Origin of the sequence: Marinomonas sp. MED121 (genome assembly GCF_000153025.1) — a bacterium.
Taxonomy (GTDB): Bacteria; Pseudomonadota; Gammaproteobacteria; order Pseudomonadales; family Marinomonadaceae; genus Marinomonas.
Genome location: NZ_CH672431.1, coordinates 576,868 through 760,244, shown reverse-complemented (window position 1 = coordinate 760,244; position 183,377 = coordinate 576,868). Strand labels below are relative to the sequence as shown.

General features: G+C 41.9%; 162 protein-coding genes, 2 tRNA genes, 1 rRNA gene and 1 pseudogene. 82 read left to right on the top strand and 84 right to left on the bottom strand.

What is annotated here, in order from left to right; genetic code table 11:
* Positions 1–50: 50 nt before the first annotated feature.
* From MED121_RS15030 to MED121_RS15010, 5 genes are all read right to left on the bottom strand, one after another.
* A 16S ribosomal RNA gene (locus MED121_RS15030) occupies positions 51–1,589 on the bottom strand.
* Positions 1,590–2,095: 506 nt separating this feature from the next.
* Entirely contained in the window at positions 2,096–2,914 is an 819-nt protein-coding gene (locus MED121_RS15025) for an ABC transporter permease (protein ID WP_009834581.1), read from the bottom strand.
* Positions 2,911–3,798 carry an ABC transporter permease gene (locus tag MED121_RS15020; protein ID WP_009834580.1) on the bottom strand — a complete coding sequence of 296 codons (888 nt, stop codon included), beginning with the start codon at positions 3,796–3,798 and terminating at the stop codon, positions 2,911–2,913. The genes MED121_RS15025 and MED121_RS15020 overlap by 4 nt, the downstream gene beginning before the upstream one ends.
* Positions 3,791–4,879, bottom strand: coding sequence for an ABC transporter ATP-binding protein (locus MED121_RS15015; protein WP_009834579.1), 1,089 nt, complete (start codon positions 4,877–4,879; stop codon positions 3,791–3,793). The genes MED121_RS15020 and MED121_RS15015 overlap by 8 nt, the downstream gene beginning before the upstream one ends.
* A gap of 121 nt (positions 4,880–5,000) precedes the next feature.
* Positions 5,001–6,113 (bottom strand): extracellular solute-binding protein, encoded by a 1,113-nt coding sequence (locus MED121_RS15010; RefSeq protein WP_009834578.1) that lies wholly within the window; start codon positions 6,111–6,113, stop codon positions 5,001–5,003.
* Positions 6,114–6,533: 420 nt separating this feature from the next.
* Between MED121_RS15010 and MED121_RS15005 the strand changes: the two genes are divergently transcribed.
* Positions 6,534–8,492: a methyl-accepting chemotaxis protein gene (locus MED121_RS15005; protein WP_050764592.1), complete on the top strand. Its 1,959-nt coding sequence runs from the start codon at positions 6,534–6,536 to the stop codon at positions 8,490–8,492.
* A gap of 99 nt (positions 8,493–8,591) precedes the next feature.
* Here MED121_RS15005 and serA read toward each other — a convergent pair whose 3' ends face one another.
* Positions 8,592–9,821 (bottom strand): phosphoglycerate dehydrogenase, encoded by a 1,230-nt coding sequence (serA, locus tag MED121_RS15000; protein WP_009834576.1) that lies wholly within the window; start codon positions 9,819–9,821, stop codon positions 8,592–8,594.
* Between the two features lie 204 nt (positions 9,822–10,025).
* On the opposite strand from serA, the gene MED121_RS14995 reads away from it, so the two are divergent.
* Positions 10,026–10,634, top strand: a complete 609-nt coding sequence (locus MED121_RS14995; RefSeq protein WP_009834574.1) for a hypothetical protein — start codon at positions 10,026–10,028, stop codon at positions 10,632–10,634.
* A 122-nt stretch (positions 10,635–10,756) separates the two neighbouring features.
* Here MED121_RS14995 and trmA read toward each other — a convergent pair whose 3' ends face one another.
* The 10 genes from trmA to tkt all read right to left on the bottom strand — a co-directional run bounded on the left by trmA (position 10,757) and on the right by tkt (position 23,318).
* On the bottom strand, positions 10,757–11,860 hold the full coding sequence (trmA, locus tag MED121_RS14990) for a tRNA (uridine(54)-C5)-methyltransferase TrmA (RefSeq protein WP_009834573.1): 1,104 nt from the start codon (positions 11,858–11,860) through the stop codon (positions 10,757–10,759).
* Between the two features lie 110 nt (positions 11,861–11,970).
* Positions 11,971–12,669, bottom strand: coding sequence for a 5'-methylthioadenosine/S-adenosylhomocysteine nucleosidase (mtnN, locus tag MED121_RS14985; protein ID WP_009834572.1), 699 nt, complete (start codon positions 12,667–12,669; stop codon positions 11,971–11,973).
* 3 nt (positions 12,670–12,672) lie between these two features.
* Entirely contained in the window at positions 12,673–15,255 is a 2,583-nt protein-coding gene (locus MED121_RS14980; RefSeq protein ID WP_009834571.1) for a hypothetical protein, read from the bottom strand.
* A 12-nt stretch (positions 15,256–15,267) separates the two neighbouring features.
* Entirely contained in the window at positions 15,268–16,311 is a 1,044-nt protein-coding gene (locus MED121_RS14975; RefSeq protein ID WP_165474625.1) for a substrate-binding domain-containing protein, read from the bottom strand.
* A 662-nt stretch (positions 16,312–16,973) separates the two neighbouring features.
* A tRNA-Leu gene (locus MED121_RS14970) sits at positions 16,974–17,058 on the bottom strand.
* A gap of 483 nt (positions 17,059–17,541) precedes the next feature.
* A tRNA-Leu gene (locus tag MED121_RS14965) sits at positions 17,542–17,626 on the bottom strand.
* 118 nt (positions 17,627–17,744) lie between these two features.
* A complete protein-coding gene (gene fba / locus MED121_RS14960; RefSeq protein ID WP_009834569.1) occupies positions 17,745–18,812 on the bottom strand; it encodes a class II fructose-bisphosphate aldolase in 1,068 nt (355 codons plus the stop codon).
* Positions 18,813–18,998: 186 nt separating this feature from the next.
* The gene (locus MED121_RS14955; RefSeq protein ID WP_009834568.1) at positions 18,999–20,156 is read right to left on the bottom strand and encodes a phosphoglycerate kinase; all 1,158 of its coding nucleotides are present in this window, start codon (positions 20,154–20,156) and stop codon (positions 18,999–19,001) included.
* 78 nt (positions 20,157–20,234) lie between these two features.
* Entirely contained in the window at positions 20,235–21,257 is a 1,023-nt protein-coding gene (locus tag MED121_RS14950; RefSeq protein WP_009834567.1) for a glyceraldehyde 3-phosphate dehydrogenase NAD-binding domain-containing protein, read from the bottom strand.
* Positions 21,258–21,317: 60 nt separating this feature from the next.
* Positions 21,318–23,318 carry a transketolase gene (gene tkt / locus MED121_RS14945; protein ID WP_009834566.1) on the bottom strand — a complete coding sequence of 667 codons (2,001 nt, stop codon included), beginning with the start codon at positions 23,316–23,318 and terminating at the stop codon, positions 21,318–21,320.
* Positions 23,319–23,691: 373 nt separating this feature from the next.
* On the opposite strand from tkt, the gene metK reads away from it, so the two are divergent.
* The 7 genes from metK (at position 23,692) to MED121_RS14910 (ending at position 30,808) form a co-directional block, all read left to right on the top strand.
* Positions 23,692–24,855 (top strand): methionine adenosyltransferase, encoded by a 1,164-nt coding sequence (gene metK, locus MED121_RS14940; RefSeq protein ID WP_009834565.1) that lies wholly within the window; start codon positions 23,692–23,694, stop codon positions 24,853–24,855.
* A gap of 134 nt (positions 24,856–24,989) precedes the next feature.
* Entirely contained in the window at positions 24,990–25,724 is a 735-nt protein-coding gene (locus tag MED121_RS14935) for a 16S rRNA (uracil(1498)-N(3))-methyltransferase (RefSeq protein WP_009834564.1), read from the top strand.
* A gap of 131 nt (positions 25,725–25,855) precedes the next feature.
* Complete coding sequence (locus MED121_RS14930; RefSeq protein WP_009834563.1) at positions 25,856–27,346, top strand: TolC family outer membrane protein; 1,491 nt, start codon at positions 25,856–25,858, stop codon at positions 27,344–27,346.
* 3 nt (positions 27,347–27,349) lie between these two features.
* On the top strand, positions 27,350–27,955 hold the full coding sequence (locus tag MED121_RS14925) for an OmpA family protein (protein ID WP_009834562.1): 606 nt from the start codon (positions 27,350–27,352) through the stop codon (positions 27,953–27,955).
* 331 nt (positions 27,956–28,286) lie between these two features.
* On the top strand, positions 28,287–28,850 hold the full coding sequence (locus MED121_RS14920) for an OmpA family protein (RefSeq protein WP_242603211.1): 564 nt from the start codon (positions 28,287–28,289) through the stop codon (positions 28,848–28,850).
* Between the two features lie 137 nt (positions 28,851–28,987).
* Positions 28,988–29,935 carry a glutathione synthase gene (gene gshB, locus MED121_RS14915; protein ID WP_036180574.1) on the top strand — a complete coding sequence of 316 codons (948 nt, stop codon included), beginning with the start codon at positions 28,988–28,990 and terminating at the stop codon, positions 29,933–29,935.
* Positions 29,936–29,944: 9 nt separating this feature from the next.
* Positions 29,945–30,808 carry an energy transducer TonB gene (locus MED121_RS14910; protein ID WP_036180571.1) on the top strand — a complete coding sequence of 288 codons (864 nt, stop codon included), beginning with the start codon at positions 29,945–29,947 and terminating at the stop codon, positions 30,806–30,808.
* A 176-nt stretch (positions 30,809–30,984) separates the two neighbouring features.
* On the opposite strand, the gene rpoH is transcribed toward MED121_RS14910, so the two are convergent.
* The 4 genes from rpoH to ftsY all read right to left on the bottom strand — a co-directional run bounded on the left by rpoH (position 30,985) and on the right by ftsY (position 35,099).
* A complete protein-coding gene (rpoH, locus tag MED121_RS14905) occupies positions 30,985–31,860 on the bottom strand; it encodes an RNA polymerase sigma factor RpoH (RefSeq protein ID WP_009834557.1) in 876 nt (291 codons plus the stop codon).
* Between the two features lie 151 nt (positions 31,861–32,011).
* Positions 32,012–33,034 carry a permease-like cell division protein FtsX gene (gene ftsX, locus MED121_RS14900; protein WP_009834556.1) on the bottom strand — a complete coding sequence of 341 codons (1,023 nt, stop codon included), beginning with the start codon at positions 33,032–33,034 and terminating at the stop codon, positions 32,012–32,014.
* Positions 33,034–33,705: a cell division ATP-binding protein FtsE gene (gene ftsE / locus MED121_RS14895; RefSeq protein ID WP_009834555.1), complete on the bottom strand. Its 672-nt coding sequence runs from the start codon at positions 33,703–33,705 to the stop codon at positions 33,034–33,036. Before ftsE ends, ftsX begins: the two co-directional genes overlap by 1 nt.
* Before the next feature lie 74 nt (positions 33,706–33,779).
* Positions 33,780–35,099 carry a signal recognition particle-docking protein FtsY gene (gene ftsY, locus MED121_RS14890; RefSeq protein WP_009834554.1) on the bottom strand — a complete coding sequence of 440 codons (1,320 nt, stop codon included), beginning with the start codon at positions 35,097–35,099 and terminating at the stop codon, positions 33,780–33,782.
* 233 nt (positions 35,100–35,332) lie between these two features.
* Between ftsY and MED121_RS14885 the strand changes: the two genes are divergently transcribed.
* The 12 genes from MED121_RS14885 (at position 35,333) to MED121_RS14830 (ending at position 46,472) form a co-directional block, all read left to right on the top strand.
* The gene (locus MED121_RS14885; RefSeq protein WP_009834553.1) at positions 35,333–36,664 is read left to right on the top strand and encodes a hypothetical protein; all 1,332 of its coding nucleotides are present in this window, start codon (positions 35,333–35,335) and stop codon (positions 36,662–36,664) included.
* Positions 36,665–36,741: 77 nt separating this feature from the next.
* A complete protein-coding gene (gene rsmD / locus MED121_RS14880) occupies positions 36,742–37,395 on the top strand; it encodes a 16S rRNA (guanine(966)-N(2))-methyltransferase RsmD (protein WP_009834552.1) in 654 nt (217 codons plus the stop codon).
* A gap of 90 nt (positions 37,396–37,485) precedes the next feature.
* Positions 37,486–37,848, top strand: a complete 363-nt coding sequence (locus MED121_RS23790) for a hypothetical protein (RefSeq protein ID WP_009834551.1) — start codon at positions 37,486–37,488, stop codon at positions 37,846–37,848.
* 159 nt (positions 37,849–38,007) lie between these two features.
* A complete protein-coding gene (locus MED121_RS14870; RefSeq protein WP_009834550.1) occupies positions 38,008–39,477 on the top strand; it encodes a PepSY domain-containing protein in 1,470 nt (489 codons plus the stop codon).
* Positions 39,478–39,716: 239 nt separating this feature from the next.
* Positions 39,717–40,886, top strand: coding sequence for a homoserine O-acetyltransferase (locus MED121_RS14865; RefSeq protein WP_009834549.1), 1,170 nt, complete (start codon positions 39,717–39,719; stop codon positions 40,884–40,886).
* Positions 40,886–41,476 (top strand): methionine biosynthesis protein MetW, encoded by a 591-nt coding sequence (gene metW, locus MED121_RS14860; RefSeq protein ID WP_009834548.1) that lies wholly within the window; start codon positions 40,886–40,888, stop codon positions 41,474–41,476. Before MED121_RS14865 ends, metW begins: the two co-directional genes overlap by 1 nt.
* A gap of 9 nt (positions 41,477–41,485) precedes the next feature.
* A complete protein-coding gene (locus MED121_RS14855) occupies positions 41,486–41,920 on the top strand; it encodes a DUF4426 domain-containing protein (protein ID WP_009834547.1) in 435 nt (144 codons plus the stop codon).
* A 15-nt stretch (positions 41,921–41,935) separates the two neighbouring features.
* Entirely contained in the window at positions 41,936–42,538 is a 603-nt protein-coding gene (locus tag MED121_RS14850) for an XTP/dITP diphosphatase (protein WP_009834546.1), read from the top strand.
* 4 nt (positions 42,539–42,542) lie between these two features.
* Positions 42,543–43,709 (top strand): radical SAM family heme chaperone HemW, encoded by a 1,167-nt coding sequence (gene hemW / locus MED121_RS14845; RefSeq protein ID WP_009834545.1) that lies wholly within the window; start codon positions 42,543–42,545, stop codon positions 43,707–43,709.
* Between the two features lie 23 nt (positions 43,710–43,732).
* Positions 43,733–44,590: a hypothetical protein gene (locus tag MED121_RS14840; RefSeq protein WP_036180566.1), complete on the top strand. Its 858-nt coding sequence runs from the start codon at positions 43,733–43,735 to the stop codon at positions 44,588–44,590.
* Positions 44,591–44,816: 226 nt separating this feature from the next.
* Entirely contained in the window at positions 44,817–45,386 is a 570-nt protein-coding gene (locus MED121_RS14835) for a TMEM165/GDT1 family protein (protein ID WP_009834543.1), read from the top strand.
* A 27-nt stretch (positions 45,387–45,413) separates the two neighbouring features.
* Positions 45,414–46,472, top strand: coding sequence for a patatin-like phospholipase family protein (locus tag MED121_RS14830; protein WP_009834542.1), 1,059 nt, complete (start codon positions 45,414–45,416; stop codon positions 46,470–46,472).
* Here the strand turns inward: MED121_RS14830 and MED121_RS14825 are convergent.
* Positions 46,458–47,405: a helix-turn-helix domain-containing protein gene (locus MED121_RS14825; protein ID WP_036180846.1), complete on the bottom strand. Its 948-nt coding sequence runs from the start codon at positions 47,403–47,405 to the stop codon at positions 46,458–46,460. The genes MED121_RS14830 and MED121_RS14825 overlap by 15 nt on opposite strands.
* A 253-nt stretch (positions 47,406–47,658) precedes the next feature.
* Between MED121_RS14825 and MED121_RS14820 the strand changes: the two genes are divergently transcribed.
* Complete coding sequence (locus MED121_RS14820; protein ID WP_009834540.1) at positions 47,659–49,179, top strand: aldehyde dehydrogenase family protein; 1,521 nt, start codon at positions 47,659–47,661, stop codon at positions 49,177–49,179.
* A 78-nt stretch (positions 49,180–49,257) separates the two neighbouring features.
* On the opposite strand, the gene MED121_RS14815 is transcribed toward MED121_RS14820, so the two are convergent.
* The 7 genes from MED121_RS14815 to MED121_RS14785 all read right to left on the bottom strand — a co-directional run bounded on the left by MED121_RS14815 (position 49,258) and on the right by MED121_RS14785 (position 58,336).
* On the bottom strand, positions 49,258–50,313 hold the full coding sequence (locus tag MED121_RS14815; protein ID WP_009834539.1) for a LacI family DNA-binding transcriptional regulator: 1,056 nt from the start codon (positions 50,311–50,313) through the stop codon (positions 49,258–49,260).
* A gap of 103 nt (positions 50,314–50,416) precedes the next feature.
* Positions 50,417–52,036 carry an alpha-glucosidase family protein gene (locus MED121_RS14810; RefSeq protein ID WP_009834538.1) on the bottom strand — a complete coding sequence of 540 codons (1,620 nt, stop codon included), beginning with the start codon at positions 52,034–52,036 and terminating at the stop codon, positions 50,417–50,419.
* Positions 52,037–52,081: 45 nt separating this feature from the next.
* Positions 52,082–53,182, bottom strand: coding sequence for a sn-glycerol-3-phosphate ABC transporter ATP-binding protein UgpC (gene ugpC / locus MED121_RS14805; RefSeq protein WP_009834537.1), 1,101 nt, complete (start codon positions 53,180–53,182; stop codon positions 52,082–52,084).
* Positions 53,183–53,286: 104 nt separating this feature from the next.
* A complete protein-coding gene (locus MED121_RS14800) occupies positions 53,287–54,432 on the bottom strand; it encodes a carbohydrate ABC transporter permease (RefSeq protein ID WP_009834536.1) in 1,146 nt (381 codons plus the stop codon).
* 1 nt (position 54,433) lies between these two features.
* Positions 54,434–55,444 (bottom strand): sugar ABC transporter permease, encoded by a 1,011-nt coding sequence (locus tag MED121_RS14795; RefSeq protein ID WP_009834535.1) that lies wholly within the window; start codon positions 55,442–55,444, stop codon positions 54,434–54,436.
* 124 nt (positions 55,445–55,568) lie between these two features.
* Positions 55,569–56,927: an ABC transporter substrate-binding protein gene (locus tag MED121_RS14790; RefSeq protein WP_009834534.1), complete on the bottom strand. Its 1,359-nt coding sequence runs from the start codon at positions 56,925–56,927 to the stop codon at positions 55,569–55,571.
* 428 nt (positions 56,928–57,355) lie between these two features.
* Positions 57,356–58,336: a carbohydrate kinase gene (locus MED121_RS14785; protein WP_009834533.1), complete on the bottom strand. Its 981-nt coding sequence runs from the start codon at positions 58,334–58,336 to the stop codon at positions 57,356–57,358.
* A 225-nt stretch (positions 58,337–58,561) separates the two neighbouring features.
* Between MED121_RS14785 and MED121_RS14780 the strand changes: the two genes are divergently transcribed.
* From MED121_RS14780 to MED121_RS14745, 8 genes are all read left to right on the top strand, one after another.
* A complete protein-coding gene (locus MED121_RS14780) occupies positions 58,562–59,356 on the top strand; it encodes a response regulator transcription factor (RefSeq protein ID WP_009834532.1) in 795 nt (264 codons plus the stop codon).
* Positions 59,334–60,827 carry an ATP-binding protein gene (locus MED121_RS14775; RefSeq protein ID WP_009834531.1) on the top strand — a complete coding sequence of 498 codons (1,494 nt, stop codon included), beginning with the start codon at positions 59,334–59,336 and terminating at the stop codon, positions 60,825–60,827. The genes MED121_RS14780 and MED121_RS14775 overlap by 23 nt, the downstream gene beginning before the upstream one ends.
* A gap of 84 nt (positions 60,828–60,911) precedes the next feature.
* Positions 60,912–61,448: a hypothetical protein gene (locus tag MED121_RS14770; protein WP_036180563.1), complete on the top strand. Its 537-nt coding sequence runs from the start codon at positions 60,912–60,914 to the stop codon at positions 61,446–61,448.
* A gap of 156 nt (positions 61,449–61,604) precedes the next feature.
* A complete protein-coding gene (locus MED121_RS14765; protein WP_009834529.1) occupies positions 61,605–63,329 on the top strand; it encodes a transporter substrate-binding domain-containing protein in 1,725 nt (574 codons plus the stop codon).
* On the top strand, positions 63,326–64,753 hold the full coding sequence (locus MED121_RS14760; protein WP_009834528.1) for a sigma-54 dependent transcriptional regulator: 1,428 nt from the start codon (positions 63,326–63,328) through the stop codon (positions 64,751–64,753). Before MED121_RS14765 ends, MED121_RS14760 begins: the two co-directional genes overlap by 4 nt.
* A 266-nt stretch (positions 64,754–65,019) precedes the next feature.
* On the top strand, positions 65,020–66,465 hold the full coding sequence (locus MED121_RS14755; RefSeq protein WP_009834527.1) for an aspartate ammonia-lyase: 1,446 nt from the start codon (positions 65,020–65,022) through the stop codon (positions 66,463–66,465).
* Between the two features lie 63 nt (positions 66,466–66,528).
* Positions 66,529–67,785, top strand: a complete 1,257-nt coding sequence (locus tag MED121_RS14750; protein ID WP_009834526.1) for a dicarboxylate/amino acid:cation symporter — start codon at positions 66,529–66,531, stop codon at positions 67,783–67,785.
* A 167-nt stretch (positions 67,786–67,952) separates the two neighbouring features.
* On the top strand, positions 67,953–68,756 hold the full coding sequence (locus tag MED121_RS14745) for a transporter substrate-binding domain-containing protein (protein ID WP_009834525.1): 804 nt from the start codon (positions 67,953–67,955) through the stop codon (positions 68,754–68,756).
* A 118-nt stretch (positions 68,757–68,874) separates the two neighbouring features.
* Here the strand turns inward: MED121_RS14745 and MED121_RS14740 are convergent, their stop codons facing one another.
* From MED121_RS14740 to MED121_RS14730, 3 genes are read right to left on the bottom strand one after another with little or no spacing between them, the layout of a single operon-like run.
* Positions 68,875–69,261: a hypothetical protein gene (locus MED121_RS14740; RefSeq protein ID WP_036180560.1), complete on the bottom strand. Its 387-nt coding sequence runs from the start codon at positions 69,259–69,261 to the stop codon at positions 68,875–68,877.
* Positions 69,261–69,485, bottom strand: a complete 225-nt coding sequence (yidD, locus tag MED121_RS14735) for a membrane protein insertion efficiency factor YidD (protein ID WP_009834523.1) — start codon at positions 69,483–69,485, stop codon at positions 69,261–69,263. The genes MED121_RS14740 and yidD overlap by 1 nt, the downstream gene beginning before the upstream one ends.
* Position 69,486: 1 nt before the next feature.
* Entirely contained in the window at positions 69,487–69,924 is a 438-nt protein-coding gene (locus MED121_RS14730; RefSeq protein WP_242603210.1) for a DUF4177 domain-containing protein, read from the bottom strand.
* Positions 69,925–70,035: 111 nt separating this feature from the next.
* Between MED121_RS14730 and MED121_RS14725 the strand changes: the two genes are divergently transcribed.
* On the top strand, positions 70,036–71,910 hold the full coding sequence (locus MED121_RS14725) for a methyl-accepting chemotaxis protein (protein ID WP_009834521.1): 1,875 nt from the start codon (positions 70,036–70,038) through the stop codon (positions 71,908–71,910).
* A gap of 103 nt (positions 71,911–72,013) precedes the next feature.
* Here MED121_RS14725 and MED121_RS14720 read toward each other — a convergent pair whose 3' ends face one another.
* The 10 genes from MED121_RS14720 to MED121_RS14675 all read right to left on the bottom strand — a co-directional run bounded on the left by MED121_RS14720 (position 72,014) and on the right by MED121_RS14675 (position 80,779).
* Positions 72,014–72,871, bottom strand: a complete 858-nt coding sequence (locus MED121_RS14720) for a D-amino acid aminotransferase (RefSeq protein WP_036180558.1) — start codon at positions 72,869–72,871, stop codon at positions 72,014–72,016.
* Between the two features lie 64 nt (positions 72,872–72,935).
* Positions 72,936–73,862 carry a glutamate cyclase domain-containing protein gene (locus tag MED121_RS14715; protein WP_009834519.1) on the bottom strand — a complete coding sequence of 309 codons (927 nt, stop codon included), beginning with the start codon at positions 73,860–73,862 and terminating at the stop codon, positions 72,936–72,938.
* A gap of 2 nt (positions 73,863–73,864) precedes the next feature.
* On the bottom strand, positions 73,865–74,818 hold the full coding sequence (locus tag MED121_RS14710; RefSeq protein ID WP_009834518.1) for a biotin-dependent carboxyltransferase family protein: 954 nt from the start codon (positions 74,816–74,818) through the stop codon (positions 73,865–73,867).
* Positions 74,815–75,552 (bottom strand): 5-oxoprolinase subunit PxpB, encoded by a 738-nt coding sequence (gene pxpB / locus MED121_RS14705; RefSeq protein ID WP_009834517.1) that lies wholly within the window; start codon positions 75,550–75,552, stop codon positions 74,815–74,817. The genes MED121_RS14710 and pxpB overlap by 4 nt, the downstream gene beginning before the upstream one ends.
* Positions 75,552–76,280 (bottom strand): 5-oxoprolinase subunit PxpA, encoded by a 729-nt coding sequence (locus MED121_RS14700; RefSeq protein WP_009834516.1) that lies wholly within the window; start codon positions 76,278–76,280, stop codon positions 75,552–75,554. The genes pxpB and MED121_RS14700 overlap by 1 nt, the downstream gene beginning before the upstream one ends.
* Positions 76,281–76,287: 7 nt before the next feature.
* A complete protein-coding gene (locus MED121_RS14695) occupies positions 76,288–77,076 on the bottom strand; it encodes a putative hydro-lyase (protein WP_207382825.1) in 789 nt (262 codons plus the stop codon).
* 312 nt (positions 77,077–77,388) lie between these two features.
* Entirely contained in the window at positions 77,389–77,895 is a 507-nt protein-coding gene (locus MED121_RS14690) for a winged helix DNA-binding protein (protein WP_009834514.1), read from the bottom strand.
* A 3-nt stretch (positions 77,896–77,898) separates the two neighbouring features.
* A complete protein-coding gene (locus tag MED121_RS14685; RefSeq protein WP_009834513.1) occupies positions 77,899–79,206 on the bottom strand; it encodes a TRAP transporter large permease subunit in 1,308 nt (435 codons plus the stop codon).
* Positions 79,206–79,742, bottom strand: a complete 537-nt coding sequence (locus tag MED121_RS14680) for a TRAP transporter small permease (RefSeq protein WP_009834512.1) — start codon at positions 79,740–79,742, stop codon at positions 79,206–79,208. The genes MED121_RS14685 and MED121_RS14680 overlap by 1 nt, the downstream gene beginning before the upstream one ends.
* Positions 79,743–79,810: 68 nt before the next feature.
* Positions 79,811–80,779, bottom strand: a complete 969-nt coding sequence (locus MED121_RS14675; RefSeq protein ID WP_009834511.1) for a TRAP transporter substrate-binding protein — start codon at positions 80,777–80,779, stop codon at positions 79,811–79,813.
* Positions 80,780–81,146: 367 nt separating this feature from the next.
* Between MED121_RS14675 and MED121_RS14670 the strand changes: the two genes are divergently transcribed.
* A complete protein-coding gene (locus MED121_RS14670; protein ID WP_009834510.1) occupies positions 81,147–81,581 on the top strand; it encodes a VOC family protein in 435 nt (144 codons plus the stop codon).
* Between the two features lie 34 nt (positions 81,582–81,615).
* On the opposite strand, the gene MED121_RS14665 is transcribed toward MED121_RS14670, so the two are convergent.
* From MED121_RS14665 to MED121_RS14645, 5 genes are all read right to left on the bottom strand, one after another.
* Positions 81,616–82,404 carry an aspartate/glutamate racemase family protein gene (locus tag MED121_RS14665; RefSeq protein ID WP_009834509.1) on the bottom strand — a complete coding sequence of 263 codons (789 nt, stop codon included), beginning with the start codon at positions 82,402–82,404 and terminating at the stop codon, positions 81,616–81,618.
* Positions 82,405–82,437: 33 nt separating this feature from the next.
* Positions 82,438–83,718, bottom strand: coding sequence for a TRAP transporter large permease (locus MED121_RS14660; protein ID WP_009834508.1), 1,281 nt, complete (start codon positions 83,716–83,718; stop codon positions 82,438–82,440).
* Positions 83,715–84,326: a TRAP transporter small permease gene (locus tag MED121_RS14655; protein WP_207382819.1), complete on the bottom strand. Its 612-nt coding sequence runs from the start codon at positions 84,324–84,326 to the stop codon at positions 83,715–83,717. Before MED121_RS14655 ends, MED121_RS14660 begins: the two co-directional genes overlap by 4 nt.
* Before the next feature lie 52 nt (positions 84,327–84,378).
* Positions 84,379–85,413, bottom strand: a complete 1,035-nt coding sequence (gene dctP, locus MED121_RS14650; RefSeq protein ID WP_009834506.1) for a TRAP transporter substrate-binding protein DctP — start codon at positions 85,411–85,413, stop codon at positions 84,379–84,381.
* Between the two features lie 252 nt (positions 85,414–85,665).
* A complete protein-coding gene (locus MED121_RS14645) occupies positions 85,666–86,517 on the bottom strand; it encodes a LysR substrate-binding domain-containing protein (RefSeq protein WP_009834505.1) in 852 nt (283 codons plus the stop codon).
* A 120-nt stretch (positions 86,518–86,637) separates the two neighbouring features.
* On the opposite strand from MED121_RS14645, the gene MED121_RS14640 reads away from it, so the two are divergent.
* The 6 genes from MED121_RS14640 (at position 86,638) to ushA (ending at position 94,196) form a co-directional block, all read left to right on the top strand.
* A complete protein-coding gene (locus MED121_RS14640; RefSeq protein ID WP_085987760.1) occupies positions 86,638–87,510 on the top strand; it encodes a DUF1989 domain-containing protein in 873 nt (290 codons plus the stop codon).
* Between the two features lie 318 nt (positions 87,511–87,828).
* Complete coding sequence (locus MED121_RS14635) at positions 87,829–89,076, top strand: ABC transporter substrate-binding protein (protein ID WP_009834503.1); 1,248 nt, start codon at positions 87,829–87,831, stop codon at positions 89,074–89,076.
* A 201-nt stretch (positions 89,077–89,277) separates the two neighbouring features.
* Positions 89,278–90,204: a sugar ABC transporter permease gene (locus tag MED121_RS14630; RefSeq protein ID WP_009834502.1), complete on the top strand. Its 927-nt coding sequence runs from the start codon at positions 89,278–89,280 to the stop codon at positions 90,202–90,204.
* Positions 90,205–90,214: 10 nt separating this feature from the next.
* Positions 90,215–91,099, top strand: coding sequence for a carbohydrate ABC transporter permease (locus MED121_RS14625; RefSeq protein WP_036180829.1), 885 nt, complete (start codon positions 90,215–90,217; stop codon positions 91,097–91,099).
* A 92-nt stretch (positions 91,100–91,191) separates the two neighbouring features.
* Positions 91,192–92,301 carry an ABC transporter ATP-binding protein gene (locus tag MED121_RS14620; RefSeq protein WP_009834500.1) on the top strand — a complete coding sequence of 370 codons (1,110 nt, stop codon included), beginning with the start codon at positions 91,192–91,194 and terminating at the stop codon, positions 92,299–92,301.
* Between the two features lie 287 nt (positions 92,302–92,588).
* Positions 92,589–94,196 (top strand): bifunctional UDP-sugar hydrolase/5'-nucleotidase UshA, encoded by a 1,608-nt coding sequence (gene ushA, locus MED121_RS14615; RefSeq protein ID WP_009834499.1) that lies wholly within the window; start codon positions 92,589–92,591, stop codon positions 94,194–94,196.
* Positions 94,197–94,365: 169 nt separating this feature from the next.
* Here ushA and MED121_RS14610 read toward each other — a convergent pair whose 3' ends face one another.
* The 4 genes from MED121_RS14610 to rph all read right to left on the bottom strand — a co-directional run bounded on the left by MED121_RS14610 (position 94,366) and on the right by rph (position 98,400).
* Entirely contained in the window at positions 94,366–94,878 is a 513-nt protein-coding gene (locus MED121_RS14610; protein WP_009834498.1) for a hypothetical protein, read from the bottom strand.
* Between the two features lie 339 nt (positions 94,879–95,217).
* Positions 95,218–95,730 (bottom strand): hypothetical protein, encoded by a 513-nt coding sequence (locus MED121_RS14605; RefSeq protein WP_009834497.1) that lies wholly within the window; start codon positions 95,728–95,730, stop codon positions 95,218–95,220.
* 380 nt (positions 95,731–96,110) lie between these two features.
* Entirely contained in the window at positions 96,111–97,289 is a 1,179-nt protein-coding gene (locus MED121_RS14600; protein WP_036180551.1) for an acetyl-CoA C-acetyltransferase, read from the bottom strand.
* Between the two features lie 391 nt (positions 97,290–97,680).
* Complete coding sequence (gene rph, locus MED121_RS14595) at positions 97,681–98,400, bottom strand: ribonuclease PH (protein WP_009834495.1); 720 nt, start codon at positions 98,398–98,400, stop codon at positions 97,681–97,683.
* A 227-nt stretch (positions 98,401–98,627) separates the two neighbouring features.
* On the opposite strand from rph, the gene MED121_RS14590 reads away from it, so the two are divergent.
* Positions 98,628–99,494, top strand: coding sequence for a YicC/YloC family endoribonuclease (locus MED121_RS14590; RefSeq protein WP_036180827.1), 867 nt, complete (start codon positions 98,628–98,630; stop codon positions 99,492–99,494).
* A gap of 149 nt (positions 99,495–99,643) precedes the next feature.
* Here MED121_RS14590 and MED121_RS14585 read toward each other — a convergent pair whose 3' ends face one another.
* Complete coding sequence (locus MED121_RS14585) at positions 99,644–100,150, bottom strand: nuclear transport factor 2 family protein (RefSeq protein WP_009834492.1); 507 nt, start codon at positions 100,148–100,150, stop codon at positions 99,644–99,646.
* Positions 100,151–100,247: 97 nt separating this feature from the next.
* Here MED121_RS14585 and MED121_RS14580 point away from each other — a divergent pair, with 97 nt between their 5' ends.
* Complete coding sequence (locus tag MED121_RS14580) at positions 100,248–101,159, top strand: LysR family transcriptional regulator (protein WP_009834491.1); 912 nt, start codon at positions 100,248–100,250, stop codon at positions 101,157–101,159.
* 66 nt (positions 101,160–101,225) lie between these two features.
* Here MED121_RS14580 and MED121_RS14575 read toward each other — a convergent pair whose 3' ends face one another.
* Positions 101,226–102,095: a LysR family transcriptional regulator gene (locus MED121_RS14575; RefSeq protein ID WP_009834490.1), complete on the bottom strand. Its 870-nt coding sequence runs from the start codon at positions 102,093–102,095 to the stop codon at positions 101,226–101,228.
* Between the two features lie 132 nt (positions 102,096–102,227).
* Here MED121_RS14575 and MED121_RS14570 point away from each other — a divergent pair, with 132 nt between their 5' ends.
* Positions 102,228–103,109 carry a DMT family transporter gene (locus tag MED121_RS14570; RefSeq protein WP_009834489.1) on the top strand — a complete coding sequence of 294 codons (882 nt, stop codon included), beginning with the start codon at positions 102,228–102,230 and terminating at the stop codon, positions 103,107–103,109.
* A gap of 3 nt (positions 103,110–103,112) precedes the next feature.
* Here MED121_RS14570 and MED121_RS24090 read toward each other — a convergent pair.
* Positions 103,113–103,463 (bottom strand): annotated as a pseudogene (locus MED121_RS24090) (substrate binding domain-containing protein); the annotation flags it as partial.
* 108 nt (positions 103,464–103,571) lie between these two features.
* Positions 103,572–104,129 (bottom strand): hypothetical protein, encoded by a 558-nt coding sequence (locus MED121_RS14565; RefSeq protein ID WP_009834487.1) that lies wholly within the window; start codon positions 104,127–104,129, stop codon positions 103,572–103,574.
* Between the two features lie 669 nt (positions 104,130–104,798).
* On the opposite strand from MED121_RS14565, the gene MED121_RS14560 reads away from it, so the two are divergent.
* Positions 104,799–105,635, top strand: a complete 837-nt coding sequence (locus MED121_RS14560) for a helix-turn-helix domain-containing protein (protein ID WP_165474624.1) — start codon at positions 104,799–104,801, stop codon at positions 105,633–105,635.
* Positions 105,636–105,791: 156 nt separating this feature from the next.
* Here the strand turns inward: MED121_RS14560 and MED121_RS14555 are convergent, their stop codons facing one another.
* The 3 genes from MED121_RS14555 to MED121_RS14545 form a co-directional block, all read right to left on the bottom strand.
* Positions 105,792–107,117, bottom strand: a complete 1,326-nt coding sequence (locus MED121_RS14555) for a hypothetical protein (RefSeq protein ID WP_009834485.1) — start codon at positions 107,115–107,117, stop codon at positions 105,792–105,794.
* Between the two features lie 564 nt (positions 107,118–107,681).
* Entirely contained in the window at positions 107,682–109,223 is a 1,542-nt protein-coding gene (locus MED121_RS23785) for a diguanylate cyclase (RefSeq protein WP_050764591.1), read from the bottom strand.
* A gap of 407 nt (positions 109,224–109,630) precedes the next feature.
* Positions 109,631–110,539, bottom strand: coding sequence for an NmrA family NAD(P)-binding protein (locus MED121_RS14545; protein WP_009834483.1), 909 nt, complete (start codon positions 110,537–110,539; stop codon positions 109,631–109,633).
* A 148-nt stretch (positions 110,540–110,687) separates the two neighbouring features.
* Between MED121_RS14545 and MED121_RS14540 the strand changes: the two genes are divergently transcribed.
* Positions 110,688–111,011 carry a helix-turn-helix domain-containing protein gene (locus MED121_RS14540; RefSeq protein WP_009834482.1) on the top strand — a complete coding sequence of 108 codons (324 nt, stop codon included), beginning with the start codon at positions 110,688–110,690 and terminating at the stop codon, positions 111,009–111,011.
* A 67-nt stretch (positions 111,012–111,078) separates the two neighbouring features.
* On the opposite strand, the gene MED121_RS14535 is transcribed toward MED121_RS14540, so the two are convergent.
* A complete protein-coding gene (locus MED121_RS14535) occupies positions 111,079–112,215 on the bottom strand; it encodes a Fic family protein (RefSeq protein WP_009834481.1) in 1,137 nt (378 codons plus the stop codon).
* 218 nt (positions 112,216–112,433) lie between these two features.
* Between MED121_RS14535 and MED121_RS14530 the strand changes: the two genes are divergently transcribed.
* Positions 112,434–113,297 (top strand): hypothetical protein, encoded by an 864-nt coding sequence (locus tag MED121_RS14530; RefSeq protein ID WP_009834480.1) that lies wholly within the window; start codon positions 112,434–112,436, stop codon positions 113,295–113,297.
* A gap of 62 nt (positions 113,298–113,359) precedes the next feature.
* Complete coding sequence (locus MED121_RS14525) at positions 113,360–114,901, top strand: DNA cytosine methyltransferase (RefSeq protein ID WP_009834479.1); 1,542 nt, start codon at positions 113,360–113,362, stop codon at positions 114,899–114,901.
* 4 nt (positions 114,902–114,905) lie between these two features.
* On the opposite strand, the gene MED121_RS14520 is transcribed toward MED121_RS14525, so the two are convergent.
* The 3 genes from MED121_RS14520 to MED121_RS14510 are packed head-to-tail and all read right to left on the bottom strand — an operon-like array spanning position 114,906 to position 118,676.
* On the bottom strand, positions 114,906–115,886 hold the full coding sequence (locus MED121_RS14520) for an MBL fold metallo-hydrolase (RefSeq protein ID WP_009834478.1): 981 nt from the start codon (positions 115,884–115,886) through the stop codon (positions 114,906–114,908).
* A complete protein-coding gene (locus MED121_RS14515) occupies positions 115,873–116,574 on the bottom strand; it encodes a hypothetical protein (protein WP_009834477.1) in 702 nt (233 codons plus the stop codon). Before MED121_RS14515 ends, MED121_RS14520 begins: the two co-directional genes overlap by 14 nt.
* Positions 116,571–118,676 (bottom strand): sensor histidine kinase, encoded by a 2,106-nt coding sequence (locus tag MED121_RS14510; RefSeq protein ID WP_009834476.1) that lies wholly within the window; start codon positions 118,674–118,676, stop codon positions 116,571–116,573. Before MED121_RS14510 ends, MED121_RS14515 begins: the two co-directional genes overlap by 4 nt.
* A gap of 712 nt (positions 118,677–119,388) precedes the next feature.
* Between MED121_RS14510 and gmk the strand changes: the two genes are divergently transcribed.
* The 4 genes from gmk to MED121_RS14490 all read left to right on the top strand — a co-directional run bounded on the left by gmk (position 119,389) and on the right by MED121_RS14490 (position 122,923).
* Positions 119,389–120,012, top strand: coding sequence for a guanylate kinase (gmk, locus tag MED121_RS14505; protein ID WP_009834475.1), 624 nt, complete (start codon positions 119,389–119,391; stop codon positions 120,010–120,012).
* Between the two features lie 53 nt (positions 120,013–120,065).
* Positions 120,066–120,293 carry a DNA-directed RNA polymerase subunit omega gene (gene rpoZ / locus MED121_RS14500; RefSeq protein ID WP_009834474.1) on the top strand — a complete coding sequence of 76 codons (228 nt, stop codon included), beginning with the start codon at positions 120,066–120,068 and terminating at the stop codon, positions 120,291–120,293.
* A 47-nt stretch (positions 120,294–120,340) separates the two neighbouring features.
* A complete protein-coding gene (locus tag MED121_RS14495; RefSeq protein WP_009834473.1) occupies positions 120,341–122,452 on the top strand; it encodes a bifunctional (p)ppGpp synthetase/guanosine-3',5'-bis(diphosphate) 3'-pyrophosphohydrolase in 2,112 nt (703 codons plus the stop codon).
* A gap of 84 nt (positions 122,453–122,536) precedes the next feature.
* Positions 122,537–122,923: a RidA family protein gene (locus MED121_RS14490; protein WP_009834472.1), complete on the top strand. Its 387-nt coding sequence runs from the start codon at positions 122,537–122,539 to the stop codon at positions 122,921–122,923.
* Between the two features lie 75 nt (positions 122,924–122,998).
* Here the strand turns inward: MED121_RS14490 and MED121_RS14485 are convergent, their stop codons facing one another.
* Positions 122,999–123,865 (bottom strand): NAD-dependent epimerase/dehydratase family protein, encoded by an 867-nt coding sequence (locus tag MED121_RS14485; RefSeq protein WP_009834471.1) that lies wholly within the window; start codon positions 123,863–123,865, stop codon positions 122,999–123,001.
* 104 nt (positions 123,866–123,969) lie between these two features.
* Between MED121_RS14485 and MED121_RS14480 the strand changes: the two genes are divergently transcribed.
* Together MED121_RS14480 and recG are read left to right on the top strand one after the other, a co-directional pair.
* Positions 123,970–124,875 carry a hydrogen peroxide-inducible genes activator gene (locus tag MED121_RS14480; RefSeq protein WP_009834470.1) on the top strand — a complete coding sequence of 302 codons (906 nt, stop codon included), beginning with the start codon at positions 123,970–123,972 and terminating at the stop codon, positions 124,873–124,875.
* Positions 124,876–124,921: 46 nt separating this feature from the next.
* Positions 124,922–126,997: an ATP-dependent DNA helicase RecG gene (recG, locus tag MED121_RS14475; protein ID WP_009834469.1), complete on the top strand. Its 2,076-nt coding sequence runs from the start codon at positions 124,922–124,924 to the stop codon at positions 126,995–126,997.
* Positions 126,998–127,009: 12 nt separating this feature from the next.
* Here recG and lrp read toward each other — a convergent pair whose 3' ends face one another.
* Positions 127,010–127,486, bottom strand: a complete 477-nt coding sequence (gene lrp, locus MED121_RS14470) for a leucine-responsive transcriptional regulator Lrp (protein WP_009834468.1) — start codon at positions 127,484–127,486, stop codon at positions 127,010–127,012.
* Positions 127,487–128,107: 621 nt separating this feature from the next.
* On the opposite strand from lrp, the gene MED121_RS14465 reads away from it, so the two are divergent.
* From MED121_RS14465 to phoR, 9 genes are all read left to right on the top strand, one after another.
* The gene (locus MED121_RS14465; RefSeq protein WP_009834467.1) at positions 128,108–129,130 is read left to right on the top strand and encodes an amino acid ABC transporter substrate-binding protein; all 1,023 of its coding nucleotides are present in this window, start codon (positions 128,108–128,110) and stop codon (positions 129,128–129,130) included.
* Positions 129,131–129,243: 113 nt separating this feature from the next.
* Positions 129,244–130,419 carry an amino acid ABC transporter permease gene (locus tag MED121_RS14460; protein WP_009834466.1) on the top strand — a complete coding sequence of 392 codons (1,176 nt, stop codon included), beginning with the start codon at positions 129,244–129,246 and terminating at the stop codon, positions 130,417–130,419.
* A 10-nt stretch (positions 130,420–130,429) separates the two neighbouring features.
* On the top strand, positions 130,430–131,530 hold the full coding sequence (locus tag MED121_RS14455) for an amino acid ABC transporter permease (protein WP_009834465.1): 1,101 nt from the start codon (positions 130,430–130,432) through the stop codon (positions 131,528–131,530).
* Positions 131,531–131,551: 21 nt separating this feature from the next.
* Positions 131,552–132,331 carry an amino acid ABC transporter ATP-binding protein gene (locus MED121_RS14450; RefSeq protein WP_036180544.1) on the top strand — a complete coding sequence of 260 codons (780 nt, stop codon included), beginning with the start codon at positions 131,552–131,554 and terminating at the stop codon, positions 132,329–132,331.
* A 110-nt stretch (positions 132,332–132,441) separates the two neighbouring features.
* The gene (locus MED121_RS14445) at positions 132,442–133,710 is read left to right on the top strand and encodes an HDOD domain-containing protein (protein WP_009834463.1); all 1,269 of its coding nucleotides are present in this window, start codon (positions 132,442–132,444) and stop codon (positions 133,708–133,710) included.
* Between the two features lie 97 nt (positions 133,711–133,807).
* Positions 133,808–134,398: a chorismate lyase gene (locus MED121_RS14440; protein ID WP_009834462.1), complete on the top strand. Its 591-nt coding sequence runs from the start codon at positions 133,808–133,810 to the stop codon at positions 134,396–134,398.
* The gene (ubiA, locus tag MED121_RS14435) at positions 134,395–135,252 is read left to right on the top strand and encodes a 4-hydroxybenzoate octaprenyltransferase (protein ID WP_009834461.1); all 858 of its coding nucleotides are present in this window, start codon (positions 134,395–134,397) and stop codon (positions 135,250–135,252) included. The genes MED121_RS14440 and ubiA overlap by 4 nt, the downstream gene beginning before the upstream one ends.
* A gap of 82 nt (positions 135,253–135,334) precedes the next feature.
* On the top strand, positions 135,335–136,030 hold the full coding sequence (phoB, locus tag MED121_RS14430; RefSeq protein WP_036180542.1) for a phosphate regulon transcriptional regulator PhoB: 696 nt from the start codon (positions 135,335–135,337) through the stop codon (positions 136,028–136,030).
* Between the two features lie 3 nt (positions 136,031–136,033).
* Complete coding sequence (phoR, locus tag MED121_RS14425) at positions 136,034–137,371, top strand: phosphate regulon sensor histidine kinase PhoR (RefSeq protein WP_009834459.1); 1,338 nt, start codon at positions 136,034–136,036, stop codon at positions 137,369–137,371.
* Positions 137,372–137,416: 45 nt separating this feature from the next.
* On the opposite strand, the gene MED121_RS14420 is transcribed toward phoR, so the two are convergent.
* Positions 137,417–138,316: a response regulator gene (locus MED121_RS14420; protein ID WP_009834458.1), complete on the bottom strand. Its 900-nt coding sequence runs from the start codon at positions 138,314–138,316 to the stop codon at positions 137,417–137,419.
* Positions 138,317–139,093 (bottom strand): sulfate transporter CysZ, encoded by a 777-nt coding sequence (gene cysZ, locus MED121_RS14415; protein ID WP_009834457.1) that lies wholly within the window; start codon positions 139,091–139,093, stop codon positions 138,317–138,319.
* Between the two features lie 284 nt (positions 139,094–139,377).
* Here cysZ and MED121_RS14410 point away from each other — a divergent pair, with 284 nt between their 5' ends.
* The 8 genes from MED121_RS14410 (at position 139,378) to MED121_RS14375 (ending at position 148,003) form a co-directional block, all read left to right on the top strand.
* The gene (locus MED121_RS14410) at positions 139,378–140,994 is read left to right on the top strand and encodes a peptide ABC transporter substrate-binding protein (RefSeq protein WP_009834456.1); all 1,617 of its coding nucleotides are present in this window, start codon (positions 139,378–139,380) and stop codon (positions 140,992–140,994) included.
* A gap of 139 nt (positions 140,995–141,133) precedes the next feature.
* On the top strand, positions 141,134–142,054 hold the full coding sequence (oppB, locus tag MED121_RS14405; RefSeq protein ID WP_009834455.1) for an oligopeptide ABC transporter permease OppB: 921 nt from the start codon (positions 141,134–141,136) through the stop codon (positions 142,052–142,054).
* A gap of 11 nt (positions 142,055–142,065) precedes the next feature.
* Positions 142,066–142,992 (top strand): oligopeptide ABC transporter permease OppC, encoded by a 927-nt coding sequence (oppC, locus tag MED121_RS14400; RefSeq protein ID WP_009834454.1) that lies wholly within the window; start codon positions 142,066–142,068, stop codon positions 142,990–142,992.
* Positions 142,993–143,002: 10 nt separating this feature from the next.
* Complete coding sequence (gene oppD, locus MED121_RS14395; RefSeq protein WP_009834453.1) at positions 143,003–143,974, top strand: oligopeptide ABC transporter ATP-binding protein OppD; 972 nt, start codon at positions 143,003–143,005, stop codon at positions 143,972–143,974.
* Positions 143,971–144,966, top strand: a complete 996-nt coding sequence (oppF, locus tag MED121_RS14390) for a murein tripeptide/oligopeptide ABC transporter ATP binding protein OppF (RefSeq protein WP_009834452.1) — start codon at positions 143,971–143,973, stop codon at positions 144,964–144,966. The genes oppD and oppF overlap by 4 nt, the downstream gene beginning before the upstream one ends.
* Before the next feature lie 283 nt (positions 144,967–145,249).
* On the top strand, positions 145,250–145,750 hold the full coding sequence (locus tag MED121_RS14385; RefSeq protein WP_009834450.1) for a hypothetical protein: 501 nt from the start codon (positions 145,250–145,252) through the stop codon (positions 145,748–145,750).
* Positions 145,751–145,777: 27 nt separating this feature from the next.
* Positions 145,778–147,607, top strand: coding sequence for a HAMP domain-containing sensor histidine kinase (locus MED121_RS14380; RefSeq protein WP_036180537.1), 1,830 nt, complete (start codon positions 145,778–145,780; stop codon positions 147,605–147,607).
* A gap of 39 nt (positions 147,608–147,646) precedes the next feature.
* Positions 147,647–148,003 (top strand): Hpt domain-containing protein, encoded by a 357-nt coding sequence (locus MED121_RS14375; RefSeq protein ID WP_009834448.1) that lies wholly within the window; start codon positions 147,647–147,649, stop codon positions 148,001–148,003.
* A gap of 6 nt (positions 148,004–148,009) precedes the next feature.
* Here MED121_RS14375 and MED121_RS14370 read toward each other — a convergent pair whose 3' ends face one another.
* From MED121_RS14370 to MED121_RS14345, 6 genes are all read right to left on the bottom strand, one after another.
* Complete coding sequence (locus MED121_RS14370; RefSeq protein WP_009834447.1) at positions 148,010–148,510, bottom strand: GAF domain-containing protein; 501 nt, start codon at positions 148,508–148,510, stop codon at positions 148,010–148,012.
* Positions 148,511–148,673: 163 nt separating this feature from the next.
* A complete protein-coding gene (gene phoU / locus MED121_RS14365; RefSeq protein WP_009834446.1) occupies positions 148,674–149,381 on the bottom strand; it encodes a phosphate signaling complex protein PhoU in 708 nt (235 codons plus the stop codon).
* Between the two features lie 23 nt (positions 149,382–149,404).
* Positions 149,405–150,235, bottom strand: a complete 831-nt coding sequence (gene pstB / locus MED121_RS14360; protein WP_009834445.1) for a phosphate ABC transporter ATP-binding protein PstB — start codon at positions 150,233–150,235, stop codon at positions 149,405–149,407.
* Positions 150,236–150,255: 20 nt separating this feature from the next.
* Complete coding sequence (gene pstA, locus MED121_RS14355) at positions 150,256–151,974, bottom strand: phosphate ABC transporter permease PstA (RefSeq protein ID WP_009834444.1); 1,719 nt, start codon at positions 151,972–151,974, stop codon at positions 150,256–150,258.
* 17 nt (positions 151,975–151,991) lie between these two features.
* Positions 151,992–154,247 carry an ABC transporter permease subunit gene (locus tag MED121_RS14350; protein WP_009834443.1) on the bottom strand — a complete coding sequence of 752 codons (2,256 nt, stop codon included), beginning with the start codon at positions 154,245–154,247 and terminating at the stop codon, positions 151,992–151,994.
* 108 nt (positions 154,248–154,355) lie between these two features.
* Positions 154,356–155,324: a phosphate ABC transporter substrate-binding protein PstS family protein gene (locus MED121_RS14345; protein ID WP_050764602.1), complete on the bottom strand. Its 969-nt coding sequence runs from the start codon at positions 155,322–155,324 to the stop codon at positions 154,356–154,358.
* A 431-nt stretch (positions 155,325–155,755) separates the two neighbouring features.
* Here MED121_RS14345 and MED121_RS14340 point away from each other — a divergent pair, with 431 nt between their 5' ends.
* From MED121_RS14340 to MED121_RS14310, 7 genes are all read left to right on the top strand, one after another.
* Positions 155,756–156,292: a TRAP transporter small permease subunit gene (locus tag MED121_RS14340; RefSeq protein ID WP_009834441.1), complete on the top strand. Its 537-nt coding sequence runs from the start codon at positions 155,756–155,758 to the stop codon at positions 156,290–156,292.
* Positions 156,285–157,673 (top strand): TRAP transporter large permease subunit, encoded by a 1,389-nt coding sequence (locus MED121_RS14335; RefSeq protein WP_009834440.1) that lies wholly within the window; start codon positions 156,285–156,287, stop codon positions 157,671–157,673. Before MED121_RS14340 ends, MED121_RS14335 begins: the two co-directional genes overlap by 8 nt.
* Positions 157,674–157,697: 24 nt before the next feature.
* Positions 157,698–158,660 (top strand): NADPH:quinone reductase, encoded by a 963-nt coding sequence (locus MED121_RS14330; protein WP_009834439.1) that lies wholly within the window; start codon positions 157,698–157,700, stop codon positions 158,658–158,660.
* Positions 158,661–158,836: 176 nt separating this feature from the next.
* A complete protein-coding gene (locus MED121_RS14325) occupies positions 158,837–159,139 on the top strand; it encodes an antibiotic biosynthesis monooxygenase (RefSeq protein ID WP_009834438.1) in 303 nt (100 codons plus the stop codon).
* Positions 159,140–159,243: 104 nt separating this feature from the next.
* Positions 159,244–160,020 (top strand): AraC family transcriptional regulator, encoded by a 777-nt coding sequence (locus MED121_RS14320; RefSeq protein ID WP_242603209.1) that lies wholly within the window; start codon positions 159,244–159,246, stop codon positions 160,018–160,020.
* A gap of 484 nt (positions 160,021–160,504) precedes the next feature.
* Positions 160,505–163,612 carry a bifunctional proline dehydrogenase/L-glutamate gamma-semialdehyde dehydrogenase PutA gene (putA, locus tag MED121_RS14315; RefSeq protein WP_009834436.1) on the top strand — a complete coding sequence of 1,036 codons (3,108 nt, stop codon included), beginning with the start codon at positions 160,505–160,507 and terminating at the stop codon, positions 163,610–163,612.
* 73 nt (positions 163,613–163,685) lie between these two features.
* On the top strand, positions 163,686–164,375 hold the full coding sequence (locus MED121_RS14310; protein WP_009834435.1) for a delta-1-pyrroline-5-carboxylate dehydrogenase: 690 nt from the start codon (positions 163,686–163,688) through the stop codon (positions 164,373–164,375).
* A 79-nt stretch (positions 164,376–164,454) separates the two neighbouring features.
* Here MED121_RS14310 and dctP (MED121_RS14305) read toward each other — a convergent pair whose 3' ends face one another.
* Both dctP (MED121_RS14305) and uvrD read right to left on the bottom strand, forming a co-directional pair.
* Positions 164,455–165,567 (bottom strand): TRAP transporter substrate-binding protein DctP, encoded by a 1,113-nt coding sequence (dctP, locus tag MED121_RS14305; protein ID WP_009834434.1) that lies wholly within the window; start codon positions 165,565–165,567, stop codon positions 164,455–164,457.
* A gap of 162 nt (positions 165,568–165,729) precedes the next feature.
* A complete protein-coding gene (uvrD, locus tag MED121_RS14300; protein WP_009834433.1) occupies positions 165,730–167,937 on the bottom strand; it encodes a DNA helicase II in 2,208 nt (735 codons plus the stop codon).
* A gap of 208 nt (positions 167,938–168,145) precedes the next feature.
* On the opposite strand from uvrD, the gene MED121_RS14290 reads away from it, so the two are divergent.
* From MED121_RS14290 to MED121_RS14280, 3 genes are all read left to right on the top strand, one after another.
* Positions 168,146–168,343: a hypothetical protein gene (locus MED121_RS14290; protein WP_009834431.1), complete on the top strand. Its 198-nt coding sequence runs from the start codon at positions 168,146–168,148 to the stop codon at positions 168,341–168,343.
* A gap of 319 nt (positions 168,344–168,662) precedes the next feature.
* Positions 168,663–169,862 (top strand): amino acid aminotransferase, encoded by a 1,200-nt coding sequence (locus MED121_RS14285; protein ID WP_009834430.1) that lies wholly within the window; start codon positions 168,663–168,665, stop codon positions 169,860–169,862.
* A gap of 176 nt (positions 169,863–170,038) precedes the next feature.
* The gene (locus MED121_RS14280) at positions 170,039–170,680 is read left to right on the top strand and encodes a DsbA family protein (protein ID WP_009834429.1); all 642 of its coding nucleotides are present in this window, start codon (positions 170,039–170,041) and stop codon (positions 170,678–170,680) included.
* A gap of 91 nt (positions 170,681–170,771) precedes the next feature.
* On the opposite strand, the gene MED121_RS14275 is transcribed toward MED121_RS14280, so the two are convergent.
* Positions 170,772–170,987 (bottom strand): hypothetical protein, encoded by a 216-nt coding sequence (locus MED121_RS14275; RefSeq protein ID WP_009834428.1) that lies wholly within the window; start codon positions 170,985–170,987, stop codon positions 170,772–170,774.
* Positions 170,988–171,095: 108 nt separating this feature from the next.
* On the opposite strand from MED121_RS14275, the gene MED121_RS14270 reads away from it, so the two are divergent.
* Positions 171,096–172,046, top strand: coding sequence for a LysR substrate-binding domain-containing protein (locus MED121_RS14270; protein WP_009834427.1), 951 nt, complete (start codon positions 171,096–171,098; stop codon positions 172,044–172,046).
* Between the two features lie 20 nt (positions 172,047–172,066).
* On the opposite strand, the gene MED121_RS14265 is transcribed toward MED121_RS14270, so the two are convergent.
* A complete protein-coding gene (locus MED121_RS14265) occupies positions 172,067–173,557 on the bottom strand; it encodes a PLP-dependent aminotransferase family protein (protein ID WP_009834426.1) in 1,491 nt (496 codons plus the stop codon).
* Between the two features lie 197 nt (positions 173,558–173,754).
* On the opposite strand from MED121_RS14265, the gene MED121_RS14260 reads away from it, so the two are divergent.
* Both MED121_RS14260 and MED121_RS14255 read left to right on the top strand, forming a co-directional pair.
* A complete protein-coding gene (locus tag MED121_RS14260) occupies positions 173,755–174,969 on the top strand; it encodes a SufS family cysteine desulfurase (RefSeq protein WP_009834425.1) in 1,215 nt (404 codons plus the stop codon).
* A 44-nt stretch (positions 174,970–175,013) separates the two neighbouring features.
* On the top strand, positions 175,014–175,412 hold the full coding sequence (locus MED121_RS14255) for a SufE family protein (RefSeq protein WP_009834424.1): 399 nt from the start codon (positions 175,014–175,016) through the stop codon (positions 175,410–175,412).
* A 6-nt stretch (positions 175,413–175,418) separates the two neighbouring features.
* On the opposite strand, the gene tcdA is transcribed toward MED121_RS14255, so the two are convergent.
* Positions 175,419–176,216 carry a tRNA cyclic N6-threonylcarbamoyladenosine(37) synthase TcdA gene (tcdA, locus tag MED121_RS14250; protein ID WP_009834423.1) on the bottom strand — a complete coding sequence of 266 codons (798 nt, stop codon included), beginning with the start codon at positions 176,214–176,216 and terminating at the stop codon, positions 175,419–175,421.
* A gap of 134 nt (positions 176,217–176,350) precedes the next feature.
* Between tcdA and MED121_RS14245 the strand changes: the two genes are divergently transcribed.
* Positions 176,351–177,097: a helix-turn-helix domain-containing protein gene (locus MED121_RS14245; RefSeq protein ID WP_009834422.1), complete on the top strand. Its 747-nt coding sequence runs from the start codon at positions 176,351–176,353 to the stop codon at positions 177,095–177,097.
* Between the two features lie 86 nt (positions 177,098–177,183).
* On the opposite strand, the gene MED121_RS14240 is transcribed toward MED121_RS14245, so the two are convergent.
* The 8 genes from MED121_RS14240 to MED121_RS14205 all read right to left on the bottom strand — a co-directional run.
* Positions 177,184–177,600 carry a F0F1 ATP synthase subunit epsilon gene (locus MED121_RS14240; RefSeq protein WP_009834421.1) on the bottom strand — a complete coding sequence of 139 codons (417 nt, stop codon included), beginning with the start codon at positions 177,598–177,600 and terminating at the stop codon, positions 177,184–177,186.
* 58 nt (positions 177,601–177,658) lie between these two features.
* Positions 177,659–179,035, bottom strand: coding sequence for a F0F1 ATP synthase subunit beta (gene atpD, locus MED121_RS14235; RefSeq protein ID WP_009834420.1), 1,377 nt, complete (start codon positions 179,033–179,035; stop codon positions 177,659–177,661).
* Between the two features lie 28 nt (positions 179,036–179,063).
* A complete protein-coding gene (gene atpG / locus MED121_RS14230) occupies positions 179,064–179,924 on the bottom strand; it encodes a F0F1 ATP synthase subunit gamma (RefSeq protein ID WP_009834419.1) in 861 nt (286 codons plus the stop codon).
* An 86-nt stretch (positions 179,925–180,010) separates the two neighbouring features.
* On the bottom strand, positions 180,011–181,555 hold the full coding sequence (gene atpA, locus MED121_RS14225; protein WP_009834418.1) for a F0F1 ATP synthase subunit alpha: 1,545 nt from the start codon (positions 181,553–181,555) through the stop codon (positions 180,011–180,013).
* 39 nt (positions 181,556–181,594) lie between these two features.
* On the bottom strand, positions 181,595–182,131 hold the full coding sequence (locus MED121_RS14220) for a F0F1 ATP synthase subunit delta (protein ID WP_009834417.1): 537 nt from the start codon (positions 182,129–182,131) through the stop codon (positions 181,595–181,597).
* 11 nt (positions 182,132–182,142) lie between these two features.
* Entirely contained in the window at positions 182,143–182,613 is a 471-nt protein-coding gene (locus tag MED121_RS14215; RefSeq protein ID WP_009834416.1) for a F0F1 ATP synthase subunit B, read from the bottom strand.
* A gap of 54 nt (positions 182,614–182,667) precedes the next feature.
* Complete coding sequence (gene atpE / locus MED121_RS14210) at positions 182,668–182,925, bottom strand: F0F1 ATP synthase subunit C (protein ID WP_009834415.1); 258 nt, start codon at positions 182,923–182,925, stop codon at positions 182,668–182,670.
* Positions 182,926–183,006: 81 nt separating this feature from the next.
* A partial coding sequence (locus tag MED121_RS14205; RefSeq protein WP_009834414.1) for a FoF1 ATP synthase subunit a occupies positions 183,007–183,377 on the bottom strand: 371 nt, incomplete at its 5' end.

Below are 183,377 nucleotides of genomic sequence, written 5' to 3'. Positions count from 1 at the left end.
GGTTACATCAGATAATTTGTGTGAACACTCACCCAGAGCTTCATATCGTTTAAGGAGGTGATCCAGCCCCAGGTTCCCCTAGGGCTACCTTGTTACGACTTCACCCCAGTCATTGACCACTCCGTGGTAACCGCCCTCCCCGAAGGGTTAAGCTAGCTACTTCTGGAGCAATCAACTCCCATGGTGTGACGGGCGGTGTGTACAAGGCCCGGGAACGTATTCACCGTGACATTCTGATTCACGATTACTAGCGATTCCGACTTCATGGAGTCGAGTTGCAGACTCCAATCCGGACTACGACGCACTTTATGGGATTCGCTTACTCTCGCAAGTTCGCAGCCCTCTGTATGCGCCATTGTAGCACGTGTGTAGCCCTACTCGTAAGGGCCATGATGACTTGACGTCGTCCCCACCTTCCTCCGGTTTGTCACCGGCAGTCTCCTTAAAGTTCCCGACATTACTCGCTGGCAAATAAGGACAAGGGTTGCGCTCGTTACGGGACTTAACCCAACATTTCACAACACGAGCTGACGACAGCCATGCAGCACCTGTCTCATAGTTCCCGAAGGCACTTAAGCATCTCTGCTAAATTCTATGGATGTCAAGAGTAGGTAAGGTTCTTCGCGTTGCTTCGAATTAAACCACATGCTCCACCGCTTGTGCGGGCCCCCGTCAATTCATTTGAGTTTTAACCTTGCGGCCGTACTCCCCAGGCGGTCTACTTATCGCGTTAGCTTCGCCACTAAGTCATTACAACCCAACGGCTAGTAGACATCGTTTACGGCGTGGACTACCAGGGTATCTAATCCTGTTTGCTCCCCACGCTTTCGCACCTCAGTGTCAGTATCAATCCAGAGTGTCGCCTTCGCCACTGATGTTCCTTCCTATATCTACGCATTTCACCGCTACACAGGAAATTCCACACTCCTCTATCGTACTCTAGCCTGCCAGTATCGGGTGCAATTCCAAGGTTGAGCCCTGGGCTTTCACATCCGACTTAACAAACCACCTACGCGCGCTTTACGCCCAGTAATTCCGATTAACGCTTGCACCCTCTGTATTACCGCGGCTGCTGGCACAGAGTTAGCCGGTGCTTCTTCTGAAGGTAACGTCACAGATATTACGTATTAAGCAACACCCTTTCCTCCCTTCTGAAAGTGCTTTACAACCCTAGGGCCTTCTTCACACACGCGGTATGGCTGGATCAGGCTTGCGCCCATTGTCCAATATTCCCCACTGCTGCCTCCCGTAGGAGTCTGGGCCGTGTCTCAGTCCCAGTGTGGCTGATCATCCTCTCAGACCAGCTAGAGATCGTCGCCTTGGTGAGCCTTTACCTCACCAACTAGCTAATCTCACGCAGGCTCATCTAATAGCGAAAGGTCCGAAGATCCCCTCCTTTCCCCCTCAGGGCTTATGCGGTATTAGCCTGCGTTTCCACAGGTTGTCCCCCACTACTAGGCAGATTCCTACGCGTTACTCACCCGTCCGCCGCTCGACGCCTGTAGCAAGCTACATCGTTTCCGCTCGACTTGCATGTGTTAAGCCTACCGCCAGCGTTCAATCTGAGCCATGATCAAACTCTTCAGTTTAAAATCATTGCTCACTCAAATCTTTACTGCTGACTTTAAAACTCGATCCAAACTAATGGATCAAACATAAAGCGTTTTAGTATCGACTCTCGTAAGACTTCTAAATTTTTTGTAGTCATTCGAACATCAATTACCGTAGCAATTAACAACTCGAATAACTTGCTGAAGTCTCTAGCGAGTGCCCACACAAATTATCTGATTAACTATTTTAAAGAGCGTCTGACTTACTAAACATTTTCTAAATAAGAGTGAACGCTTGTAGTTAGCTACTTGGTAGCTTGTCGGTGTAAGCTTTGTTGCTACCCCGTGTCAGTGGATGCGTATAATATACATCTCAGAATTTATGGGCAAGTACTTTCTCGAATATTTATCAATTAATCTCAAAAGTGAGGAATAGATTAGCAGGGGGTTCAGATTTGGCCAGTTTTCATACAAAAAAACGAGTTTTGCTTCTATCTATTAGCAAAACTCGCTTTTTAAAAGTTTATTTCTAAATACCTAGCTAACTAGTCTTCCGCCGCTACTAACTTAGCCGCTTGTGCAGCTTCTTTACGACGCTTAAGTTCGTAAATAACAGCAATCACGATTGTAGTTAATATCATGATCAGACCCAAAGCATTTACCGCAGGCGTTAAACCTGTTCTTACTTTAGAAGCGATATAAACGGTTAAGGTTGTATCATAGCCTTTCACAAATAATGTCGTGTTGTAGTTTTCAAACGACTGCAAGAAGGCAATGGCACCAGCTGAAATAATAGCGGGCTTTAGGTAAGGCAAGAGTATACGGCGAAATGTTTGCCATTGGTTTGCACCTAAACTTAAAGCAGCGTTTTCTAGCGTTCTATCAAAACGTTGCAACCTAGCCAGCACCATCAACATAACGTAGGCTGCGATAAAGGTCGTTTGTGCAATCACAGTTAGCATGACACCACCACTCACCCCCATACCTTTCCAGAAGATCAGGGTTGAGATGCCCACGATTACACCAGGTGTTAATAGAGGCGACATCATCAAGGAGTACAAAAAGGTTTTGCCCTTACCTTGATAGGTAGACAAGAACAAGGCGCAACAGATACCAATAGGCACAGCCACAACTAGAACGCCAGCCGCAACAATGACACTTGTCCAAAGCGCTTGCCACATAGCCCCATCTTGAGCCAAGGCTTCAAACCACTTTAGAGTCGCTCCTTTCCAAGGAGAAACTGTTGGAAAGCGGCTATCGTTAAAGGTTGCAGCCCCCATGATAATGAGAGGAATAAATAGGTAAGTGAAAAACACACCTATGTAAAAGCGAATCCCCCAACGCATAATGGTTTCAGATTTCATCGTGCGATATCTCCTAAACCAACTTTAAAGACACGCATTACTAATGCAATAAAACCAATACAAATAATTAATAGTAAGAAGGCATACGCTGCACCTTGGTTCCAGTTACCCCCTTCAAAGAACCAGTTATAAATTATCTGGGTAAACCAACGACTACCTGGTGAACCTAACAATGCCGGTACCGCATAACTACCCGCTGCCAACATGAAGGTCATGATACAACCTGTAGCAATACCCGGTTTAGCGTGAGGAATAATGACCCTATAGTGAGTTCTTATCCAACCAGCACCTAAGTTTCTAGCCGCTTTGATTTGATTCATATCCAAACTTTCAATGGCATTGTAAATAGGAAAGATCATGAAAAGGATATAGGCATATACCATACCTATCATGACCCCCGTATCGCCAGACAAGAATCGAACCGGTCTATCAATAAAGCCTAACGCCAATAACAGGGCATTTAATGGCCCCTTGTACGCAAGAATGATGTACCAAGAAAAGGTTCTTAAAATCTCATTGATCCAAAAAGGAATGATTAAAAGAAGGATACATAATGCTGCTTGTCTAGGTGTTGCCACTTTCGCGAGATAAAACGCAAGAGGATAGCTAACCAATAAGGTTAGCAAGGTCACCAACACACTCGACCAAATTGTTTTAGCAAAGATGGCAAGGTGAATCTGGTTACCAAACAAGGTTTCATAGTTGATAAGAGAGTAGGTATCTTTTGGTCCACCTACTTCTCTAGGTAACAAATTAGGTCTAAAGGAATAATCGACCATCAAGAACTGCGGCAATATAACAAGTACTATAAGCCATAGCATTATCATGGCGAGGATACCCAACGCCATACCACCACCAAATCTTGCTTTTAGTTGGCTAAACATTCTCCCCCCTTGCAATTACCACTGCGTCTTGACTGATAAAGCCCAGTTTTACCTTGGCTCCTGCAACAAGCTCTGCAGTATATTGCTCAGCACCAATTTGCACGCCAATAGTTTGCGTTCCAATTTGTGTATTAAGGGTTAAATAAGAACCTTCGAAGTTAATTTCACTAATACTGGCCTCAAATATAACATCACAACCGGCTTCAGCTGCTTGGCCAACACGAATAAGCTCAGGTCGAATAAATAAGTTAGCCTGCTGACCTTTTGTGATCGCTCCAATACCGCGTCCAGTTAATAAACCTAGACCAGCACAATTAACCGTAACATTACTGCCTTCTACACCTTCAACTGAGCCCGCTATCGCATTGTTCTCACCTACGAAGGAAGCAACAAATTCTGTTTTAGGCTCACGGTATAATGTAATTGGGTCTGCAACTTGTTGTAGCTTACCTGCGGACATAACACCCACTCGGTCCGACATGGTTAATGCTTCACCTTGGTCGTGAGTAATATAGATGAAGGTGATGCCAGTTTTACGCTGAATTTCTTTTAACTCAGTACGCATGTGCTGACGTAACTTTAAGTCCAAAGCGGATAAAGGCTCATCAAGCAAAAGTACTTGAGGCTCTACCGCTAACGCACGCGCAATAGCGATACGCTGCTTTTGTCCACCAGATAGCTCTGATACCTGCTTGGTACCGCTGCCATCTAATGCGACTAATTCTAATAATCTATCTGAGGTCTTTTTACGTTCTGCTTTAGATACGCCACGCACCTCAAGACCAAACTCAATATTCTCCGCCACTGTCATCAAAGGGAACAAAGCAAGGTTTTGGAAAATCATTGATGTTGGACGCTTATTAGCAGGGACACCACGCATGGCTTTACCACCAATTCTGACATCGCCTTCACTCGGGTCGAGGAAACCACTAATCATGTTCAGTATGGTTGTTTTACCGCAACCTGAAGGACCAAGAAAACTAAAAAATTCGCCTGATTCTATTTTTAAATCTGTTTTCTGAACGGCAGTGAAATCGCCAAAATTCATAACAACATTATCTAGGTGAACACTGCTATCCATTTTTTCTCTCTACTTTCATATACGCTAACCTGCTACAAACAAGGAGTTTTGCAGGTAAATAATAAGGGACAAAAAAAGCCCCCACCCCAAATATTGGGCTAGGAGCTTTATTTAGAAGGTTCTATGCAGATAGGTAACGATCTTGATATTCGTTACGCAAAGCCACATACCAAGGTTCTTGGATAGGCCACCACCAAAGATTTTTCAGTTCCTGCTCAGTGTAAGAGTCTTGGAAGAACTGTTTAGTTGCTTCTGGTAGTAGAGCATCAGCCCCTTTCGAAGTAGAGTTATAGCCTGTTGATTCTACAAACATTGCACCTGCTTCTGGTGTGTAGTACCAGTTGATAAATTCGTAAGCAGAGTCAACATTGTTAGCATTTTTAGGAATAACAAAGCCTTCCATCCAAGCCAAAGCACCTTCTTTTGGTGCAGCATAAGCAACAGGCTCACCTTCTTGCTTAAGTTTGAACGCAGTGCTGTCCCAAGTTTGACCAATGATTGCACCATTAGTACGGAATGCACCTTGCGCTTCGTTTTCTGTCGACCAGTACTGAGCAATTGCAGCTTTGTGCTCAGTCGCTGTTTTCAAAATTACATCAAAGTTAGCGCGCATGGCTTTTTCATTTTTATAAGAATCAAGCAGTGGGTAAGGTAGTTTGCCCATGCTTTCAAGCCATAAACCAATACCTACTAATGCAGAGTGTCCACGAACGGTAACACCACCAGCGTGTTCAGGTTTCCAAAGGTCGCCGTAACTTAGGTTATTACGATCTACTTTTGCGTAGTCTGTGTTAAAAGCAATCGCTTCAGTACCCCAGTCAGATGGTGCAAAGTAGCGCTTACCATCCACAATACCACCGACTTCTGATCCTTTAACTGCACTCTCTAGACATCCATCCCAGTTAACACGAGATGTGTCTAGTGGTTGCACTAGATCAAAATCAACATAACCAGGTACACGGTCTACTGTCGGCATAATTATATCGAAACCAGTACCGTCAGTTGCACGCAGTGAGTTCATCAGTTCGTCATTGGTACCATAAGGTGTGAAAGTCGCGTTAATACCTGTTTTTGCTTTGAAATCTGCAAGCATTTCATCTGTGATATAGCCGGCCCACGCATAAATGCGCAGCTCCTTGTTTGCTGCAACCGCTTTACTAATAGTAAAAGGGGTTGCCGCTACCGCGCCTGCTGCAGTCGCGCCTTTAACAAAATTACGACGTGAAAGGGTCATGTTCTTACTCCGCTAAATCTTTATTATTAATATGGGATTGGACTTAAATCATTCTGTGTATTTAGGTCTGTTTAAACATTAACTGAACGCTCTTTTATCTTTAAACATTCATTTAATTATAAAAGAAACTACAACACGATAATGACACTGAGATGAATTTGGAAGTCAATTTTGATATAAAAGTGAAAAAAATCATAAATTGAAGTTATAGAAACTCATTATCTATTTGCGATATTCGACAATTTTTCTTCTATTTTGAAGATCTTATGTTCATTTCCCTTCAACAATATTTGTTTTAAATTTTTTCTATTTTTCTCACTCTATTTACCAGTAAATGTAACAAAACTGTCATCTAATTTTCATACATTAGTTCACAATTCATTAATGTTTTGTAACATTCGTAATCAAAGGGTAAAAATTGTGACAATTTCCCGTGTGACTAAAATAACGACTTTCACCTATCTTGTGATCACCAGTTTGCTCGCTTTAACCCTCACCTGGAGCATACTGCAATTTCGTCAGACAATGGCAACGACAGACCAATATAATCAACTATTAACTTTGGCTAGCGTGTCATTAAAAGACAAAATTGAAAGCTATTTAAGCTTTGGTGAAGCCACCAAACTACAAGAGTCAATCAATCTGATTAATACAGACATCAAGCAACAGCTGACTGAGCTACCTAGTGAAATTCAAACTGATATCAGTCCGCTACTTGAAAGTATTAGCCTTAAATTAGATGGGGACATTCGTGCGGCTGGAAAACTGTCGGGAGATACCTTTGCATTAATACGTAATAATCAACGTCAAATGTCGCAAGCTATCGATACTTATTCAGACTTTATTATTCAGCCTCATACAAACCTGAGCTTAGCGGACAAAGTCGTGCTTTTAGAAATGGACGCAAAACTTAAAAAGCACTTTATTAGTCTTAGCGACTATACCGAGCAATTCCTACAAGCCAATACAGCAAAGAACAAAGCGGTTTTAGCGTCTGAAGCAGAGACTTTTTATAAAACGGTCAGTGCAATGTCTGCACTACCAAATAACTTTTCCAATCAGGAAAAAGAGGAAGAAACAGATGATTTAAGTGCATTAATGGGCTGGGCTGAAGAAGAGGAAGAAACAGAAAGTCCAATCACAGAAATGCAGTCTGAGATTAGCTCTTGGGTTAATCGATACATGAAAGATGTCAATAACAGCCTTAGTGGCATTACTCATATGCAAAATGCACAAGCAGATTTACGTGCCCAAGTAAGTGAACTGCAAGCAAAACTTGAATTGGGTACTCAAGCCATTTCCACTCAATCAGAACAAACCCAAGAAAAGATTATTTTTGCTTTTGCTTTGTTTATTTTACTCATGGTCAGTATTAGTGCTCTGACTCATTTATTCCTTTCTCGTATTGTCGTTAAGAGCGCTAAAAACCTTTTATCCGCCGTCACCTCACTCGTTGAGACGCAAAGTTCTGAACCTATCAACGTTGGAAAACAAAAAAATGAGTTATCAGAAACGGCTCATTACTTTAATCAATATCTAGCGTATGTTGAGGAACAAAAACAAAAGCGTGATAAAGAACTCGCAAACATCTCTGACTCTTTAAACAAGGTTCTCAACGCCTTTGATGACATTAATAGCCTTAACCAAGAATCAAACAACGAACTTAGCAAAACCACCAATATTACTGAGCAAGTGAATATCCTCGCTAATAAAGCAGAGGTAAGGGCCAAAGAAGTCGAAGGCTACGCCAGTGAAACAAGTTTAGCTATGCAAAGTAGTGTTGAACAAGCCCAAAGCTTAAAACAAGCAAATCAAATAGCAATGCAAACACTCACACAAAGCCGCCAATCTCTTGATGGATTGGAAGATTCAGTCAATGATGCCTCTTCGATTGTGTCTTCTATTCGAGATATTTCAGAACAAACCAATTTGCTCGCTTTAAACGCAGCGATTGAAGCAGCGCGAGCAGGAGAACATGGTAGAGGCTTTGCTGTCGTTGCTACCGAAGTACGTACATTATCTAGCAAGACACAGGAGTCGCTGGGAGAAATCACCTCAATTCTAAGTCGCTTAACCTCCTCGACTCAGAACTTAAGTCAGTCACTGGATAAAATTGAATCCGCTAGCGAGACCCAAGTTAGCCTTACAGCACAATTAGGAGATTCGGCGCTTGAAGTCAGTGAGAAGTCCAAGCAGTCCTCTGAATTAGCTAAAAAAGCAACACGCTATGCGGCAGATCAAAAAACCGAAATGCAGTCTCTTAATCACGCCATGTCTCAAGTGAAGGGTAAAGCACTTGAATCAGAGCAATTTTTAAGCAAAGTCTCTGCAACCATTACCAAGCGAGTCAATGAGATTTCAGTCAGCCTAGGTATTTAACCTGTAGGTATTTAGCACTTAGATCTTTAAAATTTAGCATTAGTAAAAACTAAAAAAGGGCGATATGAATCGCCCTTTTTTAGTTTAAAACACCGACAACTAGAACAAGATACGAGCGCGAACGGTACCTTCAACTTCTTTCACTTTTTCCAAAGCTAAGTCACTGTTTTCAGCATCGACATCCATCACCATATAACCGATATTTTCACTGGTTCTTAGGTATTGGCCTGTGATGTTAATGTTGTTATCAGAGAAGATGCCGTTAATCTTAGTCAAGATACCAGGACGGTTCTCATGGATGTGCAATAGACGATGGTTGCCGTCTTGTGCAGGTAGAGCAACTTCTGGGAAGTTAACAGACGCAATCGTTGTACCTACATCAGAGTATTTAACTAGCTTTTCAGCCACTTCAACACCGATGTTTTCTTGTGCTTCCATTGTGCTACCACCTACGTGAGGTGTCAGGATCACATTATCCAATCCACGTAGAGGCGAAACGAACTCGTCAGCATTGCCTTTAGGCTCAACAGGGAATACGTCAATGGCGGCACCGTTTAAGCGACCTTCTTTCATCGCCGCAGCAAGTGCTTCAAGATCTACCACAGTTCCGCGAGACGCGTTCATGAAGATGGCTTCATCTTTCATGCGTGCTATTTCTTCAGCACCTATCATAAGTTTCGTAGAAGCAGTTTCAGGTACGTGCAAACTAATTACATCACAAGTAGACAATAGCTTGTTCAAGCTTTTAATCTGACGAGCATTACCAAGAGGCAACTTGGTCACTATGTCATAAAAGCAAACTTCCATCCCTAATGATTCAGCTAAAACACTTAGCTGAGTACCTATGCTACCGTAACCTATGATACCCAAGCGTTTACCGCGAGCTTCGTAGGAGCCAACCGCTGATTTCATCCATCCACCACGGTGACAAACCGCGCTTTTTTCTGGAATACCACGTAGTAACAAAATTAGTTGGCCTATGACTAATTCAGCAACACTTCGGGTATTTGAGAAAGGTGCATTAAAGACAGCAATACCTTTTGCACTCGCGGCTTCCAAATTAACTTGGTTAGTTCCTATGCAGAAACAACCTATAGCCATTAGCTTATTCGCGTGGGAAAGTACTTTCTCGTTCAATTGAGTACGGGAACGAATACCAATAAAGTGCGCTTCTTCGATTTTCTTGATTAGCTCATCTTCAGCCAACGCAGTTTTATGAAATTCTATATTGGTATAGCCTGCTTCATTAAGCGCATCTAATGCAGATTGATGCACGCCTTCTAGCAGTAAAATCTTAATCTTAGCTTTATCTAGTGAGGTGGTACTCATGGCTTGTATAACTTCTCTTCGTGATGTGGGGAAAAATCCCAAACATGTTAACACACAACAATCTATGTCGCAGATAAGATACTCAAATGTATTTCATTATGATAAGAAAAATTTTAATACTGACTATTCAGCAAAACTAATTTGGCAGGCAGCTACATATTAGAGTAAACTTAATGATCATAATTTGTACAATTTGGTAGCTCTATGGATACTGGCATCTTACCTATAGCAGATAGATCGACGCTTGCGACTCCGCAAAGCTTAGACTCGCTTGCGGTCGGCACGCCTAGTTCCAGCACTAACCTATCCTCCCCTTCCAGCGCAATTAGTAGCCCAGATGTCAGAGTAGACCTTTCCGCCGCAGGGCGACAAATGGCAATGGAAATGCTGGAAAGAGAAACCGTACAAAGCAGTCAGCAAAGTGAAGCTTTTAACGCTGAAATTTCTCAAAATGAGCGAAGTAGAAATGAAAGCTTTAGATCAGAAGATATAAACAACGAAAGATATGAAAATGCTGGCAATGCTCAAATATCAAGGTCACAAACAGACAATGATCAAACTCTCAATATAGGCACCCAAGAAGAATTAAGACTCGAGTCAGGGCAAGTCAGGCCAGAGCCTCAAGAAGAGATCACTCGAACTGAAGAAAGAAGAGAGCCAGAACCTGAAAGAAGAGCAGAAGAAAGACCTGAAGAGGTTGTTCAGCCAGTACAAGCTAGCCCAACCAATACAAGCCGAAGCGCGAGTGTCGTCACTCAATATAATATCAGCCCTGAATCCGCACTAGGCCAATCAATTAGTACACAAGCCTAGTTCTGATTTTCTCATTGATGCCCACCTAATTAATGGCCACCAAGTCAATGAAGGACTAATTAATTTACCCTTCAAAAAAAGCGACCCAAAAGTCGCTTTTTTTATTGAATCCGTACACTGTCTTAATCTTGTTGTCTACGAACTAGATATACACCGGTCTCAATATGGTGAGTATAAGGAAATTGATCAAATACAGCATAACGCTCAACACTGTGTGTATCAGATAAAGCATCTAAATTCGCCTTTAGCGTTTCAGGGTTACAAGAGATGTACAAAATCTTATCAACCTTACGAATCAGCTCAACCGTATCAGAGTCAAGTCCTGCTCTTGGTGGATCAACCAATACAACACTTGGCTCAAGACTTTCCATACCCGCTTGAATAAGTTGCTTTGGCAATTCAGTTTGACCATTTAATGCAGCAGACACATCTTCACTTGCCATCTTAACGACTTGTACATTCGACATACCATTAATCGCAATATTCAACTGAGCTGAATTTACAGAGACTTTGGAGATTTCTGTTGCCACTACACGATCAAATCGACGCGCTAATGGAATTGAGAAGTTACCATTACCACAGTACATTTCTAATAAATCACCCGACTCATTTTGAGTAACATCCAATGCCCAGCTCAACATAGATTCGTTAATACCTGCATTAGGCTGAGTAAAGCTGTTCTCAACTTGCTGGTAATGATATTTCTTGCCATTTACCGTTAGCGTTTCCATTACAAAGTCGCGAGTTAAAATCATTTTTTTCTTACGACTTCGGCCAATAAAATGACAATGAGGGAAGGCCTCATTCAAGGTTTGCGCCGCAGCAAACCAATCTTCATCAATTGGCTTATGGTAAAGCATACTAATTAACGCTTCACCGGTTTGCGTCGTTAAAAAATCCACCTGGAACAGCTTATGACGAAGCACAGGAACCGTCTTAACAGCGTCAAGTAAAGCGGGCATTAGCTCATTGATGAGTTCAGACGCGACCGGAAACTGATCCACTCGAATCGGTGTTCTTGGGTCATTCGAGTCGAACATGGCGTAATACATATCATCGCCATCATGCCAAATACGAAACTCTGCTCGCATCCGATAATGGCTCGCTTCACTTTCAAAAATTTCAGCTGCAGGTAAATCCAAGGTCGCCATAAGTTCGTCAAGGCGACTGATTTTTTCGGCCAATTGTGGCTGATATTGATCTATTTGAATTTGATCCGGTCTCATGAATTATCTCAAGTTAAAAGCTAATGTAAGTAGGCGCGGCATTATACGAGTTCCCTAACGACATTGCGAATATAGTTAGGGAACTGAATGGCAGCACTTCTACTAAAAAATTAATTAGATGGGGTTAACATCTCGCGCACCATGGCGGAGGAGTTTTTGGCAGCAACAACAAGAAACTCTTCAAAACTTTGAGAGGACTCCTTACCCGCAATATCTGATAAAGCACGTACAACAACAAAAGGCGTTTCAAATTTCACACATACTTGCGCAACAGCCGCAGCCTCCATTTCAACGGCAAGTAATGTAGGGAAGTCACCCCTTACTTTCTCAACTCGCACAGGGTCTTGCATGAAACTATCACCTGTCCCTATTAACCCAACTTGAGTTTGCACTAGGTTCAACCTAGTTACTGCCGCTTTCGCATCAGCAATAAGATTCTCATCTGCAGCATAAGTCGCTGGCATACCTGGCACTTGACCCATTGCATAACCAAACACGGTCACATCAACATCGTGATGGCATACTTGGTCTGAAATAACCACGTCACCGACATTTAACGCTTCAGCATAGCCGCCCGCAGAACCAATATTAATAACCTTTGAAGGTGCAAACTTTGATAAAAGCAAGGTAGTTGAAATAGCTGCATTGACTTTACCTATGCCTGATTGCAATAGAACGACTTCTTTTCCGTCCAACTTGCCTTGGTAAAATTCACAGCCAGCAATAGATAAAGTTTCAACCTCGGTCATCCACTCTTTAATTAATGCAACTTCTTCTTCCATTGCGCCGATGATACCGACCAGACTCATATATTACTCCTCAAATAGGGCTATTTTGTTTTGAACGAATTCGACCAGAGCTTTCACTTGCTCTTTACGATAGGGTTTTTTCATTTGGTACTGGTTAACCCCTGAGCTTGGTGCTGAGCTCAAAGACACCATCATAAGATCAGGCTGCTCTTCTTTTAGCCAAACAAGGTGTTTATTCTCAACATCATCCAATAAAAGAACCGCTTTTACCTTTTGATGTTTAAAAAGGGACAAATGCCCCTCTAAAGATGGCACCAAATAAGGCGATATTTTAAGCTGGGTTAGCTCTTCATACAATATGGCTCGGCTAATGCTTGATCCACCTACAACTAACCACGCTCCATCATCCGCCAAGCAATCTTGAAGCTGAATACTGTCTAAACTCAAAATAGGCTCAATAAAGCGCGCTAAACTATATTCATGTGGGCAAGCTGAAAAGTTTGGATAACCATCTATTTCATGCTTAGCTTGGCTACCAATCCAAGCAACAGGAATTCGAGGCCTGGCCAACCTGGTTTGTATGATAGAAGGTAGCTCTCGCCACTCCGGTTTAAGCACATCATAAGCAATGAGCAATAAATCAATTTCATCCGTCTCGCCGACTTCGGTAAAGAAGCTCTCAGCAGATGAGAAAACATAAACTGAACAGCCAAGTTTCTTAAGCACAGTCTCAACTTGGGCCGCCATTGTAAAGTCATTCGCAAGCCAAGCAATTTTAAGGTTATCAGGAAGGGAGATTCGCCCCATCGAAGACTCTAGCAAAGGATAAATGATAGATGCCTGGTTAGCTTTAACCTGCTTAAACTCTACACCGAGACGGTCACAAATTGTTTTATTTAACCATGCAAAAATTGGCCTAGTATCACTTATTCCAACCACCTCAAAGCGTAATTGATTTTCAGTCACACAAATAGATAAGCGTTTTTCTTCGATCAATTCACTCGCATGAACAGACATAATTAAGGCATTAATTAACAAGCCCAAGTCACTGGACCACTGGCTCTGAACTAAGGCTGAGTCTAACTTACATTCAATATTCAAATAGCCAAAGCGGCCCAAATCACATGGGGTTAACAACAAGCGCCTTTGTAGTAACTCCCCTAAGGGCATATATTCTAGGCTTGTGGGTTCATTTAATAGCTCACCTAAACACGCAACCAAAGCTTGCTGCCATTGTCTTGCTTCGACAAATGACTGATTATCAAAATAAATAATCTGATGATTAATTTCATTTAGTATTAAATCAATTTCTAACGCACTCGAAGGGCCATAACTCTCAACCTTTAGCTCATTCAATTGCCACTCAAGTTGTTGTAAGTGGGTCACATCTTGGCCAATTAACGCAACACCACGATAATGATTGTCAGTCATATAGGGAATAAGCTGCCATTGATAGATACTGTTTACATTTGGGATTGTTAATTCAAACCCTATTCCCACCTCCCCCTTTAATGCTTTTTGCAAAGCCTGATGACAAGAGACAGGCATAAAATCAAATACGGTTCGACCACGACTACTTTCTGAAAAAAGGGTACTGGCTTTATGGTTAATATTTTGAACTAAAGCAACATCATCACAAAAAATTATTGCAGCTTGAGAAGCATCCATTAGCAGGTTAAAACGACTAACTTGATTACTGACTAGCTCGTTTTTATCATTCATTTTGCGTTGCAAACGCCTTAGCTCAATAAATTCAGACTCATGATTTGACTCCAACCCTTGCTCAAACATAGATAACGCATAATTAAACAAGCGCTGTGATAAATAAACTAAGACAAAATAAAGAAGTGAGAGGCCAATAGAAAAAAATATCATCCAATAGAGATACCTCTGCCAAGTAGATCCAGCCTCAGACGCTTGTCGCGCAATTTGTAAATCAAATGCCAAACCTTCTTTGACAACTTGAAGGTCACCTCGAAAGAATTTCAATTTAAGGCTATCGGGCAGAACAATATTTCGTTCTGATAATAAAATATCTTGATCAGGAGATAGCAGCCTAACTTCATCTATGTGAGCACTTTTCAGTAAACGGTTAGCCAAGGTTAGGTTGTTGTTGAGAGAGATAAAACCATATAAAAAGCCTTTCCAGTCACCTTCTAATGTGACTATTTTTTTCTTATAAATGAGGATACTGGCGCCATCTTGTGTTTGCTCTAATACCCAACGACCTAGCTTAGATTTTCCGACTAGCCTATCAATTGACTCTTGTGTAAATAGATGTGTTCTTGGATCTAAAATATGACTTTGATCGGCCCATTCCACATAAAAGAAGTCTAAGTTGCCAAACAAAAACTCGTCATGGCGATCAAAAAGACGACCTAAATCTAAATTGGCTTCTTCTTGGCTATTTAATAATGCTTGGGCCGTGCTGCCAAGCTCATATTCTGCACTAAGCAAAAAACCGTGAAAGGATTGAGATACAGTGAAATGGCGAACAGATAAATCTGCCTGATTGTCTCTTTCAATTTGCTCCTTAGTTGCAAATAAGAAAAATATTACAACCAGAAAATACACGCCAATTAAAACTAATGCCGTTTGCGTTCTATGACGTTTTCTTAAACTAACAACCGCTTTGTCCATTGCCATAATTCTAATCCTTTAGCGGGTAAGCGGAGAAACCGCTGAAATTAACGCAGATGAAGGAATATACAAGTTGGGCAAATCAAGCCCCGTCAAATCCGACTGAATGGTTTCAGCAATCACGAAGCTAAACTCCTTTACATCTCGCTCCAAGGTGACAACTAATCTACCATCATCCAATGCCCTTTGCTCAATTGAGGTATAACGCCAACTATTGGTTGTACTTTCAATATTATGTTGCTTAATCGCTCTCAAAACACCTGCAGCTAACGCAGAAGAACAGCTAAAAATATATTCTGCAGGATTATTATTTTCTGCCATTTCACTCACAAATTGATAAGCATCCATTTCGGTTGCATCTGAATAAAAGATCTTAGTCATTTGACGACCACGCGCATGCATAGCGTCAATAAATGCATCACAGCGGGCATGATTAATATAACCCACAGGTAACATTACAGCGGCGATTTTTGCATCCAGTGGATAAATAGAATCAACATATTGAGCAAAGCGCCTTGCAATCGCTCTTTCGTCCAAGCCAACGTACATCAAGGGAGAAGAATGAAGCCAGCCGATAACAGGGGATGATAAATCCGTAATAATGACCTTTGACTTACCTTTTGCTAGCACTTGCTCTATCAATTTACGATTTACCGAGGAGGTTAAGCTTGAGATAACATAATCAGGTTCAAAGGCCATACCATTATTAAAGTTATCAATATGCTGTCGGTAACTAGTTCCTTCGTTATATCGAACCATCTTTAATTGGTAATCTAACTTAAGCGCCTGCATCCTCTGCTTAAACAAGTCGATAACAGGAAAAGCCTTACGAGCTTGAAAAGCATTGGACACAACCCACAAGATACGAAGACTTCGCTCTTGAACAAGAGTATGCGGAGCAGGACTGGCCTTAACCTTTAGAGACAGCTGCTCCATTAATGGCCACTGATGAGGAAGATGAGAGATAAACGCCTGATTAGTCAAAACCGAAGAATCAACACTTTGCGCAAAAAGAGAGCTGCCAGAACCTAAAAAAATCAAAACAAACAGCATTCGTAACATAAAGATAATCCTAATCCCCATGAGCATCACATCCAGCATACGACAAACGCCTTGCTTTAGCCCTGATAAAACAATAATTCAGCATTCTAACAATAGACCGCAAGATTAGTAAGCAAACTAAAAAATGGATTATTTATATGTCTTAGATTAGAAAATAAAGCCTGTTATCAACAGCCTTCTAGTCTTAAACCACCCTCCTTCCAAACTGGGCTATTTTCTACAGACAAAAAAAAAACGACACTTAAAAGTATCGATTTCTTTGCTTTTCAAAAGTAATGACTTGGTGCGGAAGGAGAGGCTCGACTTGTCTTTCATAAAAAGCCACGTCATAAAGCACTTACACCCAAAACCAACGCACCTAAAACCAATACAACTAAAGCCTAGCACCCCTAATCAAACCATTTTCTAAAGACGAAAAAAAACCGACGCTTAAAAAGTATCGGATGTTTTGCTCTTTAAAAGCTAATAGCTTGGTGCGGAAGGAGAGACTCGACTTGTCTTTCATAAAAAGCCACGCCGTAAAGCGCTTACATCCAAAACCAACGCACGTAAAACCAACACACCTAAAACCAACACACCTAAAGCCTAGAACTTCTCATCAACCCATTTTCTACAGACGAAAAAAAACCGACACTTAAAAAGTATCGGTTTTTTCGAATTCTTGGTGCGGAAGGAGAGACTCGAACTCTCACGCCGTAAAGCACTGGTACCTAAAACCAGCGTGTCTACCAATTCCACCACTCCCGCAAAGAGTGGGCGAGATTATAGGTTAGTTTGAATTTCAGTCAAGCGTTTTATGAAAAATAGTTTAATTATTTCCCAAGCGGCTCAAAATCAAATGATTCGCCAGTCTCGACCCCTTCTCTAGAAAGATAATAGTTTGATGACAAACAAGAAAGTCGTCTTTTGTACAACAAGAAGCCACCCTAAAAAGCTCTGCCGTAAAGCACTTACACCTAAAACCAACACACTTAAAACCTAGCACACCTAATCAAACCATTTTCTACAGACGAAAAAAAAACCGACACTTAAAAAGTATCGGCTTCTTTGCTCTTCAAAGGTAATAGCTTGGTGCGGAAGGAGAGGCTCGACTTGTCTTTTATAAAAAGCCACGCCGTAAAGCACTTACTCCTAAAACCAACGCACCTAAAACCTAGCACCCCTAATCAAATCATTTTCTACAGACGAAAAAAAACCGACACTTAAAAAGTATCGGTTTTTTCGAATTCTTGGTGCGGAAGGAGAGACTCGAACTCTCACGCCGTAAAGCACTGGTACCTAAAACCAGCGTGTCTACCAATTCCACCACTCCCGCAAGGAATGGCGAGCATTATATGCAAGTCAGATTCTTCGTCAACTGTTTTTTTGCAATTTAGAGAAAAAAACAGTTAAAAAGAGCTAACTTAGCGAACGCCCATGCCATTCATCAACAATTAAAACTTACGACCATTCGCGTATTCGCCACGCTCGTAGCGTACTGCCATTTCTTCAAGATCAATGGTACGAATACGAGATGCTTGACCAGCACAACCAAACGCTTCATAACGATCAATACACACAGCCTTCATCGCTTTAATACTTTCAGTTAAATATTTACGTGGGTCAAAGTTACCCTTGTGCTCTGCAAGACTACGACGTATCGCCCCAGTTGCCGCTAGACGTAAATCTGTATCGATATTCACTTTACGTACACCGTAGCGAATCGCTTTCACTATCTCTTCTACTGGCACACCGTAAGTTTCTGGAATGTCACCACCGTATTCATTGATGATTTCTAACCAGTCTTGAGGCACAGAAGAAGAGCCATGTAAGACAATGTGCGTATTTGGCAATAATTCAACAATTTTGCTGATACGTTCGATATCAAGAATGTCACCAGTAGGTGGACGCGTAAATTTGTAAGCTCCATGACTAGTACCGATCGCAACAGCCAAAGCATCGATACCGGTTGCATTAACAAATTCAACCGCTTCAGCAGGATCTGTCAGCATTTGAGAATGAGATAAAGTACCTTCAGCACCCACACCATCTTCTTCTCCAGCTTGGCCTGTTTCTAGTGAACCTAGGCAACCTAGTTCACCTTCTACAGACACACCACAAGCATGAGCAAACTCAACGGTACGACGCGTCACATCAACATTGTACTCATAGCTAGAAGGTGTCTTGCCGTTAGCTAATAAAGAGCCGTCCATCATGACAGACGAAAAGCCTAACTGAATTGAACGCTGACAAATCGCAGGAGAAGTACCATGATCTTGGTGCATCACGACAGGGATATGAGGATAGTCTTCAATTGCCGCAGCAATAAGGTGACGTAAGAAATGAGAGCCTGCATACTTACGAGCACCAGCAGATGCTTGCATAATAACAGGTGAATTCACTTCATCTGCGGCTTCCATGATAGCTTTAACTTGTTCCATGTTGTTCACATTAAATGCAGGTAGACCATAGCTATGTTCTGCTGCATGATCCAACAATTGGCGCATACTAATTAGTGGCATAAAAGTTTCCTCTGACAATACGTCCCTAAGAGATTATTAACGGGCTAAGTTTAATTTTTATGACTCTCTAGTGTTATTAGCTTTATATGATACGTTGCCATATAAAGTTGGCTTTCGCCTTATAATTGTATTTCTGGTTATTAGCTATAAACGCTAACAACCTATTATTCTGTTATTAGAGCAAGCTTAAGCGCGAGACTCAAGCATAGCAACGGCAGGTAGCACCTTACCTTCTACAAATTCTAAGAAAGCACCGCCGCCAGTTGAAATATATGAAACTTGATCTTGAATTTCATACTTATCAACGGCTGCTAAAGTATCACCACCGCCAGCAATAGAAAAACCAGTGCTATCGGCAATTGCCATAGATAAGGTTTTAGTTCCTTCACCAAACTGGTCAATTTCAAATACACCTACAGGGCCATTCCAAATGATGGTTTGCGCATCACCTAAAAGCCCAGCTAATGTTGCTGCAGTTTTTGGACCAATATCCAAAATCATGTCATCTTCGGCAACATCCGCAACATTTTTAATTGTTGCTTCTGCACTGGCTGAGAACTCTTTCGCAACCACAACATCTTCAGGGATCGGAATGGATGTTTTTGCCATCAGTGCTTTCGCTTGTGGGATTAAATCTTTTTCATATAAAGATTTACCCACTGGGAAACCTGCTGCCGCTAGGAAAGTATTCGCAATACCACCACCCACAATAAGCTGATCAACTTTATCAGACAAAGATTCAAGCACAGTTAACTTGGTTGATACTTTAGAGCCACCTACAATTGCAGCCATTGGGCGCTTAGGTTGTGCTAATGCTTTTTCTAACGCATCTAGTTCAGCGGCTAACAGTGGCCCTGCACAAGCAATCGGAGCATATTTAGCAACACCATGGGTAGAGGCTTGCGCTCTGTGAGCAGTACCAAATGCATCCATTACAAACACATCGCATAATGCTGCCATTTTTTGCGCTAACGCATCATTGTCTTTCTTCTCACCAGAATTAAATCGAACATTTTCAACTAAAACGATCTGACCGGCTTCAACCTCAACGCCATCTAGCCAATCCTTTTGTAGAGGCACATCTTGTCCTAATAACTTAGATAGGTGATTTGCAACAGGTAGCATTGAGTAAGCATCTTCGTACTCACCTTCCGTAGGCCTACCGAGATGAGACATAACAATCACTTTTGCCCCTGCACTTAAAGCATGCTGAATAGTAGGTAAAGCAGCACGAATACGTGCATCACTGGTCACAACACCATCTTTTACCGGCACATTTAAGTCTTCACGGATTAAAACTTTTTTGCCACTTAGATCCAGATCTAGCATTTTTATGACTGACATTGTTGCTCCTAGTAAAAAGTAAGTTATCTTTTCGCCATTGTTATCATTCAGATAACAATCAATCAGTAGGTATTCACCCTACTTCTTTTGCAATTCTTGCGCCCAATAGGCAGCGACATCTAGCATACGGTTCGCGTACGCCCATTCATTATCAAACCAACACAGCAGCTTAACTAATCGGCCATCAACCACCTTGGTTTGAGTCGCATCGATAATGACGGATCTTGCATCATGGTTAAAATCTACCGATGCATGCGCTTCTTCTGAGTAGCCTAATATGCCTTCATATTTAGTTTGGGAGAGCAGTTTAAAATATTCATTTACTCGCTCAACGGTGACAGGTTTATGCGTTCTTACCACCATATCTATCACTGAGACATTTAAGGTCGGTACACGCACAGCATTACACGCAATTTTGCCACCTAATTCAGGCAGCATGCGCCCTATTCCCTTTGCTAATCCAGTATCGACAGGAATAATGGAACTTAAAGCGGCGCGAGTTAAGCGTAAATCCTTAGTATGATAGGCATCAATCACTGGCTGATCATTCATAGCCGAATGAATGGTTTGTGTCGTGCCATGCTCGACACCCACTAAAGAGGTTAATGCATCTAACACTGGAATAAGGCAATTGGTAGTACAGGATGCGGCTGAGATAATTTTCAAATCAGGCTTAATATGCTTATTGTTAAAACCATACACTATGGTTGACTCAGCATCGGCATCAGCCGGTTGCGATAAAAGTAATCTTGGCACACCAGCATCAATAAATGTCTGCGCTTTTTCTACCGTAGAAAAACTACCAGAGCACTCAAGTAGCAAGTCAATATCAAGTGCTTGCCAATCAATCTCATGGGGGTTTTCGTGCGCCATCACCTTAATTTCATCATCCGCGACAACTAGCATACCCTGCTTCTCAGCGACAGGATAAGGAAAGCGCCCATGTGTCGTATCATAGCGAGTCAAATAGCTGATCGTTTCTAAGTCAGACAATTCATTAATTGCGACCACTTGAATTTGATCACGATAGCCACCTTCATATAACGCTCTTAAAACAGAACGACCTATACGACCATACCCATTGATTGCAACTCTAAGCATATTCTCTTTAACTTTTTTTATTAAAATACAAAAAAGGGGCCGAAGCCCCTTTTGAGCTGTTTAGGCAGACAAGACTTTTTCAGCCGTCGCCACAACATTTTCAACACTAAATCCAAAGTGCTTAAGCAAGACGCCACCAGGAGCTGACTCACCGAAAGTTGTCATGCCAACTGTTGCACCTTCAAAGCCAACATACTTGTACCAGAAGTCAACATGAGACGCTTCGATAGCCACACGCTTAGTAACAGTACGAGGTAATACAGACTCTTTATATGCCGCATCTTGTGCATCAAAAGTCGTTGTTGAAGGCATAGAAACTACACGTACTTTCTTACCTTGTTCTGTTAATACCGCCGCAGAGTCTAGTGCTAATTGCACTTCAGAACCTGTCGCAATCAAGATAAGGTCAGCAGTACCTTCACAGTCAGATAGTACATAGCCACCTTTAGCAACATCATTTAGCTGAGTCGCTGTACGTGCTTGCGCTTTAAGACCTGGCGGGGAGAGGCCAAGAGAGTTGGGACGGTCACGACGCTCAATAGACGCTTTCCAAGCCACAGCTGTTTTTGTTGCATCACATGGACGCCATACAGACATATTTGGTGTCATACGTAGGTTAGCGAGTTGTTCAACTGGCTGGTGAGTTGGACCATCTTCCCCTTGGCCAATAGAGTCATGAGTGTAAACAAAAACGTTCTGAATACCCATCAAAGCAGACATACGCACAGCATTACGAGCGTATTCCATGAACATCATGAAAGTCGCGCCGTAGTTAATGAAACCGCCATGAAGAGACACACCATTCATGATGCCGCTCATACCGAATTCACGCACACCATAGTAGATATAGTTACCAACAGCATCATCTTGGATACCTTTAGAACCAGACCATAGAGTCAAGTTAGAACCAGCAAGGTCAGCAGAACCACCTAGTAACTCAGGTAATGCCGCGCCGAAAGCGCCAATGGTATTTTGAGACGCTTTACGACTCGCAATATTTTCTGCTTTTTCTTGGCACTCTTGAATGTAAGCATTGGCTTTTGCTTCGAAATCAGCTGGCAGTTCACCTTTAATCACACGACGCTCGTATTCAGCCGCTAATTCTGGGTGAGCTGCTTGGTAAGCTGCAAACTTATCATTCCATGCAGATTCAGCAGATGCGCCGTTCTCTTTAGCATCCCAACCTTGATAAACATCAGCAGGAATTTCAAAAGGGGCATGTTCCCAGTTTAGGAATTCACGTGCTGCTGCGATTTCAGCGTCACCTAGTGGTGCACCGTGACAATCGTGGCTGCCAGACTTGTTAGGTGAACCAAAGCCAATCACTGTTTTACAGCAGATCATAGAAGGCTTATCTGTCACAGATTGCGCTTCTTCAATCGCGGCTTTGATTGCAACCGGATCATGTCCATCAACATCCGCAATGACATGCCAGCCATAAGATTCAAAACGTTTAGGAGTATTATCAGTAAACCAACCTTCAACGTGACCATCAATGGAAATACCATTGTCGTCCCAGAATGCAACAAGCTTACCTAAACCTAAGGTACCTGCTAGTGAGCAAGCTTCGTGAGAGATACCTTCCATTAGGCAACCATCACCTAGGAAGCAGTAGGTAAAGTGATCAACTAGATCATGGCCTTCACGGTTAAACTGAGCAGCCAATGTACGTTCAGCAATTGCCATACCTACAGCATTACTGATACCAGCGCCTAATGGGCCGGTCGTTGTTTCAACACCTTCTGTGTAACCATACTCAGGGTGTCCAGGTGTTTTAGAATGCAGTTGACGGAACTGTTGAAGTTCTTCAATTGGCAAAGCATAACCAGACAAATGCAACAGTGAATAGATCAACATAGATCCATGGCCATTGGACAAGATAAAACGGTCACGATCGGCCCATTTTGGATTGCTTGGGTTATGCTTTAGAAAATCATTCCAAAGTACTTCAGCGATATCCGCCATACCCATAGGTGCGCCAGGGTGACCAGAATTGGCCTTTTGCACGGCATCCATACTCAAGGCACGGATAGCATTTGCGAGATCTTTACGAGAAGGCATCTAATTCAGCTCCAGAAAACAGTAAATGGTTACATTAAAATACGGTCGCCCATTTTCACCTCATTCGGCTTAGCTTGCAATCTCATTCAGTGGGAAACGCCCATATTTGACGCATAAAATATAAAAAAAAGATGAATCTATCACCTAATTATCATGTATTTCACCTTCTGAAATACTCGGCAGGCGCTTGATTTTTGATCTAGATTAGTACATTATCTCGGCCGATTACTAAGCGTCGATTTGTCTCGGCTTGCGGACGCTATATAAATTCAGCTAAACAGATGAAGCAGTCGCCTGTTTAGCACCTTATTAAATGCTGAATGGGCTTTTTTGTGCCCATTTAGCCATTACTCAGCTAAAGAGGAGCACTTAAATGTCCGAATATTCTCTATTTACATCGGAATCCGTTTCAGAAGGTCACCCAGATAAAGTGGCTGATCAGGTATCCGATGCCATCCTTGATGCCATCCTAACTGAAGACCCAGAAGCACGTGTCGCCTGCGAAACCTTAGTTAAAACCGGTATGGTATTGGTTGCAGGTGAAGTTCGTACTAATTCATGGGTCGATATTGAAGAAATCACACGTAATGTTGTGCGTGATATAGGTTATAACTCATCTGAAATGGGTTTTGACTGGGAATCATGTGCTGTCATGAATGCAATCGGCAAACAGTCTGCCGATATTGCAGTGGGTGTTGATGAAGCTGATGGCCACGAACAAGGCGCGGGCGACCAAGGCCTAATGTTTGGTTTCGCAACCAATGAAACCGATGTCCTTATGCCAGCACCTATCACTTACGCTCATCGCCTAGTAGAGCGCCAAGCAGAAGTACGTAAAAACGGTACCTTAGATTTCTTACGCCCAGATGCGAAGAGCCAAGTAACTTTCCGTTATGACGAGCAAGGCAAGCCTTGCGCGATTGATGCGGTTGTTCTTTCTACTCAGCACGACGCGAAAGTAACTCAGTCAGACCTTCGTGAAGCGGTTCTTGAAGAAATCATTAAGCCAGTACTGCCAGAAGAATGGTTATCAAATGACACTAAATACTTCATCAACCCAACCGGTCAATTCATTATCGGTGGTCCAGTGGGTGATTGTGGTTTAACTGGTCGTAAAATTATCGTTGATACCTATGGCGGCATGGCACGTCATGGTGGTGGTGCTTTCTCAGGGAAAGACCCATCAAAAGTTGACCGTTCAGCAGCTTATGCAGGTCGCTATGTAGCGAAAAACATTGTTGCTGCGGGTCTTGCTGATAAATGTGAAATCCAAGTGTCTTACGCTATTGGTGTTGCTGAACCAACCTCTATCAGTATCAACACCTTTGGCACAGGTAAAGTCAGTGATGCAGTCATCAGCCAATTAGTACGTGAACATTTCGAGTTACGTCCAGCTGGCCTAGTAAAAATGCTTGATCTGAAACGCCCTATTTATCTTCCAACAGCGGCATATGGTCACTTTGGTCGTGAAGGCGAAAACTTCACTTGGGAAAAAACCGATAAGGCAGCAGCACTTCGTCAAGCAGCCGGGTTATAAGCAGGTATAAAGTTAAGCCTAAAACCAAACAGGCCATTTAAACTTTGTAATGCTAAGCCCCCTTTTAACAGGGGGCTTTTTTATGTCACTATGCCCACTTTTATTAGAAAACCTTTTAAACCTTAGAGATTCTTATGCGCATTCCTCGAATTTATGTAGACCTGCCATTACAAGAAAGCAGTGTATTTGATTTACCTCAGGCTTCATTTCAGCACGTGTGTAAGGTATTAAGGCTTAAAAATGACTATTCTCTTATCCTATTTAACGGTCAAGGCGGTCAGTATCAGGCCAAATTAATCAATGTAGAAAAACGCTCGGCTCAGGTCGAAGTCCTCAATTACCAAGCACTCGAAAATGAGTCACCGATCAAGGTTACCTTAGGCCAAACCCTTTCTCGTGGTGAGCGCATGGACTATGCCATTCAAAAAGCAGTCGAAGCTGGCGTCCATAGGATACAACCCCTCTTTAGTGAACGCTGTGAAGTAAAGCTAAACACTGAACGTCTTGATAAAAAAATCCAACACTGGCAACAAATTGCGATTAGCGCAGCAGAACAAAGTGGTAGAGGCCATGTTCCTGAAGTGTTAAGCCCTATCAATTTGCTGGATTGGACAAGTAACTGTAAAGATATGTTAAAAATCACCATGCATCATCATAGTGCCAAGCCTATTAGCGAAATGTCTGAGCCTGAAGATAAAGCCGTTTCTGTTTTAATAGGCCCAGAAGGTGGATTAACCGAAAGCGAAGTTGAAGCCTCTATACAGCATGGCTTTCAGCCCGTCGCTCTTGGCTCCCGCGTCTTAAGAACCGAAACCGCTCCAGTCGTGATATTAACGTGTATCAACTTACTGTGGGGCGATATTCACTAATTTTTTCACCTCAATAAAGAGATTATTTAGACGCTCAACAAGTCTCAATATACCTAACAGAACAACAACATATTCTGAGTGCATAAACTTTTATGATTAGCCCATAGAATTAAATTATTTTGGACTCGGTTATGGTTAAACATCTCTGCCAATTAGTAACAATTTTTTTTACCAGCCTAGTTTACTGGAATTTTGCGCAGGCCATTACACTTGAAGAAGCAACTTATATTGCCATTGAAAACAACCCTGAAGTGCACCGTACCATCGCCAGCTTCAAAGAGCGAAGCGCCAATACAGCATTAGCATATGATGCCTATTACCCAAGCTTAGATTTAAAACTGGGTATTGGTCATGAAACGACTTATGACTCTGATACCTCATTAACCCGAAGAGAAGCCGCTCTTACCTTTACGCAACCACTTTTTGATGGCTTTGAAACAGAGTTTGAAGTCGATCGAAATACCGCCGAAACTGAAGCCGATCGTTGGGAAGCTCTTATCGCTGTTGAAAATACAGCACTTGAAGTTGCTGAAGCCTATGCCAATGTACTGCGCCAGAGAGAACTGGTTCAATTAGCTGCGATAAACCTAGATACTCACCAGCGTATTTACAGTCAAATCAAGCTAAAAAGTGATGCCGGTGTTGGCCGTCAATCTGATTTAAGCCAGATTACAGCACGACTAGCCAAAGCCCATGCAAATCACTTTGCCGCCATTAACAATCTGCAAGATGCTGATAGTCAATATAATTTTGTCGTAGGCGAGTTACCACCTGAAGAGGTGATCTACCCTGTGCCTGATAGAGACCTGTTACCCGTCTCTTTAGAAGATGCAATAGAACAAGCCATGACAAAGAACCCTGCCATCGAAGGTGCTAACTGGGATGTAAAAGCTACCGAGAGCTTTCAAGAGTCCTCACAGTCTTACAAATACCCGACTGTTGAACTGGTTGTTGAACGTACCTGGGATAACAATCTAGATGGTTCAGAAGGCCCTTCAGAAGATTTATTAGCCATGGTGCGATTGGACTATAATTTATATAACGGTGGCGCGAGCAAAGAAAAAGAAAACATCGCTGTTTATCAAAATATTCAAGCCCGTGAAATTAGACGTAATACACTTCGTGGCACTGAGCTAACCGTGCGCCTCGCATGGGCAGCTTATATTGCAACCCGTGAACAAAAAGAACATATAAGAACCCATGTTATTGCCACTAAAGAGTCTCAGATTGCTTATGAAAAGCAGTTTAGATTAGGCCGTCGTACCTTACTTGACGTATTAGACAGTGAAAATGAACTTTTTCAAGCCCGCCAAGATTATGTTAATGCGGATTATGATGAACTTTTCTCTGAGTTCCGTTTATTTAATGCTAAAGGTGAGCTAATGCGTGCATTTAGGATTTACCGCCCAACCTTACTTGGCTTTGATGATGAGTTTGAAGACGATTCCTATATACCTAATGGCCCAAGTGCCATTGAAGAATTAGAAGCAGCAGAGTCAGAGTTACCCATTCAGGGTCTTGATGGTGAAACAGCCTCTCCCTTTGAAGCTCAAGAAAACAATCAGGGAACACCGGAAGACATATTTAATGTAGATCCTAATACCTTAGAAGGTGGTTGGTGATCCATGTTCCGTTTTGGTTTCGCTATTTTACTGGTGAGCCTTTTTTCTTTTGCTGAAATAACAGTCGCCGAATCTTTGTACGGCAATAAAACCAGACAAGATCATTTAAAAGATGATGATAAAGACGGCGTAATTAATATACGTGATAAATGCTCGCATACGCCACTCAATGCAGCGGTTGATCATTATGGATGTCATGCAAGCAACACTAAATTACTCAGCGTTGAGCTGAATATACTCTTTGTTTCTAATCGTTTTGAAGTCAGACGACGCTACTATAGTGAAGTTAAAAAACTAGCTGATTTTTTGCGCAAGAACCCAAGTAGCAATGTCGTGATTGAAGGCCATACCGATAACACAGGCCATAACCATCATAACCAACAGCTATCACAACAAAGAGCGCAAGCCATTGCTAATATACTCATCAAGACCTTTTCAATTGCTCAATCTAGAGTAAAAGCCATTGGTTATGGTGAAACCCGCCCCATTGCCAGTAACCTATCCGCCCAAGGCAAGGCTAAAAATCGTCGAGTTGTGGCAGAAGTGTTTGCCAGAGATACGGTAGATATCAACAAATGGGATATTTATAGTGTCGATAGAAGTCATTAACCTTAGCTCTTAAAGAGCACCATCTCACCTATAAAAAAACTGACCACCGAAACTCAAAAACCACTTCAGGTTTTCACAATTTCAGCATAAAAGCAGATCAAATCAAGCAATTAAAAGCAACTTAAAGACTTAACTTTGGAAAGCAAAGGTTTATAGCCCATTCACTTTGAGCTAGCCTAATGACAGATAAATTATCTTCTAGGTGAAAAGTGACGACTCAAAAAATAAACCTATTTTCATTTAAGCTAAATAAACATTGCTTAATAAATCACCTTCAGGCTAGTGGTCAATTATGCGACTACATGGCTTCATCTTATTAATAATCGCCTGTTTGCTACCTGAACAAAATGTTTCAGGGTCTCTCTACGGGGATAAAAAATTCATCCGACAACTAAAAGATAATGATAAAGACGGTGTGATTAATATTCGAGATAAATGCAAAAATACCCCCCTGAATGCAAAAGTCGATAATAAAGGCTGTCATAAAACGATTCCTCACAAACTGTATGTTGAACTCAAGGTGTTTTTTGAAACAGACAGCACTGAGATTAGGTTTCAGTATTATAAAGAAATCAAAAAATTAGCTGATTTTATGAAAGATAACCCTAGCAGTAAGGTTGTCATCGAAGGTCACACTGATAATTCAGGCCGGCAGTCCTACAATCAATCCCTTTCTTACAAGAGAGCTCAGGCCATCGCAGACATTCTTATTCAAAGCTTTAAAATTTCAGCAAAAAGGGTCAAAGCCATTGGTTATAGCGAGAGCAGACCAATAGCCAGCAACGCGAGTGCGGAAGGCAAAAAGAAAAATAGACGGGTTGTCGCTGAGATTTCCATTCAAACTAAAATAGATATCAACCGATGGGATATCTATAGTGTCGATGATCCTCAATAATTTTCTTTTTATTTGCCCTATTAATTCTTCTCTGTGACCTTATATTTCTATAGCATCACAACTAATTACAGTTTTATTCCACCTATTGCATAGAATTAATGTCGGTGGCTTATTAATTTCACCCTAGGATATCGCTCATGACTATTAAACTCGGCATAGTAATGGACCCCATTGCGAATATTAATTACAAAAAAGACAGTTCTTTAGCCATGTTATGGGCCGCTGCTGACAAAGGTTGGCAGCTCATTTATATGGAACAAGAAGATCTATACCTAGATTCAGGCAAAGCTTGCGCAATCGCAAAACCTCTTAAGGTGTTTAAAGATCCAGAAAACTTCTACAGCTTAGGTGACAGTGAAAAAATAGCCTTAGGTGACCTTGATGTTATTCTCATGCGTAAAGATCCACCATTTGATAGTGAATTTGTGTATAGCACTATGATTTTGGAACAAGCTGAACGCGATGGTGCAATGGTTGTAAATAACCCAGCTAGCCTTCGAGACTGTAACGAAAAACTATTCGCGACTCAATTCCCCCAATGTTGCCCTGCGGTATTAGTCACACGTCGATCTGATTTACTAAAAGAATTCCATAAAGAGCATGGGGATGTTATTTTTAAACCTCTTGACGGTATGGGTGGCAGTTCAATATTCCGCTTACGTCAGGATGACCCAAATGTCAGTGTCATTATTGAAACCTTGACTAAAATGGGCTGCGAACAAATTATGGCGCAAAAATTCATTCCTGAAATTAAGCAAGGTGACAAACGCATCTTGATCGTTGATGGTGAACCTGTACCTTATGCTTTAGCTCGTATTCCTGCACAAGGAGAGACTCGAGGCAATTTAGCAGCAGGTGGTCGAGGTGAAGGTCGTGAGCTTTCAGAGCGAGATCTATGGATATGCCAGCAGGTCATCCCGACCTTAAAAGAGAAGGGACTCATGTTCGTTGGCTTGGATGTTATTGGTGACTTTTTAACTGAAATTAATGTTACTAGTCCAACCTGTATTCGAGAGTTGAATGACACCTATGGCTTAGACATTGCCATGGATCTAATGAACGCAATTGAAAAGAAACTTAACTAGACGATTTAAATGAACGTGGCCGACAGATTCTCCATAGCACTTTTTTTCGCCATTAGCGTACATGTACTCTTGGTGATGTTTGTCGGCTTTGACTTCGAACTTCCCAGCCCTAAAGCCAAAACACTTGAAATCACACTCGTTCAGCATAAAACCAAAAAGTCAGAAGAAGCAGACTTTATTGCTCAAGCAAATCAGCTGGGCAGCGGCACCGAAATACGCAAACAAAAGCTAACCACGACCGAAGACGCACGCTTTATTGCGGATGACATCTATGAGATTACCCCGCCGGTTCAACCCCAACTTGCATCAAGTCAGCCAAAAGTAGATAACCGCACCATTAGCACTAAAAATAAAGACGCGGCATTTCAAGTCATAGAAGAATCCAGCAATGAAGCAAAAACCTTGGCTGAACAGTTCTTAGGGGAAACCCAGATCCCTAGTCATCTCACAACCGATATAGCGACCTTAGAAGCGCTATTAGATAAACAAAGACAAGCCTATGCGAAACGACCTCGTATTCGCAGATTAACCAGTGTTTCTGCTAAAGCCGCTGTTGATGCCCAGTACCTAGATGACTGGCGTCGTCGAATCGAAAGAATTGGTAATATTCATTACCCTTCAAAAGCCAAACGCGACAAACTTTATGGGCAGTTAAGGTTAGCCGTGATGATTCAACCAAATGGCTATGTGGAAAATATTGAAATACTGCAAAGCTCAGGCATTTTGATTCTAGATGATGCTGCCATGCGCATTGTACGACTAGCAGAGCCTTTCACTAGTTTTCCAAGTGAACTTGCCGCCGAGGTAGATAAGCTTGAGATCATTCGTACTTGGCAGTTCATTCCAGGACATAAGTTACAAAGCCGTCAATAATCTTCTAGCAGCCATCCAATGAAAGGCGCCCTAAAAAAACCTTCCAAACGCTGTGTTCCAAAATCCCTCAGACCAATCACCTTCAGTACAAAAAATGATTTTATAGGCATAAAAAAAGCCTCACAAAAATGAGGCTTTTAGATGTTTACTTTTACTCGTTTTTACAAGAGAAGGACTTAGCTCTTTATGAAAATTGTCCTTTCACCCATAGATGTTCTAATTTTTGCCATGGCATTCTTTTCCAACTGACGAATACGTTCAGCAGAAACACCATACTCATCAGCTAAATCATGCAATGTTGATTTGCTGTCAGATAGCCAGCGTTGCACTAAAATGTTGCGGCTACGCTCATCTAGCTCAGACATAGCTTCTTGCAAGCGACGATTAGAGTCTTCTTCCCAGTTACCATTCTCCGTTAGTGATGCAGGATCGTATCTGTGGTCTTCTAAATAATTGGCAGGAGCCTGGTAAGCGCTATCATCATCGTCATCAGAAGAAGCATCAAACGTTGTATCAGAAGAGCTCATACGACCTTCCATCTGACGAACAACCTCAGGGCTTACACCTAGATCGCCTGCAACAGACTCAACTTCATCGTTGCTAAACCAAGACAAGGTTTTTTTCGCACTACGTAAGTTAAAGAACATTTTACGTTGCGCTTTGGTTGTCGCAACTTTAACAATACGCCAGTTCTTAAGGATAAACTCATGAATCTCAGCCTTAATCCAATGCACAGCAAAGGAAACAAGACGAACACCCACTTCAGGGTTAAAGCGTTTTACCGCTTTCATTAAACCAACGTTACCTTCTTGAATAAGGTCACCTTGGTTCAAACCATAACCTGAATAACTTTTTGCGATATGAACCACAAAACGTAAATGGGACATAACAAGCTGTCTCGCAGCCTCTAGGTCACCATCATAATAAAGACGTTCCGCCAGCTTATTTTCATCTTCTGCTGTCAGAATCGGAATTGTGCTTACTGCTTGAATGTATGACTCAAGGTTTTGACCTGGTGTCATCATATCAACTGGTTGCAGAGCTTTACCCATCTCTATTCTTACCTCTAAATTAAATTCGTTAACTCTATGACTTGATACTATCAACAAAGTTGCATACTAAATGTGGAAAGAAAGTGTATTCATTTAGCAGTATCAAAATTCGGATTCAATAACACTAAAAATTTTACCGCCTTGCAAGCTTTTATTGCAATTCTATATCAGTAATATGCTTATTAACCGCAATCCAAGCCCCAAGTGTGCCAATAATGGCACTAATGGTTAAGCAAATAACCACTTCGCCAGCACTAAAAGAACTCAGTTGAAAGTCGCTATGGTAGAGTTCGATCAATTGCATAGCAGGTCCACTCACCCATAAACTCACAATCACAATACAAATGCAGGCACATAGACCACCTAATACACCAAACCAAAATCCCATATATAAAAATGGTCGACGAATATAAGCATCCGTTGCACCGACTAATTTCATCACCAGAACTTCATCACGGCGGCTTTCTACCGCCATACGAATGGTGTTACCCACTATAAGTAGTACAGCAATCACTAATAAGCTAGAAAGCGCATATACAAACCTTTCACCAAAGCTTAAAAAACTGGCAAGCCGTTGCAACCATTGAGCATCCAATTCGGCATATTCAACTTGCTCTTGTTCTTCAAGCTCCAGCCTTAGAGATTCCAGTATATCTAAGGTATCTAATTGTACCGCCTCCATTGGAATCACTTGTAACACAATCGGCAAGGGGTTTTCCGGTAAAGAAGACAAAATTTGTTCATAACCACTGACCTGCTCAAAATATCTTAAACCTTCTTCCTTTGAGACATAGCTGACGGAGCGCACATCATCCCGTGCTGAAATTTGGTGGGAAAGAGACAAGGCTTGGGTATCTTCTAACTCTGAAAACAAATACAAGCTAATAACAGATTGTTGCTCCCACTGATCTGTCACTGATTGCACATTTTTCAACATCACATACAAACCACCCGGTAACGACAAGGCAATCGCAATGACCATAAGCGTCATAAAACTGGCCATAGGGTAATTCAATAAACGGACAAAGCTTTCCGTTAATACCGCCTGATGTTGACGCAGGTATTTAGCAAGGTCAAAAGGCTGTCTTTTAACTTTTTGCGTTTTAATCGGTTGGTTAGATTGCCTTGTCGCACCTCGCTGAGGTTGACGATTCGCATTAGGACGAGCGCTCATTAACTAAAGCCTCCGTCATTCACCATTCGACCCTGATTTAAGGTTAGAACTCTGTGTCTCATTCGAGCAACCAAGGCAAGGTCGTGACTGGCCACCAGCACTGTCACCCCCACATGATTAAACTCTTGAAACAGATTCATAATTTCAGCTGAAAGCTTAGGGTCAAGGTTACCAGTAGGCTCATCGGCGAGCAGTAATTGAGGTTTATTAACCACGGCTCTTGCGATACCAATACGTTGCTGCTCACCACCAGAAAGGGCCATAGGGTTGTATTTTTCTTTACCTAATAAACCCACCTTATCTAGCGCGGCGCGAACGCGTTTACCAATTTGAGCATGATCCGCGCCTGACACCTGAAGCGGCAAGGCAACATTATGAAAAACACTACGATCAAAAAGTAATTGGTGATTTTGAAAGACCACACCAACACGACGTCTATGCTCAGGCACGGCTTTTTTTGGCAAGGTGCGAAGATCGGTTCCATCTACCAGAATATTACCCGAGCTTTGGCGCTCAATCATCATCATGAGTTTGAGCAAGGTACTTTTACCCGCACCAGAGTGGCCCGTTAAAAATGCCATTTCACCTTGTTGCAAATGAAAGCTGACCTGACTTAGGGCTTCTTGTCCACTGTCATACTTCTTACCCACTCTTTGAAATTCGATTTCCACACGCCAATCCTATCGGTTGATCTTGCCTGAGCGAAAGCATCAGGCATTCAAATCATCTGGTTAACCTTTGTCGCTTAGTCCTGCTCGAACAAGGCATCAACAAATACGTCGGCATCGAAGGCTCTTAGGTCATCCACCTGCTCTCCCACACCGATAAAACGAATCGGGATTTCAAACTCTTTAGCGATAGCAAAAATAATACCGCCCTTTGCGGTACCATCCAGCTTAGTCAAGGTAATCCCTGACACGCCTACAGCTTCACTGAATAGTTTGGCTTGGCTAATGGCATTCTGACCCGTACCAGCATCCAATACCAACATCACTTCATGGGGAGCATTATCATCAAGCTTTTTCATGACACGAACGACTTTAGAAAGCTCGTTCATTAGGTTGCTCTTATTTTGTAAACGCCCTGCCGTATCAGCAATAACAACATCAAAGCCTTTCGCCCTAGCAGAGTCAATCGCATCAAAAATAACAGATGCCGAGTCAGACCCTGTTTGCTGAGCAACAACAGGCACTTGATTACGCTCGCCCCATACTTGAAGCTGTTCAACTGCAGCGGCCCTAAAAGTATCCCCTGCCGCCAACATGACTTTTTTACCTTCTGCTTGAAACTTCTTAGTCAACTTACCTATGGTGGTGGTTTTACCCACACCGTTCACACCAACCATTAAGATGACATAAGGCGTTTTTTTACCTTCTACTTCAGGTTCACTCAATGTTAATGGTTTAGCAGAACTCGCTAGCATCTGACTTAACTCATGCTTTAATGCAGCCATCAGAGCATCAGCATCTTTTAGCTCCTTACGATTCATCTTCTCTGTCAGAGTCGCAATCAAGCTTTGGGTCGCTTCTACACCAACATCAGCCATTAACAACTGAGTTTCTAGCTCTTCTAATAAATCATCATCAATCTGTTTGCTACCAACAATCAGGTTAGCAAGCCCACTGCCTAAACCATTACGAGTTCGGCTTAAGCCTGCTTTAACTCTTTGCGCCCACGTCAGGCCGGAATCAGCGTCTTCTACTTGAGGCTTTGCAACAGGTGCCGCTTCCAATTCACTTGTTGTCGTATCTGCGGCTTTGGGCTCTTTAGCTTCAACATCTAGGGTTTCTGCTTGGGCGTCTACCTGAGAAGTTTGCTCAAGGCTTTCTGTCTTTTGCTCTGATTCCTGAGAAATTGACGAATCTTCTTTCTTTTCATCCGTATCTAGTTGTTCTGTATCTTTATTATCTTGCTCATTAGTGTCTGCACCCATTTTTTTAATGACGCGAGGTTTAATCACATAAGCTATGATAGCGAGCAATGCACCAATGACGATTGGAGCGTACTGGGCATATTCCCCAAAATAAGGCGTGAAAAACGCAATAATGCTATTAACAAATTCCATTCAGTGGATCTCTTACTGGGCTAAAACTCGATTTTAATCACGATATTTCAGCGAATTGAATAAAATAATTTGGTGGCCTGTGGTAAAAAGGCACAGAAAACAATCAATTTTAACATTATTCCCGCAAGCAAACAGGCCTGTTAGAATGAAATTTAGCCTCTAATTGAATTTCTTAAGGTGAAAAGTCTCTTTTTAAGTCAATCATTAAGCAAAGGGTAAAGTACATTATTCTTATGAAACAGTCTGACAAGCCATTATTTAGTAAACCTGTCCTTGCAGGGTTGATGATTTTTATTAGTTTAATGGTGCTAGTACTTAACCTGACCGCTCCACCTTCTAAATACCCTAAGGCGCATATAGAAAGATGGTCAAATGACTCACAAATCCCCATTACTTGGATTAACCAAGATATTTGGCAAGGCAGTAATAAATTAGAACTTAGAATACGCTTTAGCCATGGTCGCAGCCAAGATGCAAAATTAGGCTTAACAGATGCTCTTTTTTCTTTGCTTTTATTAGACACCTTACCACTTAGCACCAGCCCAATTAATCAACGCTTGGCCGATGTTACAACTAAACTCAGCTATCATGTCGGACACCAAACAAGCGAACTGGCTATTACCTTAAATAGTGAACCGCGCTTCCTAGCGGAAAGTATGGCCATTCTTATTCCTTGGTTTAAGCAGCCCCAGTTTAAAACACGTACTTTTCATAAATGGCAACAATCCCACACGCCATATTACCTCTCCAATAAGGCACAATTAGAGCAAGCCTTATTTCCAACCCTAAACTCACTTCCACTTGATGGCGTGCTCGATGAATACAGCCTTAACCTTGACGATATCAAGCAGCACTATAATCAATTACTTGCGAACATCGACAGCATCACCTTGGTAGGAGACTTACAAGAAACCACAAGTGTGCAATCTTATGTGGCTCAACTCACCCAAGGTACAAGCCATTCAGAGTTGATTAATAAAGCGCAAATAGCAACGAAAAATAGCTTACAAACCCAAGTGGGTGAGCAACTCATTGAAAGTCACGGAGCCTTTGCTTTTGCAGAGCCAACATCAGCGAAAGACTGGATTAGCCTGCAAATTTGGCTGCCTTATTATTTATCACAACTAAAGCGGGCTAGCGCACCAAGTTATGTTCAGTTACACCTAGAATCGTCTCCTACTCAGCATTGGTCTTGGTGGAGTATTCAGCACCAACAAAGTGTATTACAAGATAGTCAAAAATTAGGGCAGCAAATCCAGCAAGATACGTACTTCTCTAAGGTCATACTTGAAAGCGCCACCACCAGCCTAGATCAAGAACGCTTTGAAAAAGCATTAGCCGCTTACCAGGACAAGCTTACCCAATATGTGCTTGCCCCAAGTTGGTGGGCTCGCATGGCAAACCAGGAAACACAAAAGATGCAAAATGGCACAGGGCTGGATTTTGAAAAGTGGAATGATACTTATGCCAATGCTATTAATGACCTGAGTTTTACTGACTTTAACGCCAGTATTCGTCGACTAGTCTTAGTCTCTAGTCTGCAAGAGCTTCAGCAAAGACAGTAGTTATTAGGGCTTTCTTAATCAGGGTTGAGCCTTTAAAATAGCCAGCCTTAAAAGCCCTACCAGTTGGAAGATTAGCCATGAACGCCCGCTCACGCGCCCCTAAAAAACTTGATCACGCCACCAATAAATCCAAGCAAAAAAGAGCTAAGTTAAGAATCATTGGCGGCCAATGGCGTTCACGTATGCTACCTATCCCAGAACTTGAAGGGTTAAGACCCACACCAGATAGAGTTAGAGAAACGCTGTTTAACTGGATCAATGCTTATGTACCTGGCGCTAAATGCGCAGATTTATTCTGCGGTTCTGGTGCACTCGGACTTGAATCCTTGTCTCGTTCAGCAAAGAGCTGTGTCTTTGTCGATGCCTCTCGTGTCGTTACCCAACAAATGCAGCAAAATTTAGCCACCCTTGGCTGTAAAGATGCCTTAACACTCAATCAAGATGCGCTGACCTTATTAAAGCTTCCCTTAGACTCTCTGCAAGAAAGCCAACCAAACTTAGCCGATAAAGCCCCTTTTGATTTAGTCTTTATTGATCCACCTTTTCGTAAAGGCTGGGTCGAAAATATCCTCCCTTTGCTCACACAAGGTTGGCTTGCAGAAGGTGCTCTCGTCTATTTAGAAATGGAAAAAGAAACCCCTTTGCCTAGTATTACTCAATCATGGGACTTGTTAAAAGAAAAAACGGCAGGCCAGTTAACCTATCGTCTCTTTCAAGTTCATACTCATTAATGTAAATTTGATCACTATCAGATAAAACTGAATCAAATGACACTATCATCCATAGTTTCCCATTATTAAACTCAAGGAAAGCAGAGCAGGATGCGCACGTTTAGTTCAACGTTCACAGCGTCTAAAAAACTCTTAGTACTGCAACTGCTTTGCTGGTGCTGCTTTTTTGCCCTGCCCGCAATCAATGCTCAGGGTCAAGTCAGTGGTTATTGGGTTTCTCTTTGTACTACTGCTGGCATTGAACTCGTTAAAATAGAATCATCCTCAAGTGATTCAAAACAGCATCAAACCACCCAATGCCCTTGTGTTCAGGATGTCATCTCCCTAAGCTTTCCTGAGCTTCCCAATCAGTTTAATGACACTTCAATACCACAGGTTCACTATGCAAGCAGGTTCTCAAAAACGAGTCCCTATGCGCTTGCCCATCCTAGAGCACCGCCTCTTTATTCTTAGTTCTATCTTCTGTAATCAGCCTGAACACCTGATTGCAACTTGTAAGAGTACTAGCTGAGCACTGCTTAATTTTAAGCAGTGCTTTAGTGCGTCTGTGCGCACCTTTTTTATCTATTGAGTTTGCCAATTCCCCATTGGCATAAAAAATAAAGGTTTCCCATGTCTATTCCACTTTCCAATCCAGAATCCAAACAAGAACCCAAACAAAAATCTAAACCTGTCTCACGACAGTTTTACCATTCAGTCTGGCGTTGGCACTTCTATGCCGGGCTATTTGTTGTGCCTTTTTTAATTATCCTTTCAGTCACAGGCCTCATCATGCTGTATCAGCCTGTCCTTGAACCACTGCTTTACCAAGACAAGTATTTTGTTGAAGTTGGAGAGCAAAAAGCCTCCTTTGAATCCCAAAAAGAAAGTATCAACCTTGCCTATTCAGGCACTATCAAAAAATTTATTCAGGGCAAAGCAGCTAACCAGAGCAATCAATTTATCGTTAACACCCCAGAAGGTATTAACCTCAAAGTCTTTACCAATCCTTATTCAGGCCAAATACTGGGTGATTTCAACCTAGATGATAATCTCTATGCCTTAAGTAATGACATACATGGTAGTTTGCTGATTGGGGATTTAGGTGACAGATTAATGGAGCTCGCCGCGAGTTTTACCATTCTACTGGCGGTCTCTGGAAGTTACTTATGGTGGCCAAGAAACACCGCTAAGAAACATGCTAATAATCGCTTTATTCAAGCGCTTAAGATCAGAAAACAAAATGGTAAACGACTGTTTTGGCGTGACCTACATGCCATTACCGGTCTAGTATCACTTATCTTTTTAGTTTTCTTCTCTCTTTCAGGGTTAGCTTGGAGTGGTATCTGGGGCGGTAAATTTGTTCAGGCTTGGAGCAGCTTTCCGATGGAAAAAAGCGCTTCTAGCTTTAATTCAAATCCTCAAGTCGATCCAGAAGATATTCACGCCAACCATAAAAGTTTAAATACGGGTGTGATTGAAACCATGCCATGGAACCTAGAGCTTAGCCCTTTGCCCGAATCAGGCACTGACTCAGGCTTAAAGGGCATAGAGCAAGGTGTTAAAGTTAACCTTGATTCTGTTTCTGCTTTTGCTAAGCAATTTGGCTTTACTCATTTCACCATTAGCCTACCAAGTAATGAAACCGGGGTTTTTACGGTTGCAGCCAATACCATGAGTGGTGATATTCAGGACGCAACGCAAGATAGAACCCTGCATTTAGATCAGTATACCGGTAAGGTGTTAGCCGATATTGGTTATGCAGATTACAACCTAGTGGCTAAGTCTATGGCGGTAGGTATTGCTTTACACCAAGCTAATTACAGCCTTTGGAACCTTATTCTTAATACCTTAGCCTGTGTCATGATTATCCTGTTAAGTGTCAGTGGCATTTACATCTGGTGGTTACGTCGCCCAAGTCAAAGCCGAGGCTTAAGCGCTCCCCCTTTGCCACAGAATCTAGGTCGTTGGAAAAATGCCAGCATACTCATGCTCATCTTATCTTTATTCTTACCTTTGGCTGCCATTTGCCTAGTTAGTTTAATTATTTTAGATGCAATCCTTGTACGCTTTATGCCTAGTATTAAGCGTATTTATCAGTAATTAGGGAAGCCATAAATACGTCCTTAAAAAGGAGCAAGGCGACCTACTTTGCTCCTTTTTAAGGCTTATTCACTGCTTATTTATCTTATGAAACGCTTAATAAGGTAGAGAGCTTGAAGGCCTTATGCACACAAGATAGACTGTGCGCACAAAAGTCTTTTTTTAGGCCGTTAAAAGGTCTAAATCCCTGACTAAATTCGCTTTTCGAGTCATCTATTCAAATCAGGAAACCTATTCGTATGCCGGACAAGATTCCAGCCGATTCCGTTGGTATTGTGACCCCTCAAGTGGCCCACTTCGATCAGGCTCTTAGCCTAAGTTGTGGTCTTGAGCTTACTCAATATGACCTAATCTATGAGACTTACGGCACCCTTAATGCCGAGCGCTCAAATGCTATCTTGATTTGCCATGCATTAAGTGGCGATCATCATGCAGCTGGCTTTCATAGTATGGATGATAAAAAACCCGGTTGGTGGGATAGTGCAATCGGTCCAGGTAAAGCGATAGATACCTCACGTTTTTTTGTCATCTGTTTGAATAATCTCGGAGGATGTGGCGGCAGTACCGGCCCAACATCCATGAACTCAGAGACAGGCAAAGTTTGGGGAGCTGACTTTCCTATCGTCACAGTAGAAGACTGGGTTGAAAGCCAAGCTCGCCTTGCAGATACATTAGCCATAGACACTTTTACAGCCATTGTTGGTGGTAGTTTAGGCGGCATGCAGGTTTTACAGTGGAGCATTCGTTACCCAGAGCGTTTAAAGTCAGCAGTTATTATTGCTTCTGCCCCTAAACTATCGACGCAAAATATTGCCTTTAATGAAGTGGCAAGACAGTCTATTAGTCGAGACCCTGAGTTCCATCAAGGGGATTATCAAGCACAGCAAACTTTGCCTAAAAACGGTTTAGGTTTGGCTCGTATGTTGGGGCATATAACTTATTTATCGACAGATTCTTTAGGGGAGAAGTTTGGCCGCACCATGCGCCATGAAGAATACCAATACAACTACGACATTGATTTCGAAGTTGAAAGCTATTTACGTTATCAGGGTGAAGCTTTTACTAAACGCTTTGATGCCAATACGTATATGTTGATGACGAAGGCCTTGGATTATTTTGATCCGGCAGCTAAAGCAGATGGAGACCTAGCCAAGGTGCTAGCGGTCGCTAAGTGCGACTTTTTATTAGTTTCTTTCTCTACCGACTGGCGCTTCTCACCAGAACGAAGCGAAGAGATAGTGGATGCTCTAGTTAAAGCCGGTAAGCACGTCAGTTACGCCAAAGTCGAAGCAAGCCAAGGCCACGATGCCTTTTTATTCCCTTTGCCTCGCTACATGGCTGCCCTCACTGGGTTTTTAAATCGTACACACAAAAATCTCCTATCTCATAACAGCAAGGAGGCCAAATAATGCGCGCCGATTTAGACATTATTAACGAATGGGTTCAACCAAAAAGCCGAGTCCTTGACCTAGGTTGTGGTGAAGGTGAATTACTCAGTCATATTATTGGCAGTAAAGAAGTACAAGGTTATGGTCTTGAGATAGATGCGGCGCACATTAATCAATGTATTGAAAGTGGTGTGCCCGTACTAGAGCATGATTTGGATAAAGGTTTAGGTAACTTTGATAACGAGAGCTTTGATTTGGTTGTCATGACCCATGCACTTCAGCAGTTTCGTCGTCCAGACCTCCTATTAGATGAAATGTTACGAGTGGGTAAGGAATGTATTATCACCTTTCCTAATTTTGGTCATTGGCGTAACCGTATTCACCTTGGCTTGAAAGGCCATATGCCGGTTTCCGAGTTCTTACCTTATAATTGGTATGATACGCCCAACATTCACTTTTGTACTTTTAAAGACTTTGAACACCTTTGCCAAGAAAAAGGCATTAAGATCTTACGTTCTGCCGCCGTTGATGGGCAGCTAAGAGACAGATGGTGGATTAAAGCCATGCCAAACTTATTCAGTGAAACCGCAATATTTCACGTCAGCCGTTAGGAAGATTCCATGAAACACATCATTATTTTCTTTTGCTTTATCTTAAGTACCCTAACCTATGCGGAGCAAAAACAGAGCTTCGGAGAACTAGAGGTACATTACAACACCTTCGAATCTACCTTTTTGACACCTCAAATTGCCCAACAATATGGCTTCATCAGAAGTAAGGGCCGTGGTCTATTAAATATCGCAGTGATCAAGCCGAGTAAGTCCGCGTTACCTCAAACTTTGCCAGCCATAGTGACAGGCACAGTCACCAATTTAATAGGACAAATTGTTAAACTCGACTTTGTTACCATAGACGAAGGCAACGCGATTTATTATATTGCCGCCTTTACAAAAACTAACGATGAGATTTTACGCTTTAAAGTGGATGCTAAACTCAATGCAAATAGCGCCCCAATGACAGTAAAGTTTCAAAAACACCTCTATGTTGACCGATAATAAAGGATCATTTGCATGAGTAAGACCCTTGTCTTAGCCAGTAATAATACCGGTAAAATTAATGAATTTAATGAGATGCTGGCCGACCTTGGTTTTGAAGTAAAACCCCAAGGTGAGTTCAATGTAGAAGAAGCCGAAGAAAACGGTTTAAGTTTTATCGAAAACGCGGTTTTAAAAGCCCGAAATGCCTGTGCTCAAACAGGTTTACCGGCAATCGCTGATGATTCAGGTATTGAAGTGGATTACCTAAACGGTGCGCCAGGAATTTACTCAGCCCGCTTTGCAGGCGAACATGGAAATAGCCAAGCCAATAATGCACTTTTGCTCGAAAAGCTTGAAGGTGTGCCAGAAGAAGAACGTACAGCGCGTTTCCATTGTGTACTCGCTTACATGAAGCATAAAGACGACCCAACACCTTTAGTCTTTCATGGTGTGTGGGAAGGTTCAATATTGACCGAAATTCAGGGCAAACATGGTTTTGGCTATGATCCTGTTTTTTATGTGCCAAATCGCGACTGTAGTGCGGCCATGCTCACCAAAGACGAGAAGAATCGTATCAGCCATAGAGCCATAGCATTACAACAGTTACTGGCAGCTTTTGAGCAAGTTGACGCTTAATCTGATGCCCCATAATCTGCCACCTTTAAGCCTTTATGTGCACCTGCCTTGGTGTGTTAAAAAGTGCCCCTATTGTGACTTTAATTCACACCAAGCCGATCGCTTCGAAGAAGAAGGTAAGTTGCCAGAAGCCGCTTACCTAGCACAATTATTTGCCGATCTTGAAATCGATCTTGCTTATGTTCAGGGCCGGCAGATTCAAAGCATGTTCATCGGCGGTGGCACCCCAAGCTTAATGAGCGCTGATTTTTATTATCAGCTCATGGCAGGGCTCAAACAAAAGCTGGACTTTGTGTCCAATGCTGAAATCACCATGGAAGCCAACCCTGGCACCTTCGAGCAGGAAAAATTCGCTCATTTTCGCAAAGCTGGTATCAATCGTCTCTCCATTGGCATTCAAAGTTTTCAGCCAAACCTGTTGAAAACCCTAGGAAGAATCCACAACCGAGAAGAAGCCATGGCTGCTGTGGATAAGTCTCGCTTAGCTGGCTTTGATAATATCAATATTGATTTGATGCATGGCTTACCAGATCAATCCCTTGAACAGGCGATGGAAGATTTAGAAATTGCCATCAAACTCGCCCCTGAACACCTTTCTTGGTATCAGCTAACCATAGAACCTAATACCGAGTTTTATCGTCGTCCTCCCGAGCTGCCTGAAGATAATACCCTTTGGCACATTCAAGATATGGGGCAAGCCTTGTTAAAAAAACACGGCTATGCGCAATATGAAGTATCAGCTAATTCGCAAATAAACAAACAAGCCAAGCACAACCTAAATTATTGGCGCTTTGGCGATTACCTTGGCATAGGCGCTGGCGCTCACGGTAAGATAACCTTAGCGGATGGACAGATTTTCCGTACTCGCAAAACCCGTCATCCAAATCACTATCTGGGCAACTTACCCCCTGCGCTCTGTATTAAAGAAAGCGTTGAAAAAGACGATATGCCTTTTGAGTTTCTAATGAATCGTTTACGTTTATTTGAAGCTTTTGACTTAGATGAATATCAAATTTTTTGTCAGCATAAACCGCCTGAGTCCTTATTAAAGCAGCTAGAAAAAGCCGTTGAGAAAGGCCTATTGGAGGCAGATGACTGGCAGAATAAACGTATTTGCACCACAGAAAAAGGCAAACTCTTTTTAAATGAGTTACTGGAAATGTTTTTATAAGCACCAAGCAAGGATTAAGCCTGATGAGACTCATTTTTCTATTATGCTTATGCGTATCTTCAACTAGCTATAGCAAGCAATACTTCTCCTTGGGTCTTTCAGAGAATGATTGGTTTAAGCAATCCAGTGAAAGCAAATACCAATTAGACCATAGCCAGTATCAACACTTTCAATATGGTTTCTCAGAAGCCATCATACCTGCGCTACTTGTGGATCTGAGTTTAGATAAAGACAAAGATGTAACCGCATTTTCTATCAGCTACTACTGGAAGGAACACTTTTTCCAAGTGGACCAAGGGACGATATCTGGCACCATAGATGATGGGTCAAACGGCACTTTCTTTAATCAATACCAACAAATTCTGATTTTAGAAAAGACCTTTAAAAACTATGAATACCTACTGGGTACAGGCTATCGAAAAAGTAAAATACCGCATAAATTTAGCTATGGCTCCAGCACCTTACAAGACGACGCCTTAAGCATTACTACCTTTGGTATCGGGCTTTATAATGATCCCATTTACAACTATGTCCATGGAGACCAAATGGGCGAGCAAAAACGCAGCTACTTTGCCGTCTCTGCTGTGCTTGGACTATCTCAAGCTATCAGTAGTGATGCAAGTGCATTAAGTAGCAATAACGCTGATGGCGAAAAATGGTTCTTATTTGGTGCCCAAGGAAATTATGAAATAGGTTACTTCTACGGCTATAAAAATCAGGATTATTCCTTAGCTGCCAACCTGGGCTACCAAGTACAAAGTGATATTTTAGTGAGTGGCAGGCCTTTTGACTTATTAGACTCCAGCAATAACCAGCTTAATTTATCTAGCCTGAAACGTTTTACCCATGGGCCTATTGCAAGAATAAGTTACGCTTTTTAAGCTCGTAATTTCCTTAGCAATAATGTTAAAATCAAACACCTCTTAAGGGAGTAATTTCCTTGTCAGCTGGTATAGGCTTACAAGGTTCTTTATCAACATAATCGAACCTCAAGTTCGTGGTAAAGAAGTCCTACTGGGATTAATGAGACTTAAGACAAATTCCTGTTCCAATGTGGGCGACAGGCTTTTGTCTTATTGTCAGTCAGCCCACATTAGGAAACCTTATATGCAAGCTTTAATCGCATCACTAAGCTCAGTCACTCTGGCTGAAATCGGCGATAAAACCCAATTACTGACCCTCTTTCTTGCAACTCGCTTTGCATCAAAAAATGCCATCATAATGGCGATTCTAATAGCCACCTTAATCAATCATGGCATCAGTGCCTATTTTGGCCTTTGGTTAAGCTCCTTACTACCTAGCAAGGGACAAACTTGGTTAATTGGCTTGAGCTTTATTGCAGTAGGCTTTTGGCTACTGATCCCAGATAAAGAGGATGAAGATGAGAATAAACTGTTCAAATACGGCGCTTTCATTACCAGTTTTATCCTGTTTTCACTGGCTGAAATTGGCGACAAAACTCAGGTCGCGACTGTCATTCTAGGCGCAAACTTCCCACAAACCCTACAAGTTGTCATAGGTTCAACGCTGGGCATGCTGCTGGCTAACCTGCCCATGATTTATGCGGGTAACTACCTGATGCAAAGAATTAATTTAGACAAATCTCGTCGTCTCGCTTGCGGCTTATTTTTACTCTTGGGGGTCGCTACAATAGCCTTACCTATGTTAAAGATATAAAGCGAAGTGATTGATAAGGATAGGGAAATGTCTAAATTAGAGATTCATGCTGGCCCAGAAGCTTTAGCACAGCTGCAACAAGAAGGTTTTAAAAGCAGTTTATTTAGCCACTTTTTAGGGGCGAGCGGTGGTCCTAAATGGTTTTCTCATTATGCGTTGGATAGCTATTTAATCTCAGAGTTTTTCCAACAAAGAGATACGCCTCTGCATTTTATTGGCTCTAGTGCTGGCGCTTTTCGCGCCTCATGTTTTGCCCGTAAAAACCCAGTAGAAGCGTTAGAGAATTTAGCTAGGCTATACTCCCAAACACGTTATGCAAAAAATGCAGATGCGAAACAAGTTAGCCAACAAACACGTGAACTTATCGAAGCTCTTTTTGGTGATGATGGCGCCAATGAAATTATCAATAATCGCTTATACCAAGCCCATTTTATCCTTGCTAAATGCCAAGGCTTAGGGGCAAGTGAGCAAACAAGCTTACAACTTGCGGGAATGTTAACTAGCTATATTAAGAACCGTTTTGGTCGCCAATATCTCGCAGCTCAATCCAAACGCTTTATCTTTCAGCCTGCCCATAGTCAGTTACAAGTCAGTGACCCTTTTAAGATACCGACCCAACAAGTCACATTAACTCAAGATAATATAAAAGATGCCTTGCTCGCTTCAGGCTCTATCCCCTTAGTAATGGAGGGTATTGCTAATATTGCAGGAGCCCCCAAAGGCATATACAGAGACGGTGGCTTAATCGATTACCACTTTGATTTGGATTTTAAAAACCAGGGCTTAATTCTCTACCCTCACTTTGATGCTAACCCTAAAGCGGGTTGGTTTGATAAGTCGCTGAGCAGAACACCACAAGCCAGTCATTATGATAAAACCGTTATTTTATGCCCTTCTGCTGAGTTTATTCGCTCTTTTCCTTTCGCCAAGATTCCAGATCGCAATGACTTTAAAAAGATGGATGATGAGGCGCGTATTCCTTATTGGCAAAAAGTCATGGCCATGACACAAGTATTGGCCGAAGAGTTAGACAGCCTGATTGAAAAACAAGACCTAAGCCAGATTAAGCCTTTAGCATTCAGCTAACGTATTGAGTCTCTTAAATTCAGTCGGGGATTTTCCATACCTTAAATAAAAGCGACGACTAAAGTGCGACACATTTTGAAAGCCGCTTTCAATACTGGCTTGGGTCACACTCATACCTTGTTTAAGCTTGTTTGCCGATACTTCAATTCGCCTTTGCATCTGATATTCACCCGGGGTACAACCTAGCTGTTGCTTAAAACGTTGGAAGAATTTAGAGCGACTCATACAGGCAAGTTTTTGTAATTGTTCCGTATCTAAAGGCAAATCTAGGTAGTTTTCTATATGTTGCAATGCCTTGTGTAGGCCTGTGAGTTCAGGATCATAATCTAGTTGTTTAAGCAAAAAGTTACGCGCTTGCTGCTGCAACATACGCACGGTTAGTTCAGAAATCCCAAGCTCTATCATCAAATCTCGCTCATCACTATTTTCTGAATAGAGCGCGACTAACCTTTCTAGCAAAGACTGAGTCGGTTGGGATAAATCCATATGCAAATGATCAGAGTCACGATAGCGCCACTCGCCAATTTCCATCATAGGTTTATTTTTAAAATTGAGTTGATCACTAATTTGTTGAATTCGAGCCTGGCTTAGATTGATGGTCAAACAGGTCGTTGGGGCTTGCTCCTTGGCTAAAGGAAAATCAATATCAATATGTTGATTCGGGGACATGACAAAGGATTGCTGCGGTAAAAAATCAAAGGCAACATCATCACAATGCACTACTTTTTTACCTGTAAGCATGCCACATAGGGTAATACCATCCGAATCTAATCCCACCCGATTCGCACTTTCGTAAGTGTCATAAATACTTAACTCAGACTCCAACCCAGCAAAACCAATACGGTTTTCCACCATCTTTAACTGGTTAGATCTAGCCCTATTTACCTTACTATCCGTCTCTTTTAATACAGACTTTGCTGCTAAAACTGCCATCAATTCGCCTCGCCATCTTTTTATTATTTTTAAGCATATAACCATTAACTCCATTTTACATAAGGGCTCAGTTTGGACTGAGACAACAAAGGTTTGGACTGTCAGAGCAATGGCTAAAGAAAAACAAGCATAAGATGTTTTAAAGCAAGTCCAAAACATCGTCAATCATTTTGACAGAGATGAAAAAGATTGGGACTAGCCATTAGTAGCAAATTAACCTCATTAAACAAAAATAAAAAGACGGAGTTACAAGATGATTTATCAACCACCAGGTCACCCTGAATCCCCTATTCAATTCAAAGATAAATACGCCAACTTCATTGGTGGCGAATGGGTTGCCCCTGTTAAAGGCCTTTACTTTGATAATGTTAGCCCGGTAACGGGGGAAGCCTTTTGTCAGATTCCACGCTCTAGTGCTGAAGATGTCGAGCTAGCGCTGGATGCCGCTCACAAGGCAAAAGGCGCTTATGGCGCACTATCCGTCACAGAGCGCTCTAACTTATTGCTTAAAATAGCCGATCGTATCGAAGCAAACTTAGAAACGCTTGCCGTGGCTGAAACTTGGGATAACGGTAAAGCCGTGCGTGAAACCCTGGCTGCGGATATTCCATTAGCCGCTGATCACTTTCGTTATTTTGCTGGCTGCCTAAGATCTCAAGAAGGTTCAATGGCAGAAATTGATGGCCATACTGTGGCTTATCATGTGCACGAGCCGCTAGGCGTTGTTGGCCAAATTATCCCTTGGAACTTCCCCATTTTGATGGCGGCATGGAAACTTGCTCCAGCATTAGCGGCGGGTAACTGTGTGGTGTTAAAACCTGCTGAACAAACACCTGCCACCATTTTAGTGCTGATGGAGCTAATCGCGGACCTGATACCGGCCGGTGTTGTTAACGTCATTAACGGTTATGGTGCAGAAGCAGGCCGTGCCCTTGCCACCAGCACTCGCATCGCAAAAATTGCCTTTACGGGTTCCACCCCGGTTGGCCAAGAAATTCTTCGTTGTGCTGCTGAGAATTTGATCCCATCTACCGTTGAGTTAGGGGGTAAATCACCAAACATCTATTTTGAAGATGTAATGCAACATGAGGATGAGTTTGTCAGTAAAGCCGTTGAAGGTTTAGTACTGGCCTTCTTTAACCAAGGGGAAGTCTGTACTTGTCCTTCTAGGGCCTTGATTCAAGAAAGCATTTATCCAGAATTTATCGATATGGTGGTTAAACGTACCCAATCGATTGTGCGTGGCAATCCATTAGATACAGACACTCAAGTAGGTGCTCAGGCCTCTCAAGAGCAGTTTGAGAAGATTATGGGTTATATGGATATCGGTCGTGAAGAAGGGGCGGAATTCTTAATTGGTGGTAATGCAGAGCGCTTATCCGGTGCTTTCTCCAAAGGTTATTATGTGCAACCAACCCTGATGAAGGGCAACAATGATATGCGCATTTTCCAAGAAGAAATTTTTGGGCCCGTCGTTGGCGTTACTACCTTTAAAGATGAGGCGGAAGCGCTACGTATTGCCAATGATACCGAGTTTGGTTTGGGCGCTGGTCTTTGGACTCGTGATATGAACAGGGCTTATCGTATGGGTCGAGGGATTCAAGCGGGCCGAATTTGGACCAACTGCTACCATGCATATCCTGCACATGCGGCATTTGGCGGCTATAAAAAATCAGGCATAGGCCGTGAGACCCATAAATTAGCCCTTGAGCATTACCAACAAACCAAAAACCTATTAGTGAGTTATGACACTAACCCACTGGGTTTCTTTTAAGCTCAAATAAAGATTTCACTCGTCACTAAAAACAGCACGCATACAAGTTTATGTGTGCTGTTTTTTAGGACACTTTAATTAAGGACAGCTCTCTCTAATCACCAGCTCAGTTTGCAGTACTTCATCCTTGGCTTCTCTTAAGCCGAGAAACAACTCTGCTGCGACACGTCCCTTTTCTTCATTCTGTTGATGCACTGTCGTAATAGTTGGATGAATATTGGCACTTTCAGGAATACCATCAAAGCCAACAACATTGACATCTTCAGGCACTCTCAGCCCCATTTGTTGAGCCACCTGTACCGTGGCTATCGCAATAATGTCACTCATACATATGATAAGTTCAGGTCTGTCTATCATACCTAAAGCTTCTCTTGCGGCTTGATGAGCCAGCTTATGGCTGCTTTCAGGAATATTCCAAATATTCTCAGAGCTAATTTCGTAATGACACTCTTTCATGGCATCCATATAGCCATGCAGGCGACGTATCGAAATAGACGCCGCAGCATCTAATAATTCATCATCACGAATACGACAAACACGGTTAGAGTCCAGCAAAGCCAAGCCCAAAATCGCCACACTTTTAGGCTCTCTTTTTAAAGCATGTAAAGTGATTTCCTTAGCGCCTTCATAGTTTTCAACATTCACTGAAGCACAACCTGGAATAAAACTATCAACCGCAATCGTATGTTTATTGGGAAGAGACCAAGGCGCATTAGGGAACTGCTGGGGTTTATGGCCATAGACAATAAAGCCATCAACCATGGAAGACTGCATACGAGTTTGAACATCTTGCTCGGCATCATGGGATGAGAGCAGCAACATATTGTAATCATGGGCATCTAGCACTTCTGCCATACCACGCAGAAATTGACTCGCAACTGGATCTGACATGCTGTAATTCAGCTTATCAGAGAGCACAATACCCACTATGCCAGTACGACCCGTTCGTAAACTACGTGCTGCAGCATTAGGACCAAAGTAACCAATATTTTCGCACTCTTGCAGAATATTGGTGCGTAGTTCTGCCGATAATTGATCGGGCCGGTTAAACGCATTAGAAATGGTCGCTGTGGATACTTGAAGCCTAGCAGCAACATCTTTAAGGGTTAATCGTCTAGGTAAGTTAGCTTTCATAAAATCTTCTTATTATTCGTGAAAGACGTGAAGCCAGTGACAGAGTCACTGGCTTCCTACTAACCAACTCAATGCTGTTTTAATAAGCGTAATTTAGAACTTATTAATCAATACGAGCATAAAATGCTTGGTAAGCAGGCAGACTTAAGGTTTGCTCTGTCAAACTTGCAACAAAGCCATGTCCCTCAAGCACAGTCGTCACAGCCATAGGCAGTGCCGCTGTTTGCACATCTTTCGTCATGTTAATGACTACCAAGATTTTTTTGCCTTCATACTCACGTACGTAAGCAATCAAATCTTGGTTGTTTACTTCAACTTGGGCCAGTTCACCATTCAATAATTCAGGTTGAGACTGACGCCATTTAATAAGTTGGCGAACCTTATTCAACAAAGAAGCGGGATTAGCTTCTTGCTCGGCAACAGACAAGGCAAGGTGCCTTTTATCCACTGGCAACCAAGGTTCGATTGTTGAAAAACCGCCCTGTTCTTCTTTATTCCACACCATGGGTGTACGACAGCCATCACGACCTTTAAAGACAGGCCAAAGTGGAATGCCATAAGGGTCTTGAATGCGTTCAAAAGGCACATCCGCTTCTGGTAAACCTAACTCTTCACCTTGATAAATACAGACACTGCCACGTAACGAGGTAATCAAGGCAAGGGCAACTAATGGGTATGCAATGGCATCTTCACCTTCACCCCAACGCGTCGCAGAACGCACAACATCATGATTAGACAAAGCCCAACAAGGCCAGCCATCACCCACAATTTCCTGCATATTGGCCAAGACATCACGGATGTAAGTTGGCGAATGTGGCGTATTTAGCAAATCAAAGGTATAGGCCATATGCAGCTTATCACCACCTGAAGTGTATTCCGCCATACGCTCCAATGGATAATCATCCCCTAATTCACCTACCGTAGTGCTACCAGGAAATTCATCCATCAAACTGCGCAGATCTTGTAAGAAGCCTAGGTTTTCTGGACGGCTGATATCATACACATGTCGTTGATATGTGTATGGATTATCATGCGGAGCCCCCATAGTCTTTGGCTCACCTTCTGGTACAGGTGGGTTATCTTCTAAACCTTCACTATGGTAGTAGAAGTTAACCGTATCTAGACGGAAACCGTCCACACCTAGCTCTAGCCAAAAACGCATATTGTCTAATTGCGCTTGACGAGCCGCTTCACAATGGAAGTTAATATCTGGCTGGCTCGTCAAAAAGTTATGCAAATAATACTGCAAACGACGACTATCCCATTGCCAAGCGCTGCCACCAAAAATAGACAACCAGTTATTTGGTGGTGAACCGTCTGGCTTAGGATCAGCCCAAACGTACCAATCAGCTTTATCATTCGTTTTGTTCTGACGGCTTTCTTCAAACCAAGGATGAGATTCAGCAGAGTGGCTTAATACCTGATCTACCATCACCTTAAGGTTTAATTCATGGGCACGAGCTATCATCTTTTTGAAGTCGCCTAATGAACCGAATAATGGGTCTATGTCACGATAGTCAGACACATCATAACCAAAATCTTTCATTGGTGAAGTGAACACAGGTGACAACCAGATCGCATCAACTCCCAAGGAAGCCACATAATCCAGTTTTGTTGTGATGCCAGCGATATCGCCCACACCATCACCATTTAAGTCCATAAAACTACGTGGATATATTTGGTAAATAATACCGCCTTTCCACCAGTTTAAGTTGGTTGTCATTAGACGCTCCAATAAGTAAATCAGTAGTTATTAATTAAGTTTGCTTTACAGCCGGCGGTAGTTATCGCCAGCGGCATTAAACAAATGCATTTTTTCAGGTTTAGCTGTTAGGGCAATACGATCACCCCGTTTGTAATTTAGCGTACCAGCCAATTTAGCCACCACAAGGTCAGCCCCTTCTTGCGTTTTCACATACAACAAGGTGGCTTCACCTAGGGACTCAACAAAGGAGATATCCCCTTCTACCAGAACAGGATCAGTCTCTGACTCACGCACTTTAAGGTCTTCTGGACGCACACCGAATTGTGCTGATAAGCCTTTCTCTTGCTCTTTCAGTTCAATGGGCATCAAGAAATTATGGTTTGTGTTTAAGGTCAGCTCTGCTTCCTTGCCGACTTGGGTAATAGTGGCAGGAATAATATTCATGGCAGGAGAGCCAATAAATTTCGCAACAAAGACATTAGCCGGATTTTCATAGAGGTCTAGCGGTGCACCCACCTGCTCGATGTTACCCGCTGATAGCAGAACGATACGGTCCGCTAAGGTCATCGCCTCAACCTGATCATGGGTCACATAAATCATGGTCGATTCAGGCATGCTTTCTTTTAAGTTGGCGATTTCCATACGTGTTGCCACACGAAGCGCTGCATCTAGGTTAGAAAGTGGCTCATCAAACAAGAAAACTTTTGGCTGGCGGACAATGGCACGACCAATCGCTACACGCTGGCGTTGTCCACCCGATAGGGCTTTTGGCAAACGGTCTAAATAGTTAGTGAGTTGCAACATATCAGCAGCTTTACGCACTTGTTTGTCTATTTCTTCTTTGCTTACTTTGGCAATTTGTAAGCTGAATGCCATGTTGTCATACACTGTCATATGCGGGTATAAGGCATAACTTTGAAACACCATGGCGATACCGCGTAGTGCAGGTGGAATGTCATTGACCACATCCCCGTCAATCTCCAAAGTACCGCCCGAAATGCTTTCTAGGCCTGAGATCATTCGTAGCAAGGTGGACTTACCGCAGCCTGATGGCCCTACAAATACAATGAATTCACCTTGTTTGATGTCTAAGTTAATATCGCGCATGACCTCTACGTTGTTATCGTAGATTTTCTTCACATTCGTTAATTTTAAATCTGCCATTTGTTGCCTCTTTATCCGCTTAGCCTTATTAGGCTTACGTCTTAAATTCTAAAAATTGTTAGTCGTATTTTGTCTGTCAGTGGACCGATTAATCTGGTCAAAATCTATTTCACTGAACCCGATAACAAGCCTCTTACAAGGAATCGTTGCAAACCAATAAACACACCCAGTGGCACTATGATGGTAATAAATGCGGATGCGGTTAGAATTTCCCAGTTGCCTCCACGAGAGCCTAATAACTCACGTAAACGTCCTGTCAGCACGAGCTGCTCTTCATTGTTACCAAGGAATACCATGGCGATTAACAAGTCATTCCAAACCCATAAGAATTGGAAGATAGAGAAGGAAGCCAATGCAGGGAAAGACAATGGCAGAATGATTTTTCTGAAAATATCGAACTCAGAGGCACCATCAACACGTGCTGATTCAATAATTTCTCTAGGTAATCCCGCAATATAATTACGTAATAAATAAATCGCTAAAGGCAAACCAAAGGCGGTATGGGCAAGCCAAATCCCCACATAGGTTTTCGACCCAGTACCTAAAAACTCACCAATCACATTATAAGAACGTAATAAGGGAATCAGAGACATTTGCAGAGGTACCACTAACAAACCCACCACGGCAGCCACCATTAAGGCCCGCCCTGGAAACTTCATCCAAGCTAAGGCATAAGCGGCAAATGCTGCCATCAATATAGGGATAATAGTGGCGGGTATGGTCACAGTTAACGAGTTAATAAAAGACTTGCCCAACCCCTCTGAAGTCAGTACTTCACGATAGTTATCTAAGGTAAAGCGCGGTGGAATTTCGGCCGTATAAAAGACCCGCTGACCGCGACCTTTAAAGGCCTTAGGAGAAGTAATAACATAGTCACCGTTCGCCTGTACGATTAAGGTTTTACCCTTCTTCATTTCAGCTTTAGTGCCGGCCTCAAAGGCTTGTGGCTTAAGGGAGCTATAGCCAAACTGGCTCACTGTATTGTCACCCGCCTCAGCAAACACATTGCCACGAATCACATATTGGCCATTTTCCATTGATTGGTCTTTAGGGATCTCAATCCGTGTCACTAAACGCTGTTCGGACGCAGATAATGCGGTCCACCAGCCAGAAACAGATAGCTGATCCTTATCTCGGATCGAAGAAATAAACAGACCTGCCGTTGGGATAGTCCACATTACCACCAGAAAAAGAACCGTCAGGTGCACAACAAAGGTTAATGGGGAACGAGTAGTTGAAGATGTAACCATGTTAACGGCCCTCCATTTCAGCATTGGCACGGCGGATATTCCAAACCATGATAGGGATTACAAGCACCATAATAATAATGGCAATAACAGCACCACGACCTGAGTCGCCGCCCCCCCTAAACATCCAATCAAACATTTGATTGGCCAATACTTGGGTATTCCATTGACCATTTGTCATGGCGAGTACGATATCAAAGACCTTCAATACCAAAATGGTAATTGTGGTCCAAACCACTGCGATTGTGCCCCAAATTTGTGGCACCATAATACGGAAGAAAATTTGCACCCCATTAGCGCCATCTAACACAGCAGCTTCAATCGTTTCTTCTGAAATACCACGTAATGCGGCTGACAGAATAACCATGGCGAAACCTGTTTGAATCCAAATCAAGATAGCCATCAGGAAGAAATTATTCCAAAAGGGTATGGTGATCCAAGCCTGAGGTTCACCACCGAAGAACACCACTATGGCATTCAATAAACCGATTTGCGCATCATCACCACTGCGAAAATCATAAATAAATTTCCAAATAACCGACGCACCAATAAACGAAATGGCCATTGGCATAAAGATTAAACTCTTAGCGATATTGCCCCACCAGATTCGGTCCGTCATGGTCGCAATCACTAGGCCTAAGAATGTTGCCGCTGTTGGCACCACAATTAGCCATAACATATTGTTTTTAAATGATTCAAAGAATTCTGAACTAGAAAACAACCAACTGTAGTTATCAAAACCAATAAAGTTTTCACCGGTTCTATCTAAAAAAGATAAACGTAGAGAATCAAAAACCGGAAAAATAAGGTAAAAACCAAGCGCTAATAACGCTGGGCCAATAAACAACCATGGTCGAATGGTATTAGTAATACGCAGGTTTTTCGCTATCACTAGATGAGGGCGATTTTTGGTTGGAAAGCAGATATCGAGTAATAGGTTTGAGCCATAAAAATAAATAGCACAGCCTAGAACACCGATAGACATGACAAACAAAGCAGAAATGAGTTGTCCCATGGGACCTCCATTCCGTATCAAATAGCCAAGTTAGAAAGCCGACTATTTAAAGGTGAGACGAAAGCAGGCCCCTAACGCGTAGGGGTACAAGGGGCCTGTTTATGAACTAAGGGTATTGCTTGAGTTACTTCAAAGTATCCCAGTTTTCTTGGATCTCTGTTGCCACGGTTTTCGCATCTTTACCACCGGCATAATCGACCATGCCAGTCCAGAAAGAGCCCGCACCAATCTTACCTGGCATCAGGTCAGAGCCATCAAAGCGGAAAGTGGTTGAGTAACGTAAGATCTCACCTTGCTTCTTCGCTGATTCAGAAGAATACAGATCAATGTTTACACCTTTATGAGCGGTTAAGAAGCTCTTCTGCGCCATCCAGATTTCATGGGCAATCGGTGTACGAATGAAGTCCATAAAGGCACGCGCACCTTTAGAATCTTTGGTGATACTTAACATAGTACCGCCACCCAATACTGGGTTACCTAGATTTTTCGACTCGTAAGAAGGGAAGTAGAAGAAATCAGCATCAAGTCCAAGAACCGTTTCTTCAGGGAAGAATGCTGGAATGAAAGACGCTTGTCTGTGCATGTAACATTTTGGTGGTGAAGCAAAAAGACCTTTAGGGCTATCACGGAAGTCAGTGGCAGCAACCGCTCGACTACCACCATCAACATTGTCATCGTTACGGATGAACCAACCAAAATCTTCAATGGCTTCAACAACACGAGGATCATTGAATTTAATTTCATTGCTCACCCACTGGTCATAAACACTTGCAGGTTGAGTACGTAATAATAGATCTTCCACCCAATCAGTTGCAGGCCAGCCAGTTGCTGCGCCTGAACCCAGACCGATACACCAAGGTGTACCACCGTCGGCAACGATCTCTAGAGTTAATTCTTTTAGCTCTTCCATGGTTTGAGGGATGTCATAGTCAGCATCCGCGAAATTCTCAGGTGAATACCAAACCAAAGATTTTAAATCAGCACGATAGAAAACACCGTATAGGTTTTCTTCATTTTGTTTGTTTTTAAAGGTTGCAAGATCAACCCAAGACTGTCCAGCAGCATAGTTGTCTTTGACCCAATCACCCGTCTTATTATCAAGTGGTGTTAATAGGTTTTTAGAAGCAAGGTCAGCGGCTAAGCCAGGCTGAGGGAAAATAGAAATGTTTGGCGCACTACCCGCCTGAGTATCGATAACGATTTGCTGCTCAAAAGAGTCAGAGCCTGCATAATTCACTTTAGCGCCTGTTGCTTCTTCAAAATAAGCAATCACACTTTCAAATGAGGTTTTTTCATCACCTAACCAAGGGCCAAAAACAGTGACAGTTTCACCTGACAGGTCTGTAGACTTAAGCGCTTCATAAGATGCCCAGTTAAAACGTGCATCTTCATTGGGTGTGAAAATAAGAGATTGTGCAGTGGTTTGAGCAGATACCGCACCTAGAGCTAGGGCGATTGTGGCGGATAACAGAGACTTTTTCATTGTCACTCCTTCATGGCCTATTAGATAAAACTAACTGACCTTTATTTTTATTATGCTTAAACAAAGTTTGCTTTCTAACTCTTCTATAAGGATTAAGAAGATCCGTAAATTATTAACAATGAGGTTTTGCCTTTCAAGTTAAGCGACTACTTAAATTTGTCTTAATTTAAATTTAAGTAAAGAAAGAAAATATAAGTTTAAAGTGAAGTTTTTGAAGGGGATTTGAAATATTAAAAATTAATACTTATAAAGCAATGAGTTATAGAGGCACGAAACACTGACTTCGTAGAGGATTTTCTTAATAAACCCAGTTCAGTTTTCACTTGGTTATTAATTAATCAATTTAAGAAGATTTTAGAATGCGGCTTAAGCTCAGCTCTTCTTATGCAATAAACCGCAAAATTGATCATTTTTTATTCTTAAACGTTTTAAGAAACCTCTAAATTTTTAAGCATGCCAGCAACATCTTCTTGGCTAGGCAGAGCAGGATAAGCACCATACTCAGTGACGGCACAGGCACCAGAAGCAACGGCATAATGTAAAATGGATTGCCAGCTTGCTTGCTCTAATGCTGCACAGGCTTGCACACTTGGTGCTAAACGAATTAATTGAGCTAACAAGCCACCCACAAAGGCATCGCCCGCCGCTGTGGTATCTTTCACATCCACTTTAGGGGTTTGAACTTCTCCCTTTAATGTCTTAGTGAAGTAGCGCACACTGTTCGCACCATCGGTTAAAACAAAGACTTGTGCTTTATTCGCTAAGGTTTCTTGTATCAAGGCCATAGGGTCTTGTGTCAGCTCAACCAGTTCTTCCATGCTGGCTTTAATGATATGCGCCTGCATCACCCAATCAATCACACGTTCTTTATCGGGTGACCCATTTGGCCAAAGATTGGATCTTAAATTTACATCACAAGAAATTAGCCAGCCCGCTTGTTCAGCTAACGCCATACCCGCAAGGCTTGCCTCAGTAATATTCTCATCTGTTAAAGTGTTAGAACAGGTATGAAAAATACCCAGCCCTTGGTTAAACCAAGCGGAATCAAAATACTCGGCACGATACAAGATATCCGCCGATGCTTGGCGATAAAACTCAAAGGTTCGCTCACCATCACTATCAAGACTGACAAAAGCAAGTGCGGTTTTTGCGGCCTGACTAAAGCGCATATTCTCGATGTTAACACCATAGTCTGCTAGGCAATCCGCTAAGAAGCGTCCAAAACTGTCCTCCCCTACTTGTCCAACAAAGTGACTATTAATGCCTAGTTTTGCAGCGGCGACGGCCACATTAGCTGGCGCACCACCTGGATACTTAACAAAGCTTTCATTCACATTCTCAGCATTGGATGGGCTAGCAAGAAAGTCAATCAGGGCTTCACCAAAGGCAATCAGTTTTGGACTGGACATAGCATTCTCTCAATTAGGTTTAACAACTTAATACTGACTAAATTTTGTTCATTATTTAATCGAATAAACAAAGTATGTAAGCTAAATACATTTAAATCAATCTAATTTATTTAATAGTTTTCACTAAAAACAGCTAAATTGGTTATCCACTCAATTCTTGTTAAACTCTCACTATGCCGCAACTCCTTTAAAGCAGACGAACATCAATATAAATAGAAGAGATGTATGACTCGATCTAAAACGGTATTTGTCGTCGATGACGATGCAGAAATTCGCAATTTATTGAAAACATATTTAGAAAAACATCAATTTAATGTTCGTACTGCCGATTCAGGCGAGTCCTTTTTAGCAGACTTTGAACAGGATTCGGCCGCTGACCTGATCATTTTAGATATCATGCTCCCCGGTGAAGACGGCTTCTCAGTATGCCGCTCTCTGCGCATGAAATCCCTTGTACCTGTTATCATGCTCACCGCAAACTCAGACGAAATGGATCGCATCATTGGTTTAGAAATTGGCGCGGATGATTATCTAGCCAAACCTTTTAACCCAAGAGAGCTATTGGCCAGAATGAAAGCCATTTTTCGCCGAATTGAACAGATTGCTCTTAGCCAAGAAGTGAGCACAGAGGGTCAGCAGGAATCACAAGAGACTCATCAAAAACACAGCCCATCTTTACAACGTCGCTTTAGCTTTGCTGACTTTTGTCTAGATGCCCTCTCGCGTGAACTTAGTCATCAAGATGGCACCAAGTGCGCTCTTTCTGGTGCTGACTATAATCTGCTTATGTTATTTTTAAATAACCCTGGCACAGTATTAAGCCGTGAGTATATTGCTGAAAATACCCGTGGCAGAGATAGCGCGCCCTTAGATAGGTTTATCGATGTGCACATTAGCCGTTTGCGACAGCGCTTAAATGAAGATGCAAGACATCCTCAATTAATTAAAACCATTCGCGGTGAAGGTTACATCCTCACTGTCGATGTAGATTGCCAAGATGCAAACTCAGTTGCGCAATAACACTCCGTTTAAAAATAAGGTGAAGCATGGACTTCACCGTATTCGACGCTTGCATCATTCTTTAACAGGCCAAATTTTGATTATTCTGGCCTTGGGTGTCACAGCAGCTCAGTTATTCAGTTCCACCATTTGGCTCAAACAATTAGCCGCGGATGCAGAACAAAATGTCAGAGAAGTGGCACAACCCATGGCGTTTCGAGTCGCCTCAACGATTAGCTACTTTTCATCATTACCGCAAAATTATCGTCATATTGTGATCGACCAATTACAAGAAATGGGAGGCACACGATTCTTTGTAACCGTCAATAACGAAGAGATCTTAATCAATGAGTTAGAAGAGTCTCCCCTACAAAATATTGTGATTGAAGAATTCCGTAATACCTTGGCAAAACAATTAGGCATCACTAATCCTAAAATTGCCTTTTCAAGCCCAGATGATTTACATGTCATTAATAACCACACACGTTTATCCGATTTACCTGAGCGCTGGGGCCATCACAGTTTATTGGTTAAGCCCCTAACCCCCCCTATTTTAGTCATACAAATCCCGATCAATGAAAAAGACTGGCTTTATTTAGCCACCTTGATGCCTGACCCTTATTTCTTAGATGACAGTTCGCCAATTTCCAACGATAAACTCTTCTCTCTCGCCATTTCCATCATGACGGTTTTGTTATTGAGTTTTTTAATTATTCGTCGTGTCACTAAACCTTTAGCTAAGCTTGCACGAGCCGCAGAATCCTTTGGCCAAGGAGATTACCAACCGGTAGAAGAGGTGGGCAGTGAAGAGATACGCAATACAGCGCATGCCTTTAATGCCATGCAAACTCGCATTCAGCGCTACCTAGATGATAGAGAACGTCTTTTTGCTTCTATTTCTCACGATCTTAAAACCCCTATTACACGCTTACGCCTAAGAGCAGAAATGGTGGACGAAGAAGATACTCGTGAAGCCATGGTGCGCGATTTAGAAGATCTGGATATGCTGGTAAAAGGTGCACTGCAAAGCGTAAAAGAAACAGATATTCATGAAAATCGCGTTGAGATTAACATTTTAAAAATGCTCAAAGATTTGCAAAACAGTGCTCATTTAGCCCAAAGAGACATGCAGCTAAGCGGCGAACTGAATCAAGCCTATGTTGGCAAGCCTTTGGCCATTAAACGCTGCCTGACCAACTTAATTGATAACGGTTTGTACTATGGTGACAGGGTTAAAGTTGAGCTCGATAATGATGATGAGTTAGTCACTATCCGTATTTTGGACGAAGGACCCGGTATTCCAAGCGAAAAAATGGAGAAGGTATTTCAGCCCTATACCCGCCTTACGATTAAACATGCCAATCACCCAAGCGGTATGGGTCTTGGCTTAAGTATCGCCCGTAATATTGCTCGCGCCCATGGGGGGGAAGTGCATTTAATTAATCGTCCAGAAGGTGGTTTAGAAGCCAAGCTTATTCTGCCTCTTCATTAACTTGAACTAGAACCCCTGTTCCCTGTTCTCCAATGTCAGTCTATACTCTGTAGGTACTTTGTTATCTATGGCAGGGCTTTCACCATGTGGATATTCCTCTTCTTCCTATTTTTGGTTTTTGCTTTCTATTTTATTCAAAGGCAAAACTTCAAAAAAAATACAGATAAGCCTCTAGCACCTCCTACAAACGCCAAAAAAGAGCAAACTCATTCAGTCGTAACGGATGTGGAGCACGTTGACACCAAGACTGAAACACAGACACCCCAAGGTGAAGAACCAGAGAACATTGAAAAAAATGACATCAATTCAAGTATTGTAGAAACAGAATTTGATGAAAAAATGTTAGATTATCAAGGGCAATTAGAAGAGCTTAAAAAACAGTTTGAAATTATTAAAGAGTGGCAACTTTATGATTCACAAGCAGCACTTCTCTGGCATAAAAACAATCCTATCATCACAGTGTTATGTTTAACAAAATTCAAAAAAGAAAAACCTAATAGCCTGATTTATAAAACCTTTTATTTCAACACTGATGTTTGGTCATGGCATGGCCCTAGCCCAAAAGGTGCCGCGTCAGAAATTAAAAACGAATTGTCTCGCTATTTTAAAGAAATCACCTAGATCAGAAACACTGCACGTATTTGTCATTATTTATACCCATACCTAAAAGTCTTAAACATCAGTAAAAAAGAAAATAAGCGCTAGCTTAAATAACTCACATTCCCTTACTATCATGACTCTAATGACAGCTCTTTCCGCAACGTTTGTTGAAAAAAAATGCTAACACTTTTACCAAAATCGACTCTAATACGAACAAAAAACTTGCTTAATAAAGCGCTTCAAAAAGTTTACTTTTTGGTTTTTTTAAGCCTTTTTTCAAGTACAGCCTTTGCCAATCAAGACATCATTCGTATCGGTGGCGACCTTGATTACCCTCCCTATGAGTTCCTCAATAGTCAGGGAGAACCCGATGGCTATAACACTGAGCTGACGTTGGCGATTGCTGAAGTAATGGGGATGAAAGTGGAGTTTGTCTTTGATAGCTGGAGCAGTGTTCGCCAGCAACTAGACCGCCAAGAGATAGATATTCTCCAGGGGATGGTATATTCCGATATGCGCGCAAAGACCTTGTCATTCTCCCCCTCTCACGCCCTAATCACCCAATCTATTTTTACTCGCCAAGGCCTGCCCCTGATCAGTAATCTTAACCTCTTTAATGGCCAAGACTTGGTAGTGCAAGACCAAGGTATTATGCATGACTACCTCGTTGAGAATAAGGTCAATGCCAATCTCGTGCTGGTTGAGACCCACGCAGATGCCTTGCGTTTAGTCGCTTCTGGCGCGAATGATTATGCCTTGGTAGCCAATTTGCCAGGCCTTTATTTAGGTAAGGAGCTAGCACTTTCTAATTTAAGATCGATTACTCAACCCTACGGAACCCAAAGGTATGGCTATGCTGCCTTGCAAAAAAATGAAAACTTGATCGCCAAATTTAGTGAAGGCATGGCCATTTTAAAAAATACCGGACGCCAGCAAGAAATCTATGATAAATGGCTAGGACCCTTAAGTAACCAAGGGCCAGATTGGAAATTAATTGGCCAATTTACCCTCATTGTTTCTTCTCTTTTATTGTTGTTTTTAGGGGGCTCGCTAATCTGGAACCGTATGCTCTCTAGAGAAGTATCTAAACGCACTCAAAGGGTAGAACTTCAGCAACAGCAATTAATCCAAGCCGATAAAATGGCCTCTTTAGGGGTATTAGTATCTGGTGTTGCCCATGAAATTAATAACCCCTGTAGCTTAATGCTACTCAACCTCCCAACCATTCAAGAAGTACACCGGGATTTAGAGGAGATCTTAGAAGACTACTACCAAAGCCAAGGCGAGTTTTATCTGGCCGGTATTGAATATTCCATCATTCGCGATGAGTTACCTAAGATGCTTAATGACATGATGAGTGGTAGCCAGCGTATCAGCCGAATCGTAAATGATTTACGGGATTTTGGCCGCCAAGAAAATATCGAGCTCACAGAACATGTGGATATTAATCAGTTGGTTTCAACCTCCTACCGTTTAATTGAACAAACCGTACGCAACTATAGCGATAACATCAGTATTCAATATGAAGACAATCTTCCCAGCTTTTTAGGCAGCGCCCAGCGCATTGAACAGGTCATCATTAATCTCATTCTTAATGCCGCTCAATCATTAACATCCAAAGATAAAAGCATTGAAATCCGCACCTTCATGGATAGCACAAAAGGCCAATTGGTGTTGGAGATTAAAGATCAGGGCTGCGGTATCGCCATTGAAAACTTAAAACGACTTGAAGATCCATTTTTCACGACTAAAAGAGATCAAGGCGGAACAGGACTGGGGCTTTCAATATCGTCCAATATTGTCAGCGAACATGGGGGGAAACTTAGCTTCAAGTCCGAACTAAATAAAGGTACTAAGGTGAGCTTAACGCTTCCAATATTTAATCAGAAGGCACATGCATGAGTAATAATATTTACCCAAACTTTGGCATTTTATTGGTCGATGATGAGGACTCCTTCTTACGTAGCTTATCCATGACACTTAAACGTCGCGGTGGCATTAATCACCTTTACCAGTGTAATGACAGTCGCAAGGTGCTTAGCATGCTAGAGCAGCACCCAATCGAACTTGTACTGCTAGATTTAAATATGCCCAACGTAATGGGAATGTCATTATTAGAGCAAATATTAGAGTCTCATCCCAATGTCAGCGTCATTATCATTAGCGGCATGAACCAAATTGAAATCGCAATGCAATGCATTCGATTAGGTGCGTTAGATTATTTTGTTAAAACCACTGACGAGAATCATTTGATTGAAGGTATCAAGCGCACCATTCGAACCATAGAAATGCGCTTTGAGAATCATAGCCTACGTTCTCGATTTTTTAATGACACCTTAGAACACCCAGAAGTCTTCGAGACTATCTTGACTCAAGATAAGAATATGCGCTCTATTTTCCAATACTTAGAAGCCATTGCAGCCAGTAATCAACCTATCATGATCAATGGTGAAAGTGGTGTAGGTAAAGAGCTTATCGCCCAAGCTATTCACAAACTAAGCAATAAGTCTGGCCCTATCATCAGTGTTAACGTTGCAGGGTTAGACGACAACATGTTCTCTGACACCTTGTTTGGACATAGTCGCGGGGCTTTCTCAGGTGCAGAAAAAGCCCGAGCGGGCATGATAGAGCAAGCTAATGGCGGCACTTTATTTTTAGACGAAATAGGAGATCTAAGCCTGATGTCTCAGGTGAAGTTACTGCGCCTATTACAAGAAGGTGAATACTATCCATTAGGTAGCGACCACCCTAAACGCCTCAATGCACGAGTTGTCGTTGCAACGCATCAGGATTTAACGCAAAAACAAGAAGCAGGTGAATTTAGGAAAGACCTCTACTATCGTTTGCAAACCCACCAAGTCAGCATTCCACCTTTGCGCCAACGCCATGGGGATATTGCGATTTTATTGGACCTTTTTTTAGAAGAAGCAGCAACCGAACTCAATAAAACCAAACCAGCAATTCCAAAAGAGCTGCCTGTTTTATTATCTAATTATGCCTTTCCTGGCAATGTACGTGAATTAAGAGCGCTGGCTTTTAAAGCTATGGGGTTACATCGCAGCAAGATGTTATCGATGGACTCTTTTAAAGAACTCATCAGCCCTAAGGATTTATCGCAAGCATGGTCAGATGATACAGAAGAACAAACTTGTATCAGTTTTAATCCAGAGCAAAGCTTGCCTTCTCTTACCGAGGTTGGAGACTTATTAATTGATGAAGCGATGCAAAGAGCAAAAGGCAATCAATCCATTGCCTCTCGTTTAATAGGTATTTCGCAACCCGCACTAAGCAAACGCATTAAAAAGGCAAATAATACCGCTGATTAGCGCCTTATTAACCCCCTATAACCTAGGTTATTTCTATAACCTAGGAAAAGCCTCTAACCCATTGAAAAATATAAATTTTTAAAATATTCCCTAAAAACTTATTCCTCCAGTTATACCCCTTCATTTTCTTAGATTATTTTTTCCTCTTTATTTTCAATAAGTTAAAGCAGTTTAAAAATTGGCCCTCGAATTGCAATCTAGTTCACTAATCAAACAAAGAAACCCTTGGTTTGATCGCAAATAGTCATGCTATCAATGAGAACAAGATGCAAACACCAGAGACAACGCAATCAATGCGTAAAGAGAAAGATTTATTAGGCGAACTTGAAGTCCCTAACAGCGCTTACTACGGCATTCAAACTCGCCGTGCCTGTGAGAACTTTGATTTATCAGGTATTCCCATTAATCATTTTCCTGAACTCGTGAATGCATTGGCCTATGTAAAACTGGCCTGCGCTAATACCAATAATCAGCTTGGACTACTTTCAGATAAAAAAGCTCAAACGATAGAAGCAGCCGCCAATAAAATTATACAAGGTCATCACCATGAAGACTTTGTGGTCGACATGATTCAGGGTGGGGCTGGTACTTCTACCAATATGAACGCCAATGAAGTGATCGCTAACATTGGCCTTGAGCTCATGGGTAAGGAGAAGGGAAACTATACTCATCTTCATCCAAATAATGACATCAATCAATCCCAGTCCACCAATGATGTTTATCCCACCGCCGTTCGTCTCTCCATTATTTTATTGCATAGTCAGCTCGTTGAAGCACTTACGTCTTTACGCGATACCTTTAGCAATAAAGCACTAGAGTTTAACGACATCATTAAGATGGGCCGTACTCAGCTACAAGACGCTGTGCCTATGACCTTAGGGCAAGAGTTTCAGTCTTTTTCCAGTACACTAAATGAAGATATTCAACGCATTGCTGATCTTTCACAGCTTTTGAAAGAGGTGAATCTTGGTGGTACCGCAATCGGTACTGGTATTAATACGAACTCAGATTATGCCCCTCTAGCGGTAAAAGAACTGGCCAAACTAACAGGCATTGATTTTATTCTTGCCACAGATCTAATCGAAGCAAGCTCAGACATGGGCGCCTTTGTCCTTTTTTCTAGCATGTTAAAGCGCCTTGCAGTGAAGCTTTCTAAGATCTCCAACGACCTACGTTTATTGAGCATGGGTCCTCGTTGCGGTCTTGCCGAAATTCAGCTCCCCGCCGCTCAGCCTGGCAGCTCTATTATGCCTGGCAAAATAAACCCCGTTATTCCAGAAGCCATGAATCAGGTGGCCTACCAAGTTATCGGCAATGACCTTGCCATTACCTTCGCCGCAGAAGCTGGCCAGCTTCAACTTAATGCTATGGAGCCCTTAATTGCCTACAAGGTGCTTGAGTCTATTCGCCTGCTAACGAAATCCATGGGCATGCTAGAAACGCTATGTATCCAAGGTATTACAGCGAATGAAGAAAGATGCCAAGAACTGGTGAATAACAGCATTGGCATTATCACGGCCATTGCACCAACTCTGGGCTACGAAACGGCAACCCGAGTTGCTAAGCAAGCACTAGCCACTGGTCGCAGCGTGCTAGAGCTGGTGTTAGAAGAAAATCTCATGGATGAAAAAGAGCTTAAAACCTGCTTACAACCACAGAACATGGTTAAGCCTAAACATAGGGAAGCACAAGCCTCTCAAAACCAAATATAACAATAACTTAAATAAGACCGAGCCTATTAAAAGGCGTAAATCTAATTATAAAAAGGTAATCACATGTCTATATCTCAAGCACAAAGCCCGGCTAAGCCAGGTCTAGCCCTATGGCATAAAATTCTTATCGGTATGGTGCTAGGCGTAATCGCTGGCGCTATCTTAGGCCCTAACGCCGAAGTACTTAAACCCATAGGTACCCTCTTCATTAATGCCATCAAAATGTTGATTGTGCCATTAATCTTCTGTTCATTGGTTGTTGGTGTGACTTCATTAGAAGACACGCGCAAAATGGGCCGTATTGGTATGAAGTCTGTTGCCCTTTACCTAGGTACAACAGCCGTTGCTATTACCATAGGTTTAACACTAGCCGCCGTCTTCATGCCTGGTGCAGGCCTTAATATGGCTGTTGAAGCGGGTGCTGCGACAGGTAAAGATGCACCGCCATTAGTGCAAACCTTACTTAACATCATTCCTAAAAACCCAATTAATGCGTTAGCGTCTGGCAACATATTGCAGATTATCGCTTTTGCGATTGGTTTAGGTATTGCTCTGACATTAGTGGGCGAGAAAGCTAAGCCAGCGATTGCCGTATTCGATAGCCTAGCGGAAGCTATGTACAAGCTTACCGAAATGGTTATGAAACTAGCGCCATACGGTGTATTCGGTCTTATGGCATGGGTTGCAGGTAAATATGGTCTTGAGATTTTATTGCCTCTAATCAAGCTAGTTGCACTGGTTTACATTGGCTGTATTTTGCATGTTGTGGTCGTGTACTCAGGCATCATCACTACTATCGGTGGCCTAAGCCCAGTACGTTACTTAAAAGGGGTGCTTAACCCTGCGGCCGTTGCTTTTACCACAACAAGTAGCTCAGGTACCTTGCCAGCAACTATCAAGGCTGCTCGTGAAGAGCTTGGTGTGTCTAAAGGCATTTCGAGTTTTGTTCTGCCACTTGGCGCAACCATCAATATGGATGGTACTGCCCTTTATCAAGGTGTATGTGCCCTCTTCATTGCCCAAGCATTCGGTATTGATTTAACGACCTCTGATTACCTACTTATCATAATGACATCAACCTTAGCCTCTATCGGTACCGCGGGTGTACCAGGTGCTGGTTTGATCATGTTATCGCTTGTTTTAACCACTGTTGGTTTACCTATCGAAGGCCTAGCCATTGTTGCAGGTATCGACCGTATCCTAGATATGGCACGTACTAGCGTCAATGTCTGTGGTGACATGATGGTCTCTGCCATTGTTGGTAAGAGTGAAGGCGAGCTAGATACTGCTATCTATAACAAAGAAAGCCGTATCAGCTAACTTTTTCACAGTTATACATTTCACAATGCAAGCAAGTTTTGGGAGATCTAACAAAGCCACCGTTAGATCCCCCTTTTTTTAATCTTTTATACACATCTCATTTTTATCGCTTTTTTGCTCGTCTTTTTATCGTCCGTCTTTTTATAAGTAATAAGCAGGAAAATATCATGAAGAAAATAACGACCATAAGCTCCATTCTCATCAGCCTTATTGGCTTCTCCTCAGTGACCCATGCCGATGACTTAGCAGACATCAAAGCCAAAGGGACGCTTGTGGTAGCGGTAAAAGCTGACTACAAACCCTACGGTTATCGTAATGATCAAGGTGAAATAGTGGGGTTGGAGATCGACCTTGCACAAAATGTCGCCGAGCGCTTAGGGGTATCCCTAGAACTGGTTCCAGCGCAGAGCAGTAATCGTATGCAATTTTTAATTGATGGCAAGGTAGATTTATTGATTGCCACCATGAGTGACAAACCTGAACGCCGCGAGCTTGTGTATATTGCTGACCAAGCTTATTACTCTTCTGGCAGTAATATCATTGCTAAAAAGTCGAGCCAATATACCAGCTGGGGAGATTTAAATGGCCAAAAAGTCTGTGGTATCAAAGGGGCTTTTTATAACCAAGAGACCGAAACCACTTTTGGCGCAACCATAGTGCCTTTCGGCAGTTCTGAAGAGTCTTTAGCGGCGTTAAAGCAAGGAAAGTGTAATGCCTTTGTTTACGATGACTCCTTCATTGCAGGCAAGCTTAATGATCCTCAATGGTCACAAGATTATGAAATGCCACTGCCGACGATCAACGATAACCCTTGGGGACTAGCAGTTAGGCTAGGAGAAGATAACTTCCATGCGTTTATGAATAGCACCATTATAGATTGGCATAAAAGTGGTTTTATCCTTGAGCTTGAAAGTAAGTATGGTCTTAAAAACACGCCATTTGCATTGGGCATGAATGGGCTATATCAATAGACTTAAATTAAAAAAACGAGTTAGAAGTGTCTTCTAACTCGTTTTCTATCAGCCCTATGATGGGCTTCATTCAAGATTCCTTTAAACACTTACCTTTCAGGCATGGCTTTTATAAGGTCTATTTTTTAAATTTTTGATAAATGTCTTTTGATACTTGATAGTTATATTGCCTCACAATTTTTTGTGAGAAGAATAGCTGAGGTAACTCATATAAGACTAATGCAAGCAGGATAAACAGCGCTTGATCAAAGCCCAAAAGCCAACCAGCAATACTCGTCATGAGTAACATAAACTCAATAATAAATAACACGTATTTTCCTAAGTAAATATGGTGAAAGCCTCCAAGAAAGAACCAATTCAGAGAAGCGTAAGTATCTGGATCCTTTATTGCACCTAGCTGAGTTTTATAAAAAAGCTTTTTATTAGCTGCACTTAACTCAGACACCAACTGCATCAACTGAGTTTCTTTTTCTTCAATCTCAACAATAGGCTCAAACATTTTCACTAAGGGATCTCATCTTGCATCTTGTTAACTAAATCAGGGTGATTGCAGCGCCGAATTCTGGCAAGGCCTAATCTCCACCCTTTTAATGCACCATATTTAATAATGCATTGCTTGGTATATTCAGAGCAACTCGGTTCAAAGTTACACTCAATATTAAGCAGCTTTTTAGACCCGCCATTTGCTTGATAGTAGCGAATCAAACGTAACGATAAAGACTTTAGCACCTTATCGTCCTAGAGTAACAACCAGTGCTTCTCGCTTCCAGAAAAGCATAAAGCGTTTCTTTTCAATCACTTGAAAAACAACCTGCCAACCATCTTGCGCATACATATTGAACTCTGATTCTATCTTTTGCACAGGCAATCCACTTGCCCCAAGTATAATAGTGCCACAGCCGCCTTCAACAATATGGACTACCTTGTACTCGCTAAATTTTTCCATTTTTAATCGCCTATCCTTTAAATAATCATATAAATAAATGTCTTTAGATTGAGCAAATCTAGAGAAGGAAAAGATCTCCAGCATGGCTTTCACCAATATCTTCTCGTCATCCGTTAAGGCAAAAATCAAACCAAGTTGACAAAAAAAGACTATCGGCCTGAATTCAAGCATCAAAAGGTTTTCATCATATAAATCAAGCAAGAAGTGGCCTGATTCAAGCAAAAAGTCGCCAAATATAAAGCCCGCGTTTAGCAAGGTTAAAGCGAGATAATCAGCATTCTGGGAGATTTAAACTAAGCTTATAGATTAACTGTCTCAAGGAAGGGGAGTAAAATGAGTATTAAGCAGAAGTGTCTTCTTATCTGTATCCTGATTGTTGTCGCTGTCTTAATTTTATTGGGATTAGACTTCTATAAAATTAATAAAATTAGCACCTTTAATCAGGTCAAAACTAAGTTAGATCAATTGAAAATTAGTACTTTAGAGCTAAGACGAAGTGAAAAGGATTTTCTCTCTCGTAAAGATCTAACCTATCTTGAAAAGTTTAATCATGAATTCCTCATCACTAATCAAAATATTGAAGACTTAACCCAAGCAGTTAATAACGCCAAAATACAAACCAATGATATCGCCGTATTAACCCAAGCCTTTAGCCAATATCAACAACTTTTTAACCAATTAGTTGCCGTACAAGAACGCATTGGACTCTCTCCAACACAAGGCTTATATGGCAAACTCCGAGAAGCCGTCCATCAAGCTGAAGCCTCACTTGCCAGCACAAATTCCTATACCCTATTAACGCAATTACTGCAATTAAGACGAAATGAAAAAGATTTTCTCTTACGAAGCGATGTTAAATACCTCACTCGATTCAATCAAAACTACAAACAGTTTTATGACGTGTTAGAGCAAAGTTCACTGACTTTATCCCAACAACAATCTATTCGTTCTAGCATGCAGATTTATGGTAATACTTTCGAACAAGCTTCTAATAGCTTGATTGAAAAAGGCTTAAGTGAAAAAACAGGGGCTCGTGGTGCCATGCGTAAGTCAGTCCATGCAACAGAAACCGCCATGGCGCAGTTAACCGAGCAACTTGAAACTAACATAGCTAAAGAAATAGGCAGTATTGATTCTCTCATTGTCACCACTCGCATTATTGCTTTCATTATTTCCGCCCTATTACTCAGTGCAATGGGCTGGATAGTCCGCAGTATTTTATTACCCCTTAAACAGCTTTCTTCCAGCATCACCAAAGCAAAAGAAGACAATGATCTCACCATGAGAATTCAAATTAGTTCCAATGATGAAATTGGTGCAGCGGCAAAAACATTCAACGCCATGATGGAACAATTCCAAGGCATTATCATTAAAATCTCAGGGGCGGCAGGTAATGTATCGGCAGCAACGGAGGAAATGTCTTCAACCGCATTACAAAGCAACCTTAGTAGCCAACAGCAAGAATTAAAAATTCAACATTTAAGCCAAGAAATGCAATCCATGAAGTCCATGATTTATCAAACTCATGAAAATGTTGCTAATGCGGCATTACTCGTAAATGAGGTAAATCAGGAATGTGTCAATGGAAAAGTCATAGTCAATAACGCGAGCAACACCATGAAAACACTGGCCAGTAGTGTCGAAAACACAGCAGGAACGATTGATAAGGTCGAAGTAGATTCTAATCGTATTGGCTCAGTACTGGACGTCATTCGTGACATTGCAGATCAAACAAATTTATTAGCACTCAATGCGGCTATTGAGGCTGCTCGGGCTGGAGAACAAGGCAGAGGGTTTGCCGTAGTTGCCGATGAGGTTCGAACTTTGGCAGGTAGAACGCAAGAGTCTACCCAAGAAATTCAAGAAATGACGCAATCCCTGCAAGACGCTTCCCATGGTGCCGTCTCCTTAATCCATGAAAGCCATAATAAAACCCAAAACAGTGTGGCAGAAACCTCTCAGGTCACAGGAGCGCTCTCTAGCATTATTGATTCTGTTGAGAAAATCACCCAAATGAACCAGAGCATTGAAAGCGCCTCAGACCAACAAAAACAAGTCACAGATGAAGTAAATACCAGCATGTTAGAAATAGCGCAATCAGCCAAAGAGTCGACGATTAGCTCAATGTCGATAGCTGAAACCAGTAATGACCTTGCTGAGTTAGCGGTTGATCTTCAATCCATTGCCACTCAATTTAAAACCTCGTAGGTTGTTTATTAAACCTATGAAACCCTCTTTAATTTGAGCCTGACTTGAGCAAAAAAAACCGCAGCCTTGGCTGCGGTTTTTCGATATACCAGCTTTAGGGAGACTAGTATTCGAACTTGTGCGCTGTGTACAATTTAAAAGCCGCTTCCCAAACTGGGCCCACTTCACCATTGCCTACCGCTTCACCATCAATACGCGTAACAGGAGCAAGTTCTTTTGATGAACTTGTTACCCAAATCTCATCAGCATTGCGGACTTCTTCCATTGAAATGTCACGCACTTCAACCGGAATAGAGCCGTCTTTTTCAAGCACTAACAGGATAATTTTACGGGTAATACCAGGTAAAATTTGATTGTCTTGAATCGGTGTAATTACCTTACCGTCTTTCACGATAAAGGCATTCGAAGAACTCGCTTCCGTTAGATTACCTTGCTCGTTATAAAGTAAGATTTCATCATTGCCACCTTCATAACCTTGTTGGAAATGCAGCACATTACCTAACAAAGCCGTCGATTTAATTTGGCAGCGCTGCCAGCGTAAATCTTGAGTCGTCGCCACAGAGAAACCTTTTGCAGTGGCAGCATTTGCTTCCGCAGCAGGTTTAATGGGATTTGCCATAGCAAAAATAGTTGGGGTAACACCTTCTGGAAAAGCATGATAGCGCTTTACATCTGCTCCACGGCTTATCTGTAGATAAATACCTTGGTTACCACCACCATTTTTCGCCATCACACCTTCAATAATTTCTTTCCAATCATTCAGGGTAAGGCTGGATTCAATACCAATTGCTGCCATGCCATCAAACATACGCTGCATATGAGGCTCTAGACCAACGGTTTTCCCATCATAAGACGGGATCACTTCATAAATACCATCACCAAACAAAAAGCCGCGATCAAGTGGCGAAATTTTCGCGTCTTCGATTGGCATAAACTGACCATTAAGATAAACAATGCTCATTTTGAATCCTCTATTATCTCTGTCTTTAATCTCTAATCTTGTTTTGCTATCAGCTCCATTGAGCTCAGGCAAAACCAGTCATTTGTCTTAGCTTAAGTATCAGTTCATCACCGGCACTGGCATCAAGTCCATCTTCCGTTAACTGATTCAAGCGGGTTACACCATCCACACTGCCTAAATTAGACAGATATTGTAGAATTTTGAGAGGTTGAATTTCCCCTAATAAGTCCCTTTCTTCCATTTGGCCTAATAATGCAATCAGACCATAACCACCCCAATTAGAAACATCGGCGATGACTAATTCATCACACTTGGTTGAAGCTGGCACTATATTTAAATTTTCTAAGGCCGCGGTCACATTTCCCATACCGATTTCATTGCCCCCATCTCCAATTGCGATGGTTGGGCATTCACACTCCAACATAAAGCTATCAAAGCAGGCAGTACGGGCACTGATATCTTCACCACGCATATTGTAATAACCACCATCGGCAGCCATTCCAGGTCGTTCAATGGACAACAAAAGTTGTGGTTGCCATTTGGCCAGTGCGTTTTTTGCTTCCGCTAATCTATCGTGTGAAGTACCTAGGGTAAGGGGCTCAACACGATACTCTTTTGCAATGGCATCAGACAAAGGAGGGCCACACACTATGACAGGTTTAGCACCCAGTTTTTCTAGAGCATCATAAAGTGCAATCGCACCCACAGGGCCATCGGTTTCAAACGTATCAGTCACAGGAAAACCTGTACCAATAAAAATACAGCCTTGTGTGGTTGCGACATCCGCTAAAAGACAAGCCGCTCTTAGACTATAACCTGGTTTCAGGGCTGGCTTAACTTCAGCCATCCCCCTTAAGTTACGCTCAACTAACAGCGTTTCTAAGGCATAGCTTGTTTCTTCAATTGACCCCATAGTTCGGTCTCCTAACTCTTTTAAATCAAAGACATGGCTACCTGAAGTCAAATCAAATTCTCGGCTTGATTTTCTCACGGCTAGTCCAGCTTAAGTAGTTGAATATTAGACTCTTTATACTTTTGAATCTGATTTATGCCATGGGCATCTTCAATCGAAATAGGTTCAAAACGTAACTTTTTACCCTGCGTTAACTGGGCGAGCTTAGCAGTATCACGGGCCATCACTGAGCCTATTTTGGGATAACCGCCAATGGTTTGCCTGTCATTTAATAGCACTATAGGTTGACCATCTGCCGGTACTTGAATGGCACCATGACAGATTCCCTCAGATAACATGCTAGTGGCACTAGAACGTATTTGAGGCCCTAACATGCGATACCCCATTCGGTCAGCTCTTTCACTCACAGTATATTCACTGCTAAAAAAAGAGGCTTTATCAACAGGGCTAAAGCTGGCTTCTTGATAGCCTAATACTGTGTGTAATATGCACTCAGTGTCATAATTTGGAATGGCGAGTCTTGGCATAGCAAGTAAGCTAATCGCCTTCGCTTGATGGACTGATAAGGTGTCTTTTTTGGCTAACCCTTTACCTGAAGATTCCGTTCCCGTTAGGCCGCCAATACCTTCGCGAACGACGGTAGACGTACTGCCAAATTGTGGCTCTACATCAAACCCACCCGCTACAGCTAAATAAATACGAGCACCTTGGCTTGCAAAGCCTAACTTAATTTTATCACCTGCTTTTATGCTCAAGGTTTGCCACATTGCCTGATCTTGATTATTCACTTTCAAATCGACAACCGCACCTGTCACCGCAATAAAGGTATCTGCCATGGCTTCTAGTTGCAGACCACCTATCGTGACTTCAATGACAGTGGCATTTGCTTCATTTTGACATAATCGATTAGCCCAACGAAAAGCAAAAGGGTCCATAGGACCACCAACCGTCAAGCCAATATTATGCTGCCCATATCGTCCTGTATCCTGTAGCAAAGACATCACACCAGGGTTAATTACATTAAATGGGCTCATAACTCGCCCCCCATCGCAATAAAATCTGCTTTAGAAATCGGCTCGAACTTAATTCTGTCACCGGTTGTCATGGGCATACTGGGGGTTTTATTTACATCAAACATAGGCACAGGACACATACCAATCAGATTCCAGCCACCAGGGGAGACAGAAGGGTAAACCGCGGTTTGTCGATCGGCAATCGCAACGGCGCCTTTTGGTACTGCTTTTCTTGGCGTTGCAAGTCTTGGCGCAGCAAGACGTTCATCCAGCTCACCAAGATAGGCAAAGCCAGGCGCAAAACCTATGGCATAAACACGGTATTCTTGTTGATGATGTAACGCGATAATTTCCGCAGTGGTTAAGTCTTTCGCTCGCGCTAAGTCTTCCAAGTCAGGGCCTGATTCCACATCATAATAAACAGGTAAAATAATCTGATTCCCTGCTTGTGCTTGGGCATCCTCTTCTTGCATTGCTGCTTGGCGAATGCTTTCTAACACCAGGTTACGAGCCTGATAAAACTCAAGCTGATTATCATCAAAAACAACCAATAACGAAGCATAGGAAGGCACAAGATCAATCAAGACATTACCCACAAGCCCAGACAGTGCTTGGGTTGCCGCTTGAATTTGCGCAGCAACCTGCGCATCTGTTTGTTCAGCAAAATACAATATAAAGGCTTGTTCACCCGCCACTTTTAAACGCAAATGCGACAACATTTGCGTTGAAGCCTGTGGCGTTACTAGAGTATTCATTACGCGATCAACTCCCGGATAGCCGCAATTGCTCGCACGCCTTCCTCATTATCACCATGAACACACAGGGTATCTACGTCTAGTTTTAGGGTATGACCACTCACACTGGTAACACAACCTTCGCTCACTAATTGCTGCACTTGAGCTAACATACGCTCACGATTATGCACAGCACCTGCTTTTGCGCGGGATAACAAACGACCATCATCGTCATAACATCGATCGGCAAAGGCCTCAAAGCTCACCTCAATATCTGCCGCTTTGGCCTCTTCCCTGTGTTGTGCACTTTCAGGTGTTGCCTGCAGCACTAAACGTACAGGTTTATAAAAACTCGCGACGGCTTGCATGATAGAAGCACGTACTGAATCTTTGCTCATCATGTCGTTGTACAAAGCACCGTGGGGCTTTACATAAGTCATTTTAGATCCGTGACTTTGCGCCATGCCATCCAAAGCGGCCATTTGATATTGCATCAAACCAACAATCTCATCGTGAGAGCAGTTCATACTACGACGGCCAAAACCGACTAGATCTGGATAGCCTGGGTGTGCTCCGACCTCTACATCATTTGCAACAGCAAGTGCTAAGGTTTTTGTCATCCACACAGGATCACCAGCATGAAAACCACAGGCGATATTTGCCTGATCTAAAAATGGCATTGCCTGCTCATCAAAGCCCATTTTCCAAGAACCAAAACTTTCACCTAAATCACAGTTTAATTTCATCATGGTCTCCTTAAAGAATGGACAAAGCGCTGTTGCGAATATCAGTTACCAACATGCAACCCGGGCTATGGGTAATGCAAAATGGTGGTTTAGCTTGTTCTAATGCCACTTGTGGAGTCACACCACAAGCCCAGAACACAGGCACTTCGCCTTCTTTGATAGTGACAGCATCACCAAAATCAGGGGTATTAATGTCTTTAATGCCTATCATCTCAGGCTGGCCAAAATGTAATGGTGCGCCATGTACTGAAGGAAAACGGCTACAGATCTGAATCGCACGAATAGCATCTTTAGGCACCATAGGGCGCATGCTAACCACAGTCGTACCAGAAAAAGGTCCCGCAGACTGACATTCAATATTGGTACGGTACATAGGTACATTGACATTTTCAGTGATATTTCTCACTTCAAGGCCGTCGGCAATCAAAGGTTCTTCAAATGAAAATGAGCAACCCAACACAAAGGTCACAAGGTCGTCCTGCCAAACATCTGAGATATCACTGACTTCTTGTTTAAACTGACCATCACGAAAAATTTTGTAGCTTGAAACATCGCTGCGAATATCAACATTTTCACCCACACTTGGCAGCAAAAAATCACCTGGATTTTCCGACATACCCACAATAGGACACGCCTTAGGATTTAACGTCGCAAATTTCAAGAAATCATCTGCCCATGCTTTTGGCAGAATAACAATGTTTCCTTGAACATAGCCCGAGGCTAACCCAGATGTGTTTTTCCCCCACTGACCCGATCGAATTTGATCGCGAACTTGTACTGGGGTGGATTGTGCATTCAATGACATACAAACACCTTAAAATTGTGATGAACGAATGTTGATTTAGGGCAACATTCTTATAAGAAAGACACGCTGTCAAACAAGTTTTTTTCAATAGTGAATATCACTATAAAAATAGATATTTAAAGACTAAACATCTTTAAAAATATTTTATAGAAGATAAAAAAACCTACCTTTTAATATCTGACAGTTTAGTCAACTAAAACAAAAAGAAATAAAAAAAGGCTGACAGGCAAGCCTGGCAACCTTTATTTGGCAGCAAGATAACAGCCAGTTTTATTTATCTGTTAAATAAAGTCTTATCTAACCATTTCACAAAGACGCTGCCGCCCTCGATGCTTGATCATAAAGACTCGACAGAGCACGTAAATGCTCCGCCATTTCCGATAACTTCTCCGGCGAAAAGTTAAAGTTTTTCAGTGAATCTGTTAGGCAATCTTCTCGCACATCTCGATAGGTTTCACAGAAAGTGCGACCTTGCTCACTGGTGCGATAAAACATCTCCTTGCCTATTTTCTCCCCCTGAACGAGGTCACGCTTCAACAGTTTCTTTAATGAATAATTCACTGTATGAGCATCTTCCACATTCAGTACAAAGCAGATATCTGCTAAACGTTTTGCTCTTTCCCTATGATTCACATGATGTACCACTAAAATATCCAGCGGTGTTAGATCTACCGCGCCTGCACTTTTAGCACAATGCTGCATCCAACGATTAAAAGCACTATTGGCAATAATCAGTCCGAATTCATATTCACTTAACGACGCCCCTTTTTCCGAGGCTAGATGTGAAGAAGAGACAATACGTTTATCAGGCATGCTTTATTTTCCGCTCATATTAGTAGGTAAGAAGGTTACGATTTCTGGAAACCATGTTATCAAAACTACAGCCAATAAAATTAACAAGAAGAAGGGTAATGACGCTCGCGCTACATATAAGATATTTTTCCCAGTTAAAGCTTGTATGACAAAGAGATTAAAGCCCACCGGGGGAGTTATCTGGGACATTTCTACCACCAGCACGATATAAATACCAAACCAAAGTAAATCAATGCCAGCTTGCTGAACCATAGGCAAAACAACTGCAGTCGTTAATACAACCACCGAAATACCATCCAGGAAACAACCTAGAATCACAAACAAAATCGTTAAGTAAATTAACAACTCAGTCGGTGATAGTGTCATGGCAGAAATCCACAAAGCCAATGACTTAGGTATACCTAAAAAGCCCATTGCCAAAGTTAAGAAGTGAGCACCAGCAAGTATCAAACCTATCATACAAGAGCTTTTCACTGCGCCAAGCAAACTATCAACAAAGCTCTTACGGTTCAAAGCCTTAGACAAAACAGCAAGAAACAATGCACCCACAACACCCAAGGCGGCAGCCTCAGAAGGCGTGGTCACACCACCATAAATCGAACCCAATACGAAGACGATTAACGCTACGATAGGTAAGAGTTTACGCAGAGCGATGATTTTTTCAGGCCAAGAAATCTTAGTACCATCATGAGCAGGTAATTCATTACGATTAAGTTTGGCCCAAATCATGGTATAACCCATGAACAAGCTCACTAATAAAAGGCCAGGTAAGGCCCCTGCAATAAACAAACGACCGATGGAAACTTCCGCTGCTACACCATATACAATCAAGATAATTGAAGGCGGAATCAGCAAGCCTAGAGTACCAGAGCCCGCTAAGGTACCAATTGCCATGCGTTCACTGTAACCACGCTCTTTAAGCTCAGGTAGCGTCATACGCCCTATGGTCGCCGCCGTCGCCGCAGAAGAACCAGAAACCGCCGCAAAAATACCGCAACTAAGCACGTTCACATGCAGTAACTTACCTGGCAAGCCATTCAATAAAGGCGATAAGCCCTTAAATAAGTCTTCTGATAATCGGGTTCGAAACAGGATTTCTCCCATCCAAATAAACAAAGGCAAAGCCGTTAATGACCAAGATGTTGTAGCACCCCAGCTTGATGTCGCATAAAGCAGACCAATTTGATCATTGCCAGATAGCAACAATCCAAGCACACCCACACCAATAAGAGATAAAGCAACCCAAATACCACAGGCCAGCATTAGCAACATGGCAGCGGCAAGGGTAATTGATAAAGTAATCGTATCCATTAGACCTCACCTCCTAAGTCATTATCCAAACTTAACTCATCTTCTTCATGCTGTAGATACTTAGGTTTTTTACCCAACAACATGCAAACCAAGTCATCAGCGATCGCAATAGCGAACATAATAGAGCCTATAGCAACAGGCACTTGCGGCATCCAAAGCGGAATCGGAATATAGCCGTAAGACACTTCTTCAAACACATAGGATTCCCATGCTAGGTGCACCATATAAAAAGCCATAAAAGCAGACAGCAAGGTACCAAAGATAAGAATTGCGCCCTCTTGTAAGCGACGTATTTTAGGAGGTAGGGCTTTTATCGCTAAGCTAACGCGAATATGGCCACCTTCGTGAAAGGTGTAGGCCAAGCCAAAAAATGTCGCTGCTGCCAAACTATAAACAGCAAAATCTTCAGCAGAGGGAACAATAAAGCCGAATAAACGACCAATCACTTGAGCAACTATCAAGAGGGTAATCATCAGAATACTGAAGCCTGATAAATAACCTGATACTAGATAGGTATTATTTAATAGTTTACGCATAACCAAAACCTTCAAAAACGACCCCTTTACCCGTGGGAGGAAAAGGCAAAGAGGTCTATAAAACTAAATTACTGTTGATAGTTTTCTAACAAAGTTTTGATTTCGGAGCCAGATTCATCCAACCACTCTTGGGTCATAATTTTACCAATCGCATTGAATTCATTTGCCAATTCAGCGGTTGGTGTTGATACAGCAATGCCATTTTTAGCCAAGCTATCTGTGTCTTGCTTAGCATTAATACGCACCTGTTCCCAGCCTTGCTTTTCAACTTTTGCAGCAGCGTCCATGATGATCTTTTGCACATCTTTATCAAGACGTTTGAAAGAACGCATATTGACCACAACCATGTTTTTTGGAATCCAAGCTTGGATATCGTTGTAATGACTTAAATAATCCCATGCTTGACCATTTACACCTGTCGTTGGTGACGTGATCATGGCATCGATAATACCGGTACTAAACGCTTGAGGAATTTCAGGCACCTGAATAGTCGTTGGCGTGGTATCCATCAAATCAGCAAGGCGTGAGGTTGATGGGCTATAAGCACGCATTCTTGAACCTTCTATATCAGAAAGGCTGTTAATGGCTTTCTTGGTATAAAGACCTTGTGCTGGCCAAGCCACTGTATACAAGAGTTTCATACCTTCTTTTTTCAGCTGCTTTTCCATCTCAGGTTTCGCGGCTTGCCAAAGTTTTTCAGCATCATCAAAGTTGGTTGCTAAGAAAGGAATATTGTCGTGTTTAAACACAGGGTGGGTATTGCCCATGATACCAATGAAGATTTCCCCCATTTGCACTTGACCCGTTTTTACCGCACGTGGAATTTCTGTGTGTTTCACTAAAGAAGCACCTGAGTGAACTGTTATATTCAGGTCACCATCGGTATTTTGTTTAATTTCTTCAGCAAATTGATAAGCAAGTTTTGTTGGCAGGTTTGCATCACCATAAGGGGTTGGCATGTGCCATTGTGCAGCATTTACGCTAGATAAAAGGCCACCAAATACAATAGATGTTGTAAGCAAGGTTTTTTTAAGCATCTTGTTTCTCCGTTATTATAATTTATGATCAGGCAAGTATTTCACCTCTCATAAAATTGATTAAGACATAAACAATAACAATTCGCCAACGTTTTGCCCGCGTTACACGCAAAAATCATAACAACTATTAAGTCAATAAAACCATAAATAAAACATTTTATAGTTTATTATTCTAATTATTTTTATTTTTTTAGTTTTATTAATATAAGGCGGCTTTAATACAAAGTTTTTACAACCTATTTTCAATTTTCTAAAGTGGAATTCACTTTCATAAGATTTCCCCCCATACTGTTTACCAAGCACACTGTCTTACAAACAAACCAGAGGTCAACAAGGTCGCTGGCAAGATTCAGCATAGGAGAAATTCATGAAATTAACCCCATTTCATCTTGCGGTTCCCGTTCGAGATATAGACGAAGCCAGAGACTTTTACGGCACTAAACTGGGTTTTGCAGAAGGCCGTAGTACAGATCAATGGATCGACTTTAATATGTTTGGTCATCAAGTGGTGACGCACCTTAACCCCAACATAGGCAAAGACGGCAAAGTACAAAGTATGCATAACCATGTTGATGGTCATGGGGTCCCTGTGCCCCACTTTGGCGTGGTGATGGAGTTTGATGACTGGGAAAAATTCGCCGATAAAGTCAGTGGTTTTATTGATGCCTTTCTCATTGAGCCCTATGTCAGATTTAAAGGCGAAATCGGAGAGCAAGGCACTATGTTCTTCTGTGACCCTTCGGGTAATGCCCTCGAATTTAAAGCCTTTAGAGATATCGAAAACGAACTTTTTGCCAAGTAAACCTGAAATAAAGAGGCTTATTCGATTCATTGATTTAAGCCTCTTCACCCATATTTCCTGAAGGTAATTTACACTGAAATAAGCGACCATAGCCTTGCACCTCTTGCGTCACAGCCATCAAATTGAGAGCGTGCCATGCCAAGGCTTGATTGCTAGACACTACGGGTAAATTTAGCGCCTGCTCAATTTCTTCAATCACATCAGTCGCTCTTAATGCGGTACAAGACAAAAACAATGCTTCTGCTTCTGGGTGAGCATACTGTTTAGCTGCCGCAACAATGGCCTGCGGGTCTATCCGCGTAATATCCGCATCATCACCTTGATTAAAACCAGCAATGTTTAACACCTGATAACCTTTACTACTAAAAAAGTCAGCAATGCTTTCATTTACAGCACGAGAATATGGGGTAATCACAGAGATTTTTTTCACCCCTAAAGCAGCGAAAGAAGCGACGGCAGCAGTCACAGGGTTAGTGACTTTAGCACTGGGTTTTATCGCTTTGATCTTTGCAGCTAACTTTTCCTCTCCTATTGCGGCGGCCCCAGAAGAGCAGCCAAAAATCACAAGGTCTAAGGCTTTACCTGGCAATATGTCACCCACCACTCTATCTAGGTCTTGCGCCATTGCTTTAAGATTTTCTGTATTCACAGGATCATTAAAGCGAATACGGTTCGTTAACATAGCAAGATTAAATGGGCCTAAAATCTGACGTAAGCTATCTTCGATCAAATGGTCTGTTCTTAGGGCAACAAGGCCAATTTTGCGGTTAACAAAATAATCACTTTTGTGAAAGTCTGCGTCTATTTCAGCAATATCTAGCATAATAAATCTGTCTCTTTAATAATTTTTATGCATTTAGTTTTGGCTAACATCCCGCAAGAAAAGCGCGATATCAGGCACTAGAACCAAACACACAGAAGCAAATAATAAGATTAAAATGAAAACAGGCGTTCCCTTGATGACATCAATATAAGGACGTCTAAAAATGGCAATCGCGGTAAAGATATCGCAGCCAAAAGGTGGCGTTGCTGAACCAATCGCGACCTGTAACGTGATCATAATGCCCACTAAAACAGGGTCCAGACCACTGGCTTTTACCAAAGGCATAAGAATAGGCACCAATATGAGCATGACTACAATCGGGTCCACAAACATGCAACCCACAAAAAAGATCACAGCAATTGTGACTAATACAAGCTCTGGACTAGATTGAGTAAAGGACAAGGCCGAAAGCAAAGCTTGTGGCACTTGAGCAAAAGAGATCACCCAAGAAAACGCCGCTCCTGCTGCAATTAAAATGAAAACAACCGCGGTAACGACACCAGTAGAAAGGGCAATATCCTTTAAATCTTTAAGTTTAATTGAACGAAAGATAAGCCATTCCAATATAAGAGCATAAGCTACACAGACTGAAGCCGCCTCCGTTGGACTAAATACACCGCCATAGATGCCTCCTACAATGATGATAGGAAAGCCAAGTGGCCACACCGCTTTTCTCATGGCATGAAATCTTTCTATCCAAGTCGCCTTTTCGCCTACTGGGATATTATGTCGCTTGGCATAAAAATAAGAATAAGCAGAAAACATAAGGAGAATCAGTAAACCCGGTCCAATTCCGGCAATAAATAACTCGGTAATGGAGGTACCCGACAAGACACCATAAACAATCATGCCGATGCTAGGCGGTATCAAAAAAGCAATATCACTGGCATTAATGATCAAGGCCATAGTAAAGGAATCACTGTAACCTGCTTTCAATAACTTAGGACGCATCGGCCCACCCACAGCCACAACGGTTGCTTGAGTGGAACCAGAAACGGCACCAAACAAGGTACAGGTTGCTGCGACAGTAATGGCCAGACCACCACGAACATGACCAATAAAATGCATCACTAGATCAAGCAAGCGATTAGCCGAATGCCCCCGAGTAATAATATCAGCCGCCAGCATAAACATAGGGATAGCAACTAAAGAGGAGGGTTTTACACCTCCTATCATTTGCTGAATGATAATAGTGGGCGGTATCGGGTCTAAAAAGAATAAAAAAGCCACCAGGGTTGCCACCAAAAGCGGCATCATCATGGGAAAGCCAGCCAGCAGTAAAACCAACATGATAGATAACATAGCCGTTGTCATTTTATCCCCTCCTCTTCAACGTCAGGTTGACGTTTTGTTACTTCTTCTTCGTCATCGCCATCGTCGCTAAATTCATCTTCCACATAACAATCTAGGGCTCGATAGGATAAGTAGACGTCTTCTTGCACTAGGTTTTGCACAAATGCCAAGAGGTACTGCAAGGCGGTTAATAAAAAGCCTAAAGGTAAAAACACCAAAGTAAGATACACAGGCACTCTTAAGGCAGGCGATACCTTTTCTCTTTGAGCAAGTGTTAAAACATACTCATAGGCGTAATAGGCCAAAGTAAACATCACACCTGCCGTCGTTAGGCAAATGAGCAACATCAGGTATTTTTTAGGTAGTCTAGGTAAAAGGTCATACAAGGCTGACATACGGATATGGCGACCCAAGCGGGTGATATAACTCAAGCCAACAAAGGTCACAGCAATCATTAAAAATTCATTTAGTTCTTCTGAGAAAAATAAACTGTGCTGCATAACATATCGAGCAACCACATTAACGATTGTATTAAGAGCGATCGCACTGATACTGACAATTAAGACAAAAGCCTCTACCGCCTGTATCACACGATCAATACTTGAGAGAGTCATCAAGGTTTTTTTCATAATCATACCCAACTTGTATGGAGCAGCGATGGCCACCCCATACTTTCAACCGTTAGTTCGAACCCAAGCGACTTTCTAGTGCATCACGTTCAGCTAAGAACTTGGCAAGAATAGACTCGGCTCTTGGACCAGACATATCGATATATTTTTGATGGGTGGCTTTAGCAGCATCCTTGAAGGCATTGCGTTGTTCTTGGGTTAAAAAGATAAAATTACCATCAGGTTTATCCTGTTTAATTTTGGCTAAAAAGTCGGCCTCAAGTGTTGGTATTTCATCAATAATCCACTCACTCACTTCCTTAAACGTCTCTTGAATAAGCTGCTGTCTCTCTTCTGATAAACCATTAAACCAGCGACTTCCGGTAATGATGCTAGTGGTGAACTGTTGATGCTTAGCCCAGATCATATAATCGGTCACTTCGTGAAACTTCATAGAATAAATAGAAGATAAGGGGTTTTCCTGACCATCAATGACGTTAAGCTGTAAGCCACTGTATACATCGCTAAAAGGCATGGCTGTTGGGCTGGCACCAAAATCTTTATACGATTCTAATAACAAAGGTGACACCATCACGCGCATTTTAAAGTTCTTAAAGTCCGCTGGAGACTCAATCAACTTGCTAGTCGTCCAAACTTGATCACCTTCTGGATACATGGTTATTAACTGAATACCACGGCGTTCAAAGTCATCCGCTAAATCATTAAAAATAACGTCTGAGCCCGTTAGCATTGCTTTATTCACTTCTGGATTATCCGAGAGAATAAAAGGAATTGAAAACAGCTGCACTTCTGGCACAAATGACCCTAGGTGCCCTGGCGTTGCATTGGCAAATTGAATAGCATCAATGGCGGTTAACTCAGTCACATCACCTGAAGTCCCTAAGGTGCCATAGTGGTAAATATCCACATCCACTTCACCATTGGTTTTTTCTGCGATACGTTTTTTAAACTCCTGAGCGTAAATATCTTGAATATCTCCTTTCACTTCTTCTAAGGCATATTTCCATGTTTCTGCCTGACTTGTAGCACACGCTGCGGTCAATACGCTTGCTAGTAAAGTTTGTTTCAATAACTGGATTTTTTTCATTGGTACCACCCTCTTATTTTTTTAATAGATCCCTTGAACTTGAAGCATCCTTTGAAAGCAAGGCTGAGAAGATCGCCCTGTTTGCTTTAAATTTATTCAACCACAGATCTTTTGATTAAATTAATGATATAAATAAAAGAAATTCATGCATTTTTTAAATAAATAATTTATGAGGATTTTTAAGCACTAAAAGGCTTTGTTTTAATTAACAAAACCTTTTGGGTAATAAAAAGAGGCAATCGTGGGAGAGGATTAATTTTTTAGAAGTGTGCCGTGTTCTAAGAGTTGTTGGCTCAATAGCAGTGCAGCCTCATTGGATAAATGAGGCGCATGATGTAACGAGAGTTCAGATTCACCTAAATCTGGAAAACCGTCTTTTTGGGTCAACACTTTCATCCCCGGCCTGAGATCTTTTTCAGTTAACACAGTCACAGCCAAGCCAGAAATAACCGCCGATTTAATCGCTTCATGACTATGACAATTAAGAGCGAGCTGCCACGGCATATTCTGTTTATCTAATGCGGCAATGGCTGTTTTTCGATACAAACAAGGTGACGGTACCAAGGCTAAGGGGACGCTTTTATGAGTGCCTAAATGAAAGTCTTCACTGGCAAGCCATACCAGTTTATCTCGGTATAATGGCTGTCCTTCTCCTGTTGGTGGGATTTGCGCTAACACGGCAAGGTCTATCTCACCCGAAGTGACCTGAGCTCGAAAAGTTTCGCTTAACCCCACTCTTATATCCAACTCAACATCTGGTTGAATGCGAGTAAATCTGGCGAGAATCTTAGAAAAGGGCAGGCTCAAATAATCTTCGGGGGCAGCCAGTGAAACATGCCCCTGTAGCGGTTTCTCACTAAACTTATCATCTAATTCGTCACATAAATTGATAATTTTACGCGCATAAGTAAATAGGATTTCCCCATGATCAGTCAACTTACAAGAACGCGTAGTACGCACAAACAAGACTTGCCCTAAAGACTCTTCAAGGCGTTTAATCTGATGACTCACGGTAGATTGGGTCATAAAACGCTTTTGGGTTGCTGCGGTAAAACTCTTACCCTCAGCCACGGCTAAAAACGTTCTTAGCAATTCTAAATTCATAATATCGCCTTGATTGATGCAGGTATTCAATTAATAGCATTAATTTATATCATTTTTTAAATTAAAAACATTATGTTTGAATTTGATTAGGCTTTAATCAAAAAATGTCTGGAGATGAATATGGTCAGCCATGAAAACAATATCAAAAAACCGTCTGATTCTGAACAAGAGGCGAGACGCTCTAAAAACCCTATTATTTGTTATGAAGTAGACAGCCTGCCCCCTTTTGATGAGGCTTTTTATCAAGCCGCAAAAGACGGCATGGAAAAAGTTTCAGAAGTCTTGATTCCACCCAGAGATGGCAAGAGTTTTAAAGTGCCTGCTGGGCATTTTTTCCGCATTGTCAGTGTTGAAGGGCCGCAAGTAGGCGACTTAAACCTATGGAATGCCAATAATTTAAATGAAGGTTTTTTTAGTGGCAAAACCCGCCAGTTACATGCGAGTCACCTAAACACAGGCGATAGGTTGTGGAGTAATATGCCTTACCTAAGGCCCATGGCGACCATTACTCAGGATACGCTTGATTGGTATGGTTGGGATGAAGACGGTGCTGGAGTACATGATGTCATTGGCACACGTTGCGACCCTTATACCAACCATATGCTTAAAGAAGTGGATTACAATTATTGCTGTCACTCAAACTTAACTCGCGCCTTAGCAGAGTCAGAACAACTCAGTGCTGAACAAGCTGAATCCTATGTTCATGACGTTATGAATGTCTTTATGTGTACTGGTTTTACGCGAGATACTCACCAATATTTTATGAAAGCAAGTCCAGTAAGGCCTGGGGATTTTATCGAGTTTTATGCTGAGATTGATTTGGTAGGTGCATTATCGGCTTGCCCAGGTGGCGATTGTGGTAGCAGTCATTCAAATGATGAAACCGCATGTTACCCATTATTGGTTGAAATTTATAAACCCAAAGCCAATGTTAAAGGTGACAAAAAGCCCTTTTTACCAAGCGCATATCAAGGCCATCATGGTTTAGATTAAATTTATTTCTCTTTGCGACTAACACATTGTTCATATTTTTTGGTCATTTTTAACTAAATAAATCAGTGTGTTAGCTTTTTCATTAAGATAATATTAAGACTAAGTTGCATCTTGCAAGATTAAGTTACAATAGGTTGCTCTACTTTACCCCTTGTTTTGAAAGACTTTGCTAAATTGAATAGCGATGAGTTATTGCACGTATATCTGCCTCAACTTTAGGCACAAGGTCCATTGGCTCTCACACAATTTAGATCCTCTCAATGAGAGACACCTTAGTTGGTACTCGATACCGAAATAAAAATAACAAGGGTTACTATCATGAAAAAGTTTGCATTCGCTCTAACTGCTGCCGCGCTAACCGTTGGTGCAGCCAATTCTTATGCCGGAGAAGTTGAAGTACTTCATTGGTGGACATCCGGTGGTGAAGCCGCCTCTATCAATGTATTAAAAGGTTTGATGGTTGAAGAAGGCCACACTTGGAAAGACTTCGCAGTCGCAGGTGGTGCAGGCGAATCAGCAATGACAGTCCTTAAATCCCGTGCCATTTCCGGCAATCCACCAGCCAGTGCGCAAATCAAAGGCCCTACCATTCAAGAATGGGGTAGCCTTGGCTTCCTAACCAACCTTGATGCGGTTGCAGCACAGGGCGAATGGGATGTGGTACTTCCTCAAGTTGTTAGCGATGTAATGAAGTACGAAGGTCATTATGTTGCAGCGCCTGTCAACGTTCACCGTGTAAACTGGATGTGGGCTAACCCAGAAGTATTCCGTAAATCTGGCGCTGAACTACCAACCTCTTGGGATCAATTCCTAGTAGAAGCAGAAAAAATCAAAGCCGCGGGTTACACACCACTTGCTCATGGTGGTCAGGCTTGGCAGGACGCAACCTTGTTTGAAGCCATCGCACTTGAAAAAGGCGTTAACTTCTATAACAAAGCATTCATCGCGCACTCTGACCAAACGCTACGTAGCCAAGATATGATTGATGTTTTCAATACATTCAAACAAGTCAGAAAGTATGTTGATGTCGGTTTCTCTGGTCGTGATTGGAACGTTGCCACCTCTATGGTTATCAATGGTGAAGCCGCAATGCAAATCATGGGTGACTGGGCGAAAGGTGAATTCACCGCAGCCAACAAAAAAGCCGGTATCGACTATGTTTGCCTACCAGCACCAGGCACAAGTGACTCTTTCACATTCAACATCGACAGCTTAGCTATGTTTAAAGTTGAAGGTAAAGACAACCAAGCCGCTCAACAAGATCTAGCACGTTTGATCCTTGAGCCAGAGTTCCAAGAAACCTTCAACCTAAACAAGGGCTCTATCCCAGCACGTCTAAACATGCCTCGAGAGAAGTTTGATACCTGTGCTCACGCATCAATGGACTCTTTCCTAGCAAGTTCTACCACAGGCAACCTAACACCAAGTATGGCGCACGGTATGTCGACCTCATCTATGGTGCAAGGCGCTATCTATGATGTGGTTACTAACTTCTTCAATGATGATTCAATGACAGCAGAACAAGCGGTCGACAAACTAGCGCGTGCGGTAAAAGCAAGCCTATAAGACCTTTGTTTAGCGGCTGGTGTTACACCAGCCGCCTCGCGCCCAAATGCTCTAAAAGACGCTATGGTGCGAGAGTCACAACAAACCGATTGTGTTCACTACTATTTTTACGAGACCTTTGCAGCCTGCTGTGCACGCTTTAAGCACCCGCACAGCCGACCGCAAAGGTTTCAATAAGATGCTCTACGGAAGCTCATTATTATGACAATCAAAGCCTCCTCACTTGAGTCGAAAGCAACAAGCGCTCAAGCAAAGTCCTTTTCGCTAGCGGATCTCATCCCTAAGCTAGTGATGGCACCGACCATAGTGGTCACCCTAATTTGCATGTATGGCTATATGATTTGGACCGCTGTTCTATCGATGACCAACTCTCGCATGCTTCCTTCCTATGACTTTGTTGGCTTAAGCCAATATGAGCGTTTATTTAACAATGACAGATGGATAGTGGCCCTCACCAACCTAGGTATTTTTGGCGGCTTGTTTATCTTTATCTGTTTATTTCTTGGGGTGATGTTAGCCATCTTCCTTGATCAGAAGATTCGAAATGAAGGGGCGATTCGTACTATTTACCTCTACCCTATGGCGATTTCTTTCATAGTGACAGGTACCGCTTGGAAGTGGCTATTAAACCCCACTAACGGCCTTGAAAAAATGATGGTTGATTGGGGCTTTGAAAGCTTTACCTTTGACTGGTTAGTTAACCCAGATAAAGTGGTTTACTGTTTGGTTATTGCCGCCGTTTGGCAAGCTTCTGGCTTTGTGATGGCGCTTTTTCTAGCCGGCCTGCGTGGCGTTGATGGGGACCTGATTAAAGCGGCTAACCTTGACGGTGCCAATATCTTTACCACCTATCGTCGAATCATTTTGCCATCCCTAAAGCCCGTTTTCTTTAGCGCCGTTGTCATCCTCTCTCACATTGCGATTAAGAGCTTTGACTTGGTTGCCGCGCTAACCAATGGTGGTCCAGGTTACTCATCTGACTTACCGGCTAACTTTATGTATGCCCATACCTTTACGCGTAGCCAAATTGGTCTAGGTTCCGCCTCTGCCATGGTTATGTTGGGTTGTGTCTTGGCTATTTTGATTCCTTATCTTTATTCAGAACTAAGAGGAGAGCGTCATGACTAGCGCAAACACTATGAATTCAAACTCCAGTCGCCGTCAAAAGACGCCGTTAGAACACATACTAAGAGTCGCACTGTATATTTGTCTTTTAGGTATGGCTGCTGTCTACCTAATGCCTTTTTTAGTGATGTTCTTAACCTCACTTAAAGATGTTGAAGAAATACGTTCAGGCACCCTGTTATCTTTGCCAGGTAGCCTTAACTTTGATGCTTGGGTAAAAGCGTGGGGTGGCGCCTGTACGGGAAGTAGCTGTAACGGTATTGCACCTTTTTTCATTAACTCTTTCCAGATCGTAATCCCTGCGGTATTGATCTCAACCATTATTGGCGCATTAAACGGCTATGTAATTTCCATGTGGAAATTCAAAGGCAGCGATATTTTCTTCGGTGCACTTTTGATTGGTTGCTTTATTCCATTCCAAGTTATCTTGTTACCTATGGCGCGTACATTGGGCTGGTTAGGCATAGCGAATACCACAACCGGTTTGGTCTTTGTACACGTGGTATATGGTGTCGCTTTTACCACCCTTTTCTTCCGTAACTTTTATCAAGGTATCCCAAGTGATCTGATTAAAGCGGCAAGACTAGATGGCGCCGGCTTCTTCACCATATTCCGTCGCATTATTTTGCCAATATCTACCCCAATTATTGTGGTAACCATCATTTGGCAGTTTACCCAAATTTGGAACGACTTCCTGTTTGGCGTGGCTTTCTCAGGCTTTGATACTCAGCCTGTTACCGTGGCGTTGAACAACTTAGTGAATACCAGTTTTGGTGGTAAGGAATATAACGTTGATATGGCAGCGGCCATTCTAGCGGCCCTACCGACCCTACTGGTTTATGTATTAGCGGGTAAATACTTTGTACGAGGCCTAACTGCAGGTGCAGTTAAAGGCTAAACAAACAACCTAGTGATTGATTGGAATGGGCGTATAAGACGCTATACGCCCAGTGTCTTCCAGTCCCCTTGATAATATTGCGGAGCAGCAAGATGGCAAATTTAATAATTGAACAAGTAAAGAAACGCTACGGAACAACTGAAGTCTTAAAAGGCATTGATATCTCGATTAAGGCAGGTGAATTCTTAATTCTCGTTGGCCCGTCTGGATGCGGTAAATCAACCTTGATGAATGCGATTGCAGGCCTTGATGATGTCAGTGAAGGCCGCATCATGATAGCGGATAGAGATGTGACTTATGCCGATCCAAAAGACCGTGACATCGCCATGGTGTTTCAGTCTTATGCGCTTTACCCAAACATGACAGTGGAAGAGAATATTTCCTTTGGTCTTGAGATGCGCAAGGTGCCAAAAGAAGAGCGTGATGTGGAAGTGAAACGCGTGTCTGAGATGCTACAAATCGATCATCTATTAAGTCGTAAACCTGCACACCTTTCTGGTGGTCAGCGTCAACGTGTTGCCATGGGTCGTGCCCTAGCACGTCGTCCTCAGTTATACCTTTTTGATGAGCCGCTATCTAACCTTGATGCTAAGTTACGTGTTGAAATGCGTACCGAAATTAAAAAGCTACACCAAAAACTGGGCACCACAATCGTTTATGTAACCCATGACCAAATCGAAGCCATGACGCTAGCAGATCGTATTGCTGTGATGAAAGACGGTGAAGTACAACAGTTAGGTTCGCCGCAAGAGATTTACGATAACCCAGCCAACTTATTTGTCGCAGGTTTCATGGGTTCACCCGCCATGAACTTTATCCCTGCCAATGTGGTATCAACAGATAATGGTGTCATGCTTGAACTAGCCACAAAGACCCCAACACTCTTACCTTTCCCGAAAAAAGAGGCACTAAACGCTTATTTGGGTAAAGAGATATTATTGGGCCTAAGACCAGAAATGATCACAGAGCCACAACACCATAAAGAAGGCTTAGAGTTTGTGGTTAAATCCCATGTCAATGTGGAAGTCACTGAGCCAATGGGCGCTGATACCATGGTTATCACCCGTATCACTGATAGTGAAATCAATTGCCGTTGTCATCCAGCCTATCCAGCAGCCCCTGGCAGTGATATTGAATTAATGTTTGATACCTCAAAAGCCGTTGCCTTTGACAAGAATACAGGCGAGCGTATTGATCTGTAATTTGACCTGAAATTTTATCGATTGAAGGGTCACTCTTTTGCGCGTTGGGCAGCCTTGTTCAGCGCGTTTTTTTTATTGCAGCTTATCTAATGTATTAGCCTTAAATGTAAAGTTTTCTCTTTTTTTCATTTTTTCCTGCACAAATGGTCAATTTCGGTTCTTAAAGTATCGATAATTTCATCTGAATGTTTTATCGTCTTGGGCTGTGTTTAACAAATAGAATAACTAATTATAATTTCATAAACACAACCCTATAACATAAAAGCATAAAGTAAAGGGAACATTAAATGAGCTCAATAAAGCGTTATATCTCACATTTCGCCATTTCAGGTGTTGCACTTGCGGTTGCAGGCTGTGCATCTATCGGTCAGCAAGCGCCAATATGGGAAGCTGATCAAGAATATAAACTAACCATTCTTCATACCAATGACCATCACGGTCGCTTTTGGCAGAACCGCAATGGTGAGTACGGCATGGCTGCACGTAAGACTCTCATTGACAATCTTCGTGAAGAAATCGCGCTTGATGGCGGTGCCTCTCTATTATTATCTGGTGGTGACATTAACACAGGGATTCCAGAATCTGATCTACAAGACGCCGAGCCTGATTTCAAAGGCATGAACATGCTGCAATATGATGCTATGGCATTGGGTAACCATGAGTTTGATAACTCTCGTGAAGTCTTGATCCAACAGCAAAAATGGGCAGGTTTCCCTTTCCTTTCTGCTAACGTGATTGACGTAGAAACTGGCGATCCATTATTTGATGCCTATAAGATTTTCGAAGTAAATGACATCCGTGTTGCGGTCGTTGGTTTCACCACTGATGACACAATCAAACTAGGTAACCCTGAGTACTTAGAAGGTCTAGAGATCAAAACACCCGTTGAAGTTGCAACGGATTTGATCCCTAAATTAAACAAAAAAGCGGACCTTGTTGTCGCAACCACACACATGGGTCACTACAGCAATGGTAATTACGGCGGTAACGCACCTGGTGACGTAACACTGGCGCGCAGCGTACCTGGTATCGACGTCATAGTAGGTGGTCACTCTCAAAACAAACTAGAAAAACCTGATGAGCAAAACGGTACCCTTATCGTACAAGCTCAGGAATGGGGTAAATATGTGGGCCGCCTTGATCTAGTGATCAAAAACGGCGACATCGTTTCTTCTGATTACCGTCTAATCCCAGTTAACTTGAAAAAGAAAGTGGTTCAAGCTGACGGTACTAAAAAGCGTGTCTACATTGAGCAAGAAATTGCACAAGACCAAGGTATGCTAGCCATGCTTAAACCTTACCAAGAAAAAGGTCAGGAAGAGCTATTGGTAGAAGTTGGTTTTGTTGATGACCTACTAGTCGGTGATCGTTCTGTTGTTCGTAAACAGGAAACAAACCTAGGTAACTTAATCGCCAAAGCAATGCGTGAAAAAGTGGGCGCTGACATTGGTATCATGAACTCTGGTGGTATCCGTGACAATATGGAAGCTGGCGTTGTTACCTATAAGAGCGTACTAAAAGTACAACCTTTCGGTAACATGGTCTCTTCTGTTGACCTAACAGTGGCTGAACTAACTGACTACCTTACTGCAGTAGGTGGCAAGCAAGCTGGCTCGGGTGCTTTCGCTCAATTTGACGGTGTTTCTTTCGCGATGAGAAACGGCACTGCAACTAACATCAAGGTTGCTGGCGAGCCAATCAAAGATGATCAAACTTACCGTATTGCTATCAACAGCTATGTGGCAACAGGCGGTGACGGTTACCCTAAAGTAACCGATCATGCTAACTACAATAACTCTGGTTATGTAGATGCAGACGTATTGGTAGAATACTTCAAAGAGAACTCTCCGGTACTGACAAACACACTAGCGCCAAGCGGTGCAGTGTCTCGTTAGTAAACCTGGTTAAGAGAGTACTCGCTTAACCTTAAGTCATCCCACTTAAGGTTAAGGCTGAAGACATAAAAAACCCGTTATCGAGTAATCGATAACGGGTTTTTTGATGCTGCTCAGAAAAGCCAAACTTCACAGCATCTAGGCTGGGAACCTTGTTACCACAATGAACTTATTGAGCCAGCTTATAGCTCAAGGTCCAAGTCAGAGGCTGAGGTAGTTTTTCAGACTCTATTGTCGCTGTGTACAGCATTTCATTTTCACTTACCATCTTCCACATATTAGTGCGGACACCCTTGTCACTGGTCAAGACTGTCGCAATATAGTTATCACCACGATTAATCGTACCCGTGAAGGTTGAGCCATCCTGCTTAGTCACAGCTTGGTCTTTAGCAGTAGCAGCAAGCTCGAAGACTTCATCTTCATTACACTGCCACGAGAAATTATTATTTAAGGCCGCAAAGTTCCATGTACTGCAAACTTGCGCTTGCTCTTTCAGTTTAGAACGGGCGATTTTTCGAATGAAGAAGTTCATTTCCTGTACCACTTCTTCTACTGCCGTATCTAAAGTGGCTTGCGTATTTTCAGCACCTTGAACCTGCCAAACACCCTCTATGACTTCAGCAGAAGCTGCCACTGATAAACTAGAGCCTATTATCAAGGCAGGTAAAATTGTCTTTTTCACATCTTTCCCCTTTTATTGTTTTTGTTGGTCTTAAGACTCTTGAGCACAACCGATTAGGGTATTTCGCACCAAGTTCTGTACTAGTAAACAACATGATATAACTAGAAAGCAACTAAAACCTAAATGATATAACTAAAATGAGATGATTTTAGCTTTCTTTCACTAAGGTAGGACTCTCGCATAGGTAAAAAGTAGAAAAAAGATAGGTAGATAAAAAACACGAGTTATTCACAGTTCGCGTTTTTTATCGACATATTGATTAATTTAATTAGAATTTTGATGAATTTTAGTCACAAATTTACGAATAAAATCTCACCTTAATCCATGAAAATGCAGGGCTTAATTTCGTGTATAGGTCAGTTTCCAAGTAAGCGGTTTTGGAATCTTGTCTGATTCAAGGGTGGTGGTATATTCCAGTTCATTTTCACTCACCATGCGCCAAAGGTTAGTCCGTTTACCTCGTTCTGACTCCAGAATGGTCGCAACATACCTATCACCTTCCTTATATGAGCCCGTAATTAAACGGCCATCATCACTCATGGTTTCGGTTTGGTTGGCACTTAAAGCAAGTTCGTTGGCTGGGATTTCATCACACTGCCACAAAAAGCTTTCATCTGTGGTCGCCAGCATCCAAGAATGGCAAACATGAGTTTCACGCTTAAGTACTGTTCGGCCAATCGCACGGAACAAGAAGTTCATTTCTTGCACCACACCTTCGATCGCTGAATCTAACGTTTCTTGCGTGTTATTACTGTCCTGCAAGGTCCAGACACCAGACAGAGGCACCTCAGCCATGCTTGGCATAGAAAAAACAGACGCTAGCATCACCGCAGGTAAAATAGGCTTTTTCACAATATTCCCCTTTTTTATTTTTGTTTAAGTCATTTGGGTTTATATGAATTTCCATGCCTTAGGGACAAAGCCTGATCAATAGAATCACTTAAGTTGCGACTCTCACCTTAAATCTCAGGCGTTTTATCCACCCGCTGAGACGGGAGGACTTATTCGCAGCTTCCCTGAGCACATTCAATTCATGCCTTTAAGTAAACACCATGTTATTACATTAAAGCAATATCACTTCACATTTACATAACGAAAACAAATAACATGAATACTAGAATTAGCTAATACACTTATTTTCAAGGCTGTGACGCACACAAAAAAGCCCTCGATGAAGAGGGCTTTTAAAAAGATAACCTATTGATTAAGGTTGATAGCGACTTAAGAGCAATTTAACGGCGCGTCACAGCCAATGCCGTCCCCATACCACCACCAATACAGAGTGTGGCTAAGCCTTTATCCACTTCACGCTTATGCATTTCATGAATCAAGGTCACTAAAATACGGCAACCTGAGGCGCCAATTGGGTGACCAAGGGCAATTGCACCACCATTTACATTGACCTTATCTGTATCCCAACCTAGCTCACGGTTAACGCTAATGGCTTGCACAGCAAAAGCTTCGTTCGCTTCGATTAAATCCAGATCTTCAATTTGCCATTGGGCTTTTTCAAGGCATTTACGGGTCGCAGTAATTGGCCCTGTGCCCATGATTTCTGGTGAAATACCCGTATTCGCATAGCCAGAAATTTCCGCCAAGATAGGTAACCCCAGTGCTTTAGCTTTTTCTTCACTGGCAACAATCACCATAGCCGCACCATCATTCAGACTAGAGGCATTACCCGCCGTTACTGTACCCTCTTTATCAAAGGCCGCTCTTAAGCTGGCTAGCTTTTCCAGTTTGGTATTAGGTTTAGGCTGTTCATCAAGAGAAACAATAATGGGATCTTTTTTACGTTGCGGAACAGAAATAGGCAGTATCTCTTCTGCAAAACGATTCACCTCCATGGCAGCACCTGCTTTTTGCTGAGATGCCACTGCAAAGGCGTCTTGATCAGCGCGAGAAATATCATACTTCTTAGCAATATTCTCAGCAGTCACGCCCATGTGGTAATCGTTAAATGCATCCCAAAGGCCATCTTTCACCATGCTGTCTTCCATGACCCAGTTACCCATTTTGCTACCATTACGGCTATTAGGTAACACATGAGGTGCGTTACTCATGCTTTCTTGGCCACCGGCAACAACAAGCTCAGCATCGCCCGCCAAAATCGCCTGGGCTGCAAGTTGTACTGCTTTCAAGCCAGAGCCACAGACCTTGTTAATGGTCATGGCAGAAACAGATTCAGATAGGCCAGATTTAAGCGCGGTTTGACGTGCGGTATTTTGACCACAGCCTGCTGTCAGCACTTGACCAAGGATGACTTCATCAATCTGATCTTTCGCTGCAGGTACTTTTTCTAATAAGCCTGTCAGTAATTGGCTGCCTAGATCAACGGCTGAAAGACTCGCTAATCCACCACCAAATGCGCCTACGGGTGTTCGTCCTGCTGCAACTATAACAAGCTTCATATTTTGCTCCTTCATTAATTCAAAAGTACGACTTCCTGATTACTTCTATGCCTAAACCAAGAAATAACTGAGTGATCAAAAAACACTCATCTTGCTAAGCCATTTCTTTGTAACACAGTAATCAAGGCAAATTTATGAAACTTTGAATTTGCCTACTAAAAAGCCAAGAAAAACGTCATGGGTCATGTTTTAGCACACTGGGGCGAGAATAATAATGGTGATAAAAAGCAGAAAAGGTAACAAAAAAGCCGCTAAAATCGTCAATTAAGCGTTTTTTATTAATTTGAAGGGAATGATAAAAATACAATTGAATTCAGTTTGTTTAGCAAAAGAAAACAAAAAAACGCCCGCGACCTTAAAGAGGCGAGCGTTTTATAAAACCTAATTAACACTAGTTTTCAAACAAGGCGTCACGCTGTGCTTGCAGAATTTCATTAATCCCTTTACGTGCAACTTTAAGCATGCCCATCATGTGCTCATCAGAGAAGGCTTCTCCTTCTGCTGTGCCCTGAATTTCGATAAAGCCACCCTTATCGTTCATGATCACATTCATATCGGTTTCAGCATTTGAATCTTCTGGATAATCTAGATCCAATACTGGCTCGCCTTTGTAGACACCCACAGAGATCGCCGCGATTTGAGAGACAATCGGGTTTTCTTTGATTTTCTTTCTCTCAACAAGCTTTTTCACCGCATCCGCCAACGCCACAAAGCCCCCTGTGATAGATGCGGTACGTGTGCCGCCATCCGCTTGAATCACATCACAGTCGATTGTGATGGTGTGCTCGCCTAGCTTTTTAAGATCAACCGCAGCGCGCAAAGAACGGCCAATTAGACGTTGAATTTCAACTGTACGGCCAGTCTGTTTACCACGTGCCGCTTCACGATCAACACGGCTATGGGTAGAACGTGGCAACATGCCATATTCTGCTGTAATCCAACCTTGGCCCTTACCTTTCAAGAAACGAGGTACGCCAGGCACCAAGGTTGCTGTACAAATCACTTTAGTATCGCCACATTCGATTAATACGGAGCCTTCCGCGTGCTTAGTAAAATTGCGGGTAATTTTTAGATCACGTAACTGATCTACAGCTCGGCCACTTGGACGCATACTCATCTCTCACTTCAATTTGGAAAACGCCAATTATAACCAAGCTCACGTCGAATGCACTCCCTTAGGCCGACAAAAAGGAGCACATCTGAAGCAGATACAAACTCACTATTAAGGCTCATAAGAATGCCAACCTTATACACCTCTTCGCTGTTCCTAGAATCAGGCCTGAGTTACACTTAGGCACAATATTGAATCGACTTAAAACTATTGCAATGGATGAGATTATGACAGCAAGCATGACCGCCTTCTCCCGTCAGGAAGCCGTTTTCGACTGGGGTACAATCAGCTGGGAAATTCGCTCGGTAAATCAACGTTATCTTGAGCCGCACTTTCGCATGCCAGAAGGTTTTCGTGAGCTGGAATTCAATCTAAGAGACCAACTAAGAAAGCAGCTTACACGCGGTAAAGTTGAATGTCAGCTTAGATTCCAAGCCATAGATAAAGCCTCTTCTGGCCTTAACATCAATGCGGATAATGCCCAAAGTCTAGCCCAAGCATTACAAGCTCTTGCTCAGCACATGCCCAATCTCGCCCAACCAACAGCGCTGGATGTTCTTCAATACCCAGGCATATTGGCAGATTCAGGTAACGACTTTGATACCATGAAAAAAGAAGTGCTAGCGCTTTTTACCACTGGGGTAAAAGACCTAATTCAAGTGCGTTTGCGTGAAGGTAAAGCCTTAGAAGAAATGATCCACCAGCGCCTAGATGCCATCGATGCTATCGTCGTAGAAGTGCAGGCTAAATTGCCTGAAATCATCGCCGCGCAAAAGCAAAATCTATTGGATAAAATGGCCGACGCTAAACTTGAGCTTGAGCCCACCCGCGTTGAACAAGAAATTGTCATCGTCGCGCAAAAAGCCGATGTGGCTGAAGAGTTAGACCGTCTTGCCGCTCATACCAAAGAAGTACGCCGTCAGCTTAAGCAAAAAGGCCCAATAGGCCGTCGCCTTGACTTCTTAATGCAAGAACTTAACCGCGAAGCCAATACCCTTTCCTCTAAATCTATCGTCATCGAAACCACCCAAAGCGCGATAGAGCTTAAAGTGCTGATCGAACAGATGCGTGAGCAAATTCAGAATATTGAGTGATTGTTAGCGTGTTTGTAGAGAGAGGCTATTGAAACCTCTCTCTACCTTGTTAGCGTATACAGCACCTGCTGTTCGGTTATTTCTGTATCTTTGTATTAAGACTTTTATCAGGTGTATCTCTTTGAATGATATGTCTGAATCACTTGATTCTATTTTTCACCGTGAAAAGCTTTAGATACCGCATAACTATCTTCGAACCAGTTCCAACTCTTCACCTTGCCATCTTCCACTTGAACTCGTACTGCCCAGCTGAACTTGCCAGTATCTATACCAGATTCGTTCGCAATCGCGCTCATGGTGCCCATAAAGACAGCTTGGTCACCATTAGCAAAACTATAATCCGTCGACCAACTTGTTACTTTTAAGCCAGCGCCAAAGCTAGGAAGAAAGCGTTCAAAAACTGTTTTTTTGCCTTCCCAGTTACCAATCCAAGGGATACTTGAATCACCTTCGTTATGCCAAACAAAGTCGTCTGCCATTAGGGTATCCAGTTTTTTCATATCACCAGACCCTGCGGCCCATAAAAATGCCTGAGCCGTTTCCAGTGTCTTAGCTGAATCTGCTTTTGTATAAGCGTCAGAGCCCGCTGAGGCTGATGAAACCTGAAAAAAGGCAAGCAGGCTGAATAGCGCAATAAACGTCTGTTTGTTAAACATGGTATGTCTCCAAATGAGCTTGTGTGGTTGTTGTAATCACTATACCTGTGCTAATTTTTATATAAATTCATCAATAAAACATATTGGATATGCAAAAATGCACAGCATAAGATGGGATGATTTACAGTATGTTCTGACCGTTGCCAATGAAGGGTCCGTCGCTGCGGCGGCAAGATCATTGGGCGTCAATCACAGCACAGTACTTCGTCGAATAAATACGTTCGAGCACAGACACAAATTACAGCTTTTTCATAAACTGCCTACGGGTTATAAACTCACAGCAGAAGGACAAGCGTTACTTGATTCTGCTCTCTCGATCGAAACAACAGTGAAAGCCTTAGAACGAAAAATCTTCGGTCAAGAAATGAAGTTGGAAGGTGTCATCAAATTAACCACCACAGATGCGCTGCTAAGGCTGGTTTTAGCCAAACATTTGGCAAGCTTTCATCGATTACACCCTAAAATTCAATTAGAGCTTAATGTCACCTCACGCCTTTTGAACCTATCACACCTAGATGCCGATATTGCGATTAGACCAGCCAATACCTTGCCCGAGTCAGTTAAAGCCACCAAGTTATGCAAGATTGCTTTTGGCATTTATGGAGAGCCAAATTACATTGAAAGCCTGCAAGGAAAACACCCTTTAAGAGCCGCTCAATGGCTTGGCAAAACACCTAATATTATTCAAAAAAATCAAGGGCGCGTGATTTTTGAACCTATTTCTGAAGAACAAATTGTTCTCAAAGCGGACTCTTACGAGCCCCTTATGATTGCTGCAGAACAAGGTATAGGGCTGACCTACATGCCCTGCTTTATCGGGGATTCATCTCAAAAACTACAAAGGGTAGATATGGAGGTGGAACACAAGGGCACTGATTTATGGATGATGACACATAGCGACCTTGAGCACTCTGCTAGGGTTAAAGCCTTCTTTGACTTTATGGAAGAGGAAATTCAATCAGACCATAATCGCTTAGCCGGACTGAATATATCTAAAACAAATCACTGACATGACCTAATAAAAGGGAGTTCTCATTGTGAACGACTCGGTAAGCAATTAAATCAAAGCAATTGCTTAAACCTCACGTTTTAACGCATGAATAATCTCTTCGTACATAGCATTCACAGCCGTTGAGGATTTAGACTTTTTACTGCGAACTAACTCAACTTCCATTGTCGGTAATTGAGGCAATCCATTTTGGCTACCCAAGACTTTTAACTTAGGCGTCAGACTACATTTTGTGAGCACAGCAACCGCTATTCCACTTAAAGCGACAGCCACTTGCCCTGAGGTACTTGGGCTTTGATACACAATTCGATAAGACGTATTTTGGCTCTCTAAACGCGCTAATACGGTTTCTCTAATATGGCTGCTTTCTTCGTGAGTCGCTAAGGGTAGAGGGTCTTTCTCCCACACTTTATATTCTTCTGCTGCTACCCAATACACCTCTTCTAAAAAGAGTAATTCTCCACGTGTTACCTTATCTCTTGTGACAAGGGCGATGTCTATCTCACCGGCTTCAACCTTAGGTATTAAGGCACCTGTGTGCTCACAGGTTAAGGTAATCTCAGCACTAGGGTGACGAATGGCAAAGGCCCTTAATACAGGCGCAAGATACGCATTAGCATAGTCATCAGGAACCCCCAAATGGATACGACCTCTTACCCCTTCCCCTCGGGTGAGTTCTAATGCCTGTGATTGTATTTCCAGCATTTTACGGGCGTAACCTATTAAGTCCTTCCCCGTTGGAGTCATCGTTAAACTTCTCGCATTACGCTCTAATACGGGCTTACCAATCACGTTTTCTAGCTTTTTAATCTGCATGCTAACGGCTGATTGGGATCGATGAACTTGTCGCGCTGCACCCGATAAGGTGCCAGCATCAACGGCAGCTACAAAAGCTTTTAGCCAATCAATCTGTAAATCCTGCATTGCCATAATCATTCACTCTAACCACTTTATCTATTCGAAAATCGAATTCTTACTAGATAAATTATTCGTTTTTATAATCCTAAAGATCTACTTATAGTTTATCAACCCAGTTCATACCGAATGAGAAGTAGATAGAAGCCCCTTATGTCAGAACATCAAGCATACCATTCAAATCAAGCTACCTTGCTAATGGCATCAGGCGGTTTGTTATTAGGTACCATAGGCATTTTTGTTGCCAATACAGGACAATCTCCATTAGCCATTGTCTTCTATCGCTGCCTTTTTGGTTGCCTCGCCCTACTTGCTTGGGCTTATTTCTCAGGCAAGATAAATGAATTAAAACTCTCTAAGAAGCAGATTAAATACGTCAGTATTATCGGTGTTTTTATGGTGATTATTTGGGGTCTTTATTTCTATTCCTTACGCCTAATCCCCATAGGGATTTCGACCTTGGTATTTCATATACAGGCTTTTTGGGTACTGATTTTAGGTACCGTTTTCTTTAAGGAGAAGATCACCCTAAGATCCTACTTTATTCTCACTTTAGCTCTCTTAGGGCTTGCCTTAAGCACAGGATTATTAAATGGCAGTAGCGCAGGGTTTGGCCTTTCAAATGCCTTTTTAAAAGGCGTCGGCATATGTATTTTAGGCTCATTTTTCTACGCTGTGACCACCTTAATTGCCAAGCTCGATACCGGTATTTCTTCTTTATCCCTGACATGGTGGCAATGTGCTGTTGGTGCTTTAGTCACGGCTTGGGTACCGTTTTTAAAAGGCTGGCCGCTTGAAGTTTCTGCTTGGGCTTGGTTAATCGGTATCGGAGTAATTCACAGCGGCCTTGCCTTCACCTTGATTTACCAAGGTATCAGCCGCTTATCCACCAGCCGAATTGCCGTATTACAATTCGTTTATCCTGGTACCGCTATACTCATTGATTGGGCCGTTTATAATCATGCATTAAGCTTTATGCAATGGGTTGGTGTAATGCTTATTGCCTATGCATTATGGGCTTTGCGGAAAGCCTAAAGATTAAAGCGAGCCGATGACACTTGCACCTAATCTCGCCTTAACAAAATCAATAAAACACCTGACGTTTATAGGCAGATAACGGCTTTGAGGATAAATCATATTAAGGGGAATACTATCACTCGTATACTTAGGCAGGACCTTTATTAACCTCCCTGTATTGAGATGCTTTTCCACCATCCAGATTGGCACTTGCGTAATCCCAGTCCCAGCAAGCGCTAAGGTTAAATTAGTATCGCCACTGTTACTTCGAAAAGAGCCAGAAACCGGTATGGCAAGATCTTTTCCTGCATAGTGGAAATGCCAATTATTCAAAGCTTTTGTAAGAGCGAAGTCGATACAGTTATGTTGTTTTAAGTCTTTTGGTACGTGCGCCTCACCCTATAAAGAAAGGTATCACCTGAAGATGATACCAAACTTAATTTACAGGCTATTAATTAACCGGGCTATTAATTGACTAGGCTATTGATTGACCAGGCTATTAATTTCCCAGATCTGATAGGCATTATTCGTGCTTTCACACATTTGAAGAGACACAGGGCGCATAACATGCACAGGGCTTCCACCTCTTCCCTCTTTCTTTTCAGTTTTACTCACTGTCACACACAGTTGTGGGTTCACTATCGAGACTAATTGACCGCTGGTGTTAAGCTCGAATTTTTGTGTGTCCTGATCGGAGCATTGTGACAAGGTCATGGCCTCTCCAACGTTTATCGAAGATGCTGACATACACACATTAAAATAAGGAATATACAACTGCCCACTATTAATTAACGCCTTATCAAACCCTTGGTCTTCAAGAATGGAGCCTGTGTAGTTATAACAAGTATGTGCTTGCAGGCCCTTTTCGACGGGGGCGTTTTTCCCTTGGCCACCAGCAATATCCAGACAATATCCACGCTCATCATCTAAAGGGTTCACCAACATTACCTCGACTGTATTTTCAGCGACTTCTGCCTGAGCAGAAACCATACCCGTTAAAATAACCAGTAGGGTTATGATTATTCTATTCTTTAACATAATGTCTTTTCCTATTACTTCGATCAGTATCATGGATTAACTAAAACTTTATAGAGCCCTCTTCAGGCACTATTTTTCTGAACACTTAATCGCTATCGTTTGATGGATGTTTAACTCTCGGATGGTTTTCACCAACCATCCAAACTAAAGCATGCTTAACGCTCATATTTATAAACAGCTTAGGTTTCTCAATAAAGTTAGACGTATAATCTAAGGAAATAAAAAGTCTAAATCGTCCAATTGGCGCAGTTTGGACGCTTTTTTCTTACATTTTAGCTTTAATTTTGAAAGGGAGTTGATTGCTTGGTTTTTGTCGAAGGAATTGATTGGGAAATTAGTGTAATTGGTTTATCGCTAACGGCCTTTACTTTAATCACTATATTTTCAAAGTCATACAAACATCCTACAGACTGGCTATTATGTGTCTGGCTAGTTTTGCTCAATATGCCTCTGATCCATACCGCCTTATCTCATTTGAATTTTGAGTTAGACACTTTTTATCTTTTTAGCAGTCCAATGCTTAACCTTCTTCATGGGCCCTTTTTATACCTCTATACCCGTATGCTGATAAAAGGTGAAAAGCCATCATTTCATAAATTTGAGGTCCTTCACTACATTCCCTTCACACTCTTCTATTCACTATTTTTAGTGATGGATCACCCCCATAGAATGATGCCTCAACCGGATAGAATAAATTCGGATGTTGGCCCAACATCTCAAACTAGCCTCACTGATTTTTTTGAACCCCTGTTGCATTATTTTGGGCTTATTAGCGTACTTATTTTTATTGCTTACTCTATCGCAACCATTTATACACTGAAAAAACATCAAACAAATATCTTAGGTATTTTGTCTCAGTATGATAATCAAATTAGCCTAAAGTGGATCTACTTACTGCCATTAAGCTTTGTCTCACTTACCTTGTTGAATGTGTTTTACGAGAGCTATTTTGCATCCAGCAACTACCTTGATCCCGTGACTATTCATTTAGCGTCTTTTTTCATTTTTATCTTGTTACTCTGCTTTTTTGGCGTAAAGCAAAAGCCTATTTTTCGATTCAAAAAACAATTTTCAGAAAAAGAGCTAACAGATAATTGTGGCTTAACATTAGAGGCTTCCAACGCTTTAAATGACGAAACGACAACGCATTTAAATGATGAATTTATCTCTCAAACCATTAAAACGATGCAAACTTACATGCAAAATGAGAAACCCTTTTGTGACCCTGACTTCTCTGTCTATAGCTTGGCTAAGGCGTTAAATATTCCAAGACGCTCACTGTCATTGGTATTAAATACAGGGTTGTCGAAAAATTTTTACCAATACGTCAATGACTTTCGAATAGAAGAGGTAAAACAGAAGCTTGCAAATCAAGACGAAAAATCCACCATTCTTGATATTGCCTATGAAGCAGGGTTCAAATCAAAATCAAGTTTTAATAGCCTTTTTAAACAGCATTGTGAGGTTACTCCTTCCCAGTACAGAAAAGGTGTTAAAAAGCGGTAACTTGCCACAGAAGCGGAAACCTTTCAGTCTGTTTTACAATCCGTTAGAGCTGAATTAACATGGAAAGGCATTTCCCCTGGACACTACAGAGACACTTATCATTAAGCCTTATACGACATTGTTAAGGCTTAAGTTCAAACCAAATAACGCATGGATTCATAGCTGCTTAATGGCAGCTAAGATCCCCGCTTTTTGTTGTTCATTAATCACTGCAGCCCAGCCTGTTTTAGCCATACCATGGCTGGCTTTTACCACCGCAGATGAGGTGCTACCACGAATCGCCAATCCCTGGCTTTTATCACCGACCATATAGAGGCCTAACACAAATTTATGTTCGGCAGCGCTTTCTTGCTGATCTTGAAGAATCGCAAGGCTGTCAGTCTCCATAAAGGTTTGGACTAAAATATTCTCTATCCCAATCGCTAAAAGTTTTGCTTCTAACTTTGCTGCTGAAAAGGCTTTACCAATCAAAATTCCTTGACTCCTGCTGCCTTCATTTGCCTTAAAAATATACTTATCTTTATTGGCTAAGAAGTGAGGCAATTTATCTTGGGTTAATAAACAGCTATAAGGTAAATAGGTTTGTATTGCTTCTTTTTGCGCCTTGGTTAAGCGAGCTTGATAGGCTTCATCCCAAAGCAGGGCAAGCCAGCGTTTGTTCGTTCTAAGCTCATCTTCAAAGCCATGGAGAACACAAGCTTGGCTTTGCATCAGTGCCTGTACAAACGTATCGTGGGGCTCAATTTCATCAAGACTAAAGCCTCGATAGACCAAGGTTTTTTTGGCTTCTTCAGGGGTTAACCATTCCTTTGGAAAGCTCTCTTCTGTGTGGGTCACAACAGGCAGGTTTAAGCCTGCTCGAATAAAGCTTAACTGCATCAACTCAAAGCTAGGACGACCCTTATCAGCATTGCTTTGCCAATCTAAAATCACTAAGCGTTCAAAGTCATTATTCTTACATAGGGTTTTAATTTTCTGTGCCAGAGGAACATAGGCACTCACTTTGCCATGGGCATAAAATGGCTCTAAGGCAAGACTTTCCATCACTAAGTCATAAGCGTGACCACAGGTCATCCCGCCCACACAGGTGTGCAAATTGATATCAACCACTGAGTAACCCGTTTTATGGGGAACAATATCTAAACGGGCCACGGTTTGATCGCCTGAGAGCAGTCTTTCCCAGTTAATAAAAGGACGCACCGCATTAGGAATAAAGAAGTAGTCAAGAATCTCTTGCTTGCTTCTTTGCTGATAGATTTGATTCATGATGTTAGTTTGCGCATCAAGAATATGCTTGAGGCTAATAGATAGCTGCTCAAAATCCGCTTTAGAAAAAATGAAAGGGGTGGTGAAAAAGTGATAAAGATCCGCTTCGATTCCTTGCTTAAAGGTTTCTAGCTTTTCTGCGATTTGGGCTTGTTTTACCTGATCACTTTTGTCGATTAAGAGGGCTTGTAATTCACGATTAAAATCACAAAACATTTGGCATCCATTCCTTATTGTTAGTGTTCAAGCCGAGGCTTGTTATTCCGCTATTACCTATAAAATAAAGGTGTAAAAAGCCTTAGCTCATCACACAAGAACCACTACCACTTACACCTTTCCTTAGCGTGTAAGACCCTTATCTTTATAAGGTTTTTTACTCTTAGCAAGCATAAGGTATTTTACCCATGCTATCTAGCCCAGAGCGTCAGTGAGTACTTATTTATCATTAATTTTTTGTAATATTGCTCGATTCAGTGAAAAATCCTTTTTTGATCTAAATATGCTGACTCTCTAATAAATATCAGCACCTAAGATCTATTTAACTGAAACGAGATATTAGGGCACTTCTCGCGTCTCTTCTGACAAGCGTGACTCAAACTGATTCACGCAGAATGATATAAGTGGTACTCATAAAGTAAGGATATTTGAGCGATAAAAACAAGTGTCAGCAATTACTGAGCATTACGCCCAAAATACAAGTAACGCTCAGTTTTATGCTGATAGAAGGATGAGTTTTTTTAAATCTAGCAAACACAGCATTTGACACCGCCCACTGATAGATTAAGCAGGCTCTTGTTCGATGAGTTCTTGTTCAAAAGGCTCTTGCTTGATAACCAAAGCATTACGCTCTAACTTAGCTTGATACAGGGCTTTATCCGCCATGCTATATAAACGCCCTTCTTCTATATGGCTTTTTGGCGCTAACACAAAGGTGCCGATTGAAAGGGTTAAAAATTCACTCACTAGATTTTGCTCGTGCTGAATATTAAGCGATTCTACCTGCTCTTTTAGCCAAAGCAGCTTCTGCTTGGTCGTTTCAATCGACGCTCCAATAAATAGCACAGCAAACTCTTCCCCTCCAATACGAAATGCGAAGCAGGTCTCATCGACGACAGAGAGAATCACACTCGACACTTTTCTTAAGGCCTCATCCCCTGCGGGGTGCCCATATAAATCATTAAATTTCTTAAAATAATCAATATCTAAAATGGCCAAACTTAAACAAGCTTGGTCCCTTTGGGCATGCTGATATTCTCGGCTTAAAATGGCATTAAAACCACGACGATTATAAAGTGACGTTAGCTCGTCAATAATCGCTAACTTTTGATTAGTCGTACTCACTAAGGTATTGGTGAAACTACTCACAGTATAATTTTTATCATAATTAGGCACTATGCTTGATTGCGCCCAACAAGACTTACCTTGGCGATTAATGTATTGAATTTCACCTCGCCATTCAGCCCCTGTTTTTAACACGGACAAGATAGAAGCGCTCAAAGCCTGTGAGCGTTTTGAATTATCAAAAAAATGACTATCTTGCCCTATTAATTCAGCTTTATTTTTATCTAAGAATCGACATAAAGCATTGCTGACATTAAGAATAATGCCGTTTTTGTCTAAACTCGCTAACATGATATTTTGATCGATCAAATGGTCTTTAGCTTGATCCGCTTGCTCTAATTTGGCCACCTTTCGAATAATGCTCATGGCTAGCAAAATGATGAAAAAGGTCGATAAGAAGGACAAGACATAGTTCATCCACAGCGCGTTTTTTTGCTCCTTTAAAAAGTCTTGCTGAAAGCCTTCTGCCTTATGATTCGCAAAGTCACTCAAGATTTGCACCTTAGCCATTAATTGATCCAAATAAACGTCCTGCTTACCTTTCATTAGCGCAAGTGCCTGGGCCTGTTTACCTTGCTGGCTTAAGCGAATGATCTCATTGCGTATCGGTTGCCACTGAATCACTAAACGATAGCTTTCGTTAATGGTTTGCTTCTCGCCCAAATAGAGATCTGACACTAGATCAAAACTCTGTAAGACCTTAGTTTCATGACTTTTTAGTTTAACCAAAGCCGTGTCTTGTTCGGCCTGTGTTTGCGCAAAAACGTCATCCTTTAGATAGGTTTGCATAGAGACCAGATTGAATTTAATTTCTTGCCCCATGTTGGACACTTTATAAGGGTGGGCATACAACTGATTCATCGTATTCGCCATCCGAGTCAACAGAATTTTTGAAACTATGCCTAACATAGCGATCATGATCACAATTAACGTGAAAGCAATTAATAGGGCGCGCTGTCGATTTTTAATTCTCAACTCCATTCTGCTTAGTTCTGCCTCATGCATTATTAAGAAACAACGCGGCCAATATGGGGGGATTTCGAGGACTAGTTCAAAACGCTGATTCTACATGGTTAGTATTTGAGCAGTGTGGACTTTTTATATGATGAATTGTTAAGAATTAAGCACTTAAACGATTTAAGTGTTACATCATGTATATTTATGATCCGACTCGGTAATTTTTTGACAAAAAGCACACACGCCACAAAGGTAAGATAAATCAGGCTTATCTTAAGCCTGATTACCTCAAGACAGACACTGGATCAAACCATTCCAAAAGCTTAGTCTGGCTTGAGGTTCACCCGCCTAATGCAGCAAATAAAAAAGGCGAATAAATTGCTTATTCGCCTTCAACAAGCGACGTTTTGTAAATAACGCCGTTCCATTAATTATGATTGATTAAGACTCTCTGAATTAGCCTGCCAATTTGCCAGATGCTCTTTAATCGATAGGAGTTGAACATCAAAAATTTCTTCTATTTTTAGCAGGTTAACCTGCATCTCATCAGTGCGCATTTTTGCAAGAGAGGAGTACAAATCGGTTAACGCAAATGCAGCACCAGGGCTCCCTATTGCATCACCCACCCTTTGTCCGAAATCCGCTGGAGACAAAGGGGAAAAGGTAACGGACTTACCTACCCAAGGCTCTAATTCTCTGGCCAACATCTCTCCTGTTAGCGCCCCTTTACTCCCTATTTCATAGGCATTACCCGCCAAATCTGGACGAGTTAAGGCCGCCACCGCAACCAAGGCTTGATCATAATGAGAGGTCCATTGAATTTGTGTGTTCGCATCCAGTGGTGGGTAATCCAAAATCCCTTGTGAATGTAATTTCGGAACTATCATCTCAGACTGCAAATTTTCCAAATAAATACTTGGCTGTAAAACAATCGATGCTATTCCCGAATTCATGATCGCCTGCATGCCACCTGTGCTTGCTTCTATCATCATAGATTCAGGGTAACGATTTCCTGAAGGGCCACTGGTGGTGTAAACCAATAGCGGCAAGGCCGCACGCTTTGCTCCAATCATAAAGTTCGTTAGCCAAGTTTGTGCATCATCAGGACCCACTGGCATAGGCAGATGCAAAAAGGCAGCATCAACACCTTCTAAGGCTTGAGTAATCGCCTCCACATCATCCAGTGTTGCACTAAATGCCTCTGCTTCTGGGTGCCTGTCAGCAATTTTGTTCAGATCACGGGCCACGGCTCTCACTGTCAAACCCTTAGCCAATGCCGCACTAACAACCGGCGAACCTTGCGCCCCTGTGGAACCAAAAATGGCAACTGTTTTTTTCATGTTAATCTCACCTTTTATTAGTTAAAACACAGGCTCAAGTACAGAGATTAGCCTGCTAAAGTGTTAAAGTAACAGGCGAAAAACAGCCATTCTAGACGCAAAAATGTGCGTAACTTACACCCATGTAAGTGCTTAATAAGGTAAAAAGATGACGAAAGCCGACCCAGTGAATAACGAAGAAACCTGCCCCGTAGCACTAACAGTCGGCCTATTAAGTGGCAAGTGGAAGCTAACCATACTGTATCAATTACTATCAGGCCCTAAACGCTACTCTGAACTACAGCGCTTACTGCCAGACGCCTCAGACAGAATGCTGACCCGTTCCCTACAAGAGCTCAAAGACGATCAACTCATCAGTCGCACCGCCTTTGCCGAAGTCCCAGTCAGGGTCGAGTACGAACTGACCGAAGACGGCCAAGCACTCGTCCCCATCTTTGATGCTATGCAAACATGGGGATCAAAAAGAGTGTAGGGAAAGGAAATAATAAAGAGTGAGGCGATTAGAAAGGCTATTCGCCTCACTAAATGAGGCGATTAAATTATAGGTTTAACTTGTAGCGCGTACTACGCCCGCCCGCGCCTGTTTTCACCAAGCAACCTAACTCAATTAAATGAGCCAAATGTCGAGTCGCCGTTGCGCGGCTTACCTTAGCAACCTTCTGATATTGGCCGCTATTTATTCCCAGTTCAAAGTCACCATCTAAGAGTCTATTAAGCACCTTACTTTGCTCCTTACTTAGCTGAGTTTGATCAAAGCTTTGCCAGTATCGAGTTTTAGACAGTGTCTGCTCTATATCTGCTAGGGTGTTAAGCAAGCTTTGATTCAAAGTTTTTAAAAACCAAACTAGCCAATCCGTGATATCAAGCTGTCCCTTCTGAACGCTTTCAAGCACATCATAATAAGACTGCCGATTTTCCAGAATGCTCACTGACATAGCATAAAGACGAATAGATTGGCTTTCCCCTTGTGCCAATGCAAGATCCGTTAACAGGCGTGTTAAACGTCCATTACCATCATCCATAGGATGCAAAGTAACAAACCAAAGGTGAGTAATGCCCGCCCGTAATACAGGGTCTAGAGACTCATCTAATAGGGACTGATTAAACCAATCTATAAAGAATGTAAGATCGGCCTCTAACCTTTCTCTTCCTGGCGCTTCAAAATGTAAAGTAGGCCTATCTATCCGACCCCTTTTTTGATAAGAAATGACCTGCATGGGCGATTCACCGCGCAATTGACCAACAAGGATGTCATTACTCAAATAGCTTTGGCCAGCATCACCAGAAAACAACAATCTATGCCAATGTAAGATACGGTTTAAACTTAGTGGCGCTTTAAGGGATTCAGTGGAAGAAGGCAGAGCATCTAACATCAAGTCAGCCAAACTATCCGATTGTTCAGATCGAGCATAAGGCTCACTCTCAGAAACACCTAATTTATTAGCGAGAGAAGATCGTACAGAAAAGGCATTTAACTTCTCCCCTTCTATCGCACTGGAATGAATGATATTGGCAAGCAAGGTATCTAAAGTGGTATTCAGGGCTTCATCTTTTGATTGATGGCTCATACGACCCAACAACAAGCCCTGATTAAAATGCACCTCACGCAACAAAGGCGCGAGCACATCAGATTGCCAAATGAAGTTAGGCCAATCCGCTTCTTGCCAAATCCACATACAACACCTCAAATGAGTCGAATAACAAACCTATTCTACTCACCATATGAGGCGATTAGCAAGATTGTTTGCCTCAATAAATGAGGCGAATAGAGAGATTAATTGCCTCATTTAGTACAGAAAAATGACATAAACCATATCAAATCAAACCTTTATGCGACTCAAAAAGAGTGGTTCAATAAGCTAGAATTAAATATCACAAGGAAGACTTTTTGCCCATGATAGCTTGGTTGCTCATTTCAATATTTGCTTTTCTACCTGTTTTACTAGGATTCTATTGTCATCATAAAAAATCGATTTCAAAATTCTTTTTCAATCAAGTAATAATTGAAAGAAAGCCAAGGAGAATTATATTTTTAAGATCTGAAAAAAATAAATTTAATATTATATTCTTTATATCAATAGCACTTCTTTTATTTTACAGTATCAACTTATTTTTTAATTTTTATTTTGAGTATAAAAAACAATATTATATATTGTTTTTTATTATATCATTAGCTTTGATTATTTATGCTTTTAGCTCAGAGCTTGCCTATATTTTAAGTAATAAAATTTATACTTTTTCTTTTAGTATTATTACTATTTTTTCAACACCAATTTTATACTTATATTTTAATAGTCAGTTTGCTTTTGAAATAGCAATTAGAACTAAAGAAAGCCCAACTCTATTTCCATACGCTATTAACATTGCTACATTTCTAATGGTTACATCAGTAATAGTTTCAATAACAACCATTATTGTAATTTTAGTTATATTTTATAATTTTTTGAAGCATATTTTTACAGATTCATATAAAACTTTAATTAAAGGCTTCTGTATGTTCTCATTTATATTTAATTATATTTTTTTCTCAGAAATATTTTTAAAATATTTAGAACTTAATGGATTAGAAAAAATACTAAAAGATACATCATTCATAGCAGTAGAAGAGCGCTGCGGATTTAATAATGAGAAAAATACTTGGCTTTCATACTTAGGCGGCGGAAACATCTCTGTTTTAACATTAGATGAGAGTGGTAACTATCACTTTAAGTCACGCCCTTGTGAACCGAAAGGGAGTTCAAGTGAATCAAAAAAGTAGGTTACCCTAACTTGCAAGCCTGGTATGATTGCAGGCTTTAAAGTTATGTGATTGTTGTACAAATGAAAGCTAGTGAAGTATTGGTGATAGATTTGTTCGCAGGCCCTGGTGGCTTAGGTGAAGGAATCTCTTCTTATGTTGGTGATAATGGATTAAAACCTTTTCAAATTGGCGTCTCAGTTGAGAAGGAACCTTCTGCCCATAGAACACTAACTACCCGCGCTTTCTTTCGCAAAATTGCCGATAACCCTGACTCATGTAATGATTACTATGATTATGTGAAAGGACATATAACTCGCGATCAGCTTTTCGAATTACACCCTAAAGAATCACAAGCGGCTATTGAAGAAACCTTAAATGGCCCGAAAGCTTTAGGGGTAGATAATGAGCTTATTCACGAGCGTATCAGAACATTAACTTCCAGCCACAAAGGCCCTACGGTTGTTATCGGCGGGCCGCCTTGCCAAGCCTATTCTCTTGCTGGCCGCTCACGTAATGCGGGCAACAAAGAATATAAAGCAGAAGAAGATCACAGACACTTCTTGTACAAGGAATACCTTCAAGTTCTTTCTATTGCGAAACCCGACATTTTTGTCATGGAAAATGTACGCGGAATCTTGTCTGCCAAACTGGATGGGAAGCTCATGTTCCCAGAGATATTAGAAGACTTACAACAGCCTGGTAAGGTGACAAAAACAGAAGGTGTATTGGGCTATCGAATATATTCATTAGTTACCGAAGCAGAAGACTCACATAACCCTACCTATAAAAAGCCAGCTGACTTTCTTATAAAGTCCGAAGATTACGGTATTCCTCAAGCGAGGCACAGAGTCATATTACTTGGTGTTCGAGAAGACTTAAAACAAGTACCAGGCACATTAAAAGCACCAGAAAAAGCAGCAGTCACAGTTAAAGAAACCCTTGATGATTTACCGCCTTTAAGAAGTGGTTTCTCAAAACAGAAAGATAATGGTCAAGACTGGACACATGCGGTTAGCTCTCACGCAAAACAACTAAAGAAAATCTTCTCACGATCTTTTAAAGATAAGGTTAACCAATTAGACCTCGAACCTATTACAAAGCTTGAACGCAAATCAATAGAGCACAAAGACGTTCAGAACTCAGCTTTACAAGAGCCATTAAGAAGCTGGTTATTAGATGAAAAGCTAAATTATGTGCTTAACCACGAAACCCGCGGGCACATGAAAGATGACTTACTAAGATATGCATTTTGTGCCGCCTACTCACAACTCAATAATGGCATATCCCCTAAATCGAGAGATTTCCCTTCAGAGTTAGCGCCTAAACACGCTAACTGGAAAACAGGAAAGCATGCGGATAGGTTCAGAGTGCAATCAGCCGATAAACCAGCAACCACTGTCACCAGTCATATATCAAAGGATGGTCACTACTTCGTCCATTACGACCCCAAGCAGTGCCGCAGCCTCACAGTCCGTGAAGCAGCAAGACTACAGACCTTTCCCGACAACTACTTCTTTGAAGGAAATAGGACTCAACAATACGTACAGGTAGGAAATGCTGTGCCACCGTTCTTGGCACAGCAGATAGCAAAGGTTTTATTCGAGCAATTTGAAGTCTATTAGCGAACTAAATACACTTTCTTTCATTGAAGTCTCTAATGTAAACACCATGATCCATAAGGGGAGTTTTGACATCAGTCAACCTACCATTTAATTCTATAGAAACACTCCCCGCACAACTGTGATTTTGTGGACTCCCCTTGCTGGGATACGTTGCTATTAGGTGATTATTTGATAGACGATTTTCCTGTGGACAACAGCCTTTAGACATCTGTGTACAGGCAAAATAGATATTACAATTAGCCTTCTTAGCACCTTCAATAATTTCTTTTCTAGGGTTGTCGTGTTTAAACCTAGAGTTAGAGAAAATAATAAGTTCAGGATCTACTAATTCACATAGTTCATGTGAAAAGTCATATGGATCACCATGCCCAGGCATACCACCGTGATGAGGAAATATTAAAATTTTTGCGTCGAGGCATTGACTTTCACTCTTCAAAAACTCTAAAGACCTCGCATCCATATCACCAGGTATTAAAGCGATACTTTCATTCTGATGTAATAATCTAAGAACTACTGACATAGAGTTTGCATTTAAAACTTCACCATTTAGACCTATCGATCCGGGGCCTGTCAAACAGTCAACTGGAGATGGAGACAAAATTTCTAACTCATAATGATTATAAATAATATTATCATCATCTCTTGATATAGAAGGCTTGAGCTTGGTTTTATACGTTTTCCTAGCTTCTGATATTGCACTTAACAGGTCATACCACTTTTCTGTATTCTTAATAGGGTCAGAATTTATATGTATACGCACAATAGAAATAGTCTCACTCATTAATAATGAAATTGCTCCGCCAATATGATCAGCATCAGAGTGTGAAAGAATAAGATCATCTACTATGTATACTTTATTTTCGATCAGTATATCTAAGAGATCTTTGCCTTGTGCAGCATCAATAATAGAAACTTCATCATCTGATTTAATAATCGTGCAATTACCATGACCTATATCTAGGGCAGTAAAATTAACAGAACTCATTAATATCTACTCCCTCTAAAGATGGAAGCACATGAGTATCTGTAATAAATATTTCTTTTGAGTCATTTGCCCCTATATTTACAAATGCAGATATTCGAGTGATATCTTTTTTCTGCAGTAATAGTGTATCCCTTACTTGTGCAGGTATCATGTCAATGGGAAACCTAATTTTAGTGTCAGATTTCCAGTTAGTTACAACACCTTCTACTACTCCAGAAACAATTGAATCTTGTAGATTATAAATACGAATAAGAGCTCTATGAGATTTACGGTCCGGCCTAGGGCCTAACTCGATTTCATTCTTAGAAAGAGTAAGAAGATCACTGATTAAATCATCATTATGATCATCTCCCCGGCCTATTACTGAAGGTAATCTGTCACGAAACTTTCGAATTGTTGTATCTGCATCTTCATCTAAAAATTGTGTAATTAAAATAGTAGGCATTTTTTGATCATATAAATCAGCTAATAAATCAGCACCATAAAAGCTTGCAAGCTTTAGTGGAGATAAACGATGATCTGAAATAACCCCATAAACATCATTTTTATATATCTCATCCATAAGCCGTGCTTTATCATTACCGAAAGCACCAGTAATTAAAACAGGCTCAAAACCTGCATCTTCAACTTTAAACTTCATGGTGAGACGTGATTCTTTATCATCATCAATAATTGCAATTTTTCTCATAATGCTACGAACTCAAAATAAAAGGTGGCACCACCAAGACTACCTTTGGCATCGAGGCGACAACTCCCTCCTAAGTCAGATACTGAGTCTCTAACAATAGTTAGGCCAAACCCTGTACCATCCTCAACTGTTGTTACTCCAGGCAACCAAATATCTTCGGTACTTATTTCCGTTATGCCTGGTCCATTATCACTTATTCTGATAAGTAAATTTTGTGAGCTTTGTTTAACTAAAATTTCAATTTTTCGGGTGTCTACATCAAACCCATCACTTCTAAAAGCCTTCATTGAGTTTGTAAGACAGTTAGTAATAATCGCTTCTAAAATACATAACGAGCCATTTAATTTTGGTTTAGTAGAGTTATCATAAATAAATTCAACCTCAATTAACTCACGATTTAACAGTGGTTTAAAGTGAATAAGTAAATTCTCAATAGCTGAGTTGATATCAATAACACCATCTCGACGTTTATTTCTTTTGAGTAAATTTAATTGTAATTCTGCAAAGTGACTCAAACGGTCTAAATAACTTAAAATATTATTTGTACGCTCTTTATATCTACTGTAAATAGATGGCTCGCAGTTAATTTTAACTAGTTTTTCAGCACTATTTAGCGAGTGTGGTATCTCTGAAATAGGCTTAGATACTTCATGTGAAAAAACAGCAGTAGTTGTTCCTGCTGTAGCTAAAGATCGATATAATTTAAGGTCTTCTTTAAGATGCTTTGTTTGTTTTTCAGCAGCGAGGCTGGCAGCTTTAACAGCAGCTTTTAATTTTTTCTGAGAAGTAACACTTTCTACGCTTTGAATAACTTTTTTAAGAGCAAGATTCTTATCTTTAACTTCTTTCTCATCTTTATCTTTTTGAGCATTTCGTTTTTGTGTTGCTAACTGATTCCTTTTATTAGCATACCAATTTAAAGAGTCTATAATAAATCTCTTTAGCTCATGAAAAGTATCATCCTCGATAAAACCTACACGGTCAGTTTTTTGCTGAAGAACTTTATCCTTATCTAATATATTGACTCGCCCTATAGATGTGTTGGTTGAAGGCCGAATGGAAGGATTGTTTACACGAGCTAAGTTCATATCTAACCAATCAGACCCCTCATCACCGTATGGGTGTACTCTAAATTCATTATGATATATATGAACCCCTCCAACTGATTTTAACCAATTAGAAACTTGGGTTTTATTAATATTTCGAGTAGCAAATGTCGAGTTATCTAATTGAAAAATAGAGATTTCAAAATCTGAACTAGGTGCGTTATAAATTGGAGAATTTTGTGAGCTTTTTTTAGAAAACCACTCGTCACTATTAGTTCTCCATATTACATCTCGCTTCCAATCTAAAACTTGAGCTGTTGCCATACCATTTGAATCCAGTTTTGCTTTTAAAACAAATTCAGCTTCGTTTAAATAGCCTGTTCTAACTAGTTTTTCTAATTCAGGATAATCATTACAAACAAAATTAAGCTTAAAGTCATTCACTTCATCAAAGGGGTTTGATAAAAGCATCAAGCTTCGTGCTAAACGTTCAGCTTCAGGTTTGGTAATTTTTTTATTTAGATTTAATATTTCAACCTTTGTGCCTGCATGACTATCTGGGGTCAAAACAGACGAAGTGATCTCTATAGCTACTTCATCTACTGTGGATGTTTTGTTAAATAATGACCATTCTAGTTGAGTTTGATACTCCTTATCAGAATGCACTAAACTTTCTGGTAATCTTGGCCTAGATGTTAATATAGTATTTTTGCCCATTCTTAACGCAGCCAGCCTACCTAAACCTTTATCCCCAACCTGTATACGGCCTTTATTTGTTACACCACTTTCTCTTTTTGAAGAATGGCCTAAAACAAGCCAAGATTTTGAAATAACATCCTCGTCCATTCCACATCCATCGTCTTCTATGACAATTGAACCTCCAGGGTGATTAATATTATTTAATGTTACAGTACAGTTTTGCGCATCAGCATCGTAAGCATTTCTTACAAGCTCAATAATACCTTGATCAAAGTTAGGAAGAAGCTCTTCACCAAGACGTGAGAGAATTGAAGGAGCGAATTTAAGAGTATGATGTGGTAATTTGTCTTCATCCATTTTGTAATACTTCTCCAAAACTGTAGGTACAACACATTAGTTATTATTACCACATAAACTACGAGAATTCCGTCTCAGATTAGTAATAAAGCAAGTATTTTAATTAATCAGAAAAAATCTTAACATTAAATATCAATAGCTTGCATGATTTTTAGCTTCCTAATAGCTTATTTAATTTCTTTAAAAAACGAGCTGAGCGAAGCGGAGACGAGGCGAAATTTCACGAAATAGCGGAGTTTATCGAGATAAATGAGCATATTGAGAAAAGGTTTAACAAAGTCTCAGCAAGTTCAGCCACTTTCCTAGAAAAGGTTCTGTTCTACAAGTTATGTAATCAACTGCTCATAGATACCCACTTGATTCATCTAAATTCCTTTTTACGCAGACTAAGTCGCTAATATCATACAGAAAATAGCAACTAATTAACTATTTCATACTCTCTGTTTTTATTAATACCTATACTCATGAAAAATGGTCTGAGCGCTACTTAGACGCGGCAAAGGTTTTCGAAATAGCGGAGTTTATCGTGATAAATGAGCATATTGAGAAAAGCTTTAACAAAGTATCAGTAAGCTCAGCCGTTTTCCCACACCAAACAATGATCAAAAACCAAGAAATATGGTACAATCCCTGTCCGATTTCTGATCGGGCTTGGCGCTTCGCGCCGCTATACTCTTATTTTTCCACTATTAGATCTTTATCAGAGACCCGAATGAATCAATCTCGCGGAAATCTTTTCATTCTTTCAGCCCCTTCTGGTGCTGGAAAATCAACCTTATATAAAGCGTTACTGGCTCAAGACGAGCAGGTACGTATTTCTGTTTCTCACACTACTCGTGCTGCGCGAACAGGTGAACAAGATGGCAGAGAATATTTCTTTATTGATGCTGATGACTTCTTAGATATGATTGCTGAAGATGCCTTTGTTGAGCACGCCCAAGTATTTGATAATTATTATGGTACTTCGAAAAAAGCGATCGCTGACATGCTTGATCAGGGTCTGGATGTAATTTTGGAAATCGATTGGCAAGGGGCGCGTCAAGTGCGCGAGCTGTACCCTGATGCTTTGAGTATTTTTATTCTGCCACCGTCAACGAAGGCGTTAGATGAACGTTTGCGTGGTCGTGGTACGGATACAAATGAGGTAATTGAGCGTCGTATGTCCAAAGCGGTGAGCGAAATGTCTCATTACGATGAGTATGATTTTGTCATCATAAACGATGATTTAGATGACGCCTTAGCGCAAATGCAGTCCGTTTTTACGGCAATGCGCTCAAGAAGACCGCTTATTGCACAAAAACATGCGGATCTTATCAATGATCTCTTGTCTTTGTGAGAAGCGGTTAAGTAGAATTAGAACATTCATGAATTAAATAGGTAGAGATTAAGATGGCTCGAGTTACTGTAGAAGATTGTTTAGAAAATGTTGATAACCGCTTTCAGTTGGTTATGGTTGCTGCAAAGCGTGCTCGCCAACTAGCTACTGGTGGTAAAGACGCTAAAGTTGCTATCGAAGACGACAAATTTACTGTTGTTGCTTTACGTGAAATTGCTGAAGACGTTATCAACGCCGGCAATGTTGATCTTCAAGACCAACAACCCATTCACGAGTTTTAATTTATGGTATCGCTCGTTTCAACTTTAGCTCACTGTTGAGGTGAGCGATGTATACCATAGAAGATTTAGCCTCCACCCTGATTCAGTACTTGTCCTATGAGCAAGTCGCTGACATTAAACGCGCTTATTATTACGCAGAACAAGCTCACGATGGTCAACGTCGTAAAAGTGGTGAACCTTATGTGATTCATCCTTTGGCTGTGGCGCAAATTTTAGCTGAGTTCCGCATGGATTGTGATGGCCTAGTGGCTGCACTATTGCATGATGTTATCGAAGATACCGGCATTAGCCGTGAAGCCTTAACGGAACAGTTTGGTGAAGGGGTTGCAGCGCTGGTAGACGGGGTCAGTAAATTGACCCATCTCGAGTTTAATAATCAGCTTGAGAAGCAGGCCCATAACTTCCAAAAAATGGCCATGGCCATGGCGGATGATATTCGTGTCATCTTGGTGAAGTTAGCCGACCGATTACACAATATGCGCACGCTGGATTCTATGCCAGCCCACAAAAAGCGTCGTATTGCCCGCGAGACCTTAGACATTTATGCACCAATAGCTAACCGCTTAGGTATGTATAATGTGCGCATCAATTTAGAGTCCCTTGCCTTCCAAGCTTATTATCCTATGCGTGCTCGCATGCTGAATCGGGCGATCAATAAGAAGTATGGTCAACGTATTAAGGATACTGAGAAGTTAGGGGATTATTTAAAGTCTGAATTGGCGGCTGATTATATTGAATCTGATATCAGTATTCGCGAAAAACACATCTATAGCATTTATCAGAAGATGCAGAAAAAACGCCGTTCTTTAGGCGAGATTATGGATGTGGTTGGTGTTCGTATTATCACCGACAAACATGATTCTTGTTACCGTATTCTCGGTGTTATCCACTCCTTGTTTAAGCCAGTAGAAGGTCGTTTTAAAGACTATATCGCTGTGCCAAAATCCAATGGTTATCAGTCTTTACATACCACTGTGGTGGGCACTAATGGCTTACCTATGGAAGTACAGATTCGTACTCAAGAGATGAATATGGTGGCGGATAATGGCATTGCAGCCCATTGGGCGTATAAGACCACCAGCGCAGGTGCGAGCAATAGCCATGATAGAGCAACAAAATGGGTGAAAAGCCTATTAGAAATTCAGCAAAAAGCCGGTAATGCGATTGAGTTTGTTGATAATGTTAAAAATGATCTTTTCCCCGATGAGGTCTATGTCTTTACCCCGAACGGCGAAATCATTGAGTTACCAACCGGCGCGACACCGGTCGACTTTGCTTACGGCGTTCATACAGAAATCGGCAATACCTGTATTTCCTGTCGTATTAACCGACGCTTGTCACCGCTCAGTACGCAATTAGAAAGTGGCCAGACGGTTGAAATTATTACCGCGAAAAAAGCCCAGCCTAACGTGGCTTGGCTCAGTTTTGCGATTACGGGTAAAGCACGAGCAAATATTCGTCATTATCTTAAAGACAAGCAGCGTGAAAATGCTATTTCCATCGGTACCCGCCTGCTTAATCGCTCTCTAAATACCTTCAAAACAAATATCGAACACCTCACCACAGACCAAATAGATCAAGTACTGGCTCATTATCAGCTTGAGTCCATGGATGACTTATTGGAATCTGTTGGTAAAGGCCGCCATGTGGGCTATTTGGTATCGCGTCAGCTATTCCCGCATTTTAATGAAGAAGAGCTGATCTCACCTAAGTCCTTTAAGGTGAATGGATCAGAAGGCATGCTACTGTCATACGCTAAGTGCTGCTCTCCTATTCCGGGTGATCCCATTGTTGGCTTTGTGCAAGTTGAGAAAGGCATCATTATCCACCATCAAAACTGCCCAAATATTCAAGACCACCTCACCCAGCCTGAGCGATACATTCATATGGCATGGGGTAAGGAAATTGAAGAAGACCTTAATATCAGTTTGATTGTCAGCTATGTAAACGAACGTGGTGCTGTGGCTAAAATCGCCAGCTCCATCAGTGATACGGATTATCAGGTGTCTAACCTAGATATCATTGAAAGAGGCAGAATCAGTCGCTTACGCTTAAACATTACCATTTCAAGTCGGGTAGGATTAGCTGATGTGATGCGTCGTATTAAGGCGGTTCGCTGTGTTGAGAAAGTCACACGCGAGACCATAGTTTCACGCTAGCGGGTTAGCTCTCGCTCAGCATATATCTGCATTTAACGATAAAAAAAGCCTCTTAGAAGGCGATAACAAAATGAGGAATTAGAGATGTCCAAGCAAGTGATTCATACAGACCAAGCTCCACAAGCAATCGGCCCTTATTCTCAAGCGGTACGTGCTGGCAATACGGTTTACCTTTCTGGTCAAATTCCACTCGTACCAGAAACGATGGAAATCATTAGTGAAGACGTATCTGAGCAAACCACTCAGGTATTCAAAAACCTTCAAGCTGTATGCGAAGCAGCTGGCGGCTCTCTACAAGATATCGTAAAACTGAACATCTTTATGCCTGACCTTGGCAACTTCAATGCGGTTAACGAAGTGATGATGCAGTTCTTTAGCATCCCTTACCCAGCACGTGCTGCGGTTGGTGTGCGTGCATTACCGAAGAATGTAAAAGTGGAAATTGAAGGTGTGATGGTACTAGAAGACTAATCTTCTTTATCTTCAGATCTAAAAAAGCCGATGCTATGCCAGCATCGGCTTTTTTTATGACACGCCTTAGCAAACTTATCCCTTGAGATAGCCTTTCAGTAAAGCTTGATAGCCTTGCACATAACTTGGATAGATAAACTGATAACCGAGATTTTGCAATGCTTGGGAACTAAGCTGCTTGCCTTTGTTAGGTATCATATCCGCCAAGCTCAGTTCACTCGTCAGTGTTTGTTTGACACCCATTTGCGCCGCAATCCAATTGACCAGTTCCCATTGACTAACCGGGGCGTTATCCGTGCCTATGTATAGTGGCTCTAAACGCGTGCCGGCAAAATAGGCTTGGGCCATAAAGACTAAGCTTTCGACACAGTCATCTCGATGAATGCGGTTAGTCCATTGATTGGGAGCACTAAAGCCTTGGCCTTGAGCGATTTTATCTAAAGTGCGATTTCGCCCTGGCCCATATATACCTGAGAAGCGAACCACTGTGTGCTCCAGCTGCCCCTCTAACCAGACCTTTTCCGCTTGTCGCAATACCTTGGCTGTCTCTGAGCTAGGCATAGCTGGGGTCGATTCTTGCAAACCTATGGCGCCATCTTGTTCAGCACCATAAACGCTGGTACTTGAAACAAAAAAGACATGGGGTCCATCTTGAGTCGCAAGCTTTTGATAAACCTCATACAGCCGCTGACTTGTCGCTAAATACGCAGCGTCATAGGCCGCCGCCGTACGATCTTGAGGTGTCATTATAAGGTAAACAATATCGACTTTAGGGAAAGACGCCTCGGGTAATTCACAGATATCTCCCACAATCCCCTGCACTCCGTCAGGAAATTGATTCTGAGAACGGCGAATAGCATGCACTTGGTGCCCTTGTTCAACCAAATTTGAAGCTATACCACTGCCTAAATCACCACAACCTGCAATTAATATACTTGCCATAATTAGAATCCAAGTCACAAATAAACTGATCTAAATATTATACTTTATCAAAAATTACTTTATCATAGTTATTAACAATCGATTCTATTTTATAGGCAAAATTTATGACGCTCACCGAACTTAAATACATTGTGATGCTAGCCAAAGAACAACATTTTGGTCGTGCAGCGGATGCCTGTCATGTGTCTCAACCCACCTTAAGTGTGGCAGTTAAGAAATTAGAAGAAGAGCTTGGGGCCGCAATTTTTGAGCGCTCTAAAAGTGCGGTCTATATCACCCCACTCGGTCAACAAATCGTGGATCAAGCAGAGCGTGTGATGGAGCAAGCGAATGTTATTAAAGAATTGGCGTCATCGGGCCAGAACCAATTAAAAGGCCCCATTAAAGTTGGCGCTATCTATACCATAGCTCCTTATCTTTTCCCTCATATGATTCCCTTCTTGCATCAGCATACCCAAGGCATGCCATTAATTATTGAAGAGAACTTAACTGAAAATCTCAGACCAAAACTGAGAAATGGTGAGCTTGATGCCATTATCGTCGCACTCCCTTTTAGAGAGCCGGATGTGGTGACTCAGCCAATTTATGAAGAAGAGTTTGTGGTGCTCATGCCAAAGGGCCATAACTGGACCAAGTTGACCCATATTGAAACGTCTCAGTTAAGTACAGATAACTTGCTGATATTAGGTAAGGGACATTGTTTCAGTGATCAGGTGACAGAGGCCTGCCCGATTCTTAATGAAGATGAGTATGATACTGCCCGAACGATCGTCAATGGCAGTTCGCTGGAGACCATACGTTATATGGTGTCATCTGGTTTAGGCGTCACCGTATTACCAAAATCCGCTGCCACTAATATTAACTCTGACTTGCTAGAGATTCGCCCTTTTGCTCATCCAGCGCCCAAAAGAACTGTGGCGTTAGCCTGGCGTGCAAGTTTTCCAAGGCCACAAGCTATTGATGCCTTGAGCCAATCAATTCGCGATGCTTATCAGCATTTTCCGGTTTAGTCAGAAGCAATTAGGCATAGGTTAATTCGCTACCTTAAGGAGCCCCATGGATTCGCTTGAATGTGTTGCAGTTACTGAGCTTAAAGGTGTCGGTGCGGCATTGGCTGAAAAATTACAAAAACTGCATATCGAAACCTTGCAGGATTTAATTTTTCATCTGCCTATACGTTATCAAGATAGAACCCGGGTGCTCCCTATTGGCCAACTAAAATTTGGCGATGAAATTGTGGTTGAAGGTAAGGTGATAAGCTGCGAAGTACAAATGGGAAAACGCCGTAGCTTGGTCTGTCGTATCCGTGATGATTCAGGCTCCCTGTGTCTGCGCTTTTTCCATTTTAATGCCAGCCAAAAGAAACAATTTGAATCAGGCAAAGCAATTCGATGTTTTGGTGAAGTCAGGCGCGGTAGTACTGGCTTAGAAATGTTCCATCCTGAATACCAACTTGTCAGTGATGACTGGCAGGCAGGAGACGACAGACTCACGCCAATTTACCCTTTAACAGAGGGTATCACTCAAAACAAAATTCGCCTTCTTTGCGAGCAGGCTTTAGAGCACCTCTCTCCTTATAACTTACAAGAATGGTTGCCCGAGACGGTACGACAGGAGTTTCAACTTCCTGCCCTTTATGATGCGGTAAAATACCTTCACCAACCGCCTACTGATGCCAATATAGAAGAGCTAAAATCAGGCTCGCATCCCACCCAATATCGTTTATCATTTGAAGAATTATTAGCCCATCAATTAAGCTTGATAGGCAAAAAGTTTAAAGCCAAAGAAGACCTGTCAATTAGCTTAAATGAGCCGGGTGAGGTTTTAACTAAGTTACTAAAAAACCTACCTTTTTCGCCAACTAACGCACAAAACCGTGTGGTGGGTGAAATTCTTGAAGATCTTAAAAAAGGTCACCCTATGCTGCGTCTTATTCAAGGCGATGTAGGCTCAGGAAAAACCTTGGTTGCTGCAATGACAGCCTCTGTATTTGTGGCGCAAAATTTACAAGTGGCAGTCATGGCGCCGACGGAGATTTTGGCAGAGCAACACCTGATTAATTTCAGCCAATGGTTTGAGCCCCTAGGCATAGAAGTCGCTTGGATGGTGGGCAAGTTAAAAGGCAAACAAAGAGAGCAAGAACTGGCCAAAATTGCTTCCGGCGATGCCAAGATAGTGGTCGGTACCCATGCCTTGTTTCAAGACAGTGTGGAATTTCATAATTTATCTCTGGCCATTATCGATGAACAGCACAGATTTGGAGTGCACCAAAGGATGGCACTGCGAGAAAAAGGCATGAATGGGCAACTACAGCCTCATCAGTTAATTATGACTGCGACACCCATTCCTCGAACATTAGCCATGTCAGCTTATGCCGATCTAGACTGCTCGATTATTGATGAACTACCTCCCGGGCGAACCCCTGTTACAACCATTGTGGTCTCAGATCAAAGGCGTGATGAAGTTATTTCTCGCGTCCAAGCCGCTTGCCAGGAAGGTCAACAAGCTTATTGGGTTTGTACCCTAATCGAAGAATCCGATGCTTTACAGTGTCAGGCAGCCGAAGATACTGCCACCATGCTAAGTGAACAACTACAAGGCTTAGCCATTGGTTTGGTACATGGGCGCTTAAAAGCGCAAGAAAAAGCCGACATTATGGCGCGCTTTAAAGCAGGAGAGTTGCAGCTCTTAGTAGCAACCACTGTGATTGAAGTGGGTGTTGATGTGCCCAATGCCAGTTTAATGGTGATTGAAAACCCAGAACGCTTAGGCTTGGCGCAATTGCACCAATTACGCGGCCGTGTAGGACGAGGCTCTGCTGCGAGTCATTGTGTGCTGCTTTATAAAACACCACTAGGACAACAAGGTAAAGCAAGACTATCTACCATGAGGGAAACGTCAGATGGTTTTAAAATAGCAGAAAAAGATTTGGAACTCAGAGGTCCAGGGGAATTATTAGGCGCTCGGCAAACTGGATTAATGGAATTTAAAGTAGCTGATTTACAACGAGATAAGGGCTTACTTGACCAAGTACAAGCAACTGCTCAGCGGCTTTATCATCATCACCCGGAAGCCATTTCGCCTTTGTTACAAAGGTGGCTACCGAATATTGATCATTACCTAAATGTTTAAAACATTAAGCGTTTAGGCAATGTTCACCACTGTGGTGTTTTTCACTTCTTCCATTGCCACATAAGTTCGAGACTCACGTACATGAGGAAGTGTCAGCAAGGTTTCACCTAAAAGTTGACGATAGGCATCCATATCAGGCACACGAGCTTTAAGCAGGTATTCAAAATCACCGGCAATCAAGTGACACTCTAAAATTTCTGGAATATTTGCAATGGATGCTTTGAACTCATTAAAGCCTTCTGGTGATGTCGCTTTAAGACGAATTTCGACAAACACTAGCAAGCCAGCTTCCACTTTACGTGGATCAACCAGTGCACAGTAGCCTGTGATATAACCATTACGTTCTAAACGACGCACCCTTTCTAAACAAGGCGTTGCACTTAAACCAACTCGACTAGCTAACTCCACATTAGATAATCTACCGTTTACTTGTAACTCTCTTAATATTTTTCGATCTAACCTATCTAAAGGTTTAGGCGAATTATCCATCGCGGTTGAATCTCCCCATTCAAACAAGGTCTTACGCTAGTCTAGCATGTGCTCAGCGAACAACAAAAATTACAAAACTCTGTATTTTTTGATCTTATCTTCAGTTTTTGAGCGTCTATATTTCACTGTTAAGGCAACAAAGTAAAACAATAACATTTTCAGGGCTGACAAGTTGGCTCAAAACAGACAATTATTCTGTGCAAAAAGACATTTATAGAAGATTCGACGAACCAAAATGGTGCTTTTTTAAAATTTTGGGCTTAACTTAAACCTTACTAGTAGAAAGGACTTTTTCTGAATTTAAATTCAGTTTATTTATCAGATAAGTATCAATCGATAAAGAAAAGCTATAAAAAAGAAGAATCTACTCAAAATGCAGGGGTATTTTGTTAGTTTTCTCTTGACTCAGTACCTTAAACAGTAATTCTATAGAGGCCAGCCAAATTCAATCAGAATATTCGGCTGTAATAATACAAAATAAAATAATAAGTTAATTTTGGCCTAAGAATTGCTTTTTAAGTTTTGAAGCTCACTAAAATAAGATGAGTTTAGATACACATTAAGTTCAATAATCTATGTCTAAAAATTACGACCAAACAAACGCCTGGGAGGCAAAATAAGATGAAATCTAACGTGGGTAAGTTAATTTCTACTGCAGCTGTTGCACTAACTGTAAGCGCTGGTGCAACTGCTGGTACGCTTGACGATGTAAAAGCAAAAGGCTTTATTCAATGTGGCGTAAGCCAAGGTGTTCCTGGTTTCTCAAATGCTGATTCAAACGGTAACTGGACTGGTATCGACGTAGATGCTTGTCGTGCAGCTGCTGCAGCCGTATTTGGTGATGCTCAAAAAGTTAAATTCACTCCGCTTTCTGCGAAAGAACGTTTCACAGCGCTACAATCAGGTGAAATCGACGTTCTATCCCGTAACACAACTTGGACTTACACTCGTGATACTTCTCTAGGTCTAGACTTTACTGCGGTAAACTTCTACGACGGTCAAGGCTTCATGGTTCGTAAAGATCTAGGTGTTGACTCTGCACTTGAACTTGACGGTGCAACAGTTTGTACTGAGCAAGGTACAACAACAGAATTAAACATGGCTGACTTCTTCCGTAAGCACCAACTAGAATACGTTCCAGTTGTTGTTCAAAAAGCAGACGAAGCTCTAGCTGCTTACGCTTCTGGTCGTTGTGATGTATTTACAACAGATAAATCAGGTCTTGCAGCTCATCGCTCTAAGCTAGCTGATTCAAGTGCACACGTTATTCTAGATGAAACAATCTCTAAAGAACCACTAGGTCCTGTTGTTCGTCACGGCGACAACCAGTGGAAAGATATTGTAACTTGGGCAATGTTTGTACAGGTTAACGCTGAAGAAATGGGTATTAGCTCTTCAAACGTAGCTAAGATCAAAGCAGAAACTAAAGATCCAGGTATCAGACGTCTTCTAGGTGCTGAAGGTGATATGGGTGCTCAACTAAGCCTTCCTGCTGACTGGGCTTACAATGTCATTGCTCAAGTAGGTAACTATGGTGAAGTTTTCGAGCGTAACGTTGGTCCATCTACTCCAGTAGGTCTACCACGTGGCATTAACAAACTATGGACTGAAGGTGGTGTAATGTACGCGCCACCAGTACGTTAATACCTACAAGCTACCTGCTTCGGGTATTTATTCAGCGACTCATTAACTGAGTCGCTGAATCTTTCCCCCCTTTCTTTACACATCTGACGAGCATTTCAATTGCCTGAACCAAGATGAGCGATAATACTACTTCAAGTAATAAAAGCCTTTTGAACGATGCTGGCACCCGCGCTATTATCTTTCAAGTTGTGCTTCTAGCAGTGGTTGTTTTCGTAAGCTATTACCTATTTAGTAACTTACAAGCCAACTTAGCTAACCAAGGTATTTCTACTGGTTTTGAATTTTTAAACCAACCAGCTGGATTTCCCGTTCTTATCCACCTTATTGAGTACACAGAGGCCGATACTTACGGACGCGCCTTTATAGTGGCTCTGATTAATACTATTGTTATTTCCTTAATGGGGATTATATTAGCCACTGTTATTGGTGTTGTGATGGGCTTGGCTCGTCTTTCTAATAACTGGTTGGTGGCACGTTTAGCAACAGTATATGTTGAAACTTTGCGTAATATTCCTTTATTGCTGCAAATGTTTTTCTGGTATTTTGCGGTGCTTGCAACCCTACCAATACCAAAAAACAGCATAATATTTGGTGACTTCTTCTTAAACAAACGTGGTATCTACTCTCCAAACCCTCTCTTCCAAGAAGGTTTTGGTTTTGTTATCGCGGGCTTTGTCATCTCAATTATTGCATCTATTGCACTTATTGTTTGGGCAAAAAGACGTCAGACGATCACGGGTCTTTGGTTCCCTGCTTACTGGGCGTCACTTGGTCTAATCGTCGTCATTACGTTTTTGGCCTTGGCTATATCTGGTTTCCCTATCGAGTTTGATCTTCCACAGAAAAGTCGCTTTAACGTGACAGGTGGTATGGTTCTTCCCCCAGAATTTGTCGCAGTTCTTGTCGCACTTTCTACCTACACTGGTGCCTTTATTGCTGAGATAGTGCGAGCAGGTATCTTGTCTGTAAACTGGGGACAAACTGAAGCCGCTCGTTCTTTAGGCCTTAAAGACAGTTTGACACAGCGCTTAATTGTTTTACCTCAAGCACTACGCGTTATTATTCCGCCGCTTACTAGCCAATTCCTAAACTTAGCGAAAAACTCATCACTTGGGGCTGCCATTGCATACCCAGAGTTAGTTGCTGTTGTTATGGGGACAACGCTAAACCAAACAGGTCAAGCGATTGAAAACATTGGGCTTTGTATGCTGGTTTACGGAACATTGAGTTTAACTATTTCGATATTTATGAACTGGTATAACAAAAAAATGTCATTAACGGAGCGCTAGGAGGAAGAATATGGCTATTAAATTTAATCCATCACCAAGCCTTCCACCACCAGTAAATTCTGTTGGTGCAGTGGCATGGGTACGTCATAACTTATTGTCGTCCCCTCTCAATATCTTTTTAACCTTATTCAGCTTTTACGTTTTGTACTTGCTTATTCCACCTGTCGTAGAATGGGGCCTTATTAACGCCACATTTGAAGGTGAATCTAAAGCAGCTTGTACAGCAGGTGGAGCATGCTGGGCTTTCATTGGTGTTTATTTTGAACAGTTTATGTATGGTCTGTATCCAGCTGATGAAACATGGCGAATCGATTTAGCCTTGATTCTCTTGGTTGTCTTGATTGCTATGTTTGCGATAAAAGCAGTTAATAAACTCTTTTTATCCATTGGTATCATTGCTGTTTACCCTGTTATTGCTTATTTCCTATTTGCTGGCGGTGTATTTGGACTGGAAATCGTTGAAACCTCTCTTTGGGGTGGACTATTTCTAACGACGCTTTTAGGTGTTGTCGGTATTGTGGCTTCTTTCCCGTTGGGAGTGCTTCTCGCATTAGGTCGTCAATCCAGCATGCCAATTGCTAAATCTGTTTGTATCGTCTTCATTGAAACGATTCGTGCAGTACCTTTAATCACTATCTTATTTATGGCGTCAGTAATGATTCCTTTATTCCTACCTGACGGTATGAACTTTAATAAGCTAATGCGTGTATTAATTGGTATCACCCTATTCTCAGCGGCTTACATGGCTGAGGTTATTCGTGGTGGTTTGCAAGCGATTCCTAAAGGTCAATATGAAGCCGCTGATGCTATGGGTCTAACATATTGGCAATCAATGGTTTTGGTAATCTTGCCACAAGCATTGAAGCTAGTTATTCCAGGTATCGTAAACACCTTCATCGGTTTATTTAAAGATACGACACTTGTTTATATTGTGGGTATGTTTGACCTGTTAGGCAGGATACAAGCAGCAACACACGATTCCAGCTGGTTAGGAACAACAATTGAAGGTTATGCTTTTGCTGGCTTTATTTATTGGGCAGCTTGCTTTGGCATGTCTCGCTACAGTATGAGAATTGAGCGTAAGTTAGAAACCGGACACAAGCGGAACTAGAATTTTTTTGAGGCCTTTCAAATGACAGAACAAAATATGGCACTCGCTCAGCTTGAGCCGGGCGAAAAAGCAATTATCGAATTTAAAGATGTAAACAAGTGGTACGGCGATTTCCACGTACTTAAAAATATCGATTTCAGTATCAAAAAAGGCGAGCGTATCGTGGTTTGTGGACCTTCAGGTTCAGGTAAATCAACTATGACTCGTTGCATCAACCGTCTTGAAGAGCACCAAAAGGGCTCTATCATTGTTGACGGCATTGAAATGAACGATAACTTGAAAAACATCGAAGCGATTCGTAAAGATGTGGGTATGGTGTTCCAGCACTTTAACCTTTTCCCTCACTTAACGATTTTGGAAAACCTGACTTTAGCTCCTATCTGGGTTCGTAAAATGCCTAAGAAAGAAGCAGAAGAAATGGCAATGCATTACCTTGAGCGTGTAAAAATTGCGAACCAGGCGAACAAGTTCCCAGGTCAGCTTTCTGGTGGTCAGCAACAGCGTGTTGCTATCGCCCGCGGTCTTTGCATGAAACCACGCATCATGCTGTTTGATGAGCCGACATCTGCGCTTGACCCTGAGATGATCAAGGAAGTACTAGATGTAATGATTCAGCTTGCTGATGAAGGTATGACAATGGTTTGTGTAACTCACGAGATGGGCTTTGCAAAAACCGTTGCTGACCGTGTTGTCTTCATGGATGCGGGTGAAATCGTGGAAGCGAATGAGCCTCATGAATTCTTCGATAACCCTCAGCATGACCGTACTCAATTGTTCTTAAGTCAAATTTTGAACCATTAATTAAGAAATTTGCGATCAATGCACAAAAAAGCCCCTGTTAGGGGCTTTTTTGTTTTTCGATATTTGTTAAATTGCTTGGGTATGCTTACTTAACGACTAAACTAGTATTTATGAACCATGATAATCTCGATACACTCCAAAGCTTAAAGGTAAAAGTTGTTCACTTACAGGATGCAACCGGTAAGGTTCAAGCGCTTTTTCCTTTTGACGCCATGCTAGATATTGCAGCGATTACTCGTATCAGTAAACGCCGCTTATCTCCGAGTAATACCTACAATATTGAAAGTGATGTCTTACTGAACACAGATAAGGTAATCACCTATATCGATCAAAGCCTACAAGAACAGGTTAATCTAACGATTAAAAAATCTGAGAACAGCAGTTTTCATCAAATTGAAGCAAAAGAAATCAGTAAGATTTTTGCTGGGATGCATTGTCAGTTTGGGCACTTTGCGATTGATAGAGACCTTTTAAATAAAGAGGTCGAGCATCATGGCAATGACGAACAGTCCTTGCAAAAAGCACTGGGACGCTTTCAATCTATACGTTTAAAGCAACGCCTTGAAGAGACCTTAGAACTCCCACCGTTACCCGCCTCATCTCAAAGAATCATTCGTTTATGTTCTGATGAAAACGCAGGCACAGACGAGTTATGTGAAGTCATAAGCCTTGATCCCAGCCTAGCCGCTCAAGTTGTCAGTTGGGCAAGCTCACCTTATTATGGCGCCCCAGGTGAAATCGAATCCGTTGAAGATGCCATTATTAGGGTGTTAGGCTTTGATATGGTAATGAATCTTGCCTTAGGCTTATCCATGGGTAAAGCGCTTACCATTCCTGAGAACGGGCCCCGACACTATGAAAGCTATTGGTTTCAGGCTGTTTCGTTTGCTTCACTAATGGAAGCCTTAGTGAAAAATATGCCTGCCAATAAACGCCCTAGATTAGGTCATGCTTACCTTGCCGGTTTACTGCATAATTTTGGTTTATTAGCCATAGGTGCCGTTCTACCACCGCACTTTAGTATTTTATCTCGTCATCTAGAGGTAAATGCCCACTTACCTACAAACCTAGTTGAAATGTTCTTATTGAAATTAAGCCGAGAACAAATCGGGGCTTGGCTATTACGTCACTGGGCCTTGCCTGATGGCATCTGCAATGGTATTCGCTACAGCAAAAATTTGGCCTATGAGGGAGAACATGCCATCATTGCCAAACTGTTAAGTGTTTGTCACAACCTATTTAATAATGAAGAGGTGACACCGGCGACCCAAGCGATAATTGGCTTGGATCAGGAGCAGCTAGATGCAATTTATCAAGAGCTCAAAAAGAATTCAGACAACATTAAATTAATGGCGTCTTTAATTAATAATGGTAATTAGGATAAAGTGAAGGCTGTTTTGTCTCTAACCCTTTAAGATTAAATTGAGCACCTAATACTCCTGCTTTTTCTCCGCTTTTTGGAACAATGACGTTATTTTGAAAGCAATTATTGATCAGCCAAACAAGAACCCTGTATTAAACTTTACTGCGACCAAACAGTTTGATTATGTCTGGTCTTCCATAAGTAATGCCCAAAGTAAAAATATTCCCGCTTTTATATGGCCTTGGCTTGCAGAACAAGGCTCTTTAACGGCCAAAGTTCAAACATTAGGTAAACTGACAGTTGATGTTATTTCAGATACTTGGGGCCCCACCACACAAAGAGAAAGGCAAAAACTCAAACTCAAGCCGAGAGAAGCTGCAAGGATACGTGAGGTCATTCTTAAAGTGGATGGCCAGGCAATTATTTATGCAAGATCCATTATTCCAGCAAGATCACTCAAAGGTCACTGGCGTTATTTGCCAAAATTAGGTAACCAACCCCTTGGAGGTTATCTTTATCGCTTTAAAGGCCTGACAAGGGGCGAAATAGAAGTATCTCAGCTACCACCAACCTTGTTTAAACATATTCAAGAAGCAACCTGGGCACGCCGTTCGGTTTTTTATCAATTCGGCCAAGGAATATTAGTCAATGAAGTCTTTTTCCCGTCGATTAGACCTTTGTTAAAGTTAAAGGATAAGAAATGAGTAGAATAAAAGCCTTTGCCGAACTTGCACGCTTGGACAAGCCTATTGGCACCCTTCTATTACTCTGGCCGACATTGTGGGCATTATGGTTAGCCGCTGACGGAATGCCTGACTGGCACTTACTCCTAATCTTTATTGCTGGTGTCTTTTCAATGCGCTCAGCCGGTTGTGTCATTAATGATTACGCTGACCGCAAAGTCGATGGCTCTGTTGAACGTACAAAAAATCGCCCTTTACCTTCAGGTAGAGTCAGTGAAAAAGAAGCCCTCTGTTTTTTTGCCTTTTTGTGTGTAATAAGCTTTATCTTGGTGTTATTCACCGACCTAAAAACCATACTTTTATCCTTTGTCGGTTTGTTTTTAGCCGCCTTATATCCTTTTATGAAGCGCTTTACCCATCTGCCTCAACTTTTTTTGGGGCTGGCATTTTCTTGGGCAATTCCCATGGCCTATGTGGCGCAAGGCGGTTCCTTAAGCGACATACAACTTTGGATGCTCTTTTTGGCGAATGTCTTTTGGACAATCGCTTATGATACTTATTACGCCATGGTTGATCGTAACGATGATTTAACAATTGGTATCAAGTCAACCGCCATCCTTTTTGCACAATATGACTTATTAATCATAGTGTTATTACAAGGTCTTGCCCTTTCACTCATCGTCTGGGTTGGTGTTATTGAAGGCTTGAGCGGATGGTTCCACCTCAGTTTATTAGTAGCAGGGGCGTTATTTATGCAGCAACTTTGGCAAGCAAGGCACAGGGATAGGGCAGCTTGTTTTAAGTCATTCTTAGACAATAACCGAGTAGGCTTTTGTGTCTTTGTTGGTTTTGCTGCAGGGTTTTTCGTACACTAAATTAAGTCATCTGTGACATTTTAACTAAACTGTCACAATTGATCGTTTTAATTAAACCGTTCCAGAGAAGAGGATATATCCTGTGACCGGTAAAAAAGTATTAATAATTGACGACGAATCATCAATTCGAGAAATGATAGCCATTGCTCTTGAGATGGCAGGTTATGAATACCTTGAAGCGGATAACAGCCGTACCGCTTACGAGATAATCGTAGATCATAGACCCGATTTAATCCTAGTAGATTGGATGATGCCTGGCGGTAGCGGCATAGAGCTCACTCGCCGACTTAAAAAAGAAGCGCTGACGGCAGAAATACCAGTGATTATGCTGACAGCAAAAAGTGAAGAAGACAATAAGATTCAAGGTCTTGAAGCAGGCGCAGATGATTATATCACCAAGCCTTTTTCACCCAGAGAACTTGTTGCTCGACTTAAAGCGGTATTAAGACGTGCGCACCCTCAAGGTGTCGATGAGCCCATTGAAGTTGATGGCCTTAAACTAGACCCTTTAAGCCAAAGAGTATCAATTGGCTCTAAGCCATTAGAGATGGGCCCGACCGAGTATCGTTTACTTAAGTTTCTTATCACTCACCAAGAAAGAGCGTATTCAAGAGCACAATTATTGGATCAGGTCTGGGGAGGTAATGTATATGTTGAAGAAAGAACTGTCGATGTACACATACGCCGTTTGCGCAAAGCGATCGGAGATAGCCATGATTATCTTATCCAAACCGTTAGAGGAACAGGTTATCGTTTTTCCAGTAAACGTTTGGCCTAGCCTATGAAGCGAATTTGGCAAGCTGCCCTAATCCGTTTGACCTTTGGCTTTGTCTTTTGCCTGTTCTTGGGCATGATTTTTGGCTATACCTTTACACTCTTATTTTTGTACACCTTAGGTCTGCTAGTTTGGCAGTTTTATGAGCTTTACCGCTTTCATCAATGGATTCGACGATCAGGACGATCATTACCACCAGACTCCACAGGAGTTTGGGGCGATGTTTTTGATACCGTAAGCCGTCTTCAAAAGAAACAAAAAAAGTCTAAAAAGCGGATGCAACAAGCATTGGCCCGTATTGAAGAGTCAACCTCGGCACTGAGTGATGGTGTCATCATGGCTGATAATACAGGACGTTTAGAATGGTGGAACAAATCAGCGGGTGATTTACTCGGGCTAGTTAAGCCAGTTGATCGAAGCCAGCCACTGACCAATATCGTTCGCACCCCTGAGTTTTTCCGTTATTTTAGTCAAAAGCGATTTGGAGAATCTTTGGTCATTCAGTCACCGGCGAAGGAAGGCACTTATCTAGAGTTTCAAACCACCCTTTATGCTAAAAATGATCATCTTATTTTTGTGAGGGATGTGACACGCCTCCATCTACTTGAGCAAATGCGTAAAGACTTTGTGGCTAATGCTTCCCATGAGCTAAAAACCCCATTGACAGTGATCAAGGGCTATTTAGAAACCTTGGACATGTTCAAGGATTCTTTACCCGAGAGAATGCAAAAAGGGGTACATAATATGAGTACTCAATCAAATCGCATGGAGCTTTTGATTGAAGATCTATTATTATTATCGCGCTTAGAAAGTAATCAAAGAGCTGATTCAGACCAATGGCATAATGTTAGTGATTTGATTCAAGTAATTTGTGACTCTGCTAAAGTCTTCAAAAACTCTGGCCATTTTTTGAGTTGGGATGCGGATGAAGAGAGTACGATTTACGGCAGTTACAGTGAACTTTATAGTGCTTTCTCCAACCTAGTTGTCAACGCCCTTAAATATTCACCAGATGGTGGAGAAATAGACATTAGTTGGCAGGTAAATCATGAAGGCGGGGTTTTCTGTGTTCAGGATAATGGCTTAGGGATAGACCCTAGATTCATTCCCCGTTTAACAGAACGTTTTTTCAGAGTTGATAAAGGAAGAGGCTCAGATACAGCAGGCACAGGGCTTGGTTTATCTATTGTTAAACATGTCTTGCATCATCATGACAGTAAATTAGATATTAACAGCCAGTTAGGCTTTGGTAGCACTTTTTCCTGTCACTTCCCTCGCTCCAGAGTGAAGCATCCCAAGCTTCCAACCCATGAGACGCAAGAAATACAAAGGAACGCATCCTAAAAAAAAGCCAAGCATTTGCTTGGCTTTTTTAATTCTTTAAAAGACTTATAAGCTTTCAAATAGTGCTTTAATAAAAGCTTCCTTCTCTTCATCTTGGTCAATAAGGCCTAAGGTTACGGTCAAAAAGGCAGAACTTGGTTTTTTTTCTGTCGTTGCAACCCCTTGCACATAATAGTTCAAACGATTGACCTTGCCTTTAAACTCTAAATCAAGCACCGCTTGATCCAATACATTTGGAATTACATCATCACTTTTAATCAAAAGACTGGCTTCAGTACAACTAAATTGAATCACCATGGTTCTAAACTGCTTACCCGCAAAACGCACCATGCTGGGCACTTTCACATCTTTTATCGTGACTTTAGGGTGAGTGATTTTAGGCTTAGTCACAGTCGCTGCTTTAGCGCTTTTTCCACCTAGCAAAACATCCAGTGAACCTGAGGTGTGGCTACTCATTCCTTTAGGACCGCCCGACCCCGATGCCGCTTTGGTAAGATTATCAAGCGCTTCTTTCTCTGCGCCTGAGCCTCTAGCGCCTTTTGCCATCAAGGCAGAATCCAAATCATGTTTTTTCGCCGCTGAGACTATCTTATTGACCAATTGTTCGCTGGAAAAAGGTTTACCTAGATAGTCAGTTACCCCTGTTTTAACAGCTTCAACCACATGATCCTTATCACCCCGGCTGGTAATCATCACAAAAGGGACATTTTCCTTTTTATAATTATCTTGCTGGCGACACCATTCAAGTAGCTCAAGCCCTGTCATTTCAGGCATTTCCCAATCACATAAGATCATATCAAATTTGACCTTATTCATAAGCTGCTGGGCTTTACGACCATTTACCGCTTCTTCTAAATGAGCCGATGGGAAGTGTTTTTTTAGTGTGCGACGAATCAAGTCTCGGGTAAAAGAGGCATCATCCACAACAAGAATTTTTATAGCCATTTAGTTGTTTCCTAAATTTTGGGCAAGGCTATCAATCTTTGAATAACTTGCTTTAAATGAATCACACCAAAGAATGGTAGAGGTAACGACAGCCAAAGGTATCACCACAAAATTAACAAAAGGTATTGGCAAGAGAACCATCACTATAAAGCCAAAAGACCAACATAAAACGGGTTTTTGCCTCAGACCTAAACGCATTTCAGAAAAAGACACCTGATTATTATCAAATGCATAATCCATATATTGAATCGCAAGCACCCAAGCCCCAAAAAACAACCACAATAAAGGCGCGATAATATTCACAACAGGTATCATGGACAGAATAAATAAGAGTAAAAAGCGCGGTAAGAAATACAATATCTTCTGCAATTCTCTGACAAGGCTTTGGCTAATTAATAAGCTGATTGCACGAAAATTTAACTCAGAGTCGGCGGCTTTACCAGTCAGCTTAGCCTCTACCTTTTCTGCCAAAATACCATTGAAAGGTGCAGCAAGTATGTTGACGCCAACAGAAAAGGCATAAAAGAGGACAATGCCACTCAAAAGACTAAAACCTAAATAAAATAACCAACTTAAGAAGGATAACCAATCAGGTAGCCAGCCCATTAGGTAATTCGTTAAATCACCGAAGTAACTAAAAGCGACCATATACAGAAGCGCCATTAACCCGATATTTGCCAGCAGAGGCACTAGGATGAATAGCCTCAAACCAGGCGAAAATAAGATAGGCAGCGCTTTAAAGTAAGCACCAATAACTTGAAAAGGTTGCAGAATCACAAATTTGTTCCATGAAATTTCTAAAAAATAGACATTATCATATTTTTCTCAAACTTCCCTTTAAATATCACGCTTTCACCTTATTCAACACTGACCTAGATATCTATTTTTTAAATTAAACCTTTATTATGCGTATAACGTAATGCGCAATTTCGATTGAGCCATTTACCCAATTAGTTAACTATCCAAGGCTCAGGCATTTGTTGCAACACCAAAACAAACTGCTTAGAAGCACAATGCACCATTAATAATAAATAACTTAAGTTAACTAAAAGGGGCCTTTTATGAACCTGAAAAAAACACTTCTTGCTAGTGCGTTAATGAGCTTAGCCTTAGGCGCAGTTCAAACCCAAGCTGCCGATGTTCCTGCTGGCGTTAAGCTAGCTGACGTTCAAGAACTTGTACGTGGTGGTGGCGCAGAGCCTGCAACACTTGATCCACAAAAAGTAGAAGGAACACCTGGCTCTCACCGTACTCGTGAGCTTTTTGAAGGTTTATACAACCTTGATGGCGACGGCAACCTAACTCCTGGTGTTGCAACTAGCTATACCACTAATTCAGATAACACGGTTTATACTTTCAACCTACGTAAAGATGCTAAATGGTCTAACGGCGAATCCGTTACTGCTCATGACTTCGTATTTGGTTTCCAACGTGCTGTTGATCCAGTAACTGCGTCTGCATATGCTTGGTATGTTGAGATCCCATCTATTGTTAATGCTTCTAAAATTATTAACGGTAAAGCAGATGTTAAAAGCTTAGGTGTAAAAGCGGTCGACGATTACACATTTGAAGTAACACTAGAACGTCCTGTTCCTTACTTTGTAAAAATGACATCTCACCAAACTCTTTTCCCAGCGCCACGTAAAGTGATCGAAAAGTATGGCTCTGAATGGGTTAAGCCTGGCAACATGGTAAGTAACGGTGCCTATAAACTAGATTCTTGGATTGTTAACGAGAAGATGGAAATGGTTCGTAACGACCAGTATTGGAACAACGAAAAAACCGTTATCGATAAAGTGACTTTCTTACCTTTAGAAAATGACAGCGCCGACCTTAAGCGTTATGAAGCAGGTGAAATCGATATTACTTGGAACCTACCAAGCGATCACTTCAAGCGTTTGAAAAAAGAGTCTCCAGATGAAGTTATCATCACACCTCAGTTGGGTACTTACTACTACCAGTTCAACACTAAAGTTGAACCTTACAACAACCCAGATGTTCGTAAGGCGCTTTCTTTTGCGATTAACCGTGACGTTATCACTAAATACGTAACGGGTGTTGGTGAGCAACCTGCTTACACTTTCACTCCTTCTATCGTAAACGGCTTTAACCCTGAAACACCTGCATACGCTAAAATGACTCAAAAAGAGCGTGAAGCTGAAGCGAAAAAACTACTTCAATCAGCAGGTTATGATAAAAATAACCCTCTGACTTTCAACCTTCTTTACAACACAAACGATGGTCACAAACGTATTGCGATTGCCATTGCTTCTATGTGGAAGAAGACTTTAGGTGTAGAAGTAACGCTTGAAAACCAAGAGTGGAAAACTTACCTCGAAACACGTAAAGCGGGTGACTTTCAAGTTGCGCGTGCTGGTTGGATCGGTGATTACAATGAAGCATCAACTATGCTTGATTTGTTAACCTCTACTCATGGTAACAATGACGGTAAATACTCAAATGCTGAATATGACCGTTTATTGAACGAAGCGAAAACCATGAAAAACCCTTCAATCAACTATAACAAGGCAGAAGAAATTGCGATCAACCAAGATATGGCTGTCGCACCTATCTACACCTATGTTACTAAGCGTATGAAGAAGCCTTATGTTGGCGGTTATCAGCCAAATCCTGAAGACAACATCTATACACGTGATATGTACATCATCGCTCACTAAGCGAAACCTGATGTATCTATAGCGCTAAGTAGCAGGCTCAATATGAGCCTGCTACTTCCTTTACTTCTTCTAAGATCTAGTTTCCCTAGTATTAGTCAATGGTTTGAATCTTGGCCCATGAGGCTAATCAGGTATTATTATGCTGACATTTATTTTTAAACGTATTTTTGAAGCAATTCCGACTTTATTAATACTCATCACAGTTTCTTTTTTCCTGATGCATTCGGCACCAGGTAGCCCATTTTCAAGTGAAAGATCTTTGCCACCAGAGGTATTAGCAAATATTAATGCTAAGTACCATCTCGATGAGCCCGTAATTAATCAGTTCTTTTACTATCTAGGTGGCGTCTTGCAAGGGGACCTGGGTCCATCTTTTCGCTACAAAGACTTTACTATCAATGAATTAGTTGCGCAGAGTTTACCTGTCTCTGCTGAAATCGGCATTTGGTCTTTTATCATTGCCGTTGTCATTGGTGTTTCTTGCGGTATCTATGCGGCACTAAGACAAAATTCATTAGTTGATTACTTTGTTATGGCCTTTGCCAATATCGGTATCGTGCTGCCTAACTTTGTATTAGCCCCTCTTTGTATCTTATTTTTCTCTATCTACCTTAAGTGGTTACCCGCAGGTGGCTGGAATGATGGTGCGTGGCCTTACCTTGTTATGCCAGTCATCGCCATGTCGACCAGTTATATTGCTCAAATTGCCCGTATTACCCGAGGCAGCATGATAGAGACCATGCACTCTAACTTTATCCGTACCGCTAGAGCGAAAGGCTTACCGTCTTACCGCATTATTTTGCAACATGCTCTGCGCCCAACCATGCTACCTGTTATCTCTTATTTAGGGCCTGCGTTTGTCGGCATCATCACAGGTTCTGTGATCGTAGACGTTTACTTTGGCACCGGTGGTATTGGTCAGCATTTCATTAATGGCGCACTGAACCGTGACTACTCAATGGTTATGGGTGTCACCATATTAGTCGGTTCACTTACCATTCTATTTAATGCCGTCGTAGATATCTTATACGCGGTTATTGATCCAAAAATTCGTTATTAAGGCACTCAAACATGATGTTAACTAAAGATAAAATCGAGGCCGTAGAAGATTTCGCTCAACAAGTGACTGAAATTGAAGGCCGTAGTTTATGGCAAGATGCTAGACGCCGCTTTCTATCAAACCATGCAGCGGTTATCAGTTTAATAATTCTTGGAATCATTGCACTACTCGCATTAGTCGGCCCTTTTCTAAGCGTTTGGAGCTATGAAGATATTGACTGGGAAGCCCTGTCTGATATTGAAAACCTAGGCCGTCCTAGCTTTGAATCCGGCCACTATTTTGGAACAGACGTGCTAGGCCGTGATATTTTTGTACGTACTATGCAAGGGGGCCAAATCTCTTTACTAGTGGGTATTCTAGGCAGTTTTGTCGCTATCGTTATCGGTACCCTTTATGGGGCCACATCTGGCTACCTAGGTGGTCGTGTCGACAGCATTATGATGCGTGCGCTTGAGATTCTTAACTCTTTCCCATTCATGTTTTTCGTGATCATCTTAATGACAATTTTTGGGCGTCATATCTTTTTGATCTTTGTCGCAATCGGTGCCATATCCTGGTTGGACATGGCGCGTATTGTACGTGGACAAACTTTAAGTTTGAAAAACAAAGAGTACATTGAAGCCGCGCATGCTTGTGGTGTGTCTTCATTCAAGATTATTACCCGTCATATTATTCCTAACCTGCTGGGTATCGTTGTGGTTTACGCCACTCTTCTCGTGCCTGGCATGATTCTATTAGAGTCTTTCATTAGTTTCTTAGGGCTTGGAGTACAAGAGCCTATGACAAGTTGGGGCGCACTTATTTCTGAAGGTGCAGGTACCATGGAACTTGCGATTTGGCAGCTTGCTTGGCCGCTAACCTTCCTGATTCTTACCCTGTTTTGTTTTAACTTCCTAGGCGACGGTTTGCGCGACGCACTAGACCCTAAAGATCGCTAAGGAGAGTTATATGAACTTATTAGATGTCCAAGACTTACGCGTTAACTTTAAAACGCCAGACGGTTCTGTCACAGCGGTTAACAATCTAAATTTCAGCCTTGCTGAAGGTGAAACCTTAGGGATTGTCGGCGAGTCAGGTTCAGGCAAAAGCCAAACTGCCTTTGCCTTAATGGGTTTACTTGCAGGCAATGGCTTGGTTGAGGGTAATGCACTATTTGAAGGTCAAAACATTTTAGGCTTGCCTGAAAGCGCAATGAACCACATCCGCTCTGAAAAAATCGCGATGATTTTTCAAGATCCTATGACCTCATTAAATCCTTACATGAAGGTCGGTAAGCAACTGATGGAAGTCTTGATCCTACATAAAGGTATGACCAAAAAAGATGCTTTCGAAGAATCTGTACGCATGCTGGATGCGGTAAAGATGCCAGAAGCACGTAAGCGAATGAATATGTATCCCCATGAGTTTTCGGGTGGTATGCGTCAACGTGTCATGATCGCCATGGCGTTATTGTGTCGTCCTAAGCTTTTAATTGCCGATGAGCCAACCACAGCACTTGATGTAACAGTACAAGCACAGATTCTAACCCTGCTAAATGAGCTTAAATCTGACTTTAATACTTCTATCATTATGATTACCCATGATTTGGGTGTGGTAGCCGGATTATGTGACAAGGTATTGGTCATGTACGCAGGTCGTACTATGGAATATGGCACCACAGATAATGTCTTCTATAACCCATCACATCCTTATACTCAGGGTTTACTAGAAGCGATTCCTCGCCTTGATACAGAAGGGGAAATCCTAGCAACTATCCCTGGTAATCCCCCTAATTTATTACAACTACCACCAGGCTGCCCTTTCCAAGAACGCTGTGTTCACGCTTCGGATAAGTGTCGCACTGAATCACCTGAGCTTATTAAGTGTGAAAACCATGGTTTACGCGCTTGTCACAAATCCATTAAGGAGTTAGTAGCATGAACAACAAAGTCCTAATGGAAGTCACTGATTTAAAGGTTCACTTTAACATCAAGAATGAGAATTCTTGGCCTTGGGAAAAAGGTCGCCCACTAAAAGCAGTAGACGGTGTCAGCCTTAAAATTTATGAAGGGGAAACCCTTGGTGTTGTGGGTGAGTCAGGTTGTGGTAAATCGACCCTTGCCCGTGCCCTATTACGCCTCTTGCCAATTACCCAAGGCAATGTTGTTTGGCTAGGACAGGACCTAACCCAGCTCAATAAAAAAGACATGCGTGATAAACGCCAAGAATTACAAATGATCTTCCAGGATCCATTAGCCTCGTTAAACCCAAGGATGACTATTGGAGAGATCATTGCTGAACCACTTAAGACCTTTCAACCTGAATTAAGTGATGATGCGGTAAAAGAAAAAGTCCGTGCCATCATGACCAAGGTAGGTTTATTACCAAACGTTATTAATCGCTACCCGCACGAATTCTCAGGTGGTCAATGTCAACGTATCGGTATTGCTCGTGCCCTTATTCTTGAGCCAAAGTTGGTTGTTTGTGACGAGCCGGTATCCGCTTTAGATGTGTCTATCCAAGCCCAAGTAGTTAACCTACTTAAATCTTTGCAAAAAGAAATGGGGCTTTCGTTAGTCTTCATTGCACACGATTTAAGCGTCGTTAAACATATTTCAGACCGCGTTCTGGTTATGTACCTAGGCCATGCAGTTGAGCTTGCAGATAAGCATTCACTCTACGATTCGCCAAAACACCCTTATACCAAAGCCCTATTATCAGCTGTTCCTGTGCCAGACCCAAAACTGGAAAGAGAAAAAGAGATCCAGCTTTTATCTGGCGATTTGCCATCACCCATTAACCCACCGTCTGGTTGTGTTTTTAGAACTCGCTGCCCAAGCGCGACAGAAGCATGTGCTCAACATATTCCTCAACTGGAGAATGTTACTGAGTCCCATGAAGCTGCGTGCGTGAGACTTAAAGATATTAACTAGACAACTTTGCAATGCCCTTTAATGCCTCCATTCATGTTTGATGGAGGCTTTTTTTTGCCTTGAAAGTAAAAAGATACAGCATTCATCTAATTGATATATAAAATAAATTTACAAAGAAAGCATGTTTCTTGCTCTTTTATCTCTCAAAGTATTGGTTTATTGTAAATCTTTCTGAAAATTCTGAAATTTATGTCACTTTATGCTGATTAGTTACTGCAATCCCCCATAGTTTTAGACTAATATTATTAGCAAATTGTTAACCAACCTTTAGAAGGGACACGTCATGCAAAGCTTAAAATTTGGCATATTATCCATTTGCTTAATTTTCTCTTCTCTATCCTATTCATTAGAATTACCCACTACTCGCACATTGTTAACGGTTAGCGGTTTAATCAGTAATACGAATAAAGATAGTGATGCAATATTTGATCGTTACATGTTAGATAAATTGCCAAGAGACTCTGTGAGTACTCATACGCCTTTTAATGAAGGTAAACATACCTATACAGGGTTTAAAGCAGAAGACTTTTTTGAGTTACTCGGTGTTGAAGGTGAAAACTTAAGTGTTATTGCGCTTAACGATTATATGATTGATATTCCAATTAAAGATTTTACTGAGATTGGGGCTATTTTTGCGACTCATATGGATGGTGTCCCTATGACAGTACGTAATAAAGGGCCTATCATGATTGTGTACCCTTTTGACGATAACCCAAAACTTAAAAACGAATCTTATTACGGCAGAGCAATCTGGCAAGTGAATCAAATAGTGGTTAACCAATAACAAGGCGTTAACCCAAAGGAGCGGCAAGTGAAAGGATTGAAGAAAGACGTAAAAACCTTAATAATGAAACGTCTTACCTCTTTCTTATTAATCACTTTTGCTTGCACACTAATTGCCTCGGTTGCTCTATACTTCCTTGCTAATTCCAACAGTACCAAACATGTCAGAACCACCTACGAAAGTAGCATCTGGTCTAGCCTACAATTCCAAGTACAAAGTTATCGATTCGCTAATTATCTGAAAAAAATTAACCACAACAACTCACCTTTAACTGGTGATGTTATTTTCTATTATGACCTTTTAATGAGTCGTCTCGATTTATTGAAAGTGGGTAATGTCGGTAATCGTATTCACTATTATGGTGATGGTCGTAGTATTCGAATTTTAAACTTTATTAGTGCTGAACTAGAGCTAATACAGCCTATTATCATTCAAATCGAAAATAACGACTTCTCAAATCTAGAAGACCTCATTGAAAAGCTAAATAGACTAGAACCTCAAATTACAAAGTTTGTTAACTTGGTCAATCAAAGTGCCAGAGCTTATGCGGTAGAACAAAGGGAAGGAATTCTTGAAGAATTCCAGCTTTTTAGATACATGATGATTTTTTTCATCATCAATGCCATTACACTCTTTTTAGTACTCTTATCAAATATCAGGGCTACCCGAAAAGCCGTTTTGAAAGCGGAGAATGCCGAGCACCAAATTAAAAACATTGCACAAGATAAAACCCTATTTTTAGAAACAATGAGCCATGAAGTAAATACGCCGCTCGATAGGGTCATTAACATGAGCAAGTTATTACGAACCAAAGGACTCAACAGTGAACAGAGTCAAATTTTGGATAGTATTGAAGATTCAGGAAACCTATTACTTAATTTAATCAAAGACTTCTCAGATCTATCCGACATAGCGTCTAATAACCTTGTGCTAGATTACGCACCTTTTAATCTAGCGCTAGAGCTTGAGAAGAGCATTAAAATAGCCGCTAAGCGCTCTAATCCGAAAGATGTAAGGGTATTAAGCTATATTGACTTAAACCTGCCTGATCAAGCAATTTACGATAATAGTCGATTACATCAAATCATTTTCAATCTGATCGACAACTCATTTAAATTCACTCCGTCAGGTCACATCAGTCTTGTCGTACGCTTCTCTCAATCTAAGGCTTCCACATGGCGCCCTACGCTCTATCCAGAAGTGCCTGCTAGCATGATCCAAATTGTGATTAAAGATACAGGGATAGGCATTTCAGACAGTATTTTAGAGATGCTCCAAGCCCCTCTCGATAGCCAAGTCCCTAGCTTTCCAGAAAATAAATACTGCCTGGGGCTTTACCTTTGCCGAGCTCTCGCCCATCTAATGCATGGGGAGCTAAGCTGTCATAGCCCAGAATCAGGCGGTAGCGAGTTTATTTTAGAATTCCCCATATTCCACCATCAAATCCTGCCAATAAAAGAAGGAAAATCTGTTTCTGGACTGGTTAAATCTCTGTCTAACAAAAACATGATTATTCTAGAGGCCAATGATTCTGTTGCCCACTTAATGGCAATGCAAGCAAATGCGCTAGGGCTTAATACACCACTTCATACAAATATGCTAAACCAAATACCTGAGCAAAAAATTCATTATGTGTATATTGGTGATGATCATATGTTTGATGATTTAACTTATATGAATTTGCAAAAGCTAATTCATAATGGATGCCAAGTATTAGCAGACTATAATATTAGTCACGAACGCACTAAATCGATCGCTAGCACCTTATATAAAGGCCCTTTATTACATCTAAATATGGGCCACTCAATCAATGAGCTTGAGCATCAGGAGTTTATTTCTAGCCAAACTTACAGCTAAATTGAAACGAGCTTACAACAAGGGGGGATAAAGAGAACAATGGATGAATTAGTTGATAAAAGTGCAATCAGCTTGTTAATTAGCCAATTAGGGCTACCTATGGTGAAAGAAGTACTCGAAGCCTTTATTCCAGATGCCCAAGCTAATATTTCATTTTTACAGGTTAATTGGCATGAGGCAGCTCACACTCAAGAGCTAAGGCTAAGAGCTCATTCACTTAAGTCATCAGCTGCCAATATAGGCTTTAAAGCCTTATCAGAGTTAGCAAAAAAGCTAGAAGATGATTGTATCAATCCACAAGATAATACAATTAATAGCAATCAAGAAGCGCTTGATAAACTCTCATTATTACTTGAAACCAGCCTTAATGAATTGGCGTTAATGGGGCTATCTTAGCCGCATCTACAAGCGCCAATCAAAGCGAGTGGCTTGAATTAATGAGCTTAATAAAGCTTCGATACCTGCTTGATCATCGGCATCGAAGCGCCCCTTAATAGGGCTGTCTATATCTAATACGCCAATTAATTTATCAGCGACTAAAATAGGAATCACTATTTCTGATTCTGAAGCACTATCACAAGCAATATGCCCAGCAAAGGCATTCACATCCTCAATGCGTTGAACCGTTTGAGTGCTAGCAGCAGTACCACATACGCCTCGACCAAAGGGAATACGAGTGCAAGCAACTTTACCCACATAAGGGCCTAACACTAGCTCCTCACCTCGTGCGAAATACACCCCCGCCCAGTTAATCTCCTCTAAGCTTTGCATCAGAAAAGCGGCAAACTGTGAAAGGTTACAAATTAAGTCCTCTTCATCCATTAACAAGCCTGTTAATTGCAAATTCAAAGACTCATAAAATTCAATTTTGCTAAGAGATTTATCTGTTTCTAAGGTAAACATACAGCACTTCAACCCTTTCTCATTTTAAGGTGTATTTTTAGTGACGATTATTGCTAATCAATAACAGCTCATAATAATCAAAACTCAACCCAAGTCACTGATTAAGTTTCTTTAGAGCCAAAAAAAGGCCTCTTAAAGAGGCCTTCTTCTAAGCAAATGAAGTTTATTCAATTTCTTGCTGTATTTCTTGTGCAGGTACGTGACGAACGTCCACACCTTTAACCATATAGATCAAATGCTGACATAGGTGACGTGCATAATCACCAATACGCTCTAATGAACGAAGTACCCAAATCACATTCAAAACACGTGTGATGCTTCGAGGGTCTTCCATCATATAGGTCGCTAAAGAACGAAGTGCTGTCTTGTATTCCATATCAACTACGCGATCTTGTTTTGCCACTTTTATCGCAAGATCAATGTCTAAACGAGCAGTCGCATCAAGCGCATCATGTATCATGCGAGATACCATGGTACCAATACGGTTAATTTCAACATAACCTCTTGGTGACTCACCCTCTTCAATTAAAGACTGGGTTAACTTACCAATTTTTTTCGCTTCATCGCCCATTCGCTCCAGCTCACTGACGGCTTTAGAGATAGACAAAATCATACGAAGGTCAGATGCTGCTGGCTGGCGTTTAGCCAAGATTCGTGTGCATTCCTCATCAATAAGCTCATCTAGCTTATTAACTGTTGCGTCCTGCTCTTGAACGGCTTCAGCCAAATCAGAGTTACTGTTTAGTAAAGCTTCAATCGCATCACTTACCTGCTTTTCAACCACGCCACCCATTGTCAAATAATGTTGGCGTAAATCTTCAAGTTCAGTATTAAACTGCTGCGATATATGGTGTGTCATTAGTTCTTTCATGATCTTCTTCCTTATCGACAGAGCTAGCCGTAACGACCAGTAATATAGTCTTCAGTTTGCTGCTTACTTGGGTTAGTAAACAAGGTGTTAGTATCGCCAAACTCAATCAGGTCACCCATATACATAAAGGCAGTATAGTCAGAAACACGGGCAGCCTGTTGCATATTGTGAGTAACAATGGCAATGGTGAACTCTTCTTTCAGCTCATGGATCAACTCTTCAATTTTCAAAGTTGAAATAGGGTCCAAAGCAGACGCAGGTTCATCCAACAAAAGCACCTCAGGTTTTACGGCTACGGTACGAGCAATAACCAAACGTTGCTGTTGACCACCAGACATACCTAACGCACTTTCGTGTAATCTGTCTTTTACTTCGTCCCAAAGTGCCGCTGAGCGCAAAGCCCATTCTACGGTTTCATCAATAATACGCTTTTTATTAATGCCTTGAATACGAAGGCCATAAGCCACGTTTTCATAGATGCTTTTTGGGAAAGGGTTAGGCTTTTGGAACACCATGCCCACACGACGACGTAGCTCTGCTACCTCAGTCCCTTTCGCATAAATATTGGTATCATGTAGATTGATCTCACCGGTAATACGGCAAGTATCTACTAGATCATTCATACGGTTAAAACAACGTAATAAGGTTGATTTACCACAACCAGATGGCCCGATAAACGCGGTTACCTTCTTTTCAGGGATGATCATATCAATCCCATTCAACGCCTGCTTCTCACCGTAGAAAAGTTCTAGGTTGTTCACAGTTAAACAAGGAGTTTCATTTTCGATACGCAAAGTCTGTTGGCTACGCTGCATCGCCGAAATATCAATTGAGTGTGCTTTCATTTCGCTCATAATCGTCTCTTCTCTGCTATCTACATTTCCAGCGATTTATATTTTTCACGTAAGTGATTTCGAATGGTAACGGCCGCTAAGTTTAATAAGGCAATTACTATCACTAACAATAGGGCTGTGGCATAGACAAGTGGTCTTGCCGCTTCAACATTAGGACTTTGGAAACCCACATCATAGATATGGAAACCAAGGTGCATGAATTTTTGATCTAGGTGAATAAATGGGTAGTTACCATCTAGCGGTAATGATGGAGCCAATTTCACAACACCCACCAGCATCAGTGGTGCAACCTCACCTGCGGCACGTGCAACTGCCAGAATGACACCAGTCATAATCGCTGGACTTGCCATAGGTAGAACAACACGCCATAGGGTTTCTGCTTTAGTCGCGCCCAAAGCTAAGCTACCTTCACGTACGTTTCTTGGAATACGTGATAGACCTTCTTCAGTCGCAACAATTACCACAGGTACAGTGAGTAGTGCTAAGGTGATTGACGCCCACATCAAGCCGCCAGTACCAAATGTTGGTGAAGGCAAAGCTTCTGGGAAGAAAGCTTGGTCAATCGAAGAACCCATAAAGTAGATGAAAAAGCCTAAACCGAATACACCGTATACGATAGAAGGAACACCTGCTAGGTTATTTACCGCGATACGAATAATACGCGTCAACCAACCTTGGCTTGCATACTCTCTTAGATAAACCGCAGCGACCACACCAAAAGGGGTTACCAAGATAGTCATCAGCAATACCATCATAATGGTACCGAAAATAGCAGGGAATACCCCCCCTTCAGTATTGGCTTCACGTGGGTCATCAGATAAGAACTCCCACAATTTAGCGCCATAGAAGCCCATTTTCTCAAACACATTCATCGCATTTGGTCTAAAAGCACGTACAACTTTAGCAACCTGTAATTCGCTGATCGTCCCGTCCATGGCTTCCACCACGAAAGTATCACGATTAATTTCACCATAAAGCGTAATCAAACGATCCTGCAGTACCTTGTACTCTTGATCAAATACCGCTCTATCAGCATCTAGGTCAGCTAAAATCGCTGGTGTTAACTCATCATTTAGCTCTAATGAACGCTGCTTTAAACGTAGGCGCTCTAAACCATGGTTAATCGCACCGATATCATGCTTTTCAATTTGATAGATGTCATCATGGATGACTAACGCTCTTTCGATGCTCTGCTGAAAACTTTCCCACGTTGCTAAAGCACTGTCAGTCACTTGCTTATCTTGTGTTTCAGCAATCACAGTGCCATCTTCTTTTACTGCTTTAAGATAACCATAAAGGTTACCCCATTCATGTCTTTCAGCAGCAAAAAGCATTTCAGGCTTTTCTACCTCAGTTAAGAAGTCATCTAATACCCAACGAAAGTCAGAACCATAAAAATCGCGGTTACCTGTTTTCATCAGGGTACGTGATACTAGTTCTTTATCATCACCGATATTAATACCCGCTTCTCTTACTTGTACTGCAGGTACTTCAACACTTTCAACCCGTTCTGCGACCAAGTTATAAGCAGGTGAGCCAGGTATTTCATACTTAGCTTCAACTATGTCTGCAGGCCAGAAATGCCCCAGACCACGTACCGCAATTAACAGTAATAAGCCGATAACCATGATGACAGAGATCGCGACTGCGCCAGCATTCAGCCAAACCCATGGATCACCAGACTTAAACCAATTTGAAACGGATGCTTTTTGCATTTTTTTCTCTTTTATACTTGTCATACTCTTGTTCACCTAAGTTACAGAGAACCGTATTTTTTACGTAAATGTTGGCGCACTGTTTCGGCTATCGTATTCACCACAAAGGTAAACAAGAAAAGCACAAATGCAGCTAAGAACAGAATACGATAATGGGAACTGTCAACTTCAGATTCAGGTACTTCCACCGCCAAGTTGGCTGCCAAAGTACGCATACCTTCAAAGATGTTGAAGTCCATTATTGGTGTATTACCTGTCGCCATCAGAACTATCATGGTTTCACCAACGGCACGACCCATACCTATCATGATGGCAGAGAAGATACCTGGACTCGCTGTTGGTAAGACAACACGCACCATGGTCTGCCAGTAGGTAGCACCTAGCGCAAGCGAACCTTGAGTCAACGCTTTTGGCACGCTAAAGATGGCATCTTCCGTAATCGAGAAAATCGTCGGGATAACGGCAAAACCCATAGCGAAACCAACAACTAAAGCATTCCTTTGGTCAAACGTAATCCCTAGATCGTTGGTAATCCAGCCTCGCATATCACCTGCAAAGAAGTTCAACTCAATGACAGGACTCATAGCAACACATGCCCAACCTAAGAAAATAACCACTGGAATCAAAATCAATGGCTGCCAACCATCAGGCAATAACCATCGAATTTGATTCGGTAAACGAGACCAAACAAAGGCAAAAAGTAAAATACCTAAAGGAAGAACAAGCAAAATACTAAAGGCTGCTGCAAGGTTTTCTTCAAGGAAAGGCGCGAAGAAAAGACCCGCTAAGAAACCTAAAATAACCGTAGGTAAGGCTTCCATCAGCTCGATCACAGGTTTTACTTTACGACGTAACGCAGGCGCCATGAAGTAAGCTGTATAGATAGCACCACAAATGGCTAAAGGAACCGCCATGACCATGGCATAAAAGGCTGCTTTTAAGGTACCAAAAGCCAAAGGCATCAAGCTGTATTTAGGCTCAAAGTCATTGTTTGCCGCAGATGATTGCCAAGTGTAAGTTGGCTCTTGATAGCCTTCATACCAAATCTCAGACCAAATTGATCCCCATGATACTTCAGGGTGTTCATTATCAATGTCAAAGAAGCGTATACCTTTATCATCTTCTAAGATCAGGCCGTTTGCTCTTGGTGAAAATGCAATATTACTGGCATTGTCATCACTTAACTTTTCATTGATAACCTGACGAGAAGAGGTTGCGTTATAAATAACAACCACACCACGATTATCGAGCGTAGCAAAGCCTTTACGGCGTTGTTCCATCGCCACATCGATAATGCCAACTGGCTGCGAAACATCACGAATAAAAGTAATGTTTTCAACATTTTGCTCATCACGTACATTAAACCATTGACTCACACGACCAGTATCATCAGCCACCATAATAGATGATTGACCTAACAAGTAGCTCATGGAGCTCAGTTCAGCGCCTTCTTTCGTTAACTGATGTTGCGCTTTAATTTTGATGTCATTTAGGTTGCGTAAATCAAGCTCAGTCATAGCACCCGTTTTGGTGGCAATGTAAAGGTATCTCTGATCACCACTGATCAAAAGCGCCTTAGCATCATCAACAAATGGCAGTGAAGCCTCGCTTTGCGTGATTTCTACTTCTTCGGTGATAAAGTTAACTTCTTTCTCAAGCTTCACTATACGGCTTTGACTTTCTCCCATCACAACTAAGCTAAGAGCGGCTTCACCGTTACGAATGGCAACCTGCTTAATAGGAAAGTCCGCCACCTTAATGGCTTGTTTACCGAATGGATACTCAACCACAGGCGTGATTTTACGCTTATTATCTGGATAACTGATTTTGTAATTATGTTGCGCTATAACTAGCTCACCGTTCTCATAAGCTAGGGCCATAATACGGCTGGTATCATCTTCCATTGCAAAGGCAGTCATATCTGCAGAAACCGTACTTTCTACATGCTTAATTAGCTCACCGTTTTGGCTATCAAAAAAGATGATACTGCCATTTTGTGCCACACGCATTGCCACTTCGTTTTGTTCTTCGAGGGTCAAGTAGTGACTAGCGCCACTCTCTTCAAGCGGTAGGCTATAGGCTGCTTTTTGTTCTATCTCAGCGCCTGCAAATAAAGGCAATACTTCATACAAAAGGTAAAAACAAATAAGTAGCACAGCTAAAATGACGCTGCTACCACCTAGTGCGATACCTGCCGTTGCAGCCTTGTCCTTGAAACGTCTTACTTTTCTGTGACGAATCAGGGCTGGGCTATTAAAATCCAAGTCTGGTGCTTGACTGTCTGTTGTTTTACTCATCAGAAATCATCTTGTAATTTGTTGCAAATTTGTGACAGCAGCAGGAATAAGAAAAGCAGGAAAGACTAATCTTTCCTGCTTAGTAACTTGCGCTGTACCGTTCAAATATTATTGAATACCTAGGTCGCTCAAGTACTTGTTCACAACCTTGCTAGGTAGTGGTACATAACCATCTTTTACTACAACTTCTTGTCCTAGTTGAGACAATACCATTTTAACGAATTCACGTTGTAGTGGATCAAGAGGCTTGTTAGGTGCTTTGTTCACGTAAACGTATAGGAAACGTGATAGCGGGTAAGCACCTGTTGCAGCATTTGCTGGTGTTGCATCTATGAACTTGCCACCTTCTTTCTTCGCTAGAGGGATAGCGCGAACTGAAGATGTTTTATAACCGATACCTGAGTAACCGATACCGTTCAAAGAGGTTGATACAGACTGTACAACTGAAGCAGAACCAGGCTGCTCGTTTACACTGTTTTTGTAATCACCTTTGAAAAGCGCTTTACTCTTGAAGTAACCATAAGTACCAGATACTGAGTTACGACCGAATAGTTGTACATCACGGTTAGCCCAAGCGCCTGTTAAGCCTGTAGCACCCCAGTTAGAGATGTTTTCGCTGTGTCCACCCTTACGTGTAGAAGAGAAGATCGCATCGATTTGTGGTAAAGAAAGACCTTTAATTGGGTTATCTTTATGTACGAAAACAGCTAGTGCGTCGATTGCTACTGGAACAGCTGTTGGCTTATAGCCAAATTTCTTTTCGAAAGCAGCAACTTCTTTGTCCTTCATAGTACGGCTCATTGGGCCGAAGTTTGAAGTACCTTCTGTTAATGCTGGTGGCGCAGTAGAAGAACCTGCAGCCTGAATTTGAATGTTAACATTTGGGTATAAACGTTTAAAATCTTCTGCCCAAAGTGTCATTAGGTTTGCTAGTGTGTCCGAACCAACACTTGAAATGTTGCCAGATACACCGCTTGCCTTATTGTATGAAGGCAGCATTGGATCAACAGCAGCAACAGCACTTACAGATAAACTTGCGGCAGCAGTAAGAGCTAGACCGGCAACTAAATTTTTCATCATTACAATAGCCTCAGTGGTTACATCCAAATTCATGGGGTGATTCCCATATCTTGTTTGATGTTTGTTACTATAGCGATGAATTGTGACAAAAATGTTAAAGACATTTATCAACTTTCATTTAGGCTTCATTTGTTTATACAAATTAAAAAATAGATAAAAAAATCAAAAACTTAAGATTATAATTTTTTTTGATTTTTTCTATCTTTTTAACCTTTTCTAGAATTGTAGACCCATTCTAGTTGTCACATTAGCGTCTTATTTGCACTCCTTTGTCATATTTCCAATATGACCGCCTTTAGAGGATTAATATAAATCCTTGATCTAATTCACTGTTACTGTGTATTTGGCTTTTGAAATCCCCTAAACTGGGTCTTCAAAAGGCGAAAATACGTCTTAAATCAATACATAACAGTCTGTGGACTTTGATCATGCTAAAAATAATAATCGACCTCGCTGAGTCGCTTTCTTCTGCGATCGGTAAGTGTGTTGCCTGGCTTACCTTAGGAATGATGGCGCTGACCTGCCTTATTGTCGTCATGCGTTATGGCTTTAACGCTGGTTCTATCGCATTACAAGAATCTGTACTTTACCTACATGCATTAGTTTTCATGTTAGGTGCTGCCTATACCTTTAAGTCAGATGAACATGTACGTGTAGATGTTTTCTATCGAGGCTTTAGTGAAAAGAAAAAAGCTTGGGTAAACCTAGTGGGCGGCATCTTCTTCCTTTTGCCCGTCACACTTTATACCAGTTACTTAAGTTTTGATTATGTCGCTGCATCTTGGAGAGTGATGGAAACCTCACAAGAGCCAGGTGGGCTGCCTTTCATCTACTTATTGAAAACCTTGATCCCCTTAATGATGATCACTCTTATTATTCAAGGTCTTGCTGATATCTTTAAAAGCATCGGCATCATCACAGGTCAACTATCGTTAAAATCAACACAAGGACCTCAAAATGACTGAGCTAATTCCACTTTGGCTGTTTGGGGCTGTTTGTATCTTCTTACTCTTTGGTTACCCTGTTGCTTTCTCATTAGCAGGCACCGCCTTAATCTTTGCAGGCCTTGGCAGCATGATGGGGACATTCGACCCCGTTTTTCTAGAAGCACTGCCCAACCGTTTATTTGGCATTATTCGTAATGAAACCCTGATTGCTGTGCCTTTATTTGTCCTAATGGGCGTCTTGTTAGAAAAATCTAAGCTTGCCGAGAAACTATTAGACAGTATGGCCATGCTGTTTGGTACCTTGCGCGGTGGTTTAGGTATTTCTGTCATTCTGGTCGGCATGTTATTAGCAGCAAGTACTGGGATAGTAGGGGCCACTGTCGTCACCATGGGTATGATCTCATTACCGACCATGTTGCGCCGTGGTTATGATCCCTCCCTAGCAGCAGGTACGATTTGTGCGACAGGCACATTAGGTCAAATTATCCCTCCTTCGATTGCTTTAGTCTTGTTAGGCGATGTAATGTCCAATGCCTTTCAGAAAGCACAATTGGAAATGGGCATCTTCTCTCCTAAGACCGTCTCGGTTGGTGATTTATTTGTCGGTGCTTTGATTCCTGGCCTGTTATTGGTTGTGGCCTACATTGTCTATGTTGCCATGGTTGCTTGGTTACAGCCTCACAAAGCCCCTGCAGTGCCTAAGGATGAATTATTAGCCGGCTCAACAGAACCTGTTGCTCTGCTACTTATTAAAGGTCTGGTACCACCTCTTACCTTAATACTGGCTGTGCTTGGCTCTATCTTATCTGGCATCGCAACCCCAACTGAAGCGGCGGGTGTAGGTGCTTTTGGTGCTGCCATCTTAGCACTCGCCAGTGGCCGTTTGAACTTAACCACTTTAAAAGAAGTAGTTTACTCCACGACTCGTGTTACCTCAATGGTCTTTTTAATCCTAATCGGAGCCTCCCTATTCTCCTTAGTATTTAGAGGGTTTGGGGGTGAAGAGCTCATTCATAACTTCTTTAGCCAGTTACCAGGCGGCGTCTTTAGTGCCATGCTAATTGTGATGTTGGTTATGTTCCTACTAGGCTTCATCTTAGACTTTATTGAAATTACCTTTGTTGTCGTGCCTATTGTTGCTCCGGTTTTATTGGCAATGGGTTTAGACCCAGTTTGGTTAGGTATCATGATGGCCATTAACTTGCAGACATCTTTCCTAACCCCCCCATTTGGATTTGCACTATTTTATTTACGTGGTGTCGCACCGCCAGAGCTGAAAACGCAATCTATCTATAAAGGGGTTATCCCTTTTATCCTGATTCAAGTTGCCATGCTGGTGCTATTAGCCATTTACCCAGAATTAGCCACTTGGTTGCCGAGTATCATTTACGGTGATTAAGCCAAGCATATAAGAGGACATTTTATGAAAGCGGTTCAAATACAAGATTATGGCCCAGCATCCGACTTAGCTGTGGTAGAAGCACCAAAGCCAGTCATAAAAGCAGGTCAGTTATTAGTACAAATAGGCGCAGCTGGCATTAACCCAGTGGATACTTATATTCGCTCTGGCACCAATAACTACCAAGCCAGCTTCCCTCATACACCAGGGAACGATGGTGCAGGTACTGTGGTTGAAGTAGCTGATGATGTGACTGAGTTTAAAGTCGGCGATCGCATCTACTTTAGCCGCTGTTTATCAGGCTCTTCTGCTGAGTTTGCGTCTTGCTTAGCTGAAAAAGCGTTTCCGCTACCTGATAACATTAGCTTTGAACAAGGCGCTTGCTTGGGCGTACCTTACACCACAGCCCATAGGGCTTTATTTGGTCGAGCGCATGCACAAGCAGGCCAAAAGGTATTGATTCATGGTGGTACGGGCGCTGTGGGTATTGCTGCCGTGCAACTAGCGTTAGCGGCAGGTTTAGAAGTCGTTGCCAGTGCAGGCTCTGATGCTGGAGAAGAGCTTCTTAAGGCACAAGGTGCACACCTTGTCATTAATCATAAAGAAGCCGATCACTTAGCACCTTTTCAAAACCTAGAAAATGGTTTTGATATCGTTATCGAAATGCTTGCCGATCAAAATTTGGACCAAGACTTAAAAGCCTTAGCACACGGTGGTTGTGTTGCGGTTATCGGTAATAGAGGTACGGTCGAAATTAACCCTCGAGATCTGATGGCACGCGATGCAGCTGTTGTTGGTGTTGCCCTTGCTAATGTAAAAACACCAGCACTTAAGCAAATTGGTAAGTCTCTATTCCCTTTACTAAGTTCTGGCTTGCTTACCCCTGTTGTTCGCAAAACCTACTCACTTGATGAACTTGGTCAAGCGCATGAGGATGTATTAAGGGCGGGAGCACTCGGTAATCTAGTTGTCACGATAGCGAATTAGACTCTCGATTATCGAGATGAGATTCGACAATAAGGCCTTTAATATCTTGTATTAATGGCCTTATTTTTAATATAAAACTAGGCTCACTATATGAAATAGAAACTTTACTAATACGCTATTTCAAACCAAACTTATTTGCTAGCCTAACTTATTAATGCACTTTAAAGGAGCCTTATATGAGTGTAACAGTTGTTGTAAGCTTTAAAGTTAAGCCATCTTTAGTTAATGAATTTATCGACCTATTACAATTTCACCAAAGCAGCATGATACAAGCTGGTGCAAAAAACGTTACCCTCTTCACTACTCCAGATAGAGCAAACAAGGTTTTTGAGATAGAAACTTGGGATTCTGTCGAGGATCATAAAGAGTATGTTCGCATGATTTCAGAAAGCCCTGAACTTGAAAAATTTAACGGCTATCTTGTTGAACCTTATAAGGTTTCTTATTTAGAAGAAGTCTCTAGATTGGACGCTTTCTAGTCTTTCAGAAAAGCTTTTGTCGAAACAAAATACAACAATACTTTACCTATTCTAGCCGCCATTGTATAAACTGATTTTATCTATACTAAATGGCGGAGAGAAATGTGTTAACGCCCTCTGATGTACTATCTTTGCCCATTCAGGCACATACCCATGACCATGAATACCATCAGTTGGTCATAGTGCTTGATGGCGACACGGATTTTGACATTCAGGGACAAGGCCAACAGCTAGCCCCTGGTGGCGGTTGCGTCGTACCATCTAGTGAAGGTCACGCTTTTGCAGGCTTAGGCGAGAACCGCATTATGGTGGTGAACTTACCCATCCCTCCTCAACAAGCCATTACCCAAGAAGAATACGAACTGGTCTCACGCATGTTTGATCAAGCCAGTTTTTTTCAGCTTAATGCCAGATTAAAATTATTAGCCACCAGCTTAAGCAGTGAATTAGAGCAGCACCCTGACGATAAGCTTCTCGCCAGAGCCTGTGGAAACACCTTGCTTAGCGCCATACGTCATCAACTGACTGAAACAGACATAGTCACCCCGACGACAGCGGGTCGTCGCTTAGATATCGATAAACTAGATCAATATATTGATAACAATCTATCTCGTCGGATTCAGATGCAAGAATTAGCACAATTTTGCTTTTTAAGTGTGAGTCAGTTCCACCAAAGATTTAAAGAAAAAATGGGCTTAACACCCCATCAATATGTACAACAAAAGCGCCTCAAGCACGCTCAGTATTTATTAGCTAATGGCTACTCAGCCTCTCAAGCAGCCGGCCTTTGTGGCTTTTCTAGCCAAAGTGCAATGACCACACTCTTCTCTCAAGAACTAGGCATAAGCCCAGTTCGCTTTCAAAAGCTGTACCTCACTTAAAAACCCTAGGGAACCTGCGATTAAGTCACCTCTTCTCAGTCTTATCAGAAAGATTATCACACAAGGCGTTACTTTGACGTAATGTAGGTACCTTTCGAGAAGTGACAACACAGGGTGATACTTTTTTCTGAAATGCCGTTTAGGTATTCTTCAAAGACCCAAAGGGCGTGGTCTAAAAGCACTACCTTTAAGTTGAGGATCTTATCAATAGAATAACTATTAAGTTGCGCTCCTCGCCATAAATTTAGTTGCTTTTATCCACACGCAGAGGCGGGAGGACTTATCCGCAGGTTCCCTAGTTTCGCCCAGAGTTTTTTGTAAAATTAGGCGAGCATTCAGTAAGACTGAAATCAAAAGTCATCATAAAGTAAACAAAATGTCATATTAGCACCTCGCTGATACCGTTTGATTATTAGATATTGTTCTAAAATCAAAACAGCGAGAGGCTGTATTCTATCTCCCCTATTGGGTATGGAGCTTACTTATGTTTAACGCAATTGATGTGCTTGATTCTTCTTTCATCAAGCAAAAACCTGCCCAGTTATGGGAACTTATCTCTCCCTTATACAATGTAGATGAAGCGAGTTGGTTAACTCAGTTACTGCCTCTTGCAAAGCCTTCTAAAGAAACACTACAAACCACAACGGATAATGCGACAGCGCTTATTCAAGCGGTACGTGCTGATGATGAAGCCAGCAGCATGATTGACTCTTTATTACTAGAATACAGCCTAGATACCAAAGAAGGCATATTGCTAATGTGTCTGGCAGAAGCCTTGATGCGCGTGCCTGATGGTGAAACGGCTGATGCTTTCATTCGCGATAGACTTAGCGCAGCGGACTGGAATAGCCACTTAAAAAATTCTGATTCTTTCTTCGTGAATGCCTCAACTTGGGGTTTGATGCTAACGGGTAAAGTGGTTGGCATGAGTGAAAAAGATGATGGCACACCAGCAAACTTAATGAACCGTCTGGTTAACCGTTTATCTGAGCCTGTTATTCGTAAAGCCATGTATCAAGCAATGAAGATCATGGGGCACCAGTTTGTTTTAGGCCGTTCTATTAAAGAAGCCCTATCTCGCGGTAAGAGCTATCGCGATAAAGGCTATAGCTATTCATTTGATATGCTAGGTGAAGCAGCTCTGACGCAACAGGATGCTGATAAGTACCTTGATGCTTACATGCGTGCAATTGATAGCGTGGCAAAAGATACTTACCAAGCTAGTGCTGCAAACCCAACTATCTCAATCAAGTTATCTGCCCTTCACCCAAGATACGAAGTAGCGCAAGAAGCTCGGGTAATGACAGAGCTATTTGAAAGCGTAAAAAACCTTATTATCAAAGCCAGAGAGAAGAATGTCGGCATTACTATCGATGCCGAGGAAGCTGATCGCCTAGAAATGTCTTTGACACTCTTTGCCAAACTTTACCAAGACCCTGTTTGTAAAGGATGGGGCTTATTTGGTTTGGTCATTCAGGCTTACTCTAAGCGCGCACTTCCTGTACTAACTTGGTTAACGGCCATTGCGGCAGAGCAAGGTGATCAGATCCCTGTACGTTTAGTAAAAGGCGCTTACTGGGATGCCGAGATCAAACTTTGTCAGCAAAAAGGTTTTGATGGCTACCCGGTTTATACACGTAAAGAATCAACCGATACGTCTTACCTTGCCTGCGCTCATTACCTATTAAGCCAGCATGCAAGACAGTGGATTTTCCCTCAATTTGCAACACATAATGCTCATACAATTGCAGCGATTAATGCGATTGCAGGTAATACAGGCGCAAGCACCGCTGAGTTCGAATTCCAACGCCTACATGGCATGGGTGATGCACTTTATAATCGTGTCATCAAAGACCAAGCAGTAAATGTTCGTATTTATGCGCCTGTTGGTAGCCATAAAGACCTACTGCCTTACCTTGTTCGTCGTTTGCTTGAAAATGGCGCTAACAGTTCTTTCGTACACAGGCTGGTGGATGCTAAATGTCCAATTGAAGAACTAACACACCATCCAGTTGAAACCCTGTTAAGCCGTAAAACATTGGCTAACCCTTATATCAAGCTACCTATTGATATGTTCGAAGAGCGTCAAAACTCTTTTAGCCCAAATATCGACATCAGCTCTCAATGGCACCCGTTTGAAAAAGAAGTACAAAGCTATATGCAGAACACTTGGCAAGCGGGCCCATTAGTTTCTGGTGAAAAGCTAGCAACAGACATACAACACCTAGTACGTAGCCCATATAAACAAAGCCAGGTAGTGGGTGAGCTAAACTGGGCACAAGCTGATCAAGTAAGCCTAGCTATTAGCAAAGCACAAGACGCTTTCCCAAGTTGGTCAGCTAAACCCATGTCCGAGCGTGCGGCTTGCTTATTAAAGATGGCGGATTTGTTAGAGCAAAATCTGGCTGAACTTGTTGCGATTTGCCACAAGGAAGCAGGTAAAACCATACAAGACAGCATTGATGAAGTAAGAGAGGCGGTGGATTTCTGTCGTTATTACGCTTGTTTCAGCCAAGATAATCTAGCCCAGGCAAAACCTTATACTGACTTTAGAGGAAACCAGCAACAACAAGTATTTGAAGCCAGAGGGGTATTTGCTTGTATTAGCCCTTGGAACTTCCCATTAGCTATCTTCCTTGGTCAAGTGACTGCCGCACTGGTTGTCGGTAATACGGTTGTTGCTAAGCCTGCTGAGCAAACCTGCCTCATTGCAATGCGCGCGGTTGAGTTATTGCTAGAAGCAGGGATTCCTGCTGATGTTATTCACCTATTACCAGGTGATGGCGCAACTGTGGGTAATGCCATTACTTCTGATAAGCGCATTGCTGGCCTTGCCTTTACCGGTTCCACAGGGACAGCACAACGTATTAACCGTGCCCTAGCTGCTCGTGGTGTTGACCCTGTTCCTCTCATTGCTGAGACAGGAGGACAGAACGCCATGATAGTGGACTCTACTGCTTTGCCAGAGCAAGTAGTGAGAGATGCCGTTAATTCTGCCTTTGCATCAGCGGGTCAACGTTGTTCCGCACTGCGTGTACTCTTTGTCCAAGCAGATATCGCTGACCGTGTTATCACCATGCTACAAGGTGCGATGCAAGAGCTAGTGGTTGCAGACCCTCAGTTCCACAGTACAGACCTTGGCCCTGTGATTGATGAAACAGCTCAAAACAAGCTTGCAGCACACATTGAGACCATGAAAAAGGAAGCTAAGTTGATTGGTCAAACAAAGCTGCCTGAAGCATGTGATCAAGGTACTTTTATTGCACCAACCGCGTTTGAGTTAAGCAGCATTAATCAGCTAGGTGATGAGCAATTTGGTCCTATTTTGCATCTGGTACGTTACCAAGCCAGCGAGTTAGAGAATATGATTGAAGAAATCAATCACTCAGGTTTTGGCCTCACCATGGGGGTTCATAGCCGCAATGAAACGACCTGCCAACGCATTGCTGAGATTGCACGTGTCGGTAACCTTTATATTAACCGAGATCAAATTGGTGCCGTTGTAGGTGTTCAGCCATTTGGTGGTCAGGGCTTATCAGGCACTGGACCAAAAGCGGGTGGACCTCATTATTTAGCGGCCTTTATGAAATAAAGTGCTTAAACACACTGAGTTTATAAGCAACCGATAAAAGTAATTCAGGTAAAAGAATTTAGGTACAGATATTATGAATGCTAATAAGACACAAATAGATACAGCAATGCAGGCGTTTCCATTATGGAATCAATTAGGGACTGAGCAACGCGCTGAAAGGTTAACAAACAGCCTTAATACCTTAACAGGTGATGCGAGAAAAATGGCTCAGTGGCAGATTAATAATGCCCTAGCTCAAATTGCTGCTAAGCAGCTAATGCCTGGGCCGACTGGTGAAAGTAACCTGCTTTCGAATCAAGGCCGTGGTGTGTTTATCAGCCTTATCACAGACTTGCCAACTCAAAGAGAGCAACTATTTACAGCCGTTGTGGGTCAGGTCTATGCCGCTTTAGTAGCAGGCAATAGCGTGATTCATCATGGTGAAATGGGTCAGACTCTCCTAGCAGGTTTAGAGGCTTATTTACCTGATGGTGTCTTACAAGAAGCAAACCAAGCAGAGCATCAAGAGAACTTACAAGACATACGACTCGCTGGCGTTTGTGCACTAACTGATGATAAGAACTTGATTGAAATAAAGCAGAAACTTGCGAATAAAGAAGGCCTTTTATGTCAGCTAGTAAGTGAAACTGATTTCATCAATTACTCAAATCAGGCTAAACCAAGCTTTATTCACCAATTCACTACGGAGCAAACCATTAGTACCAATACGACCGCAGTTGGTGGTAATGCAACACTTCTAGAGTTAGGCAGTAAAACAGATTAACCCCTGTTTAACGGCATTAAAAAAGGCTTCAAAGTTAAACTTTGAAGCCTTTTTTGTACTTACTAGTAAAGTGATTTAACTAGTCAGCATCACGGGCATTGATATAAGCACGCTCAGACACGGCGTGCCATTTGCCAACTTTAGAGCGGAAGTCGATAAAGGAGTCATACACCTTCTTGCTCATTTCATCGCCTGCGGCTACTTCTTTCAACGTCTCATCAGAAGCGGTACGCAATTGTGCTAGCACCTCTTTCGGGAAAGGCTTAAGTTGAACATTATGATCATTTACTAGCGTTTCTAGTGCGTCATTGTTCAGAGCCGTAAACTCATCCAGCATATCTTGGTTAGCTTGACGGCCAGCTGCTTTAACAATCAGTTTAAGGTCTGCAGGCAATGCATCAAAAGCCGTTTTGTTAACCATGGCTTCAAGCGTTGTACCTGGCTCGTGCCAACCTGGATAGTAGTAGAATTTCGCCGCTTTATACAGACCAAATGCTAGGTCGTTATAAGGACCAACCCACTCTGTCGCATCAATTGTACCTGTTTGCAAAGCGGTAAAGATTTCGCCGCCAGGCAAGTTAACCGGTGTACCACCGACTTTTTTCAGTACTTCCCCACCTAGGCCAGGAATACGCATTTTCAGGCCTTGGAAGTCATTGATAGAGTTAATTTCTTTATTAAACCAACCACCCATTTGAACACCCGTATTACCGGCTGCCATAGGGACTAGATTAAAGGGAGCATAAACCTCTTCCCACAGAGCCATACCGCCGCCATGACTAACCCAAGCATTGATTTCTTGTGCAGTTAGACCAAATGGAACTGCAGCAAAAAACTGTGCTGCTGGCGCCTTGCCTTTCCAGTAATAAGACGCACCGTGACCCATTTCGGCTGTACCACGAGAAACGGCATCGAATACTTCTAATGGTGGTACTAGCTCACCCGCCGCATAAACTTTTACATTTAGACGTCCACCAGACATCTCTGTAATGTTTTTCGCTAGTTTCTCAGCACCTGTACCCAATCCTGGGAAGTTTTTCGGCCAAGTTGTTACCATTTTCCAGTTGATTACTTCGGCTTTAGTTTCAGCCTTTGCCTGTTCTTCGGCTTTTTCACCACCGCCACAAGCAACTAAGGTTGCAGCTGCTAACCCAGCAACGGCCCACTTTCCAAAACTTTTTGCTGTAAACATTTTGATTCCTCAGCTTTTATTGTTATTAATTTTGCTTTGCTATTTAAATGCTTGATTCAAACATTTAAATAGCCAGTTTTGCCCATCTAAACAAAACTCTTAAACTAGATACTAGGCGGACTAGCTCATTGTCTCAACTGATTTTTTTAACAATGTTCAAATTTATAATGTTTGTAATTTGGCAAAGGCCAAAACCAGCCATTTCGTCCCTTCATCATCAAAATTTACTTGAACTCTTGCCTGCGGACCTTGGCCCTCATAATTAATTACTAAACCTTCGCCAAACACTGGATGCATGACCCTATCACCCATGCTTATTGATGTTTCAGGGACTTGATAGCCTTCCAATACAGAGTTGGCAGGGCGAGCATATGTAGGCCTTTGCGTAGACACGGGACGAGACACTTGCGAACGCAAACGCACCTCTTCAAGGCAGTCACTCGGAATTTCGTTGATAAAGCGAGATGGACTATTAAAGGACTCACTGCCATGTAAACGACGAGATTCTGCGTAGGTAATATAAAGTTTTTCCATCGCCCGAGTGATACCCACATAACATAAGCGCCTCTCTTCTTCTAAACGTCCAGGCTCTTCAAAGGACATACGGCTTGGGAAGAGGTTCTCTTCCACACCCGTCAAGAACACAAGCGGGAACTCAAGGCCTTTCGCTGAATGCAAGGTCATTAGCTGAATCGCATCTTGATATTCATCCGCCTGAGCTTCACCTGCATCTAAAACAGCTTGATCCAAAAAGGCCATCATAGGTGAGCTATATTCCTGCTCTTCTGTCTCGGTTTGAGTCCAGCTAAACCCAGTCGCGGCACTGACTAACTCTTTTAAGTTTTCGACTCTGGCTTCGCCTTTTTCGCCTTTCTCTTTCTCATGAAAAGCAATCAGGCCGGCTTCTTGAATCAACTGTTCAAACACTTCACCTAAGCCTAGATCGTCACTTTGTACACTGTTTGCCATACCATCGACCAAAGCTAAAAAAGCCTCAATGGCATTAGTTGCCCTAGCAGGTAATAGTTTTTGACGTACTATTTCAGATGCGGCTTGCCACATGGAGCAACCTTGATCTCGAGCCAGCTCACGAATTGTCCCTATACTGCGCTCACCTATGCCTCTTGGAGGAACATTAATCACTCGCTCCATGGCACCGTCATCATTGGCATCTATAGCCAATCTGGCATAAGCCAAAGCATTTTTAATTTCGAGTCGATCGTAGAACCTATGGCCGCCATAAATACGATAAGCAATTTGCTCTCTTACCAAGCATTCCTCAACCACTCGTGATTGAGCATTTGAACGGTATAAAATAGCCATATCTCTTAGGCTAGTACCATCATCACGCCATTTTTTTATAATGCTCAGGATAAATCTGGCTTCATCTTGTTCATTAAAACCAGCATATAAGGAGATCTTTTCCCCTTCTGGGCTTTCTGTCCAAAGCTCCTTGCCTAAACGATCATCGTTATTTTTAATCAGGCCGTTTGCGGCTTTAAGAATATGACCTGTAGAGCGGTAGTTTTGCTCAAGACGAATCGTCTGTACCTCATTAAAGTGCTTGGTGAAATTCTGTATGTTTTCAATTTTTGCGCCCCGCCAACCATAAATAGATTGGTCATCATCACCTACAGCAGTAATCGATCCTTTATCCCCAACGAGTATGCGCAACCAGGCATATTGAATACTGTTGGTATCTTGAAACTCGTCCACCAGCACATGTACAAAACGTTCTTGATAATGGCGTAGTAAAGCAGGGTTACCCAATAACAGTTCATGCGCTCTTAATAGCAACTCGCCAAAGTCTAAGGTGCCATTACGCTCACACGCTTCTTCATAGGTGTAATACAACTCCCTCATTCCCTTGGAGAAAGGGTCATGACTATCGGGAACATGGGCAGCACGACGGCCTTCATCTTTTTGACCATTGATATACCAACACACCTGTTTTGGTGGCCAACGTGTTTCATCGATATTTTGCTCTCGCATGAGACGTTTCACCATACGAAGCTGGTCATCGCTGTCCATAATCTGAAAGTTTTCTTTTAATCCGGCATCACGCCAATGAGCACGTAATAAGCGATGTGCTAAACCGTGGAAAGTGCCGACCCACATACCTTGAGGGGGAACACCGACCAGTTGCTCTATCCTTGCTTGCATCTCTTTTGCGGCTTTATTGGTAAAGGTCACCGCCATAATACTAAAAGGCGAGACTTCATAGGCATGCATTAACCAAGCGATTCTATGCACTAGAACACGGGTTTTACCACTGCCTGCTCCAGCTAAAATCAAGGTATTTTGCAATGGAGCAGCAACCGCTTCCCGTTGTTTATCGTTTAAAGAATCAAGAATAAAAGAAACATCCATTGAGCAGGTTCCGCCTTGCTGGTTAATTGGCTAAAAAGTAATTTCATTTTTCTGTCACATAAAAAAATTACCATAATGGTTGATTTTTGATCGATTTTACGGTCTTTTATGTGTTGTAACTTGTTGACCTCTATTTTGACTTTTTTCACCTGTCGATGACAGTGATCTATGCATTTCATTGTCATTGAAATACATCAAAGGAAAAACGATGAACAAACTAGCTACCGAATTAAGTGAACTGAAAACAGAACTTTTACACGCATCTATCTCATTTGATAATGAGAAAAGTGAAAAGCTGCAAAAGGAAGATGGCGTACGTATGTTAAAAGCCCGCCGCGCCATTGAAGCTTACCGAGAACAAAAAAGCTTATCTGATTCAATTTCCAATGGATGGGATATTAACTAATTTCGATCAGACAAGCGAAAGAAAGCCAAGTTAATCCTCACTAAGGCCTAATTAGGGACCTTAGGGCATGTTTTCACATTAAAATAGGGTGGAAACTGACCGCTTTACTCAAATTGCTGACCCGAGCAGCAAGGCGATTTTTTCGCTTTCAAAAAACAAATCAACTTACTCTCGTTTACATATGGTATCCAATCACTTAAGACATTTGCTAGCGGTGCTAGATCTGTTGGAGTAACATACCTAGGTTTTTTTAAAGCGCTAGCTAATAGCGTGTAATTAATAATTATAATAGAGCGAATAACCCTTTTGGGGAGCCATTATGTTCGAAAATATTCAAGCTGCGCCTGCAGATCCAATTCTTGGTTTAAATGCATCCTTTGCGAAAGAATCCAATCCAAATAAAATAAATTTGGGTGTAGGTGTGTATAAGGATGAGCAGGGGCAAACCCCTATTCTTCAAGCAGTTAAGCAAGCCGAAGAAAGATTGCTAGTCTCTGAAACTAGCAAAAGCTATTTAAGCATTGAAGGCACTTCACAATACCGCGAAGCGGTTCAAGGCCTTTTATTTGGTTCAGACCACCCCATACTAACCAAAAAACTTGCCCATACTGCCCATACACCTGGCGGTACTGGCGCACTGCGCGTTGCAGCAGAATTTATCAAGAAGCACATACCTAATGCGACCATCTGGGTAAGCAATCCGACTTGGGCTAACCATCAAGCCGTTTTCCAATCCGTCGGATTAGAAGTCGCAACCTATGCCTACTATGATGCGGCCAATAAAAGCCTAGATTTTGAGGCTATGCTCGCGAGTTTGTCTCAAATTCCAGACGGTGATGTGGTGCTTTTCCATGGCTGTTGTCACAATCCTACCGGTATAGACCCAACACCAGAACAGTGGCAGCAACTTGCTAACTTATGCAGCAAGCAAGGATTTTTACCTTTATTTGATTTTGCTTATCAAGGGTTTGGTATTGGCCTTGAAGAAGATGCCAAAGGCTTAAGAACCTTTACTCAGCAAGTGCCTGAAATGCTAATTGCGAGCTCTTTCTCCAAAAATTTTGGTTTATACAATGAGCGTGTTGGTGCTATTACTCTGGTTTGCGATACCGCTGAGCAAGCAGATAATGCCTTTACTCAACTGCAAAGAACAATACGTACAAACTATTCAAACCCACCCGCTCATGGTGCTGCGATAGTGACAGAAATTTTGTCTGATCCGGCACTGCGTAGCTTATGGGAAATGGAACTTGAGAGTATGCGTAAACGTATACACGAAATGCGTAGTTTGTTTGTTAGCACTTTGAGAGCAAACGGAGTGGAGCAGGACTTCTCATTTATTTCCCGTCAACAAGGTATGTTCTCTTTTTCTGGCCTTACTCCAGATCAAGTTAACCGCCTAAGACAAGACTTCGCTATCTACATTGTGGGCTCTGGCCGTATTAATGTTGCAGGCATTACTCATGACAATATCAAGCCGTTATGTGATGCCATTAGCGCGATTATTAAAGACAGCTAAAACTTTGATATAGACTTTAAAAAGCAGCGTCATTTAGATCGCTGCTTTTTTTTTGCCTATGATTTTTCATTTCCTTTAAAAAGATAGAAATTAACCACTTTTCTAACTTGTTTTACACTCGCTTTTCACCTTATTCTGCTGTATCTCTTGGTATCAGAACCTAAGGAAACAACCTTATGTCCGCAACTCTTATTTATTGCTATGACCCTATGTGCAGCTGGTGTTGGGGCTTTCAACCCACGTGGAAAGCACTTCAGGCTTCACTTACACCTTATATTGATAAGGGTGAAATACAGATTCAACCTATGCTGGGAGGGTTGGCTGTCGACTCTAATGCTCCTATGCCTCTACCAATGCAAGCTAAACTTGCAGGAGTTTGGAAGCAAATTGAATCTCAACTAGGAACCCAGTTTAATCATAATTTTTGGCAAGATTGTCAACCAAGGCGCTCGACCTACCCTGCCTGTCGTGCCTGTTTGGTAGCCAGAGATCAAAACTTAGAAAAAGAAATGGCAGCACAAATTCAACAAGCTTACTATTTAAAGGCTCAAAACCCCTCAGACTTAGATACATTAGCCCAATGCGCAGTCAAAATAGGGTTAAAAGAAGATGGCTTCCTAAAAGCCATGGAGCATTGTAAAAAAGCAGAAGTGCTTGAACAGGAAGTTCAAATCGCGCGTCAATTAGGGCTTAACTCTTTTCCATCCCTAGCCTTAGTTATGGCAAATCAAATCATTCAAATCCCACTGGATTATCTTAATGCAGATCAGATGCTAACAGATATTTTAGCGGCATTAGCTAAGCTAAAAAACAGCTAGCGCTTTCTTAATAGAGCTAAAACTCATTAGAATTTCTAGTGAGTTTTAGCATAAACTCTTGTTATTATTATTATTCTTATTGTAAAGCATTTTAATAAAGCTCTCCCTTATTCGAGCGGCTCGTATATGGCGGTAAACCAATGTCTTTTTGCAAATGGCTAGATAGATTAGTTAACTGATCAAACTCTCTTTTAGACATACTTACTCGACTTAAATCCTTGTTACTATTGTGTTTAGAAAGATTTCTCAAGACAAGTTTAAAGGCTTTTTTAATCGCCCCTAATAGACTAATCAATAATGGGTACATGCTTGCATCTCCTTGTGTTTAGGCTTTTAATCATGCCTAAGAGATGCGAAATACACGAACGCTAAAAACTTACATCTAAAATAAGATAATCTTATGGTTGCCTAAGCTATGGATACTCGAGTTACACACCTAAAAGCCATTCACTACTTTGCTGTTGCCAGTAAAACCTTAAGCTATACCAAGGCAGCACAAGAACTTTTTGTCTCTCAGGCTGCAGTAAGCCAGCAGATTCGTCTGTTAGAAGAACACCTAGGTAATAAGTTATTTTATCGCGCTGGACGTGATATGCAGCTGACCACCCAAGGTCATATTCTTGCTGAGTATTTAGGCGATGCTTTTGAGCTAATTGGAAAAGGGCTGGATAGGGTTAAAGCAGAACCTTTTGCGGGCAATCTCAGCATCATTTGCCCGCAAAGTTTTGCTTCTAGCTGGGTCATGCCAAAGCTTTGGCGCTTTACCGCTATGCATGATGAGATTACCGCTAGATTGCTTTGCTGTGATTACAGAGAAGACCTAAGAGCAGGTAATGCCGATATCGATATTACAACGCTGATTGATTCTCAAAAGGACTGCCGGCAAATAAAACTGTTAGAAACAAACCTTGTTCTTGTCGCCTCTAAATCTCTTGCTAATAGTATGAGGTTTGACAGTATTGATGACTTATTAAGATGTTGGTTAATACAGGCTGATGAATCCGAACTCTCTTGGTCTGCATTTTTTGCAGAATACGGCATTGATACCAATATAAAACAAAAACTTTGGGCAGAAGTGGGCTCATGGTATATGGGAATCAGTGCAGTGAAAGCGGGCCATGGAGTATTTATATGTCCTGAAATAATGATTCAAGATGACCTTGCATCAGGAGAACTCGTGCATGTTTTACCTCAGTTTCCGTTTAGTAAAAGCCTCACTTTTTACATGAACTATCAAGAGTTTTCGCCTCGTATTGAACGAATCAAAGCATTTGAAAAATGGATTTTAGATGAGTTAGCGGGGATAACGATTGACCCATTTGATCATCGTTATCAAAGCTTGAAACCAATAGCTGGCAAGCATTAATGCTAGCCAGCCTAATTGGATTAACCGAAGTCGTGGTTAATTAGATCCAGCATAGGGTTATAAACAGGCTCATCAGAGCCCTCTTCCTGCTCTTTTTTAGCATCCTTAAATTCTGAGTTGGTTTCATCATTGTGAGTACTTACTTCTGCTTTAGGCTTTTCTTTACTAGCAAAGCATTCTTTTTCGAGCCAATCTAAGCTAGCTTGGGTTTGATGCAAGCTTAGGTTAACAGCAAACCAATGCTGCGCATCTTCAGCAAGGCTGAGTAAGTGACCTGGAATCAAACCATGCAGATTAGTCGCTTGATAGGCTTGCCACTGACTAGCAGTAATTGGACTATTACTGCGTACCCATAAACTGTATCCGCCTTTATTTATCACAGCAGATAAGTGCCCAGGTTTTAATTCTTCTAATGCTGATTTCATTTTTTCTGCATTAGCCCAAATAGCCCGAGACATAGCAGCAAAGGCTTTTACAGGAGACTGATTTAATACAGGGATTAAGGCTAGCTGTATATCTTCACCTGGACACAAACCAGCCACAGCTAGCGCTTGTGCTAATGGTTTCTCATATCGCCCAATCTGTATCCAAGCAATACTAGGTAAAGCATCATGTAGGCCTTCAAATCCACCTATATAAACTACTAAACCAGTTTGATCCAATGATTTAAGGCTTAACACAGCTTGTGGTCTATTAGGCAAATGTGAGCATAGATCCCACTCAATACTCGGTAGCCCATGCTTTTCAATCAGAGCATACCAACGGCGCAAACTAAGGTTACTAATCGCCTGCCCAGCGGGAAAAGAAAATTGACTAGGGAAAAGCAATAATTTGATTTCATCTTGTTCGATGATTTTATCCACTACATCAAGGTCGACTCCCCTTTCACCCGCATTCAAACATACAGCTTCACGGCCTAAGGCCTGAATCGTGTTCTTTAATCTGAAGTCACAGGGAGTCAGTATCAGTACCTTATCACCCACTTGAGTCAAAGACTCGAGGCTTTGAATCAATAACTGGCTTGGGTTATTCGCTAACCAAAGTTGGTCCAAGTTAGTTTGTACCCCAAGTTGCTCTAAATAGTGGCTTAAAGCCTGACGTAATGCTGTTTCGCCTTGAGGATGATGGACACTTAAATTACGAGGGTTAAGAGAGAAGATATCTTGCTCTAATAGTTCACTAGTCTGACAAGTCAGTGCTTTTTGGTAGCTAATCTGCTCTTCCAGTGAAAGGCGTTCTTTATCATTAAGGTAATGAGGATGATCCGCAGCGAGCATAATAGCGGGGCGAATTTTACTTTGGTGACAAACAAAATAGCCTGATTTTGGCCGGGACTCTATCCAGCCCTCTTTACTCAGTAGCTCATAACCATGAATGACAGTATTCAGGCTCATTCCTTGTTCCTTGGCAAGTTTTCTCAAAGAGGGCATTTTGTCCCCTGCTGCAAGCTTGCCTTGCTCCACTTGATCTTGAAACCAATCAACTAAACCTTGATAAAGAAACTCAGCCACAATTTGTACCTTTCAAATTATATTATATTAAAACTGTATCTAATTGTTTTCAGAAATCCAAGTCATGTCGTCTAAAATTTGATTAAATTATTCATTTGACCATTAGATAGTGTAATTAGTTAACCCCTGATAGATTCAAACTAGGTTACAATTTTATTTTATGCTCAAATTTCCTTAAGGACATTACTTCATTAATCATGATGCCATTTGACCCTATTAGCATACGTCAGCAATTTCCTATCCTTGCCCAACAGGCCCATGATTATCCTTTGGTCTATTTAGATAATGCCGCGACGACACAAAAGCCAGACTCAGTGTTAAATGCCATCATAAATTACTACCAAACCAGTAATGCGAATGTGCATCGTGGATCTCACTTTTTAAGTGATAAGGCGACCAACTTATTTGAGCAAGCAAGACAAACCTTAGCTGAATTTATACAAGCACCCGACAATAGCCATATCATTTGGTGTAAAGGTGCAACAGAAGCTATAAACCAAGTCGCTTATGGCTTAGAGTCAAGTCTTAAACCCGATGATGAAATTCTCATTTCTAGTTTAGAGCATCACGCTAATCTCGTACCTTGGCAACAACTAGCAAAAAGAACGGGGGCAAAACTACGCTCAATTCCTTTTACTTCAGATGCTAAATGGGAAGCAGAGTACGCAAGTTATTTTAATGAAAAGACAAAAATCCTAGCCTGCACACAAATTTCAAATGCGATTGGTGTCCACCTGCCTCTAGATACACTGATTCAAGAAGCAAAAGCAGTCGGCGCCCTAACCTTAATTGATGGAGCACAAGCCGTTGCTCACTACCCAGTTAACATGGCTCAACTTGATTGTGACTTTTACGTTTTTTCTGGACACAAGATGTACGGGCCAACAGGGATAGGCGTACTTTATGGGAAAACAGCAGCGCTAGAACAGCTGACACCTCTGCAAACAGGAGGTGAAATGGTATTAAAAGTCAGCTTGCTTGAAACCGAGTTTAATCAACTCCCCTACCGTCTTGAAGCAGGCACCCCGCATATTGAAGGTGTCATAGGCTTAGCCTCTGCTTGCGAGTTTTTAATGCAACAAGACAGGCAAGCAATGCTAGATTGGGAAATCAGCTTAGCGAACCGTGTCAGACGCATTCTAATGAATGAAGCAGATATCAAAGTCTACTCACCTGCAAACACTACCCTCGTCTCATTTTCCGTCAATAATATTAACCTGACAGACCTAAATGCCTTTTTAGATAGCAAGGGCATTGGTATTCGCTCGGGTAGCCATTGTGCCCATCCTTTAATGGCACAACTCGGCGTAAGTGGCACCTTAAGAGCTTCTTTTGCATGTTATAACAATGAAAGAGATGCGGATCACTTTGTCGCAACCCTTTTAGATGCCATAGATTTATTGGCTGATTAAAATCAAATTAATTAATTGATAAATAAAGAATTTTGGATAATAACGTGAACACAAACGAGATTAAAGATACATTTAATCAATGCCAATCTAAGGAAGAGAGCTTTAGAGCATTAGTCAAAATAAGCAAAACATTAATTCGTTTAGATACAGATTTAAAAACTAATGAAAATGCAGTAACAGGTTGCGAAAGTCAGGTTTGGCTAACGGCAGAAAAAGAGAAAGAAACAGGCCTTTGGCACTTTCAGGCAGACAGTGATGCCAAGCTCATTCGTGGGTTTTTAGCCATTATTTTGGCCTATATAGAAGGCTTAAATTCCGAACAAATTCAACAGCTTGACCTTCTCACTCAGCTTAATGCTTTAAACTTAGAATCCTACCTCACCAGCTCTCGTAACAATGGCATTCTAGCAATCATTACGAGAATTAAAGAACTAACACAATAATCAGCGCTAAACTTCTTTTGTAAGCTCCTCCGCTTGTTTAGCAAGCCTTTCTAACACACGACTCACGGCCACAAACCCAAAGGTAGCCGTGACCATGGTGCAGGCACCAAAGCCTGAATCACAATCCATTTTCTCACCTGCTTGGGCCTTACTTCTATCCGTACTAACGCTACCATCTGGAGTTGGATATCTTAGCTGCTCAGTAGAGTAAACACATTCAATATCAAAGCGGCGCTTGGTATTACGGGGGAAGTTATAATGGCGACGTAAAAAGTTTCTGAGCTTGGCTGCAAGAGGGTCCTGTTCAGTTCTCGCAAGATCAGCAATGTGCACTTGAGTCGGATCGATTTGCCCACCAGCACCACCAACAGTAATAAGTTTAATCTTGTTACGCTTGCACCAGGCAACCATAGCGGCTTTTGGCTTAATACTATCTATGCAGTCGATGACATAGTCATAATCACGCCCTAGGTGCTCCAAAACGCTGTCAGGGGTAACAAAGTCTTCAACGCAATCAACTTGGCAGTCAGGGTTAATCAATTTAATTCGTTCCGCCATGGCTTCGACTTTAGCAACGCCAATGTTGCCATCTAATGCATGGATTTGACGGTTCACATTGGTAATACAAACATCATCCATATCAATCAGAGTGATCCGGCCAATACCGGACCTTGCCAAGGCTTCTGCAGCCCAAGTGCCCACACCACCAATCCCCACCACACAGATATGTGCTTGAGTGAAATACTGATAGGCATTCACCCCATATAAACGTTTAATACCACCAAATCTTTGTTCCGCGCTCACAAACCAACCCCAAACTAAAACACTTATCTCGACAATAGGATCGCAACTTATTACTAACTTGCTTAAAATGGGATTTTACGCAATTTTGTTACTCAATCACAGCTAGCTTTTAGCTTTATGGAAGATGAGCGAATATGACTCAGCAAGCGTTTGATCAATTAGGTTTAAACCCTAGAGAAACCCTGTTATACCAAACCTTATTACAATTAGGGCCAGCTTCTATCAGAGACATTGCCGATAAAAGCGGTATTAACCGTGGCTCTGCTTATGAATCTTTAAAACAGTTACAGGCCAAGGGAGTCGTAAGTTACTTCCCTAAAGGAAAACGTCGTTTTTTTAGTGCCGAAAACCCAGAGATTTTGCTGAAACTTGCTGAAGAAAAACGAGCTAACCTTGATAAGGCCATTGAGTCTTTAAAGCACTCAGTCATTCCTAATTTACACCAGCTACAACCAGATTATCATCAAACTAATGTGAGATATTATGAAGGGGATGAAGGCATTGAATGGGTATTAAGAGACATTCTGAATGTGGTTTCAGAACAAAAAAGCGATAATAAAGAGTATTGTGTCTTTTCCTCTAAACCCATTCGGCCTTTCTTGTACCGCCCTTTCCCTAACTTTACTAAGCAAAGAATCAAACTGGGTATTAAGGTAAATGTTATTGCGATTGGTGATGGTGGTGAGGATGCAGAATTATCTGAACGTAAATGGATACGTACTGAAGGGGCTGTTGATGCCAGTTACATTGCTATCTATCCACCTAAGTGTGCCATTATCTCTTTAGCGAGTGATAACTTCCCTTCTGCCGTGGTACTTGAATCTAAAGACATCGCCATGGCGCAACAAATTATCTTTAACACCCTGTGGGGCTTGTTATAAGACAGGGTTAAGCAAATTCTAAGTATAAAAAAAGCCCCGTTTACCTAAGTAAGCGGGGCTTTTTTGAAACTCTTTTACGCTACCGGTTACTTCGCACGAAGTTGACTGATAGTACGTAGTCGAGCAACGGCTTCTGCTAGTTGAGCGGTCGCACGAGAGAAATCGATATCTGAATTTTGTTGATTCAGTAATTCCTCTGCATGTTTCTTCGCTTCTAGAGCAGCCGCTTCGTCCAGATCATGGGCACGAATAGCGGTGTCTGCCAAGACGGTAACACGGTGTGGTTGCACTTCAAGGAAACCACCCGATACGAAGATAATCTCTTCTTCACCGTTTTGTTTAACCACGCGAACAGGGCCTGGAAGCAGTGGAGTCAGTAATGGTGCATGACCAGGTTTAATACCTAGATCACCAAAACTACCGGCTGCCACAAGAGTCTCTACCGATCCAGAGAAAATCTCTTGCTCAGCGCTTACGATATCGCAGTGAACTGTGATAGCCATAAGATGCCTCTCTATGTCAGGCTTAACCAACAGCAATGACGCTGTTGGTTATGCATGGTTAAATTTTCTTAGCTTTCTCGACAGCTTCGTCGATGCTACCAATCATGTAGAACGCTTGTTCTGGCAATTCGTCGAACTCGCCATCAAGGATGCCTTTAAAGCCGCGGATTGTATCTTTCAAAGAAACATACTTACCTGGCGCACCAGTGAAGACTTCAGCTACGAAGAATGGCTGAGACATGAAACGTTGGATCTTACGTGAACGGTTTACAGATAGCTTATCTTCTTCAGAAAGCTCGTCCATACCCAAGATCGCAATGATGTCTTTTAATTCTTTATAACGCTGTAATACAGTTTGAACGCCACGTGCTACGTCGTAGTGTTCTTGACCGATTACTAGAGGATCCAACTGACGAGATGTAGAGTCTAGAGGATCGATCGCTGGGTAGATACCCAAAGATGCAATGTCACGAGACAATACAACAGTCGCATCCAAGTGCGAGAATGTTGTTGCTGGAGACGGGTCAGTCAAGTCATCCGCAGGTACGTATACCGCTTGGATAGATGTGATAGAACCAGTCTTAGTAGAGGTGATACGTTCTTGAAGAACACCCATCTCTTCAGCAAGAGTTGGCTGGTAACCTACCGCAGAAGGCATACGACCCAACAATGCAGATACTTCAGTACCCGCCAATGTGTAACGGTAGATGTTATCTACGAAGAAAAGAACGTCACGACCTTCGTCACGGAACTTCTCAGCCATAGTCAAACCAGTCAAAGCAACACGTAGACGGTTACCTGGTGGCTCATTCATCTGACCGTATACTAGAGATACTTTATCGATTACATTCGAATCAGTCATCTCATGGTAGAAGTCATTACCTTCACGAGTACGCTCACCAACACCAGCGAATACAGAATAACCACTGTGCTCGATAGCGATGTTACGGATAAGTTCCATCATGTTTACGGTTTTACCTACACCGGCACCACCAAACAGACCAACTTTACCACCTTTCGCAAACGGACATACAAGGTCGATTACCTTGATACCAGTTTCCAAAAGTGCGTTATCAGAAGATTGTTCCGCATAGCTTGGAGCTTCGCGGTGGATAGCCCAACGCTCTTCTTCGCCAATTGGACCTTTTTCATCAATCGGGTTACCTAGCACGTCCATAATACGTCCTAGAGTTTTGGTACCAACTGGAACAGATACTGGGTTGTTTGTATTGTCTACAACCAAACCACGCTTCATACCTTCAGTTGAACCCATGGCGATAGCACGTACAATGCCGTCACCTAGCTGCTGTTGAACTTCCAACACCAACTCTTTACCCTCGATCGTTAGGGCATCATATACTTTTGGCACACTATCACGTGGAAATTCCACGTCGATTACCGCGCCGATAATCTGTACGATTTGTCCGCTACTCATGTTCGGATCCTCTTAATACCTAAATACCTTAAACCGCTGCCGCGCCGCTTACAATCTCAGAGATTTCCTGAGTGATCGCTGCCTGACGAGCCTTGTTGTACACCAACTGTAATTCATTAATGATATCACCAGCGTTATCCGTTGCGTTTTTCATGGCAAGCATACGAGCTGCTTGTTCACACGCAATGTTTTCAACAACTGATTGATATACTTGAGATTCAATATAACGAACTAATAAATCGTTCAGAATCTCAACAGCTTCTGGTTCGTAAATGTAATCCCAGTGGTGCTGTAACTCTGCATTCTCTTCCGCATTTAGAGGTAAAAGTTGCTCGACACGTGGTTTCTGAGTCATGGTATTCACGAACTCGTTAGAAACAACATAAAGACGATCAATCTTGCCTTCATCAAATGCGTCCAACATCACCTTCACACTACCTACTAGGTTTTCTGCTTCAGGTGCGTCACCTAATCCGGTAACAGCTGCTGTAACGTTTCCGCCGTAGTTATTGAAGAATGAAACAGATTTAGAACCAACGGCACAGATATCAATTTCGATATCCTCGTTAGCGAACTGTTCCATATCTTTAATGGTTTTCTTGAACACGTTAACGTTCAAGCCACCACATAATCCACGGTCAGAAGAGACTACGATATAACCAACACGCTTCGCCTCACGCTCGGTAAGGTAACGGTGTTTATACTCAGGATTCGCATTAGCCAAATGGCCAATTACTTGACGAATTCGTTCCGCATACGGACGAGAAGCGGCCATACGATCCTGAGCTTTACGCGTCTTACTTGCCGCTACTTTTTCCATAGCGCGAGTAATTTTACGCGTATTGTTAATGCTCGAAATCTGAGTGCGTATCTCTTTTCCGACTGCCATAATGAACTGCCCTTGTGAGAATGTTAATTCACAAACTGCAAATATAGACTGGTGAGAACTGTCTTATGACAGCTCCCACCAACTTATTACCAAGTTTGTGTCGCTTTAAACTTCTCGATTGCCGCTTTAAATGTCGCTTCAATCTCGCCGTTATAATTGCCAGTTTTGTTAATGTCAGCCATAAGATCAGCGTGTTCGCTGTTCATGTAGCTAAGCAAAGACTGTTCAAAACTACCAATCTTGTTTGTTTCAACATCTACAAGGAAGCCATCGTTGGCAGCGTAAAGGATTACGCCCATATCAGCTATAGACATAGGGCTAAACTGTTTCTGTTTCATCAGTTCAGTAACCTGTTTACCGTGTTCTAGCTGTTTACGAGTAGCTTCATCAAGATCAGATGCGAACTGAGCGAAAGCCGCCAATTCACGATACTGAGCTAGGGCAAGACGGATACCGCCACCTAGTTTCTTGATGATCTTAGTTTGTGCAGCACCACCAACACGGGATACAGAGATACCCGCGTTCATTGCAGGACGAATACCCGCGTTGAACAAGCTTGTTTCCAAGAAAATCTGACCATCAGTGATGGAGATTACGTTGGTTGGTACGAATGCTGATACGTCACCACCTTGAGTCTCGATGATAGGAAGAGCAGTCAAAGAACCAGTCTTACCTTTCACTTCACCATTGGTGAATTTCTCAACGTAGTCTGTGTTTACACGAGACGCACGCTCAAGAAGACGAGAGTGAAGATAGAATACGTCACCAGGATACGCTTCACGACCTGGTGGACGACGTAGTAGCAATGAGATTTGACGGTAAGCCCAAGCTTGTTTAGTCAAATCATCATAAATAATTAGGGCATCTTCACCGCGGTCACGGAAGTACTCACCCATTGTGCAACCAGTGTATGGTGCTAGGTAAAGCATAGAAGCAGGATCAGAAGCACCAGCTGAAACAACTGTTGTGTACTCTAATGCGCCGTTTTCTTCTAGCTTTTGTACTACGTTAGCGATAGTAGATTGCTTTTGACCAATGGCTACATACACACACTTAATACCACTGCCTTTTTGGGCAATGATGGTATCGATAGCGAGTGCTGTTTTACCAACCTGACGGTCACCGATAATCAACTCACGCTGACCACGACCTACAGGAACCATTGCATCAATGGCTTTATAACCAGTTTGAATTGGCTGGTCTACTGATTGACGTTCGATTACACCAGGTGCAACCTTTTCAACCGCATCAGTAAGTTGAGCGTTTACTGGACCTTTGCCGTCGATTGGGTTACCCAATGCGTCAACAACACGACCAAGTAGTTCTGGACCGATTGGAACTTCCAAAATACGACCAGTACACTTAACTTTTTGACCTTCGACTAGATTTTGGTAGCCGCCTAATACTACAGCACCTACAGAGTCACGCTCTAGGTTCAATGCCATACCATAAACACCACCAGGGAATTCGATCATTTCCCCGTACATTACATCAGCCAGACCGTGAATCAATACGATACCGTCTGCTACGCTGACAATTGTGCCCTCATTTTGGGCTTCAGAAGTCACATCAAGGTTCTCGATGCGCTTCTTGATAATCTCGCTGATCTCAGATGGATTCAGTTGCTGCATGCTAAATTCCTCAACCCTGGTTTCGATTTTATCGAAACGCTAGGAGTTTATCGCCTCGGCCAGTTTCGCAAGTTTCCCGCGAACTGATCCGTCGATGATTAAATCGCCTGTACGGATAACCACGCCACCGATAAGGCTTGCGTCTGTTTCAGTCGCCAAGTTGACGGTACGGTCCAACTTTTTGCTCAATGAAGTACTGATTGCTTGCTCTTGTTCAGCTGAGAGTTCGTAAGCAGACGTCATATTCACGTCGACTGCTTTTTCGAAGTTCAGTTTAAACTGATTAAACAATTCGGAAATCGCCGCCAATAGTGTTAAGCGGTTATTTTCCGATAATGAGTTCACAAAGTTTTTACCTTGCTCTGTCATTACTTCATTGCAAACATCTGCCAGCGCGTTTGCTTTTTCGTCAGCACTAAAAGCAGGATTTTGCACTGCTTGTGCTAATGTCGTGTCACTCGCAGCGGTAGCCAATACGCTAAGCATATTGGCCCATTCTGCTACTTGACCTTGCTCACGAGCAACTTCAAACGCAGCTTTTGCATACGGGCGAGCGACTGTCATTAATTCAGCCATTGGACCCTCGCTTAAAGCTCTTGTGCTAGTTTTTCAACTAGTTCGCTGTGGGCTTTCTCGTCAACACTGGCACCCAAAATTTTCTCAGCACCGATAAGAGCAAGTTGAGAAACTTGAGCGCGTAGTGCTTCTTTAGCACGAATAACGTCTTGTTCAATCTCAGAATTTGCTGCATCGCGCAAACGTTGGCCATCAGCCAATGCTTGTTCTTTCGCTTCGTCAATAATTTGGTTAGCCCGTTTGTTGGCTTGTTCAATAATTTCGGCCGCTTGTTCCTTGCTCTCACGTAATGTATGAGTGGCTTTTTCTTGAGCCAACTCTAAATCACGTGAAGCGCGGTTAGCTGCTTCTAAACCATCTGCAATTTTCTTGCTACGCTCTTCTAGCGCAGCAATTACTGGAGGCCACACAAACTTCATGCAGAACCAGACAAAAAAGGCAAACGAGATAGCTTGGCCTATAAGTGTGAGATTTAAGTTCACGCTAATATCCTCGCTCTAAGTCGTTTATAAAAGTTTTGCAAATAAAGCAAAAACTTAGCCAGCAACCTGAGCAACGAATGGGTTTGCGAAAGTGAAGAACAACGCAATACCTACACCGATCATAGTTACGGCATCAAGAAGACCCGCTACGATGAACATTTTAACTTGCAACATTGGAACCATCTCAGGTTGACGCGCAGCGCCTTCCAAGAATTTACCACCAAGTAGACCGAAACCAATCGCAGTACCTAGGGCACCTAGACCGATAAGAAGGGCTACAGCAATCGCAGTAAGACCAACTACAGTTTCCATTTTAACTCCTAATTTTCATAGTTTTAGATTGAAGGTTTAAAAAAACTTTATATAACTCTGTGCTCGTTTTACACCAAGATCTTAGTGATCTTCGTGTGCCATACTTAGGTATACAATTGTTAGCATCATGAAGATGAATGCTTGCAATACGATTACCAAGATATGGAAAATTGCCCATGGGACAGATAATGCCCACTGTACCCAGAACGGTAGAATAGCGATCAAGATAAAGATCAACTCACCTGCGTACAGGTTACCGAAAAGTCGCAATGCTAGGGAGATTGGTTTCGCAATAAGCCCCACACCTTCTAACAATAAGTTGAATGGGATCATCCACTTACCGAAAGGTTGCAAGGTTAGCTCGCCAACAAATCCAGAAATACCTTTTACCTTGATGCTGTAGAAAACAATCAAGAAGAAGACAGAGAAAGCCATACCTAGTGTCGCGTTCA

What these genes read in the sequence shown, in the direction of transcription:
- MED121_RS14325 (WP_009834438.1), top strand. Translation starts at nt 158,837, where the DNA reads ATGAGTGTAACAGTTGTTGTAAGCTTTAAAGTTAAGCCATCTTTAGTT.
- gshB (WP_036180574.1), top strand. Translation starts at nt 28,988, where the DNA reads ATGACTATTAAACTCGGCATAGTAATGGACCCCATTGCGAATATTAAT.
- metK (WP_009834565.1), top strand. Translation starts at nt 23,692, where the DNA reads ATGTCCGAATATTCTCTATTTACATCGGAATCCGTTTCAGAAGGTCAC.
- MED121_RS14800 (WP_009834536.1), bottom strand. Translation starts at nt 54,432, where the DNA reads ATGGTTACATCTTCAACTACTCGTTCCCCATTAACCTTTGTTGTGCAC.
- ushA (WP_009834499.1), top strand. Translation starts at nt 92,589, where the DNA reads ATGAGCTCAATAAAGCGTTATATCTCACATTTCGCCATTTCAGGTGTT.
- MED121_RS14665 (WP_009834509.1), bottom strand. Translation starts at nt 82,404, where the DNA reads ATGCTAGATATTGCTGAAATAGACGCAGACTTTCACAAAAGTGATTAT.
- MED121_RS14750 (WP_009834526.1), top strand. Translation starts at nt 66,529, where the DNA reads ATGTCTATATCTCAAGCACAAAGCCCGGCTAAGCCAGGTCTAGCCCTA.
- MED121_RS14870 (WP_009834550.1), top strand. Translation starts at nt 38,008, where the DNA reads ATGTCTATTCCACTTTCCAATCCAGAATCCAAACAAGAACCCAAACAA.
- MED121_RS14685 (WP_009834513.1), bottom strand. Translation starts at nt 79,206, where the DNA reads ATGGATACGATTACTTTATCAATTACCCTTGCCGCTGCCATGTTGCTA.
- MED121_RS14630 (WP_009834502.1), top strand. Translation starts at nt 89,278, where the DNA reads ATGACAATCAAAGCCTCCTCACTTGAGTCGAAAGCAACAAGCGCTCAA.
- pstB (WP_009834445.1), bottom strand. Translation starts at nt 150,235, where the DNA reads ATGAGCGAAATGAAAGCACACTCAATTGATATTTCGGCGATGCAGCGT.
- MED121_RS14510 (WP_009834476.1), bottom strand. Translation starts at nt 118,676, where the DNA reads ATGGATGAAGACAAATTACCACATCATACTCTTAAATTCGCTCCTTCA.
- MED121_RS14625 (WP_036180829.1), top strand. Translation starts at nt 90,215, where the DNA reads ATGAATTCAAACTCCAGTCGCCGTCAAAAGACGCCGTTAGAACACATA.
- MED121_RS14690 (WP_009834514.1), bottom strand. Translation starts at nt 77,895, where the DNA reads ATGCCTGATAAACGTATTGTCTCTTCTTCACATCTAGCCTCGGAAAAA.
- MED121_RS14815 (WP_009834539.1), bottom strand. Translation starts at nt 50,313, where the DNA reads ATGAAAGCTAACTTACCTAGACGATTAACCCTTAAAGATGTTGCTGCT.
- MED121_RS14835 (WP_009834543.1), top strand. Translation starts at nt 44,817, where the DNA reads ATGCAAGCTTTAATCGCATCACTAAGCTCAGTCACTCTGGCTGAAATC.
- atpA (WP_009834418.1), bottom strand. Translation starts at nt 181,555, where the DNA reads ATGCAGCAACTGAATCCATCTGAGATCAGCGAGATTATCAAGAAGCGC.
- MED121_RS14310 (WP_009834435.1), top strand. Translation starts at nt 163,686, where the DNA reads ATGAATGCTAATAAGACACAAATAGATACAGCAATGCAGGCGTTTCCA.
- MED121_RS14465 (WP_009834467.1), top strand. Translation starts at nt 128,108, where the DNA reads ATGAAATCTAACGTGGGTAAGTTAATTTCTACTGCAGCTGTTGCACTA.
- rpoH (WP_009834557.1), bottom strand. Translation starts at nt 31,860, where the DNA reads ATGGGTAAAGCTCTGCAACCAGTTGATATGATGACACCAGGTCAAAAC.
- MED121_RS14570 (WP_009834489.1), top strand. Translation starts at nt 102,228, where the DNA reads ATGTCAGAACATCAAGCATACCATTCAAATCAAGCTACCTTGCTAATG.
- MED121_RS14330 (WP_009834439.1), top strand. Translation starts at nt 157,698, where the DNA reads ATGAAAGCGGTTCAAATACAAGATTATGGCCCAGCATCCGACTTAGCT.
- MED121_RS14795 (WP_009834535.1), bottom strand. Translation starts at nt 55,444, where the DNA reads ATGGGACAACTCATTTCTGCTTTGTTTGTCATGTCTATCGGTGTTCTA.
- MED121_RS14840 (WP_036180566.1), top strand. Translation starts at nt 43,733, where the DNA reads ATGAGACTCATTTTTCTATTATGCTTATGCGTATCTTCAACTAGCTAT.
- trmA (WP_009834573.1), bottom strand. Translation starts at nt 11,860, where the DNA reads ATGAGACCGGATCAAATTCAAATAGATCAATATCAGCCACAATTGGCC.
- MED121_RS14580 (WP_009834491.1), top strand. Translation starts at nt 100,248, where the DNA reads ATGCACAGCATAAGATGGGATGATTTACAGTATGTTCTGACCGTTGCC.
- MED121_RS23785 (WP_050764591.1), bottom strand. Translation starts at nt 109,223, where the DNA reads ATGGAGTTGAGAATTAAAAATCGACAGCGCGCCCTATTAATTGCTTTC.
- MED121_RS14785 (WP_009834533.1), bottom strand. Translation starts at nt 58,336, where the DNA reads ATGTCCAGTCCAAAACTGATTGCCTTTGGTGAAGCCCTGATTGACTTT.
- MED121_RS14955 (WP_009834568.1), bottom strand. Translation starts at nt 20,156, where the DNA reads ATGTCAGTCATAAAAATGCTAGATCTGGATCTAAGTGGCAAAAAAGTT.
- MED121_RS14670 (WP_009834510.1), top strand. Translation starts at nt 81,147, where the DNA reads ATGAAATTAACCCCATTTCATCTTGCGGTTCCCGTTCGAGATATAGAC.
- oppD (WP_009834453.1), top strand. Translation starts at nt 143,003, where the DNA reads ATGAACTTATTAGATGTCCAAGACTTACGCGTTAACTTTAAAACGCCA.
- MED121_RS14520 (WP_009834478.1), bottom strand. Translation starts at nt 115,886, where the DNA reads ATGAGTTCTGTTAATTTTACTGCCCTAGATATAGGTCATGGTAATTGC.
- MED121_RS14345 (WP_050764602.1), bottom strand. Translation starts at nt 155,324, where the DNA reads ATGAAAAATTTAGTTGCCGGTCTAGCTCTTACTGCTGCCGCAAGTTTA.
- putA (WP_009834436.1), top strand. Translation starts at nt 160,505, where the DNA reads ATGTTTAACGCAATTGATGTGCTTGATTCTTCTTTCATCAAGCAAAAA.
- MED121_RS14260 (WP_009834425.1), top strand. Translation starts at nt 173,755, where the DNA reads ATGATGCCATTTGACCCTATTAGCATACGTCAGCAATTTCCTATCCTT.
- atpD (WP_009834420.1), bottom strand. Translation starts at nt 179,035, where the DNA reads ATGAGTAGCGGACAAATCGTACAGATTATCGGCGCGGTAATCGACGTG.
- MED121_RS14525 (WP_009834479.1), top strand. Translation starts at nt 113,360, where the DNA reads ATGAAAGCTAGTGAAGTATTGGTGATAGATTTGTTCGCAGGCCCTGGT.
- dctP (WP_009834434.1), bottom strand. Translation starts at nt 165,567, where the DNA reads ATGTTTACAGCAAAAAGTTTTGGAAAGTGGGCCGTTGCTGGGTTAGCA.
- MED121_RS14370 (WP_009834447.1), bottom strand. Translation starts at nt 148,510, where the DNA reads ATGTTTACCTTAGAAACAGATAAATCTCTTAGCAAAATTGAATTTTAT.
- MED121_RS14950 (WP_009834567.1), bottom strand. Translation starts at nt 21,257, where the DNA reads ATGCTTAGAGTTGCAATCAATGGGTATGGTCGTATAGGTCGTTCTGTT.
- lrp (WP_009834468.1), bottom strand. Translation starts at nt 127,486, where the DNA reads ATGGATAATTCGCCTAAACCTTTAGATAGGTTAGATCGAAAAATATTA.
- gmk (WP_009834475.1), top strand. Translation starts at nt 119,389, where the DNA reads ATGAATCAATCTCGCGGAAATCTTTTCATTCTTTCAGCCCCTTCTGGT.
- pstA (WP_009834444.1), bottom strand. Translation starts at nt 151,974, where the DNA reads ATGACAAGTATAAAAGAGAAAAAAATGCAAAAAGCATCCGTTTCAAAT.
- MED121_RS14620 (WP_009834500.1), top strand. Translation starts at nt 91,192, where the DNA reads ATGGCAAATTTAATAATTGAACAAGTAAAGAAACGCTACGGAACAACT.
- serA (WP_009834576.1), bottom strand. Translation starts at nt 9,821, where the DNA reads ATGAGTACCACCTCACTAGATAAAGCTAAGATTAAGATTTTACTGCTA.
- rsmD (WP_009834552.1), top strand. Translation starts at nt 36,742, where the DNA reads ATGAACGCCCGCTCACGCGCCCCTAAAAAACTTGATCACGCCACCAAT.
- MED121_RS14285 (WP_009834430.1), top strand. Translation starts at nt 168,663, where the DNA reads ATGTTCGAAAATATTCAAGCTGCGCCTGCAGATCCAATTCTTGGTTTA.
- metW (WP_009834548.1), top strand. Translation starts at nt 40,886, where the DNA reads ATGCGCGCCGATTTAGACATTATTAACGAATGGGTTCAACCAAAAAGC.
- MED121_RS14930 (WP_009834563.1), top strand. Translation starts at nt 25,856, where the DNA reads ATGGTTAAACATCTCTGCCAATTAGTAACAATTTTTTTTACCAGCCTA.
- MED121_RS14775 (WP_009834531.1), top strand. Translation starts at nt 59,334, where the DNA reads ATGCAAACTCAGTTGCGCAATAACACTCCGTTTAAAAATAAGGTGAAG.
- atpE (WP_009834415.1), bottom strand. Translation starts at nt 182,925, where the DNA reads ATGGAAACTGTAGTTGGTCTTACTGCGATTGCTGTAGCCCTTCTTATC.
- MED121_RS14935 (WP_009834564.1), top strand. Translation starts at nt 24,990, where the DNA reads ATGCGCATTCCTCGAATTTATGTAGACCTGCCATTACAAGAAAGCAGT.
- MED121_RS14530 (WP_009834480.1), top strand. Translation starts at nt 112,434, where the DNA reads ATGATAGCTTGGTTGCTCATTTCAATATTTGCTTTTCTACCTGTTTTA.
- MED121_RS14780 (WP_009834532.1), top strand. Translation starts at nt 58,562, where the DNA reads ATGACTCGATCTAAAACGGTATTTGTCGTCGATGACGATGCAGAAATT.
- MED121_RS14770 (WP_036180563.1), top strand. Translation starts at nt 60,912, where the DNA reads ATGTGGATATTCCTCTTCTTCCTATTTTTGGTTTTTGCTTTCTATTTT.
- recG (WP_009834469.1), top strand. Translation starts at nt 124,922, where the DNA reads ATGGATTCGCTTGAATGTGTTGCAGTTACTGAGCTTAAAGGTGTCGGT.
- MED121_RS14590 (WP_036180827.1), top strand. Translation starts at nt 98,628, where the DNA reads ATGACAGCAAGCATGACCGCCTTCTCCCGTCAGGAAGCCGTTTTCGAC.
- MED121_RS14810 (WP_009834538.1), bottom strand. Translation starts at nt 52,036, where the DNA reads ATGACAACCAACTTAAACTGGTGGAAAGGCGGTATTATTTACCAAATA.
- oppC (WP_009834454.1), top strand. Translation starts at nt 142,066, where the DNA reads ATGATGTTAACTAAAGATAAAATCGAGGCCGTAGAAGATTTCGCTCAA.
- MED121_RS14995 (WP_009834574.1), top strand. Translation starts at nt 10,026, where the DNA reads ATGGATACTGGCATCTTACCTATAGCAGATAGATCGACGCTTGCGACT.
- MED121_RS14515 (WP_009834477.1), bottom strand. Translation starts at nt 116,574, where the DNA reads ATGAGAAAAATTGCAATTATTGATGATGATAAAGAATCACGTCTCACC.
- MED121_RS14910 (WP_036180571.1), top strand. Translation starts at nt 29,945, where the DNA reads ATGAACGTGGCCGACAGATTCTCCATAGCACTTTTTTTCGCCATTAGC.
- MED121_RS14445 (WP_009834463.1), top strand. Translation starts at nt 132,442, where the DNA reads ATGAACCATGATAATCTCGATACACTCCAAAGCTTAAAGGTAAAAGTT.
- MED121_RS14420 (WP_009834458.1), bottom strand. Translation starts at nt 138,316, where the DNA reads ATGGCTATAAAAATTCTTGTTGTGGATGATGCCTCTTTTACCCGAGAC.
- MED121_RS14855 (WP_009834547.1), top strand. Translation starts at nt 41,486, where the DNA reads ATGAAACACATCATTATTTTCTTTTGCTTTATCTTAAGTACCCTAACC.
- pxpB (WP_009834517.1), bottom strand. Translation starts at nt 75,552, where the DNA reads ATGAATACTCTAGTAACGCCACAGGCTTCAACGCAAATGTTGTCGCAT.
- MED121_RS14710 (WP_009834518.1), bottom strand. Translation starts at nt 74,818, where the DNA reads ATGAGCCCATTTAATGTAATTAACCCTGGTGTGATGTCTTTGCTACAG.
- uvrD (WP_009834433.1), bottom strand. Translation starts at nt 167,937, where the DNA reads ATGGATGTTTCTTTTATTCTTGATTCTTTAAACGATAAACAACGGGAA.
- dctP (WP_009834506.1), bottom strand. Translation starts at nt 85,413, where the DNA reads ATGAAAAAAATCCAGTTATTGAAACAAACTTTACTAGCAAGCGTATTG.
- MED121_RS14745 (WP_009834525.1), top strand. Translation starts at nt 67,953, where the DNA reads ATGAAGAAAATAACGACCATAAGCTCCATTCTCATCAGCCTTATTGGC.
- MED121_RS14565 (WP_009834487.1), bottom strand. Translation starts at nt 104,129, where the DNA reads ATGTTAAAGAATAGAATAATCATAACCCTACTGGTTATTTTAACGGGT.
- MED121_RS14720 (WP_036180558.1), bottom strand. Translation starts at nt 72,871, where the DNA reads ATGAGCATTGTTTATCTTAATGGTCAGTTTATGCCAATCGAAGACGCG.
- mtnN (WP_009834572.1), bottom strand. Translation starts at nt 12,669, where the DNA reads ATGAGTCTGGTCGGTATCATCGGCGCAATGGAAGAAGAAGTTGCATTA.
- MED121_RS23790 (WP_009834551.1), top strand. Translation starts at nt 37,486, where the DNA reads ATGCGCACGTTTAGTTCAACGTTCACAGCGTCTAAAAAACTCTTAGTA.
- MED121_RS14410 (WP_009834456.1), top strand. Translation starts at nt 139,378, where the DNA reads ATGAACCTGAAAAAAACACTTCTTGCTAGTGCGTTAATGAGCTTAGCC.
- MED121_RS14540 (WP_009834482.1), top strand. Translation starts at nt 110,688, where the DNA reads ATGACGAAAGCCGACCCAGTGAATAACGAAGAAACCTGCCCCGTAGCA.
- MED121_RS14725 (WP_009834521.1), top strand. Translation starts at nt 70,036, where the DNA reads ATGAGTATTAAGCAGAAGTGTCTTCTTATCTGTATCCTGATTGTTGTC.
- MED121_RS14925 (WP_009834562.1), top strand. Translation starts at nt 27,350, where the DNA reads ATGTTCCGTTTTGGTTTCGCTATTTTACTGGTGAGCCTTTTTTCTTTT.
- oppF (WP_009834452.1), top strand. Translation starts at nt 143,971, where the DNA reads ATGAACAACAAAGTCCTAATGGAAGTCACTGATTTAAAGGTTCACTTT.
- MED121_RS14765 (WP_009834529.1), top strand. Translation starts at nt 61,605, where the DNA reads ATGCTAACACTTTTACCAAAATCGACTCTAATACGAACAAAAAACTTG.
- MED121_RS14830 (WP_009834542.1), top strand. Translation starts at nt 45,414, where the DNA reads ATGTCTAAATTAGAGATTCATGCTGGCCCAGAAGCTTTAGCACAGCTG.
- MED121_RS14680 (WP_009834512.1), bottom strand. Translation starts at nt 79,742, where the DNA reads ATGCGTAAACTATTAAATAATACCTATCTAGTATCAGGTTATTTATCA.
- MED121_RS14350 (WP_009834443.1), bottom strand. Translation starts at nt 154,247, where the DNA reads ATGAGTAAAACAACAGACAGTCAAGCACCAGACTTGGATTTTAATAGC.
- MED121_RS15015 (WP_009834579.1), bottom strand. Translation starts at nt 4,879, where the DNA reads ATGGATAGCAGTGTTCACCTAGATAATGTTGTTATGAATTTTGGCGAT.
- MED121_RS14490 (WP_009834472.1), top strand. Translation starts at nt 122,537, where the DNA reads ATGTCCAAGCAAGTGATTCATACAGACCAAGCTCCACAAGCAATCGGC.
- MED121_RS14865 (WP_009834549.1), top strand. Translation starts at nt 39,717, where the DNA reads ATGCCGGACAAGATTCCAGCCGATTCCGTTGGTATTGTGACCCCTCAA.
- MED121_RS15010 (WP_009834578.1), bottom strand. Translation starts at nt 6,113, where the DNA reads ATGACCCTTTCACGTCGTAATTTTGTTAAAGGCGCGACTGCAGCAGGC.
- MED121_RS14640 (WP_085987760.1), top strand. Translation starts at nt 86,638, where the DNA reads ATGGTCAGCCATGAAAACAATATCAAAAAACCGTCTGATTCTGAACAA.
- rph (WP_009834495.1), bottom strand. Translation starts at nt 98,400, where the DNA reads ATGCGTCCAAGTGGCCGAGCTGTAGATCAGTTACGTGATCTAAAAATT.
- MED121_RS14450 (WP_036180544.1), top strand. Translation starts at nt 131,552, where the DNA reads ATGACAGAACAAAATATGGCACTCGCTCAGCTTGAGCCGGGCGAAAAA.
- atpG (WP_009834419.1), bottom strand. Translation starts at nt 179,924, where the DNA reads ATGGCAGTCGGAAAAGAGATACGCACTCAGATTTCGAGCATTAACAAT.
- ubiA (WP_009834461.1), top strand. Translation starts at nt 134,395, where the DNA reads ATGAGTAGAATAAAAGCCTTTGCCGAACTTGCACGCTTGGACAAGCCT.
- MED121_RS14535 (WP_009834481.1), bottom strand. Translation starts at nt 112,215, where the DNA reads ATGTGGATTTGGCAAGAAGCGGATTGGCCTAACTTCATTTGGCAATCT.
- MED121_RS14555 (WP_009834485.1), bottom strand. Translation starts at nt 107,117, where the DNA reads ATGTTTTGTGATTTTAATCGTGAATTACAAGCCCTCTTAATCGACAAA.
- MED121_RS14825 (WP_036180846.1), bottom strand. Translation starts at nt 47,405, where the DNA reads ATGGCAGTTTTAGCAGCAAAGTCTGTATTAAAAGAGACGGATAGTAAG.
- MED121_RS14575 (WP_009834490.1), bottom strand. Translation starts at nt 102,095, where the DNA reads ATGATTATGGCAATGCAGGATTTACAGATTGATTGGCTAAAAGCTTTT.
- MED121_RS14460 (WP_009834466.1), top strand. Translation starts at nt 129,244, where the DNA reads ATGAGCGATAATACTACTTCAAGTAATAAAAGCCTTTTGAACGATGCT.
- phoR (WP_009834459.1), top strand. Translation starts at nt 136,034, where the DNA reads ATGAAGCGAATTTGGCAAGCTGCCCTAATCCGTTTGACCTTTGGCTTT.
- MED121_RS14495 (WP_009834473.1), top strand. Translation starts at nt 120,341, where the DNA reads ATGTATACCATAGAAGATTTAGCCTCCACCCTGATTCAGTACTTGTCC.
- MED121_RS14455 (WP_009834465.1), top strand. Translation starts at nt 130,430, where the DNA reads ATGGCTATTAAATTTAATCCATCACCAAGCCTTCCACCACCAGTAAAT.
- MED121_RS14790 (WP_009834534.1), bottom strand. Translation starts at nt 56,927, where the DNA reads ATGAAAAAGTCTCTGTTATCCGCCACAATCGCCCTAGCTCTAGGTGCG.
- MED121_RS14585 (WP_009834492.1), bottom strand. Translation starts at nt 100,150, where the DNA reads ATGTTTAACAAACAGACGTTTATTGCGCTATTCAGCCTGCTTGCCTTT.
- MED121_RS14245 (WP_009834422.1), top strand. Translation starts at nt 176,351, where the DNA reads ATGACTCAGCAAGCGTTTGATCAATTAGGTTTAAACCCTAGAGAAACC.
- rpoZ (WP_009834474.1), top strand. Translation starts at nt 120,066, where the DNA reads ATGGCTCGAGTTACTGTAGAAGATTGTTTAGAAAATGTTGATAACCGC.
- MED121_RS14280 (WP_009834429.1), top strand. Translation starts at nt 170,039, where the DNA reads ATGTCCGCAACTCTTATTTATTGCTATGACCCTATGTGCAGCTGGTGT.
- MED121_RS14270 (WP_009834427.1), top strand. Translation starts at nt 171,096, where the DNA reads ATGGATACTCGAGTTACACACCTAAAAGCCATTCACTACTTTGCTGTT.
- MED121_RS14675 (WP_009834511.1), bottom strand. Translation starts at nt 80,779, where the DNA reads ATGCTTAAAAAAACCTTGCTTACAACATCTATTGTATTTGGTGGCCTT.
- MED121_RS14885 (WP_009834553.1), top strand. Translation starts at nt 35,333, where the DNA reads ATGAAACAGTCTGACAAGCCATTATTTAGTAAACCTGTCCTTGCAGGG.
- ftsX (WP_009834556.1), bottom strand. Translation starts at nt 33,034, where the DNA reads ATGAGCGCTCGTCCTAATGCGAATCGTCAACCTCAGCGAGGTGCGACA.
- MED121_RS14385 (WP_009834450.1), top strand. Translation starts at nt 145,250, where the DNA reads ATGCAAAGCTTAAAATTTGGCATATTATCCATTTGCTTAATTTTCTCT.
- MED121_RS14220 (WP_009834417.1), bottom strand. Translation starts at nt 182,131, where the DNA reads ATGGCTGAATTAATGACAGTCGCTCGCCCGTATGCAAAAGCTGCGTTT.
- MED121_RS14975 (WP_165474625.1), bottom strand. Translation starts at nt 16,311, where the DNA reads ATGTTACGAATGCTGTTTGTTTTGATTTTTTTAGGTTCTGGCAGCTCT.
- MED121_RS14480 (WP_009834470.1), top strand. Translation starts at nt 123,970, where the DNA reads ATGACGCTCACCGAACTTAAATACATTGTGATGCTAGCCAAAGAACAA.
- MED121_RS14600 (WP_036180551.1), bottom strand. Translation starts at nt 97,289, where the DNA reads ATGAAGCTTGTTATAGTTGCAGCAGGACGAACACCCGTAGGCGCATTT.
- MED121_RS14290 (WP_009834431.1), top strand. Translation starts at nt 168,146, where the DNA reads ATGAACAAACTAGCTACCGAATTAAGTGAACTGAAAACAGAACTTTTA.
- MED121_RS14655 (WP_207382819.1), bottom strand. Translation starts at nt 84,326, where the DNA reads ATGAAAAAAACCTTGATGACTCTCTCAAGTATTGATCGTGTGATACAG.
- fba (WP_009834569.1), bottom strand. Translation starts at nt 18,812, where the DNA reads ATGCCACTAATTAGTATGCGCCAATTGTTGGATCATGCAGCAGAACAT.
- oppB (WP_009834455.1), top strand. Translation starts at nt 141,134, where the DNA reads ATGCTGACATTTATTTTTAAACGTATTTTTGAAGCAATTCCGACTTTA.
- MED121_RS14335 (WP_009834440.1), top strand. Translation starts at nt 156,285, where the DNA reads ATGACTGAGCTAATTCCACTTTGGCTGTTTGGGGCTGTTTGTATCTTC.
- MED121_RS14645 (WP_009834505.1), bottom strand. Translation starts at nt 86,517, where the DNA reads ATGAATTTAGAATTGCTAAGAACGTTTTTAGCCGTGGCTGAGGGTAAG.
- phoU (WP_009834446.1), bottom strand. Translation starts at nt 149,381, where the DNA reads ATGAAAGAACTAATGACACACCATATATCGCAGCAGTTTAATACTGAA.
- MED121_RS14340 (WP_009834441.1), top strand. Translation starts at nt 155,756, where the DNA reads ATGCTAAAAATAATAATCGACCTCGCTGAGTCGCTTTCTTCTGCGATC.
- MED121_RS14820 (WP_009834540.1), top strand. Translation starts at nt 47,659, where the DNA reads ATGATTTATCAACCACCAGGTCACCCTGAATCCCCTATTCAATTCAAA.
- tkt (WP_009834566.1), bottom strand. Translation starts at nt 23,318, where the DNA reads ATGCCTTCTCGTAAAGATCTCGCAAATGCTATCCGTGCCTTGAGTATG.
- ftsY (WP_009834554.1), bottom strand. Translation starts at nt 35,099, where the DNA reads ATGGAATTTGTTAATAGCATTATTGCGTTTTTCACGCCTTATTTTGGG.
- MED121_RS14275 (WP_009834428.1), bottom strand. Translation starts at nt 170,987, where the DNA reads ATGTACCCATTATTGATTAGTCTATTAGGGGCGATTAAAAAAGCCTTT.
- MED121_RS14240 (WP_009834421.1), bottom strand. Translation starts at nt 177,600, where the DNA reads ATGGCTATCACAGTTCACTGCGATATCGTAAGCGCTGAGCAAGAGATT.
- MED121_RS14755 (WP_009834527.1), top strand. Translation starts at nt 65,020, where the DNA reads ATGCAAACACCAGAGACAACGCAATCAATGCGTAAAGAGAAAGATTTA.
- MED121_RS14560 (WP_165474624.1), top strand. Translation starts at nt 104,799, where the DNA reads ATGATGCCTCAACCGGATAGAATAAATTCGGATGTTGGCCCAACATCT.
- MED121_RS15020 (WP_009834580.1), bottom strand. Translation starts at nt 3,798, where the DNA reads ATGTTTAGCCAACTAAAAGCAAGATTTGGTGGTGGTATGGCGTTGGGT.
- MED121_RS15025 (WP_009834581.1), bottom strand. Translation starts at nt 2,914, where the DNA reads ATGAAATCTGAAACCATTATGCGTTGGGGGATTCGCTTTTACATAGGT.
- MED121_RS14700 (WP_009834516.1), bottom strand. Translation starts at nt 76,280, where the DNA reads ATGATGAAATTAAACTGTGATTTAGGTGAAAGTTTTGGTTCTTGGAAA.
- MED121_RS14980 (WP_009834571.1), bottom strand. Translation starts at nt 15,255, where the DNA reads ATGGCAATGGACAAAGCGGTTGTTAGTTTAAGAAAACGTCATAGAACG.
- ugpC (WP_009834537.1), bottom strand. Translation starts at nt 53,182, where the DNA reads ATGGCAGATTTAAAATTAACGAATGTGAAGAAAATCTACGATAACAAC.
- MED121_RS14760 (WP_009834528.1), top strand. Translation starts at nt 63,326, where the DNA reads ATGAGTAATAATATTTACCCAAACTTTGGCATTTTATTGGTCGATGAT.
- MED121_RS14635 (WP_009834503.1), top strand. Translation starts at nt 87,829, where the DNA reads ATGAAAAAGTTTGCATTCGCTCTAACTGCTGCCGCGCTAACCGTTGGT.
- MED121_RS14375 (WP_009834448.1), top strand. Translation starts at nt 147,647, where the DNA reads ATGGATGAATTAGTTGATAAAAGTGCAATCAGCTTGTTAATTAGCCAA.
- MED121_RS14660 (WP_009834508.1), bottom strand. Translation starts at nt 83,718, where the DNA reads ATGACAACGGCTATGTTATCTATCATGTTGGTTTTACTGCTGGCTGGC.
- MED121_RS14545 (WP_009834483.1), bottom strand. Translation starts at nt 110,539, where the DNA reads ATGAAAAAAACAGTTGCCATTTTTGGTTCCACAGGGGCGCAAGGTTCG.
- hemW (WP_009834545.1), top strand. Translation starts at nt 42,543, where the DNA reads ATGCCCCATAATCTGCCACCTTTAAGCCTTTATGTGCACCTGCCTTGG.
- MED121_RS14485 (WP_009834471.1), bottom strand. Translation starts at nt 123,865, where the DNA reads ATGGCAAGTATATTAATTGCAGGTTGTGGTGATTTAGGCAGTGGTATA.
- MED121_RS14850 (WP_009834546.1), top strand. Translation starts at nt 41,936, where the DNA reads ATGAGTAAGACCCTTGTCTTAGCCAGTAATAATACCGGTAAAATTAAT.